218 protein-coding genes, 3 pseudogenes and 1 riboswitch (2 of these 222 cut by a window edge) are annotated in these 225,995 nt (G+C 72.0%); of the genes and pseudogenes, 110 read left to right on the top strand and 111 right to left on the bottom strand.

Annotation, left to right across the window (positions count from 1 at the left end):
- Together P696_RS0120930 and P696_RS0120935 are read right to left on the bottom strand one after the other, a co-directional pair.
- Positions 1-3,058, bottom strand: partial view of an ATP-dependent helicase gene (locus P696_RS0120930; RefSeq protein WP_026413861.1) — the 5' portion only. Its footprint begins 317 nt before the window's first position; the window shows 3,058 of its 3,375 coding nt (coding positions 1-3,058); its start codon is at positions 3,056-3,058; its stop codon lies beyond the left edge, outside the window.
- Positions 3,055-6,336 (bottom strand): ATP-dependent helicase, encoded by a 3,282-nt coding sequence (locus P696_RS0120935; protein ID WP_026413862.1) that lies wholly within the window; start codon positions 6,334-6,336, stop codon positions 3,055-3,057. The genes P696_RS0120930 and P696_RS0120935 overlap by 4 nt, the downstream gene beginning before the upstream one ends.
- Positions 6,337-6,674: 338 nt before the next feature.
- Here P696_RS0120935 and P696_RS54630 point away from each other — a divergent pair, with 338 nt between their 5' ends.
- Positions 6,675-7,577: a polysaccharide deacetylase family protein gene (locus P696_RS54630; RefSeq protein ID WP_245627752.1), complete on the top strand. Its 903-nt coding sequence runs from the start codon at positions 6,675-6,677 to the stop codon at positions 7,575-7,577.
- 80 nt (positions 7,578-7,657) lie between these two features.
- Here the strand turns inward: P696_RS54630 and P696_RS0120945 are convergent, their stop codons facing one another.
- The 5 genes from P696_RS0120945 to P696_RS0120965 form a co-directional block, all read right to left on the bottom strand.
- Positions 7,658-7,978 (bottom strand): MGMT family protein, encoded by a 321-nt coding sequence (locus P696_RS0120945; RefSeq protein WP_026413863.1) that lies wholly within the window; start codon positions 7,976-7,978, stop codon positions 7,658-7,660.
- A 449-nt stretch (positions 7,979-8,427) separates the two neighbouring features.
- Entirely contained in the window at positions 8,428-9,624 is a 1,197-nt protein-coding gene (locus P696_RS0120950; protein ID WP_026413864.1) for a S8 family serine peptidase, read from the bottom strand.
- Positions 9,618-10,349, bottom strand: a complete 732-nt coding sequence (locus P696_RS0120955) for a hypothetical protein (protein ID WP_026413865.1) — start codon at positions 10,347-10,349, stop codon at positions 9,618-9,620. Before P696_RS0120955 ends, P696_RS0120950 begins: the two co-directional genes overlap by 7 nt.
- 48 nt (positions 10,350-10,397) lie before the next feature.
- On the bottom strand, positions 10,398-12,098 hold the full coding sequence (locus P696_RS47015; protein ID WP_245627753.1) for a S8 family serine peptidase: 1,701 nt from the start codon (positions 12,096-12,098) through the stop codon (positions 10,398-10,400).
- A gap of 2 nt (positions 12,099-12,100) precedes the next feature.
- The gene (locus P696_RS0120965) at positions 12,101-12,913 is read right to left on the bottom strand and encodes a hypothetical protein (RefSeq protein ID WP_051467943.1); all 813 of its coding nucleotides are present in this window, start codon (positions 12,911-12,913) and stop codon (positions 12,101-12,103) included.
- A 208-nt stretch (positions 12,914-13,121) separates the two neighbouring features.
- Between P696_RS0120965 and moeZ the strand changes: the two genes are divergently transcribed.
- The 3 genes from moeZ (at position 13,122) to P696_RS0120980 (ending at position 15,926) form a co-directional block, all read left to right on the top strand.
- Positions 13,122-14,303: an adenylyltransferase/sulfurtransferase MoeZ gene (moeZ, locus tag P696_RS0120970; protein WP_026413867.1), complete on the top strand. Its 1,182-nt coding sequence runs from the start codon at positions 13,122-13,124 to the stop codon at positions 14,301-14,303.
- Positions 14,304-14,754: 451 nt separating this feature from the next.
- A complete protein-coding gene (locus tag P696_RS47020; RefSeq protein WP_157429822.1) occupies positions 14,755-15,057 on the top strand; it encodes a hypothetical protein in 303 nt (100 codons plus the stop codon).
- 98 nt (positions 15,058-15,155) lie between these two features.
- On the top strand, positions 15,156-15,926 hold the full coding sequence (locus tag P696_RS0120980) for an SGNH/GDSL hydrolase family protein (protein WP_026413868.1): 771 nt from the start codon (positions 15,156-15,158) through the stop codon (positions 15,924-15,926).
- Between the two features lie 43 nt (positions 15,927-15,969).
- Here P696_RS0120980 and ku read toward each other — a convergent pair whose 3' ends face one another.
- Positions 15,970-17,049 carry a non-homologous end joining protein Ku gene (ku, locus tag P696_RS0120985; RefSeq protein WP_026413869.1) on the bottom strand — a complete coding sequence of 360 codons (1,080 nt, stop codon included), beginning with the start codon at positions 17,047-17,049 and terminating at the stop codon, positions 15,970-15,972.
- A 199-nt stretch (positions 17,050-17,248) separates the two neighbouring features.
- On the opposite strand from ku, the gene ligD (P696_RS0120990) reads away from it, so the two are divergent.
- The 7 genes from ligD (P696_RS0120990) to P696_RS0121020 all read left to right on the top strand — a co-directional run bounded on the left by ligD (P696_RS0120990) (position 17,249) and on the right by P696_RS0121020 (position 22,858).
- Positions 17,249-18,223, top strand: coding sequence for a non-homologous end-joining DNA ligase (gene ligD, locus P696_RS0120990; protein WP_211245817.1), 975 nt, complete (start codon positions 17,249-17,251; stop codon positions 18,221-18,223).
- Complete coding sequence (gene ligD, locus P696_RS0120995; RefSeq protein ID WP_026413871.1) at positions 18,213-19,133, top strand: non-homologous end-joining DNA ligase; 921 nt, start codon at positions 18,213-18,215, stop codon at positions 19,131-19,133. Before ligD (P696_RS0120990) ends, ligD (P696_RS0120995) begins: the two co-directional genes overlap by 11 nt.
- Positions 19,134-19,284: 151 nt before the next feature.
- Positions 19,285-20,859, top strand: a complete 1,575-nt coding sequence (locus tag P696_RS58250) for a dihydrolipoyl dehydrogenase family protein (RefSeq protein WP_245627754.1) — start codon at positions 19,285-19,287, stop codon at positions 20,857-20,859.
- 82 nt (positions 20,860-20,941) lie between these two features.
- Positions 20,942-21,145 (top strand): hypothetical protein, encoded by a 204-nt coding sequence (locus P696_RS0121005; RefSeq protein WP_026413873.1) that lies wholly within the window; start codon positions 20,942-20,944, stop codon positions 21,143-21,145.
- 185 nt (positions 21,146-21,330) lie between these two features.
- Positions 21,331-21,954 (top strand): TetR/AcrR family transcriptional regulator, encoded by a 624-nt coding sequence (locus P696_RS0121010; RefSeq protein ID WP_026413874.1) that lies wholly within the window; start codon positions 21,331-21,333, stop codon positions 21,952-21,954.
- Positions 21,955-22,067: 113 nt separating this feature from the next.
- Complete coding sequence (locus P696_RS0121015) at positions 22,068-22,301, top strand: DUF3107 domain-containing protein (RefSeq protein ID WP_026413875.1); 234 nt, start codon at positions 22,068-22,070, stop codon at positions 22,299-22,301.
- Between the two features lie 266 nt (positions 22,302-22,567).
- Positions 22,568-22,858: a GlsB/YeaQ/YmgE family stress response membrane protein gene (locus P696_RS0121020; protein ID WP_026413876.1), complete on the top strand. Its 291-nt coding sequence runs from the start codon at positions 22,568-22,570 to the stop codon at positions 22,856-22,858.
- A gap of 145 nt (positions 22,859-23,003) precedes the next feature.
- On the opposite strand, the gene P696_RS57495 is transcribed toward P696_RS0121020, so the two are convergent.
- Positions 23,004-24,815: a serine/threonine-protein kinase gene (locus P696_RS57495; protein WP_051467944.1), complete on the bottom strand. Its 1,812-nt coding sequence runs from the start codon at positions 24,813-24,815 to the stop codon at positions 23,004-23,006.
- A complete protein-coding gene (locus P696_RS0121030; RefSeq protein WP_034486060.1) occupies positions 24,812-25,630 on the bottom strand; it encodes a hypothetical protein in 819 nt (272 codons plus the stop codon). The genes P696_RS57495 and P696_RS0121030 overlap by 4 nt, the downstream gene beginning before the upstream one ends.
- Before the next feature lie 350 nt (positions 25,631-25,980).
- On the opposite strand from P696_RS0121030, the gene P696_RS58255 reads away from it, so the two are divergent.
- Positions 25,981-29,592: a DEAD/DEAH box helicase gene (locus tag P696_RS58255; RefSeq protein ID WP_084337888.1), complete on the top strand. Its 3,612-nt coding sequence runs from the start codon at positions 25,981-25,983 to the stop codon at positions 29,590-29,592.
- A 249-nt stretch (positions 29,593-29,841) separates the two neighbouring features.
- Here P696_RS58255 and P696_RS0121045 read toward each other — a convergent pair whose 3' ends face one another.
- A complete protein-coding gene (locus P696_RS0121045) occupies positions 29,842-30,270 on the bottom strand; it encodes a hypothetical protein (protein WP_026413878.1) in 429 nt (142 codons plus the stop codon).
- 327 nt (positions 30,271-30,597) lie between these two features.
- The gene (locus P696_RS0121050) at positions 30,598-31,284 is read right to left on the bottom strand and encodes a glycerophosphodiester phosphodiesterase (protein ID WP_026413879.1); all 687 of its coding nucleotides are present in this window, start codon (positions 31,282-31,284) and stop codon (positions 30,598-30,600) included.
- 69 nt (positions 31,285-31,353) lie between these two features.
- On the opposite strand from P696_RS0121050, the gene P696_RS0121055 reads away from it, so the two are divergent.
- On the top strand, positions 31,354-32,313 hold the full coding sequence (locus P696_RS0121055; protein WP_026413880.1) for an alpha/beta fold hydrolase: 960 nt from the start codon (positions 31,354-31,356) through the stop codon (positions 32,311-32,313).
- A gap of 209 nt (positions 32,314-32,522) precedes the next feature.
- Positions 32,523-33,428 carry an oxygenase MpaB family protein gene (locus tag P696_RS0121060; protein WP_026413881.1) on the top strand — a complete coding sequence of 302 codons (906 nt, stop codon included), beginning with the start codon at positions 32,523-32,525 and terminating at the stop codon, positions 33,426-33,428.
- 150 nt (positions 33,429-33,578) lie between these two features.
- Here P696_RS0121060 and P696_RS0121065 read toward each other — a convergent pair whose 3' ends face one another.
- From P696_RS0121065 to P696_RS0121080, 4 genes are all read right to left on the bottom strand, one after another.
- A complete protein-coding gene (locus P696_RS0121065) occupies positions 33,579-34,538 on the bottom strand; it encodes a RecB family exonuclease (RefSeq protein WP_026413882.1) in 960 nt (319 codons plus the stop codon).
- A 10-nt stretch (positions 34,539-34,548) separates the two neighbouring features.
- Positions 34,549-35,259: an MBL fold metallo-hydrolase gene (locus P696_RS0121070; protein ID WP_026413883.1), complete on the bottom strand. Its 711-nt coding sequence runs from the start codon at positions 35,257-35,259 to the stop codon at positions 34,549-34,551.
- Positions 35,260-35,269: 10 nt separating this feature from the next.
- A complete protein-coding gene (locus P696_RS0121075) occupies positions 35,270-36,103 on the bottom strand; it encodes a PHP domain-containing protein (protein WP_026413884.1) in 834 nt (277 codons plus the stop codon).
- A 149-nt stretch (positions 36,104-36,252) separates the two neighbouring features.
- Positions 36,253-36,891 (bottom strand): DUF6758 family protein, encoded by a 639-nt coding sequence (locus P696_RS0121080; protein ID WP_026413885.1) that lies wholly within the window; start codon positions 36,889-36,891, stop codon positions 36,253-36,255.
- A gap of 115 nt (positions 36,892-37,006) precedes the next feature.
- Here P696_RS0121080 and P696_RS58260 point away from each other — a divergent pair.
- Positions 37,007-37,249: pseudogene (locus P696_RS58260) on the top strand (NUDIX domain-containing protein); the annotation flags it as partial.
- A 46-nt stretch (positions 37,250-37,295) separates the two neighbouring features.
- Here P696_RS58260 and P696_RS58265 read toward each other — a convergent pair.
- Both P696_RS58265 and P696_RS0121090 read right to left on the bottom strand, forming a co-directional pair.
- Positions 37,296-38,747 (bottom strand): CPBP family intramembrane glutamic endopeptidase, encoded by a 1,452-nt coding sequence (locus tag P696_RS58265; protein ID WP_157429823.1) that lies wholly within the window; start codon positions 38,745-38,747, stop codon positions 37,296-37,298.
- 111 nt (positions 38,748-38,858) lie between these two features.
- Positions 38,859-39,800, bottom strand: a complete 942-nt coding sequence (locus tag P696_RS0121090) for an HpcH/HpaI aldolase/citrate lyase family protein (protein ID WP_026413886.1) — start codon at positions 39,798-39,800, stop codon at positions 38,859-38,861.
- A 43-nt stretch (positions 39,801-39,843) separates the two neighbouring features.
- On the opposite strand from P696_RS0121090, the gene P696_RS0121095 reads away from it, so the two are divergent.
- Positions 39,844-40,359, top strand: coding sequence for a hypothetical protein (locus P696_RS0121095; RefSeq protein WP_026413887.1), 516 nt, complete (start codon positions 39,844-39,846; stop codon positions 40,357-40,359).
- 14 nt (positions 40,360-40,373) lie between these two features.
- On the opposite strand, the gene P696_RS0121100 is transcribed toward P696_RS0121095, so the two are convergent.
- On the bottom strand, positions 40,374-41,372 hold the full coding sequence (locus P696_RS0121100; protein WP_084337892.1) for an RNA polymerase sigma-70 factor: 999 nt from the start codon (positions 41,370-41,372) through the stop codon (positions 40,374-40,376).
- Positions 41,365-41,922: a carboxymuconolactone decarboxylase family protein gene (locus P696_RS0121105; RefSeq protein ID WP_026413889.1), complete on the bottom strand. Its 558-nt coding sequence runs from the start codon at positions 41,920-41,922 to the stop codon at positions 41,365-41,367. The genes P696_RS0121100 and P696_RS0121105 overlap by 8 nt, the downstream gene beginning before the upstream one ends.
- A 129-nt stretch (positions 41,923-42,051) precedes the next feature.
- Between P696_RS0121105 and P696_RS0121110 the strand changes: the two genes are divergently transcribed.
- The 5 genes from P696_RS0121110 to P696_RS0121130 all read left to right on the top strand — a co-directional run bounded on the left by P696_RS0121110 (position 42,052) and on the right by P696_RS0121130 (position 46,308).
- A complete protein-coding gene (locus P696_RS0121110; RefSeq protein WP_026413890.1) occupies positions 42,052-43,359 on the top strand; it encodes a magnesium transporter MgtE N-terminal domain-containing protein in 1,308 nt (435 codons plus the stop codon).
- On the top strand, positions 43,356-43,844 hold the full coding sequence (locus tag P696_RS47040) for a DUF1003 domain-containing protein (RefSeq protein WP_157429824.1): 489 nt from the start codon (positions 43,356-43,358) through the stop codon (positions 43,842-43,844). The genes P696_RS0121110 and P696_RS47040 overlap by 4 nt, the downstream gene beginning before the upstream one ends.
- A 178-nt stretch (positions 43,845-44,022) precedes the next feature.
- A complete protein-coding gene (locus P696_RS52720; protein WP_026413891.1) occupies positions 44,023-44,400 on the top strand; it encodes a hypothetical protein in 378 nt (125 codons plus the stop codon).
- A gap of 189 nt (positions 44,401-44,589) precedes the next feature.
- A complete protein-coding gene (gene bla / locus P696_RS0121125; protein WP_245627755.1) occupies positions 44,590-45,558 on the top strand; it encodes a class A beta-lactamase in 969 nt (322 codons plus the stop codon).
- A gap of 240 nt (positions 45,559-45,798) precedes the next feature.
- Positions 45,799-46,308: a DUF6879 family protein gene (locus P696_RS0121130; RefSeq protein ID WP_026413893.1), complete on the top strand. Its 510-nt coding sequence runs from the start codon at positions 45,799-45,801 to the stop codon at positions 46,306-46,308.
- Between the two features lie 68 nt (positions 46,309-46,376).
- Here the strand turns inward: P696_RS0121130 and P696_RS47050 are convergent, their stop codons facing one another.
- The 5 genes from P696_RS47050 to P696_RS0121155 form a co-directional block, all read right to left on the bottom strand.
- The gene (locus P696_RS47050; RefSeq protein WP_051467946.1) at positions 46,377-47,444 is read right to left on the bottom strand and encodes a methyltransferase domain-containing protein; all 1,068 of its coding nucleotides are present in this window, start codon (positions 47,442-47,444) and stop codon (positions 46,377-46,379) included.
- Entirely contained in the window at positions 47,441-47,575 is a 135-nt protein-coding gene (locus P696_RS58830) for a hypothetical protein (RefSeq protein ID WP_281174972.1), read from the bottom strand. Before P696_RS58830 ends, P696_RS47050 begins: the two co-directional genes overlap by 4 nt.
- A 95-nt stretch (positions 47,576-47,670) precedes the next feature.
- Positions 47,671-48,795 (bottom strand): helix-turn-helix domain-containing protein, encoded by a 1,125-nt coding sequence (locus P696_RS0121145; RefSeq protein ID WP_026413894.1) that lies wholly within the window; start codon positions 48,793-48,795, stop codon positions 47,671-47,673.
- A 167-nt stretch (positions 48,796-48,962) separates the two neighbouring features.
- Positions 48,963-49,157, bottom strand: coding sequence for a DUF397 domain-containing protein (locus P696_RS0121150; protein WP_026413895.1), 195 nt, complete (start codon positions 49,155-49,157; stop codon positions 48,963-48,965).
- The gene (locus P696_RS0121155) at positions 49,154-49,963 is read right to left on the bottom strand and encodes a helix-turn-helix domain-containing protein (RefSeq protein WP_157429825.1); all 810 of its coding nucleotides are present in this window, start codon (positions 49,961-49,963) and stop codon (positions 49,154-49,156) included. Before P696_RS0121155 ends, P696_RS0121150 begins: the two co-directional genes overlap by 4 nt.
- 103 nt (positions 49,964-50,066) lie before the next feature.
- On the opposite strand from P696_RS0121155, the gene P696_RS0121160 reads away from it, so the two are divergent.
- From P696_RS0121160 to P696_RS0121170, 3 genes are read left to right on the top strand one after another with little or no spacing between them, the layout of a single operon-like run.
- On the top strand, positions 50,067-50,402 hold the full coding sequence (locus P696_RS0121160; RefSeq protein ID WP_157429826.1) for a hypothetical protein: 336 nt from the start codon (positions 50,067-50,069) through the stop codon (positions 50,400-50,402).
- A complete protein-coding gene (locus P696_RS0121165; protein ID WP_157429827.1) occupies positions 50,399-50,857 on the top strand; it encodes a hypothetical protein in 459 nt (152 codons plus the stop codon). The genes P696_RS0121160 and P696_RS0121165 overlap by 4 nt, the downstream gene beginning before the upstream one ends.
- The gene (locus tag P696_RS0121170; protein WP_026413899.1) at positions 50,854-51,138 is read left to right on the top strand and encodes a hypothetical protein; all 285 of its coding nucleotides are present in this window, start codon (positions 50,854-50,856) and stop codon (positions 51,136-51,138) included. Before P696_RS0121165 ends, P696_RS0121170 begins: the two co-directional genes overlap by 4 nt.
- 47 nt (positions 51,139-51,185) lie before the next feature.
- Here P696_RS0121170 and P696_RS0121175 read toward each other — a convergent pair whose 3' ends face one another.
- Both P696_RS0121175 and P696_RS0121180 read right to left on the bottom strand, forming a co-directional pair.
- On the bottom strand, positions 51,186-51,512 hold the full coding sequence (locus P696_RS0121175; RefSeq protein WP_157429828.1) for an HAD family hydrolase: 327 nt from the start codon (positions 51,510-51,512) through the stop codon (positions 51,186-51,188).
- 33 nt (positions 51,513-51,545) lie between these two features.
- Positions 51,546-52,373: an AraC family transcriptional regulator gene (locus P696_RS0121180; protein ID WP_034486069.1), complete on the bottom strand. Its 828-nt coding sequence runs from the start codon at positions 52,371-52,373 to the stop codon at positions 51,546-51,548.
- Between the two features lie 66 nt (positions 52,374-52,439).
- Between P696_RS0121180 and P696_RS0121185 the strand changes: the two genes are divergently transcribed.
- Positions 52,440-53,459: an alpha/beta fold hydrolase gene (locus P696_RS0121185; protein WP_084337898.1), complete on the top strand. Its 1,020-nt coding sequence runs from the start codon at positions 52,440-52,442 to the stop codon at positions 53,457-53,459.
- A 145-nt stretch (positions 53,460-53,604) separates the two neighbouring features.
- On the top strand, positions 53,605-53,889 hold the full coding sequence (locus P696_RS0121190; RefSeq protein WP_170026538.1) for a PDZ domain-containing protein: 285 nt from the start codon (positions 53,605-53,607) through the stop codon (positions 53,887-53,889).
- Between the two features lie 189 nt (positions 53,890-54,078).
- Here P696_RS0121190 and P696_RS0121195 read toward each other — a convergent pair whose 3' ends face one another.
- On the bottom strand, positions 54,079-54,741 hold the full coding sequence (locus tag P696_RS0121195) for a hypothetical protein (RefSeq protein ID WP_026413904.1): 663 nt from the start codon (positions 54,739-54,741) through the stop codon (positions 54,079-54,081).
- A gap of 240 nt (positions 54,742-54,981) precedes the next feature.
- Entirely contained in the window at positions 54,982-55,389 is a 408-nt protein-coding gene (locus tag P696_RS0121200) for an iron chaperone (protein WP_051467947.1), read from the bottom strand.
- Between the two features lie 352 nt (positions 55,390-55,741).
- Between P696_RS0121200 and P696_RS0121205 the strand changes: the two genes are divergently transcribed.
- The gene (locus P696_RS0121205) at positions 55,742-56,662 is read left to right on the top strand and encodes an aldo/keto reductase (protein WP_026413906.1); all 921 of its coding nucleotides are present in this window, start codon (positions 55,742-55,744) and stop codon (positions 56,660-56,662) included.
- A gap of 106 nt (positions 56,663-56,768) precedes the next feature.
- Here P696_RS0121205 and P696_RS0121210 read toward each other — a convergent pair whose 3' ends face one another.
- On the bottom strand, positions 56,769-57,290 hold the full coding sequence (locus P696_RS0121210) for a MarR family winged helix-turn-helix transcriptional regulator (RefSeq protein WP_245627762.1): 522 nt from the start codon (positions 57,288-57,290) through the stop codon (positions 56,769-56,771).
- Between the two features lie 129 nt (positions 57,291-57,419).
- Here P696_RS0121210 and P696_RS0121215 point away from each other — a divergent pair, with 129 nt between their 5' ends.
- Positions 57,420-58,559, top strand: coding sequence for an Mrp/NBP35 family ATP-binding protein (locus tag P696_RS0121215; RefSeq protein ID WP_211245818.1), 1,140 nt, complete (start codon positions 57,420-57,422; stop codon positions 58,557-58,559).
- 60 nt (positions 58,560-58,619) lie between these two features.
- Here the strand turns inward: P696_RS0121215 and P696_RS0121220 are convergent, their stop codons facing one another.
- From P696_RS0121220 to sigE, 5 genes are all read right to left on the bottom strand, one after another.
- The gene (locus P696_RS0121220) at positions 58,620-58,973 is read right to left on the bottom strand and encodes a sec-independent translocase (RefSeq protein ID WP_026413909.1); all 354 of its coding nucleotides are present in this window, start codon (positions 58,971-58,973) and stop codon (positions 58,620-58,622) included.
- A 273-nt stretch (positions 58,974-59,246) separates the two neighbouring features.
- Positions 59,247-61,298: a trypsin-like peptidase domain-containing protein gene (locus tag P696_RS52725; RefSeq protein WP_051467948.1), complete on the bottom strand. Its 2,052-nt coding sequence runs from the start codon at positions 61,296-61,298 to the stop codon at positions 59,247-59,249.
- A 338-nt stretch (positions 61,299-61,636) separates the two neighbouring features.
- Positions 61,637-62,734 (bottom strand): hypothetical protein, encoded by a 1,098-nt coding sequence (locus P696_RS47060; RefSeq protein WP_157429829.1) that lies wholly within the window; start codon positions 62,732-62,734, stop codon positions 61,637-61,639.
- Positions 62,731-63,780, bottom strand: coding sequence for a zf-HC2 domain-containing protein (locus P696_RS59375; protein ID WP_026413910.1), 1,050 nt, complete (start codon positions 63,778-63,780; stop codon positions 62,731-62,733). The genes P696_RS47060 and P696_RS59375 overlap by 4 nt, the downstream gene beginning before the upstream one ends.
- 55 nt (positions 63,781-63,835) lie before the next feature.
- Complete coding sequence (gene sigE, locus P696_RS47070) at positions 63,836-64,525, bottom strand: RNA polymerase sigma factor SigE (RefSeq protein WP_051467950.1); 690 nt, start codon at positions 64,523-64,525, stop codon at positions 63,836-63,838.
- 235 nt (positions 64,526-64,760) lie between these two features.
- Here sigE and P696_RS0121245 point away from each other — a divergent pair, with 235 nt between their 5' ends.
- Together P696_RS0121245 and P696_RS0121250 are read left to right on the top strand one after the other, a co-directional pair.
- A complete protein-coding gene (locus tag P696_RS0121245) occupies positions 64,761-65,366 on the top strand; it encodes an O-methyltransferase (RefSeq protein ID WP_051467951.1) in 606 nt (201 codons plus the stop codon).
- A 67-nt stretch (positions 65,367-65,433) separates the two neighbouring features.
- Positions 65,434-66,141, top strand: coding sequence for a hypothetical protein (locus tag P696_RS0121250; protein ID WP_084337900.1), 708 nt, complete (start codon positions 65,434-65,436; stop codon positions 66,139-66,141).
- 46 nt (positions 66,142-66,187) lie between these two features.
- Here the strand turns inward: P696_RS0121250 and P696_RS0121255 are convergent, their stop codons facing one another.
- Both P696_RS0121255 and P696_RS54655 read right to left on the bottom strand, forming a co-directional pair.
- On the bottom strand, positions 66,188-67,648 hold the full coding sequence (locus tag P696_RS0121255; RefSeq protein ID WP_026413913.1) for a leucyl aminopeptidase: 1,461 nt from the start codon (positions 67,646-67,648) through the stop codon (positions 66,188-66,190).
- A 173-nt stretch (positions 67,649-67,821) separates the two neighbouring features.
- Positions 67,822-67,989, bottom strand: coding sequence for a DUF3117 domain-containing protein (locus P696_RS54655; protein WP_083952185.1), 168 nt, complete (start codon positions 67,987-67,989; stop codon positions 67,822-67,824).
- Positions 67,990-68,374: 385 nt separating this feature from the next.
- On the opposite strand from P696_RS54655, the gene P696_RS0121265 reads away from it, so the two are divergent.
- Entirely contained in the window at positions 68,375-69,172 is a 798-nt protein-coding gene (locus P696_RS0121265; RefSeq protein ID WP_026413914.1) for an enoyl-CoA hydratase-related protein, read from the top strand.
- A 73-nt stretch (positions 69,173-69,245) separates the two neighbouring features.
- Here P696_RS0121265 and P696_RS0121270 read toward each other — a convergent pair whose 3' ends face one another.
- The 6 genes from P696_RS0121270 to P696_RS0121295 form a co-directional block, all read right to left on the bottom strand.
- On the bottom strand, positions 69,246-69,821 hold the full coding sequence (locus P696_RS0121270) for a DNA-3-methyladenine glycosylase I (protein WP_026413915.1): 576 nt from the start codon (positions 69,819-69,821) through the stop codon (positions 69,246-69,248).
- Between the two features lie 64 nt (positions 69,822-69,885).
- Entirely contained in the window at positions 69,886-70,449 is a 564-nt protein-coding gene (locus P696_RS52735; RefSeq protein WP_051467952.1) for a hypothetical protein, read from the bottom strand.
- A 133-nt stretch (positions 70,450-70,582) separates the two neighbouring features.
- Positions 70,583-71,173, bottom strand: a complete 591-nt coding sequence (locus P696_RS0121280) for an LOG family protein (RefSeq protein ID WP_034486073.1) — start codon at positions 71,171-71,173, stop codon at positions 70,583-70,585.
- Entirely contained in the window at positions 71,173-71,973 is an 801-nt protein-coding gene (locus tag P696_RS0121285; protein ID WP_026413916.1) for an LOG family protein, read from the bottom strand. Before P696_RS0121285 ends, P696_RS0121280 begins: the two co-directional genes overlap by 1 nt.
- A gap of 4 nt (positions 71,974-71,977) precedes the next feature.
- Positions 71,978-73,036: a succinyl-diaminopimelate desuccinylase gene (dapE, locus tag P696_RS0121290; RefSeq protein ID WP_034486075.1), complete on the bottom strand. Its 1,059-nt coding sequence runs from the start codon at positions 73,034-73,036 to the stop codon at positions 71,978-71,980.
- Between the two features lie 75 nt (positions 73,037-73,111).
- On the bottom strand, positions 73,112-73,948 hold the full coding sequence (locus P696_RS0121295; RefSeq protein ID WP_026413918.1) for a 2,3,4,5-tetrahydropyridine-2,6-dicarboxylate N-succinyltransferase: 837 nt from the start codon (positions 73,946-73,948) through the stop codon (positions 73,112-73,114).
- A gap of 44 nt (positions 73,949-73,992) precedes the next feature.
- Here P696_RS0121295 and P696_RS0121300 point away from each other — a divergent pair, with 44 nt between their 5' ends.
- Positions 73,993-74,883, top strand: coding sequence for a hypothetical protein (locus tag P696_RS0121300; protein ID WP_245627756.1), 891 nt, complete (start codon positions 73,993-73,995; stop codon positions 74,881-74,883).
- A gap of 37 nt (positions 74,884-74,920) precedes the next feature.
- On the opposite strand, the gene P696_RS0121305 is transcribed toward P696_RS0121300, so the two are convergent.
- Together P696_RS0121305 and P696_RS47080 are read right to left on the bottom strand one after the other, a co-directional pair.
- Positions 74,921-75,724 carry a polysaccharide deacetylase family protein gene (locus P696_RS0121305; protein ID WP_034486077.1) on the bottom strand — a complete coding sequence of 268 codons (804 nt, stop codon included), beginning with the start codon at positions 75,722-75,724 and terminating at the stop codon, positions 74,921-74,923.
- 118 nt (positions 75,725-75,842) lie between these two features.
- A complete protein-coding gene (locus tag P696_RS47080) occupies positions 75,843-77,327 on the bottom strand; it encodes an MFS transporter (RefSeq protein ID WP_064744081.1) in 1,485 nt (494 codons plus the stop codon).
- A 156-nt stretch (positions 77,328-77,483) separates the two neighbouring features.
- On the opposite strand from P696_RS47080, the gene sigJ reads away from it, so the two are divergent.
- On the top strand, positions 77,484-78,428 hold the full coding sequence (sigJ, locus tag P696_RS0121315; RefSeq protein WP_026413921.1) for an RNA polymerase sigma factor SigJ: 945 nt from the start codon (positions 77,484-77,486) through the stop codon (positions 78,426-78,428).
- 9 nt (positions 78,429-78,437) lie between these two features.
- Here sigJ and P696_RS0121320 read toward each other — a convergent pair whose 3' ends face one another.
- The gene (locus tag P696_RS0121320; RefSeq protein WP_026413922.1) at positions 78,438-79,052 is read right to left on the bottom strand and encodes a TetR/AcrR family transcriptional regulator; all 615 of its coding nucleotides are present in this window, start codon (positions 79,050-79,052) and stop codon (positions 78,438-78,440) included.
- Positions 79,053-79,129: 77 nt separating this feature from the next.
- Here P696_RS0121320 and P696_RS0121325 point away from each other — a divergent pair, with 77 nt between their 5' ends.
- Both P696_RS0121325 and P696_RS0121330 read left to right on the top strand, forming a co-directional pair.
- Complete coding sequence (locus P696_RS0121325; RefSeq protein WP_026413923.1) at positions 79,130-80,335, top strand: cytochrome P450; 1,206 nt, start codon at positions 79,130-79,132, stop codon at positions 80,333-80,335.
- 118 nt (positions 80,336-80,453) lie between these two features.
- A complete protein-coding gene (locus P696_RS0121330; protein ID WP_026413924.1) occupies positions 80,454-81,161 on the top strand; it encodes a TetR/AcrR family transcriptional regulator in 708 nt (235 codons plus the stop codon).
- A 28-nt stretch (positions 81,162-81,189) separates the two neighbouring features.
- Here P696_RS0121330 and P696_RS0121335 read toward each other — a convergent pair whose 3' ends face one another.
- Entirely contained in the window at positions 81,190-81,858 is a 669-nt protein-coding gene (locus P696_RS0121335; protein WP_026413925.1) for a response regulator transcription factor, read from the bottom strand.
- Positions 81,855-83,039: a sensor histidine kinase gene (locus P696_RS0121340; protein ID WP_026413926.1), complete on the bottom strand. Its 1,185-nt coding sequence runs from the start codon at positions 83,037-83,039 to the stop codon at positions 81,855-81,857. The genes P696_RS0121335 and P696_RS0121340 overlap by 4 nt, the downstream gene beginning before the upstream one ends.
- A 152-nt stretch (positions 83,040-83,191) precedes the next feature.
- On the opposite strand from P696_RS0121340, the gene P696_RS0121345 reads away from it, so the two are divergent.
- The 5 genes from P696_RS0121345 (at position 83,192) to P696_RS0121365 (ending at position 88,344) form a co-directional block, all read left to right on the top strand.
- Complete coding sequence (locus P696_RS0121345; RefSeq protein ID WP_051467953.1) at positions 83,192-84,406, top strand: DUF1214 domain-containing protein; 1,215 nt, start codon at positions 83,192-83,194, stop codon at positions 84,404-84,406.
- Entirely contained in the window at positions 84,406-85,182 is a 777-nt protein-coding gene (locus P696_RS0121350) for an SDR family oxidoreductase (RefSeq protein ID WP_026413928.1), read from the top strand. Before P696_RS0121345 ends, P696_RS0121350 begins: the two co-directional genes overlap by 1 nt.
- Positions 85,183-85,192: 10 nt before the next feature.
- Positions 85,193-86,320 carry a sulfotransferase family protein gene (locus P696_RS0121355; RefSeq protein ID WP_026413929.1) on the top strand — a complete coding sequence of 376 codons (1,128 nt, stop codon included), beginning with the start codon at positions 85,193-85,195 and terminating at the stop codon, positions 86,318-86,320.
- Positions 86,321-86,456: 136 nt separating this feature from the next.
- Entirely contained in the window at positions 86,457-86,888 is a 432-nt protein-coding gene (locus P696_RS47085) for a hypothetical protein (RefSeq protein ID WP_051467954.1), read from the top strand.
- Positions 86,889-87,000: 112 nt separating this feature from the next.
- The gene (locus P696_RS0121365; RefSeq protein WP_026413930.1) at positions 87,001-88,344 is read left to right on the top strand and encodes an FAD-binding oxidoreductase; all 1,344 of its coding nucleotides are present in this window, start codon (positions 87,001-87,003) and stop codon (positions 88,342-88,344) included.
- 20 nt (positions 88,345-88,364) lie between these two features.
- Here the strand turns inward: P696_RS0121365 and P696_RS0121370 are convergent, their stop codons facing one another.
- The 3 genes from P696_RS0121370 to fdxA form a co-directional block, all read right to left on the bottom strand.
- On the bottom strand, positions 88,365-89,507 hold the full coding sequence (locus P696_RS0121370) for an acyl-CoA dehydrogenase family protein (RefSeq protein ID WP_026413931.1): 1,143 nt from the start codon (positions 89,505-89,507) through the stop codon (positions 88,365-88,367).
- A 174-nt stretch (positions 89,508-89,681) separates the two neighbouring features.
- On the bottom strand, positions 89,682-90,767 hold the full coding sequence (gene dapC / locus P696_RS0121375; protein WP_026413932.1) for a succinyldiaminopimelate transaminase: 1,086 nt from the start codon (positions 90,765-90,767) through the stop codon (positions 89,682-89,684).
- 102 nt (positions 90,768-90,869) lie between these two features.
- Positions 90,870-91,196: a ferredoxin gene (fdxA, locus tag P696_RS0121380; RefSeq protein ID WP_026413933.1), complete on the bottom strand. Its 327-nt coding sequence runs from the start codon at positions 91,194-91,196 to the stop codon at positions 90,870-90,872.
- 111 nt (positions 91,197-91,307) lie between these two features.
- Between fdxA and P696_RS0121385 the strand changes: the two genes are divergently transcribed.
- The 3 genes from P696_RS0121385 to P696_RS0121395 all read left to right on the top strand — a co-directional run bounded on the left by P696_RS0121385 (position 91,308) and on the right by P696_RS0121395 (position 94,639).
- The gene (locus P696_RS0121385; protein WP_064744082.1) at positions 91,308-91,562 is read left to right on the top strand and encodes a putative acetyltransferase; all 255 of its coding nucleotides are present in this window, start codon (positions 91,308-91,310) and stop codon (positions 91,560-91,562) included.
- 109 nt (positions 91,563-91,671) lie between these two features.
- On the top strand, positions 91,672-92,295 hold the full coding sequence (locus P696_RS47090) for an ATP-binding cassette domain-containing protein (protein WP_084337902.1): 624 nt from the start codon (positions 91,672-91,674) through the stop codon (positions 92,293-92,295).
- A gap of 31 nt (positions 92,296-92,326) precedes the next feature.
- Positions 92,327-94,639: a YhgE/Pip domain-containing protein gene (locus P696_RS0121395; protein WP_026413935.1), complete on the top strand. Its 2,313-nt coding sequence runs from the start codon at positions 92,327-92,329 to the stop codon at positions 94,637-94,639.
- Positions 94,640-94,663: 24 nt separating this feature from the next.
- On the opposite strand, the gene P696_RS47095 is transcribed toward P696_RS0121395, so the two are convergent.
- The 3 genes from P696_RS47095 to P696_RS0121410 all read right to left on the bottom strand — a co-directional run bounded on the left by P696_RS47095 (position 94,664) and on the right by P696_RS0121410 (position 96,878).
- On the bottom strand, positions 94,664-95,443 hold the full coding sequence (locus P696_RS47095) for a polysaccharide deacetylase family protein (RefSeq protein WP_084337904.1): 780 nt from the start codon (positions 95,441-95,443) through the stop codon (positions 94,664-94,666).
- Positions 95,444-95,570: 127 nt separating this feature from the next.
- Positions 95,571-96,443 carry an enoyl-CoA hydratase-related protein gene (locus tag P696_RS0121405; protein WP_026413936.1) on the bottom strand — a complete coding sequence of 291 codons (873 nt, stop codon included), beginning with the start codon at positions 96,441-96,443 and terminating at the stop codon, positions 95,571-95,573.
- A 63-nt stretch (positions 96,444-96,506) separates the two neighbouring features.
- Positions 96,507-96,878, bottom strand: a complete 372-nt coding sequence (locus P696_RS0121410) for a hypothetical protein (RefSeq protein WP_026413937.1) — start codon at positions 96,876-96,878, stop codon at positions 96,507-96,509.
- A 95-nt stretch (positions 96,879-96,973) separates the two neighbouring features.
- On the opposite strand from P696_RS0121410, the gene P696_RS0121415 reads away from it, so the two are divergent.
- The 4 genes from P696_RS0121415 to P696_RS56120 all read left to right on the top strand — a co-directional run bounded on the left by P696_RS0121415 (position 96,974) and on the right by P696_RS56120 (position 99,796).
- Positions 96,974-97,750, top strand: coding sequence for a class I SAM-dependent methyltransferase (locus P696_RS0121415; protein WP_026413938.1), 777 nt, complete (start codon positions 96,974-96,976; stop codon positions 97,748-97,750).
- 52 nt (positions 97,751-97,802) lie between these two features.
- Positions 97,803-98,450, top strand: a complete 648-nt coding sequence (locus P696_RS52740) for a hypothetical protein (protein WP_051467956.1) — start codon at positions 97,803-97,805, stop codon at positions 98,448-98,450.
- Between the two features lie 99 nt (positions 98,451-98,549).
- Complete coding sequence (locus tag P696_RS0121425) at positions 98,550-99,095, top strand: hypothetical protein (RefSeq protein ID WP_026413939.1); 546 nt, start codon at positions 98,550-98,552, stop codon at positions 99,093-99,095.
- The gene (locus P696_RS56120) at positions 99,089-99,796 is read left to right on the top strand and encodes a hypothetical protein (RefSeq protein ID WP_051467957.1); all 708 of its coding nucleotides are present in this window, start codon (positions 99,089-99,091) and stop codon (positions 99,794-99,796) included. Before P696_RS0121425 ends, P696_RS56120 begins: the two co-directional genes overlap by 7 nt.
- Before the next feature lie 15 nt (positions 99,797-99,811).
- Here P696_RS56120 and P696_RS47110 read toward each other — a convergent pair whose 3' ends face one another.
- Positions 99,812-101,026: an FAD-dependent monooxygenase gene (locus P696_RS47110; RefSeq protein WP_051467990.1), complete on the bottom strand. Its 1,215-nt coding sequence runs from the start codon at positions 101,024-101,026 to the stop codon at positions 99,812-99,814.
- A 130-nt stretch (positions 101,027-101,156) separates the two neighbouring features.
- Here P696_RS47110 and P696_RS47115 point away from each other — a divergent pair, with 130 nt between their 5' ends.
- The 6 genes from P696_RS47115 to P696_RS0121465 all read left to right on the top strand — a co-directional run bounded on the left by P696_RS47115 (position 101,157) and on the right by P696_RS0121465 (position 107,088).
- Positions 101,157-101,870 (top strand): TetR/AcrR family transcriptional regulator, encoded by a 714-nt coding sequence (locus P696_RS47115; protein ID WP_051467958.1) that lies wholly within the window; start codon positions 101,157-101,159, stop codon positions 101,868-101,870.
- A gap of 143 nt (positions 101,871-102,013) precedes the next feature.
- Positions 102,014-103,078, top strand: coding sequence for a trypsin-like serine peptidase (locus P696_RS0121445; protein ID WP_157429830.1), 1,065 nt, complete (start codon positions 102,014-102,016; stop codon positions 103,076-103,078).
- Between the two features lie 186 nt (positions 103,079-103,264).
- Positions 103,265-104,767 carry an alpha/beta hydrolase gene (locus P696_RS47120; protein WP_034486083.1) on the top strand — a complete coding sequence of 501 codons (1,503 nt, stop codon included), beginning with the start codon at positions 103,265-103,267 and terminating at the stop codon, positions 104,765-104,767.
- Positions 104,768-104,920: 153 nt separating this feature from the next.
- Positions 104,921-105,466 (top strand): riboflavin biosynthesis intermediates N-glycosidase, encoded by a 546-nt coding sequence (locus P696_RS0121455; RefSeq protein ID WP_026413941.1) that lies wholly within the window; start codon positions 104,921-104,923, stop codon positions 105,464-105,466.
- A gap of 81 nt (positions 105,467-105,547) precedes the next feature.
- Complete coding sequence (locus P696_RS47125) at positions 105,548-106,759, top strand: alpha/beta hydrolase family protein (RefSeq protein WP_051467960.1); 1,212 nt, start codon at positions 105,548-105,550, stop codon at positions 106,757-106,759.
- Positions 106,756-107,088, top strand: a complete 333-nt coding sequence (locus P696_RS0121465; RefSeq protein ID WP_026413942.1) for a YnfA family protein — start codon at positions 106,756-106,758, stop codon at positions 107,086-107,088. Before P696_RS47125 ends, P696_RS0121465 begins: the two co-directional genes overlap by 4 nt.
- 102 nt (positions 107,089-107,190) lie before the next feature.
- On the opposite strand, the gene P696_RS0121470 is transcribed toward P696_RS0121465, so the two are convergent.
- A complete protein-coding gene (locus P696_RS0121470; protein ID WP_157429831.1) occupies positions 107,191-107,760 on the bottom strand; it encodes a hypothetical protein in 570 nt (189 codons plus the stop codon).
- A gap of 183 nt (positions 107,761-107,943) precedes the next feature.
- Positions 107,944-108,231, bottom strand: coding sequence for an antibiotic biosynthesis monooxygenase family protein (locus tag P696_RS0121475; RefSeq protein ID WP_026413944.1), 288 nt, complete (start codon positions 108,229-108,231; stop codon positions 107,944-107,946).
- A gap of 98 nt (positions 108,232-108,329) precedes the next feature.
- On the opposite strand from P696_RS0121475, the gene P696_RS0121480 reads away from it, so the two are divergent.
- The 8 genes from P696_RS0121480 (at position 108,330) to P696_RS0121520 (ending at position 115,044) form a co-directional block, all read left to right on the top strand.
- Positions 108,330-108,890, top strand: coding sequence for a TetR/AcrR family transcriptional regulator (locus P696_RS0121480; protein ID WP_211245819.1), 561 nt, complete (start codon positions 108,330-108,332; stop codon positions 108,888-108,890).
- Positions 108,891-108,987: 97 nt separating this feature from the next.
- Positions 108,988-109,932, top strand: coding sequence for a prolyl aminopeptidase (gene pip, locus P696_RS0121485; protein WP_026413946.1), 945 nt, complete (start codon positions 108,988-108,990; stop codon positions 109,930-109,932).
- Positions 109,933-110,095: 163 nt separating this feature from the next.
- Positions 110,096-110,722, top strand: coding sequence for a hypothetical protein (locus P696_RS0121490; protein WP_026413947.1), 627 nt, complete (start codon positions 110,096-110,098; stop codon positions 110,720-110,722).
- 403 nt (positions 110,723-111,125) lie between these two features.
- Positions 111,126-111,548 (top strand): hypothetical protein, encoded by a 423-nt coding sequence (locus P696_RS0121495; RefSeq protein ID WP_157429832.1) that lies wholly within the window; start codon positions 111,126-111,128, stop codon positions 111,546-111,548.
- A 59-nt stretch (positions 111,549-111,607) separates the two neighbouring features.
- On the top strand, positions 111,608-112,300 hold the full coding sequence (locus tag P696_RS0121500; protein ID WP_026413949.1) for a hypothetical protein: 693 nt from the start codon (positions 111,608-111,610) through the stop codon (positions 112,298-112,300).
- Positions 112,297-114,078 (top strand): serine/threonine-protein kinase, encoded by a 1,782-nt coding sequence (locus tag P696_RS54665; protein WP_084337910.1) that lies wholly within the window; start codon positions 112,297-112,299, stop codon positions 114,076-114,078. The genes P696_RS0121500 and P696_RS54665 overlap by 4 nt, the downstream gene beginning before the upstream one ends.
- A 51-nt stretch (positions 114,079-114,129) precedes the next feature.
- The gene (locus P696_RS56990) at positions 114,130-114,300 is read left to right on the top strand and encodes a hypothetical protein (protein ID WP_170026540.1); all 171 of its coding nucleotides are present in this window, start codon (positions 114,130-114,132) and stop codon (positions 114,298-114,300) included.
- Between the two features lie 396 nt (positions 114,301-114,696).
- Positions 114,697-115,044, top strand: a complete 348-nt coding sequence (locus P696_RS0121520) for a DoxX family protein (RefSeq protein WP_026413952.1) — start codon at positions 114,697-114,699, stop codon at positions 115,042-115,044.
- Between the two features lie 255 nt (positions 115,045-115,299).
- On the opposite strand, the gene P696_RS56125 is transcribed toward P696_RS0121520, so the two are convergent.
- The 14 genes and pseudogenes from P696_RS56125 to P696_RS0121550 form a co-directional block, all read right to left on the bottom strand.
- Positions 115,300-115,665 (bottom strand): hypothetical protein, encoded by a 366-nt coding sequence (locus P696_RS56125; RefSeq protein ID WP_157429833.1) that lies wholly within the window; start codon positions 115,663-115,665, stop codon positions 115,300-115,302.
- A 5-nt stretch (positions 115,666-115,670) separates the two neighbouring features.
- Positions 115,671-116,918, bottom strand: coding sequence for a WXG100-like domain-containing protein (locus P696_RS56130; protein WP_157429834.1), 1,248 nt, complete (start codon positions 116,916-116,918; stop codon positions 115,671-115,673).
- Positions 116,919-116,944: 26 nt separating this feature from the next.
- Positions 116,945-117,328, bottom strand: coding sequence for a WXG100 family type VII secretion target (locus P696_RS54670; RefSeq protein ID WP_157429835.1), 384 nt, complete (start codon positions 117,326-117,328; stop codon positions 116,945-116,947).
- On the bottom strand, positions 117,329-118,561 hold the full coding sequence (locus tag P696_RS54675; RefSeq protein WP_084337914.1) for a S8 family serine peptidase: 1,233 nt from the start codon (positions 118,559-118,561) through the stop codon (positions 117,329-117,331).
- Between the two features lie 2 nt (positions 118,562-118,563).
- Complete coding sequence (locus tag P696_RS56135; RefSeq protein WP_157429836.1) at positions 118,564-118,779, bottom strand: hypothetical protein; 216 nt, start codon at positions 118,777-118,779, stop codon at positions 118,564-118,566.
- A gap of 777 nt (positions 118,780-119,556) precedes the next feature.
- Positions 119,557-119,880, bottom strand: a pseudogene (locus P696_RS59380) (WXG100 family type VII secretion target); the annotation flags it as partial.
- Positions 119,881-119,895: 15 nt separating this feature from the next.
- Complete coding sequence (locus P696_RS0121525; protein WP_026413953.1) at positions 119,896-120,345, bottom strand: hypothetical protein; 450 nt, start codon at positions 120,343-120,345, stop codon at positions 119,896-119,898.
- 577 nt (positions 120,346-120,922) lie between these two features.
- Positions 120,923-121,351 (bottom strand): DUF6210 family protein, encoded by a 429-nt coding sequence (locus P696_RS0121530; RefSeq protein ID WP_026413954.1) that lies wholly within the window; start codon positions 121,349-121,351, stop codon positions 120,923-120,925.
- Between the two features lie 40 nt (positions 121,352-121,391).
- On the bottom strand, positions 121,392-121,598 hold the full coding sequence (locus P696_RS47135; RefSeq protein WP_034486091.1) for a DUF397 domain-containing protein: 207 nt from the start codon (positions 121,596-121,598) through the stop codon (positions 121,392-121,394).
- Positions 121,599-121,642: 44 nt separating this feature from the next.
- Entirely contained in the window at positions 121,643-121,834 is a 192-nt protein-coding gene (locus P696_RS54680; RefSeq protein ID WP_084337946.1) for a DUF397 domain-containing protein, read from the bottom strand.
- Between the two features lie 12 nt (positions 121,835-121,846).
- Entirely contained in the window at positions 121,847-122,074 is a 228-nt protein-coding gene (locus tag P696_RS54685) for a DUF397 domain-containing protein (protein WP_026413955.1), read from the bottom strand.
- A gap of 63 nt (positions 122,075-122,137) precedes the next feature.
- Positions 122,138-122,428 (bottom strand): DUF397 domain-containing protein, encoded by a 291-nt coding sequence (locus P696_RS0121545; protein WP_342669031.1) that lies wholly within the window; start codon positions 122,426-122,428, stop codon positions 122,138-122,140.
- Positions 122,377-122,580, bottom strand: coding sequence for a DUF397 domain-containing protein (locus P696_RS54690; RefSeq protein WP_084337916.1), 204 nt, complete (start codon positions 122,578-122,580; stop codon positions 122,377-122,379). The genes P696_RS0121545 and P696_RS54690 overlap by 52 nt, the downstream gene beginning before the upstream one ends.
- A gap of 4 nt (positions 122,581-122,584) precedes the next feature.
- On the bottom strand, positions 122,585-123,442 hold the full coding sequence (locus tag P696_RS0121550; RefSeq protein ID WP_026413957.1) for a helix-turn-helix domain-containing protein: 858 nt from the start codon (positions 123,440-123,442) through the stop codon (positions 122,585-122,587).
- A gap of 429 nt (positions 123,443-123,871) precedes the next feature.
- Here P696_RS0121550 and P696_RS0121555 point away from each other — a divergent pair, with 429 nt between their 5' ends.
- Positions 123,872-124,297 carry a hypothetical protein gene (locus P696_RS0121555; protein WP_157429837.1) on the top strand — a complete coding sequence of 142 codons (426 nt, stop codon included), beginning with the start codon at positions 123,872-123,874 and terminating at the stop codon, positions 124,295-124,297.
- Positions 124,291-125,007, top strand: a complete 717-nt coding sequence (locus P696_RS52750) for an ATP-binding protein (protein WP_157429838.1) — start codon at positions 124,291-124,293, stop codon at positions 125,005-125,007. The genes P696_RS0121555 and P696_RS52750 overlap by 7 nt, the downstream gene beginning before the upstream one ends.
- A 110-nt stretch (positions 125,008-125,117) precedes the next feature.
- Here P696_RS52750 and P696_RS47150 read toward each other — a convergent pair whose 3' ends face one another.
- The 5 genes from P696_RS47150 to P696_RS0121585 all read right to left on the bottom strand — a co-directional run bounded on the left by P696_RS47150 (position 125,118) and on the right by P696_RS0121585 (position 129,985).
- Positions 125,118-125,867, bottom strand: a complete 750-nt coding sequence (locus P696_RS47150; protein ID WP_034486098.1) for a hypothetical protein — start codon at positions 125,865-125,867, stop codon at positions 125,118-125,120.
- A 401-nt stretch (positions 125,868-126,268) separates the two neighbouring features.
- Positions 126,269-127,417, bottom strand: coding sequence for a protein kinase domain-containing protein (locus P696_RS52755; RefSeq protein ID WP_051467964.1), 1,149 nt, complete (start codon positions 127,415-127,417; stop codon positions 126,269-126,271).
- A complete protein-coding gene (locus P696_RS47160) occupies positions 127,417-127,917 on the bottom strand; it encodes a DinB family protein (RefSeq protein WP_034486101.1) in 501 nt (166 codons plus the stop codon). Before P696_RS47160 ends, P696_RS52755 begins: the two co-directional genes overlap by 1 nt.
- 29 nt (positions 127,918-127,946) lie before the next feature.
- Positions 127,947-129,257, bottom strand: a complete 1,311-nt coding sequence (locus P696_RS0121580) for a GH1 family beta-glucosidase (protein WP_026413960.1) — start codon at positions 129,255-129,257, stop codon at positions 127,947-127,949.
- Positions 129,258-129,289: 32 nt separating this feature from the next.
- On the bottom strand, positions 129,290-129,985 hold the full coding sequence (locus P696_RS0121585) for a TetR/AcrR family transcriptional regulator C-terminal domain-containing protein (RefSeq protein WP_051467965.1): 696 nt from the start codon (positions 129,983-129,985) through the stop codon (positions 129,290-129,292).
- Between the two features lie 68 nt (positions 129,986-130,053).
- Between P696_RS0121585 and P696_RS0121590 the strand changes: the two genes are divergently transcribed.
- A complete protein-coding gene (locus P696_RS0121590; RefSeq protein WP_026413962.1) occupies positions 130,054-131,550 on the top strand; it encodes an FAD-dependent monooxygenase in 1,497 nt (498 codons plus the stop codon).
- 25 nt (positions 131,551-131,575) lie between these two features.
- On the top strand, positions 131,576-132,535 hold the full coding sequence (locus P696_RS0121595; protein ID WP_026413963.1) for a tetratricopeptide repeat protein: 960 nt from the start codon (positions 131,576-131,578) through the stop codon (positions 132,533-132,535).
- A 10-nt stretch (positions 132,536-132,545) separates the two neighbouring features.
- On the opposite strand, the gene P696_RS0121600 is transcribed toward P696_RS0121595, so the two are convergent.
- Positions 132,546-132,887 carry an MmcQ/YjbR family DNA-binding protein gene (locus tag P696_RS0121600; RefSeq protein ID WP_026413964.1) on the bottom strand — a complete coding sequence of 114 codons (342 nt, stop codon included), beginning with the start codon at positions 132,885-132,887 and terminating at the stop codon, positions 132,546-132,548.
- A gap of 55 nt (positions 132,888-132,942) precedes the next feature.
- Between P696_RS0121600 and P696_RS0121605 the strand changes: the two genes are divergently transcribed.
- Entirely contained in the window at positions 132,943-133,515 is a 573-nt protein-coding gene (locus tag P696_RS0121605; protein ID WP_026413965.1) for a TetR/AcrR family transcriptional regulator, read from the top strand.
- Between the two features lie 76 nt (positions 133,516-133,591).
- Entirely contained in the window at positions 133,592-134,812 is a 1,221-nt protein-coding gene (locus tag P696_RS0121610) for a Cmx/CmrA family chloramphenicol efflux MFS transporter (protein ID WP_026413966.1), read from the top strand.
- On the opposite strand, the gene P696_RS0121615 is transcribed toward P696_RS0121610, so the two are convergent.
- Both P696_RS0121615 and rraA read right to left on the bottom strand, forming a co-directional pair.
- Positions 134,809-136,869 (bottom strand): M6 family metalloprotease domain-containing protein, encoded by a 2,061-nt coding sequence (locus P696_RS0121615; RefSeq protein WP_026413967.1) that lies wholly within the window; start codon positions 136,867-136,869, stop codon positions 134,809-134,811. The two genes, P696_RS0121610 and P696_RS0121615, sit on opposite strands and share 4 nt — an antisense overlap.
- Positions 136,870-137,031: 162 nt before the next feature.
- Positions 137,032-137,514 (bottom strand): ribonuclease E activity regulator RraA, encoded by a 483-nt coding sequence (rraA, locus tag P696_RS0121620; protein ID WP_026413968.1) that lies wholly within the window; start codon positions 137,512-137,514, stop codon positions 137,032-137,034.
- Between the two features lie 86 nt (positions 137,515-137,600).
- Between rraA and P696_RS53680 the strand changes: the two genes are divergently transcribed.
- Positions 137,601-139,418, top strand: coding sequence for a serine/threonine-protein kinase (locus tag P696_RS53680; RefSeq protein ID WP_034486106.1), 1,818 nt, complete (start codon positions 137,601-137,603; stop codon positions 139,416-139,418).
- 3 nt (positions 139,419-139,421) lie between these two features.
- Here the strand turns inward: P696_RS53680 and P696_RS0121630 are convergent, their stop codons facing one another.
- Both P696_RS0121630 and P696_RS0121635 read right to left on the bottom strand, forming a co-directional pair.
- Positions 139,422-140,324 carry a hypothetical protein gene (locus tag P696_RS0121630; protein WP_026413970.1) on the bottom strand — a complete coding sequence of 301 codons (903 nt, stop codon included), beginning with the start codon at positions 140,322-140,324 and terminating at the stop codon, positions 139,422-139,424.
- Between the two features lie 101 nt (positions 140,325-140,425).
- Positions 140,426-140,914: an Lrp/AsnC family transcriptional regulator gene (locus tag P696_RS0121635; protein ID WP_026413971.1), complete on the bottom strand. Its 489-nt coding sequence runs from the start codon at positions 140,912-140,914 to the stop codon at positions 140,426-140,428.
- Between the two features lie 183 nt (positions 140,915-141,097).
- Here P696_RS0121635 and rocD point away from each other — a divergent pair, with 183 nt between their 5' ends.
- Complete coding sequence (rocD, locus tag P696_RS0121640; RefSeq protein WP_026413972.1) at positions 141,098-142,291, top strand: ornithine--oxo-acid transaminase; 1,194 nt, start codon at positions 141,098-141,100, stop codon at positions 142,289-142,291.
- A 75-nt stretch (positions 142,292-142,366) separates the two neighbouring features.
- On the opposite strand, the gene P696_RS47165 is transcribed toward rocD, so the two are convergent.
- Positions 142,367-143,401 carry a glycosyltransferase family 4 protein gene (locus P696_RS47165; protein ID WP_051467966.1) on the bottom strand — a complete coding sequence of 345 codons (1,035 nt, stop codon included), beginning with the start codon at positions 143,399-143,401 and terminating at the stop codon, positions 142,367-142,369.
- Between the two features lie 228 nt (positions 143,402-143,629).
- On the opposite strand from P696_RS47165, the gene P696_RS47170 reads away from it, so the two are divergent.
- Both P696_RS47170 and P696_RS0121655 read left to right on the top strand, forming a co-directional pair.
- Entirely contained in the window at positions 143,630-144,277 is a 648-nt protein-coding gene (locus P696_RS47170) for a PadR family transcriptional regulator (protein WP_051467967.1), read from the top strand.
- The gene (locus P696_RS0121655; protein ID WP_026413973.1) at positions 144,274-145,890 is read left to right on the top strand and encodes a DHA2 family efflux MFS transporter permease subunit; all 1,617 of its coding nucleotides are present in this window, start codon (positions 144,274-144,276) and stop codon (positions 145,888-145,890) included. The genes P696_RS47170 and P696_RS0121655 overlap by 4 nt, the downstream gene beginning before the upstream one ends.
- Before the next feature lie 87 nt (positions 145,891-145,977).
- Here the strand turns inward: P696_RS0121655 and P696_RS0121660 are convergent, their stop codons facing one another.
- The 4 genes from P696_RS0121660 to P696_RS58835 all read right to left on the bottom strand — a co-directional run bounded on the left by P696_RS0121660 (position 145,978) and on the right by P696_RS58835 (position 149,674).
- Entirely contained in the window at positions 145,978-146,511 is a 534-nt protein-coding gene (locus tag P696_RS0121660; RefSeq protein ID WP_281174973.1) for a flavin reductase family protein, read from the bottom strand.
- Positions 146,512-146,523: 12 nt separating this feature from the next.
- Positions 146,524-147,045, bottom strand: a complete 522-nt coding sequence (locus P696_RS52765) for a DUF6113 family protein (protein ID WP_051467968.1) — start codon at positions 147,043-147,045, stop codon at positions 146,524-146,526.
- 25 nt (positions 147,046-147,070) lie between these two features.
- Entirely contained in the window at positions 147,071-147,961 is an 891-nt protein-coding gene (gene mshB / locus P696_RS0121670) for an N-acetyl-1-D-myo-inositol-2-amino-2-deoxy-alpha-D-glucopyranoside deacetylase (protein ID WP_026413975.1), read from the bottom strand.
- A gap of 171 nt (positions 147,962-148,132) precedes the next feature.
- Positions 148,133-149,674 carry a serine/threonine-protein kinase gene (locus P696_RS58835; RefSeq protein WP_026413976.1) on the bottom strand — a complete coding sequence of 514 codons (1,542 nt, stop codon included), beginning with the start codon at positions 149,672-149,674 and terminating at the stop codon, positions 148,133-148,135.
- A gap of 184 nt (positions 149,675-149,858) precedes the next feature.
- Between P696_RS58835 and P696_RS0121680 the strand changes: the two genes are divergently transcribed.
- Positions 149,859-151,985: a S9 family peptidase gene (locus P696_RS0121680; protein ID WP_026413977.1), complete on the top strand. Its 2,127-nt coding sequence runs from the start codon at positions 149,859-149,861 to the stop codon at positions 151,983-151,985.
- A gap of 51 nt (positions 151,986-152,036) precedes the next feature.
- Here P696_RS0121680 and P696_RS0121685 read toward each other — a convergent pair whose 3' ends face one another.
- Together P696_RS0121685 and P696_RS0121690 are read right to left on the bottom strand one after the other, a co-directional pair.
- A complete protein-coding gene (locus P696_RS0121685; RefSeq protein ID WP_026413978.1) occupies positions 152,037-153,791 on the bottom strand; it encodes an ABC transporter ATP-binding protein in 1,755 nt (584 codons plus the stop codon).
- Complete coding sequence (locus P696_RS0121690) at positions 153,788-155,581, bottom strand: ABC transporter transmembrane domain-containing protein (protein WP_026413979.1); 1,794 nt, start codon at positions 155,579-155,581, stop codon at positions 153,788-153,790. Before P696_RS0121690 ends, P696_RS0121685 begins: the two co-directional genes overlap by 4 nt.
- A 189-nt stretch (positions 155,582-155,770) precedes the next feature.
- Here P696_RS0121690 and P696_RS47180 point away from each other — a divergent pair, with 189 nt between their 5' ends.
- The 20 genes from P696_RS47180 (at position 155,771) to P696_RS0121795 (ending at position 181,711) form a co-directional block, all read left to right on the top strand.
- Positions 155,771-156,976 carry a PP2C family protein-serine/threonine phosphatase gene (locus P696_RS47180; protein WP_034486109.1) on the top strand — a complete coding sequence of 402 codons (1,206 nt, stop codon included), beginning with the start codon at positions 155,771-155,773 and terminating at the stop codon, positions 156,974-156,976.
- A gap of 287 nt (positions 156,977-157,263) precedes the next feature.
- Positions 157,264-157,899: a succinate dehydrogenase cytochrome b subunit gene (locus P696_RS0121700; protein ID WP_211245820.1), complete on the top strand. Its 636-nt coding sequence runs from the start codon at positions 157,264-157,266 to the stop codon at positions 157,897-157,899.
- 2 nt (positions 157,900-157,901) lie between these two features.
- Positions 157,902-159,842, top strand: a complete 1,941-nt coding sequence (locus tag P696_RS0121705) for a fumarate reductase/succinate dehydrogenase flavoprotein subunit (protein WP_026413981.1) — start codon at positions 157,902-157,904, stop codon at positions 159,840-159,842.
- Positions 159,842-160,594, top strand: a complete 753-nt coding sequence (locus P696_RS0121710) for a succinate dehydrogenase/fumarate reductase iron-sulfur subunit (RefSeq protein WP_026413982.1) — start codon at positions 159,842-159,844, stop codon at positions 160,592-160,594. The genes P696_RS0121705 and P696_RS0121710 overlap by 1 nt, the downstream gene beginning before the upstream one ends.
- Before the next feature lie 336 nt (positions 160,595-160,930).
- Positions 160,931-161,761, top strand: a complete 831-nt coding sequence (locus tag P696_RS0121715; RefSeq protein ID WP_026413983.1) for a hypothetical protein — start codon at positions 160,931-160,933, stop codon at positions 161,759-161,761.
- Between the two features lie 11 nt (positions 161,762-161,772).
- Positions 161,773-163,764, top strand: a complete 1,992-nt coding sequence (locus P696_RS47185) for a fumarate reductase/succinate dehydrogenase flavoprotein subunit (protein ID WP_051467969.1) — start codon at positions 161,773-161,775, stop codon at positions 163,762-163,764.
- Positions 163,761-164,531, top strand: coding sequence for a succinate dehydrogenase/fumarate reductase iron-sulfur subunit (locus tag P696_RS0121725; protein WP_026413984.1), 771 nt, complete (start codon positions 163,761-163,763; stop codon positions 164,529-164,531). Before P696_RS47185 ends, P696_RS0121725 begins: the two co-directional genes overlap by 4 nt.
- Before the next feature lie 374 nt (positions 164,532-164,905).
- Complete coding sequence (locus P696_RS0121730; RefSeq protein ID WP_026413985.1) at positions 164,906-165,589, top strand: Crp/Fnr family transcriptional regulator; 684 nt, start codon at positions 164,906-164,908, stop codon at positions 165,587-165,589.
- A 158-nt stretch (positions 165,590-165,747) separates the two neighbouring features.
- On the top strand, positions 165,748-166,803 hold the full coding sequence (locus P696_RS0121735) for a LysR family transcriptional regulator (RefSeq protein WP_026413986.1): 1,056 nt from the start codon (positions 165,748-165,750) through the stop codon (positions 166,801-166,803).
- 139 nt (positions 166,804-166,942) lie between these two features.
- Positions 166,943-167,710 carry a hypothetical protein gene (locus tag P696_RS0121740; RefSeq protein ID WP_157429839.1) on the top strand — a complete coding sequence of 256 codons (768 nt, stop codon included), beginning with the start codon at positions 166,943-166,945 and terminating at the stop codon, positions 167,708-167,710.
- 107 nt (positions 167,711-167,817) lie between these two features.
- The gene (locus P696_RS47190) at positions 167,818-169,479 is read left to right on the top strand and encodes an LCP family protein (protein WP_051467970.1); all 1,662 of its coding nucleotides are present in this window, start codon (positions 167,818-167,820) and stop codon (positions 169,477-169,479) included.
- Positions 169,480-169,620: 141 nt separating this feature from the next.
- A complete protein-coding gene (locus P696_RS54695; RefSeq protein WP_026413988.1) occupies positions 169,621-170,109 on the top strand; it encodes a DUF4282 domain-containing protein in 489 nt (162 codons plus the stop codon).
- Between the two features lie 163 nt (positions 170,110-170,272).
- Complete coding sequence (locus P696_RS0121755) at positions 170,273-172,489, top strand: serine/threonine-protein kinase (protein ID WP_245627757.1); 2,217 nt, start codon at positions 170,273-170,275, stop codon at positions 172,487-172,489.
- Complete coding sequence (locus P696_RS0121760) at positions 172,486-173,592, top strand: coiled-coil domain-containing protein (RefSeq protein ID WP_026413990.1); 1,107 nt, start codon at positions 172,486-172,488, stop codon at positions 173,590-173,592. The genes P696_RS0121755 and P696_RS0121760 overlap by 4 nt, the downstream gene beginning before the upstream one ends.
- A 91-nt stretch (positions 173,593-173,683) precedes the next feature.
- Positions 173,684-175,564 carry an AAA family ATPase gene (locus P696_RS0121765; RefSeq protein ID WP_026413991.1) on the top strand — a complete coding sequence of 627 codons (1,881 nt, stop codon included), beginning with the start codon at positions 173,684-173,686 and terminating at the stop codon, positions 175,562-175,564.
- 76 nt (positions 175,565-175,640) lie between these two features.
- On the top strand, positions 175,641-176,351 hold the full coding sequence (locus tag P696_RS0121770) for a 4Fe-4S single cluster domain-containing protein (protein WP_026413992.1): 711 nt from the start codon (positions 175,641-175,643) through the stop codon (positions 176,349-176,351).
- Complete coding sequence (locus P696_RS54700; protein ID WP_084337918.1) at positions 176,339-177,706, top strand: FHA domain-containing protein; 1,368 nt, start codon at positions 176,339-176,341, stop codon at positions 177,704-177,706. Before P696_RS0121770 ends, P696_RS54700 begins: the two co-directional genes overlap by 13 nt.
- A 238-nt stretch (positions 177,707-177,944) precedes the next feature.
- Positions 177,945-178,688 carry a hypothetical protein gene (locus tag P696_RS0121785; RefSeq protein ID WP_026413994.1) on the top strand — a complete coding sequence of 248 codons (744 nt, stop codon included), beginning with the start codon at positions 177,945-177,947 and terminating at the stop codon, positions 178,686-178,688.
- 11 nt (positions 178,689-178,699) lie between these two features.
- Positions 178,700-179,422, top strand: a complete 723-nt coding sequence (locus tag P696_RS0121790) for a hypothetical protein (protein ID WP_026413995.1) — start codon at positions 178,700-178,702, stop codon at positions 179,420-179,422.
- A gap of 216 nt (positions 179,423-179,638) precedes the next feature.
- On the top strand, positions 179,639-181,711 hold the full coding sequence (locus tag P696_RS0121795; RefSeq protein ID WP_026413996.1) for a PLL family lectin: 2,073 nt from the start codon (positions 179,639-179,641) through the stop codon (positions 181,709-181,711).
- A 138-nt stretch (positions 181,712-181,849) separates the two neighbouring features.
- Here the strand turns inward: P696_RS0121795 and typA are convergent, their stop codons facing one another.
- Positions 181,850-183,706 (bottom strand): translational GTPase TypA, encoded by a 1,857-nt coding sequence (typA, locus tag P696_RS0121800; protein ID WP_026413997.1) that lies wholly within the window; start codon positions 183,704-183,706, stop codon positions 181,850-181,852.
- A gap of 305 nt (positions 183,707-184,011) precedes the next feature.
- Positions 184,012-184,182: riboswitch (cyclic di-AMP (ydaO/yuaA leader) on the top strand.
- Between the two features lie 8 nt (positions 184,183-184,190).
- Here typA and P696_RS0121805 point away from each other — a divergent pair.
- A complete protein-coding gene (locus P696_RS0121805; protein WP_026413998.1) occupies positions 184,191-185,204 on the top strand; it encodes a C40 family peptidase in 1,014 nt (337 codons plus the stop codon).
- A 142-nt stretch (positions 185,205-185,346) separates the two neighbouring features.
- Here the strand turns inward: P696_RS0121805 and P696_RS0121810 are convergent, their stop codons facing one another.
- The 3 genes from P696_RS0121810 to P696_RS0121820 form a co-directional block, all read right to left on the bottom strand.
- Positions 185,347-185,739 carry a (deoxy)nucleoside triphosphate pyrophosphohydrolase gene (locus P696_RS0121810; protein WP_026413999.1) on the bottom strand — a complete coding sequence of 131 codons (393 nt, stop codon included), beginning with the start codon at positions 185,737-185,739 and terminating at the stop codon, positions 185,347-185,349.
- A 52-nt stretch (positions 185,740-185,791) separates the two neighbouring features.
- The gene (locus tag P696_RS0121815) at positions 185,792-186,538 is read right to left on the bottom strand and encodes a Mut7-C RNAse domain-containing protein (RefSeq protein ID WP_051467973.1); all 747 of its coding nucleotides are present in this window, start codon (positions 186,536-186,538) and stop codon (positions 185,792-185,794) included.
- Positions 186,539-186,797: 259 nt separating this feature from the next.
- Positions 186,798-188,096: an amidohydrolase family protein gene (locus P696_RS0121820; protein ID WP_026414001.1), complete on the bottom strand. Its 1,299-nt coding sequence runs from the start codon at positions 188,094-188,096 to the stop codon at positions 186,798-186,800.
- 60 nt (positions 188,097-188,156) lie between these two features.
- Between P696_RS0121820 and P696_RS0121825 the strand changes: the two genes are divergently transcribed.
- The gene (locus tag P696_RS0121825; RefSeq protein WP_034486248.1) at positions 188,157-188,681 is read left to right on the top strand and encodes a MarR family winged helix-turn-helix transcriptional regulator; all 525 of its coding nucleotides are present in this window, start codon (positions 188,157-188,159) and stop codon (positions 188,679-188,681) included.
- A gap of 239 nt (positions 188,682-188,920) precedes the next feature.
- Here the strand turns inward: P696_RS0121825 and P696_RS47200 are convergent, their stop codons facing one another.
- The 5 genes from P696_RS47200 to P696_RS58280 are packed head-to-tail and all read right to left on the bottom strand — an operon-like array spanning position 188,921 to position 197,042.
- On the bottom strand, positions 188,921-189,991 hold the full coding sequence (locus P696_RS47200) for a C40 family peptidase (RefSeq protein WP_034486116.1): 1,071 nt from the start codon (positions 189,989-189,991) through the stop codon (positions 188,921-188,923).
- Positions 189,988-190,650 (bottom strand): hypothetical protein, encoded by a 663-nt coding sequence (locus P696_RS0121835; protein WP_026414003.1) that lies wholly within the window; start codon positions 190,648-190,650, stop codon positions 189,988-189,990. The genes P696_RS47200 and P696_RS0121835 overlap by 4 nt, the downstream gene beginning before the upstream one ends.
- Positions 190,650-193,550 carry a type IV secretion system protein gene (locus P696_RS47205; protein WP_034486118.1) on the bottom strand — a complete coding sequence of 967 codons (2,901 nt, stop codon included), beginning with the start codon at positions 193,548-193,550 and terminating at the stop codon, positions 190,650-190,652. Before P696_RS47205 ends, P696_RS0121835 begins: the two co-directional genes overlap by 1 nt.
- Complete coding sequence (locus tag P696_RS0121845) at positions 193,547-196,051, bottom strand: ATP-binding protein (RefSeq protein WP_026414004.1); 2,505 nt, start codon at positions 196,049-196,051, stop codon at positions 193,547-193,549. Before P696_RS0121845 ends, P696_RS47205 begins: the two co-directional genes overlap by 4 nt.
- Positions 196,052-196,103: 52 nt before the next feature.
- Complete coding sequence (locus P696_RS58280; protein WP_026414005.1) at positions 196,104-197,042, bottom strand: MinD/ParA family ATP-binding protein; 939 nt, start codon at positions 197,040-197,042, stop codon at positions 196,104-196,106.
- A gap of 894 nt (positions 197,043-197,936) precedes the next feature.
- Here P696_RS58280 and P696_RS58840 point away from each other — a divergent pair.
- Positions 197,937-198,071: a hypothetical protein gene (locus P696_RS58840; RefSeq protein ID WP_281174975.1), complete on the top strand. Its 135-nt coding sequence runs from the start codon at positions 197,937-197,939 to the stop codon at positions 198,069-198,071.
- Between the two features lie 1,881 nt (positions 198,072-199,952).
- On the opposite strand, the pseudogene P696_RS59385 reads toward P696_RS58840, so the two are convergent.
- The 5 genes and pseudogenes from P696_RS59385 to P696_RS47210 all read right to left on the bottom strand — a co-directional run.
- Positions 199,953-200,246, bottom strand: a pseudogene (locus P696_RS59385) (conjugal transfer protein); the annotation flags it as partial.
- 84 nt (positions 200,247-200,330) lie between these two features.
- The gene (locus P696_RS0121865) at positions 200,331-200,621 is read right to left on the bottom strand and encodes a hypothetical protein (RefSeq protein ID WP_026414008.1); all 291 of its coding nucleotides are present in this window, start codon (positions 200,619-200,621) and stop codon (positions 200,331-200,333) included.
- 63 nt (positions 200,622-200,684) lie between these two features.
- Positions 200,685-201,698 (bottom strand): conjugal transfer protein, encoded by a 1,014-nt coding sequence (locus tag P696_RS0121870; RefSeq protein ID WP_026414009.1) that lies wholly within the window; start codon positions 201,696-201,698, stop codon positions 200,685-200,687.
- Positions 201,699-202,346: 648 nt separating this feature from the next.
- A complete protein-coding gene (gene ychF, locus P696_RS0121875; RefSeq protein ID WP_026414010.1) occupies positions 202,347-203,438 on the bottom strand; it encodes a redox-regulated ATPase YchF in 1,092 nt (363 codons plus the stop codon).
- Positions 203,439-203,472: 34 nt separating this feature from the next.
- On the bottom strand, positions 203,473-204,510 hold the full coding sequence (locus P696_RS47210; RefSeq protein WP_051467976.1) for an alpha/beta hydrolase: 1,038 nt from the start codon (positions 204,508-204,510) through the stop codon (positions 203,473-203,475).
- A 132-nt stretch (positions 204,511-204,642) separates the two neighbouring features.
- Here P696_RS47210 and P696_RS0121885 point away from each other — a divergent pair, with 132 nt between their 5' ends.
- Together P696_RS0121885 and P696_RS47215 are read left to right on the top strand one after the other, a co-directional pair.
- Positions 204,643-206,025 carry a DNA recombination protein RmuC gene (locus P696_RS0121885; protein WP_026414011.1) on the top strand — a complete coding sequence of 461 codons (1,383 nt, stop codon included), beginning with the start codon at positions 204,643-204,645 and terminating at the stop codon, positions 206,023-206,025.
- A gap of 56 nt (positions 206,026-206,081) precedes the next feature.
- The gene (locus P696_RS47215) at positions 206,082-206,618 is read left to right on the top strand and encodes a DUF6542 domain-containing protein (protein ID WP_051467977.1); all 537 of its coding nucleotides are present in this window, start codon (positions 206,082-206,084) and stop codon (positions 206,616-206,618) included.
- A gap of 152 nt (positions 206,619-206,770) precedes the next feature.
- Here the strand turns inward: P696_RS47215 and P696_RS0121895 are convergent, their stop codons facing one another.
- Entirely contained in the window at positions 206,771-207,742 is a 972-nt protein-coding gene (locus P696_RS0121895) for a 4-hydroxy-3-methylbut-2-enyl diphosphate reductase (protein ID WP_026414012.1), read from the bottom strand.
- Positions 207,743-208,069: 327 nt separating this feature from the next.
- On the opposite strand from P696_RS0121895, the gene P696_RS52780 reads away from it, so the two are divergent.
- Together P696_RS52780 and P696_RS0121905 are read left to right on the top strand one after the other, a co-directional pair.
- Entirely contained in the window at positions 208,070-208,870 is an 801-nt protein-coding gene (locus tag P696_RS52780) for a DUF8129 domain-containing protein (RefSeq protein WP_051467978.1), read from the top strand.
- A gap of 158 nt (positions 208,871-209,028) precedes the next feature.
- Positions 209,029-209,565, top strand: a complete 537-nt coding sequence (locus P696_RS0121905; protein ID WP_157429840.1) for a hypothetical protein — start codon at positions 209,029-209,031, stop codon at positions 209,563-209,565.
- On the opposite strand, the gene P696_RS0121910 is transcribed toward P696_RS0121905, so the two are convergent.
- Positions 209,550-210,536: an ArsR/SmtB family transcription factor gene (locus P696_RS0121910; RefSeq protein WP_026414014.1), complete on the bottom strand. Its 987-nt coding sequence runs from the start codon at positions 210,534-210,536 to the stop codon at positions 209,550-209,552. The genes P696_RS0121905 and P696_RS0121910 overlap by 16 nt on opposite strands.
- A gap of 57 nt (positions 210,537-210,593) precedes the next feature.
- On the opposite strand from P696_RS0121910, the gene P696_RS47225 reads away from it, so the two are divergent.
- Positions 210,594-211,859 (top strand): MFS transporter, encoded by a 1,266-nt coding sequence (locus P696_RS47225; RefSeq protein ID WP_051467979.1) that lies wholly within the window; start codon positions 210,594-210,596, stop codon positions 211,857-211,859.
- Between the two features lie 105 nt (positions 211,860-211,964).
- Here P696_RS47225 and P696_RS0121920 read toward each other — a convergent pair whose 3' ends face one another.
- On the bottom strand, positions 211,965-212,927 hold the full coding sequence (locus tag P696_RS0121920) for an ArsR/SmtB family transcription factor (protein WP_026414015.1): 963 nt from the start codon (positions 212,925-212,927) through the stop codon (positions 211,965-211,967).
- Between the two features lie 57 nt (positions 212,928-212,984).
- Here P696_RS0121920 and P696_RS0121925 point away from each other — a divergent pair, with 57 nt between their 5' ends.
- Entirely contained in the window at positions 212,985-214,277 is a 1,293-nt protein-coding gene (locus tag P696_RS0121925; RefSeq protein ID WP_170026544.1) for an MFS transporter, read from the top strand.
- Positions 214,278-214,343: 66 nt separating this feature from the next.
- Here P696_RS0121925 and P696_RS47230 read toward each other — a convergent pair whose 3' ends face one another.
- Positions 214,344-215,585, bottom strand: a complete 1,242-nt coding sequence (locus P696_RS47230; RefSeq protein WP_084337926.1) for an MFS transporter — start codon at positions 215,583-215,585, stop codon at positions 214,344-214,346.
- A 57-nt stretch (positions 215,586-215,642) separates the two neighbouring features.
- Entirely contained in the window at positions 215,643-216,086 is a 444-nt protein-coding gene (locus P696_RS0121935; RefSeq protein WP_026414017.1) for a MarR family winged helix-turn-helix transcriptional regulator, read from the bottom strand.
- 103 nt (positions 216,087-216,189) lie between these two features.
- Here P696_RS0121935 and xseA point away from each other — a divergent pair, with 103 nt between their 5' ends.
- The 3 genes from xseA (at position 216,190) to P696_RS0121950 (ending at position 218,203) form a co-directional block, all read left to right on the top strand.
- On the top strand, positions 216,190-217,404 hold the full coding sequence (gene xseA / locus P696_RS0121940; protein WP_026414018.1) for an exodeoxyribonuclease VII large subunit: 1,215 nt from the start codon (positions 216,190-216,192) through the stop codon (positions 217,402-217,404).
- A gap of 148 nt (positions 217,405-217,552) precedes the next feature.
- The gene (locus P696_RS0121945) at positions 217,553-217,921 is read left to right on the top strand and encodes a hypothetical protein (protein ID WP_026414019.1); all 369 of its coding nucleotides are present in this window, start codon (positions 217,553-217,555) and stop codon (positions 217,919-217,921) included.
- Positions 217,922-217,960: 39 nt separating this feature from the next.
- Positions 217,961-218,203 carry an exodeoxyribonuclease VII small subunit gene (locus P696_RS0121950; RefSeq protein ID WP_026414020.1) on the top strand — a complete coding sequence of 81 codons (243 nt, stop codon included), beginning with the start codon at positions 217,961-217,963 and terminating at the stop codon, positions 218,201-218,203.
- A gap of 55 nt (positions 218,204-218,258) precedes the next feature.
- Here the strand turns inward: P696_RS0121950 and P696_RS0121955 are convergent, their stop codons facing one another.
- Positions 218,259-219,011, bottom strand: coding sequence for a DUF4245 domain-containing protein (locus tag P696_RS0121955; RefSeq protein ID WP_026414021.1), 753 nt, complete (start codon positions 219,009-219,011; stop codon positions 218,259-218,261).
- Between the two features lie 14 nt (positions 219,012-219,025).
- On the bottom strand, positions 219,026-219,652 hold the full coding sequence (locus P696_RS0121960) for a TetR/AcrR family transcriptional regulator (protein WP_026414022.1): 627 nt from the start codon (positions 219,650-219,652) through the stop codon (positions 219,026-219,028).
- Positions 219,653-219,808: 156 nt separating this feature from the next.
- On the opposite strand from P696_RS0121960, the gene glpX reads away from it, so the two are divergent.
- Positions 219,809-220,843, top strand: coding sequence for a class II fructose-bisphosphatase (gene glpX, locus P696_RS0121965; RefSeq protein WP_026414023.1), 1,035 nt, complete (start codon positions 219,809-219,811; stop codon positions 220,841-220,843).
- Positions 220,844-221,255: 412 nt separating this feature from the next.
- On the opposite strand, the gene P696_RS0121970 is transcribed toward glpX, so the two are convergent.
- Complete coding sequence (locus tag P696_RS0121970) at positions 221,256-221,522, bottom strand: hypothetical protein (RefSeq protein WP_026414024.1); 267 nt, start codon at positions 221,520-221,522, stop codon at positions 221,256-221,258.
- A 214-nt stretch (positions 221,523-221,736) separates the two neighbouring features.
- Positions 221,737-222,057, bottom strand: coding sequence for a hypothetical protein (locus P696_RS0121975; protein ID WP_026414025.1), 321 nt, complete (start codon positions 222,055-222,057; stop codon positions 221,737-221,739).
- Positions 222,058-222,238: 181 nt separating this feature from the next.
- Between P696_RS0121975 and P696_RS0121980 the strand changes: the two genes are divergently transcribed.
- From P696_RS0121980 to P696_RS47235, 5 genes are all read left to right on the top strand, one after another.
- The gene (locus P696_RS0121980; RefSeq protein WP_026414026.1) at positions 222,239-223,555 is read left to right on the top strand and encodes a retropepsin-like aspartic protease; all 1,317 of its coding nucleotides are present in this window, start codon (positions 222,239-222,241) and stop codon (positions 223,553-223,555) included.
- A 189-nt stretch (positions 223,556-223,744) separates the two neighbouring features.
- The gene (locus P696_RS0121985; protein WP_026414027.1) at positions 223,745-224,074 is read left to right on the top strand and encodes a hypothetical protein; all 330 of its coding nucleotides are present in this window, start codon (positions 223,745-223,747) and stop codon (positions 224,072-224,074) included.
- Positions 224,075-224,335: 261 nt separating this feature from the next.
- Complete coding sequence (locus tag P696_RS0121990; RefSeq protein WP_026414028.1) at positions 224,336-224,755, top strand: (R)-mandelonitrile lyase; 420 nt, start codon at positions 224,336-224,338, stop codon at positions 224,753-224,755.
- 35 nt (positions 224,756-224,790) lie between these two features.
- A complete protein-coding gene (locus tag P696_RS0121995) occupies positions 224,791-225,816 on the top strand; it encodes a zinc-binding dehydrogenase (RefSeq protein ID WP_026414029.1) in 1,026 nt (341 codons plus the stop codon).
- Between the two features lie 106 nt (positions 225,817-225,922).
- A protein-coding gene (locus P696_RS47235; protein ID WP_051467981.1) for a carboxylesterase/lipase family protein crosses the window boundary here: on the top strand, positions 225,923-225,995 show its 5' portion. Its footprint extends 1,616 nt past the window's final position; only the first 73 of its 1,689 coding nucleotides appear in the window; it begins with the start codon at positions 225,923-225,925; its stop codon lies off the right edge, out of view.

The raw sequence follows: 225,995 nt of genomic DNA on the forward strand, positions 1-225,995 counted from the left end.
CCAGCGGCTCGCGGTTCGCCCACTCGGACCGCTCGAACATCTCCTGGAGCCGGTCGAGCTGGGAGTCGTCGGACGCGTCGTCGTCGGCGGATCCGGGCAGCTCGCCCATGTCCATGAGGCGCTGCTGCCCCCACCGGCTCTCCAGCCACGCGTGGAACGCGGTGCCCCGGCGGGCGTAGGGAGCGGGCTGGCGCGGCATCGGACGGCGGATCTGCCGGGCCAGCGCTCCCGGGTCCCCCGCGAGCGTGACCAGGGACGACACGGTCAGGTTCGCGGGAAGCTCGACCAGCAGGCCGTCGCCGGACCGGCCCCGGTCGCGCTCGGCCAGCAGCAGTTCGACGTCGCGCGCCCACGCGGTCATGCGGCCCCGCTCGTCGTCCGAGAGGCCGTCGGTGCCCGCCCACAGGCCGGTGCTGCCCTGCATCGCGTCCCGGACCATCCCGGCGGCCTCGACGATCGCGTCGTACCGGGCGCGCGCGGACGAGTCGGAGTTGCCGAGGTCGCCGGGCGCGACCGGCCACTCGGCCTCCTGGTCCTCGGTGAGCAGCGGGTTCGTGTCGTCCTCGCCGGGCGGGTCGGTCCAGACGGCGACCGTGCCCGCGCCCGCGACGCACACCTCGCGGACCTCCTCCAGGTACGGGGACGGCCCGACCGGACGGCTCGACCCGCCCCACCAGTAGCCCGTCGCGATGAGCAGCGCGGACGCCCGGGTCAGCGCGACGTAGGCGAGCCGCCGCTCCTCCAGCAGGTCACGCCGGATCGACTGCTCGTCGAAGCGGGCGAGGTCGTCCTTCTCCAGTCCGCCGAGTTTCGGCAGGTCGGCGTAGTCGCCGCGCAGCGGGAACGGCAGGACGCGGGGGTTGGCCGTCCAGCGGGTGGTGTTCTGGGGCGGGGACGGGAAGATCGAGCCCTTCGCCGGGGCGCCGTTCTTCTGCGGCACCGAGGTCAGCCCCGGCACGACGACGACCGGCCACTCCAGCCCCTTGGACGCGTGGACGGTCAGCAGCTTCACGCTGTTGGTCTCGCCGACCCGGCCCGCCTCCAGGCCGAACTCCTCGGACTCGGCGGCGGTCAGGTAGGCGAGGAACGCGCCGAGCGTCGGGTCCTCGGCGTCCCCGGCGAAGTCGGCGGCGGCGCCGACGAAGGCGTCCAGGTCGGCGCGGGCGGTGACCGGGTCGAGTCCGGACCGCGCGGCCACCTCGATGTCGAGGCCGAGCGTCCGCTCGACCTCGGCGACCAGGTCGGGCAGCGGCAGCCCGGCCTGGGACCGCAGGTGGCGCAGCTCGTCGCGCAGGCGCCGGAGCCGTCCGAAGCCCTCCGGCGAGTACGCGGACGGGTCGCCGAGGTCGTCCAGGGCGTCGACCAGGCTGCCGGTCTCCTGGTTCAGCTCGGACACGAGCTGCCGCAGCGGGTCGCTCTCCGCGACCCCGGCCTCGCCCTCGGCCTCGGACGGTTCGGCGGGCGCGTCCTCGGGCGAGGGCTCCGGCGGGGTGACGTCGCGGGCCTGCTCGTTGGCGAGCGCGCGGGCGCGGCGTCCGAGCGCCACCAGGTCGCGCGGGCCGAGCCGCCAGCGCGGGCCGGTGAGCAGCCGCGCGAGCGACGCCCCGGCGGTCGGGTCGTGCATGACGCGGAGCGTCGCGACGACGTCCTGCACCTCCGGGACGGTCAGCAGGCCGCCGAGCCCGACCACCTCGACCGGCACGTCCCGCAGTTCGAGGGCACGCCTGAGCAGCGGGAACTGCGACCGCTTGCGCGCCAGGACGGCGATGTCGGACCACTTCAGCGGCTCGTCCCCGGCCGGGCCGCCGTCCGGGGCGTACTCGGTCGGGCCCATCAGCTGGACGATCCGCTCGGCGATCCGGTCGGCCTCGTCCTCGACCGTGCCGAACAGCGCGCACTCGACCCGGCCGCGCCCGTCGCGCCCGGCGCCGGGGACGAGGACGGGCACGTCGCGGGCGTCCTCGCGCAGCTCGGCCTGGACGCGCGCGGCGGCGTCCAGGATGCGCTCGCCGTTGCGGAAGCTGCGGCTGAGCTTGTTGATCGGCGCGAGCTCGGCCGGGACGGTCCCGACCGCCGGACGGCGCGGGAAGTCGTGCGCGAACCGCAGCAGGTTGCCCGCGCTCGCGCCGCGCCACCCGTAGATCGACTGGCACGGGTCGCCGACCGCCGTCACCGCGTGCCCGCCGCCGAACAGCGAGGTCAGCAGGACGAGCTGGGCCTGGCTGGTGTCCTGGTACTCGTCCAGCAGGACGACCGAGAACCGCGACTTCTCGATCATCCCGACCTCGGGGTGGTTGCGCGCGATCCGCGCGGCGAGGGCCATCTGGTCGCCGTGGTCGATGACCTCGCGTTCGCGCTTGGCCTGCTGGTAGCGCTCGATCAGCGGCATGAGCTGCTCGCGCACCTCGTGCTTGGCGAGGATGTCCTTCTGCGCCTTCAGCGGCTTCTTCAGCGCGGCGAACATCGTGTCGAGGCGCTCGCCGATCCGCCGGATGTCGTCCGGGGTGCGCAGGTGCTCGGAGAGGTCTCCGCCGAGCTCCATGACGGCCTTGGTGACCGTGTCCGGCGACCACTCGATCTTGTCCATCGGACCGGCGTAGGCGTCCACCACGCGCGAGCACAGCTGCCAGGCGACGGCCGGGGAGATCAGCCGCATCGTCGGCTCGAGCGCCTCGCGCAGGGCGTGGTCGCCGAACAGCCGCGCCGCGTACGCGTGGTAGGTCGAGACCATCGGCTCGCCGTCGAAGATCTGCTCGCCGCCGAGCCGCTCCAGCTCGTGCGCGGGAAGCTGCTCGCGCAGCGTGTCGAGCCGTTTCCGGACGCGGACGCCGAGCTCGGCCGCCGCCTTCCGGGTGAAGGTCAGCCCGAGGACGCGCTCAGGCCGGACGAACCCGTTCGCGACCAGCCAGACGACCCGCGCCGCCATCGTCTCGCTCTTGCCGGACCCGGCGCCCGCGATCACCGCCATCGGCGCGAGCGGGGCCTCGATGACCCGCGCCTGCTCCTCGGTCGGCTCCGGCACCCCGAGCAGCCGCGCCAGCTCCGCCGGAGTGATCATGGACCGACCTGTCCCCCCGTCTCGTGCACTGGGCAGCAGGACCGTACCGGGCAGGTCCGACACTTGTCGTTCGCGCGCGCCTGGAAGACCTCGCTGGCCATCCCGGTCGCGACGATCTCGACCAGCTTCTTCGGCCACTCGGGATCAGGGTCGTCGGAGGGCGGCGGCTGCTCCTGCTCGCGGACGCGGTTCGCGAACGCCGCCTTCCCCACCTGGACCAGCTTCGCGCCACCCGGCTCGACCAGCCCGTGCCGCTGGAACGCGCCGAGCATCACCGCGTACTGGTACACGCCGAGCTGCGGATGCCGGGCCAGGTCGTTCTTCCCGACCGCCGTCGTGGACGTCTTGATGTCGATGATCACCGCGCGGCCCTCGGCGTCCCGCTCGGCGCGGTCGATGCGTCCCTTGATGACGACGCGGCCGAGGTCGACCTTGAACGACTCCTCCAGCGCGACGACCTCGTTCGGGTTCTCCCGGTTCCAGGTGAGGAACCTGTCGACCATCGTCGCGGCCTGCTCGCGCTGCTTCTCGGAGTACCACGACGACCGGAAGTCCAGGTCGTTCCAGATGTCGTCCAGGCGGCGCGCGACGTCCACCTCGGTGACGCCCTCGTCCGCGCCCGCCATCTCGGCGACCGCGTGCACGACCTTGCCCATCGTCGAGTACTCGTTCGGCCCGCCCTCCTGCGCGCCGACCGCCGAGGTCAGCAGCCAGCGCAGGCCGCAGGTCGTGAACGTCTCGACCTGGGACGGCGAGATGGTGATCTGCTCGTCCTCGGCGAACGCCGGGCCCGCGTCCGACAGGGCCGTGATCGCGTACCAGTTCTCCGGACGCGCGCCGCGCACCCCCGCGCGCGCGAGCCGCGCCAGGTGCCCGGCCGCCGCCCTCCGCATCGGCGCCGGACGGCTCGGATCGGCGACCGCCGAACGCAGGTCGGCGACCAGCGCGGACAGCGACAGCCAGCGCGTCCGCTCGTCCAGCTGGGACTGCTCGATCGCGCCGGGCAGCAGCTCGTTCAGGAACCGGGACGGCCGCTCCTCGGTGTCGTCCCCGCCGACGGCCGTCACGACGAGCCTCCTGCGCGCGCGTGTGACGGCGACGTAGAACAGGCGGCGCTCCTCGTCCAGCATCTTCGCCGACAGGGACGCCCCGGCCGCCGCGCCCTCGTCCGGCACCTGCGACCCGGCGGCGTGCTCCACGAGCTCCTCGACGCCGAGCAGCGAGCCGCGCAGCCGGACGTCCGGCCAGACGCCCTCCTGGACGCCCGCGACGACCACCACGTCCCACTCCAGGCCCTTCGCGCGGTGCGCGGTCAGGATCCGGACGGCCTCGCCCTCGGGCGCGCTCTCGGCGAGCGTGTCCCCGGCGATCTCCTGCGCGGAGATCGTGTCGACGAACAGCTCGGGGCCCGCCTGCGGCAGCCGGTCGACGAACCGCGCGGCGGCGTCGAACAGCGCGACGACGGCGTCCAGGTCGCGGTCGGCGGACGCGCCGCGCATGCCGCCGCGGACGCTCTGCTCCAGCAGGACGTCCGCCTGCCCGGACTCGTTCCACACCTCCCACAGCACGTCCTCGGCGCTGCCGCCCTCGGCCGCGCGCCGCCGCGCCACCTCGATCAGCCGCGCGATCCGCTCGGCGGGCGCCCGCACCTTCTCGTGGACCAGCACCAGCTCGCGCGGGTCGTCCACGGCCGCGACGAGCAGCTCGGCCAGGTCGCGGCGTCCGCCGGAGATCTCCTCCAGGTCGCGCAGCGCCCGCTTGAGCCGCCGCATCGCGAGGGCGTCGGCGCCGCCGAGCGCGCTGGTCAGCAGGTCCTCGGCGATGACCTCGTCGAGGAAGTCCTTCTTGAGCGCGGCGCGCAGCAGGACCAGGAACGGCCGGACGGCGGGCTCCCCGACCAGCGGAACCTCGTCCCCGGCGACGACGACGGGCACGCCCGCCTGCGACAGGGCGCGGCGCAGCGTCGGCACCTGCCGCACCGCGCTGCGGACGAGCACCGCCATCCGCGACCAGGGCACCCCGTCCAGCAGGTGCGCGCGGCGCAGCTCGTCCGCGACGAGCGCCGCCTCCTGGGACTCCGAGTCGGCGATGACGGCCCGGACCTCTCCCGCGATCCCCTCGTCCGCCTCGCCGCGCACGGCGGACGAACCGGACCCGGCGGGGGCGTCCGGTGTGTGCGGTGCGCCCGGCGTGCGTGAGGTCCCCGCCTCAGCGGGGGCGTCCGCCTCGGCGGGGGCGTCCGGGAGGTCGGAGGGGTGGCGGAGGGCCCGGTGCTCGGCGGCGAGGGCCGTCCCGGCGGGGAGGCGGCGGGCGATGCGGCGGGACGCGACGAGCAGCTCGGGGGCCATGCGGCGGCAGGTGCGCAGCGCGACGACGGGCGCGGGGTCGCCCGTCAGCGTGCGGAAGCGCTGGGGAAACTCCAGGATGCCCCGGACGTCCGCGCCCCGGAAGCCGTAGATCGACTGGTCCGGGTCGCCGACGACGACGAGGTCGCGGCCGTCGCCCGCCAGGTGCCGGAGCAGGTCCTCCTGGGCGGGGTCGGTGTCCTGGTACTCGTCGACGAACACGACGTCGTAGGCGTCCCGCTCGCGGAGCCGGACCTCCTCGTCGGCCAGCGTCCCGGCCGCGATGTGGATCAGCTCGCCGTAGTCGAACGTCGGCGTCGGGTCGAGCGCGAACCGGTCGCCGTACCGGTCGACGAACCCGGCGACGGCGGGCCAGTCGTCGCGTCCGCGCAGCCGCCCGAGGCCCTCCAGGTCCTCGGGGAGGACGCCGCGCTCGCCCGCGCGGAGCATGAAGTCGCGCAGCTCCTCGGCGAACCCGCGGGTCGCGAGGGTCTCGTGGAGCCGCTGGGGCCAGCCGCGCGCGCCGTCCATCAGCTCGCCCTGGAGCAGCCGCCGCACCTCCAGGAGCTGCTCGGGGCCGGTCAGCAGCCGGGGCGCGGGCTCGTCGTTCAGGACGGCGTCGCGGCGCAGCAGCGCGTAGGCGTAGCTGTGGAAGGTGAGCGCGAGGGGCGTGCGGGTGGTGCGGCGCATCCGGCCGGTGATCCGCTCGCGCAGCTCCCCGGCGGCCTTGCGGCTGAACGTCAGGACGAGCACCCGCTCGGGGTCGACGCCCCGGTTCTCGATGCGGTCGACGACCGCCTCGACGATCGTGGTGGTCTTCCCGGTGCCCGGCCCGGCCAGCACCAGCAGCGGCCCTCCGGCATGCTCGACGACCGCGCGCTGCCGCTCGTCCAGAGCGGGCGCGACGGTACGCGCGGGACCCGCGCGACGCACGAGACGATACGAGGCTGCTGACACGACCCTTCATTGCAGCAGATCATCACGACTCCCCCGACCACATCCGCCGCATGTCGCCCATGTCCCGCAGGGTGAACACCCGAACACACGCCTCCCACCTGCGGAGGGACGACGCAGCGTCGCCGGATCGTCACGCGTCCGCGCGCGGGACGGACGGGAGAGTCGATCTTCGGCATGAGTTCAGCTGGCATTCAGCATCTTTTCCGTTGATTCAGGAGTTTCACCGAGGCCACGCGGGCACGTTGGCGGTACGGTGCCCGCACATCGACCGCCCGCAGGCCGACGCCCGCGGGCCGACGACCACGCTCGAAGGGGTGGGAACGACGGACCCGCGCGACCACGGCCAGTCCCCCGATCCGGACGCGACCCGCGGCGACCCGCCCCCCGCCGTCCCCCCGGCCGGGCGGCGCGTCAACCGGCGGGCGGTGGTGTTCGGCGGTCTCGCGGCGGCCGGGCTGACGGCCGCGACCGCGTTCGCCGCCGACGAGTTGCTGACCGGCGGGACCGTCCGGCACGACGCGGGGCACGCCGCCGGGATGGCGGGGCCGCGCCCGAGCGTCCCGCCGCGGCGCACGGCGCCGCCCGCGAGCTGGACGGAGGCGCCGCTGCGGTCCAGTCGGACGCCCCTGTTCGACCTGCGCGAGCTCGCGCCCCCGGCGCCGCCGGCCGCCGTCGCGCTGACCATCGACGACGGCCCGCACCCCGTCTACACGCCGATGATGCTCGACCTGCTCGCCGAGAACGGCGTCAAGGCGACGTTCTCGGTGATCGGCTCGCAGGTGCGGACGTACCCGAAGCTCGTCGCGCGGATCGCGGCGGGCGGGCACCAGATCTCCAACCACTCGCAGACGCATCCGAGCCCGTTCGCGGCGATCGGGCGCGACCGCATCCGCCGCGAGATCATCGAGGCGAAGGAGCGGATCGAGAACGCGGCCGGGTACTCCCCGAGGTTCTTTCGCTCGCCGGGCGGCGACTGGAACCGGTACATCTTCGAGCTGTGCCGGAGCGAGGGCATGATGCCGATCGCGTGGAACATCGACCCGCGCGACTGGTCCCGCCCGGGGACGCCGCACATCCGCCGCGCGATGCTCGCCGCGAAGGCCGGGGACGTCCTGCTCTGCCACGACGGCGGCGGCGACCGGCGCCAGACCATCGAGGCGCTCCGGACCGTCCTGCCCGCCCTGAAGAAGCGCGGCCTGACCTTCGTGGCCCTCTGACCCTCGCGGCCCTCTGACCCGCGCGGCCTTCCCCCCCTCGCGGCCCTCCGGCCTTCGCGGGCCTCTGCCCCTCGCGGGCTTCAGCCCCCGGCGTCGCCCGGGCCGTCCCAGCGGGCGCGGCGCATGTCGACGCGGCGGCCGTCCGGACGGAGCGGGGTGCCCTCGACGCGGTACTCCTCCATCGCGCGCACCTCGTGCCCGGACGCCGGGCTGCCGTCGGCGCGCACCACCCGCCACCACGGGACGCCGCCGCCGAACAGCGACATCACCCGTCCGACCTGGCGCGGCCCGCCCACGCCGAGCAGCTCGGCGATGTCCCCGTAGGCGAGCACCCGGCCGGGCGGGATGCGTTCCACGGTGTCGAGCACGAGCTCGGCGTACTCGTCAGGTTCCGAGATCACCCGGGGATTCTCCCGCGTCCGGACGTCCCGCCGCGACCCGCGACCGCGACCCACGCGACGAGCCTGCACCTGACAGAGGTACCTTCAGCGGCGCTCTGGCTGGTCTCCGCCGCCGGACGGGTCGTCCTGCTTGCTGAAGGACTTCTGCTTGGGGAAGAGGTCGGTGGCGGGGAGGCGTTGCCAGCGGGTGGCGAGCTCCCGGGCCCCGGCCTTGCCGACCTCGGCCGTGGTGGGCTTGCGGACGAGCCGGACGACGATCGCCGTGCCGCCGCCCGCGACGGCCAGCAGGCCAACAGGAGCAGGAGGGCGATGGCCGCGCGGGGACGGCGGCGGGTGGACGGGGGCTGGACGGGCGCGGGAGTGGGTGAGGGCCCGTCCAGGTCGTGGGAGGTCTCGGTGGACTCCTCCGCTGAGGGGATTTCTGACACGAACGGGGATCTAACAGGAAGTCAATCAACAGAGTGATCGAATTCCGGATTGGGACGGCGCCGAAGGGTGATGACGGACAAGATCAACCCGACCAGCGCGAGGAGGCCCGCGACCGCGCCCCCCACCACCAGCGACGTCGGGTGCCGGACGACCCGGACCGGCGGCCGGACGCCGACCGCGCGCGCCGGGTCGACGCCGAGGCCGCTCGTCCGGGCTCCCGCGAGCCTGTCGGACGCGTCGAGCGCGGCGGCGGCGTTGACGCGGCCGAACCCGATGCCCAGGTCATAGCCCCCGGACGGGCGGCTCCGGGCGCTCTCCACCAGCGCCTGCGCGACCAGCGCGGGCGCCATTCCCGGGTGCCGCGACCGGATGAGCGCCGCGATTCCGGACACGAAGGCGGTCGCGGGGCTCGTCCCGTCCCCGACCCAGTACCGGCCGTCCGGCCCCGCGCCGACGATCCGGACGCCGGGCGCGGAGACGACGACGGCCGAGTTGCGGTTGGAGAAACCGGCGTGGCGTCCGTCCGCGTCGACGGCGGCGACCGAGATCACGCCCGGGAAGGACGCGGGATAGGTGTACGGCGGGTGCCCGTCCGTCCTCGCCGGGCGTCCGGCTCCGCCGTTGCCCGCCGCCGCGACCACCACGACGCCCTTGCTGACCGCGTGGGCGACGGCGTCCCGCTCGGCGGGCAGGGGGTACGCGCGGCCGAGGGACAGGTTGATGACGTCCGCGCCATGGTCGGCGGCGTAGCGGATGCCGCGCGCGATCGTCCCCTCGTAGCGCTTGTCCCCGCCGAACGTCTCGTAGCCCGGTTCGTCCCGTTCGAGGATGACCCGCAGCGCCAGGACGCGGGCCTCGGGCGCGACGCCGACCATGCCGTCCGCACCTCCGGGACCGTGGCCGTGACCTGCGATGATGGACGCCATGTTGGTGCCGTGCAGCCGCTTTGGAACGGTCCCATCAGGCGCGGCCCCGGCGGCGTAGTCGGGGCCGGTGACGACGCTCCCGGCGAGGTCGGCCTGAGACGCGTCCACGCCGGAGTCCAGGACCGCGACGGTCACGCCGCGTCCGCGTGAGGCGGCCCAGGCGCGCGGCACGTCCAGCGACGCGAGGACGGGCTCCATCTCGTCCCGAACCTGGTCGGCGTGGGCGCGCCCGGCGGACGGCACGCAGGTCAGCGCCGCCGCGAGCAGGACGGCGGGGAAGGCCCTCAGCACACCCACTCCCGCTCGCCGCAGCGGACGGCGGCGGGCGCGGCGAGGGGCCGCAGCACCCCCTCGACCAGCTGCGGGGCGAGCTCGGCGAGATCGTCCTGCCGCTGCCCGGCGCGCAGGGTCGGGCGTCCGTCGGCGTAACCGACCGTGGCGGCGACCAGGTACGGACCCCGCTGGGCGAGCGCCGCGGACTGCCGGGACGCGTCGCCGAACCGTCCGACGACCGAGCCGGGGAAGCCGAGCGCGCGCAGCCCGGGCGCGACCGCGCCCCGGCGCGGGAACCAGGGGGCGGCGGCGCGCGCGGACGGCTCGTCCGGGAAGGCGACGACGCCGAGCGTGACCGCGATGCCCTGGAGCTGGTCGAGGTAGGTGGCGCGCAGCGCGCCCCGGCAGCCGCGCACGGCCAGGGACGGGCCGAGCGGCGCGTCCACGGCGTCCTGGCAGGTCGTGGACGGGGAGACGCCGACGCGTCGGGCGTACTCGGGGCCGCCCTGGTCGAGGCTGTAGCGGAGCGCGCCGGGGAAGAGCCGTCCGGCGGGCCAGGCGCGCCAGCGTCCGGCGATCTCGACCGCGGACGCGGCGGACCGCTCGGCCGCCGTCGGCCCGCGCAGCAGCTCCCGCGCGAGCCGGGCCCCGGCCGCGACGAGGACGGCCAGGCACACGACGGCCGCCGCCAGCAGCATCCGCCGGGTTCCGTGCCCGGCCGTCGTGATCTCGGCACGGGCCACGAGCCGGAGCGTAGCCGATCGGACGATCTTGAAACGCCCCCGCCCGCCTCACGCCTGAGGCGGCGCCCCCCAGATCGGCGGCGTCCCCTGAGACGGCCTCGCCTCCTGATCCGCATCCCGCGAGGACGCGTCCCCCAACGACCCAAACCCCGAACCCGCATCCTGCGGAGACGTCGCCTGCTGGCGCGCGTCCTGCGGAGACGCGTCCTGTGCAGGCATCGCCTGCTGGCGCCCGTCCTGCGCAGGCGGGGCCTGCGGGGGCGCGAACTGCGGCGGCGTCGCCTGCTGGCGTGCGTCCTCCGCAGGCGCGAACTGCGGAGATCCGAACTGCGGGGGCGCGTCCTGCGGCGGTATGGCTTGCTGGTGCACGTCCTGCGGAGGCGTGCCCTGCGGCGCGAACTGGGGGGCGGCGGGCGGGGGCGGTGCGAAGTGTGAGGGTGGGGGTTGCGGTGTTACGAACTGCGGAGGCATCGCCTGTGGAGGCATCGCCTGCGGGGGCATGCCTTGCGGCGGGGTGTCGGGGTTCGGGTGGCGGCGGGCCAGGGTCACGGCGATCGCGACGGCGGCGACCGCGCCCGCGACGCCGCCCAGGATCACCACCACGACCACGACCTTCGCCCAGGTCGGACGGGCGATCACGGTCACGGGGCCGGGCTCGCCGCCCGCGCCGAACCGGGTGCCGCCGGGCTTGCCCTGGACGCCCTTCGGGATCGTGGCGAGCCGGTCGGCGGCGTTCAGCGCCTTCGCCGCGTTCACCTCGCCGTGCCCCAGGGACGCGTCGTACGAGGCCCCGCCGGACGGCGTGCTCGCGACGAGCGCCTGCGCGACCAGCGCGGGCGCGAGCTTGGGGTGCTTGGACCGGATCAGCGCCGCGATCCCCGAGACCAGCGCGGTCGAGTCGCTGGTGCCGTCGGTGACGTAGTACGCGCCGTGCTCGGGGCCGACGCCGGGCAGGTTCACGCCGGGCGCGGCGACGAGCACCGAGAAGTTCCGGTTCGAGAAGCCCGCGCGGACGTGCTTCCGGTTCGTCGCGGCGACGGCGATCACTCCCGGGTAGGACGCCGGGTAGGAGTAGGGCGCGTAGCCCTTCTCGTCGAAGCCCCGGCGCTTGTCGCCGTCGTTGCCGACGGCCGCGATCACCACGACGCCCTTGGAGACGGCGTAGCCGATCGCGTCGCGCTCGTCCGGCTGCTCGTCGTAGCGTCCGATGGACAGGTTGATCACGTCGGCGCCGTGGTCCACGACGTAGCGGATGCCGCGCGCGGTCGCGCCCTCGGCCTTCTTGGTCGTCTTGTAGGCCCGGAAGGACGGGTCCTCGGGCTCGGCGATGGCCCGCACCGCGAGGATCCGGGACTGCGGCGCGACGCCGATCACGCCGCCCCCGCCACCCGGCCCGCGGCCCTTCCCGGCGATGAGCATCGCCATGCTCGTGCCGTGCAGGCGGGCGGGCCTGGTCCGGCCGTCGATGGCGGCGAGCATGTCCGGCCCGGTCGTGACCTGGCCCGCGAGCTCGGGCTGCCCGGTCTGGACGCCGGAGTCGACGATCCCGACGGTGACCCCCGCCCCGCGCGTGACCTTCCACGCGGACGGCACGTCCATCGCGGTGAACGCGGGCTCCTGCGCATCCCGGACGGGATCGGCCAGCGCGACGTCCGCCCCGGCGCCCGCGAACGCGCCGACCCCGGCGAGCGGCCAGGCCAGCGCGAGCGCCGCCGCGACCGCCCCGGCCCGCCTCACCGAACGAATCAAGATCAGCACTTCCATTCGGGGCGGGAGCAGTCGGGCATGGCCTGGACGCCGAGGGTGCGCGCGATCTGGCGGGCGAGCTGCGGGGCGACCGCGAACGGGAAGTTGGGACGGCGCTCGGCGACGGCCGCGGCGGGCCGTCCGTCGGTCTCGCCGGACGAGGTCAGCACCAGGTAGGGGCCGCCGCGGTCGGCCGTGGAGTCCTGCCGGACGGGGTCGGTGAACCTCGCCGCGGCCGTCCCGGGGAACGCCACGGCCCGGACGCTGTTGCGCACCGGCGTCCCGTCCTGGTCGGTCGGCGTCTGCCGCAGGACGCGGTCGGCGGTCGTGGCGTCCGCGAAGGCCGCGACGCCGACGGTCACCGCGACGCCCTGGATCTGGTCGACGTAGGTCGCGCGGAGCACGGCCCGGCACCCGCCGCGGGTGAGGACGGCCGCGACGGACGGGTCGACGGACGCCGCGCAGTCGCTCTCGGGCGCGATCCCGGCGCGGTTCGCGTACTCGGTCCGGCCGCGCCGCACCTCGTAGGCGATCCGGTCCGGGAAGATCCGCTCGGCGGGCCAGGCCTCCCAGCGGCGGGCGACCTCGGCGCGGGCGGCCGTCTGGAGCTCGGCGTTGGTCGGGTCGCGGGTCAGCGACGTCCACGCCGAGACCAGCGCGGTCCCGCCGACGAGCGCGAAGACGCAGGCGAGGGCGGCGGCGACGAGCATCCACTGCCGCGCGCGCAGCCCGAGGACGGTCGGCCGCGGAGGTCCCGGCGGCTCCGCCGGGAGGCCGTGGAAGGGCGGAGGCTGCTGCATGGGGGGCTGGAACGCCACAACCGGAAAGGCTAACCCGGCAAAGCGCCGATCCGTCCCATCCCGCAGGGAACCCTCAGATGTCCGGGCAACCTCCAGAATGCCGTGTGAGCCGTCCCACCTGGGGACTCGCCGCCGGGAATGCGGTGGGACATGGCAAGGTTGTCCGTGAAAGGACGACGGCGTCCGCCCCCGTTAACCGCACCGCGTCAGCACAGGAGCACCCACCGTGTCGTTGCCACCGCTGGTCGAGCCCGCTCCGGAGCTCACCCGTGACGAGGTCAACCGCTACTCGCGGCACCTGATCATCCCCGACGTCGGGATGGCCGGGCAGAAGCGCCTGAAGAACTCCCGCGTGCTGTGCGTCGGCGCGGGCGGCCTCGGCTCGCCCGCCCTGATGTACCTGGCCGCGGCCGGGGTCGGCACCCTCGGCGTCATCGACTTCGACGTCGTGGACGAGTCGAACCTGCAGCGCCAGGTCATCCACCGGCAGTCCACGCTCGGCCTGCCGAAGGCCGAGTCCGCCGCCGCGACCGTCCGCGAGATCAACCCCCTGATCGACGTGGTGGTGCACAACACCGCGCTCGACCGCGACAACATCCTCGAGATCTTCGGTCAGTACGACCTGATCGTGGACGGCACCGACAACTTCGCCACCCGCTACATGGTGAACGACGCGGCCGTCCTGCTCGGCAAGCCCTACGTCTGGGGCTCGATCTACCGGTTCGACGGCCAGGCGTCGGTGTTCTGGTCCGAGCACGGCCCCTGCTACCGCTGCCTCTACCCCGAGCCCCCGCCGCCCGGCATGGTCCCGTCCTGCGCCGAGGGCGGCGTTCTCGGCGTGCTGTGCGCGTCCATCGGCTCGATCCAGGTGAACGAGGCCATCAAGCTGCTGACCGGCATCGGCGAGCCGCTGGTCGGACGGCTGATGATCTACGACGCCCTGGAGATGAGCTACCGGACGGTCAAGGTCCGCAAGGACCCGGACTGCCCGCTCTGCGGCGAGAACCCCACCATCACCGAGCTGATGGAGGACTACGAGGCGTTCTGCGGCGCGGTCTCCGAGGAGGCCACCCTGGCCGCCAAGGAGTCCACCATCTCCGTCCACGACCTCAAGTCCATGCAGGACCGGGGCGAGGACATCTTCCTCGTGGACGTCCGCGAGCCGAACGAGTACGAGATCGTCTCGATCCCCGGCGCGACGCTGATCCCGAAGGGCGAGTTCCTCAACGGGTCCGCCCTGGAGAAGCTGCCGCAGGACAAGCAGATCGTGCTGCACTGCAAGTCCGGCGTGCGGTCGGCCGAGGCCCTCGCCGTCGTGAAGAACGCGGGCTTCGGCGACGCGGTCCACGTCGGCGGCGGCATCGTGGCGTGGGTCAACCAGATCGACCCGAGCCTGCCGTCCTACTGATCCCGGCACGCTGGCCGGTTCCGGCCACCGAACGACCCCGAAGGCCCCTGGGCGCCCCCAGGGGCCTTCCGCGTTCCCAAGCGCCCGACTTCCGAGGCCCGAGGACCCGCGTTCCCGAGACCCGCGCCCAAGACGACGCCATACCTCATGTGACCTGCGAGGTTTCGGATGATCAACGGGAGGGCAGAGGCGTCCCATCAGGTTTCTGTGACCCGAAACCGCTTGTGATCTGGGTCACCGCTGGTCAGACTGAACGCGTTTCCGGTCCCGCCGCCCGCACGAGCGCGGGCCGCCAACGCCGCGACCCGCCGTGCTGGCCGGGCCGCGCACACCGCGCCGTGACCGGCGACCACATTCCTCAGCGCCCCGCACGCCGGGCTCCTGCTCCCGCAGGAGGCCGGCGTCTCGGCCGTGGCCGCCCGCCGCGTCCCGCACCGCACTTGGAGGAACGATGTCCACTCGGGTGACGACCGACGCCGAACGGGCGCTCGGCCACCTGGAGCACCTCGTCGACCGGCTGCGCTCGCGCGGCTGGCTGGTGGAGGTCGCGGCCCCGGGCGACCGGTGGCCGACGGCCCTGGTGAGCAACGGCGAACTGCCCGGCCTGAACGAGAGCGTGATCGCCGCCCCGGACCACTCCGGCGGCGACTGGTTCTACTACTTCGGCTGGGGGGAGCGCATCTCGCCGTGCGCCGAGCCCGACCGCGCCCTCGCCACGCTGGCCCGCGTCCTCGCCGTCCACACCGATCTCTGACCGGCGGCTCTCCGACCGGCGGCTCTCCGACCGGCGGCGTCCGCGCCACCCGTCCGGCCATGGACGTGGCGCTTGAGCTGGCCAAATACGATGGGGCCATGGCTTGGACGCGTTATGTTGCGATCGGCGACTCCTTCAGCGAGGGCATCGGGGACCCGTACCCGGACGGCCGTCCGCGCGGGTGGGCCGACCGGCTCGCCGAGGCCCTCTCCGAGCGGGAGGACGGCGTCGCCTACGCCAACCTCGCCGTCCGCGGGAAGCTGCTCGGCCAGATCATCGAGACGCAGGTGCCCGCCGCGCTGGAGCTCGGCCCCGACCTGGTGACCGTGTCCGGCGGCGGCAACGACCTGCTCCGTCCCGGGACGGACGTGGCCGACCTCGCCGTCTCCATGGACGCCGCCGTCGCGCGCCTGCGGGCGTCCGGCGCGGACGTCGTCCTGTTCACCGGGGTCGACCCGGCCGACTCGGCCGTGATCCGGCTGACCCGCGACCGGGTCGCCCGCTACAACGACCACCTCCGCGACATCGCCGCCCGGCACGGCGCGTTCGTCGTGGACCAGTGGGCCATGGACATCCTGCGCGACTGGCGCATGTGGGGCATCGACCGCCTGCACATGTCGCCGGAGGGGCACCGCCGCCTCGCGCTGGCCGTCCTGGAGGCCCTGAAGGTCCCGGACGCGGCCGACTGGCGCGAGCCGGAGCTGACCCCGCTGCCCGAGCTCAGCCGGGGCGCGCGGCTCCTCTTCGACGTCCGGTGGGCCCGCGCCCACCTGCTGCCGTGGGTCGGCCGCCGTCTGCGCGGCCACTCGTCCGGCGACACCGTCGAGCCCAAGCGCCCCACCCTGCAGCCGGTCGAACTCCAGCCCTGACCTGCGACGACACTCCCGTCCGCCTGGACGCCGACCCCGGCGGCTAGGCGGACTTGCGGGAGCGCGACCTGGGCGAGGCGCTCTTCTTCGCGCCCTTCGCGGCGCCCTTGGACGCGGCCTTGGCCGCGCCCTTGCGGGTCGTCCCACCACGCGCGGACGTACCGCCCCGTCCTGACGTCCCGCCGCCGGACGATGCGGTCTTCTTCGCCGGAGCGGTCTTCTTCGCCGGAGCGGTCTTCTTCGCCGACGCGGCCTTCTTCGCCGACGCGGCCTTCTTCGAAGAAGCCGACTTCTTGGCGGCGGCCTTCTTCGCCGGGGCGCGCTCCTTCCCGGCGGACCCGGCCGAGCCGCGGTCCTTCTTGGCGGCCTCGACGCTGGCGCGCAGGGCGCTCAGCAGGTCGGCGGCGGGCTCCGCGCTCGGCTCCTCGGCGGGCTGGACGACCTCGCGCCCCTCGACCTTGGCCTCGATGACGGCTTCGAGGGCCTCGCGGTAGGCGTCCTTGTACTCGTCGGGGTCGAAGTCGCCGGTCATGCTGTCGATGAGCGAGGTCGCCATCGACAGCTCCTGGCGGCGGACCTCGACGTCCTCGTCCAGGAAGGGGAAGTCGGGGGCGCGGACCTCGTCCGGCCAGAGCATCGTCTCCAGGACGAACACGCCGTCCCGGACGCGCAGCGTCGCCAGCGACTCGCGCTGCCGCAGCGCGACCTTCACGACCGCGACCCTGCCGGACTCCTCCAGCGCGTCCCGCAGCAGGACGTACGGCTTGACGCCCTGGGAGTCCGGTTCGAGGTAGTAGGTCTTGTTGAAGTAGATCGGGTCCACTTCCCCGGCGTCGACGAACTGCAGGACGTCCACCCGGCGGCTGCTGGTCAGGGGCAGGTCGGAGAAGTCGTCGTCGGTGAGCACGACGATCTCGCCGGACGGCAGCTCGTACCCCTTGGCGATGTCGGAGTACGCGACCTCCTCGCCGTCGACCGTGCAGACCCGCTTGTACCGGATGCGTCCACCGTCCTCGCGGTGGACCTGGTGGAAGGACACGTCCCGCTGCTCGGTCGCCGAGTACAGCTTGATCGGTATCGTGACCAGGCCGAACGAGATCGCGCCCTTCCAGATGCTGCGCATACAACGGTGCTTACCCGCCTGAGCCGTCCACAAGCAGGCGCCCCGCCCCCGGCCGGGCCCACCGGCCTCGCACGGCAATTCCATCCCAAATGGCCATATCTGCGTGCAGATCACATCGGTGTGGCGAACGGGTTCGTTTCGTCCGCAGGTCGGCGGGAGATCCTTTTCCGGGACGCGGGCCGGGGGTAGAAACGGCGTTATGACCATGCCGTGGCCCGTGGAGCCGATGACGGCCGTCACCGGCGAGCTTCCCGACGACACCGCGCGCTGGGGCCTGGAGCTCAAGTGGGACGGCGTGCGCATCCTGACCGGCGTGTCCGCGGACGGCGTGCGGGCGGTGTCCCGGCGCGGCGCGGACGTCCTGTCCCACTACCCCGAGCTGTCCGGGCTGGCCGACCTCCTCCCCCATCACGACGTGGTCCTGGACGGCGAGGTCGTCGCGTTCGAGCAGGGCCGCCCGAGCTTCGGACGGCTGCAGCGGCGGATGCACGTGGCCCGCCCCGGCGCCCGGCTGATCCGCGAAGTGCCCGTCCGGTACGTCGTGTTCGACCTGCTCTTCCTGGACGGCCGGACGCTCTTCGACGTCCCCTACGCCGAGCGGCGCGCGATGCTCGGCGAGCTCGAACTGGCCGCGACCGGCCCGGTCGAGGCCCCGCCCTACCTGGACGGCTCGGACACCGCCCAGGTCACCGAGCTGCTCGCCTTCACCCGCGAGCAGCGCCTCGAGGGCCTGATGGCCAAGCGGCTCGACTCGCCCTACCGGCCCGGCCGCCGGGTCGACTTCTGGCGGAAGATCAAGAACTTCCACACCCAGGAGGTCGTCGTCTGCGGCTGGAAGCCGGGCCGCGGACGGCGCGAGGGCGGCGTCGGCTCGCTGCTGCTCGGCGAGTACGACGCGAAGGGACGCCTCTGCTTCGTCGGGCACGTCGGCACCGGCTTCACCGACCGCATGCTGGACGAGCTGTACGAGCGGCTGTGGCCGCTGCGCCGCCCGTCCAGCCCGTTCGACGACGAGGTGCCGCGCGACGTGGCCCGCGACGTCCAGTGGGTCGAGCCGGAGCTGGTCGGAGAGGTCTCCTACGCCGTCCGGACCCGGGACGACCGGCTGCGGTTCCCGTCCTGGCGCGGGCTGCGCGACGACAAGGACCCGCAGGAGGTGACCCGTGAGCCCTGAGCCGCAGAAGCAGACCGTCCACGTGGACGGGCACGCCCTGTCCCTGTCCAACCTGCGCAAGGAGCTGTACCCGGGGTTCGCCAAGGGCGAGGTGATCGACTACTACGTCCGGATCGCGCCCGCGCTGCTCCCGCATCTGCGGGACCGTCCGGCCACCCGCAAGCGGTTCCCGGACGGCGTCGACGGCGGCTCGTTCTTCGAGAAGAACGCCCCCTCGCACACCCCGGAGTGGGTGCGGCGCGCGACCGTCCCGACGCCGGGCAGCTCGCGCGGGCGCGACAGCCTCGACTTCGTCGTGATCGACGACCTGGCGACGCTGGTCTGGTGCGCGAACCTGGCGGCGCTGGAGCTGCACGTCCCGCAGTGGAAGGTCGGCCCGCGGGGCGCGCTGCACCCGCCCGACCTGATCGTCTTCGACCTGGACCCGGGCCCGCCCGCGACGATCATGGACGCGCGGAAGGTCGCCGTCCTGCTCCGGGACCTCCTCGACGAGGACGGCCTGGCCTGCCACGCCAAGACCAGCGGGAAGAAGGGCCTGCACCTGTACGTCCCGGTCGAGGAGACCGACCGGACGTCGGAGTACGCCAAGCGGGCCGCGCAGCGCCTCGCCGCCGACCATCCGGACCTGGTCGTCGCGAAGATGGGCCGCGACCTGCGCAAGGGCAAGGTCTTCGTGGACTGGAGCCAGAACAGCCCGTCCAAGACGACCGTCGCGCCCTACTCGCTGCGCGCCGCGCCCCGCCCGTCGGTGTCCACCCCCGTCACCTGGGACGAGCTGGAGGCGGCCGGAAGCGCCGAGGACCTGGTGTTCGGCCCCGCCGACGTGCTGGCCCGCGTCGAGCGGGACGGCGATCTCCTCAAGCCCCTCCTCGGCGGCGGACCCGCCGACGAGCACCACCGGCTCCCCTGACCGCCCGGGACGCCTGGGCCGCCCGGGACAGCTGGGACGACCGGGACGAGAATCCGCCGCCGTATGTGTTCGAACCGGCACTCTCCGATGTCGGAGTCCGTCACCATGAGGTACGGGGACCTGACGAGCGGTGCCGGAGGCGGAGTTGTCCATGTCACAGAACCACGTCGAGGCGCGGAACCCTGCCGGGGCGCGGGACCACGTGGAGGGGCGCGACCACTTCGACGTGATCGTGCTGGGCGGCGGGACGGCCGGGGAGCGCGTCGCGGCCGACCTCGCCCAGGCCGGGCGGTTCGTCGCCCTCGTGGAGAACCGCCTGGTCGGCGGCGAGTCGCCGTACTTCGCGTGCGTCCCGTCCAAGTCGCTGCTGCTGTCCGCGCGGCGCGGCGAGACCTGGGAGCTGGCCATCGCGCGCCGCGACGAGGTCACCGGCAACCTCGACGACGACCGCGCCGTCGCCCGGATGGCCGAGGCCGGGGTGACCGTGCTGCGGGGCTGGGGCCGCGTCACCGGCCCCGGCGTCCTCGACGTGGACGGCGCCCGGTTCCGCTTCACCGACCTGGTCGTCAGCACCGGCAGCGAACCGGCCGTCCCGGCCGTCGAGGGCCTCGCGGACGTCCCGGTCTGGACGAGCGACGAGGCGCTGACCGTCCCGGACCTGCCGCGCCGCCTGGTCGTCCTCGGCGGCGGGCCGGTCGGCTGCGAGATGGCCCAGGTGTACGCGGCGTTCGGGTCGGCGGTCACGGTGGTCGAGGCGTCAGGGCGGCTGCTGACGGACGAGGCCCCGTTCGCCGGGGAGATCCTCGCCGACGCGCTCCGCCGCAGGGGCGTCGACCTGCGGCTCGGCGCGGAGCCCGCGCGGGCCGAGCGCGGCCCCGTCGGGCTGCGGCTCTGGCTGTCGGACGGCGGGGTCGTCGAGGCCGACCGGATCCTCGTCGCCGCCGGGCGCCGTCCCCGCGTCGAGGGCCTCGGCCTGGAGACGCTCGGCGTCGCCGTCCAGAGCGGGCGCCCGCTCACGGTGGACGAGACCTGCCGCGTCCGGCTGAACGGCGGTGCCGGGGCCTCGGGGGCCTCCGGCGCCGCCCGAGACGCGACGGCCGGAACCGCAGCGGCCGAAGCCGGAGCCGGAGCCGCCGGGGCCGGGGCGGAGAGCGAGGCGGGGGACGACGGGGCCTGGGCCCAGCAGCAGGCCGCGAACACCGGCCCCCGCGAGGCGACGTGCGGCGAGGCGCTGATGCCGGAACCGGGCGGCGGCGTCTGGGCGGCCGGGGACGTCACCGGCGTCGCCCGCACCACGCACGCGGCCCGCTACCAGGCCCGCGTGGTCGTCTCGAACGTCCTCGGCAAGCGCCGCGAGGCCGACTACCGGGCGATCCCGCGCGTGGTCTACACGGCCCCGACCGTGTACGCGGTGGGGGTCAGCCCCGTCCTCGCCGAGCGGGCCGGGATGCATCTGATCATGGCGGGCGGCGACCTGTCCGCGACGGCCCGCGCGTCCGTGGAGGCCGAGGACCGGGGCCGCGTCGAGCTGTACGCGGACGCCGAACGCGGGCTGCTCGTGGGGGCCGCCGCCGTCGGGGCCTACGCTGAGGAGTGGATGAGTGAGATCGCGCTGGCGATCCGGGCGGAGACGCCGCTGAGCCTGCTCACCGACGTCGTCCACGCCTTCCCCACGTTCGGGGAGGCCGTGGAGGCGCCGCTCCGCGAGCTGGCCGGACGGCTCTGACGCCCGAACCGCCCCGCGCGTCCGGGGACGCTCCGGGGCACCCCGCCCGCACTCCCGCCCGAACGAGGGGGATGAACAAGCGATGAGCGAGACCGAGGACCGGCGGCCCGAGGCCGAGCCGCCCGCCCCGTCCTACGACCGGAACGACGCCGACACCGCCGAGCAGATGGCCGACGTGCGCTCCGACGAGGACGGCCCGCAGGGCCAGCCGCCGATGGACGTGAACGAGGCCGACTTCGTCGAGCAGGGACGCGTCGTCCGAGAGGACGAGGAGGACTACCGCTGACCACCCCGTATCACCCCTGACCTGCCCGGACACGGGTAGGACGGGTGTGACGGACGGGACACGCGCAGCGACCCGAACCCGCCCGTGGGTGACCTTTGAGGTTACCGGCGCGTAGGATGGTGGGATTGATTCGCGCGGCGGACGATCCCCCGGACCGCCGCACCGACCGGTGATCGGAGAGTGTGGTGACCGCGACCCCGGACGCCCGCCCCCGTGGCACGCGCCTGCCGCGTCTGGCGCGGCGCAGGCAGTTGCTCGGCGCTGCGCAGGAGGTGTTCGTCGCCCAGGGCTACCACGCCGCGGCGATGGACGAGATCGCCGAACGGGCGGGCGTCAGCAAGCCCGTGCTCTACCAGCACTTCCCGGGCAAGCTGGAGCTGTACCTGGCGCTGCTCGACGAGCACGCCGAGGCGCTGGTCCGGACCGTCCGCGAGGCGCTGGCGTCCACGAACGACAACAAGCTGCGCGTCCAGGCGGCCATGGCCGCCTTCTACGACTTCGTGGCCGGCGACGGCGAGGCGTACCGGCTGGTCTTCGAGTCCGACCTGCGCAACGTGGCGCCCGTCCGGGCCCGGGTCGAGCGCGCCAACCTGCAGTGCGCCGAGATGGTCGCCCAGGTCATCGCCGAGGACACCGGCGCCGACAGCGACGAGGCGCACCTGCTCGGCATGGGCCTGGTCGGCATGGCCGAGGTGAGCGCCCGCTACTGGCTCGGCCAGCACGGCAAGATCCCCAAGGACACCGCCGAGAAGATGATCGCCCGCCTCGCGTGGCGCGGCATCTCCGGGTTCCCGCGCAGTTCCTCCTGATCGCTCGTTCCGGCGGACGCCCCGACCGGGCACACTCGGACGAGAACGCCTGACGGGCCCCGGACGGCCGGGGTCCCGGACAGGCGGTGGGTTCCGGACAGAAGGAGCGTCGCGTGCAGGTACGCATCGGGGTGCAGTTCGTCCCCAAGGAGCTGGTGGTCGAGACGGGGCTGGCCGCGGACGAGGTCCAGCGCCTCCTCGCCGACGCGCTCGCCGAGAGCGGCGGCGTGTTCGTGCTGGAGGACCGCAAGGGCGGCCGCGTGGTGGTCCCGGCCGCCCACGTCGGCTACCTGGAGATCGGCGAGGACGAGGGCCACTCGGTCGGCTTCGGCGGCACCTACACCTGATCCCGCCCCCGGCCCCGGCCCGGCCCGGGTCACAGCCCGGCTCCGGGCCCCGGCCCGGGTCACAGCCGGGCTCCGGGCCCCGGCCCGGGTCACAGCCGGGCTCCGGGCCCCGGCCCGGGTCACAGCCGGGCTCCGGGCCCCGGCCCGGCTCCCGTCCGCTCCGGCGGGCGGGCATGTTTGAACCCGGGACCGCGGGCATACCGTCCACGGACAGGCCGCCCCCGCACCGGCGGGGCGTCCCAACCACGGAACGGTGATCGAAAGTCATGCTCACGGTCCTCTGGTTCATCATCGTGGGAGCGGTGATCGGCGCGCTGGCGCGCCTGCTGGTCCCCGGCCGCAACCCGATCGGAGTCCTGCTGACCATCGGCGTCGGGATCGTCGGCGCCATCCTCGGCGGGCTGCTCGCCGCCGCGCTCGGCGCCGGATCGGTGATCGCCTTCATCTTCAGCGTGATCATCGCGGCGGTCGGCGTGGTCGCCCTGACCTCGCACGGCACCGGCCGCTGGGGCTCGGGTTCGGGCCGCCTCGGCAGGCGCCGCCGCTCCTACTTCTGACCCCGCCCCCGGCCGGACGACCGCCCCAACGCGGCGTCCGTCCTGAGGCCCGGGACGGCCCGCGCCGCCGCCGGACCGGCGGCCCGGCGCCGTCCGCCCCGCTCGTTCGGAGCCCCCGTGCCCGCACACGGGGGCTCCGGCGCGTTCAGCTCCCGGCCACGGCCTTCAGCACCTCCGGACGCAGCGTGCCGCGCAGTTCCCCGTAGGGGATCCTGGTCGCCGCGTCCTCCCGTCCGCACGCCATGTCGTAGCCGATCTGGGTCACCGGGACGTGGAACTCCACCCCCGTCGGCGTGAGCAGCGCCCGGAGCCCCTCCTTGTCGATGGACTCGGGGGTCAGGTACCGGGTGCCGGTCGGGCGGGTGTCCCGGCCGCAGAAGATGCCGTGGGGCGTGTGCCGTTCGAAGAGGAGGGTCAGGTCGCGTGCTCCCGCCACGGTGTCCACGGCGGGGAGCAGGAGGTCCCGGGTCGCCAGCTTGGTCCCGGTCGTCAGGTCCACCGTCAGCGTCGTCTTGAAGACGGTGTTCCGGTACCCGGACGTCGGGCGGTACCGGACGGACAGGTAGCGCGGCCCCTTCACGCCGACGTCGACCGTGGACGCGGGCTGGAAGGAGTCTCCGGCCGGACGCGTCGGACCGACGAAGGCGGCGAAGTCGGTGTGGGCGTTCTCGGCCCACAGCTCCGCCGGGTCGCGGAGGAGCTTGTTGACGCGGTTCTCGATCGCCGCCGACGCGAGCCCGGTCACGTGCGGGTAGCCGACGGTCGCGGTGGCGTCCGGCCTGGTGAAGGTCTTGGTCTCGCTGAGCAGCGTGACCCGGATCGCCTTCGGGGACGGACTCGCCGCAGGATGCCCACCGTTCTGCGTGGCGACGTAGGTGCCCGCTCCACCTGCGATGACGGTCGTCGCGAGCGCCGCCGCGGCGACCTTCGCCCCGGTGGCGGCCAGCAACCCGCCACCCCCGGCGACACCGGCCGCGCCCGCCGTGCCCGCCGCGCCTGCCGTGCCCGCCGCGCCCGCCGCGGTGGCGGCTCCTCCCGCGCTGAGGGCGGCGAGGGGGAAGGCGGCGGCCAGGGCCATGGCGAGCCCGGCCAGGGCGCGGACGCCCCGGGTCTCCCATTCGGGGCCGTAGGCGGCGGACGCGACGGTCTCCAGCTCGGCGGCGAAGTCGGCGGCGGACGCAGGACGGTCCGCCGCGTCCTTGGCGAGGCCGCGTCCGACGAGGGGACGCAGGGCCTCGGGGAGCCGCTCGAGCGGCGGCGGGGCGGTGAGGTGCAGGTTCGCGAGCGCGGCCCGGCTCTCGGCGGCGAAGGGACGTCCGCCCGTGACGGCCTCCACGAACACGCAGGTCGCGGCGTACACGTCGGTGGCGGGCGAGGCGGGTCCGCCGCGCCACTGCTCGGGGGCCATGTACGCGGGCGTCCCCACCACGGACGCCTCGCCGACCGGGACCGCGATCCCGAAGTCGACCAGCTTGCTCAGCCCGTCCGGCCGGACGACCACGTTGCCCGGCTTGTAGTCGCGGTGGACGATCCCGGCGGCGTGGGCGGCGGCGAGCCCGCGCAGCGAGCCCTTGAGGACGGTCAGCGCCGCCTCTGGCGCGAGCACGCCGTTCTCGGCGAGGACGCGCGCCAGCGGGACGCCGTCGACCGCCTCCATCACCAGCGCCGCACCACCCGCCGACCCCTCCGGCGCGATCACGAACCGGAACAGCCGGACCACGTGCGGGTCGACGACCCGGCCGAGCATGACCGCCTCGTCCCGCAGCCGGGCGAGCCGCCGCGCGCGCTCCTCCGGGTCGTCCGCGGGGAGGTCGAGGTACTTGATCGCGACCGGCGTCCCGGCGTCCTCGTGCCGCGCGAGGACGACCCGTCCCTGCGCCCCCGCCCCGAGTTCGCGCAGCTCCTCGAACCCCGCGACCCGCCACCGCCGTCCGGCGCTCCCGCGGGCCGGGGTCATTTCTTCGAGGCTGCGGCCTGGAGCCGGGACAGGACGTCCGGCTTCACGATGTCCTTGAGCTTGGAGTACGGCGCGCTGAAGGTGAAGCTGGAGCAGTCGGTGCCGATCGTCGACCAGACCAGGTTCATGCCGTTCCGGTCGAAGTACAGCCCGGCGCTCGGCGGCGTCTCGACCGGGCCGTCCTGCTTGCCGGGCAGGAAGTCCTTGCGCTGGATGTCGGACAGGTCACACTGCTTCCAGTCGTCCTTCGGGCCGGACAGCGTGTCCCACAGGTCCTTGGTGTCGTCGAGGGTCTTGCCGGTCAGCACGTCCTCCGGGCCGAGGGCCTTGCCCGCCTTGACGTCCACGGTGACCGGGACGGTCGGCAGCGCCTCCTCGCTCTCGTAGCAGGGGATCATGGTGAACGCGCTGGTCGCGGACACGATGTCCGGGCCGCCGAGGCCGAACCGCACCTTGGTCTGCACGATGCTCGGCTTCCCCTTGCACTGCTTGCGCCGCTCGGCGTCCAGGGTCGCGCCGAACCACTTGACGGCCCAGTCCAGCGGGGCGTGGAACTCCTGCCCGATGCGCTGCTCGACGGCCTTGTCGGCCAGCCCGCCGACCTTGACGTACTCGGCGTCCTTGAACTTGACCAGCTGCTGGGGGTGGTCGCTGTTGTCCTGGAGGACGACCGTCCCCTTCGCCGGGACGTCCGCCGCGGCCGGGCCCCCTCCGCCTCCGTCCCCTCCGGACGAGCACCCGGCCAGCGCCGTCCCGGTCACCGCCACCGCCACCGCCACCGTGACTCTCGCCACATTCCGCACGACCGTCCGCATGCGTTCCGCCTCCCTCGTCCGCGAACCTGGGCGCATCACAGAATGTCAGGATCCCGCCGGAACGGCGGCCAGTCCCGGCCACCCGGAACACGGAAAACCCCGGTCCCGCAGGGCAGGGGGAATACCCCAGATCGGGGAAACGTTGGGACAGGTGATCGGCTATTGGTGTAGGAACACCACCGCCGGTACACTGCGTCGCGGAGTGTGACCGCACGCAGCCACAGTGAGTGACTGCTTTCAACCCCTGACTGCGGTCGCCGTAAGGAATTGATCGACGGCTGGTCCCTCCCGCGCGAGCGCGCGGCCACGGAAAGCGACCGGCGGGCAAGCGGCCTGCCGGGATCGCAGCCGTGCGAGGTCGGCCCGGAGCACCGGCGAACGGGCTCCGGCGGAGCCGACGGCGCTGCGCCGCGAACGGGAGCGAGGACCCCGCATATTGGAGGCTGGAAGCCCTGACTACCTTTGCTGACCTCGGGGTCGTACCCGAGATAGCCGATGCCCTGAAAGCCGAGGGCATCGTCGACGCGTTCCCCATCCAGGAGCTCGCCCTGCCGATCGCGCTGGGCGGCCACGACATCATCGGCCAGGCCCGCACCGGCACCGGCAAGACGCTCGCGTTCGGCATCGCCGCGCTGCAGCGCATCGAGCACGGGCACATCAAGCCGCAGGCCCTGGTCATCGCCCCGACCCGTGAACTGGCCCTCCAGGTCACCGACGACCTGCTGGTCGCGGGCGGCAAGCTCGGCACCCGCGTGCTGTCGGTGTACGGCGGCCGCGCGTACGAGCCCCAGATCGAGGCGCTGCGCACCGGCGTGGACGTCGTCGTCGGCACCCCGGGCCGGCTGCTCGACCTCGCCAAGCAGAAGTACCTCGACCTGTCCGAGGTCAAGGTGCTCGTACTGGACGAGGCCGACCGCATGCTCGACCTCGGGTTCCTGCCCGACATCGAGCGGATCATCAAGCGCGTCCCGGAGAAGCGCCAGACGATGCTGTTCTCGGCGACCATGCCGGGCGAGATCGCCGCGCTGTCCCGCCGCTACCTGACCCGTCCCACCAACGTCCGCGCCGAGGCGCACTCGGAGTCCGAGGCCACGCCGCAGGTCCAGCAGTTCGTGTGGCAGGCCCACCAGATGGACAAGCCCGAGATGGTCGCCCGCCTGCTCCAGGCGGAGGGCCGCGGCCTGACCATGGTGTTCTGCCAGACCAAGCGGGCCTGCGACCGTGTCGCCGCCGACCTGGTCCAGCGCGGCTTCGACGCCGCCGCCGTCCACGGCGACCTCGGCCAGTCGCAGCGCGAGCGCGCGCTCCGCGCGTTCCGCAGCGGCAAGATCGAGGTGCTGGTCGCCACCGACGTCGCCGCGCGCGGCCTCGACGTGGACGACGTCACGCACGTGGTCAACTTCGAGTGCCCCGACAGCGCGGAGACCTACGTCCACCGCATCGGCCGCACCGGCCGCGCGGGGCGCGAGGGCACCGCCGTCACCCTGGTCGACTGGTCGGACATCCCACGCTGGAAGCTGATCAACACCACCCTCGACCTGGACTTCGCCCAGCCCGAGGAGACCTACTCCAGCAGCCCCCACTTCTTCGAGGCCCTCGGCATCCCCAAGGGCACCCGGGGCACCCTCCCGAAGGACCGCCGCCACGGCCGCGCCGGTCTGGAGGCCGAGGAGCTGGAGGACATCGGCGAGACCGGCAAGACCCGCTCCCGCGACCGCGACCGCGACCGGGATCGGGATCGTGACCGGGATCGCGACCGTGGCCAGGACCGGGACCGTGGCCAGGACCGCGAGCGGGACGAGGACCGTCCGCGCCGCAACCGCCGCTCCCGTTCCCGCACGCGCACCCGCAGCGGCCGTCCGCTCTCCGAGCGGCCCGACGTGCTGCCCCCGTCGCAGCCCGTCGAGGAGTTCACGGCGCAGCCGGTCGCGGAGCCCGCTCCGCAGCCCGTCGTGGAGCCCGCGGCGCGTCCCGCAGCGCAGGACGAGCCCGCCGAGACCCCGCGTCGCCGCAAGCGCAGCCGCGGCCGCAAGGACCGGCAGCCCGCCGCGTCCGCCCCGGCCGTCGTCTCCACCCCGGAGACCGCGCCCCCGGCGGAGGCCCTCGTCGAGGACGCCCCGAGGCGTCCCCGCCGTCGCGTCACGACGTCCCAGGACGAAGCCCTGGCCGCCGAGCGCGAGGCCATCCGCAGGGCCAAGCAGGCCGCGGACGCCGAGCCGAAGCGCAAGCGCACCCGCAGGGCCCCCGGCTCCGAGACCCCGGCCCGCCAGGCCGAGGTGAACGGCACCGAGCGCACCCTTCCGGGACGGGCCACCGCAGGTGACCCCACGACCGAGGCGTCCGCCGAGGTCAAGCCCGCGAACACGCCGAACGCCGCCGCCACGGCCGAAGCCGCACCGAAGCGCACCCGCGCCCGCAGGTCGGCCGAGGCCACGACCGCCGCGGACGCGACCGCCGAGGCCACGCCGCGACGGACACGGACGCGCAAGCCCGCAGGGGTGGACGCCGCCGCGACCGCGGAGGCCGCACCGAAGCGCACGCGCAAGAGCGTCGCGACCGAGGCTCCCGCCGAGGTCACGGCCGCCCCTGAGGCGGACACCGCCGCTACGGCCGAAGCCGCGCCCAAGCGCACCCGCACCCGCAAGTCGGCCGAGGCTCCGACCACGACGGAGGCGCCCATCGACGCCCCCGCCACGGCCGAGGCCACGACCGCCACGGACGCGACCGCCGAGGCCGCACCGAAGCGCACGCGGACGCGCAAGACCACGGCGAGTGCCGCCGAAGCCACGGCCGCGCCTGAGGCGGACACCGCGCCGAAGCGCACCCGCGCCCGCAAGACCGTCGTGACCGAGGCTCCCGCCGAGGCCACGACCCCTGCGGACGCGACCGCCGAGGCCGCACCGAAGCGCACGCGCACCCGCAAGTCCGCCGAGGCTCCGACCACGACGGAGGCGCCCATCGACGCCCCCGCCACGGCCGAGGCCACGACCGCCACGGACGCGACCGCCGAGGCCGCACCGAAGCGCACGCGGACGCGCAAGACCACGGCGAGTGCCGCCGAAGCCACGGCCGCGCCTGAGACGGACGCCGCCGCTACGGCCGAAGCCGCGCCCAGGCGCACGCGCACCCGCAAGGCCAGCGCCCCCGAGGTCACGGCCACCGCGGACGCGACCGCCGAGGCCGCGCCGAAGCGGACGCGGGCTCGCAAGGTGACCGCAGGTGAGGTCGCGACCGAGGCGTCTGCCGAGGTCACGGCCGCGCAGGCGGGTGCCGGCGCCGCCGCGACCGCTGAGGCCGCGCCCAAGCGGACGCGGGCCCGGAAGGCCACGGCCACCGCTGCGGCGGACGTGTCCGTCGACGTGAGCGCGACGGCCGAGGCCACGCCGAAGCGGACGCGGACGCGCAAGGCCGCGGTGAGTGCCGCCGAGACCACGGCCGCTCCGGCCGGGGCCGCCGGCGACGCGGTCACCGCTGAGGTGGACGCCGCGCCCAAGCGCACGCGGGCTCGGAAGACCGTCGCGGCCGACGAGGTCGTGGCCGAGGCTCCGGCCGAGGTCAAGACCACGCGGACGCGCAAGGCCGCTGCGGACGCGTCGGACGACGCCGCCGCGACGGCTGAGGTCGCGCCCAAGCGCACGCGGGCTCGGAAGGGCACCGCAGGTGAGGCCACGGCATCCGCCGAGGCCACGGGCGCGCAGGCCACCGCCGAGGCGGCGCCGAAGCGCACGCGGACCCGCAAGGCCGCCGAGGCCGACGGTGCCGAGGTCAAGCCGAAGCGCACTCGGAAGGCGGCCGCTCCGGCGGCCGGGACCGAGGCCTCGGCCGAGGCGGACGCCGCGGCCGAGGCGCCCAAGCGGACGCGGGCCCGGAAGGCGACCGCGGACGCGGCGGAGGCCGAGGCCAAGCCGCGCCGGGCACGCCGTCCGGCGGGTGCTCCGGTCGAGGAGCCGCAGGGCGTCTGACCCACGGAGTGAGAACACAGAAACGCCGGTCCCGGGACATTCGGGACCGGCGTTTTCGTTTCCGCGTAACTGAAGAAATTTCACGTCCGCTGCCGGGGTGATACAGGCCCGCCGTTCTCACGTCACCGGACGAGATCAGCGTTCTCGGCATGAACCCCGGTCCCTCTCACCGCCGGTTCCTCGCATCCGGCGCCGGGGCGCGACGGTCGCGTCCCTGCTCCCGCCGTCCGTGTGCGTGGCGGCGGAGGGTCAGCCGCAGTGGACCCGCTGCAGGACGCGCTCCACGTAGCCGTTGGGGCCGGTGATGCCACCCCTGACGTTGATGCAGTCGACGGGGGCGTAGACGTAGACCGGGCCCGCGTAGTAGCCGAAGGGGCCGTGTTCGTCGTCGGCGTAGGCGCCCGGGTAACGGCCGATGCTGACCTGCGTGTAGGTGAAGGTGCCCGGACTGAAGGCGTTGTACATGAGGGCGCAGTTCTTCTTCGCGGTGGCGTTCCAGTAGACCTCCAGGGTCCCGACCCGGGTCCCTGAGGCGGGGACGGCGTAGACGCCCACCCGGCTGTAACCGGCCCCACAGGGCCCGTCGGCGTGCGCCGGGGCGGCCGTGAGGGCGGGGCTGGCGACCAGGACGGTGGAGAAGGCCACGGCGGCGGCCGTGGACCTGCTGCGCAGGCGCATGCTGCACTCGCTTTCGTCTGTGGGGTGAGGGGATCGCCGCCGTGGCCGGTGGGCCCTCGGCGCGCGGTGCGGCTCATCCAAACACAAACGATCTTGGGCGGCAACGCGCCCGCCCTGGTCACACCGGTGGCGCGTCAGATGAGGACGTCGAGGACGTGCGGGGAACCCGCCGCAGATGTCGTCCATCGTGGCGTCCGCGGCCGAGTCCGGGCACCTGGGCTCGGGCAGCCCGATCCAGGGCGCGGGGATCACCTACGAGGTCCCGGACGCGCTGGCCTCGCATCCGGACGTCCGGCCCCTCGCCGTCCGACCCGCTCGGGGGACGGGTCAGGCGGTGCCGTCGCGGAGGTCGAGGGCCTGGCGGGGGTGGTCGGTGATGAGGACCTCGACGCGTGGGTCGGTGAGGAAGCGGCGCATCTGGGGCTCGGCGTTGACCGTCCAGATCATCGCCGGGAATCCGGCCCGCGCGATCTGGGCGAGGACGCCGACGCGCGCCAGACGGTGGTTCAGCGCGACCAGGTCGGCGCCGGACTCACGGATCGCGCGCACGGGGAGGAAATCCCGGTGCGCGCCGCGTTCCCAGAGGCTGCGTCCCACCGACATCGCGACCCGGACGTGCGGGAAGTCGCGCTTGATCTGCCGGATGCTGGCGACGTCACGGGTGGTGACGACGAAGCCGTCCGGGCCGAGCGCCGCCTCCGCCAGCTCGACCAGTTCGGTCTCGCAGCCGCGCTCCTTGAGGTCCAGGTGGCCGAGGGCGCTTCCGGCGATGATCTCCATCGCCTCGCTGACCAGCGGGATCGGATGGTCGGACAGCTCGGCGGCGCGGTCGCGGGCGAGCCGCGCGAGCGGCAGTCCGCCGACCGTGGGATCGTGGTGGACGACCAGCGCGCCGTCGCCGGTGCGGCGGACGTCGATCTCGACGTAGTCGGCGCCCGAGCGGGCGGCGTCGTGGAGTCCGGTCAGGCCCGCCGCGTCACGGCGGTGGGCGGAGACCGCCGGGTGCGGGGCCACGGCCCGAACGCTACCACCGAAGCGTCTTCGGAGGTGTTCTGACCGGCGCGTTCAGTATGCTGACGGCCCGTGAGTACGCCCCGGTTCCTGACCCTGCCCTCCGGAGTGCGCCGGACGTTCGTCGAGACCTCCCGAGGGAGGTTCGCGGCCCTGGAGGCGCTTCCCGGCTCGGGTGTTCCCGAACGCTGGCCCGCGCTCCTGGTGCCGGGCTTCACCGGGAGCAAGGAGGACTTCCTGTCCGTCCTGCAGACGCTCGCCGCGTCCGGACGGCGCGTCGTCGCGATCGACCTGCGCGGCCAGTACGAGACCCCCGCCGGGACGGGCCCCGAGGCCTACACGCGCGCCGCGCTCGGCGAGGACGTGGCGGCCGTCGCCGCCTCTCTCGGCGCGGAGGGCGCGGCGTCCCTCGGCGTGGAGGGCGCCGCCTCCCTCGGCGCGGACGGCGCGGCGGCCCTCGGCGCGGGCGCGGGTGTGCCCGTCCACCTGGTCGGGCACTCCTTCGGCGGCCTGGTGACGCGGGAGACCGTCCTCGCCCGGGCGACGCGGGTGGCGTCGTTCACCTTGATGAGCTCGGGTCCGGGCGCGCTGACCGGGCCGTCCGCCGACAAGGCCCTGCTGCTGCGCGACTCGATCCCGCAGCTCGGCATGGAGCAGATCTGGTCGCTCGCGCTGGAGCCGGACGCGGTCGGACGCGGCGTCCCGCCGGAGATCGTCGCGTTCCTGCGGGCGCGGACGCTCGGCAACTGCGAGACCGGCCTGATGATCATGGCGACCGAGCTCACCTCCTGCCCCGACCGGGTGGACGAGCTGGCGAAGTTCATGGCCGACGAGGGCCTGCGCACGCTCGTCCTCTACGGCGAGGACGACGACGTCTGGGACCCGCGCGTCCAGGCGGCCATGGCCGAGTCCCTCGGCGCGGAGAAGGTCGTCATCCCGAGCGCCGCGCACTCCCCCTCCGTGGACGCCCCGGAGACCACCGCCGCCGCCCTCACCGACTTCTGGGCCGCCGCCGAACGCGCCCTCCGCTGACCGCCCGCCACCCCGGGACGCCGCCGCCCGACCGCTGACCGATCGTCGCTCCGGGCCGCCGCCCGACCGCTGACCGACCGTCGGCCCGGGACGCCGCCGACCGCTGACCGGCCGTTTCGCCGGGCGCGGGCCGTTTCGCTCACCCCCGCTGGCCGAACTCGATTCGGTAATGACACACTTACCTGAGTTTGTCTCACCGGAGGTGCGTGATGGCGGCAACGGTCGTTCCCCCCGAAAGCGTCACCTGGCGCGTGCACATCGACCGGTCCATGTGGGTCGGAGGCGTCCGCGGGCTCATGCTCCAGGCCCTGCACCCCGTCGCCATGTGGGGCGTCTGGCAGAACTCCACCTTCCAGGAGGACCCGTTCGGGCGGCTCCAGCGCACCGCCGACTTCGTCGGCATGGCGACGTTCGGCAGCCCGGCCGAGATCGAGGAGCTGGCGGCGCGCGTCCGGGGCATCCACCGCAGCCTGCGCATCCTCAACCACGACACCGGCCGGAAGGAGCGCCTCGACCAGCCCGAGCTGCTGCGCTGGGTGCACTGCGCCGAGGTCTCCTCCTACCTGGACGTCGCGCGCCGCTCCGGCCTGCCCCTCACGGGCGCCATGGCCGACCGCTATCTGGACGAGCAGCGCCACACGGCCACGTTCGTCGGCCTGCACGCCGAGGACGTCCCCGGGACCGTCCGGGAGCTGGACGAGTACCTCAACGACATGCGCGGGCAGCTTCGGGTGACGGAGGAGGCCGCCGCGACCGTCCGGTTCCTGCTGTGGCCGCCCCTGCCGGAGAACCTGCGGTTCCTGTCACCGGGCAAGCCGGGCTACTTCCCGTTCGGCGCGCTCTGCTACTACTCGCTGCCCGCCTGGGCCCGCCAGATGTACGGTGTCCTGCCCGATGTGCCGCAACCCGCCGTGACGGCCGCCCTGCGTTCCTTCCGGACGGCCCTGAGCACCGTTCCTGAGCGCCTGCACGACTTCGCCTTCGCCAAGCCCACCCGCGACATGCTGGAGCGCGCCCGGCGGCGTCTGGCGGCCGAGGGCTACGACACGCGCCACGGCCTCTACGGCCTCCGCGACCCCCGCCGCTGGCCCACCCGCACCCCGGCGAACGCCTGACGCCCCCTCGGGAACGGTGGGGCTCAGGCGCACACGCCGTTCCCAGGGGCACTTTGCGCGGCTCAGAGACGTCCCCCTGCGGGCATCCTGACGCTGGACGGAGCCGGGCCCTGACGAGCGCCCACGCCAGGACTCGACCGCCGACGGGCCTTAGGACTCGGCGTCCGTCGCGGCTTGCGACGCGGACTCGCCCTCGGACGCGGCCTGCGACGCGGCCTCGGCGGCGTCGAGGGAGGCCCAGGGGTCCTTGCGCGGCGCGGCGCGCAGGCCCTCGGGGCAGTGGCGCGCGAAGTCGCACCACGAGCACAGGTTGCTCGGACGCGGCGGGAACAGCTCGTCCCACCGGTCGTGCGCGACGGGCGGCGGGGCCTCGCCGGTGCGCGGACGCGGCACCCGGGCCGCCTTGTAGGCCTCATCGGCGGCGGACGCCTCGTCCGCGATCTGCTCGGCGCGGGTGATGTGGCGGCCGAGGGACTCCTCGGTGTGCTCCCAGGCCGCGACGCCGCCGGACGGCATGTGGTGCAGCTCGACCCGGGTGCACGGCTTGTGCAGGACGCGGGACGCGGCGACCGCGTAGATGGCCAGGGCCAGCGAGCCGCGCGCGTCGTCCGGGGTCAGGACGTGACGCCCGGTCTTGTAGTCGACGACGACCAGTTCGCCGTCGCGCTCGTCGAGGCGGTCGATGCGTCCGGACACCGCGATCCGGGACGTGCGGGTCGCGACCGTCCGCTCGACGCCGACCGGCTCGTCCGCCGGGTCGATCCTCGCGACGTACCGCTCGACCATCTCGCGCGCCCGGACGCGCCAGCGCGCGGACTGCTCGCCGTCGCGGAACCCGTCGGTGAGCCAGCCGCGCAGCAGCAGCGTGCCCGCGGCCTCGGGCGTGCGCTCCTCCAGGGGGAGCTTCCACCAGTTCGCCAGGGCGTTGTGGACGCTCGCGCCCACGCTGTTGTGCGCCCACGGCGGGCCCTTCGGCGGGGCCGGACGGTCCAGGTAGGTCATCCGGTACCGGCGGGGGCAGTCCAGCCAGGCGTTCAGCCGCGACGGCGTACAGGTGTACAGCCGTCGCGGCATGCCCTCGAAGCCGAGTTGCTCCTGCTCCTGTGCCAAGGCCGGACGACTACTCGTCGTCGCCCTCGTTGGCGAGCGCGCCCCAGCTCTCCCAGCGGGCGTCCTCGTCGCCGACGGTGGTCTCCTCGCCCTGGCCCGGCAGGACCCGCAGGTCCTTGGGCAGCGGGGTGAGCAGGGCGCCGATCGAGTTCAGCTGCTTGCGCAGGTCGTCGTAGACGCCGCCGATCGAGCCCGGCCGCCCGCGGTGCAGGGTGTCGCCGGAGAAGAGCACGCCGAGCTGCTCGCTGATCACGCTCACGCTGCCCGGGGTGTGCCCGGGGGTGTGCATGATCTCCAGCTGGGCCTCGGCGATCTCGAAGATCCCGCCGTCCTCCAGCCAGATGTCAGGCTCCAGCGCGCGCAGCGCCTTGGCGTCGTCCTCGTCGTCCTCCTCGCGGGCGAGGCGGCCGAAGAAGTCGCGCCAGAGCAGCCGGTCGGCGCGGTGCAGGGCGATCGGGGCCCAGTTCTCCTCGTCCTCCTCGCCGGCCGCGGCGACCTCGAGCACCACGCTGAGGCGGTGCTCGTTGCCGTCGGTCAGCAGGACGGCCATGACCTCGCGGTCGCCGACCTCCTTGAGGATGGCCTCGGCGTCGTTCGCCGGGTCGATCACGATGACCTCGTCGTCGTCGCCGACGATGTAGGTGTTGGTCTCGACCTCGTACTCGGTGTCGTCCAGGGTCACCTGACCCGACGTCACCACCTGTTCGATGCGCGCGTCCACGCCCCGCACCCTACCGCGCCCCGCCCGCGCGGGCGACGAGCCGTTCGAACGCCTCCGGATCGGTCGTCTCGCAGCCGATCCGGTCGCCGCTGGCCTCGCCGTGATCGTCGCTGGCGCCCGTCCCGACCAGGCCGAGTTCCGCGGCGAGGAAGCGCAGGGCCTCCCGGTCGTCCGGCTCCTGGTCGGGATGGTCGATCTCCACACCGTCCAGGCCCGCCTCGGCCAGCCTCCGGATCACCGCGTCGTCGAAGATCTCGTCGCCGCGCCGGACGCGCGGGTGCGCGAGGACCGACACACCGCCCGCGTCCCGCACCAGCCGGACGGCCCGCACCGGGTCGAGCGCGTAGCGGATGACGTGGGCGCGGCCTTCCGCGCCGATCCAGTCCTTGGTGAAGGCGTCCTCGGGGGCTTCCACCGTGCCCGCCTCGACCATCGCGCGCGCGATATGGGGCCGGCCGATCCGCGCGCCGCCCGCGATCCGCTCGACCTGCTCCATGGTCACGGACGAGCCGAGTTCGCGCAGCCGCTCCACCATCGCGCGCCCGCGCGTATCGCGGGCCTCCTGGATGCGCACGAGCTCGGCCTTCAGTTCCGGGTCGTCCGGGTCGAAGAGGTAGGCGAGCATGTGCAGGCTTCGCCCGTCGAGCGCGCACGAGAGTTCCATGCCGGGGACGAACGTCAGGCCGTCCGGGAGCGCGGCGCGCGCCTCGTCCCAGCCGCGCGTGGTGTCGTGGTCGGTCAGCGCCACCACGTCCAGCCCGGCCGCCGCGGCCCGGCGCATCACCTCGGCGGGGGGACGCGTCCCATCGGACACGCTGCTGTGGGTGTGCAGGTCGATCCGCATCCCCCGAGGCTATTGGCTGCCGCGCTCGGAAGGCCCCCCCGTCAGCCGTCCAGGAGCGGACGCCTGCGCGACGCCTGGCCGATTCGCGGCCTGGCCGGTTCGCGGCCGGGAGAGAGTGTTGGTCGACCGGAGTGGGCGGCTTTGGGCGGTCAGGTGTCCAGGAGGGGTGAGGGGGCGCCGAAGGGGACGCTGATCTCCATGCCGGGCTCGCGCAGGTCCAGCAGCGGCGGACGCTCCAGCATCAGCGCCCCGGCCTCGGCGGGCCACAGGACCGTCCACAGCCACAGGCCCTTCGCCTCGCCTACGTAGGCGGCCCGGTCCGCCCCGGACGGCACCGCCCACATCGACACGCCATGCCCGGACGCTCCGCCCGCCTCGAGCTTCACATGCGGCGGATCGGTGTCGAAGCCGAGGCCCGGATCCGGCCCCGGCAGGCCCGCGAAGTGCGCCCCGAGCCCCACGCCCGGCTCCTCGGCGACCAGAAGCAGGTCCGCGGGCCCGTGCAGCAGCCCCGGCCCGGCCAGCGCCACCGCGACGGCACGCGCTCCGGTCCGATCGTCCCCGACGGTGGTGAACCCGGTGACCAGCCAGCCTTTCGGCAGCGGCCACGGCAGCCACACCGGCACCCGCGCGTCCCGCACGACCGCGCACATGCCGTCCCGGTTCGGCCGTTTCGCGGGCTGACGGGGCAGGACGGCACCGTGCGTCTGACACCACCAGTCGCTCGACCAGGCGTTAGGCGCACGAAGACGTCCGGCGCAGCGCGGGCACGCTGTATCGGCCCTCATAAGTACCCACGGTGGTTCGTGCCCCTCGCGATCGTCAAGGTGGTGCTGGTCAAATGTGTCTATGCGTGTTCTTTGCGTGGGCGGAATCGTGTGGGACGACCAGGGCAGACTGCTGATGGTGCGGCGCGGGCGCCCGCCGGGCGAGGGATTGTGGTCCGTCCCGGGCGGACGCGTCGAACCCGGCGAGTCCGACGCCGAGGCCGTGGCCCGCGAGCTGCTCGAGGAGACGGGCCTGATCGTTTCCGTCGGCGACCTCGCGGGCGTCGTGGAGCGTCCCGGGCCGGACGGCGTCACCTTCGTGATCCACGACTACGCCGCCACGGCCGTCGGGGGCGTCCTGCGTGCGGGCGACGACGCCGCCGACGCCCGCTGGGTGGCCGTCCCGGACCTGGACGACCTGCCCCTCACGCCGGGGTTGCTGGAGGCTCTGCGGGAGTGGGGAACGCTACCCCCGGCCCCTGCGGGAGGTTCTGCGGCTCCGGATCGTCGTCCTGGGACACCAGGGACGCCTGGGTCTCCTGAGACGCCTGGGGACGGTCGTGCTCCGGGGACGGGGTCCGGTTCGTGATGCCCATGCGGCGGGCCAGCCAGGTGACGGCCAGGGCGTAGAGCGCGAGGGCCGTCACGTCCGCGAGGACGGGCAGGAAGCCCACGCTGCCCTGGTCGAGGTCGAGCGTCCCGAGCGCGGCCGGGAAGAGGAACGACATCACGTTGTTGAAGATGTGCACGGCCATGCCGGACTCCAGGCCGCCCGTCCGGACGGCCAGCCAGCCGAGGATCGCGCCGAACATGAAGATGTCGACCGGGCCCCAGCCGGTGTAGTCGTGCCCGAAGGCGAACGCCACGCCCGCGACGACGATGCCCGGCCACGGGGTCCGCAGGACGCGGCTCAGGGCGCGCGCGACCGGCGCGGCGCGTCCCTCCAGCGTGTACGCGCCGACCGCCTGGACCAGCCAGCCGCGGAACACGATCTCCTCGGCGGACGCCTGGAACGGCACCAGGAGCAGCACGGCCACGGCCGGGACCAGGAACTTCCCCCAGCCGACCCAGTGGCCGCCGTCCCCGCCGTCATCGCCGCCGCCGAGCGCCCCGGCGGCGACCGACAGGCCGAACGACACGACCAGGAACGCCAGCGACAGCCCGCAGCAGGCCAGCAGCCAGCGCCACCGGATCCGGCCCGTGACCGACAGCAGCGTCCCGGGGCGGCGGCGCTGGATCCACCACGCCCCGAAGGCCGCGACCGGGATCAGCAGCGCCAGCCCGAGCAGGTTGAACACCAGGTCGGCGTTGGTGTTCCCGAAGATCGAGCCGTCCTTGCCCGTCTCGTCCAGGCTGTGCCCGGACGCGCGCCAGACGATCATCATCGGGACCAGCAGGACGAACATCGCAACGAACGCCCCGGCCAGCACGAACAGCGACCCGACCAGCGGACGCCACCACCGGTTCCGCTCCGTCCGGGCGAGCTGGTGGAACGACCGTCCGGGCGGCGGATCGTCCGCCCAGGGCTGTTTGACCTGCTGGTACCCGTATCCGTACGGGTACGGGCTCTGCGCGCCGTATCCGTACCCGTGGGGGTACGGCCCAGGCGCGTACGGTCCGGGCCCGGGAGGGTACTGGCCTTGCGGCTGCGGCTGCGGCTGCGGCGTCGGCGTGTGGCCCTGCGGCCATCCGGGCTGTGGCCCCTGTGGCCCATCGGCCTGTGGCCACTGCCATTGCGGCTGAGGCTCTTGGGGCTGATGCGACTGCGGGGGCGGGGCGTCGTGCGATGGCGGCGAAGCGTCCGGCCGGGCCCAGCCGTCAGGGTCCGGAGGCTGCGGCGAGTCGGACGGATCCGGCGGCCCTGGATGCTGCGACACCTGCGTCTCCCCTGGTCAGCGGCAAGAAAAGGTCCCCGGACGATAGTACGTTCGCGGCGCGGCGGACGCCCCGGACGAGCACCGACCTTTCAGGAGGTTCGCAGCTACGGCTCAGCTCTCGGGAGGCTCGAAGGACCTCGTCCGGGGGAGCCCGGCGGCGCGTCCCTTGGCGGCGATCACGAGCGCCATCTTCCGGGACGCCTCGTCGATCATCTCGTCGCCGAGCATGGCCGCGCCGCGTCCCTCCACGGACGTCGCGTGTTCGTAGGCGTCCAGGATGAGCTCGGCGTGGTCGTAGTCGTCCTGGGACGGGGAGAACACCTCGTTCCCCGCGTCCACCTGGGACGGGTGCAGCACCCACTTGCCGTCGAAGCCGAGCGCCGCCGAACGCTGCGCCACGCGGCGGAAGGCGTCCACGTCCCGGACGTTGAAGTACGGCCCGTCGACGGCCTGCAGATCGTGCGCGCGCGCGGCGAGCAGGATGCGCATGAGGATGTAGTGGTAGGCGTCGCCCTCGGTGTATCCGGGCGGCTGCTCCCCCACGACCAGCGTCTTCATGTTGATCGACGCCATGAAGTCGCCCGGCCCGAACACCAGCGTCTCCAGGCGGGGCGAGGACGCGGCGATCGCGTCGATGTTCGTCATCCCGCGCGCGTCCTCGATCTGGGCCTCGACGCCGATCCGCCCGGCGGGCAGGCCCACGGCGCGCTCGATCTGGGTGAGCAGCCGGTCGAGCCACTGGACGTGCGACGCGTCCTGGACCTTCGGCAGCATCAGGCAGTCGAGGTTCGCGCCCGCGCCCTCGACGACCTCGATCACGTCCCGGTAGGCGAACGGGGTGTCGAGGTCGTTGATCCGGACGACCCGGACCTTGCCCGTCCAGTCGCCCTCGTTCAGCGCCGCGACGACGTTCCTGCGCGCGTCGGCCTTGGCCGAGGGCGCGACGGCGTCCTCGAGGTCGAGGAAGATCTCGTCCGCCGGGAGCCCCTGGGCCTTCTCGATGAACCGGGGATTGCTGCCGGGAACGGCCAGCGTGGTACGTCGCGATCGCATGGCGCGGATGCTACCCACGCGCGGCGTGTGAGACGCTGGCGGCATGGGTGACACGCGTTCGGCCCTGATCGAGGAGGCCCTCAAGAAGTCCGGCATGTTGTGGCTGGTCCTCTCGGGGCTCCCCCAACCGCGCGCGGCCTGGCACATCTGGCATGACGGGTCCGCGTACGTGCTCACGGGCGGCGAGGGCGAGCAGCCCCTGCCCGGCCTGCCGGACGCGACCCGCGCCACGGTGATGGTCCGCAGCAAGGACAAGGGCGGACGCCTGATCACGTTCACCGCCGCCGTCGAGATCGTCGAACCGGGCACCGAGCTCTGGGACGAGATCACCCCGGTCATGGCGAAGGAACGGCTCAACGCGCGCACGCACGAGGGCCAGGCCGAGACCTGGGCCACCGAGTCCTGGATCGTCCGGCTCACCCCGACCGAGGAGGTCGAGGAGGAACCAGGCGATTACGACGATTCCTACTCCGTCGTCCGCCCGGTGCCGACCCCGGCGACGACGGCGGGCGCCCCGCCTCGCATGTTCGGCGCGCGCCGCCGCCAAGCCGACCGCTGACCGCCTCCCGGGGGCTATCCGCCGAAGGTGCGGCCCTCGCGGACGGCGTGGAGCTTGTCCGGGTTGCCGACCATGTGGACGGTCGTGATCAGGCCGTCCTCGTTCGTCGTGACGCCGATCGTGCCGAGCAGCCGGCCGCCGCCCTCGAGGATCAGGCCGGGCGCGCCGTTGATCTCGGCCCAGCTCAACCGCCACTCCTCCACCGGGACGCCCTGCCAGGGCCGGCTGGTGACGCCGATGAAGAACCGGACGATCTTCTCCGGGCCGTGGATGACGCGCAGCGCGGCGCGGACCCTGCCGCCGCCGTCCGTCCAGAGCGCGACGTCCGGGGCGAGGACGGCCATCAGCTCGTTGATGTCGCCGCCGACCGCCGCCGCCAGGAACCGTTCGACCGCGGCGCGCTGCTCGTCCGCGCGCGCGTCGAAGCGGGGCCGCCGCGCGTCCACGTGCTTGCGGGCGCGCGTCCCGACCTGCCGCACGGACGCCTCGGACCGGCCGAGCGCCGTCGCGATCTCGGTGTAGGGGAACCCGAACGCCTCGCGCAGCACGAAAACGGCCCGTTCCAGCGGCGTCAGCGTCTCCAGCACCACCAGCAGGGCCGTGGACACCGACTCGGCCACCTCGGCGTGCTCCGCCACGTCCGGCGCGGTGATCACCGGTTCCGGCAGCCACGGCCCGATGTACTGCTCGCGCTTCACCCGGACGGACCGGAGGCGGTCCAGCGCGAGGTTCGTCGCGACGCGCACGAGGAACGCCTCGTCGTCGGCGACCGCGTCCCGGTCGTCCGCCGACCAGCGCAGCCACGCGTCCTGGACGACGTCCTCGGCGTCGGTGACCGTCCCGAGCATCCGGTAGGCGACCCCGAACAGCCGGTCCCGATGCGCCTCGAACCGCCCCGCGATCCCTTCCTGCGCCCCGAGCCGGGCCCCTTCCGCCTCGGGCGCCCCGGACCGCTCCGAGAGCGTGAACGACCTCGAAGTCGCAGCGGAGGGCGGGCGGACGCGGTCAGCCACGGTCTGCCGGGACGTCGCAGCGGTCCTTGAAGCCCTGGCCGGTGAGTCCGGCGGCGGCGTTGAAGCGCGAGCGCAGGTTCTCCACGGCCACCATCATGGTCAGTTCGACGATCTGCTTCTCACTCAGGAACGTCCGGAGCCGCGCGGTCATCTCGTCCGTGACCTCGGGCGGGTCGGCGCACATGGCCTCGGCGTACTCCATGACCAGGCGTTCCTCGCGGCTGAACAGGTCGGACTCGCGCCAGTTCGGGACGGCCTCCAGCTTCTCCAGCGGGATCCCGTGCGTCGTCGCCGCCCAGGTGCCGAAGTCGACGCACCAGGAGCAGCCGATCCGCACCGAGGCCGCCATCTCGGCGAGGTCCTTGTACCTGTACGGCAGCGCCTTCCACCGCCCGGCCTGGGTCTCGAACAGCGAGTACGCGGTCGAGACGCCCATGTGGTGTCCCATCGCGCGCACGGGGTCGAGCTCCTTGCCGTACATCCGGCGGACGATCCACGTGGCCGCGCGGTAGCGGAGCGTCCGCGGCGGGTTGAGCGAGATGCGTGCCATGTCGGTCCTCCTTACCCTTCACCTGGTGGACGACCGGACGTCTCCAAGTGTGACATCTGACGGAAAACGCGTGGTTAACGTTGGTTAGGGCGGCCGGATGACCCCGAAGATCATGGGTAGGCTCCGGGCATGAGCGGAGCTCCCAGCAGGGTCTTCATCGCGCGGCTGGCCGGTATCGCGGTGTTCGACCCGGCCGGTGACCAGATCGGCCGGGCGCGGGACGTGGTCGTCGCGCTGCGCCCGGACGAACGCGCTCCCCGCGTGCTCGGCCTGACCGTCGACGTCGCGCCCCGCCGCACCGTGTTCCTGCCGATCACCCGGGTCACCACGATCGAGGCGGACGCGATCATCTTCGACGGGCGGCTGAACGTCCGCCGGTTCCAGCAGCGCGCGTCCGAGACCCTCGTCCTCGCCGAGATGCTCGACCGGACCGTCCGGCTGCGCGAGTCCGGCGACCCCGTCTCGGTGGTGGACGTCGCGATGGAGCCGACCCGCACCCGGGACTGGCTGGTCGGCAAGGTCGCGGTGCGCCGCGCGACCAGCCGCGGCCGGACGTCCCGCCGCGGTGGGACGTCGGTGGTCGACTGGGGGGCCGTGGAGGGCTTCGCGACGATCGAGCACGGGCAGGGCGCGGCCGGGCTGATCGCGGCGTTCGAGAACATGAAGCCCGCCGACCTCGCCAACTTCGTCCACGACCTGCCGGAGAAGCGCCGCACCGAGGTCGCCGTCGCGCTCGACGACGAGCGGCTGGCGGACGTCCTGGAGGAGCTGCCCGAGGACGACCAGGTCGAGATCCTCGGCAAGCTGGAGGTGGAGCGCGCCGCCGACGTCCTGGAGTCGATGGACCCCGACGACGCCGCCGACCTGCTCGGCGAACTCCCCACCGACCAGCGCGAGCGCCTGCTGACCCGGATGGAGCCGCACGAGGCCGCGCCCGTCCGCCGCCTGCTGACCTACGCCGACGACTCGGCCGGCGGCCTGATGACCACCGACCCCGTCGTCGTCCCGCCGGACGCGACCGTCGCCGAGGCCCTCGCCAAGATCCGCAACCCCGACCTGAACCCGGCCCTCGCCGCCCAGGTGTACGTGTGCCGTCCGCCGACGGCGACCCCGACGGGCCGCTACCTGGGCACCGTCCACTTCCAGCGGCTGCTGCGCGAACCGCCCCCGACCCTGGTCAGCGGCATCGTGGACACCGAGCTGGACCCGCTGCGCCCGACCATGTCGCTGGAGGCCGTGGCGACCTTCCTGGCCACCTACAACCTGGTCGCGGGCGCCGTGGTGGACGAGACGGGCCATCTGCTCGGCGCGGTCACCATCGACGACGTCCTCGACCACCTGCTGCCCGAGGACTGGCGCGAGACCGTCATGGACGCCGCCGCCGAGCAGGCCGCCGACCCCGAAGAGGAAGCCCTGCGCGCGGGAGGCACCGCATGACCCCACGGCTCGACCAGCCCCGCGAGCTCCGCCGCACCGTCATCCCCCAGGTCCACTACGACCCCGAGTCGTTCGGACGGCTCTCCGAGCGCATCGCCCGATTCATGGGGACGGCCCGCTTCCTCGTCTACATGACGGCCGTGATCATCACGTGGATCGCGTGGAACGCCCTGGCCCCGGTGTCCTGGCGCTTCGACCCGTACCCGTTCATCTTCCTGACCCTCGTCCTGTCCCTCCAGGCGTCCTACGCGGCCCCCCTGATCCTGCTCGCCCAGAACCGCCAGGACGACCGCGACCGCGTCCAGTACGAGCAGGACCGCTCCCGCAACGAGCGCAACATCGCCGACACCGAGTACCTGACCCGCGAGATCGCCGGGCTCCGCATGGCCATCTCCGAGGTCGCCACCCGCGACTTCCTCCGCTCCGAACTGGAGCACATGCTGCGGGAACTCGAAACCAAGAACGGCCACCGCGACACCGCCTGACCCCCGCCCCCAAGGCCCTCGCACCGCGAGAGCGTCCTCATCGCGGCTTCCACCCCAGAAACCCCGACAACAAGGGGGGCACCAGGAGTTATCCACAACCAGCGCATCGCCTTGTGATCAATCCCCACGGTCCCAGATGATCGTCACATCAACACACAGTGACGAAGGGACCACAGAGATGCTGCTCGCCCAGGTCGCGACCCTCATCGCGATCGCCCTCCCCTTCATGGGCTTCATCTTCCGCCACATGAACATGGTCCGTGCCGAGCTCAACGCGAAGATCGAGAGCGTGGGCAAGGAGATCAACGGAACCCGCACGGAACTCGACGCCAAGATCGAGGGCGTCTCGAAGGAGGTCAACGCCAAGATCGAGCGCACCACCACCCACATTGACGGCCTGCGCGCCGAGATGAGCGCCAGGTTCAGCGGCATGGACTCCAGGTTCGACGGCCTTCGCAACGAACTCCTGGCGACGATGCAGCCCATGGCCCGCCTCCTCGAACGTCTCGACCAGGACTCCCGCGACCACCTCAAGACCCACCACTCCCCCGGCTAGTCCGTCGCACAGGACGCCCTTCAGCCCCGAATGCCCCTCTCGGGATCACGTCAACAGCGACCGCTGCCACCTGCGCTGATATGGAAATCCATATCAATCGGCAACCCATACCAATATTGGACACGATGCGAAGGCGTCTGGTGTGCTCATGCCTTGTTCAAGATCGACAACGAGAGCAGGGGGCCGAGAATGCGACGTGTCCAGTCGAAGGGCCGGATGAAGGTCGGAATCTCCGTACTGGCGATCTCCACGGTGTTCGCGGGGACGGCCTGCGGCGCGGGGCAGACGGCGACCGGCGAGCGCGTGGCGCACACCGGCACCGCGGCGAAGGCGATCGCGCCCGGCGACGTCCAGCAGCAGCTGCGCAAGCTGGAGACGTCCTATGACGGACGGATCGGCGCGTACGCGATCGACACCGGGACCGGCAAGACGGTCGGCTACCGCACGCACGAGCGCATGCCCAGCAACTCCACGTTCAAGGCGATCCTGTGCGGCGCGGTCCTCAACAAGGCCCGCACCACGGACCCGGGCCTGATGAACCGCACGTTCCACTGGACCAAGGCGGACGTCGTCGAGGCGTCCCCGGTCACCGAGAAGGAGGAGAACATCAAGAACGGCCTCACCGCGGCGCAGCTGTGCGAGGCGACCATCACCACCAGCGACAACACGGCGGCGAACGTGCTGCTCAAGCAGGTCCTCGGCGGACCCGCCGCCATGACGCGCTACTACCGGTCCCTGGGCGACCCGACCGGACGGCTGGACCGGTACGAGACCGAGCTCAACATCTGGAGCCCCGGCGAGAAGCGCGACACCATCATGCCCGCGTTCATGGCCCGCGACCTGCAGAGGCTCACGGTCGGCAACTCCCTGGCCCCCGAGGACAGGCAGCAGCTGATCACCTGGATGAAGGCCACCGTCACCGGTGACGCGCGCATCCGCGCGGGCGTCCCCAAGGGCTGGACCGTCGGCGACAAGACCGGCACCTCGAACGACTGGTACGCCGCCGCCGACGACATCGCGATCGCCTACCCCCCGTCCGGCGCCCCGGTGATCATCGCCGTCTACACCCACCGCAACGTCAAGGGCACCCCGATCGACAACCGCATCCTCGCCCAGACCACCACCATCCTCCTCCGCGGCCTCGGCAAGACGTCCTAACGGCCGTCCCCGGCCCTCCCGCCCCGGCATAGTCAAGGTCCAAGCTCCGCGCGGACACCCCCAAAGGTCCTCGCTCCGCGCGGACACGGCTAAAGGTCCTCGCTCCGCTCGGGCAGCCTCATTGGGGCTCCCGCCCCAAACCCCAAGCTGGGGGCTCCGCCCCCAGACCCCCGAGAACCGAGTGGACGAGGACCGACCGGCCGATCACGAAGAGTCGTCCGCAAGTACGTCAGGAGAGCTATGGAATTGATCTCGGCGGAACAGCGGGCGGCACTGATCTGGGCCGGTCGCCCCTTCCTGAAGCTTGAGCTCCGCGACAGCTACGCCTTCGACGCCGACCTGTTCGAGGCGTGGAGGCGCGGAGACCAAGAGGTCATCGCCCGTGTGGTCGACGGGTGGCGTGACAAGGTCGCTTCCGAAGTCGCCGCAGGCAGGCGACTTCGAAGGGTTCGCGTGGTCTCCGAACCACTCTCGGAGTACCAGCGCATGGCCGTGGACATCAGCGGGTCTGCGGTCGAAGCGGGGGAAGAGTTGCGCTGGCTTCCCCGTCGGCTCGTCTCCGCGCTCCCACTCCCGGGCAACGACTGCTTCGTCCTCGAAGACCTGGTCATCTTCAACGTCCTCGGAGGTTCGGACGAGCGCGTCGAGATCCAGCTCCACCGAGACCCGAACGTGGTCCAGTTCTGCCGAGACTCCTTCGAAGCGGCTTGGAATATAGCCACCCCGCACCAGGAATACGAACCGGCCTGAGTGCCGGTGCGTGGGGGTGTGATGTACAGAGCCCCCGCCGCGCGAAGCGACGGGGGCTGAGGTCTTTCTCAGGGGGTTATCGGGTTGGCTGGGGAGTCGAGCCAGATCGTTTGGCCTTCGGGGGCCACGGTCATGCCGAAACGGTGCTGGGAGGGGCTGCCCCGGCCGACCCATCGCAGGTAGGCCGCCGCCGCCTCATCCCACAGGCGGCGGTCTCCCCACTGCTCCACGGTGAACTCGGCGCGGCCTGGTTCGTAGTCCACGGACGCCCAGGCACCGTCCTCGGGTTCCAGGAGCCACAACGTCCACTCTCCGGAGCCGTCGTCCGCAGCGCACATCCGCTTCTCCACACCGGGGACCAGAGCCCCGACGGTGATGTCCGCACCGTAGGAGTCCCAGGCGACGGTACGAGGATCGAGCCTGGTCAGGGAGCGGGTCGGCTCGGCATCCGCCGTGTAGGAAGAGATGGATCGTCCGGCGATCCTCTGCCCCCTGGCCATCATGTAGTTGGCGAACTCGGGGAACCGGCCCAGGGCCGTGCCGTTTCCCGCCACGGTCAGGCGTGCCAGGTGACCGTTGCCGTACAGAGGGTTCCAGGGGAGCACGATCACCCCGCCCGGCCGTGTCTGCTCCACCCATGCATAGGGGACTTCGGAGACTCCGCAGGCGGCATGAACACGGTCGTATGGAGCGCCGTCAGGTTGGCCGACCGTCCCGTCCCCTTGGACCAGACGGGGAGAGTATCCGGCCCGTGTCAGGTTCTTTTCCGCCTGAGCCAGTACCTCCGAGTCGATCTCGACGCTGGTCACGTTCTCTGGGCCGACCCGATGCGAGAGCAGCGCGGCCGTCCATCCCGTTCCGGTCCCGATCTCCAGCACCCGGTCGCGGTCTCGAAGGTCCAGCGCGGACAGGAAGTCCCGCACGGTGGCCGGAGCCGAGCAGGACGAGGTGAACAGGCCGACGCCGCCCTCAGCCCCGTCATCGAGCTGAGTGATGATCGCGGTGTTGGAGTCCACCGCGGCCCGCCATTCCTCCGGCCGCGCCTCCCGATCGATCGGGTAGTTCGGCTCGTCGCTGTCCGGCATCGCCAATGCGCGATCGGGGACGAACAGGTGCCGAGGAACAGCTTCGATCACTTCGGATCTTTCCCGTCTCCCTTGTTGCCCCCGCCGTCGCCACCGCTGCCACGCCTGCCGCCCTGGGGACTGCTCCCGTCGCCGCCCTTGGGGTCGTCCTTGGGATTGTCCTTGTCGCCGTGCTTGCCCATTGCCGTCCTCCTCCGCTGTGCCCGCTTCGCGTCGTGGCCCGACGAAGCTCATATGAGCAGGCTAGGACCGCCAATTGAAGAAGGAAGTAGCCGGACTAGTGGCCATTACTTCCCTTGATCTCCTGCAACAAGAGGCGAAGCGTCAGAGAATGCTTTTCGGGGGGCAATTCCCCCAAAGCCGACTCGGCGTAGGCCACACCGCCCGTCTGATCCCCGGCTCTGGCCAGCATCAGACCACGGTGCATCTCAAGATGCGTGGCGAACCTGGGCAAGCTGGACGGAAGTTCGGACGTCGCCTGTTCCTGTGCGTGGACTGCCCGATCCTCGTCCCCGAGTCTCGCGGCCAGGAGGGAGAGAAAGACGTTCATCCGCCACCACGGAACCGCGTAGTCCGATGTCTGCTCCTCGGACCCGGAGCGGTCGAAGACACGCCTGCCGCTCTCCACCAGCTCACGCGCCGAACGATCGTCGCCCCGGAGCGCGGCGACGTGCGCCTTCCCCATGATGGCGTTGAGGCGGCCGAGGCTCGGCTTGTCGCTGATCTGCATGGCCTGGTCTGCGAACATGTCCGCCAGTCCGAGTGACGCCCCCTCGTAGCCGAGCGCGATGGCAGCGCGACCGCGAACCCAGACGCGGGCGTCCGCGTCCCCGGACCTGTCGGCGGCCTGTGCGGCGATCCGGTACCAGTTCGCAGCCTTGGCCCCGTCCGAGCCCGGAAACGTCTTGCCGTACAAGGTCATCAGCTTTGACGCGATGCCCCACAGGGAAGGCTCCTCCAACTGTTGCTGAAGGACGAGCAAGTCCAGAGAAAGACGCCGCTGAATCTCCGCTGCCCCGAGCGACATGTAGTCACGCCCGTAGGTGATCAACTTGTCCTGCCAGTAGTCCGCTGACGGATGATCCGCAGCAAGGGCGCCGATGAATCCCGAACGAATCAGGTCAGAGGCGACCACTGGAGCGATGGCGGTGGCCGCCGCGTTGGTCAGGAACCGACGTCTCTGCATCTTGGCGTCCTCGAGCACTTCCAGGGCGACGTCCAACACTGTCGCGAGGTGGCGCAGCCAGAAGGGACCGGGTGTGCGCTTGCCGTTCTCCCACCGCGACACGTCCTCGCGGGAGACGGTGGCCCGGCCCGCCGACTCACACAGCAGGTCGGCGAGACGGCCCTGCGAGTACCCGAGGGACTCACGAAGATCGCGGACGAGCGGTCCAAGCGTCATACCGCAATCCTGCCTCTTGCCCAGTGGCCAAGGGGGTGGCCAGACCAGTGGCCACCCACCGCCGTCCTCCGACTGCATGACACGCCCCGGTACGCACGCCCCATGGACGCCGAACACAAGTGAGCCCCGACCATGGGCCGGGGCTCACTTGACGAGTTGGCGGAAGCTCAGCCCGTCACGTCTTCCCGCTTCAGGCACGACAGGAGCACGGCGAAGCTCGCGGTCTCGAGCGAAAGGTGGCCGGTCGTTGGGGACTTGGAGTCCCGCATCCCGACCGTCCGAGAAATCCGCGCGACCTCCACGCATTCCTGGCCACCCGAGCCGCCACCGCCGCTGTAGCTGGACTTACGCCAGTTGATCATGAGAACCGCTCCATCGCCTGCGCCAAGAGGGCGAGCGTGACGTCCCAAGGAAGGGCGCACGCTCCGATCAGATCCCAACGTACTCCGAAGTCACGAACCTCCGCACTGTCCTGAATCAACCTCCCTCCCCCGGGCGCTTCCACGAACACCAGCTCCCCCTTTGGCATGGCCAGGGTGTTGAAGGAGCCATCCAGCCCGAGGTAGAAACCAGCGCTCTTCGGCACAATGCGAATGGTCACGTTCGGCAGCGTGGCCACCTCATGAAGCTTGGCCAACTGTGCCCGGAAGACCTCCCGATCGCCGACCTGACGGTGAAGCACGTCCTCGTCCATGACGACCCACACGTACGGCGGATTCTCGCGAGTCAGGACCTCCTGCCGCTTCAGGCGACTCTCGACCGCGGCCTCAACATCCTTCTCCAGCCCCGCCTCACGCAGGAGCGCGCGCGCATACTCGGGCGTCTGGAAGATCCCAGGGCAGTAAGACAACCGGAAGGAGCGGATGACGAGCGCCTTGGCCTCGTGCATGGCGTACTCCGCGAACCAGTCCGGATCATGGGCAGTGCGGGCATACCGGACCAGGCGCCGGAAATGATGGTTGAGTCCCAGAAAGGCATCAAGCTTTTCCGCCTGATCCTCATTCAGGTTCCATCCATCGCGGGCATGTTCCAGGTTCGATACGGTCGCCTTCGCGGCTCCCATGACCTCGCCCAGTTGAGGCAGGGACAACCCCTCGCGCTCACGATAGAAGCGCAGGTCAGAGGCGATCCAGTCCTTGAAAGACGTGTCCGGGTTCAGCGAGTCCACCGGGGCCATGCACCACACTCCGGGTATCGAGGGTTTCACTGATACGCGACAAGCTAACCCGGTGAGCGCATTCTTGTCTCAGGAACGAGAGAAAGGAGTGCGCATGGGAATCGAGCATGGGCGGCACGCGGAGGTCGCCATTGATCATCCGTTGCCGTCGAATCAGCGGCGGGCCTTTTTGGAGGTGTTGCATCAGGTGATCAAGGAGACGCGGCCCGGGGTGAAATCCACGTTGGTTTTGCGGGCGGGATGTCAGGTTTTGTTTGTGTTCGACGCCGCCGAACCCGTGCGGAACGGGGAGGTCGGGTGTGACTTCGACCGGGCTTCCGGCTGGACCTTCACGTGGGTTGCGGACGGGAGCGTGCTCGGCCGCGTCCAGGACGTCCACGCCGTCGCCGCCGAGGTGTCCGCCCGGACGTCGGGGTGGGGGCGGCGATGACGGGCGCACGAGTTGAGCGGGTGGCGCTGCGGCTCGCCGTCGAGGTCGTCCAGGTCGCTTACGAGGAGGCCATGCGGCAGCACGGGGTGTTGGGCAGCACCGTCGCGCTTGTTTCGTCCTCTGCGCATAAGAACCTCGGCGCACTGGACGACGCGCCTGGGCATGAGGCTGACCTTCGTGACCTGGAAGGGCTGCGCGAGGCGATCGCGAGTGTAGCGCCGCGCGTCAAGAGCAGCGTTCGCACCGGGCCGGACGGACGGCTTCTCCTGCACGTCAACAATCCCGACGTCGGCGGACGGTTCTGCGAGGACGTCAGCGTGCGGGACGTGCGGCACTACCTCTGGTCCTGGGGTGACGTGATCGCGCCTGCCATCTCGCCGTCCATCGCCGCTGGACGGATCGTCCACGTCCTCGCCACGACCACACCTGACCGGGCCCACGAAAGGACCGCATGAACCTCGCACTCTTCTGGACGCTGGCCTTCGCCGCGCTGGTCGGCATGGCCGTCCTCGGCGACGTCGTCGGGCGGAAGCGCGTCCCCCAGGACGACGTCAGGGTCCGGTGCGTCGAGATCCAGCTCGATGTCCTCCGCTCCGAGACGCGGGCCGGGTTCGCGACGCTCGACGCGGCGCTCAGTGCCAAGGCCGAGATGCGGCACGCGGAGATCCTGGCGGCGCTCGCGTCGTCGCCCGGACGTCCCGACACGCTGCTCGACGCGCCCGTCACCGGAGCGTAGGAGCCGCCGCGCTGGTGGACGTCGTTCCACGAGCGAGTGCTCGGGCCTTACTCGCGCGCGGTCTCGTGGCCACGGTCGTGGACGACGGGGAACTCCGGCTCGACGACGTCCGCCCATGCGTCGATGCGCTCGGGGGACGTCCTGATCGCCGCGATCAGCGCCTCGACCGCTGCCAGCTTCCGCTCGCCGAGATGCGCGCGGAGCTCCTCCAGCGAAACCTCGCGATACGGCATCGACAACTGCCACCAGAAACGCATGAGGTAGCGACACTCCTGTTGCCGCCGGTCGTCGGCGAGACGCCATTCAATGACCGCTCTCACACGGGTGAGTTGCTCCTCGTCCCGGAAACCGGAGGCGAGGTCCGTCAGGGACATGTCGGCCATGGTGATCCTCTTCCGATCTGGACTTCACGAACAGGGCCTTTGGGTCGGCCATGCGAGGTCGTCGACCGTGAGGAAGGGTTCGGCTGCCACGGTCGCGGGGGTGAGGCCGGTGAACGCCATGACGTCCCGGTGCAGGTGGGACTGGTCGGCGTAGCCGCCTTCCGCCGCGACCCGCGCTGGGCTCGTGCCCGCGACCAGGCGGTGGACGGCCTGGTCGAAGCGGACGAGCTTCGCGGCACGTTTGGGCGGCAGCCCGACCTGGCGGACGAAACGGGCCCACAGGCGTTTGCGGCTCCAGCCGACCTCGTCCGCCAAGCTCTCGACCCGCACCCGGCCCCTTCCCCGGACGATCCGGTTCCACGCCCACGCGACCTCGGCGTCCACCGGACGGCTCGCCTCGATCCGGCGGGCGAGCAACGCGTCCATCAGTGTGAAGCGGTCGTCCCACGACGTCGCGTCGGCCAGGCGTTCGCGGATCCGGGACACCTCCCCGACGCCCCACACGTCCTCAAGGGGCACCACCTCGCCGCCACTGCCCAGAACAGCGTGCGCGACCAGCGGGGACAGGCGCACCTGGACGACCTCGAAGTGTTCGCCCCGCACGCTGAAACGGCTCGATCCGAGGCCGAGCCCGGCGACGAGGCTTCCGCGTTGGAGTCCGGCCGCGTTCTCCACGACGAGCGGTCCGGCGCCGAACTCCACGACCAGCGTCACGGCCGGATGCGGGATCGCACGCTGACCGGACGTCCCCAGGCCACGGTCGCGGAACCCGGCCATGGCGACACCGGCCGTCCGGGAGGGACGCGCCGGACGCGCGACATCCCACAAACCGTCATGAACAGGGCCCCGCACACCCCCATGCTAGGCGGGGAACATTCGTCCAATACCCGCCGGACCAGGGCGAACGACAGTGGTCGTATGACCGTTTCACCGGAGTCGGACAGCGTCCGCCAGAACGACGACACGAAGGACGCGAGCCACACAGGGCACCGCAGGGAGCGCAGGCCCAAGCGGAAGCGCCTCCTCATCGCCTCGACCTCCCTGCTCGTGGTGGTCGGGCTGCTGCTGGGGAACGCGGCCGTGGTGTCACGGCAGAGCGCCGACGCCGAGGGCGACCGGCTTCTGACTCTCGACGGCAAGCGAATCCATGTCGTCCAGGACGGCCCGGCCGACGCCCCCGCCGTCGTCCTCATCCATGGCCTCGCCGGGTCGGCCCGCTGGTGGGACCCGCTGGTCCCCTCACTCGCGCAGGCCCATCGCGTCATCCGGATCGACCTGCTCGGACACGGCCTGTCGGCCAAGCCGTCCGGCGGCGGCTATTCGATTCCGGAGCAGGGACGGCGCGTCGCCCAGGCCCTGGACCGGCTCGGCGTGAAGCGCGCCGTCATCGTCGGCCACTCCACCGGGGGCTCGGTCGCCACCGCGCTCACCGAACAGCGCCCGGACCTGGTCACCGGGCTCGCGCTCGTCGACACCGGCCCCCGCATGGACGCCTTCATCTCGGACGGCTTCGTCGGAAAGCTCCTGTTCGTCCCGGTCGTCGGACAGCTGCTCTGGCGGCTGCGGACCGACCGGCTCGTCCGCAAGAGCCTGGGCACCGCGTTCAGCCGCCCCGGTTTCACGATCCCGGAACCGCTCGTGGACGACGTGCGCAGGACGACCTACCACTCGCTCACGACGACGTCCCGGGCCAGCGACGACTACATGAACCGGCGTCCGCTCCCCGACCGGCTGAAGCCCCTGGGCAAGCCGCTCCTGGTGATCTTCGGGGCGGAGGACCGCCGCTGGCGCGCGACGGAGTCCACCGCCGCCTACCGCGCCGTCCCGGGCGTCCGGATCGACGTGATCCCCGGCGTCGGCCACTCCCCGATGCTCGAGGATCCGTCGCGGACGGCCACCGCCCTCCAGTCCTTCGTGACGGCGGCCCGCCCTCGGTAATCCGCTCCTCGATCTCCGGCATGGGAGCGGTACGGATGCGACGCGTCCGGCGTGACGCCCCAGAGGCCGGGTAGGACGGACATCGCCACAACCGTTACACAAAGTAGCAATAGACTACCTTCTGCGACATGAAGGGATGTTCGCCATGCCCACCATGAAGGCGCCCGCCACCCACGGACGGATCGCGGCCAAGTACCACAATGACTGGGGCAAGGGGCCCCGCGTGATGTCGGTCGAGAAGGGCAGCAAGACCGCCAGGTCCGGCCTGAGGGTCAACGACATCATCATGAAGATCGACGGCCGGCCGTGTAAGACCAAGGCCGAGATGGACGCCGCGCTGTCGGACAAGCGGGCCGGGAACCCGGTCTCCGTCGTCGTCAACCGGGACGGCCACAACACCGCCTTCAACGTCACGCTCGACCCGGCCTGACCCGCCACGTCCCGAAAGAACGGCCACCGCCGCCAGCGTCCGTCCGTCCGGCGGCGGTGGCCGAGCCGCGCTCTCACGTCGCGTCATCGCACATAAACGAGTGTTCCCGTTGCTGCGCGATACCTCCGGCCCGGACCGGCTCCCGGACGCGTGGCGCTGGAGTGCGGCGACGCGTCCGGGAGCCGTCGGTCAGTGGAAGTACACGCAGCCCGTGCCGTTGACCGTGCCGGGCAGGTCCACTTTGCCGTCGTTGCACTCCAGGTCATTGTTCGGATCGTGGGAACGATCGCGAGAGACGACGATGAAGCGCCCGGTCCCCCCGTCGGTGGGCGCACCGTTGAGGCTGCGGCAGTTACCGGCCCCGACGACCTTCAGCGGCGAACCTGATTCGCCGGCGGTCGCGGTATCGCACTCGTAGGCGGGCCGCTTCTCCCATGGCCTGGTCACGTCGGACATGTCGCACGCGGTGGCGGTGACGCCCTTGGGCACGTGAGCGGTACCCGAGTGCTCGCCGCGCTTTCCGGGCACGCAGCGCACGTCGTAGATGTTGTCGTTGTTGTCGGGTTGCACTTCGTCCGGCCGCCAGTGGATGAAGAAGGCGCCATTGATGGGGCCCTTCTCCGGAGCGCCGTTGAAGGCCTTGCAGTTCCTCAGGCCCTTGGCGGGAATGGTGGTGAGGATGTCACCCTTCTGATAAATCCTGTCGCACTCGTAGGTCGGAGCACCGCTCCAGGGCCCCTCGATGACGGTCGGCGGCGATATCTCCGCGAACGCCGGACGGGCGCCGACCAGAGCCGCGGCGGCCCCGAGGGCCGTCCAGGCGACGGCGGCGCGACAACGCGTTCTCGGCATGAGGATTCTCCGTTCTTGGCGCATGCAGTGGCGGTTTCGCGGCGCGCCGCGGTTCACCTACAGGCATTCTTCGTCACACTCAGTGACTATCTGGACGATGGCGTACTTCCCGACCCTTGATCAGGCAAAACCCCAAGGTGGGGCAAACCACGCCCGCCCCGTCCACCGCGCGCACGGGCGAATCCACGAAGGCGCACCTCGCGGGCCCGGGGGAGGGCCTGCGACTCGTCCGAGCCGGGGTCAGCCCGCGGCTCGTGTGACGAGCTCGACGATCCGCGCCTCGGTCTCGGGCGTCAGACCGGTCAGCGCGAAGGCGGTCGGCCACATCTCACCGTCGTCCAGGGACGCCACGTCGCTGAACCCCAACGTCGCGTACCGCGCCTTGAACTTGTCGGCGCTCTGGAAGAAGCACAGCACCTTGCCGTCCTTGGCGTACGCGGGCATCCCGTACCAGGTCCGCGGCGCGAGCGACGGCGCGACGTCCTTGATGATCTGATGCAGCCGCTCGGCGACGACCCGGTCCTCGTCCGGCATCTCGGCGATCTTCTCGAGGACGTCCCGCTCCGCCTCGGCCGCCTTCTCCTCCTCCTTCAACCGCCGCGCGCTCCGCCGCGCCTCCTTCCTCAACTCGGCGGCGTGCTCCTTCATCGCAGCCCGCTCCTCAGCCGAGAACCCCTCCCGCGCCCCGCCCACACCAATCCCCCCTCAACCCACCAGCCCCGAGCCTCACCTCGGCCCCTCCCTCCTGGTCTGCCACACATCCGGCGGAGAGAATCCCCACGCGCACTACGACGACCTCACCGACTACGCCTACGACGCCCGCCCTACGGCATTGCGCTGGGGGGACGCGGCGATCGCCTTTCCGTGCGTCGCCGAGGGCGCGATCCTGCCCGACATCGATGATCCCGACACGTGGCCGCCGAGCTGGCCTTGAGGGGCGTGGTTTCGCGTGGGGGCGAAGGGTTGGTGGAGTGGCGGGGTGGGGCGGGAGGGTTCCGGCATGACTGAAGACGTGATCAGTGCGACGGGTGCCGGGGTCTGGACGCTGGGGGACGTGGAGGTTCGGCGGGTCGGGTTCGGGGCCATGCGGCTGCCGCAGACAGGGCGGGCGCTGGTGGCGGACGCGATGCCACGGGATCGGGGACAGGCCGTCGCGGTGTTGCGGCGGGCCATGGAGCTGGGGGTGAATCACATCGACACGGCGGCGTTCTACTTCTCGCCGCTGCTGTCGGCGAACGAGCTGATCAACTCTGCGCTGTCGCCCTACCGGGACGAACTGGTCATCGCGACCAAGGTCGGACCCACGCGCGACGCGTCCGGGGAGTGGGGGACGCATGCCATGACGCCCGGGACGCTGCGCGGCCAGGTGGAGGAGAACCTGCGGCAGCTGGGGACCGACCACCTTGATGTTGTAAACCTCCGCATTGTCCGGGATGACCAGTTCGCCGAGCGGTTCGGGGCGCTGGCGGAGATGCGGGACGCCGGGCTCATCCGGCATCTGGGGCTCTCCAACGTGCGGCCTGAGCACCTGGAGACGGCGCGGGCGATCGCGCCGGTCGTCTGCGTCCAGAACCCGTTCGGGTTCGGCGCGTTCGCCGAGCAGCGGGAGATGCTGCGGCTGTGCGGTGAGCTGGGGATCGCGTTCGTGCCGTTCTACTCACTCGCCGGGACGCGGCGGGAGGCCGGAGCGTCCGGGAGCGAGGACGGTCCGGAGGTGCTGGCGGTCGCGCGCGCCCACGAGGTGACCCCCGCGCAGGTCCGGCTCGCCTGGACGCTCCACCAGGGTGCTCACGTCCTCACGATTCCGGGCACCGGCGACCTCCGGCACCTGGAGGAGAACATCGCGGCCGGAGACATCCGGCTCACCGAGGACGACCTCCAGCTACTCAACGCCGCCGACAAGGCGGCGCAACCCCAGTAGCGCCCGACGCCGTCCGCGGACGCTGCCGTCGCCTCACCCCGGCAGCGTCCGTACGGCACCGCCCTCGCAAGCTGGTCGGACGGGCTTCGGGGCGGGGCGGCAGTGGTCAGTCGGCGGTGAGGCGGTTGAGGATGGCGCCGAAGACGCGCAGGTCGTGCTCGTCCAGGCGGCTCAGCACGTACTCGCGGACGCCGCGCTGGTAGGTCGGGGTGGCCTCGGAGAGGCGGGCCCGGCCGGACGGGGTGAGGACGGCGAAGAGGCCGCGGGCGTCGCTGCTGCACGACTCGCGGCAGACCAGGCCCTCCCGCTGGAGCCGGTCGACCAGGCGGGTCAGGCCGCTGCGGGACAGCAGGACGCGGTCGGCGAGGTCGTTCATGCGGAGGCGTCCGTCCTCGGCCTCGCCGAGGTGCAGGAGCACGTCGTACGAGCCGAGCGCGAGATCGTGGTCGGCGAGCAGGTCCGCCTGCAGCCGCCGGGAGATCTTCGCCTGCGCGCGCAGCATCGTCCGCCACACGGTCAGCTCGGCGGGGCTCATCGGCCCGCCCGACGGCCCCTCGAAGGGCCCGTCCGGAGGGCCGGCGGACGGCGGGACGGGCTGCTGCGGGGCCGCAGGAGCGGCGGACGGCATTGTCACGCACCCCAGCGTACGCCCGGCACCCCCTGTGACCTAGCCAACTTTCACGGCCTTGACCTGCGGCGACACGAGTCACACCCCGGGATTCGCGAGGGGTGGTGGGGACTTCGTAGCATGGTGGGTATGGCCTCCCCATTGACGACCGAGCAGGTGACCGCGGCTCTCGCCACGGTGAACGACCCTGAGATCCGCAAACCCATCACCGAGCTCGACATGGTCAAGAGCGTCGACATCGCCGCGGACGGCTCCGTGCGCGTCGGCATCTTCCTGACCGTTGCCGGCTGTCCCATGAAGGACACCCTCACCAAGGGCGTCACCGAGGCCGTCTCGAAACTCGACGGGGTCACGTCCGTCCAGGTCGAGCTGGACGTCATGAGCGACGAGCAGCGCAAGGCCCTGCGCAGCAAGCTCCGCCCGGACGAGCAGGCGAAGGAGATCCCCTTCGCCAAGCCGAACTCGCTGACCAAGGTGTACGCGGTCGCGTCCGGCAAGGGCGGCGTCGGCAAGTCCTCGGTCACGGTGAACCTGGCGGCGGCGCTCGCCGCCCAGGGCCGCAAGGTCGGCGTCGTCGACGCCGACATCTACGGCCACTCGGTGCCGCGCATGCTCGGCGTCGAGCACTCGCCCACCAAGGTCGAGGACATGATCATGCCCCCGACCGCGCACGACGTGAAGGTCATCTCGGTCGGCATGTTCACCGCCGGGAACCAGCCGGTCGTGTGGCGCGGGCCGATGCTGCACCGGGCCCTCCAGCAGTTCCTCGCGGACGTGTACTGGGGCGACCTGGACGTCCTGCTGATGGACCTGCCGCCCGGCACCGGCGACATCGCGATCTCGGTCGCGCAGCTGCTGCCGTCCGCGGAGATCCTGGTCGTGACCACGCCGCAGCAGGCCGCCGCCGAGGTCGCCGAGCGCGCCGGCGCGATCGCCGCGCAGACCCACCAGCAGGTCGCCGGCGTGATCGAGAACATGTCCTACCTGACCTGCGCGCACTGCGGCGAGCGCCAGGAGATCTTCGGCTCCGGCGGCGGCGCGGCCGTCGCGGACGCCCTGACCCGCACCCTCGGCACCCAGGTGCCGGTGCTCGGCCAGGTCCCGATCGACGTCCGGCTGCGCGAGGGCGGCGACGAGGGCAGGCCGCTCGTCCTGTCCGACCCGGACGCCGAGGCCGCCAAGGAGCTGCGGTCCATCGCCGACAAACTCGGCTCCCGCTCCCGCGGCCTGGCCGGGATGTCCCTGGGCATCTCCCCCAAGGGCCGCTGACGCTCCACGAGGAAAGGCCCGGCCGTTTCGGCCGGGCCTTTCCTCGTTGTCAAGGGAGGCTCAGGTGGCCTCGGTGTCGAACGGCGGGCGCTCGCCGTACTCGAGCTGGCCCGCGGTGGACGCGGCGTACGAGGTGTCGCGGGCGACGGAGCCGTTGCGGTACTCCGGCTCGGAGTCGAGGTCGTCGAGCAGGTGCTTGCGGACGAACGTCTTCGGGTGCAGGTCTGCGATGTCGAAGTCCTTGAACTCCGGCCCGAGCCCGTCCTGGAGGTCGGCCTTGGCGCTGTCGGCCATCTGGCGGAGCTGGCGGAGCGCGCGGCCCGCCTGGCCCGCGACGGTCGGCAGCTTGTCCCCGAAGATCAGCAGGGCGAGTACGACGAGCACGACCATCTCGCCGAGTCCTACGTCGAACAACCCGTCCTCCACACGTGCCAAGGGGACCGGACGCCTTTGCCGCGCCCGATGCCCCAGCGTATCCGCACTCGGCCGAGCACGGCCCCCGCGGTCCCGTCCACAGGGCCGCCGCCACCGGCGTTCCCCGCCCCGGCGACCGCCCTTCCCCACCCCGACGCCCGGACTTCACCTCACGGGCACCTCGGCCTCCCGACGCCCTGGGCCTCGGGGTGGAACGGCCGCGGCCGGCGTCCCCTGGGCGGGGACGCCGGCCGACGGTCGTCGCGGTGGGTGTCAGCCCGCGGCGAGGGTGACGTCCACGGTCTTCTCCTGCCCCTTGCCGCCGGGCAGGTAGGTCACCTTGATCACGTTGCCCGGGGCCTTGCTCCGGATGGTCGCGATCAGGTCGGACGCGTTCTCGATCGGACGGCCGTCGACCTTGGTGATCACGTCGCCGGCCTTGATCCCGGCGCGGTCGGCCGGGCCGCCCTTGGTGATCGGGGCGGTGCCCTGGACGGGCTGGGCCATGATCTTGGCGCCGCCGCCCTGCCACTGCGGGTCGGGCAGCACGCCGAGCTTGGCCTGCTTGACCGTCCCGGTGTTGATGATGTCCTCGGCGACCCGCTTGGCCTGGTTGACCGGGATGGCGAAGCCGAGCCCGATCGAACCCTGCTGGTCGGCGCCGCCGGTGAGGATCGCGGTGTTCATCCCGATCACGCGGCCCTTGGCGTCCACCAGCGGGCCGCCCGAGTTGCCGGGGTTGATCGCCGCGTCCGTCTGGATCGCGTTCATCACCGTGGAGTCGCCGCCGCCCTCGCCCCGGGTCGGGACGGCGCGGTTCAGCGAGGACACGATGCCGGTCGTCACCGAGCCCTGCAGGCCGAGCGGCGAGCCGATCGCGATCACCGGGTCGCCGACGGCGAGCTTGTCGGAGTCGCCGAGCGCCAGCGGCGGCAGCGCGTGGCTGCCGGACGGCTTGATCACGGCCACGTCCGAGGACGGGTCGGTGCCCTTGACCGTGGCGGGCAGCGACGACTTGTCGTTGAACACCACCCGGATGGACGCGCCCGCGCCCAGCCCGGACACCACGTGGTTGTTGGTGATGATGTAGCCGTCGTTGACGATGAACCCGGTGCCCGCGGCGTCCTCGCCGTTCGGGCCGGACACGCGGATCATGACGACGCTCGGCAGGACGCGCTGCGCGACGCCCGCGACCGAGTCCGGCGGACGGTTCTGGACGGGCGCGTTGTCGTTGCCGCTGCCGAGGTTCACCGAGCTGCCGCCACCGTTGTCGTCGCTCGTGCCGAGCGCCACGATGCCCGCGCCGAAACCGCCCGCGACCAGCGCGATCAGCAGCCCGATGAGCGCCAGGACACCGAGCCCGGGGCCGCCGCGTCCCGCCGACGGCGGGGCTGGCACCGGCGCCCAGTTCGGACCGCCCGGGGGCTGACCGAACGCGCCGGGGCCACCCGGCGCGCCCGGAACCGTGCCACCGGGGCCGCCCGCGGCCGGAGCCGGGCCGCCCGGGGCACCCGGGGCGTGCGGCAGCGGCCGGGGCGCTCCCGGAGCCGGCGGCGGGCCGCCCATCGGCGGACGCGCCCCCGGCGGAGGCGGCTGGGGCGACGCCTGCCCGCCCCAGCCGTACTGACCCGCCACTCCGGCGGAACGCGGGTCCTGGTCGTGCGGTGCGAACGCCGGACGGGCCCGGCCGTCCTCCAGCGACGCGTCGTGCGCCGCGGCGTACGGGTCCTGGCCGCCCGCACCGGGCGTCCTGTAAGGCTCCTGGCCACCCATACCGGGCGTTCCGTAGGGCTCCTGGCCTCCCGCGGCGGGCGGGCCGTAGGGCTCCTGGTTCGAGGCCGCGTAGGCGTCCTGCTGGACGCCGCCGGGGGCGGGCTGCGCCGGACCGCCGTAGGACGGCTCGTCAGACGCGCCGCCGACGGAGTCCGGTGCGGCGAACCCGGCGGCCTGGTCACTGTCGGTCATCGTCGGAAGCGGACCGGCCGGGGCGTCGGCGCGTCCCGTCTCGGATCCGGCAGCGAACGGCTCGGATCCGGCGTCCCCGCTCGGCGGGGTGTCGGTCTCGGCGTCCGCCGGGCGCTCCGGGTCGTGGTCGGTCAGGGTCTCCGGCGGCGCGCTCGCGGACCGCGCGGCCCGCCCGGCCACCGGACGGTCGCCGGGCGACGGGGAGTCGTCCACCCCGACGGCCCCGCGGCCGTTCACCCGCTCGGCCGCGGCACCCGCGGCGCTCCCGGATCCGGAGGCGTCCGGCCGCCCGTCGCCCTGGCCGGGGGCGAGCTCGTCCCGCTCCGTCCCCTCGACCGGTCCGCGGCTGTCTTCGGTCATCCCCACTCTCCTACCGGGCATGAATCTCACTGATCCGGGCTCATCGTCGCCGACTCGGCATGTGATGAGCGTAAAACTCTGGGCAACGGCCCCCGGGCCCCCGCCCGCCGCACCGCCCCATTGTCCTGGATCAGCGAACCCCCACGCACAGCGCACCTCACCTCACCCACCGCCACGCCACCCGGCACGGCCCCAGCCGTGCCCGACCGGCACAGCCAATGGCGCGAGCACGCTGACCGGCACGGCCTCAGGCCCGCCGACCGCACGGGCTCCGCCGTGCCCAGCGGGCACGGCCAATGGCGCGCGGCGAGCGTGTCGCCCGGCACGCCCCCCGGGGGTCAGTTGAAGGGGTTGGCCCAGGAGGTCAGGCGGCCGAGGCCGCGGCGTATGCGGGTCCAGGCGGAGGCCTGGACCACCGGGAAGGCCTCGGCGACGGCCGCCGCCGTGCTCTCCGGCGCGTCCGTGAGGACCGTGTAGACGTAGTCGCCGCGCTGCTCGACCACCCAGTTGCGGACGGTGTCGCGGCGGTAGGCGGGACGACCGTCCAGTTCGTCCCGGGTCCAGCCGGTCATCCCGCGCTTGTCCAGCCCGCCGTGCTGGACGAACACCGACACGACGGCCAGGCCGTCGGAGTAGCTGAGGTGCAGCGCCTCCCCGCCGGACGGGACGGTCGAGCGGCGCACGTCGTACAGCGCGAGCCGGCCGGGCAGGTTGCGCGGCACGGGCCAGCCGTCCTGCCGCAGCTCTTTGACCTGCGCGGACGTGAGCTGAACCTCGGTCGGGACGGGCGTCACCCGGCCGGACGTGGTCTGGTACGGCTCCGGGGCCGCGTCGCCCGGCTCGTCCGCGCGAGCGGACGCCCCGCGGATCGGCGCGCGCCGCAGCGCCGCGGACTTGATCACCTGGAACCGGTTGAAACCGCCCACGACGACCGCGCGGCCCGCCGCGTCGAGCAGCTCGCGGTGGAGCATGAGGCCGGTCTCGGCGTCGAGCCAGAAGCGTCCGGCGGTCGAGCCGTCGGCGCGGCGGGCCTCGACGACGGCGGCGCGGCGGCCGCACATCGTGCCGTCCGCGCGGCGCACCAGCGAGTAGTTGCGGACGAGCAGCGCGAGCGTGGCCTGCGACACGCCGACCGGGACGACGCCGTCCGCCGTGTGCCGGACCGGCGCGGTCGAGGTGTGCGTGCCGTGCCGTCCCCAGGTGGTGAGCACCCGCTCGCCCTCGTAGGACACGGTGCCCGCGGCGTCGGCGGCGGCGCGCAGCAGGCGCAGCGCGTCGGGGTCGCTCGGCGCGGGACGGCTCGCGTGCGCGTCGCCGGTCAGCACCGCCCCGGCGCACACCGCGCCGGCGAGACCCAGCGCCGCGAGCACACGACGCCCCCGCCTCCCGCCGCCCTGGTGCGGGCGGCGCGGACGCGGGCGGACGATCCCGATCACGGCTCCGGGGCGGAGGGGACGGCGGTCCGGAGCGTGCCCGGATCGGTCAGCGGGTCGGTGATGGGCGTGTCGCCCGAGGTCAGCGCGTGCTGGACGGCGAACCGGTCGAACGCGGGCGTGACGGTGGGCGCGTCCTGGTTGCCGCCGGCCGCGTAGGACGCGACGCCGAGCCCGAGGAACAGCGACGCCGCGCCGACGGCCAGATAGCGCTTGCGATGCGTGCGCCCGGCCCGCACGGCCCCAGGGCCCACGGACCCGCCCGGCATCGGCCCGAACGCCGCGGCGCCGGCCATCGCCCCGGAGGCCACGGGCGCGTGGCGGGCCCGGGACCGTCCGGCGGAGACCGGCGGACGGTTGTCACGCGGCCTGCCCGGCCGGGTCGTGCCCCCGGACGGCGAGGCCCACGGCTGGCGGCTCCGCGCGGGCGGAACGACCCACGACCCGCCGAGGTCGGGCAGCTCGTCCGGACGGGTCACATCGGCGGGACGGACGGCGTCCTCCCGCGCCCCGCTCCCGCTCCCCTCTCCCGCCCCTTCGTGATCAGAACGTTCACCACGGCGGGCGGGGTCGGCGGCGGACGGGCCGTCGGCGGCGGCGAGGGACTCGCCCAGGCCTCGCAGGCGGGCGAGGAAGTCGGGGGTCGGCATGTCGTCCGGCACCTCGGCGGACGAGGCGGCGGCACGGCCCGCGCCCGCGTCACGCGAGCCGTCCCCGAGGCCGGGCACACCGGACGCGCCACGGCCACCCGGCAGGCCGGGCCCGGAGAGGTCGGACAGGCCGGATGCGGACAGATCAGCCAGACCCGGAGCGGACAGGCCGGGAAGGTCGGGCGCGGAGAGGTCGGGCAGGCCGGGTAGTCCGCGGTCGGGGGCGGACGTGTCGGGCGGTGTGGCCAGGCCGCGGAGCCGGGCCTTCAGGCGTCGCAGCGCGTCGGCCTCGGCGCGGCACGACGCGCAGCCCGCGAGATGGCGCAGGGCGCGTTCGCGCTCCTCATGCCCCAGCTCGCCGTCGACCAGAGCGGTCAGACGCTCCCCCAGACAACTCACGCGGCTCCCTCGTCGATCAGTTCAGGTGTGGCGCCCCGGCGCGCCGGAACACCCGTCAGCGGCCCTCCGCGACCGCCGCCACCGCCGTGTTCGCGGCGGCGGGCCCGGCCGCGGTGGACCCGGCGTCCCCGCGACGGGGCGCCCGGTGTTCCAACGCGGCGCGCAGCTGCGCCCTTCCCCGGTGGATGCGGCTGCGCACGGTTCCCAGTTTGACATCCAGGGTCGCGGAGATCTCCTCGTAGGAGAGCCCCTCGATGTCGCACAGCACCACGGCCGCCCGGTACTCGGGGGCCAGGGCGTCGAGCGCGGCCTGGACGTCGGAGTCGAAGTTGCGGTCGTCGTACGCCTGCGCCGGGGTGGGCTCGCGGCCCTGGAGGCGCTCGGCGGCGTCGTCCGCCAGCCCCTCGAACCGGATGCGCTGCTTGCGCCGCGCCTGGTCGAGGAACAGGTTCGTGGTGATGCGGTGCAGCCAGCCCTCGAACGTGCCGGGCGTGTAGTTCGACAAGGAACGGAACACCCGGACGAAGACCTCCTGGGTGAGGTCTTCCGCGTCGTGCTGGTTGCCGGTCAGGCGGTAGGCGAGCCGGTAGACCCGGCCCGAGTGCTCCCGGACGACGTCCTCCCAGGACGGCGGCGCCCACTCGGCCTCGGGTGCGTTGTCGCGCGTACGCGCCGCCGCGTCGGCCCGGCTTCTCCCGGAGCCGACCCCGACGGCGCCCTTGAACGTCAGTGCTGCCACTCCCATGGTGCCGGGCTGTTCCTCTCTGGAAAAGGTGGAACGACACGGTCGCGCCTGGGCTGGGGCGGTTGCCGTACGTGCGATCCACACCCGCCCCCGGCTGGGGCGGGCGCCATCGTGAGTTAGAACGTGCTGAAACGCCAGTTGGTTCCCCGTCAGCGATATTGTCTTTCCAGCATGAGCCAGGCGGGGGTCCCGCGAGGAGGCAGCCATCGACGCCATTGAGGCCACCCTGACCTACGTGGAGGAATTCCTTCCCGAGGACGAGGCGACCGCCGACGCCCGCCGGCGGGGGCACGAGGTCGGCGCCGTGCCGATCGGCGCCGCCGGCGGCGCCGCGCTGCGCTTCCTCGCCACGCTGATCGGCGCGCGCAACGTCGTCGAGATCGGCACCGGCTGCGGCGTGTCCGGTATCTCCCTGATGCGCGGGATGCCGAAGGACGGCGTCCTCACCAGTGTCGACGTCGACCACGAGAACCAGCGGCTGGCCAAGCTCGCCTACCGCGAGGCGGGCCTCGGCTCGTTCCGCACCCGCATGATCGTCGGGCGCGCGCTCGAGGTGCTCCCCCGCCTCACCGACGGCGGCTACGACATGGTCTTCTGCGACGCGGTCAAGACCGAGTACCCCGAGTACTTCAGCGCCGCCCTGCGGCTGCTCCGGCCGGGCGGCGTCGTGGCGTTCGACAACGCCCTCTGGCACCAGCGCGTCGCCGACCCCGCCTACCGCGGCGACGCGGCCACCGAGGCGATCCGCGAGGTGCACCACATGATCCGCGAGGACGAGCGCCTCGTCCCGCTCCTGATCCCGGTCGGCGACGGCCTGCTCTGCGCCGTCAAGCGCGACTGACCCCGTGCGCGCCCCCCGGGACACGCCGACGAGCGGGGACGGTCCGGCCCGTCCCCGGACCAGGTGGGTGGACACCGCCCACGACGTCGAACCACCGCCGCCCGAGCCTGCGCCCGCGCCCGAACCCCTCGTCCCGGACGAGGACGCCCCGGACGCCGCCTCGGCCACCTCCCCGGAGCCGTTCGCGGTCCGGATGGGCATGACGTGGCGGACGGTCTGGCGCGGCGTGGCGTTCGGGATCCTGATGCTGGCGTCGGCCGGGTTCGTGGCCGGTGGCCTGATGCGCGGCGGGTTCGGCGTGGGGAGCTTCGCTTTCATCGTGCTCGGCGCGGTCGGGCTCGTGGCGTTCGGCGGCGGCTTCCTGGCCGCGGTCGGGGGGCCGCTGGCGCGGCGTCCCGTCCTGGAGCTGTCGCCTGAGGGCGTGCGCCGTCCGGCGAGCTGGCCGCTGCCCCGCTCGCGCGACCGCGTCCTGCCCTGGACGGACGTGACGGCCCTCGCCGCGCTGCGCCGCGGCGTGTCGGGCACCAAGCGCGGCGAGCAGGACTACCTGGTCTTCCTCGGCACCGACGCGCTGGTCGAGCTGGCCCGCACCGCCGAGCGTCCCGCGCTGATCGCCTTCACCCTCGCGGACGTCCCCGCGACGACGCCCGGCATGCCCGAGGCCACCCGCTGGTGCTTCGGCGTCGAGCCCGGCTGGGACACCACCCTGCCCGTCCTGGTCAGGGAGATCCGCCGGCGCCACAAGGTCCCCGTGGTGGACCGCCGCACCCGCTGACCGCCGCACCCGCTGACGGACGCGGGGGCGGCGGCACCGCGTCAGGTCAGGCGGACAGCCACTCCAGGAGCAGGCGGGCGGAGAAGCCCGTGGCGCCCTTGGTGATCTCGAAGTCGTCGCCGGTGGCGCGGGCGGGACCGGCGATGTCGAGGTGGGCCCAGGCGCGGTCGCCGACGAACTCGCGGAGGAACAGGGCGGCCATGATGGAGCCGCCGCCGAAGCCGCCGCGCTCGATGTTGGCGACGTCGGCGACGTCGGACTCGATGCCCTTGCGGTAGTCCTCGATGAGCGGGAGGCGCCAGAGCGGCTCCCCGGCCGTCTGACCCGCCTCGGTGAGGGCCTCGGCGAGGGCGTCGTCGCCGGAGAACAGGGCGCCGTGGCGGAGGCCGAGGGCGACCTTGGCCGCGCCGGTGAGGGTCGCCACGTCCACGACCAGGTCGGGGTCCAGCTCGGCGTCGGCGTAGGCGAGCGCGTCGGCGAGGACGAGCCGCCCCTCGGCGTCGGTGTTCAGCACCTCCGACGTCCGGCCGCCGAAGTGGGTGATCACGTCGCCCGGCCGCATGGACGACCCGGACGGCATGTTCTCGGCCGCCGCGACCAGCCCGGTGACCTTGGCGCGGACGCCGAGGCCGCGCAGGGCCGCCATGACGGCCATGACGATGCCGCCGCCCTGCATGTCGGTCTTCATGAGCTTCATGTTGTCGTTCGGCTTCAGCGACAGGCCGCCGGAGTCGAACGTGATGCCCTTGCCGACCAGGACGATGTGCCGGTCGGCGCCGTCCGGCTCGTAGGTGAGCTCGATCAGCCGCGGCGGGTGCAGCGGCGAGCCCGCGCCGACCGCGAGGAGGCCGCCGAAGCCGCCCTCGGCGAGGTCGCCCTCGTCCCGGACGCGGACGGTCAGGCCGTTGTCGGCGGCGAGCCCGCGGGCCCGGTCGGCCAGCCACGCCGGGGTCTTCTCCGAGGACGGCGTGTTGGCGAGGTCGCGGGCGAGCCCGGTGGCCTGGGCGAGCGCGACGCCCCGCTCGATCCGCGGCGCGGCGGCCTCGGGGCCGGACTCGGTGAGGATGGTCAGGGCGCCCAGCGGGCCCTTCTTCGGAGCCTCCCCGACGCGGAAGTCGTAGGACGCCAGCAGCGCGCCGACCACGAACGCGGACAGGTCGCCCTCGGGGACGCCGACGACGAGGTTCGCCCGCCCGCGGGCGCGGCGGGCGAGGGCCGCGCCGGCCCTGCGCAGGTCGGCGGGGGTCGCCTCGCCGACGCCGTAGAGCAGCAGCTCGCGGATCTTGTCGCCGACGCGGATGGGCGTCGCGACGATCTCACCGGGCTCGCCCTTGGCGCCGTGCAGGGAGAGCACCTCGTCCAGCGAGAACGGGAGCGCGGCGGCGATCTCGGCCGCGGGCGCGACCGGGCCCTGCCGGACGGGGATCGCGGCCAGTTCGGCGTCGAGTTCGGTCACGGCCTGCGTGACGGTCCCGCCGGCGGGCGCGACGCGGGTCTGGATGGGCATGCTGAACGCTTCCCCCTGTGCTGGAGTCCGCGGGGCCGGAGCCCGCGGTGCTGAGCTGTGTGCTGCTGTTCTGCTGTTCTGCTGTCCCGCTGGTCGAGCTGTGCGGGCCCGGGGACGGCGAAGGCCCCGGCGTCACCACCGGGGCCCGCCGTCAACGCCGAGCGAGCAGGAGGTCAGCCCACGACCTGCTTCAGGGCTTCGCCGAGTTCCTTCGCCTCGTCGGCGGAGAGCTCGACCACGAGGCGGCCGCCGCCTTCGAGCGGGACCCGCATGACGATGCCGCGTCCCTCCTTGGTCACTTCGAGCGGACCGTCTCCCGTCCGCGGCTTCATCGCCGCCATGCGTGCATCCCCTTCCTGCCCAGGACCGCGTGGGGCCTCTCGGGCACCGTTGGCCGCCTGGCCGCCTGTGCATCCGCGTCATCAGTGGTAGTGGTCCATTATCTCGCCTTCCGAGCGCGAAGTGGTAACGATCAGCCTCCAGATCGCGGGACTCGCCCCAAAAAATCCCCTTTTGGGGCGCTACCTACCAACCCATTCGTCCGGGATTCGGGGCCTCGTCCGGAGGGTCCCCGAAGGGCGTCCGGAGGGGGCCGGAACGACCCCCGAACGGCCCCCCGCCACGGGGGACGCCGACCTCGCCGGAACCGGTTGGGGGCTTGCCCTCCGGGGCAGTGGTCGTCAAGGGTGGCGGGAGCGAGACCGTGAGCAGATTGTGAGGACGAGGATGTCCGACGCGACGACGGAACCGGTGCGGTACGAGACGGACGGCGGTGTGGCGACGATCACACTCGACCGACCCGAGGGGATGAACGCGCTGACGGAGGCGACCAAGGAGGCGCTGCGGGCGGCCGTCGAGCGCGCCGCCGACGACGCCGCGGTGCGCGCCGTCGTGCTCACCGGCTCCGGACGGGCCTTCAGCGCCGGGCAGGACCTGCGCGAACACGCCGACAACCTCGCCGCCGGGCGCGGCCTCGACAACACCCTGCGGCGGCACTACAACCCCATCGTCGAGGCGATCACCGGCATGCCCAAGCCGGTCGTCGCGGCCGTGAACGGCATGGCGGTCGGGGCCGGGATGTCCCTCGTCCTGGCCTGCGACCTGGTGGTGGCCTCGGAGAGGGCGTCCTTCGCCACCGCGTTCAGCAAGATCGGCCTCGGCCCGGACAGCGGGCTGTCCTGGACCCTGCAGCGCCTGGTGGGCCGCGCGAGGGCCACCGAGCTGATCATGCTCGCCGAGCCCCTGCGCGCGTCGGACGCGCTCACCCTCGGCCTGGTGAACCGGGTCGTCCCGTCGGAGGAGGTCCTCCCGGCGGCGGCCGAGCTGGCCCGGACCCTCGCGTCCGGCCCGACGGTCGCGTTCGCCGCGATCAAGACCGCGCTCGTCCACGCGGCCTCGCACGACCTGCCGTCCGCCCTCGAACGCGAGGCCGAGCTCCAGGACGCCCTCGCCGAGACCGCCGACCACAGGAACGCCACCGAGGCGTTCCTCAAGAAGGAGCAGCCGACCTTCGAGGGCCGCTGACCCCGCACGAAGCGACGGAGGCCGCGCCCGGGGTTCCGGGCGCGGCCTCCAAGGGGTCTGCGGGGCGCTGGGATCAGCTGTAGGCGCCTCGGCGGTGGCAGGCGGCCAGATGGTCGTCGACCAGGCCGCAGGCCTGCATGAGGGCGTAGGCCGTGGTGGGGCCCACGAAGCGGAAACCGTGCCGCTTCAGCTCCTTCGACAGGGCCTTGGAACCGGGGGTGGTCGCCGGGACGTCGTCCGTCGACTCCGGGACGGGCGCGCCGGGGTCGGCGTATCGCCAGATGAGCTGGGCCAGGCCGCCCGGGAGGTCGAGCGCGGCCCGGGCGTTGCCGACCGCGGCGTCGATCTTCATGCGGTTGCGGACGATCGCGGCGTCCGCCAGCAGCCGCTCGACGTCGTGCTCGTCGAACGCGGCGACCTTCTCCATGTCGAAGCCCGCGAACGCGGCCCGGAACCCCTCGCGCTTGCGCAGGATGGTCAGCCAGCTCAGCCCCGACTGGAACGCCTCCAGGCAGAGCCGCTCGTAGAGGCCCTGGTCGTCCCGGACGGGACGCCCCCACTCCTCGTCGTGGTAGGCGACGTACTCGGGCGCCGACAGGCCCCAGGGGCAGCGAGCCAGACCGTCCTCGCCGATGACCGCGGTATTCACCCGCCCGTTCTACCTCATGCCACCGACAGAACCGATTCCGGAGCTCCGCGACGGACGGGAGCCGTCAGTACTGGTGCGGTTTCTCGTTCTCCAGGAGCTCGCGGCGGCCTTCGAACAGGCCGCCGCCGAACGCCTCCGGTCCCTCGTCGCCGTCGAAGCGGTCGCCGCCGTTCCGATACCGGTCGGACCCGCCCTCGGGACGGTCGGGACCGTCCTCGTAGGGCTCGGCGGCCGTCGGGATGTCGGTGGCCGTCGCGGGGGGCTCGCCCGGCGTCGCCCAGCCTCCGGACGCCTCGGACGGCCCGGACCCGGGACCCTCCGCGTCCGTGAGGCGGCGGCGCAGGTCGGCGATCTGCTGCTCCATCGCCGCCACGCGCGTGTCGCGCTCGGTCAGGGCGTAGGCGAGCCGGTGCAGCGCCTCGTCGGTGACGTTCATCTGGTAGCCCCACAGCGCGCGCGGGAGCCGCAGCATCGCGACCTCGGGGCCGGTCACGCGGGCCCCGTCCAGCAGCGGCATGGGCGGGACGTCGGGATGCGTGCGGCCCAGCTCGCCGCCGTGCCCCATCGCGAGCACGACGACGGCGGCCAGCACGGCGACGCCAGCCAGCACGAGGACCACCATCACCACGGTCTTGCTCCCGTCTGTCTCCTTGTCCCGCAGGACGATCGTGCCATGCCGGACGCCCCCGTGAGGGCCGCCCGGCGGTCCCGGCCCGTCCCGCGCCCCCGCGAGCCCCTTCCGGCAGGGTGGCTCCCGAGCCCTACGGCTGCGCCTCGGTGAAGTCCTCCGGGGTGGCCTCGATCCGGGGGCGGGAACGTTCGAGCAGGTCGAGGGCCTCGTCGAGATCGGCCGTCCAGCCGATCGCGTCGAAGATCTTCGGCCGGGCGAAGCCCAGCTCGGTCAGGTTGTCGGCCAGCTCGCGCAGCGGGGCGTAGACGCCGAGCGGGTCGAGGACGACCAGGGGCTTGTCGTGCATGCCGAGCGTCCGGGACGTCCAGATCTCGAACAGCTCCTCCAGCGTGCCGATGCCACCTGGCAGCACCAGGAAGGCGTCGCTGCGCCGGTCCATCTCGCCCTTGCGGGAGCGCATGTCGGGGGTGATGATCAGCTCGTCGCTGTCCTCGTCGGAGACCTCGACGTGGCGCAGCGCCTCGGGGACGACGCCGATCGTGCGGGCTCCCCCGGCGCGGGCCCCGCGCGCGACGGCGCCCATCGAGGAGATCCGGCCGCCGCCGCTGACCAGGGTGTGGCCCCGGCGGGCCAGCTCCAGCCCGACCCGCTCGGCGAACTCGACGTGCACCGGGTCGATGCGGGTGGACGAGGCGCAGAACACGCAGACCGCGATGCCCATCAGGACGGGTCCCCGGCGCGGCGCGCGACCTCGGCCACGGCCTCGATCTCCTCGCGCTTGCGCTGCTCCGCGTCGTGCGCCTCCACGATCACCCGGACGGCCTCGTCCGGGTCGTCGGTGAGGTGGATGAGGTCGAGGTCGTCGGCGGAGATGTTGCCCGCGGGGAGCACCGACTTCCTGATCCAGTCGAGCAGCCCGCCCCAGTAGTCCGTGCCGACCAGCACGATCGGGAACCGGGTGATCTTGCCCGTCTGGACGAGGGTGATCGCCTCGAACAGCTCGTCCAGGGTGCCGTAGCCGCCGGGCAGCACGACGAACGCCTGGGAGTACTTCACGAAGACCGTCTTGCGGACGAAGAAGTACCGGAACTGGACGCCGATGTCGATGTGGTCGTTCAGCGACTGCTCGAACGGCAGCTCGATGCCGAGCCCGACCGACAGGCCGCCCGCCTCGTGGCAGCCCTTGTTCGCGGCCTCCATGATGCCGGGGCCGCCGCCGGTGATCACCGCGTAGCCGGCCTCGTTCAGCTTCGCGCCGATCTCGGTGCCGAGCTTGTACTCGGCGGTGTCCGGCCTGGTCCGCGCGCTGCCGAACACCGACACGGCCTTGGGCAGCTCGGCGAGCAGCCCGAACCCCTCCACGAACTCGGCCTGGATGCGCAGCACCCGCCACGGGTCGGCGTGCACCCAGTCGGTGGGGCCCCGCCGGTCCAGCAGCCGCTGGTCGGTGGTCGTCGGGGGGATGGCCTTGCCTCGCAGGGTCGCCGGGCCCTGCCGCCTGGTGCGGATCTCGCGCTTCATGAACTCACCTTAGCCAGGCCAGCAGGCGGTTCTCGGCGTCGGTGATCAAGGGGAGCTCGACGTACTCGTCCCTGGTGTGGGCGAGGGTCGGATGCCCCGGGCCGTAGTTGACGGCCGGGACGCCCAGGGAGTCGAACCGCGCGACGTCGGTCCAGCCGAGCTTGGCGCGCACGTCCGCGCCGGTCTCGGCCACGAACGCGCGCGCGGCCGGACGGTCCAGACCCGGCCGGGCGCCGGGGGCCGCGTCCACGAGCTTCACCTCGAAGCCATCGAAAAATGTCCGGACGTACTCTTCCGCTTCGGCGACGGACTTGTCTGGCGCGAAGCGGTGGTTCACGGTGACGACGCACTCGTCCGGGATGACGTTGCCCGCGACGCCGCCGCTGATGAAGACCGCGTTCAGGCCCTCGTGGTACTCCAGGCCGTCCACGACCGGCTTGGCGGGCTCGTACGCGCGCAGGCGGTCAAGGATCGCACCGGCGGCGTGGATGGCGTTGGAGCCCATCCAGGCGCGCGCGCTGTGCGCCCGTTCCCCGCGCGCGCGGACCTCGACGCGCAGCGTGCCCTGGCAGCCGCCCTCGATGAGCCCTCCGGTGGGCTCCATCAGGACGGCGAAGTCGGCGGTGAGGAGCTCGGGACGGGTCTCGGCGATCCGCTTCAGTCCGTTGCGGGCGGCCTCGACCTCCTCGCACTCGTAGAAGACGTACGTCACGTCCCGGGAGGGCTCGGTCAGCGCGGCGGCCAGCTTGAGCTGGACGGCGACCCCGGCCTTCATGTCGGTCGTGCCGCAGCCGTAGAGGCGGTCGCCGTCGCGGCGGGACGGCAGGTTCCCGTTCAGGGGGACGGTGTCCAGGTGCCCGGCGAGCAGGACGCGCTCGGCCCGGCCCAGATCCGTCCGCGCGATGACCGAGTCGCCGTCCCGGACGACCTCCAGGTGCGGGAGGGCCCGCAGCGCGGCCTCGACGGCGTCGGCGAGGGCCTTCTCGTTCCCGCTCACCGACTCGACATCGACGATCGCCGCCGTCAGGTCCGTCACGTCCATCTGGAGATCGAGAGTGGTCATGCCGAAACCCTATGCAAAGGGGACGGCCGTGTGGACCGTCCCCCCGTGCGCGCGCCCTCCGTCGGGCGCTTGCCGTCAGGTGTTGATGCCGTGGTCGCGCAGGATGTCGTTCAGCTCGGCCTTGTTGTGCCGCTGGCCGGGCTCGAGCCGCTTGAGCACCAGGACGGCGGGCAGGCCGAAGCTGCCGCCCTTGAACTCCTTGGTGCGGGTGCCGCCGACGGCGACGCACCAGTCGGGGATGCGGCCCCGGCTGATCTCCTCGCCGGTCTCGACGTCGATCACCGGCATGGACGCCGACAGGTTCGTCCCGGAGCCGACGACCGCGCCCTTCCCGACCCGCGCGCCCTCGACGATCATCGAGCGGGAGCCGATCATGGCCTCGTCCTCGATGATCACCGGCTTGGCGTTCGGCGGCTCGAGGACGCCGCCGATGCCGACGCCGCCGGACAGGTGCACGTTCTTGCCGACCTGGGCGCAGGAGCCCACGGTCGCCCACGTGTCGACCATCGTCCCGGAGTCGACGTAGGCGCCGATGTTGGTGAACGACGGCATCAGGACGACGCCGGGGGCCAGGTAGGAGCCCCAGCGGGCGATCGCGCCCGGCACCACGCGGACGCCGTCCAGGCGGCTCTTCAGCGGGATGCGGTCGTGGTACTGGAAGTCGCCCACCTGGGACCGCACCATGCCGAGCACCTTGAAGCTCAGCAGGATCGCGCGCTTGGCGCGCTCGTCCACGACGACCTCGTCGGTCGCCGGGTCGACGAAGGCGACCCGGGCCTCGCCGGCGTCGATCTGGTCCACGGCGGCGACGATCGCCGCGCGGGCCTCGGTGTCGTCCGGCCCGAGGTCGGCGCGGCGCTCCCAGAGCTCGTCGACGGCGGTGGAGATCGGGCTGGTGAACGTCTCGGTCATGGACATTGAGCTTACCGACGGCCGGAGCCCGGTACGGTCAGGGCGTGGCAGTGTGGGCGAAGCTGGGATCCGGTCCCCGGGAGGAATCGGACGGCGGACGGGGCGGACGGCGGCGGCGCTGGTGGATCGTGGCGCTCGTCGCGGTCGTCGCGCTGTCCGCGGGCGGCTGGGTGCTGTACACGCGCGCCCGGCCCTACCTCCACGGATCCGGCTGCGAGGTGCGGACGTCCCTGGGCAAGATGCCGCTCGACCTGGACCAGGCCGCGAACGGCTCGACCATCGCCGCCGTGGCCGCCCGCAAGGGGCTGCCCGAGCGGGCCTCGGTGATCGCCTACGCGACCGCGATCCAGGAGTCGCACATGCGGAACCTGGCGGGCGGCGACCGCGACTCGGTCGGCATGTTCCAGCAGCGGCCCTCGCAGGGCTGGGGCTCGCCGGACAAGCTGCGCGACCCCGTCCAGTCCACCAGCAAGTTCCTCGACGCCCTGGTCAAGGTCAAGGACTACCTGGACCTCGACCTCCACGACGCCGCGCAGCGCGTCCAGCGCAGCGCCGACGGCAACGCCTACGCGCAGCACGAGGGCGACGCGAAGGTGCTGGCGCAGGCGTTCGGCGGACGGTCCGCCTCGGCCGTCCGCTGCTGGTACCCGCCGAACAAGCGCACCGACGCGCGCCGCGCCGACGCCGTCCGGGAGATGCGCCGCGCCTTCGGCAGCCGCCTCCAGGTCGTCGCGCCCGCCGCGCCCGACTACGACGCGGTGCGCGCGCCCAACGAGCGGACGGGCTGGGCCGTGGCGTCCTGGGCCGTCACCCACGCCCAGACCTACGGCCTGAGCGAGGTCCGCTTCGCCGGACGCCACTGGCGCGCGACGGACGGCCACGACGGCTGGACGCACGACGCCAAGGCCCCCACCACGACCGTCATCATCCGCTAAGCCCGGCGGAGGTCAGAGCGCGACGAGCGGCCGGGGGTCAGAGGGCGACGAACTGGAGGCCGCGCTGCTTGAGCTTCGGGATGACGGTCTTGAGGGCGTCGATCGTCTGGACGCGGTCGCCGCCGCCGTCGTGGCAGAGCAGGATGTCGCCGGGCTGGGCGCGCAGCATCGCGCTGGTGATCTTGGCGATGCCGGGGCGGGCCCAGTCGCGCGGGTCGATCTTCCAGTCCACGCAGATGAGCTTGTGCTGGTCGGCGACGTCGAACACCGCCTGCGACCAGTTGCCGCCGGGCGACCGGAAGAACCGCGGCGCGACGCCGCCGGTCTGCGCGATCTGGTCGTGCGCCTCGCCGATCTCCTTGGAGATCTTCGCGGTCGACAGGGCGGGCAGGTTGAGCGGGTGGGTGACGGTGTGGTCGGCGATCTGGTGGCCGTCGTTGACGATCCGCTGGACGATCTTCGGCTGCTCCACCACCTGCTCGCCGATCATGTTGAAGGTGGCCTTCACGCCGTGCGCGGCGAGCAGGTCGAGCATCATCGGGGTGTAGGTCGGATGCGGGCCGTCGTCGATCGTCAGGGCGATCGCGTTCTGCGGCGCGGCCGGGGCCAGGTCGTACAGGCTGCGGACGGGCTTGTGGAGGGCCTGCATCGGCTGGCCGTGGGCGTAGCCCGGGTCCGGCGGCTGGACGGGCCCCTTCCCGTGCGTCCCGCCGTGCCTGCCGTCCGCGCGGGCCGAGCGCGACGGGCCTGCGTGCCACAGCTCCGGGGCCGCCGCGGCGGCGATGCCCGCCGCCCCGGCGGCCAGCAGCCCGAGGGCACGGCGGCGGTCCACGTTCGGCATGAGTACTCCGATGTCTGTCGGGTCGTCGGGTGATCACAACGTTGGACGCCGCCCGCGGCGCATGTGTTCGATCGTCCGGCATGCTGACAGACTTCGCATGGGCCCGCCATGCCCGGGTTCAGCGCGCGTCCACCACCGCGTCGGGTGTTGTGGCCGGTTCCGTGTCCGTCGCGGCAGGCGTGGGGGTGGGCTCCTCGCCGCGCGTGTTGCGGACGCCGAGGCCGACGATCGCCGCCGCGAGGGTGAACATGGAGCCCGCGAACAGGGCGTCCTGGAAGCCGGACGTGCTGGCCTGCCGCGGGTCCGTGCCGAGGCGGAGGAGGTCGCCGGTGCGGTCGGCGGCGATGACGGCCATGATGGCGAGGCCGAGCGCGGTGCCGAGCTGCTGGGACGACTGGAGCAACGCCGCCGCCATGCCCGCACGGTCCGCCGGGACGCCCGCGTTCGCGGCGGCGGTGACGGACACGAACGCGACGCCGAGGCCGAGCGCGAACACGATCAGGCCGGGCAGCAGGTCGCGCGCGTACGAGCCGTCGACCGGGACGCGGGAGAGCATGTACAGGCCGCCCGTGCCGATCAGGCCGCCGACCACGATGAGCGGACGCGTCCCGAACCGGGGCAGCAGTTTGGACGTGATGCCCGCCGCCACGCCGACCGCCGCGCACAGCGGCAGGTAGGCCGAGCCGGTCTGCAACGGCGAGTACCCGAGGACGCTCTCCATGTAGAGGCTGAGGAAGAAGAACATCGCCGCTCCGCCCGCGAGGATCAGCAGCTGGGTGACGTTGGCCGCCGCGAGACCGCGGATGCGGAAGGTGTCGAGCGGCAGCAGGGGATGCGCCGACCGCGTCTCGTTGAGGACGAACAGCGCCAGCAGGACGGCCGAACCGGCGAGGCCGCCGGCCGTCCGGGTGGTTCCCCAGCCGACGTCCGGCGCCTTGACCAGCGTGAACACCAGCAGCAGCATCGCGCCGGTGACCAGGAGCGCGCCGGGGAGGTCGAACTCGCGGATCCGCGCCGTCCGGCGGTCGTCGGGAAGCAGCATCGGGACGACGATCAGGATGGTGACGACGACCGGCACGTTCACCAGCATCACCCAGCGCCAGCCGAGGCCCTCGGTGAGGACGCCGCCGAGCAGCACGCCCGCGCCGGACGCCGCGCCCGCCATGCCGCCCCAGAGGGCGAGGGCGCGGTTGCGCTCCGGCCCCTCCCGGAAGGACGTGGTGAGCAGCGACAGCGCGGCGGGGAGCATCGTGGCCGCGCCGAGGCCCTGGACCATGCGCGCGGCGACCATGACGGACGCGTCCTGCGCGAACCCGCCCGCCGCGGACGCCGCGCCGAACAGGACCGTCCCGCCGACGAGGACGCGGCGGCGGCCGAGCAGGTCGGCGACGCGTCCGCCGAGCAGCATGAAGCCGCCGTAGGTGAGCAGGTAGCCGCTCGGCACCCACTGCAGGCCCGCGACCGAGAAGCCGAGGGCGCGCTGCATCGCGGGCAACGCGATGTTGACGATGGACGCGTCGATGAAGTCGAGGAAGGCGACGCCGCACAGCAGCGCGAGCGTGAGCTTTCCCCGGCGCGTCGCCAGGAACGAACTGTCGGACATCTGGGAGTTCGCCTCCGCGTTCGGATGGGTTTCGCCTCCTGAGAGGCGGCCGGACGCGGCGAACGTGACGGCGGTGAGAGACGAATCTCAATTTCGCCCTGGATGTCACACTTCGGGGGTCGTCGCACCTCAGGGTGTCGGCGAACAGGAGGACCCATGCCCCACCACCTACCGACGGCGGTCACCCCGGACGAGGCCACGGAGGTCTACGCCGAGCACCGCGAGCTGCTGTTCTCGATCGTCTACAACCTGCTCGGAAGCGTCTCCGACACCGAGGACGTCCTCCAGGACACCTGGCTGGCGTGGGCCGCGCGCGGCATGGACGACGTGGAGAAGCCGCGCGCGTACCTGGTGCGGATCGCGGTCAACACCGCGCTCGCCCGGCAGGCGGCGGTCGCGCGGCGGCGCGAGTCGTATCCCGGGCCGTGGTTGCCGGAGCCGCTGGTCGGAGCGGCCGGAACCGGGACCGGGCCCGGGGACGACGCGGCCGACGACGTGGCGCGCGGCGAGGCCGTGTCGCTGGCGATGCTGGTCGTGCTGGAGACGCTGACGCCGCTGAGCCGGGCGGTGTTCATCCTGCACGAGGTGTTCGGCTATCCGCACACCGAGATCGCCGAGATCCTGGGCCGCTCCCCCGCGTCCGTCCGGCAGGTGGCGCACCGCGCGAAGCTGCACGTCCGGGCACGCCGGAGGCGGCGCAGCATCGACCGCCGCACGCAGCGCGCGGCGACCGAGCGGTTCCTCGCCGCCGCGCTCGGCGGGGACCTGGCCGAGCTGATGAAGATCCTCGCGCCGGACGTGACCATGTGGACCGACGGCGGCGGCGTCCGACGGGCGGCGCTGCGTCCGATCGAGGGCCGCGACAAGGTCGCCCGGCTCATCACGAGCGGCGTCTACCAGCGTCCGGACGAGCTGGACATCCGCTACCGGACCGTCAACGGCGACCCGTCCGCGGTGCTCTTCGACGGCGACGCGCCGTTCGCCGTCATGGTGCTCGACATGGCCGCCGACGGCGAGCGCGTCGAGGGCATCTACGCCGTCAGCAACCCCGACAAACTCGGGCACCTCGTCGACGCGTCGGAGGACGAAGAGGAGGGCTGAGCCGGGCGGTCAGGCGGGCGGGTCGGTGCGGATGCCGCCCAGCAGGCTCGTCAGGACGGTGGCGTACTCGGAGCGGAGGCGCTGCTTGTCCTGCTCGGGGGCCTCGGCGATGGCGGTGCCCGCCGCGCCGAGGACGTGGAAGGCGACGCGCGCGAGCGGCTGCCGGGGCAGCGGCGGCAGCAGCCCGGCCTCCTGGAGGGACTCGACGAGCCGCTCGACCAGGCCGTAGCCGTACTTCTCCTCGCACTCGCGCCACCGCTGCCAGCCGAGCGCGAGCGGGCCCTCCTGCCAGATGATGCGGCCGTGGACGGGGTCGCAGCAGTGGTCGAGGAAGGTGTTCTGCGCGACGACGGCCGCCGACCAGGCGTCCGGCGCGTCCGCGGCGGCGCGCAGGATGCCCTCGGTCGAGATCTCCTCCAGGCGTTCGAACACGGCCTGGAACAGCGCGGACTTGCTGGCGAAGTGGTGGTAGACCGCGCCGCGGGTGGCCTGGATGTCGGCGGCGACGTCCTCCAGGGACGTGCCCGCGAACCCGTGCTCGGCGAACCGGCGGGTCGCCGCTTCCAGCAGGGCCGCGCGGGTCTCCTCCGAGTACTTCGCCCGGCGGCTCTTGACGTCCGACATGCACGGAGCATACTACATACACAGCGTATGTGACCGACGCGGCGTAGGTCCGCGAGTCCGCGACCGGGAGGCCCCCGATGTCCGAACCGGAACTGCTGTTCAACCCCTTCGAGCCCGGCTTCACCGACGACCCGTTCCCCGCCTACCGGCGGCTGCGCGAGGCCGACCCCGTCCACGCGAGCCCGATCGGCATCTGGATCCTGACCACCCACAAGGACGTCGGCGACCTGCTGCGGTCCGACCAGTCGGTGGACGAGCGGCGGGTCTCCGAGGGCCTGTTCGTCGAGCAGATGCGCGCGTTCGAGGACGCCATGGACGGCCGCGGCCGTTCGATGCTCGACCGCGACCCGCCCGACCACACGCGGCTGCGGAGCCTGGTCTCCAGGGTGTTCACGCCACGCCGCGTCGCCGCGCTCGAACCCGAGATCACCGCCCTGGTGGACGAGGCGCTCGACCGGATCGAGGACGCCGGGACCGCCGACCTGGTCGAGACGCTCGCGTTCCCCCTGCCGTTCGCGGTGATCTCCTCGATGCTCGGCATGCCGCCGACCGACCACGCGCGCGTCCGGGAGCTGAGCGGCTGGGTCGTCCGGTCCCTGGAGCCGCTGCCGGACGAGGCGACCGTCAAGCGTGTCGGCGAGGCGGGCGTCGAGCTGTTCGACCTGGTCAAGGACCTGATCGCGGACAAGCGCGCGCACCCCGGCGAGGACCTGCTGAGCGCGCTCATCGCCGCCGAGGCGGAGGGCGACCGGCTCACCGACGACGAGCTGGTCGACCAGGTCGTCCTGCTGTACGTGGCGGGACACGAGACGACCGTGAGCCTGATCGGCGGCGGGACGGTCGCGCTCCTGGAGAACCCGGGCGAGCTCGCGCGGCTGCGCGCGGAGCCGGGGCTCGCCGGGAACGCGGTCGAGGAACTGCTGCGGTTCGTCAGCCCCGTCCAGCAGAGCCGCCGCGTGACCGTCGCCCCGTACAAGGTGCGCGACAAGGAGATCCCGCCGAACACGTTCGTCGTGGCGGGGCTCGCCGCCGCCAACCGCGACCCGGAGTTCTGGGGCCCGGACGCCGAGGAGCTCCGCCTGGACCGTCCGAACGCCCGCCAGCACGTCGGGTTCGGCGGCGGCCCGCACCACTGCCTGGGCGCGGCGCTGGCCCGCCTGGAGGCGCGCGTCGCGTTCGAGCGCCTCACCGGCCGCTTCGGCGACCTGGCCCTGGACGGCGAGGTGACCTGGAACGGACGCATCAACCTCCGGGGTCCCGCGAGCGTCCCGATCACTGTTTGACACCGCCGACCCACCGTCCGGCGCCCCCTGCCCCGGTGGCCCGGCCCGGCGCGGCCGTCCGGGCCGGGCCGGGCCGGGGGTGCTCGGACCTGGGTCAGTGGTGCCTTATCGTGAACAGATGTCCCAGTCAGCGGAGGATCGGACGGCTCGCTCGACGCCGCGTCGGCTGCCCCGGGGACGCCACGCGCTCGCGCCGGAGGAGGTCGAGCGCATCCACCGCGACCGGCTGTACGCGGCGATGGCCGAGGCGATGGCCGAGCGCGGCTACGTCCGGACGTCCGTGGAGGACGTTCTCAAGCGGGCCGTCGTGTCCCGGCAGAGCTTCTACCGGCTGTTCGACTCCAAGCTCGACTGCTTCATGGGGGCGTTCGGGCGCGCGGGCGAGATCCTTGTGGCGCACGTCCTGCAGGCCCTCGAGCGCTATCAGGTCGCGCCTGCCGGAGACGGAACCCCGAACGGGGGCGGCGGTCCGGCGGATCCGCTGTCGGCGGTCGAGCACGCCCTCACCGCGTACCTGGACGTCCTCGCCCGGGAGCTGCCGTACGCGCGGCTGTTCCTGGTCGAGGTGTTCGCCGCGGGGCCCGAGGCCGTCCGGCAGCGGACGGCGATGCAGGCCAGCCTCGCCGGGGTGTTCGCCGACCTGATCGGGGCGAGGGACGACGCGGGCCGCTACACCTGCCAGATGATCGTCGCCGCGACGAGCGCGATGGTCACGCCCGCCGTCGCCGAGGGCGACCCGGACGCGCTGCGCGCACTCGGCGCGCCGCTCATGGCGCACATCGGCCGGCTCTGGGACAAGGGCATGTTCGACGCCGAGCCCGCCTAGGTTCACGAGCCCGCGTGGTTCCCCAGGGTCAGTCGGTAAGCCAGCCCGGGCTGACCAGGCCGGACTCGTAGGCGAGGACGACGAGCTGCGCGCGGTCGCGGGCGGCGAGCTTGGTCATGATGCGGCTGATGTGCGTCTTGGCGGTGGCCGGGCTCAGGACGAGGTGGGCGGCGATCTCGTCGTTGCTCAGCCCGGCGGCGGCCAGCCGCAGCACCTCGCGTTCGCGGTCGGTGAGCGCGGCCAGCCGCGGCCCTGGATCGGGCGCGCGGACGCGTCCGGCGAACTCGCCGATCAGGCGGCGCGTGATGCGCGGGGCGATGAGCGCGTCGCCGCGGTGCACGACCCGGACGGCCTGGATCAGCTCCTCTGGCTCGGTGTCCTTCAGCAGGAACCCGCTCGCCCCGGCGCGCAGCGCGCCGTAGACGTACTCGTCCAGGTCGAAGGTGGTCAGGATGACCACGCGGACGCCGGACATGCGCGCGTCGGCGGTGATCGTCCGGGCCGCCTCCAGGCCGTCGGTGCCGGGCATGCGGATGTCCATCAGCACGACGTCGGGACGCAGCTCGCGGACCCGCTCGACCGCCTGCGCGCCGTCCCCCGCCTCGCCGACGACCTCGATGTCGTCCTCGTCGGCGAGGATCGAGCGGAAGCCCGCGCGCACCAGCCGCTGGTCGTCGGCCAGCAGAACCTTGATCATGCCGTCCTCTTCTCGTGGGGCAGGCGGGCGCGGACGCGGAAACCGCCGTCCGGGCCGGGGCCCGCCTCCAGCTCGCCGCCGAGCGCGCGGGCACGCTCACGCATCCCGCCGATCCCACTCCCCGACATCCCACCCGCGCCCCGGCCAGGCGCACCGCTCACGCCCTGTCCGGACGCGCCGCCCGCGCCCTGTCCGGGCGGCGTGCTGCGGCCGTCGTCGGTCACCTCGATGGTGACCGCGTCGGGGGCGCGGTCGACGCGGACGGCGACGCGGTTCGCGCGGGCGTGCTTGACCACGTTGGTCAGCGCCTCCTGGACGATCCGGAACGCGGCGAGTTCGACCTCGGTGGGCGGACGTCCCGGGCCCGACACGTCCGCGCGCACCTCCAGCCCGGCGGAGCGGGCGCGGTCGACGAGTTCGCCGACGCGGTCGAGCCCGCGCGCGGGCGCGGTCGGGGCGTCCTCTCCGTCCTGGCGGAGGATGCCGAGCATCGTGCGCAGCTCGCGCAGGGCCTCGGTGCTGGTCTCGCGGATGGCGGTCAGCGACTCCTCAGCCAGTTCCCCGCCGCGCCGCCGGTTTTTGCCGTAACGGCGCAACGCCGCCGCCGACTGGACGCTGATAAGCGAAAGGTGGTGGCCGACGACGTCGTGCAGTTCGCGCGCGATGCGCAGCCGCTCCTCGGTCGCGGCGCGTTGCTCGACCTCGCGCGCGTGCGCGGCGTTGGTGTTCCGCAGCCACCCGACCAGGACGACCGCAGTCAGCCAGCCCGCGAGCATGAACAGCGCGATGCCGTTGATCGAGCCGTTGCCCGCCATGGTCCCCGCGCCGACGAGGCAGATGGCGAGGACGGCGAGCCCGGCTGCCACGCGCGGGCGGCCAGCCTCCGCGACCGTGTACAGCGCGAGGATGAACGCGATCAGCAGGGGCCCGTCGTAGGCGCTCATCACGTAGTAGACGATCGTGACGGCCAGCGAGAACGCGGCGACGGCCACGGGGTGGACGCGGCGGGCCACGAGCGCGCCGCAGACGGCGAGGATGAACACCCAGCCCACGGCCGTGACCGACCAGGGCTCCTCGCGCGGCGCGTACAGCGACTGCGCGCTTCCGGCCGAGACGACCGCCAGGACGCCGCCGGCGATCACGACGTCCGCCGTCCGCCCGCGAGGCCACCCGACCACCATGGCCCCACCCTAGAGTCGTCCCCAGGCCGGGCGGAAACCGGCGATCCCGCTGGCAAGGGACGAATCGTCCGGACGTTGACCCGGCGGTTGAACCGGTTCTACTCTCGGCGCGGAACCAAGCTAACGCTTGACCGATGCATGCGGGAGGTCCGATGGCCGCAGAACCCGAAGGGTCCGAGGGCCTGGACGCGCCCGCGTCCGGGGGGTTCGCGCGGGCGGTGGCCGAGGCGGAGCGGATCGTGCGGTCCGCGCCGCACGTCCGGTCGGAGCTCGACCTGGCCGAGGGGCTGGAGTACCTGGCGGGGAGCGTCAAGGCGTCGCTGCACATGGCGTGGGCGTACGAGCGCGACTTCCCGTTCTTCGCGCGTTCGACCGGGCCGCACTCCAAGCTCGGCCTCGACAACCCCGACACCCTGTACTTCAACGCCTACCTGCGCGACGACGCCGAGTACGTGGTCACCGGACGCCGGGGCACCACGGCCGACCTGAGCTTCCAGGTGCTGAACGGCGACTACACCCCGTCCTCGTCCCCGCACAGTCTCAACGCGTTCGACGACCGCGCGTTCGACATCGCCCCGGACGGCTCGTACGAGCTGCGTTTCGGCCCGGAGGATCCGCAGCGCAAGGACGACCCGAACTACGTCACGCTCGGCACGGGCGCGGCCATGCTGCTCGTCCGCGAGGTGTTCAGCGACTGGGCGGACGAGCGTCCCGGCGAGATCCGGATCCACCGCGCCGACCGTCTCGGATCGGCTCCGGACGCGCCGACCGCGCGTCGCGAGGCGAAGCGGTTCGACGTCGCCGGGAAGATGCTGGTCTCGCGGCTGCGGACGTTCCTCGCCTTCCCCGAGTGGCACTACCTGAAGCTGCCGGTGAACACGATGACCGAGCCGCGTCCCACGCCCGGCGGCCTCGCCACGCAGTACTCGTCCGCCGGGCACTTCGACCTCGGCCCGGGCGAGGCGCTGGTCGTGACCGTCCCGCGCTCGGACGCGCCCTACCAGGGCTTCCAGCTCGGCAGCCGCTGGTACGTCTCGCTCGACTACGTCAACCACCAGACGAGCCTCACCGCCGACCAGGCCGTCCCCGACCCGGACGGCATGATCCGCATGGTCGTCGCCGAGCGCGATCCGGGCCTCGCGAACTGGATCGAGCTCACCGGGCACGACCGCGGCTTCCTCCAGATCCGCTGGCAGCGGCTCTCGCGCGCGCTCACCCCGGAGGACGGGCCGCGCGTCGAGGTCGTCCCGTTCGCGGACCTTCCGGCGCGCCTGCCGTTCCACGACCGGCAGCGCGTCACCCGTTCCCGGTGGGCCGAGCGCATCGCCGCCCGCCAGGTCTCGACCGCGCGAAGGATGCTGGGCTGATGATGCTGGACGGCCGTGTGATCGTCATCTCCGGGGTCGGCCCCGGCCTCGGGCGCGGGCTGGCGCTCCAGTGCGCGAAGGCGGGCGCGGACGTCGTCCTCGCCGCCCGGACCGAGGAGCGGCTGACGGAGGTGGCCAAGGACGTGCGGGCGCTGGGCAGGCGCGCGACCGTCGTCCGCACCGACATCCGCGACCAGGCGTCCTGCGAGCGGCTCGTCCGGGAGACGCTGGACGCGCACGGGCACGTCGACGGCCTGGTCAACAACGCGTTCGCGATCCCGCCGCTGCAGGACCTGCTGGACGTCGACATCGCCGCCGTCCGGCGCGGGTTCGAGACCAACGTGCTCGCCGCACTGTCGCTGACCAGGCTGTTCGTCCCGTCGCTCGTCGCGTCCAAGGGCTCGGTCGTGATGGTGAACTCGGCCGTCCTGCGGCACTCGAAGGCGACGTTCGGCGCGTACAAGATGGCGAAGTCGGCGCTGCTCGCGCTCGCGCAGGGCCTGTCCACCGAGCTCGGGCCGCGCGGCGTCCGGGTGAACACGATCGCGCCCGGCTGGATCTGGGCGGACAACCTGAAGTGGTACTTCGACCTGCTCGCGACCGAGCGCGGCACGACGTCCCGGCAGGTCTACGACGAGACCGCCGCGGACATCGACCTGCGGAAGCTCCCGGAACCGGACGAGATCGCCGACGCGGCCGTCTTCCTGCTGTCCTCGTACGCGCGCGCGATCACCGGGCAGTGCCTGGACGTCAACGGCGGCGAGTTCCACCACTGAGGAGATCGCGATGCGGACGACCATCGGCACGGTCGAGGACCTGCAAGCCTCGGCCACCCGCGCGACCGGCCTGACCGATTTCGGCGAGGACGACTTCACCGACGGCCTCGGAGCGCTCCTCGCGTCCTTCCAGGGGGACGAACGGCTGACACCGCTCGGCAGCAAGAGGCAGCGCGTGTTCCTGCGCGGCGCGCTCACCGCCCGCCTGTTCGCCGAGGCCGCGTGGAAACGGCACCCCGGGTACGCGGGCGTCCCGGTCGAGCGCCCGATCTTCGTCACCGGGCTCCCCCGCACCGGGACGACCGCGCTGCACCGGCTGCTCACCGCCGATCCCGCCCACCAGGGCCTCGAACTGTGGCTGACCGAGGTCCCGCAGCCGCGCCCGCCGCGCGACACGTGGGCGGACGACCCGGTCTTCCAGGCCGTCCAGGCGGCGTACGAGCGGCACCACGTCGAACATCCGGAGTTCATGGGCGTCCACTACATGTCGGCGGACATGGTCGAGGAGTGCTGGCAGCTGCTGCGCCAGTCGATGCGGTCGATCTCGTTCGAGTGCCTCGCGCACCTGCCGTCCTACTCGGCGTGGCTCGCGGGCCAGGACTGGACGCCCGCGTACCGCCGCCACCGCCGCATGCTCCAGCTGATCGGCCTGAACGACCCCGGACGGCGCTGGGTGCTGAAGAACCCGAGCCACCTGTTCGCGCTGGACGCCCTGTTCGCCGTCTACCCGGACGCGCTGGTCGTCCAGACGCACCGCGACCCGCGCACGGCGGTGGCGTCGATGTGCAGCCTCGCCGCGCAGGCGACCGACGGCTGGTCCGAGCTGTTCCGCGGCGAGGTCATCGGCCGTGACCAGCTCGACCTGTGGGGCCGCGGCCTGGAGGCGTTCCAGGCCGAGCGCCTGCGGCACGCCCCGTCCCGCTTCTTCGACGTCCGGTACGAGGACTTCGTCCGCGACCCGCTCGGGACGGTCGAGTCGATCTACGCGCACTTCGCCCTGCCCCTGACGGACGACGCGCGCGACGCGATGAAACGCCTGCACACGGCGTCCGGCGAGGGCCGTGGCCGCCCGTCCCACCGCTACACCCTCGCCGACTTCGGCCTGACCCCGGCCCAGGTCGACGCCCGCTTCACCTGAGTCCGACTGACTTCGGCTGACTTCGGCTGACTTCGGCTGAATCATCCGTGAGGAGGATCCGCGGTCGTACGAATGGCCGCGCGAACGGCCCGTCCGTGGGAGGCGCCCCCTCCCCGCGCGCACGAGGCTGAGCACCATGACGACGACCAACATCCCGCGGCCACGCGGCCGGTGGGCTCGTGGCCCCCATCGGTCGCCCGACCGGATCCTCTCCGCGGTGCTCGCGGTGGGCGCCGCCGTCCTGCTGGTGTGGACGGTCGGCATGGCCTTCTCGATCCCGCCCGCCGAACCCCGGACCGTGAACTGGGCGCTGCTGTGGTGCGGCTTCGACGCGATCGAGATCGCGGTGATGGCGTCCGCCGCGTGGCTCGTCCGCCGCCGCGACGCCCTCGCCCCGATGGCGCTGTCCGCCCTGGCCACGCTCATGGTCGCGGACGCCTGGTTCGACGTCATGACGGCCCGCTCGGGCTACCTCCCGGCGGCGGTCTCGATGGCCGCGTTCCTGGAACTGCCCCTGGCCGTCGTCCTGGTCACCGCCGCCGTCCGCCTCACCCGCCGCCGCGGCTGAACCAAAAGCGGCACTTACCGGCCATTCCTGGCCAAAATGCCGCAGCCTAGAATTCGTCCTGTGACACTCACCCCGCGGCTTCCGGCACCTGCCGAAGGGAGAACCACGGGCCATGTCATCCTCGAACCCGTCCATCGACACCTTCGCCGACCTGCTGCGTGAACGCCTTCCGGACGACGCCGTGATCACCGAGCCTTCGGCGATCAGCAAGGCGGTCCGGCTCTGGAACGCGCAGGTGACCGCACGTCCCGCGGTGGTGGCCCGGTGCCGCACGGCGGACGACGTCCAGGCCGTGGTGCGCGCCGCCCGCTCGGCCGGTGTGCCGCTGTCGGTGCGGGGCGGCGGCCACGACTGGGCCGGGAGCGCCATCTCCGACGGCGGCCTGCTGGTGGACCTGAGCGGCATGCGTCAGGTCGCCATCGAGGGCGACGAGGCCCGGGTCGCGGGCGGCGCGACCGTCAGCGACGTCCTGGACGCCGCCCGGCCGCACGGCCTCGCGGCGGCGGTCGGCACCGTCGGATCGGTCGGCTTCGCCGGGCTCACGCTGGGCGGCGGCTACGGAACCCTGATCGGCGTGGTCGGGCTCGGCGTCGACAACATGCTGTCGGCCGAGGTGGTCCTGGCCGACGGCCGGATCGTGACGGCCGACCCGCGCCACGAGGCCGACCTGTTCTGGGCCCTGCGGGGCGGCGGCGGCAACTTCGGGATCGTGACCGAGCTGCGCACCCGCCTGCACCCGTTCGCCGAGGTCACCACGGGCATGCTCGCGTTCCCCTGGGACCAGGCCCGTCCGGTGCTGCGCGCCTGGCGGACGCTGATGGCGACGGCCGACGACGCGCTCGACGTGATGTTCGGCGCGATGTCCACCCCGGACGGCAGGATCATCTTCACCCTCCCGACCTGGGCCGGGGACCCCGGCCAGGCCGCCGGGCAGATCGACCGGGTCCGGGCGTTCGGCGACCCGGTGCTCGACGACGTGGACCGGCGGGCGCTGGCCGACGCCGTGCACGGCCTGGACGAGGCGTTCCCGCACGGCGGCGACTACCACCTCGGCGCGCGGATGATGCCGGGCCTGACCGACGACGCCATCGAGGCCTTCGTCCAGGCGGGCGAGGCGATGCCCGGCACCTGCGCGTTGAACGTCCACCACGCGCACGGCGCGGCGACCCGCGTGAAGGCCGCCGACACCGCCTACCCGCACCGCGACGAGCACCTCGTCGTGGAGATCATCGCGTCCTGGGCGGGCGGTGACGGCGCCGCCGAGTCGGCCTGGGTCCACGACACCGAGAACCGGCTCGAGCCGCACGCCCTGCCCGGCGGCTGGGCCAACCTCATGGCCCGCGACGACCCGCACGCCCCGGACGCCTACGCCGCCAACACCGGCCGCCTACTGGAGATCAAGGCGCACTACGACCCCGACGGAGTCTTCACCGCGACGCCGCTGCCCAAGCGCTGAGCGGACGCGCGGAGGGCCGCTCAGATGCCGAGGCCGCGGCCGATGATCTCCTTCATGATCTCGGTGGTGCCGCCGAAGATGGTCTGGATGCGGACGTCCTGGTAGGCCTTGGCGATGGGGTACTCGCTCATGTAGCCGTAGCCGCCGTGGAGCTGGAGGCAGCGGTCGACGACGGTCTTGAGCATCTCGGTCGTCCAGTACTTGGCCATGGACGCCTCCTCGGCGTCCAGCTCGCCGCGGACCTCCTTGGTGATGCACTGGTCGAGGAAGGCGCGGCTGACGGTGATCTCGGTCTTCATCTCGGCGAGCGTGAAGCGGTTGTGCTGGAACCTGCCGATCGGACGGCCGAACGCCTCGCGGTTCTTGCAGTACTCCAGGGTCATGTCGAAGGCGGCCTGGGCCCCCGCGACGGCGGAGACGGCGATGCAGAGGCGCTCGCGGGCCAGGTTCTGCATGAGGTAGACGAAGCCCATGCCCTCCTCGCCGAGGAGGTTCGCCTTCGGCACGCGGACGTCCTCGAAGAACAGCTCGGCGGTGTCCTGGGCGTGCATGCCGATCTTGTCGAGGTTGCGTCCGCGTCCGAAGCCGTCCATGCCGCGCTCGACCATCAGCAGGGAAACGCCGTGCGCCCCGGCGGACGGGTCGGTCTTCGCCGCGACGATCACCAGGTCGGACAGGATGCCGTTGGTGATGAAGGTCTTCTGCCCGTTCAGGACGTAGTCGTCACCGTCCCGGACGGCGGTGGTCCTCATGCCCTGGAGGTCGGATCCGGCGGCGGGCTCGGTCATCGCGATGGCCGTGATCAGCTCGCCGGAGCAGTAGCCGGGCAGCCAGCGCGCCTTCTGCTCGTCGTTCAGCAGCTGCACCAGGTAGCCGCCGACGACGTCGTTGTGCACCGCGAAGCCCGGCCCGGACGCGCCCGCGCGCGCCAGCTCCTCGTTGAGGACGGCGTAGTAGCGGTAGTCGGACTCGCCCCCGCCGCCGTACTCCTCGGGCATCTCGATGCCGAGCAGGCCCTGCCGTCCGGCGGCGCGCCACACGTCCCGGGAGACGATCTCGTCCTTCTCCCACTGGGCGTGGTGCGGCTCGATCTCCTTCGCGATGAAGGACCGCACCATGTCCCGGAAGGACTCGTGCTCCTCGGTGAAGACGTCGCGTGCCATGCGCCGGGGCTCCTCGCGTGTGAGTGCGTTGCCGTGTCAGTGCGTCGCCGTGTAAGTGCGTACTGACCTCGCCCTCAATGTAGCGCAGCGCCCGCTCGTCCTCCCAGGCAGTGCGCCTGTGACGTACGCCAAAGGCCCGCCCCCCGGTTCCGGGGTGACGGGCCTTGGGGACGTTCAGAGGCGGGCGGCGGCGGCCTCGACGCGCTCGTCGGTGGCGGTGAAGGCGATCCGGACGTGGTTCGCGCCCGCCCGGCCGTAGAAGTCGCCGGGACCGACCAGGACGCCGAGGTCGGCGAGATGGGCGACGGTGTCCCAGCACGACTCGTCCCGGGTCGCCCACAGGTACAGGGACGCCTCGGAGTGGTCGATGCGGAAGCCGTGCCGCTCGAACGCCGCGCGCAGGGCCGTCCGGCGGCGGGCGTAGCGGGCGTGCTGCTCGCGGGCGTGCTCGTCGTCGTCGAACGCGGCGCGCATCGCGGCCTGGACGGGCGCCGGGACGATCATCCCCGCGTGCTTGCGGACCTCCAGCAGCCGCCGGACCAGGTCGAGGTCGCCGCTGACGAACCCGGCGCGGTACCCGGCCATGTTGGACCGCTTGGACAGCGAGTTCACCACGAGCAGGCCCTTGTGGGAGCCCTCGCAGACGTCCGGGTGGAGGATCGAGACGGGCGGCCTCTCCTCGTCCCAGCCGAACTCGACGTAGCACTCGTCGCTCGCCACGACCGCGCCGCGCTCGCGCGCCCACGCGACGACCTTGCGCAGGTGGTCGACGGGCAGCACCTTGCCGGTCGGGTTGGACGGCGAGTTCACCCAGACCAGTTTGGGCGTCTCCGGGCCGAGCGCCAGCAGCGAGTCGGAGGCGACGGACTCCGCGCCCGCCAGGCGCGCGCCGACGTCGTAGGTCGGGTACGCGAGCGCCGGGAAGGCGACCTTGTCGCCGGGGCCGAGGCCGAGCAGCGTCGGCAGCCAGGCGACGAGCTCCTTGGTGCCGACGACCGGCAGGACGGCGTCGGGGTTGGCGTCCAGGACGCCGAGGCGGCGGCGCATCCAGCGCGCGACGGACTCGCGCAGCACCGGCGTCCCGTACGTCTGCGGGTAGCCGGGCGCGTCGGCCGCGGCGCGCAGCGCCTCACGGACCGGTTCGGGGGTGGGGTCGACCGGCGTGCCGACCGAGAGGTCCACGATCCCGTCCGGGTGCGCGGCGGCGCGCTCCTTGAACGGCGTCAGCCGATCCCACGGGAACTCCGGCAGCGGGAGCAAAACCCACCCCTCCTGTCACACGAGTAAGTGAAAAGGGCCGCGACCTCGTGCGAGGCCACGGCCCGACGGCTCAAATCCGACCGGGGGGCATCCCGGCCGCCGTCACTCCTCCGTCGACTGCGGAGGAAGCGCGGCGACGATCGGGTGGTCCTTGGTGATCTTGCCGACCTTCGAGGCGCCGCCAGGCGAGCCGAGGTCGTCGAAGAACTCCACGTTCACCTTGTAGAAGTCCTTCCACTGCTCAGGGGTGTCATCCTCGTAGTAGATGGCCTCCACCGGGCAGACCGGCTCGCAGGCGCCGCAGTCAACGCACTCGTCGGGGTGGATGTAGAGCATCCGCTGGCCCTCGTAGATGCAGTCGACCGGGCACTCCTCGATGCATGCCTTGTCGAGCAGGTCCACGCAGGGCTGCGCAATGACGTAGGTCACGTGAGTGACTCCTCTCGGGTTACCGGCCCCGCCGCACGTCACGGCTCACCGCAAGCTCGCTGTGAATAGTATGGCCATCACCGCACGGTCGATTCGACATGGGGGTCGCACATGCCAGGGCGTATCGGCGCGCGTCTGGTGGTCTCGGTCACACAGGCCGACGTCGGCCAGCGGGTGTCGCTGCGCCGCCGTCTGCCAACGGGAGAGTACAGCGACGTGGTCGGGGTGCTCGAATCCTGGTCCGGCGGTGTGCTGAAGGTGCGCCGCCGGGGCGGCGAGCTGGTGGACGTCCCCGAGGGGATCGTCGTCGCGGGCAAGGTCGTCCCGCCCACCCCGCCGCCCAAGCGCCGTCCCCGCGCCGAGTAGCCCACCCAAGCCCCTGACCTGGGCAAAGGTTCGGTGAAGATCGCGGCCGTCCCACCGGTTCGGTGATCGGGGCGGGCACGCCTCCGGAGGGTGTCTCCGGGGGGACCATATGGAAGCTGTGCTCGCGGCCGAGGGGCTCGGCGCGCGGACGCGCCGGGGCCCGGTCTTCTCCGGGGTGACGGTCAGGGCCGGGCCGGGCGAGGTGGTCGCGGTCTGCGGCCCCGGCGGCAGCGGACGGACGTCCCTGCTGCTCACGCTGGCCGGACGCATGCGTCCGGCGGAGGGCGCGCTGGTGGTCGCGGGCACCTCGGACGCCGCCCGGATCCGCGACCGGGTCGTGGTCGCGCGGGCGACCGGGGCGGCCGAGCCGGAGCCCGAGCTGCGCGTCGGCCAGCTCGTCACGGAACGCCTGCTCAGCCTGCGTGCGGACGATCCCGACTTCGACGCGGCCGGTGACCTGGTGGGGCTGCGGGCGGACGACCAGGAGCTCGTCAGGGACCTGCCGGACGCCCAGGTCACACGGCTCGCGCTCGCCCTCGCACTTCTGGAGAAGGCGCCGGTGATCGTCCTGGACGACCTGGACCGGGGCGCGGACACGGCCGGGCAGGTCGCGCTGTGGTCGGCGGCGCGGCGGGCGGCCCGAACCGGGCCCGCGGTCGTCGCGACGGCCGTCGAGCCGTCCCCGGCGCACGGCCTCGCCGACGTGTTCACCCACCTCAGAGGCGGTTCCTGATGCGCGCGGACGACTCTGGGGGTGGTGCGTGATGCGCGCGTTCCGCCTCGCGCCGTTCGAGCTGCTGCGCTTCCGGACGCTGCTGCAGCGGCTCGGCCTGGCGTTCGTGGTGATCGTCCCGACCATCTACGGCGGGATCTACCTGTGGTCCAACTGGAACCCCTACGACCGGCTCGGGCGGGTCCCGGTCGCGGTGGTGAACGAGGACCGGGCCGTCCAGGCGCAGGGGCGGACGATCGACGCGGGCGCCGACTTCGTGTCCGAGCTGCAGAAGGATCGGCTGCTGGGCTGGCACTTCGTGGACGCACGGGACGCCGCGCACGGCCTGGAGCACGGCCGCTACTACGCCGTGATCACCGTCCCGCCGGACTTCAGCTCCCGGCTGACCAGCGGCGCGACCGGCACGCCGGAGAAGGCGGCGATGTCGATCCGGCTGGACGACGCGAACAACTACCTGGTCGGCGTCATGGCCAAGACCGTCCAGTCCGAGCTGGAGCGGAAGATCTCGGCGGCGGCGATCAGCGCGTACTTCGAGGCGGCGTTCGGCAGGCTCGCGCAGCTGCACGGCGGCATCTCGGACGCGGCGAAGGGCGCGTCCGAGCTCGGCTCCGGCCTGGCCACGGCCAAGAACGGATCGGCGCAGCTCGTGAGCGGTCTGGGCGAGGCCAAGGAGGGCAGCGCGCGGCTGGTCTCCGGCCTCGGCGAGGCGAGCACCGGAACGGCACGCCTCGCGGACGGGCTGGCCCAGCTCAAGGCCGGTTCCGCGAGGCTCGCGCCGGGCGCCGAGCGGGTGGCCGCGGGCGTGCACGGCCTGGCGGTGACGGCCGTCCCGCTCGCCGAGTTCGCCGCCGCGGGCCTGCCGCCCCTGGCGGACAGGGCGGCCTCGGTGACCGGAGAGGCCGCCCGGCTCACCTCGACGGCCGCCGTCCTCACCCAGCGGCTCGCGAAGGACGGCAGAGCAATCTCGGAGTGGCTGCGCTCGCGGGCCGCCCAGAATCGCCGGATTGCGAGAAGCCCGCAGTATCGGAGACTCCTCGCCTCGTTCAGGACGGTCGACGGGACGGCCGAGCAACGCCTCCGCCGCCTCGCCGCGCGCTTCCCGGCCGTCTCCCGCTCCCGCGGTTACGGGACGGCCCTCGCGCTCGCCCGCGCTCTCGACGCGACGCTGCCCGGCAGGCTCCACCGACTCGCGGCCCGTTACCGGATCTCCGCGAACGACCCGGTCTTCCGTCCGCTGGCCGAGGAGGCCGACCTGCTCTCCGAGCGGACCGCCGCCCTCGCCAGTTCGACCGCGCGGGTGAACGTCGCCGCGGCGGGCCTGGCCGCCGACGCGCGCACGCTCCAGCGGGTCGCTCCGGCGCTGCGGTCGAGGCTGCTGGAGGGCGCGTCCGGGCTCCGGTCCCTGGACCAGGGCGCGGCGGCCGTCGCGACCGGCGCGCGGCAGCTCGACGACGGCGTGACGCCGCTGCTCGCGGGCGCGCGGCAGCTCCAGTCCGGCTCGGGCGCGCTGCTGGCGGGGGCCCGGCGGCTCGACGACGGCAACGGGCGGCTGCTGGACGGGGCCCGGCGGCTGGACCAGGGGAACGCGCGGCTCAAGGCGGGTGCGGACAAGCTCGCGTCCGGGCTGGCGTCCGCCCGGGACCAGATCCCGCTGATCCAGAACGGCGCCCTGCACAACGCCGCCCAGAATTTCGCGAACCCGGTCAATGTGGGCACGTCCAACGCGCATCCGGCCCGCGTGTACGGGCGCGGGCTCGCGCCGTTCTTCATCGCGATCGGCCTGTGGGTGTTCGGCATCGTCGCGTTCCTGCTGATGCGGCCGGTCTCCGGGCGGCTGCTGGTCTCGCGTCTCGGGGCCGGGACTGTCGCGTTCGCCGCCTTCCTGCCGGTGCTGGCGGTCGGGCTCGTCGCGGCGCTGGTGCTGTTCCTCGTCCTGGACGTCGGGCTCGGCCTCGATCCCGTCTCCACGGCCGGGACGCTCGGCCTGATGGCCCTCGGCGTCGCCGCGTTCACCGCGATCGTGCAGGTCCTGCGGGTCGCGTTCGGCGCGGTCGCCGACGCGGTGGCGCTCGTCCTGCTGATCACGCAGCTGGTGTCGTGCGGCGGCCTGTATCCGGTCGAGACGCTCCCGCAGCCGTTCCGGGCGATCCACGAGATCATCCCGATGACGTACCTGGTCGAGCCGCTGCGGACGACGATCTCCGGCGGCCTGGCGAGCCGCGCGCTGCGCGACGCCGGCGTCCTCGGGATCTACCTGGTCGCCGCGCTCGGCCTCCTCGCCGGGGCGGTCGCGCTGCGCCGCCGCTGGCGGATGTCCCAGCTCAAACCGGATCTGGAGGTCTGAGCCCCAGCCGAGCCCCCGTGGTGGCTAGGACCAGGCGGGGAAGGTGCGGCCCGCGGCGAGCCGCCGTCCCGCGGTCAGCTCGCCGACCGTGACGAAGGTGAACCCGCGCTTCTTCAGCCCGGCGAGGACGCGCGGGATGGCCTGGACGGTCGTCCTGTGGATGTCGTGGAACAGCACGACGCTGCCCTTCCCCGGCTCCCGCGTCCCGACCCGGACGTTCCGGGCGACGTCGTGGTACCGCCAGTCGAGGCTGTCGACGTCCCAGACGATCTCCGGCATGCCGACGGCCCTGCCGACGCGCGCGTTCGTCGCGCCGTAGGGCGGCCGGAACAGCGTCGGCGTCACCCCGCCGGACGCGTCCCGGATCGCCTTCTGCGTCCGCCGCACCTCCGACCGGACGGCCCCGCTCGACAGCTCGGTCAGCACCGGATGCGACCAGGTGTGGTTGCCGAGCTGGTGCCCTTCGAGGACCATCCGCCGCACCTCGGCCCGGTGCGCGCCCACGTTCTCGCCGAGCATGAAGAACGTCGCGCGCGCCCCGGCGCCCCTCAGGACGTCCAGGAGGTGCGCGGTGTACGGGCCGGGGCCGTCGTCGAACGTCAGCGCCACGCACTTCAGGTGCGCGCAGTCGATGGTCCGTGGCGGCGGCGCCGTGGGCTTCGGGCTCGGCGCGGGCGCGTGCCTCCTGACCGCGGCCTGCTGCTTCAGGTCGGCGGACGGGACGGACCCGCAGGCGGTCGCCGCCGTCATGAGCCCGGCCGTGAGCCCGGCCATGGCGACGCCCGCCATCGGTGTGACCCTCATCCTGCGCACCTCCGTCCCTGGGGCCTGCCTTCTCAGGCGTGCCCCGGAACGGCTCACGCGCCGTCGAGGAACCCGTCCAGAATCGGCAAAACCCCCAGATCGCCCAGGCGTCCCGCCGGACGGGCGGTCAGCGGAGCGGCCAGTCGGGGACCTCGGCGGGCAGGTCCTCGGTGACCCGCATCGGGAACTCGGCGGGCCGCTTCTCCAGGAACGACCTGATGCCCTCGGCCGCGTCCGGGGCGGCGCCGAGCGCGGCCATCAGGCGCGAGTCGTTGACGTGCGCGTCCCACGGGGACGGCGCGGACAGCCCCGACCACATCAGCCGCCGGATCGCCGCGACCGACACCGCCGAGGTGTTGTCGGCGATCTCGCGGGCGAGCGCGTACGCGGCGGGCAGCAGCTCGTCCGGCGGGTGGACCCGGGAGACCAGCCCTCCGGCCAGGGCTTCCCGGGCGTCGAACACGCGTCCGGTCGCGGCCCACTCCATGGCCTGCGCGATCCCGACCAGGCGCGGCAGGAACCAGGACGAGGCGGCCTCGGTGACGATCCCGCGCCGCGCGAACACGAACCCGAACTTCGCCTTCTCGCTGGCCAGCCGGACGTCCATCGGCAGCGTCACGGTCACCCCGACGCCCACGGCCGCGCCGTTGAACGCGCCGATCACGGGCTTGAGGCAGCGCGCGATGCGCAGCGCGACCGTGCCGCCGCCGTCGCGGGGTGTGCCGTCCTCGAGGACGTCGTCCTCGCCCGCGAACATGTCCTGGGACTTGTCCTTGTTGAAGGTGTCGCCCCCGCCGCCGAGATCCGCGCCCGCGCAGAACGCCCGGCCCGCGCCGGTCACGACGACCACGCGCACGTCGTCGTCGGCGTCGATCCGGTCGAACGCGTCGAGCATCTCGGCGCGCATCGTGTACGTGTAGGCGTTCATCTTGTGCGGACGGTTCAGGGTGATCGTGGCGATCCCGTCCCGCACCTCGTACTCGATCTCGGTGTACGTCACCCGGCCGTTCCTTCCTCGAAGAAGAAATTCGAAGCCGATTCTAGAACGCGGCTCTGGACGGGGTCAGGACGAGGCCGAGGGGAACAGGCGCTCGACGACGTCCCGCCGCCAGTCGGCCACGCTCAGCGACACGCCCGGCGGCGGGTGCGGGGCGAGGAAGTCGCCGTCCGGCACCAGGTTGATCACCACGCTCCCCTCCCCGCCGTCCTCCGAGCCGAGGTCGAAGGTGGCCGGATGGCCCGGCCCGGCGGCGGCGATCCGCCGCGCCAGCTCCCCCAGCACCTGGGACCAGCCGGACCCGAGGTACCAGGCCAGCCCGGTCACCCGCAGTTCCGTCAGCCCGCGCGCCGCCAGGCCCGCCGTGCGCAGTTCCAGTCCGCCCGGCCGCTCGGCCCCGACGATCCGGACCTCTCCCCGTGTCCGCTGCTGCTCCACCGATCCGTCCCTTCTCGCTCGCTCGACGTCACGATATGGCGGCGCGGGCGGGGTCGTGCGCTCGGGCGGAGTGGCAAGTCCGATAAATTGCGACAGTGAACTGGTCCGTGTCGACGTACGACTCAGCCTTCGGGTACGTCTCCGCGCACGGTGCCCCGCTGGTCGACCTGCTCGACCCGCAACCCGGCGAGAAGATCATCGACCTGGGCTGCGGGACCGGCACGTTCAGCGCGGACATCGCCGAGCGGGGCGCCGAGGTGCTGGGCATCGACGGCGCGCCGGAGATGGTCGCGCGGGCGTCCGCGCTGAACCCGGGCCTGTCGTTCACGATCGGCGACGCGCACGACTTCACCACCAGCGAGCCGTTCGACGCGGTCGCCTCCAACGCCGCCCTGCACTGGATGACCCGCGACCCGGACGCCGTGATCGCCCGCGTGCACGCGGCCCTGCGTCCCGGCGGACGGTTCGTCGGCGAGCTCGGCGGCGCCGGGAACTGCGCCGAGCTGATCGCCGCGATGCAGACCGCGTGGCGCGTGTTCGGCCTCGGCGAGCCCGAACTGCCCTGGTACTTCCCGACGCCCGCCGAGTACGCGGCGCGGCTGGAGGACGGCGGGTTCACGATCCGGCTGCTGGAGCACGCGGACCGTCCGTCCCGGATGACCGAGTGCCCGGACGGCGCGGCCGACTGGATCCGCATCTACGCCCCGAGCGCCCTCCTGGACGTCCCGCCCGAGCTGGTCGAACAGCTGCTGGCGCGCGTGAACGAGCTGGCCGCCCCCGCGCTGCGCCGCGAGTCGGGCTGGGTCGCCGACTACGTCCGGCTGCGGTTCGCGGCGGTCCGGAAGCCCGACGGCTCCACCCCGCTCCCCTAGTCGCGACGGCCGGTCGCTTGGCGTCGGGCCTGGATCGCTTAGGCTCCGAAGCATGCTGCGCCTGCACGACCCTCGCACCGGACGGCTCGAAGGTCTGCCCAGGGCGGAGGTCCTGCGCGTCCATCTCCTGGACGGCACCGACGTCCGGGCCCTCGTCGTCGCCGACCTCCTCCGCCGTGTCGCCGAACGCGGCCGACGAAGCGTCCTGCTATCGGGCGCGCACGAGGACGCCTCGGACTACGGCGTCGCTCCCCTCTACCCGGAAGCCCCGGACAGGGCCGACATCTATGTCTCCCCGCGCGCGCACGAGGCGAACGAGCTGACTCTTGTCGTGCCGCCCGCGTCCGGGGCGTCCGACGTCGATCCGCTGGCTCTGCGGCTGGCGTTCCTGGCGGTGCCCTACCGCGAGCCGCTGGCCCTGGAGACCGAGACCGCCGACGCCGCCGCGTCCCGCCTGCGGGCGTGGCGCGCGGACGTGGCGGGCTGGGCGAGCGCGCCGGGCCGTCCGATGCACCGCCCGTCGGTCACCGAGGCGGAGACGGCCCTCGCGGACGACCTGGACACGCCCGCCGCGCTGGACGTCCTCGACCGGGTCGCGTCGGACGAGTCGATCGCGCCGGGCGCGAAGCTGGAGACCTTCATCCACCTGGACCTCCTGCTCGGCCTCAACGTCGTCGCCGACATCGGCCGAACCGCCTGATCCCACCGCGACAGGGGCCCTTCGGGACGTTCTCCGGAGCTCCGACGCCCCGCCCGATCATGCCGTTAACCTGCGAGCCCGACACCTGAGGAGGGCTCGATGAGGGGGCTGGGCTCGACGAGAGGCGGGGTCACCGGCGCGCTCGCGCTGTGCCTGTGCGCCACCGCCTGCACCGACGCGCCGAGGATCGTGGACGGGACGCTCAACCCGTCCGGCGTGTTCCAGAGCGGGGTCGCCGCCGCCCCGGTCGCGGCGGCCCGGACGGACGTCCTGCTCCGCTACCGCCGCTTCCACCAGGTCGTCGAGCGGGCGCTGGCGACGGGCGACGCGTCCCAGATCCCGGACGTCGCGACCGGCGCGGAGGCCGCCCGCCTCCGGGACGAGATCGCCGCGGACCAGCGCGCCGGGATCGTCCGCCGGGGGCATGCCGTCCCGCATCCACACCTGGCGTCCGTCCGGCCGGACGAGGCGCAGATCGTCGACTGCCTGGTCGCGGCGGGCCCGTTCACGTTCCGCCGCGACACCGGGTCGCGCGTGGGCGGCGAGTCCGCTCCCCGCCGTTCCCTGCTGTACGCCACCCTCAGCCACGCGGGCGGCTCCTGGAAGGTCACGGCCCTCGCGACGCCCAAGGACTCCCGGTGCTGACCGCGTCCCTGCTGACCTGGACGCTGGTGACCGGCGGCTGCGCCCGGTCGGCGGGCTGGGTCTGCACGATCGGCGCGTCCACGGTCGACGGGTCCACGGCCCACGCAGGCTCTCCGGCCCACGCGGGCGGCGGTCCGGGGCACGCTCGCGGTTCGGCCTCTCCGCCGCGGCTTGAGATCACGCCGATGTGCCGGGTGACCGGCGGCGCGGACCACTGCATCACGCTTCCCGACGAACCGGCGAGGACGCCGACCGCGGACGTGGTGGCGATGGCGTGGGCCTCGTTCTCGCTCCCGCGGCCGGTGCCGCACACCAGCCCGTCCGGCCGTTCGTGGGTGTCGCTGCCGACGTACCTGTGGGTCGACGCGTCCGGGTGGAGGCCGCAGAGGGCCCAGGCCACCGTGGACGGCCAGACCGTCACCATGACCGGCGCGCCGCAGCGCGTCGAGTGGTCGCTGGGCGACGCGACGGTCACCTGCGAGGGGCCTGGCACCCCGTACCGCCGGGGCGCTCCGCCGTCCAGCTGCGCCCATGAGTTCCGTCGTTCCGGCTCCCACACGGTGACCGCCACCGCCCTCTACGCGGTGAACTGGACCTGCGCGGGTTCCTGCGACTCCCGGGGCGGTTCCTACGGCACCTTCCCGGCCTCCGGATCGACCCGCCTGACCGTCCGGGAGATCCAGACCCTGACGGGCGACTGACCTCACCCTCCCAGGTCAGGCGGCCTCGGCGACGGGCTTCGGGGACGGCGTGACCTGGTTGCGGAGCCAGGACGCCGCCGCCACGGTCGGCCAGAGGCGGGACGCCAGGTTGCGCGTCGCGACGCCGGTGCGGGTCGCCGGGACCATGAGCGCACTGGCCATCGCGACGTTGTTCTGCCGCGGGTCGACCAGGACGCGGTGCCGGGTCTCGTAGCGCGCGAAGGCCGCGTGCGGGTCGTCCGGGGTGGCGGCGAGTTCCTCGGCGAGGGTGTGGGCGCCCGCCATGGCCAGCGTCGAACCGTCCCCGAAGAGCGAGACGGACGAGGCGGCGTCGCCGAGCAGCGCGACGCGTCCGTTGGCCCAGGAGTCCAGCCGGACCTGGCTGACCGAGTCGAACCACAGGTCGTCGGACGCGCGCGCCTGCTCCAGGAGCTCGGGGACGCGCCATCCGTCCCCGGCGTAGGCGTCGGCCAGGATCCGCTTGTGCTGCGCGAGGTCGCGGTGGTCGAAGCCCTCCACCTCCGCGTGGCGGAAGATGAACGCCGCCAGGCCGCGGCCGTGGACGGGATGGACGGACGCCATCCGGCCCGGCGCGTTGTGGATGACGACGTGGTCGGGGTCGTCGGACGGGCCGTCCAGCTGCATCGTCGCGACGTACAGGCCCATGTGGCGGACGAATTCGGACTCAGGGCCGAAGGCGATCCGGCGGGTCGTCGAGTGCAGGCCGTCCGCGCCGACGACCAGGTCGAAGCGGCGGGGCGCGGCGTGGGCGAACGTGACGTCGACACCGCCCTCGTCCTGGTGGAGCTCGGTGATGGTGTCGCCGAACAGGGTCTCGGCCGCGTCGCGGCTCGCGTCGTGGAGGATCGCCGCGAGGTCGCTGCGGGTCACCTCGACCTCGCGGCTCGCGGACGCCGTCCGCAGCGCCGCCATGTTCACCCGTCCGACCCGGCGTCCGGACCGGTTGACGAAGCTCATCCCGGTCACCTTCGTGGACGCCTCGCGCAGCCGTGGCATCACGCCCATCGCCTCGGCGACCCCGACCGCCGGTCCGCGCACGTCCACCGGGTTCCCGCTGGACCGCGGGCCCGTCGCGCGCTCGACGACGGTCGGCTCGAAACCCCGCCTGGCCAGCCAGTACGCCAGCGTCGTCCCCGCGATCCCGGCCCCGGAGATCAGGACCGTCCTCTTCCCGCCGCCGCCCTTGACGTTGCTGGTGCCGTTGCTCATCGTGCGCTCCCGCCGTCGTCGCCTCATCGCCTTGTGGCCGATGCCACCGACCATATGACTGAATTTGAAAATTCGTCAACAGACAGTCGCGAGTTGACCAGAACCGACATCTGGTCATACGGTGCGGCGCATGAGCGCGAACGGTGAGCGGCTCCGCGACCCGCGGCAGCGGGCGGAACGGGCCACGCGGATCCTCGACGTCGCGGGCGAGCTGCTGCTCCGGCACGGCTACCGGCGGGTGACGATCGACGACGTCGCCGCCGAGGCGGCCATCGGCAAGGGCACCGTCTACCTGCACTGGAAGACCCGCGAGCAGCTGTTCCGCGCGGTCTTCGCCCGCGAGGTCCTGTTCGCGATGGACGAGCTGCGCCAGGCCATCGAGGACGACGCGCGCACCTGCCTCCTGCACCGCTTCGCGTCCACGTACTACCTGGCCATCGCGGGCCGTCCGCTGCTCCGCCGGTTCCTGCTCGGCGACCCGGACCTGCTCGGCAAGCTGACCAGCTCCCCCGACGGCGACCGCGACGCCCGGCACGGCGAGGTCGCGCGGGGCTACTTCGCCCTCCTCACCGAGCACGGCATGCTGCGGGACGACCTGTCCGCCGCCGAGACCGGCCACGCCTACCAGGCGACGTTCGAGGGCTTCCTCCGCGCCGGGTCCACCCCCGCCGCGCCGTCCCCCGAGCAGCAGGCGGACCTTCTCGCCCGGACCGTCCAGCGCGCCTTCGAGAGCGACACCGGCGTCCCCGACGGCACCGCCGAGCAGGTCGCCGCCGCCATGATCGGCCTGCTCAGCGACCTCATCACCGCCGACCGGGACGCCTTCGGGATTCCCCGCCCCTGACCCCGCCGAGAGTCCGAATCACTCCACTTTCGCTGTATTTCATCGCACCTGTAGCGCTTGGCGTAGGTTGACGCACAGGCCCCAAGTCGCTTGTCTTGGGGCTTTCATCACGGCTGTTACCGATTCCCTCGACGGAAGGCCCGTTGGTGCGTCCCTCCCAGATCCGGCTCCTCCTCGCGGGCGGCGCCGCAGGCGTGCTCGCCCTCGGCGGCGGGGTGGCCTACGCCGCCATCGGCTCCTCCACCCACGACGCCGGGAAGGTCGCGGCGCGGACCCCGGCCGGACCGGACATCGTCTCCAAGGACTTCGGCTCCGGCATGTCCGCGCAGGCGTCCTTCGACCCGTCCAAGCTGAAGCTGAGCCCGATGCCCGAGCCCGCCCCGGCCGCTCAGTCCGGCGTCCAGGCGGACGCGGCGGACACGCGGTCGCTCAGCCTCGACGGCGCCCTGCCGGAGAACACGCCCGACGCGTTCAACGCCAAGGGAACGGTCAACGCCGCCAGCTCCAGCGCGAAGATCTGGACGCGGCACGGCAAGGCCCCCGCGCGCACCATCGGACGCCTCGTCGCCACCGACGACCGCGTGACGGGCCACTTCTGCACGGCGACGGTCATCACCTCGCACAACAAGTCCACCCTCTGGACGGCCGGGCACTGCGTCCACAAGGGCAGGGGCGGCACGAACGGCTTCTACCGGTACTACGCGTTCCAGCCCGACCTCAACGGGACCAAGAGCCTCGGCACCTGGTACCTGTCCACCCTCCGGGTCATGTCGCCCTGGGCCAACGGCGGAGACCAGCGGTACGACTTCGCCGCCTTCACCGTCCAGAAGCACGGCCGGACCGCGATCCAGTCGGTGACCGGCGCGCAGGGCGTGAGCTTCGGCTACAAGCACCGCAAGTACCCGTTCCGGACGTTCGGCTACCCGGGCGTCCTCCTGCCGTCCGGCAAGAAGCTGCACAGCCCGCCGAACCGGCTCTACTACTGCTCGGGGACCAGCTTCGCCTCCCGGTACCCGACCGGCGGGCTCGGCATCCTCTGCACCATGGGCAACGGCGCGAGCGGCGGCCCCTGGCTGTACGGGATGAAGAGCAACGGCGTCGGACGCGTCGCGGGCATCAACAGCACGCACATGACCGCGACGCGGCAGATGAACTCGCCGTACCTCGGATCCGCCGCGATCAAGCTCTACAAGGCCACCCAGGGCTGACCGTCCCGGGTGGCCCGGAGCGCCACCCAGGGCTGACGCTCGGGCAAGGAGGCCCTCGCCGTCCGGACGGTCGGCGGGGGCCTCGCGTTCCGGCATTCCGCGTTCGGAAAATGACCCAATCGTGATCTCTCCCGGAGATCATCTCCGTGTCCCCGCAGACCCCCCATCCTCAGGAGTCCCCTCACCGTGACCCGTTTGGGCCGCACGGCGGGATTCGCCGCGGCCGCCGCCCTGGTGGCGGCGGTGCCGCTGGTCTCCACGCCGGCGCAGGCCGCGTCCCCCGCCAAGATCACCTGGAAGCCGTGCGCGGACGACCGCTCCGCGCAGTGCGGCACCCTCTCCGTCCTCATCGACAGGGCCCACCCCAAGCTCGGCAGGATCAAGCTCGCCGTGGCACGGGCGAAGGCCACCGACCCCAGGCACCGGCTCGGAACGATCTTTGTGAACCCGGGCGGGCCGGGCGGGTCGGGCATCGACTTCGTGCTCGACCGCGCCGGGCTGTCCGGCCAGATCCGCAAGCAGTACGACATCGTCGGGTTCGACCCGCGCGGCGTCGGCGGGAGCCATCCCGTCAAGTGCGGGAAGCTCGGCAAGGCCCCCGCGCTGTACCCGAAGAACCAGTCCGAGTTCGGCAAGCTCACGGCCTACCAGCGCGCGCTGTACAAGGCGTGCCGCAAGAACACCGGCCCCATGTACGACCACATGGGCGCCACCGACTTCGCGCGGGACATGGACGCCGTCCGCGCGGCGCTCGGCGAGAAGAAGATCGGTTACTACGGCGTCTCGTACGGCACCTGGCTCGGGCAGCGGTACGCCGAGCTGTTCCCGGGCCGCGTCAGGTCCCTGGTCGTGGACGGCACGATGGACCACACCGTCGCGGGAGCGACGCGGTTCACCATGGACGAGTCCCGCGGCCTCGAAGCGGCCTACGGGCAGTTCGCGCGCTGGTGCCCGACCTCGAAGTACTGCGCCCTCCGCGGCAAGAACCCGTGGAAGGTGCTGGACGGGCTGATGAAGCGGGCCTCGGCGGGCACGCTGCACGACATCGACTCGTCCAGGATCAGGCTCACCCCGGCCGGGATCACGCAGATGGTCCGCCAGACCATGTACGACCCGATCGCGTGGAACGAGCTGAGCGAGGAGTTCGCCTACCTGTCCAAGCAGAAGGTCCGCAAGGTCTCCAGCGCGCGGGCCAAGGCGTCCCCGGACGGCCGGTTCGCCGGGATCATGTGCTCCGACTGGACGTTCCCGGTCCGCGACTTCACAGACCTCTCGGCCCTGTGGAAGGCGAACCGGAAGGCCGCCCCGCACCTCGGGACGAGCCCGCTCGGGTATGAGGCGGTCGTCGCGTGCCTGGGCCGTCCGCGCGGGGCCGACCGGCAGCGTCCGGCCCGGATCGCGCCTTCTGTGCCCGTCATGGTGATCGGTGGCGTCGGTGACCCGGCGACCGTCTATCCCTGGGCGCAGAGCGTGACCCGGCAGGTCCGGACCGCGTCCCTGCTGACCTACCAGGGCACGGGCCACGGCGTGTACGGGCTGAGCAAGTGCGTCCGCACGTCGGTGGACGCGTTCGTGCTGTCCGGGAAGCGTCCGGCCTCCGGTGCGCGCTGCCCGGCCGTCATGCCGGACTACAACGCGCAGAACCAGCGCCGCGTCCCGCGTGACTCGCGGGAGCCGCTGCGCTACTAGCCGCGCCACTTGCGGAAGCCGCCTCCAGGCGGGTCCCGGCGCTCCCTGAGCCCCCGGCCGGATCCTTCGGCCGGGGGCTCTCCTTGTCCATATGCGTCCATTTGCACCTATATCCGATTGCGCCCGTCACGCGGCATCCGCCAGGCTCGTGGGATGACCATGGAAGAGCTTCTCGAACTGGAGCTACGCGGCGAACTCCCGAAATTCGTGCTGTTCTGGGGCGGGACGCAGCCGAAGGGCTGCCTGAGCCAGTGGTACCCGTCGCCGTTCACCGTGGACGGCGTGGAGTACCCGACCGCCGAGCACTTCATGATGTGCGAGAAGGCGCGGCTCTTCGGCGACGAGGCGTCCGTCCGCGAGATCCTCGCGTCCCCGGACCCGGGCCGCGCCAAGGCGTTCGGACGGAAGGTCCGCGGGTTCGACGAGGACGCCTGGCTCGAGAACCGCTACGACATCGTCCGGCGCGGCAGCGTCGCCAAGTTCGCGGCCGACCCGGACCTGCGCGGCTACCTGATGTCCACGGGCGGGAAGGTGCTGGTCGAGGCCAGCCCGCAGGACCGCGTCTGGGGCATCGGCTACGACGAGTTCGCCCCGCAGGCGGTGCGCCCGTCCCAGTGGCGCGGCCTGAACCTGCTGGGCTTCGCCCTCATGGACGCCCGCGACGAACTCCGCCGCACCCAGCTCGACCGCCCCTCCTGATCTCGGGAGCGGAAGGAACGGCCACGGAGGAACGGTCGCGGAGGGACGCAGCATCGGACGGCCTCCGTTACCGTCAGGGGCGTGCCACTCCGAAGCGTCCTGACCGCCGCCAAGCCCGCCAAACCGGCCCGCCCCCGGCTCAGCCCGGGACGGCTCGTGGTGTCGGGGATGGCCGCCGTCCTGCTCCTGACGTTCGCGGCGTCGATCACGGTCGGCTGGTACTTCTCGGGCGTGGCCACCCAGGTCGAGCACGGGCGCGCCCACGACCTGCTGGTCCGTGCCGTCGGTGACGGGACGGTCACCCTCCCCCGGACGGACGAGACCGAACGGCCCGGCGTCTTCGCCCTGGAATGGACGTGGCACGGCACGCCCGGCCGGGCGATCCTCGGCGACGTGATCAAGAACGGCGAGAAGATCGCCGGGGTGGACACCGGGACGGTCGTCCGCAAGGTGGTGTCGGTCCAGTCCGGGAAGCTGGTGCCGAGGGTCGAGGCCGCGATCGACCACTGGGTCTACGCGGGCGACCCGAAGAAGGCGCTCGGCCTGGACTTCCAGGACGTCACCTATCCCTCGCAGCTGGGCGCGATGCCCGCGTGGCTGCTGCCCGGCCGGACGAAGAACTCCACGTGGGTGATCGCCGTCCACGGCCGCAACGCCGACCGCGCCGAGACGTTCCGGGTGATGAGGACCGTCCACGACAGCGGCATGCCGATGCTGTCGATCGCGTACCGGAACGACGAGCACGCCCCGTCCCCGCCGCACGGCCGGAACCTGCTCGGCTCGAAGGAGTGGAACGACGTCGCGTCCGCGATCGCCTACGCCCGCTCGCAGGGCGCGACCGGCGTCGTCCTGTACGGATGGTCGATGGGCGGGTCGATGGTGATGTCCGCGCTGCGGCACGCGCCGGACCCCTCGTTCGTCCACGGCGTCGTCCTGGACTCGCCCGTCCTGGACTGGAAGGCCACGCTCCGCAAGCAGGGCGCGTCGCGCGGCCTCCCGGGCGCCGAGACCGGCGTCGCGATGCGGATGCTGAACTGGCGTTACGACATCGACCTCGGCGCCCTGGACATGCGCCCGTTCGCGTCGAAGCTGAAGGCCCCGGTGCTGCTCTTCACGGCCGGGCAGGACGGCATGGTCGACAACGGCCCGTCCCTGGAGTTCGCGCGGAAGGCCCCCGCCGGGCTGGTCACGCACGTCTCCGAGGCGAACGCCGACCACACCGAGGCGTGGAACGTCGACTCGGCCGCGTACGAGCGCGCCCTGTCGGGCTTCCTCGGGAAGATCGCTTCGTGACCGTCCTGCGCTCCCTGGCGCTGTTCGCGCTGGCCGCGGTCGCCGAGATCGGCGGCGCGTGGCTGGTCTGGCAGGGCGTCCGCGAACACCGCGGCGTCGCCTGGATCGGCGCGGGCGTGATCGCGCTCGGCCTGTACGGCTTCGTCGCCACCCTCCAGCCGGACGCCCACTTCGGCCGCATCCTCGCCGCGTACGGTGGCGTCTTCGTGGCGGGCTCGCTCGCGTGGGGCATGCTCGTGGACGGCTTCCGCCCCGACCGCTACGACGTCCTCGGCGCTCTGGTCTGCCTGGCCGGGGTCGCCGTCATCATGTACGCCCCCCGCTCCTGAGCCTAGGCTCCCGGGCCTGGACGAGCGCGAGCGCCCTGCCCGGGTGCGCGGACAGGACGCTCGCCGGTCGACCTGTTACGGCCGCCTTCGTTCCTGGACGGATCAGCCGCCCACCCAGGTGCGGTAGCTGCCGTTGAAGGCGCCCATGACGTCGGCGTACGGACGGTAGTAGTGCCGGTTGCCCGTGTAGTAGAAGGTGTACTGGCTCTTGGCCAGCACGGACGCCCAGGTGCTGCCGTGCGTCAGCGAGCGCTGCCGCCAGCCCTTCATCCGCCAGGTCCGCTTGTTGTAGGTGTACGCGGAGCGGTTGACCCGCGCCGAGTTGACGTGCAGCCCGTCATAGCACCAGGTCAGGCGGGTCTTCACGTAGATGATCCAGCGTCCGTGCCTGGAGGTCTTGCGGCCCCGCGTCCGCTCGACGTAGCGGCAGGACGTGGCGTGGACCGTCCCGCCCGCCGCGTTGGTCATCTGCGGCAGGACGAGCTGCTGCCCCGAGCCGCGCGCCATCTTCTGCGCGGCGGCCCCGGTCACCGAGCCCCGCTGGACGGTCGTGGCCTCGACGCCGAACCCGTCCGTCCGGGTGGTCGCGCCTGCCGGGAGGGCCGTCCCGGCGACTCCGGCCACGAGGGCCCCGGACGTGATCGCCACTGCGGCGAACCTTCGCATCTGCATCTCTCCTCGCGTGGGGGGATGGGCGAGTCATGCAGACGATAACGTTCTTCTGATCGTCCGCGGCCGTGTCGATCCCCACACGAAGAGCGCCGAACCGGGCGGCCCGCCTCCGCGTCTAACGCCCCGCGCCGGAGATCGCCGTCCGAGCGGACGACCGCCGGACCCCGCCCCCGCCCCCGCCCGTCACCGCGACAGCAGGGTGTGGACCTGACGCGGCCTGACCTCGCGCTCGTCGAAGGCGACGGCCTCTCCCAGCTCCCCGGCCACGGCGGCGAACGCCCCCTGGAACGCCTCCGGGGACTCGAACTCGCCGGTCGTGACGACGGCGTCCCCTTCGGGGGTGACCCACGTCTCGGCGCGGACGAACCCCGGCTGCGACGCCAGCACCCCGCGAACCTGGCGTGTGCGCCCGACGAACTCCTCGACGTACTCGGGTGCGGGGTAGTGGAACGCGACGAAACCCAGCGACATGACGGTCCTCCTCCTGCGTTATACGATCACGTATAAGTGGAGGCTAGACCCGTTATACGGAAGCGTACAACGGGCCGGACGGTGAGGTGGGCCACACCATGGGAACGCTGCGCACACCGCGCGAGAAATGGGTCGAGCAGGGCCTGCGGACGCTGGCCGAGGGAGGTGTGGACGCCGTCCGGGTCGAGGCCCTGGCCAAGTCCCTCGGCGTGACCAAGGGCGGGTTCTACGGCTACTTCGCCGACCGCGACGCGCTGCTGACCGAGATGCTGGACGCCTGGGAGCGCGAGGCCACCGACGACACCCTCGCCCAGAGCGAGCGCGAGGCCAAGGACGTCAAGGACAGGGCCCAGCTCGCCGGAAAGCTCACCTTCTCCGAACGCCTGCGCCCCATCGACCTGGCGATCCGCGACTGGGCCCGCCGCGACCAGGCCGTCGCCGAGCGCCTCCGCCGCGTGGACAACACGCGCATGGACCTGCTGCGCGAAGTGATCGGCACCTTCTGCGTCGACCCCGACGAGATCGAGGCCCGCAGCCTCCTGGCCTTCTGTGTGGCCATCGCCAGCCCCTTCCTCACCGCCGACCACCCCGGCCGAACCCGCGCCGAGGTCCTGGCCCGCGCCGCCGACCTCCTCCTCGACCGTCCCCCCTCGGCGTAGGCCGCGTCGAGCGACCCGTCGAAGATCGGCACTCTGGACGCGTCACCAAGCGTTGTCCCTTCGAACCTCAGGTGGCCCGCAAACGTTAGGACGCGCGATGTATCCCCCCATCGAACCGCACACCCACGGCATGCTGCCGGTCGGCGACGGCCAGGAGCTCTACTGGGAGGAGTGCGGCAATCCGGACGGCAAGCCCGCGCTGTTCGTCCACGGCGGGCCGGGAGGCGGCGTGCTGCCGGGCATGCGCCGCTGGTTCGACCCCGACGCGTACCGGATCATCCTGTTCGACCAGCGCGGATGCGGGAAGAGCCGTCCGCACGCCGGTGACGTCCACGTCGACCTCGCGGCCAACACCACCGAGCACCTGATCGCCGACATGGAGCGGCTCCGCGCGCACCTCGGCGTCGAGCGGTGGCTGCTGTTCGGCGGATCCTGGGGCAGCACCCTCACGCTCGCCTACGCCCAGCGGCACCCGGATTCGGTCAGCGAAATCGTGCTACGCGGGGTGTGGCTGCCCGACCTGGAAGCCGACACCGCCTGGGCGACCGGCCCGCACGGCGCGGCCCGCCTCTTCCCCGAGGACTACGCGCGCCTCCGCGAATTCATCCCGCACGCCGAACGCGACGACCTCACGTCCGCCTACGGACGCCGGTTGAACGACCCCGACCCGTCCGTCCACGTCGCCGCCGCGCGCGCGTGGGGCGCATGGGAGATCGCCGCGAACACCCTCCTGCCCGTCCCGCCGCCTGAGCTGGACGACGCGACGTACATCGCGTTCGGGCGCATCCTGCAGCACTACTTCAGCCGCCAGTGCTTCCTGTCCAGGGACGAGCTTCTCGACGGCGTCGACAAGATCCGCCACATCCCGGCCGTCATCGTGAACGGCCGCTACGACATGAAGACCCCGCCCGACGGCGCGTTCGCCCTCCATCGCGCCTGGCCGGAGGCCGAGTACCACATCGTCGAGGACGCCGGTCACGGCGGATCCGAGCCCGGCACCGCCCAACTGCTCGTCCGCGCTACGGACCGCTTCCGCAAGTGACATATCGGGCGTGCCGTCCGGCCCCGGAACGGCACGCCCGACACGTCCGTCCGACCATCTCGGCGAAACCTTTCGGCAACGGAACTCTTCACTCGCAACATGCACCTCTGTAAGCTTTCGCGCGTACTCCGCCCCGTTGTCAGCAATGCGGCCAGGGATAGCGATGCACAGCCGGTCGGTACCTTCGTCCCCCACGGGGACCGGTCATGCCGTCCGTGAGCGAGCCGGACGGACAGCCCTCGCGGCCCTCCTGACCCTCACGTCCGCAGCCGCGTGCGGCGGATCCCACTCCAAGGGCGGCTTCGACCCGGACGGCAAGTTCGACAACGCGAGCAACGGCTCGCCGGGCCTCCCGCCGTCCCCCACCGGCCCCGGCCTGCCGAGCACCATGACGCCCAAGCAGGTGGACGAGGCCGTCATCCAGGCCTACCGCCGCTTCCAGCAGACCTACCAGCAGGTCTACACGAACAACGACCCGGCTCCCCTGACGCAGGTCGCCGCCGACCCCCTCCTCGCCAAGGTCACCAACGACGTCGAGGCCACGAAGGCCAAGGGCGAGATCTGGCGCTTCGTCAACATCTCCAACCCCCGCGTCTACGCCCGCTCCAAAGACGGCGCGAAGATCTTCGTCATCGACTGCATGCGCACCCTCGCCGGCTACCGCTTCTCCACCAAAACCGGCAAACGCCTGGGCGGACGAACCGGAAGCGCATACGTCTACCGGACGGGCCTCAAGTACGTCGACGGCGCCTGGAAGGTCTACGACAGCGTCCAGGACAAACAATGCTGACGCCGCACCGCGCCGCCCCCGCCGGGCGTTGGGCAGGGAAGGAACCCCCATGCCAGGACCAGCCAGACCGGCCCTCCGCACAGCAGGCTTGTGCGCCGCCGCACTGACAGCCGCCCTCCTTGTGCCCGCCCAGGCACTGGCCGACCCCTGTAACACGGGAAGCGGCGGCGGCTTCGGCTGCAACAACAACTCCCCCGGGGGCGGCGGTGGAGGCGGCGGCGGTGGCGGCACCGGCGGTGGTGGCGGAGGTGGCGGCGCCACAGGTGACATCCCGGTTGCTCCCGGAACCAACGGAAACCTGGGCCCCGGCGCGAACAACGGAGGCGGGGGCGGCGCTCCGCCCCCGGCCCACATCAACACCACGACTCTCGCTCAGCAGGCGGCGGCCGGAGCGCAGCTCCCTGTGCCAGTCGTCCACACAGCACCATCAGGAAAGACCTATGTCGGTGTCAAGACCGCCTTCTGGGTGGACGGGTTCGTCACCGTTCAGACAGCCCCGGTGACGGTTCCAGGGCAGACCGTGCAGGCGACCGCGACTCCGACCCAGGTCACCTGGCAGCTCGGAGATCCCACCACCCCCCAGATGATCTGCAACGACGCGGGCAGTAACAGCGGCACGACCTGCAGCCACACCTATCAGCGCTCCTCCACCGGCAACAGCGGCAGCGGTGCGTACCAAGTCACCGCGACGATCAGCTGGAACATCCACTGGACGTGTGTCGGAGCCGACTGCGACCAGCCCGGAGGGGACCTCCCGGCCATGACCATGACATCCGTACAAAATCCCCTGATCGTGGCCGAAATCCAGACCGGCAATCGCCAATGACTGGAGCGAGGAGCTTCGGGCGCAGTGGCGCAGCGACCGCTGCTTGCCTGACGGTGGCCATGGCGCTCGCGCTGACCGGATGCGGCGGCTCCCACAAGAAGAAGGCGGCTCCAAGTCCGTCCACTCCGACCACGACGCCCTCGAGCCCGCCTCCGACCTATTCCGCAGACCAGGTCAAGGCCGCTCTTCTAGCTCCGGCCGACATCAAGAAGGGCATCCATCAGATCAAGGTGGTTCTGGACCCGCTCAAGTTCGACAAGGTGCCCATCTGCTCTCTGACTGGCTTCAAAATGCCGGGGTCGCCGCAGCTGACGACTCGCCAGTTCGTCAATGACACCCTCGGGGCCGAGCAGTTCCAGTACGCCCAGCTGATCGCACGCTACGACGACACCGCCAGCGCGACCTCGGCATACTCCGCGCTGAACAGCGCTGCCAGCAAGTGCCCGAAGCGCCGTCACATCCCGCCCAAGAAGGTGACCGAGAACTTCACCATCTTCTCCCACAACGACACGTGGAAAGTCGCTGACAGCACCATTCAGTCCTGGACTCACCTGCAGGGAACCGAGCAGCAGGTGTATCCGCCGGATGCCACGAAGTTCAACGTGTACAACGTCTTCTATGACTACGCCTCACGCGGCAATGTCGTCATAGCGACCATGTATGCACAACGTACCGCTCCGAAGGCTTCGGCCGCGCCCATCGCCCAACAAGCCTCCACCGTGATCCAGAAGCAACTCGGCAAGTTCGGATGAGCCGGGGCCCATGGCGGCTTCCTGGTTACACCGAGCTCAAGGAACTGGGTTCGGGGACGCAAGGACGCGTCGTCCTCGCTCGCCCGGACGGTGGCGGTCTGCCCGTGGCGATCAAGTACCTCGCGCCGGATCAGCGAGCCGACCCACGCTTACAGGCGATGTTCCGGCAGGAGGCGGCGCTCCTGCAACGGGTGGTGGACCCGCACGTCGCCAGGCTGCTCGGCTACGTCGAAGGGCCTGACGGGTCTGCGATCCTCATGGAGGCGGTGTCCGGCCGATCGCTGCGCGCGGTACTCGACGGCCACAAGGGTCCGCTCGCCCCAGAAGCCGCACTGCTCACGCTCAAAGGCTCGTTGCTCGGGCTCGCCGCCGCTCACGCGGTGGGTGTCATTCACCGGGACTACAAGCCCGGCAACGTCCTCGTCCAGGACGATGGCAGAAGCAAGCTCATCGATTTCGGAGTGGCCGTCCTAACGGGCCAAGCTGGAATCGCGGGGACACCCGCGTACATGGCCCCCGAACAGTGGAGCGGTCAGCCTGCGTCTCCCGCCACCGATATCTATGCCGCCACATGCGTTTTCGTCGAATGCGCGTCCGGCCGCAAACCCTTCCAGGCTCAGACTCTGGACGACCTGCGAGCGCTTCATCTGCGCCAAGCACCCCGTTTGGACGGGATTCCCGAGCAGCTTCATCCGCTGGTCATGCACGGACTGGCGAAGGGCCCGGCACAACGCTTGTGGGACGCAAACACGTTCGTCGGTGAGCTTGAAGCGCAGGCGGTCAGCTCATACGGCCACGACTGGGAGCGCCGCGGCCTCATCGCCCTCGCCTCAGTCGCCGGGCTCATCACCGCAGCGATCCCCGCCGCGCTCCTGAGCGGAGCGTTCATCGCGTCCGGAGGCGCCTCAGCCGCTACCGCGACCGGCGCACTGTCGACCGGAGTGTCCGGTGCAGGAGTGTCAGCGGCCGGAAGCTCTGCACAAGCAGGTGCCGCTACGCAGGCTGCGGCGCAGCTCGGTGCCACCGGCACGAAGGGTGTGCTGTCGAAGGTCGGCGGCTCCAAGGGAGCGGTTGCGATCTGCGGAGCGGGGGCCGCGGCCACAGCGGCCGCCGTCCTCCTCTGGCCGTCCGGTCCGAAGGTGGGGGGACAGGCGAGCGGCACGTACGTCCTCTCGTTCACCAAGCCCGGCGTCCTGCTCGGCCAACCGAACATGCCCGCTTCCGAGACCCCGTTCATGCGGTTTCAGATCACCGTCAGTCCGGCGCGGGCTCGTCCCGGCACCCAGGTCAGCGTCGTCACCAGATTCAACGCCAGGAGCCCGTTCGGCGTCGCCTATTCAGCCGGCGGGCAGCGGCGATGCTACGGCGAGAAGAACCACCCCGCCGGACTCATCAAGAACTACAACTTCGGGATCGGCCGGGACGACGGGATCAAAGTCGGCAAGAACGAGGGCACCACAGCGCTCTTCCCCATCCCGCCCAACCGGCCAGGGACGATCCCCACGACGATCGGCCAGGTCATCAAGACCGTGCACCAGGTGAGCAACGACCACCAGCCCTATGTTCAGAGCGAGTGCGCCTACCTCAGCACGTTCGTGATGACGGACACCTTCATCCTGCCGTCCTCGAAGACGGTGAAGCCGGGCAGGTACCTGCTGTCCCAGAGCAACAGCCCGCGCATCACCCGGACCTCACGCGACAAGGTGGACATCCCTCCGTCCTCCGCCGGTGCGACGGCGACCGGAACCCTCCCCATCTTCACCGTGCTCCAGGAATGACAAGCCCTCGGATAACATCAGCCGACCCAAAACCAGGACAAAGGGCATGGAATGCACGATTACGTGGTCGGCTGGGGCACGCTGAGCCTGATCAACGCAGGTCTCGCCCAGGCCAAGGGGCGTAGCGGCCTCATCTGGTGGATCCTGTCGTTGTTCCTGGGCCCGGTGGCAACATTTCTGATCGTCATCTTGAACCGCCCGCCAGCGAAAGACCCCCGCTGAGCAACCCGCCAGCCACCAACCAGCGATGTGGCGCCACCGCCTGAGTTGACGTCATCGGAACGGCTACCTGTTCCTCACTCACCAACCCCCACCAGCGTGATCCCACCACCCGCCAGGGGCAACGCCCCCACCGCTCCAGCCGGACGTCCCGCCCGACCACTCCAACATGCGCCCCGCGCCGACGAGCCACGCACCTCGCGAAAGCTCCAGCCAAGCAAGGTCGGTACTAACGAGGCCAGAGGCCAGCAGGTGGACGGCTGACCCTTCGCGCAGCACAGGCATGCCCTCGTGGCCGCGCACAAGCACCTCAAAAATCTCTGTTCGCTCTTCTGTCACACACACGGCGTGAGCTCCGTCAGTGGGACGAAAGCACCGAGCGAACAAGGAGCACACGCCATGTCCACCGCCTACACCGTCGTCACCGTCCTGACCGCCGCCTGGATCGGATTCTCCGCCGTCTCCCTGCTCCGCCGGGCCGACTTCGTCACCCAGCCCCTCATCGAGTACGGCGTCCCCCGCGCCTACTGGACGGCCCTCGGCACCGCCAAGGCACTCGGTTCCCTCGGCCTCCTAGCCGGCCTCGCCGCCCCTGCCATCGGCATCGCCGCCGCCATCGGTCTGGCCCTCTACTTCCTGGGCGCCATCGCCACCGTCCTCCGCGCCCACTCCTACAAGACCCTCCCCTACCCCGTCCTCTACCTAGCCCCCGTAATCGCCACCCTCACCTTCGCCGCCACCGCCTGACCACGCCCTGACTGCCCGCCCAGCGTTGTCGCCCGAACGGCAGCGCGACATCAGCGGCACCACCCAGTTCACCACTTCCGCATCATTGACTCTGCTCGGCTGAACGCAGAAGCGCGCTGCCACACAACACCGATGTAGACCACGGCGACGCACTCAAGACGCTGGTTAACGCGCCATCCGGGCATCATCTCGTGTCAAATGCTGCGAAAATTTCGCGGTTTACAACCTGTCAAAGCATATCGAGAGGGTGCAGATTTATGGAAACGTGAGTGGAGGTTCACCAGGCACCTGAAGTTCCCACGAATCATCCGCCCCAGGCGCAAGGAGGACATGCCATTTATTCGAGAACACCATCCGGTGATCGCCGTCGTCGAAGATCGCCCAGGACAACGGCCTCGCCCCGATCAGCCCTTCCACTTCCCGCTGTGACAGTTCGGCAAAGGACGTCACAGGGGCTCCGTATGCCGGACTAGCTTTTTTCAACGGCAGGGCCGTGGATTCAAATGAGACCCCACCAGTGAGTTTCATCACAAGCTTTGGATGGAGTGCAATGTGAGTCACCTGAAGATCTCTGAACTGCAAGATCTTTCGATCTTCCCATGTTTCATAGAACTCACTCACGGGGCCTAATCTCCACTCTCTTCTGGCGGCTCGGTCACTTCTTGCTTGGGAAGCCTGTCCACGAAGTTCCCGATACTATCTTCCCCCACCCCTCCATCGGGAGTCTCGGGATACACTTCTCCAGTTTCGGGATCTATCCACATATCAGGATTCTTGTTCTTCCCATACCCCCGCCATCCCTTTTTACCTTTAACGGCATGAATAGCGTCTGCAATCTCCTGAGGAGTTCGATTGTACTTCCTTGCCAATTCGTTGATGTCTTGCGTAAGCTCGTCGCGATTTGGCGGATTTGCCGAATGATCCACCCATTCGCGGAGGACGCTGTCGTCCAACTCTGCCTGAAGAATCCTGACACTCGGGGCGTTGGCGGCACCCGTCGAAACTATGGTGATTATCTGGTCCGAGAGCACTCCGGCAGTGATTCCACTGACCGAATTCAATAGTTGACCCGCAACTTTAGCCAACATTGCGCGTACGGCCGCTGCTTCAGCTACCAGAGCGACGGGGTTCGCGGTCGCATCGTTGATCTGCATCTTCGCATCGCGTACGCCAACTGCGTACTGCTGACATGCTTTGGACAAGGCAAGACAGAGTTGCGGAAGTCCTACGAAGATGGTCCCAGAATTACCATCATTGTTTACTTTCTTCCAAAAATAGCCGAAGGCATCGACATCAGGAGCATCGCTGTGATGGACGACCTTCAGAACTGTTACGTGCAGGTCCCCGCGGGTCCGCTGTAGATAATCAGCCGCAGAGTTCCAGTACGATGCCACCCTGAGAAGGGCGACCTCATCAGCCGTAGGCATGTATTGCGCAATGCCGAAGAGGTCCGTCCCAAAAATCGAGTCAATTGGCGACTTCGGCGGGCTCTTGCTCGGGTCTCCAGCAGACGGGGGCGGACCGACGTTCAGAGGCCCAGCGACCTTCGGCCCTGTCAACAGCCCCATCGCCGGACTGGAGGGAACAAGCGAAAAACTATTACCCACCGTGGAGTGGCGATCCGCAGACAGATGGTTATTAGCCGTCTGTGTGAGGCCCTTGGCCATATCGCCGACCGTACGATGAAGTGCGCCAAATCCCTGCCAGGCGGCTTGGACCGCTCGATCATAAACTGGAACGAAGGCTGCCGCAGATCTGTCAGTGTCCGGGTTTCCCCCCATCCCCTTGGAAGTACCCAGACTGGAACCGAGCCTGCCCCAAAGGCTGCCGATTTCGGTCTGCGCCGAACCGGCATCCAGGGCCGAACTCTCCATGAGGGACGTATCAACCCAGACTCTCGTCAAGACATCCACATCCTGATGTTCGTTTCACTGGAGGTTCGGTAGTTTTTGTGGGCACGCAGAATCGAAGCATGAAGCCGGTCCAGCCACGCATGCATGTCCCTGGCTTGTCGATTCCACTCATTGCGCGCTGATACGAACGCTTCTTGCGCATCACCTTCCCAGCAACTGAGCGTCTTCAGGAGATCCTGCTCTAGAGAGTCCAGTTCCTCCTCCAGAGCTTTGAGGACAGCTTTAAAATCCGTCTCCGCATCTGTGAACCTGCTGAATTCTGCGCGGATTTCAGTCATGGATTCCTCGGATACCGGTGCCAAGTTGGCCTGAATTTCTTCACTGAAGCAGTGCACAGGCTTCAGTTCGAAACGCCCCGAACCCGATCGCACTCATGCTCTCCTGCCAGAGCCACGGATTCGCAGGAACCCAAATCCCGCAGTAAGCAAGATGGCCAACACTGCAACCACAGCCACCGTGATCTCCCAGAAGTTCGACGACATCTCTGAGGACGACTTCCGGGGCTGTGATGCGGAGTTCGGCAGAGCCGAAGAAAATGAAGATTTCGGGGAAGACGTCACGGAGGGGGCTTCCCGCTGCCAGCGTCCAAAGGCTTCGTAGAGCGGATTCCGTGCCGTCGCAGGAACCGGATGCTTTACAGGGTCGATGGCAGCGGCGATGTTCAAAAGTCCGAACCCGGTCCGGTCATTCCAGCCGGGAGCACCGATCGGACGTGCTGTGGCGAAAAGACGCTGGACTATAGTTCGCGCAGGCATCCCGGGGTTCTTTGCGCGGATCAGTGCGATGGCCGCCGATGTCAAAGCGGAAGCTGAACTGGTTCCGAATCCACCGTGGAGTCTGCCATGCTTGTCCACCAAGGACATATCCGCGCCGGGAGCGGCGATGGTGACATAGTTCTGCCGTTGAGTGCCCTTCCAGGGGCGCAGCTCCTTGGTGACACCGCCGACGCCGAGAACTCCAGGGCAGGATGCAGGAAGATCCGGCTCGTTTTCGGTATCCCCAGTGTTTCCAGCTGCCGCCACCAGGACCACATCATGCTTGAGCGCGTAGCTGATCGCTGGCGCCAACTGCGGATCGCAGTGCACAGGTGTGAAGGTGGTGGAATCCTGGCCAAAGGACATGTTGACGACTTTGGCCCCCCGATCGACTGCGGTCGTAATCGCATTGGCCAGCACGTCACCGCCCAGCGAGGAGACCGGGATCCTGATAGGCAGCACTTTGGCATCGGGCGCGATGCCCACATAGCCGGTGGTTCCCCCGCCCTGGCCTACCATCTGAACGCTGGTCGCGGTTCCGTGGCCAGGTGAGTCTGTATCCAAGTCGACACGTCCGTCAGTGCTGTGATCGAACAGATCGACACCGGGAACGATCGCACCGGAGAGCTCGGGCAGCTTGGCATTCACACCGTAGTCGAGGACCGCGATCGTGACACCGGCCCCCCGAGTCAACGGCCAAACCTTGTCCTGAATCGACCAGGTCCGAAACCACCACTCATCCGCACGCGGTGACAGACCCTCGGCATCGGCGGGCATCGGCATGTTGAAGACGGCAGCACTGGCGACCACCGCTGCTATCAGTCGGCGTCTGAGACGAACGGCGGCCATGCTCAGCTTCCGAACGGAGGTTCGGACGTGGGACGTTGCTCAGCGTTGCGTGCTTCGAGCTCAATGATGCGTGCCAGGGCTGCCTGCAACAGCGCCATGGTGTCCGGATCCGCCGTTTCCGTATCTTCAGCTGCGTCAGATGCTTGTGGTGCGGGCTCGCCGATAATGCCGGGGACAGACTCCACATCGCCGTCCCATAGGCTTCGCTCCTCGGCCAACCAGGCACCACGGTTGCGCTCGCGCGTTCTGTCCTCCCCTGCTCCTTGGCCGGCAGCCCCTGCAAGACCTGGTGACCCGGAACGCCCCGCAGCCCCTGCTCCAGGGTTTCTGGAGCCGGGCAAACTCCCACCGGACCGTCCTCCGATTCCAGATCCGGTGCCCAGGCCGGGAACCAGTCCGACTCCAGAGGAACCAAGGCCACCACCAGCGCCGGAGCCGCCGCCTCCCCCGAAGGGGAGCGAGCCTGGCGAACCTCCGATGCCCGGCCCGCCCCCCATGCCTGAATTCCCTGGCCCTGAACCTGTCCCTGGGCCGTTCATTCCGTTACTGGAGGGGTTGAAATCGGAGAGTTCGGTTCGATGGCTTCCGTTCTTGCCTTCAGGCCACCACTGTTTCGGCAGGCCGTTGCCGCTTCCATCCCCATGTGATGGGCCGCTACCCGAACCCCTGCCGGACGGATGCCAACTCCCGGTGCCACTGGGGTGATGCGATTGGCCACCGCCTGCCGAAGGGGAGCCAGAATGATGTGCCGAGCCCCCGCCCCCGGACACAGGCCCAGTTCCCCCGCCGGGGGCCGTGCCACCTCCGGATCCACCAAGCGGAGCCCAGCCGCTCTTGTCTCCGGTTGTTGCCCGAGGGAGCTTAGTGGTCAGGTTGTCCGGCATCGCTTGCCAGGTCTGGGTGATTCGGCTGTTGGCGCCTTGCATCCATTGCTGAGCTTCTTGAGTAGTTTTTGGAGTTGGCATGCTGGACTGGTACCAGGCCAAGTAGCTGTCGCCGTGGGCTTGGACAGCCCGGCCGGAGATGTCCGACTGCTGGTAGATCTGCATCGCCGCTTCATGCATGTCCAGCAGCTGCGCTTGAGCCGCGTTAGAAGCCGGCCCCGTCCACGCCTCCGCCAATTCATTGGAAAATGCCTTGAGATTCGCCACCATCTGCTCGTATGCGCCAGCAAAGCTGACATACGACTGCCCGGCGTGGCTGACGGCGGGCGGGTTAGTCCCCTTCAACAGCGCGACGATCTGCTCTTTTGAGGTGTAAGAGCTCGGTGAACCCGCAGGGGCCGAGCCCTTCAGTGGCACGTTATTGACGTTGCTCATCGCGTGGACTCCGTGTTACCAGGACGGGCCGGTGGCCTTGGGCGGCGTGGACAGCGGACTCGGCGCGTGGCTAGGCGGGGGGCTGGCCTTGAGCAGCTGGTCAAGTTTCTGGATCTTGGCGTCGATGACCTCCTCGTGCTCGTCGTAGACCTGCATCGTGGTGTTCAGCTTGTGAACCACGTCCCGCAGCGAATGAACGAAGGCGACGTGCTGAGCGGTGATTCCGCGATGCGCGGTGGCGACAGAGCTCGCGAGGCCGGCGGCTGCGTCCCATTGGCCGTAGGCGGATGCCGGAACCGAGGCGGCGGCGGTCAGGTGCGCGGTCGCCGAATCAATCATGGTCTCCAGGTAGCCCTCGAGCTTCCGGGCGAGTGGTCGCAGGTCGGCATGGACAACATCGGCGCCGCTGCTGGCGAGTCCCTTCCAGTTGTCCTGCGGATTGGTATTGGGGCCATCGTGGGCCATCGACTCCTCCGGGGGAGCAGAACGGACGAGGGGAGCGGGGACTCGACAGATGATCCTGCCCCAACTTCGCAAATCCGGTCAACCCACGTCATGCCACCAGCAAGACTGCTAGTTGCTGCGCTGGTTCTTGGCCGCACGACATCTCCTGACCTGCACATATTGCCAATTTCGGCTCAGAGTCGGCGGGAGGAGCGCCATTCATGTTGATCACGCAGGGTTGCCAGAAGGTTCGAGCAGGACAGCCCGGACATCGTCGGGCTCTGGCACTGTGCAGCGGCAATGCGGTATCTGACACCACAGAGCCGCGTGCGGACGAGGTTGCGCAGAGTGGCCAAAGCCTCGGCCCCATGAAGTTACGGATTGCTCACATCCCGCGGGAAGTCACGCCCGACAGGATCTAGGGCATCAAGGCGCCAGCGCCCTTGCACATCAACGCCAACCACCGCAGACGCCTGGACCGTTTCGTGGGTGCGCCCGCATCAGGCGGCTGCGGCGTCACGAGGCGTCTGGACAACCGAGGACGCACTCAGCAGTGCTCAGAAGCGTTGCTCGAGCGAATCACCCGCGACGGATCGCTTCAGTCGGAGTTGGGCCAGAGGAGTAGGCCGGGGCCGTCTGGGGTGAGGACGGGGATCCAGGCTTCGTCGGCTTCGTGGATTCTGGCGGCGTCCAGTTTCAGGGGGTGCGGTTCGTCGGTCTGGCCGTCGCTGGTCCAGTACCTGATTTGCTCGACGAGGTCGCGTAGTCTCGCGCGCTCCTGCTCGTCGGGCCAGGTGTAGTTCCAGGTGCCCGAGCCGCGGAAGTGTTTCTCAAACAGGTCACGGAGTCCGGCCAGGGCGTCCGAGGCGTGGAGCGGGACCAGGAAGCCTTCGACCTCGCCTTGGCGACAGGCGGTGCCGCCGTACTGCTGCTGGTAGACGACCCCCGTGGGCGCTTCGACCACTGCGAAGACCCAGCTACCGATGGAACCGTCCGGGTCGAGAAACACGTGATGGGGCGGAGGCATGTTGGACAACTTCCTCGTATGTGCCGGGACGGTCCAGGGGTCAGATGATCTTCGTCCGGTGGGTGAGGGCTTGCCAGTCGGCGGGGGTCAGGGAGAGACGGGAGCCTTCAGGGTCCTTGCTGTCGCGGACGCCGACCAGTTGGTGAGACAGGGCCGCGACTTCGACGCAGTCCTCGCCATGAGCGGTGCTCTGAGAGCTCTTCCGCCAGGCGATCGCATCGAGCTGTGTGAAGCGGGCGTCATGCATGCGTAGGCTCCCTTGCCAGAGCCTCGGCAGCGGCTCTGGGCAGATCATGTCGAGCGGACGACTTGAACGAGGACGCGCCACGCCTCGGGGCTGAACGTCAGTGCCAGTCCCCTGCAGTCTTTACTGTCACGGACCTGCGTTCCATTACCGCCCAGACTGGCCACCTCAACGCGGTTTCCACCGTTACCGCTGTAGGAACTCCTTCGCCATCTGGAGCGGCCGTCCGACGTGGGCATCACCAGCTCCTGTCAGTGCTGAGCATTCGCCGTCTCTCCGTACTTGATGCTGCGGACGAGCTGAGACCAGGTTTCAGGACTCACACCGACCACCGGTCCGTTGGGGTCCTTGGAGTCGCGGACGAAACAGATACCACCCAGATCTGTGACCTCGACGCAGTCACCTCCTCCGGGGCCACCGTCGCCGGAGTGGCTGCTCTTCCGCCACCGGGCGTGAGTGAGGGCCTGACGGTCAGCCATTCCGTACCCCGTTCGTCACGCGCGTTCTTGTTTACGAAGCGTCCGAGCCGGACGAGCGTCGCGTCAGATGCACTTCGTCCGGTGGGTGAGGGCTTGCCAGTCGGCGGGGGTCAGGGAGAGACGGGGGCCTTCAGGGTCTTTGCTGTCGCGGAGGCCGGCCTGGTGGTCAGGCAGGGCCGCGACCTCGACGCAGTCCTCGCCTGTCGCGGTGCTGTACGAACTCTTCCGCCAGACAATGGCGGGGAGTCCTCTCAGAGAGTCATCACGCATGCGCTGGCCTTTCCGAAGCTCGGAACGGCTGTTTAGGGGAGATCGCATCGGGCGGTGAGCATCTTGGCGTGGAAGGCGCGCCATGCACCGGAACTGAATGCAAGTTTCGGTCCGTCCGGGTCTTTGCTGTCGCGGACCTGCGTTCCACTGCCGTCAGATCCCCTGACTTCGACGCAGGCTTCCTGGCCCGCACTGCGAGTTGACTTACGCCAAGACCTTGTGGAGCGATCCTTCACGGATCTACCTCATCTCGTTGCGCACGTCTTTGATCAAGGCGCGCGACTCGTCCGGGCCCAGAGCTCTGGCTTTCAACTGGTCCAAGACTCTCGCATAGGTCGACACCTCGTCCACCTGCTCGAGATAGAGGCCACCCGTCTTGTGCTCGATGTAGGCGACGTCCGTGTCGGATGGGTGAGGGAAGCCCAGGATGTAGAAGCCCGTGGACATACTCGGATGAGCGCCTGCGCTGAATGGCAACACCTGAAGGAAGACCTGGCGCCGCGACAACTCATGCAGGTGTTCTAGTTGGGCCCGCATCACCGCTGGTCCGCCGACCTGGAGGCGAAGGGCGGCCTCTTGAACGATCGCCCAGATCTCCAGGTGCCCGTCCTCCGCGAACGCCCGGCGCTGACGCTCGGCACGGACTGCGATCGTGCGCTCGATCTCGTCCTCGTCCTGGACGTCGAGGTCGGCCCTGAGGACGGCGCGGGTGTAGTCCGGTGTCTGCATCAGACCGCCGATGATCTCCTGGTGGTACGACTTGATCGTCGAGGCCTCCTCTTCCAGCCCGACGTAGACGTCGAAGCCGGGCTTCAGCACGTCCCCGTACTTGTGCCACCAACCGCGCTGGCGCCCTTGACGAGCCAGAAGGGCCATGGCGTCGGTCTCGTGCTCACCCAGCCCGTAGAACCTGCACAGCGCGATGATGTCGGCGGGTTTTGGAGCATGGCTGGCGTTCTCGATGCGGTACAGCGTGGCCAGTGCGATCCCCGCATATTGGGCGGCTTCCTTGGGCGCCTTGCCGCTCCGAGAACGGAGCTGTCGCATTTCACGCGCGAGCCTACGACGCCGAACCGTCGGGCTTGTCCGAGATGCCAATTACATCCACCTTCCTGCTGGCTCGACATATCTTGCGAAAACAATCTTTGAGATTTCTCAAAGAAGGGCTTTACAGGCCGACGAGCCTCAATGACACTCAGCGTAGTGATGCCCGACACAGAGTGTGCGCGGGTCTGAGGATTCGCAGACACCTGGTGGCTCGCTCCGGGCGTGTTCTCGCCTGCGAAAACAAGCGGTCCCGGACACGGTGACGCAACCACCGGCCGGGACCTATCGGACAACGGAGGTCCGACTGTGAGACAGCGTCTCACGGGCATGGCCAGCGTCAGGGCGACGTTGGCCATGCCCGGCCATCCCACGAACTCGGCAACGGCACAGGCGCTTGACGTCGCTGCGACTCGGCCGCCGGTTGGCGTGCGGTTTGCGGCGGCGCCGTCCAGGGCTCACGTCCCGTGGAAGGTGCGGGACGTGGATCCGGACGCGGTGCTCACGCTTCTGCGGTGGCGGTATCCGGAAGCGGTCTGCTGGTACGGCGACTTCACCGGTCGCTACTGGTTCCTGTCCCCGTACCGGGTCCTGGTCGGGGCCAGTGACGCGAACGAGCTCGTCCGGCTGTTGGGCGTCTGTTTTCCGCCCAGTGCGCGTCCTCAGCAGAGCGGGGTCGGCGCTCGTCCTCTGCAGCGGCGGGCCGTTCGCGTGCAGCGGGCCAGTCGGCGGGCAGCGGCGGCGGAGGGGGCGGAGATGGCCGTCCGCATGACCTTGCCGGAACCGGCTGGGCGGAGCGGGCTGCTGCGGCGGCTGTTTGGCTGGATGGCCGGGCGGCAGGCCGCGACGCGCCAGGACAGGAGCAACGGCCGTGGGAAGCGGGTGGACCTTTGGGACGCCTCGTGGTGAACGGTGACAGGCCCGTGCTTCAGGCCGGGCAGGCGCAGGTGCTCTTGCTGCCGCCCGATCGGACCTGCGCTTCGATCGCGCGGTCGACTGTGGCGGTTGTGATGGGCGAGCTTGGGCTTCCGGACGAGCTGATCGACGACGCTTCGGTCGCGGTTTCGGAGCTGGCCACGAACGCGCTTCTCTACGGCGACGGCAGTGATGCTGAGCTGTGGATCTGGCTCCGGTCTCGTCCTGCGCCCGCGCTGGTCCTCAGCGTTTTCGACACTGGGCCTGGGCCGCTCCCCCATGCCGTCCACGGTGACCTGCTGGACGTCCATGGGAAGGGGCTGGCCATCGTCGCTGCGCTCGCGGAGACGTGCGGGGCTCGGCTCAGTCGGTCGCGGTTGCGGCTGGTTCCGGTGCGTGGGAAGGCCGTCTGGTGCGCGTTTCCGCTGCCGGAGGGGTTCGCGGTTCCTGTGCCTGTGCTCACCCCGGCGCGGGTTGGGCGTCAGTTGGTGCTTGAGCTGTGCAGGCGGGGGTTGTTCGCCTCGTTCGCTGGGGACATCGGCGGACGGTCCGTCCTGCTTGTGGACGGGTTGCGCGTCGAGATCACGCGTACCGAGGTGAGCTGGCGCAACGTCAACGGAGGTAGGGGCTGCTACCCGCTGGCCGATCTGCAGGATGCGATCGAGGCGATCACCAAGGACCTCAGCGCTCCCGAGCCGCTCTGACGCCTCGACCACTCCGACGAATCGTTCGCAGGTGTGTGACCGACCTGCTCCATCATCGACGCGGCAGGTCGGTCTGCGACTTCAGTGGGAGCGGCGCGAGGCAGGCATCGTCAGACGGTGTCCCCAGGCAGGGGCCACTCCTCAGGGAAGGCCAAGCGCAGACGGTTTTTGATCTCCTCACTTACGGCGGCCTTTCCCCAGCGGACGGCCGGGTTCAGGCAGTACAGGCGAACGGCGCGATGTGCGGATGGGTCCTTGCACATGAACAGTGCCAGGATCCGGACGGGCCAGATCAACTGAAAGATGTCCTTTGGCGCAAGCCCTGTCACCGCTCTCGGCAGCTGGTCCCAGACCAGACCCACCGATGCTTCGATCATGTCCTTGAAGGGCAGGATCAGCGCCCAGTCTGGGAGCGTCTCGCTCGCCGTCGTGAGCGCGGTTGTCACCGCATCCTTCGCCTCCGTGTACCCCTCTTTGAACTCGCAGAGTACGCGAGCCGTCTGTGCGAGCAGCTCACACCAGAAGTGCGTCTCGACCGCGCGGCGTTGGAACTGCTCGAGCCGATCAGGGCCGAACTTCTTCTTGAGAGCAGGCACCACATGCGTCTTGATGAACTCCGGAGTCTCCTGGACTGCTCGCTTTCCACCCTCGTTCCTGTTTCGGCGGAAGGGCTCACCGACCTGTTCCAGCCCCTCGCGGATGTCAGGAGAACGAGACATCCATTCCACGATGGCCGCGCGGGCTCCCTGAACTGCGGCTCGCTGCTCGTCCCTCGTCGAAGGCTTCGCGCGACCGTCACGGTAGGTGCGCTTCTCGAGTGGCCGCAGTGCGTTGATCCACTCCTGCTTGGCTTCGCGCACGTACTTAGCCGACGCCGCCCCGGACGGGTCGGATGCGATCGTGATCGCTCCCTGCCAACCGTGCTCCGTCCCGCCACACCCGCCACACGCACACGCCGGACGCCCTGCGTTCTCACAGTTCGAGTTGTGCCGCGGCCTTCCCGCCATCGCTCCTCCACCCTTAGTCACCTGGAGGACGCGATTTTCAGGCGGATATTTCTTCCTGTAAATGTGGCGTCAGCGAAAAGGGAGGTGCCGCTTCCGCTCTCGCTCTTCAAGAGTCACCGCAGGGGGAGGCGATTCGGGCGCTCACCAAGCAGCCACCTCACCCGTCCGAGAGATGGCGCAACGGCGTCACATGGCCCGATGAGCCACGACGGCGACAGGCCAGTAAACCTTCGAGGCGGGGTGGCCGGGGTCGGTCAGTCGGTTGGCTCGGTGAAGGGGGTTAGGGCCTGGCGGATTTGGGTGGCCAGGGCTGTTGTTTCTTGGTGGTTGGCGCTGGGGGTCTTGTAGAGCTCGTAGCCGCCGTCGAAGTGGCGGATGTTGTTGTCGCGGAACCAGTTGGGTTGGCCTGGGCTTGTGAAGGTGGCGACGACTCGGACGGCGTCGTTCTCGGTGATGACGCGGATGGTCTTCAGGTCGTCCCAGTCGATGTGGAAAGTCGTTGGCCTGCGGCGAGTCCGCGTTCTGCCGCGTTGGCGGACTTGCAGGCCCTCGGGGCCCACCGTGAGGACGTCCCGTTCAGGGGCCAGTTTCCAGCCGACCACGACGCCGAGTGCTGTGTAGAGCAGCTGCTTACCGGTGGTGCTGGTGGTGATCGTCATCGAGTACGGGTGGTTCCGGTGTGGGGACGGGACGCAGCGGTACTCGGCCGGATTCGGCGCTTCGGCAGTGAGACTGAGGGCCTGGGGACGGACGGCGGGCCAGGGCCTCGGTGGGGTGGCTTGGCGGTGGTGGAGGGCGGCGAACATTGCGGCGCTGTTCGTCAGGACGGCTCGCATGGATCCGGCGGCTTGGGACAGGAGAGCGGCGCGGGTCTCCGCTTCGTTCTCGGGCCATGCAGGCTCCGGGAAGGCATCCGAGAGCGGGTCGAGCGCGGAGGTCGGACGGGCCTGGAGGGTGATTTCGGTTGCGGTGGGGCGGGCGGATGGGGACTTGTCCAGGCACGATGCGATGAGTTCGCGCAGGTCGTCCGGGAGGCCGTTCAGGTCGGGGGCGTGGTAGGCGATTCGGTAGGCGAGCAACTCGGGTGGGCCCTCGCCGAAGGGGGCGCGGCCGGTTGCGGCGTAGGCGAGGACAGCGCCCAAGGCGAAGATGTCCGTTGGTGGGATGAGGTCGTGGTCGCGGGTCTGCTCGGGTGGCGTGTAGGCCGGATCTGGCGTAACAGCCGCTGCCAGGCGTGGGCCGTCCCGGGTCAGGAGGATCGTGTCCGGGCTCAGACCGCCGTGTGCAGCGGTGGACGTCGCGAGGAGGCGGGCCAAGTCTGCGGCCAGGGTTCGGACGGTCGCGGACGACAGGGGGCCGTCGTCGCGGATCAGATCGCGTAGGGACGGGGCGGAGGCGTCCATCAGGCGGAGGTGATCTGTTCGCGGAGGATGTCGGCGTGGCCGGCGTGCCTGGCGAGTTCCTCGATCATGTGGACGTAGATCCAGCGGAGGGTGAAGCGGCGGTCCTCGTGGGCGAACTCGTCGTCCAGCGCAAGGCGGGCGGCGATCTCGCGGGACTCGGCGCAGGTCGTCCGGTACAGGGCGAGGACGTCGGCGGCGGAGGTGTCGTCCGGGACGAACCAGCTGGCGTCCTGGCCGGCGCGTGGGCCCGCGAGTTCGGCCTCCGGACGGCCGCCCATGACGAGCTGGAACCAACTGCGCTCGTCGGCCGTGCAGTGGCTGACCAGGCCGATCGGTGTGGTCAGCGATGGGACGAGCCGGGTCCGCGCCTGCCTGTCGTCCAGGCCGTCCAGGCTCGCGGCGATGACGTCCCGGTAGCGGTCCAGGAAGGCTTCGAGGACGTCGCGCTCGGAGTGCGAGGTCGTGGCGGCGGCGACGCGTTCGAGGGATGTGTTCGCCATGGTGGCGACGGTAGCGCGGGACCCGGGCGTCAGGCTCGGGTGGCCCGGATGTGGTCGCGGTACCAGCCGAAGGACGCCTTCGGGGTGCGCTTCAGCGTCTCGTAGTCGACGTGGACGAGCCCGAAGCGCTGCCGGAAGCCCTCGGCCCACTCCCAGTTGTCCAGCAGCGACCAGACGAAGTAGCCGCGGACGTCCACGCCCTCGGACATCGCCGCCTCGACGGCGCGGATGTGGCCGTCCAGGTACTCGATGCGGCGGGTGTCCTCGAAAGGCTCGTCGTAGGAGCAGCCGTTCTCGGTGATGAGGACGGGCGGGAGGCGGTCGCCGTAGCGGTCGCGCAGGGAGACGAGGAGTTCGCGCAGGCCGTCCGGGACGACGGGCCAGTCGAACGCGGTGTGCGGGTAGCCGGGGATGTCGTGCAGCTCGAACGGCAGGTCAGGGGGCAGGTCGATGCCCGCGTAGCTCGACTCGCCCGGTGTCGGGGCTCCGACGAGGGACGGGTTGTAGTAGTTGATCCCGTACCAGTCGATCGGGGACGAGATGACGGCGAGGTCGTCCTCGACCGGGCCGGGCATGGCCTCGGCGAAGGTCTCGGGGTAGCGGCCGGTCAGGACGGGGTCGGCGAAGAGCCGGTTCATGATGCCGTCGTAGAGCTCGGCGGCGAAGCGGTCCTCGTCGCTGTTGCTCGCCGTCCAGACCGGTGTGTGGGACATCGCGACGCCGATCTGCCGCGCGCCCGCCGCGCGCAGGGCCTGCACCGCCCTGCCGTGGCCGAGCAGCAGGTGGTGGGCGACGGGCAGGGCGTCGAAGACGAGCTTGAGGCCGGGCGCGTGCTCGCCGATGGCGTGGCCGAGCAGGGTGACCTCGGCGGGCTCGTTGATCGTGATCCAGCGCGGGACGCGGTCGCCGAGGCGTTCGGCGACGAGGGCGGCGTACTCGGCGAAGCGGTCGGCGGTGTCGCGGTCCTGCCAGGTCAGGGTGCTCGGGGTGTCCCAGTGGAACAGGGTCGGGACGGGGGTGATGCCGCGTCCGACGAGTTCGTCCACGAGGCGGTCGTAGAAGTCGAGGCCGCGCTGGTTGACCTCGCCCGACGCCCCGGACGGCTGGACGCGCGGCCACGCGATCGAGAAGCGGTAGGCGTCCACGCCAAGGTCGGCGAGGAGCGCGACGTCCTCGCGGTAGCGGTCGTGGTGACCGGTCGCGACGCGGGCGTCCGAGCCGTCCTTGGCGGTGTGGGCGTCCCAGACGGACGGCCCGCGTCCGTCGGCGTCGAACGCGCCCTCGATCTGGAGCGCCGAGGTGGACACTCCCCACAGAAAGTCCGGAGAAAAGCCGCTCACGCGCGCACTCTATCCCCGAACGCTAGAAATCTTCATGTTCTGGGGATGCGGGCGGCCAGGCCGTCCAGGACGCAGGCCAGCCCGAGCTCGAAGGAGCGCTCGGCGGGGACGTCGCCCGCCTCGGCGACCCGCCGCGCGAAGTGCGGGTACTCGCCGCCGCCGACCACCTCGCGGATGTACGGGCCGACGCTCGCGCGCCACTCGTCCTCGGTCATGCCCGTGCGCCGGGACGCCTGGAGCTCGGCGATCTCGCCGCCGACCGCGCCGAGGACGTAGGCGGTCACCGTGTCCACGGCCAGCGCGGCGAGCGTGGCGTCGGACGTCAGCGTCCCGGCCACCGCGAGGACGGTGTCGTACCACCGCAGTGAGTTCGGGCCGAGCGCCGGACGCCCGGTCAGCTCCGCGCCGAGCCACGGGTGCCGCAACAGGAGGGTCCGCAGGCGCAGCGCGCATTCGCGCAGGTCGGCACGCCAGTCGCCGGACGGCGCCGGGAGCGCGTCCTCACCCTGGACGGCGTCGATCATGAGGTCGAGCAGCTCGTCCCGGCCCGCGATGTACCGGTACAGCGACGCCGTGCCGGAGCCGAGGTCCTTGGCGACGCGGCGCATCGACACCGCGTCCACGCCCTCGGCGTCCGCGATCGCGACGGCCCGCGTCACGAACCGCTCCACGCTCGGGGCCCGCCGGCGCGGCTCGCGCCGTTCCTTCGTCCACACCAGTCCGTCCATTGCGGACATCGTACCGTTGTGGCTACGGTGTAGCCACAACGGAAACGCCGTATCCACAAGGAGCCGTCATGATCCTCGTCGCCGGAGCCGGAACGGTCGGGCTGTCGACCGCGTTGTTCCTCGCCCACCACGGAGCGGACGTCATGGTCGTCGAACGCCGCGAGGGCCCGGACGTCCACCCGCGCGCCACCGGCGTCGGCCCGCGCACGCTCGAACTCTTCCGCGAGGTCGGCATCGAGGACGCCGTGAACGCCGCCGCCATCCCCATGACCAGCGGACTCGGCAAGATCACCACCACAAACCTCGCCGCCGCCGACATGGACGCCCTCGCCGCCGCGGCCCCGCCTCGTCCCGTCCAGATGACGGAACGGTTCGGGGACTTCTCCCCCGCCGCCCTTCGCGGGACCTGCCCCCAGGACCGCCTTGACCGCGTCCTCCTGGACGCCCTCCGGCAGCGCGGCGTCACCGTCTCCTACTCGACGCCGCTGATCTCCTTCACCCAGGACGCGACGGGCGTGACCGCCGTTCTCCCTGGTCAGACCGTCCGGGCCGACTACCTGGTCGCGGCGGACGGGGCTCGTAGCGGCGTCCGGGACGCGCTCGGGATCGGCGTGTCCGGGCCCGGCGCCCTCGGCGACGCGCTGACGAACATCCTGTTCGAGGCCGATCTGACCCCGTATACGCGTGGCCACTCTTTCGTCACCTGCAACACCGACACCGGGATGCTGGTGACGATCGACGGCACGCGGACGTGGGTCCTGCACGTCCGGCACGAGGACGGCATGACCGAAGCCCGATGCCGTGACCTGGTGCGATCCGCCGTCGGCGACCCCGGCCTCGACGTCACCGTCCGCGGCGCGGCGCGGTGGCGGGTGCGCGGACAGCTCGCGGACCGCTTCCAGGACGGCCGGGTGTTCCTGGTGGGGGACGCGGCCCACACCGTCCCGCCGGTCGGCGCGTTCGGCATGAACACCGGCGTCGCCGACGCGCACAACCTCGCCTGGAAGCTGGCCGCCGTCCTGGACGGCACCGCCGCCCCGGACCTGCTCGACACCTACGAGGCGGAACGCCGTCCCGTCGCCGCGCTCACGCTGGAGCAGGCGCTCCTGCGCCTGGCCGACCCGCGCCTGCACTGGGGCACGGGCCCGGAGGCCGCCGCCGCGCGGGCCGCCGCCGGAGCCGTCCACGCCCCGGTCGTGCACCTGGGGTACCGGTACGACTCGTCCGCGATCATCGACGCGCGGCCGGGCCTGCCGTCCGCCGAGGACCTCGTCCTGGACGGCGCGCCCGGCTCCCGCGTCCCGCACGCGTGGGTCGCGGACGGCGTCTCGACGCTCGACCTCGTCGCGTCCCGCTTCACGGTGTTCACCCGCAGCCCGTCCTGGGTGGCGTCCGCCGAGGCCGCGGGCCTCCCCGCCCACCTCGTCGACGCCGCGCATCTCAACGTCGACTGGATCCCCGAGGACGGCCTCCTCCTCGTCCGCCCGGACGGCTTCGTCGCGCTCCGCACGTCCGACCCGTCCACCGACCTCCGCAAGGCGATGCACCAACTCCTCATGGGGTGAACCGTTCGTCTGCGACCATCCCGAAATGGACGAACTCGAACGCGCGTGCGCCATGCTCCGGTACTGCTGGCGGGCCGTGGTCAACGACGAGCGCGACACCGAGGAGCTCGGCAACGCCTTCACCGAGACCCGCTGGCTGTACGAGGCGGCCCGGCGTCCGGACGACCTCGCGGTCACGACCGGGCTCGCCGCTCTGGCGTTCACCCGGCTCCAGGCCCACACGCAGGGCGAAGTCCTCATGCCCATGGCCTGGGGCGAGTCGTACGACGAGGGCGCGCCGCTGGCCGTCCTGGACGAGGACGACGAGACGGGCCGCCTGCTGGCCAAGGAAGCGATCCAGACGGCCCGGCGCGCGCTCGACGCCGACCCGGACGACAACCTCTCCGCGCTCACGCTCGGCCTCGCCCTGGAAACGCTCGACGAGACCGGCGCGGCGATCGACGCCTACCGCCGCGCGCTCCGGACGGACCCCGGCGACCTCGACGTCGAACTCCGCCTCAGGGCGCTCGGCGTCGAGGCGCCACCCGCACCTGACAAGGTGTGCCGCCACCCTCAGGGCTTCTTCCTCCTGAAGGTGAACGCCCGCGTGTCCAACAGCGACTGGGGCGACTGGGTCTGGCTGTTCGCCGACCACACCCGGATCAGGCCGATGGCCGACGAGATCGTGAGCGACCACCACTGGGAGGGCTCGTTCGAGGACGGCGACGACGACCGGTGGGACCCGGCGTCCGGTGCCTTCGACCCATCACCGGATAACAGCCTCCACCTGATCGTCCACCAGCCTGGAGAGCCCGAGGCGACCATCGACGTGTACCACGCGCTCCGACGAGCACCCAACGGGACGGTCTCTCTCGACTGGTCGGCGCTCCCCCTCCCCGGCCCGCTCGCCCCTCGACTGTCGCCGCACAGGCCGGTGCGCGCCGACTCCATGACCTACTTCCCCGGCGTCAACGGCCCCGAGTGGGAGGACGCCGAGCGCCCCTAGACCAGGGGGCTCAGAGGCCGAGGTAGGCGGCGGCCACGCGTTTCGGGACGACCATGCGCCACGCGTCGACGACGAGTTCGCGCATCTCGGCCTCGTCCAGGGCGGCGGTGTGGGCCTCGACCCAGTTGAAGCGCTGGTCGGACACGCTCGGCATGAGGAACTTGGACGGATCGGACGCGATGAGCCCGTCGCGTTCCTCCTTCGGGAAGGCGAAGCCCATGACGGTCTCGTCCCTGGAGAAGCCCACGTAGACGATCGCGCCCACGCGGAACTTCACGCGGTCCCTGATCAGGTGCTCCGAGGTTCGCGGGAGGGGCAGGGCCACGCGCCGGACGTCGTCAACCGTCACCATCCGCCCATTATGGCGTTATGGAATCTTGGTTCCAAAACGTGTTAACGTCGTCCGCATGGCACGACCGAGGACGTTCGACGAGACCCGCGCGGTCGAGGCGGCGGTGGACGCGTTCCGCCGCAAGGGATACGAGGGCACGTCGACCGACGACCTGTGCGCGGCGACCGGGCTGGGACGCGGCAGCATCTACAACGCGTTCACCAGCAAGCACGACCTGTTCGTCCGGGCCCTGACGCAGTACGTCGAGGCCAGGACGGCCCAGAGCGCCGAGTTGCTGGAGAGCGCGGCGCCGTTCCGGGAGAAGGTCGCGGCCCTGCTCGGCAGCGTCGTCACCGAGGAGTACGAGGACGGGCTCGCCTGCCTGGTGGTGAACACCAGCGTCGAGCTCGCGCCGCGCGACCCGGAGATCGCGCGGCTGCTGGAGCGCGACTACCGGCGGCGTTTCGAGACCGCCAGGGCGGCCTGCGAACGCGCGATCCGGGACGGCGAACTCGCTGCGGACCGCGATCCGGACGCCCTCGCCCACTTCGTCCTCGCCCAGGTCAGCGGGCTGCGCATCGCCGCCCGCTACGGCGCCGGACGCGCCGCGCTGGAAAGCATCGCGGCCACGGCCCTCACCGCTCTCTGATCACCGCACGAGCCCTGAACAGGCTTGCCATGCGTTTATTTTGGAATTCGAAATACAAAATAGGGGTGATGTGACGATGCCGCTGGCCATCTGGGTGCTCGGCTTCGCGATCTTCGCGCAGGGGACGTCGGAGTTCCTGCTCGCCGGGCTGCTGGAGCCGATGGCGCGGGACCTGCACGTCACGGTCCCGACGGCAGGGCTGCTGATCTCGGCGTACGCGGTGGGGATGGTGGTCGGCGCGCCCGTCCTGGCGATGGCGACACTGCGCTGGCCCCGGCGACGGGCCCTGCTGCTGTTCCTGGCCGTGTTCGCGGTGGCGCACGTCGTCGGGGCGCTGACGCCGGGATACGGGGTGCTGTTCGCGTCGCGGCTGGTCGGAGCGGTGGCGTGCGCCGGGTTCTTCGGGGTCGCGGCGGTGACGGCGATGGAACTCGTCCCGGCGGACAAGCGGGCGCGGGCGCTCGCCATCGTTATCGGCGGGATCACGGTCGCGACGGTCTTCGGCGTCCCAGCGGGGACGTTCGTCGGGCAGTACCTCGGGTGGCGGGCGGCCTTCTGGGCGGTCGCGGCCCTGACCGTCCCGGCGTTCGCCGGAGTGGCCCTCACCCTCGACAACGCGCGCGCCGACACGAGGGCCGTGCCGCGGGTGCGGGACGAGCTGCGATCGATGGCCCGCCCCGCGCTGTGGGTCGCGTACGGGACGACGGCCCTGTCGTTCAGCTCGATGATGGCGACGTTCGGGTACCTCGGGCCGCTGCTGACCGGGCCCGGCGGACTCGGCGAACGCTGGGTGCCGATGGTGCTCGCCCTGTTCGGGGTGGGGTCGCTGATCGGCATCACGATCGGCGGGCGCGTCGCCGACGCGCGTCCGTTCGCGACGCTGTACGCGGGGATGGCCGGGGTCGTGCTGACCTCCGCGGGGATCGCGCTGACCGCGTCGCATCCGGTCGTGGTGATCGTCCTGGTGTTCCTGATGGGCGTCGCGGGGATGGCGACGAACCCGGCGGTGAACGTCCGCGTGCAGGCCACGGCCGGAGAGACCCGGACGCTGGCCGGGGCCTCGGTGACCTCGGCGTTCAACGTCGGGAACACCCTCGCGCCCTGGCTCGGCGGGCTGGTCGTCAGCGCCGGGCTCGGGTACGCGTCCGTCCCGTGGGTCGGCGTCGCGATGGCGGTCGGCGCGCTGGGGACGGTCGTGTGGGCGTCCGCCCTCGACCGCCGCCGGAACGCGGCGTCGCCGCCGGTCGCAGGGGCTGCCCTGGAACCGGCGGCGACGACGTCGGCCGCGCTCGACTAGGAGACGTGGCAGGTGGCGGTACCGGCCTTGGACGGGTCGGACTCGGACGCGGCCGAGAACGAGACCTGCGCGTTCTTGTCCGCGCCCGCGCCCGGCTTCGCCCAGACCTCGACCTTCGTCGTCCGGCCGTTGGACGCGGCGGCGATCGAGTTCGGCAGCCAGGTCGTCCAGCCCTTGGCGGACGTCGCGGCCTTCAGCCGGAACACGTCGGACGCGGTGTACCCGGTGCCGCCCGTCCCGGTGTTGCGCAGGACGGCCGTGCACTTCCGCCAGCCGCCTGCCGCCGGGCCCTCGCTGTCGGTGGCGAGCCGGACGCCGCGCGCCTGCGGGCCCGAGCCGTCCAGCGCCCGGACCGCGACCGTGTACGACAGGACGCCCGTCTTGTCGCGCTTGAGGTTCAGCACGTAGAAGTGCAGCTGGTTGGCCTGGTCGACGTACTCGTACTGGCTGCCGGAGTCGTTGCCCGCGTGGAACAGGGCGTCCGACAGCTGCCGGTAGTCACCGATGGTCATCTTCTGCGGCGTGCCGTCCGGCAGGACGAAGTCGGTCTTGTCGATGTCCTCGGGGTGGGCGTCCTTCACCCAGATGAACGGCGCGCTGTCCTTGTCCTTGGTCTTGGCCAGCAGGACGCCGGAGTCCGTGGTGAACGAGTCGAAGCCCATCCGGTCGACGACCTCGACCGTGTAGTTGTCGTAGCCGCCGCCGTCGCACATCGGGTCCGTGGACGTGTCGCATCTGGGGCTCCTGTCCCCGCCCGCGCCCAGCTTGACGTTCACGCCGGTCAGCCCGCCGGACCCCGGCGTCACCTCGCGCGCGGTCACGTTCGCGACGACGAGCCCGCCGGAGGCGAGGGTGTCCCGGTCCACCTGGAGGACGTTCTTCGGGTCCACCATGTTCAGCTTCATCTTGTTGCGGAGCATGTGCTGCGCGCCCATGGACGCGCCCGCCGCCGCCGGGATCAGCCACCGGCTGTGCGGGCCGCCCGGCCCGTTGAAGCTGCCGCGGCTCAGCATCTCCCACGGCCCCGAGTAGTCGCGGCGCGCCGGGATCGAGTAGGGGTTGTTGTAGTTGTCGCCGATCCCGAGGATGTGGCTGAACTCGTGCGCGAACACGGCCATCCCGGAGCTCTCCGCCTGGATGGAGTTGCCCGGGATCGCGTTCGGCCACAGGCTCGCCCCGGCCTTCCAGGACGTCCAGGGCACGTACCGGGTCTTCACCCAGTTCGGCAGGGCCGGGTCGGGCGAACCCCACTCGCGGGGCACGTCCTCCTTGGTCTGGAACTTCATCTGGCCGAACTCCTGCCAGGTGGAGCTCTCGTCCTGCCCGGCGGAGAGGAAGAAGACCATGTCGTACTGCTTGGCCTTCTCCTCGCCGACGTCGGCGACCCACGCGGCGGTCGCGTCCGCCCGCAGGTCGCGCTGGCAGGTGTCGCCCGCCGGGCAGCCGGTGCCGCCCTGCATGCCGTCCACGCCGTACTCGTGGCTCTTGTGCTGGAGCCGGTACGCGCCGAAGCCGGTGAGGTCGACGCCGAACCGTCCGCCGGAGTCCTCCATCCAGTACTCGTGGAGGGTGTGGCCGTGGTTGAGCTCCTGCGGCTTGTTCAGGAAGTCCTGGTAGAACCGCGCCACGTCGGACCTCGGGACGTCGCCGACGGACGTCGGGTTGCCGAAGATCGTGGAATTCTTCGGCTTGGTGATGACGAAGTCCTCGTCCGGGTAGTCGACGAGGACGACCGCGCCCCTGAACGTCTTCACCGACCCCTTGCTGGCCGGGTCGGCCCAGGTCGTGCCCGGGACGGCCTTGTAGTCGTCCCAGGTCATGGTGTCGGGCAGCTCGTAGTTCTGCGGGTCGATCGGCGCTGGCGCGCCGGCCTTCGCCGCGCGGACCTGCTGGCCCTCCTGCCACGGCTGCGTCCGCGGCCACTGCCGCATCTGCCAGGGGTTCGGGGTCGGCTTGGGTACGGACGGCGACGCCTGGGCGGCGGCGGGCACGGTGGTCAGCCCAAGGGCGGCCAACGCGAGCGCCGCGGGCACCAGGAGAATCCTGTGCGCGCGCATGCTTCCTCTTGTCTCCGGGGTCGCCTGCGACGCTAGGAACGAACCCCCACCTGGAGCAATGTCCGCATCGGACGAACCGGACCGCCGTTCCCTGGCAAGCCACGCCCGTTTACCCCGGAGAAGATCGGAAAGAACACGCCGGGCCGCCGCCCCCGGCGCGTCTCAGGCGAGGAGGTCTCGGGTCGCGACGACGATGCCGTCCTCGTCGCTGTAGAGCCAGTCGCCGGGCGCGAAGCGGACGCCGCCGAACTCCACCGGGACGTCCCGCGCGCCGACGCCGTCCTTGGCGGACTTGCGCGGGTTGGAACCGAGCGCCTTGACGCCGAGGTCGAGCCCGCGCAGCGCCACCACGTCCCGGACGGCCCCGTTGATCACGACGCCGGACCAGCCGTTCGCCACCGCGGACGCCGCGATCATGTCGCCCATCAGCGCGGACGCGAGCGAGCCCGCGCCGTCCACGACCAGCACGCGGCCCTCGCCGGGCGTGTTCAGCACCTGCTTGACCAGGCCGTTGTCGCGGTAGCAGCGGACCGTCACGACCGGCCCGGCGAACGCCGAACGCCCGCCGAACGTCCGGAACTGGGTCTCGCAGGAACGCAGCTCGTCCCCGAAGTCGTCGATGAGGTCAGCCGTGGCGAAATCCATGCGCGGCAGCTTACTGAGCGGTATTCGGATGGCCGGATCCGCCCATCCCGGTGACAGCGCGCGACGCCTTGGGCTAGAAACCGATCATGCACCCCCCACAGGTCTTCGAGCCCCTCCAGGCGGGCGACCCGCCGCTCGTCGGCGGCTACCGAGTGCTCGCCCGCCTCGGCGCGGGCGGCATGGGCCGCGTCTTCCTCGCCACCACGCAGAGCGGACGGCGGCTCGCGGTCAAGGTCGTCCGGCCCGAGTTCGCCGACGACCCGGAGTTCCGCCGCCGGTTCCAGCAGGAGATCGCCGCCGCTCAGCGGGTGCAGAGCCTCTACACCGCGCCGGTCATCGACGCGCACCCGGACGGCCCGATGCCGTGGATGGCGACCGCGCACGTCCCCGGGCCGTCGCTCGCGCAGGCCGTCGCCGAGCACGGGCCGATGCCCGGCCCGACGCTGCGGGTGCTGTTCGCCGGGATCGCCGAGGCGCTCGCCGCCGTGCACGCGGCCGGGGTGATCCACCGCGACCTCAAGCCGTCGAACGTGCTGCTCGCGGCGGACGGCCCGCGCGTGATCGACTTCGGCATCTCCCGCGCCACCGACTCCACGCCGCTCACCCGCACCGGCATGCGGATCGGATCGCCGCAGTTCATGGCCCCCGAGCAGGCCCTCGGCCAGGACCCGACGCCCGCGCTGGACGTGTTCGCGCTCGGCTCGGTCATGCACTTCGCCGCGACCGGCCGGACCCCGTTCGGCGAGGGCCCCGACCCCGCCGTCCTGTTCCGCATCGCGCACGAGGAGCCGAACCTCGACGACTGCCCGGACGACCTGCGTCCGCTCGTCGAGCAGTGCCTCGCCAAGGACCCGTCCGACCGTCCGACGCCCCGCCAGGTCCTCACCGCCCTCGAACCGGACGAGGGCGTCCCGGACCCGGACTGGCTCCCGGCGGACGTCACGCGCGTCCTGCCGTCCTACGCCGGGGAACCGCCCCGCCCCGTCCCGCCGGACGGCCAGACCCCGACCACCCCGTACACGAGCTACATGCCCGCAGGCGCCACACCCCCTCCGCCCCGCGCCCAGCCGCCTGACGCCCTGCCGCCCAACGCCCAGGGCACGCCCCCGCCCGGCCTGGGCACGCCCCCGCCGGGCGCGGGCGCGCCCGCGCCGCTGGGCGCGCACGCGCTCGGGACGCGGCCTCCCGGAGGGGATGCGACACAGCCGCGGGGAGCCGTCCCGATGCCGCCGCCCCCGGGCGGGGGAATGCCGCATCCGCCAGGCGTCCCGCCGCGTCCCGTGCCCGGGGCCGGACGCGGCACCACGCCGTTCCTCATCGGCGCGGTCGCCGTCGGCGCGATCCTGGTGCTCGCCCTCGTGCTGGTGGCCGTCGCCTCGTCCTCCGGCGGCAACGGCAAGAAGCTCGACGGCAACACCGGGAGCCCCTCCCCGATCGCACAGGAACCGACGAGCGAGGTTCCGTCCAGCGAGGCGGTCTCCCCGTCGGACGGGGCGTCGTCGGGCCCGGTCGGGACGTCGAAACCGGTCGGCGGGCAGCTCGGCCACTACACCGGCATCAACCTGGCGGCGATGTACAAGCTGAGCCTGACCGACGATCCGAAGCACCCCAAGCGGGACTCCGGCGACTTCACCTTCTGGGACCTCGGCAACGGCATGAACGGGGCCAGGTTCTCCGTCCTCGACCCGGGCCAGGCCGGAACCTACGAGGCGTGCCGGGACAACACCCGGTACACCGGGAACCTCGGCGGCGAGTACATGGTCAAGGGCAAGATGATCTGCGTCTACACCGACAGCGGCTTCGTCGGGCTCGTGCAGATCACCGGGACCGGCGACAAACCGTCCGACTACCTCACGCTCGATCTGACCGTGTGGCAGGGCGTCCCGCCGACCCCGGGCGAATGAGCCTCACACCGCTCCGGAGACCGCCTCGGAGGCGTCCCGGCGTCGTGCCCGCGCGGCTCCGGTGACGCCCCAGGCGGTCAGGCCCGCGAGGAGGACGAGGCCGGTCCCGGCGGTGGACGCCTGCCAGGTCACCGACAGGTCCGCCTTCCTGCCGACGTGGCTCGTCACCGGGCCCGGCGACAGGACGAACGAGACGGGGACACGCTCGCCCCGGCCGGGGACGCCGATCGTGGAGAAGCGGTCCGGGCAGCCGCCGACCCTGACCTCGCGCCGGGTCCCGGCGTCGTCGAAGGCGACCAGGCAGTGCCGCTGCTGGCTCTTCTTGCCCTTGTTGGTCGTCCACGCCCGGACGAGCTCGCCCTGGACGTCCCTCCCCTTCGCCCTGAGGTAGAGCGGCGAGGTGGCGCTCGCGACGCCGACCAGCACCAGGAGGATCGGAAGGATGGCGAGCCACGCCTGGAGGTGGCCGCGGGTGGCGAAGAGCGCGCAGGTGAAGACGGTGAGGGCGAACGTCCCGATCCAGACGAGCACCGTGGCCCACTCCGCCGTGAGAGTCGTCGCGTACATCCCGGCCGGGATGAACACCGCCGCGATGCCCCAGAGCGCCGCCCAGGTCCACAGCACCATGGGCAACCCCGGGTGGGGCCGGTCGACGAGGGACACCTTCCCCTTGGCCAGGTCGTCCCCGAACCTGCGCGCGCGACGTCTGACCTCGGCCGCGTTGGCCTCGTCCTCCGGACGCGGCGGACGGCGGCCCGTCCGCGTGTGCAGCGCGAGGACGCTGTCCACGAGGACCGCGCCGTCCTCCTCGGACGCGATGTGCTGGAGGGCGAGCAGCGGCCCGAACCCGTGCTCGACCAGCCTGGCGCGCTCGCGCCCGTCGAGCGCCTTCAGCCTCCGGCGCACCGAGCGCGGAGTGGGGCGGTGGCGGGGCTGGACATGCGGGCGTCCGTCCTTCGTCCGGAGGGAGGGGCGGGAAGAAACTACGCCCCTCCCGTTTCGGGCCGCTAGGCGCGTCCGATGTCGGCCGTGGTCACCGGGGTGGTGGCCCCGGTGTCGGTGGGACGGCCGATCAGCCGGGACAGGACGATCGCGGTCTTGGTCGCGGTGATGTTGGGCTCGCGGCGCAGCCGTTCGAGGGCCTGCTCGAGGTGCTGGATGTCGCGGGACCGGACGTGCACCAGGGCGCTGGCGTCGCCGCTGACGGTGTAGGCGGCGACGACCTCGGGGTGTTTGTGGACGCTGTCGTAGATCTCCTCCGGGGACGTCGCGCCCGTGCAGAAGACCTCGATGAACGCCTCGGTCGTCCAGCCGAGGGCGGCCGGGTCGACCACGGCGGCGAAGCCCGTGATGACGCGTTCGGCGCGGAGCCGGTCGACGCGGCGCTTCACCGCGGGGGCCGAAAGTCCGATCCGGTCACCGATCTGCGCGTAGGAGGCGCGACCGTTCTCCAGGAGCTGCGCAACGATTCGACGGTCCAAGTCGTCAAGACGCAACAAATATCTCCCCCCGAGACCTCATTCGGCACTGTGTGCAGGTAGATCCCGAACATACGCTGGTCGAAGGGCCCCCGCACAACCCTTCGCGCGAGGTCCCACCCCCCATCCGGCACCGGCCGCCGCCGGTGTGGCCACCGATCCCGGCGACGAGTCCGGGCCGACACGGGTGAAGGAGCGTTCGTGACGCGATCCGAGCAGCTGAGGGCCTTGTCCGAGGAGCACAGCGCGCACAACTACCACCCTCTCCCGATCGTCATCGCCGAGGCCGACGGGGCCTGGGTCACCGATGTCGACGGGAACCGCTACCTCGACATGCTCTCCGCGTACTCCGCGGTCAACTTCGGCCACCGCAACCCCCGCCTGACCTCGGCCGCCAAGCGCCAGCTCGACCGGGTCACCCTGGTCAGCCGGGCGTTCGACCACGACCAGTTCGGGTCGTACGTGAGCGAGCTCGCCGAGCTGTGCGGCAAGGACATGGTCCTGCCCATGAACAGCGGCGCCGAGGCCGTCGAGACCGCGCTGAAAACGGCCCGCAAGTGGGGCTACGAGGTCAAGGGCGTCCCGGCCGGGAAGGCCGAGATCGTCACCTTCGAGGGCAACTTCCACGGCCGGACGACCACGATCGTCAGCTTCTCCACCGACTCGGTCGCGCGGGACTCCTACGGCCCGTACACGCCCGGGTTCAAGGTCGTCCCCTACGGCGACGTGGCCGCGCTGAAGGACGCGATGAACGCCAACACGGTCGGCGTCCTGGTCGAGCCGATCCAGGGCGAGGCCGGCGTGGTCGTCCCGCCGGGGGGCTTCCTGACGGCCGTCCGCGACCTGTGCACCGAGCACAACGCGCTGATGATCGCGGACGAGATCCAGTCGGGCCTCGGCCGCGCGGGCACGACGTTCGCCTGCGAGATCGAGAACGTCGTCCCGGACCTGTACCTCCTCGGCAAGGCCCTCGGCGGCGGCATCATGCCGGTGTCGGCGGTCGTCGCCAACAGCGACGTGCTGGGCGTGTTCAAGCCCGGCCAGCACGGCTCCACCTTCGGCGGCAACCCGATGGCCTGCGCGATCGGCCGGGAGGTGATCGCCATGCTGAAGACCGGGGAGTTCCAGGAGCGCTCGCGCGCACTCGGGGAGCACATGCACGCGCGGCTGCGCAAGCTGCCGTCCGACCGGGTCCGCGAGGTCCGCGGGCGCGGCCTGTGGGCCGGGATCGAGCTGAGCGGCCCGGCCCGTCCGGTGAGCGAGCGGCTGATGGAGCTGGGCGTCCTCGCCAAGGAGACGCACGACACCACGATCCGCCTCGCCCCGCCCCTGATGATCTCCCAGGAGGACCTCGACTGGGCGCTCGACCAGTTCGAGATCGCCCTCAAGGGCTGATCGCACCGAGCCAGGGGCCCCGCCGGACAACGACGTCCGGCGGGGCCCCTTGTTCATCCCCGGGCCTCGCGGAGGTCAGTGCGCCACCTCGTGGAAGACGGCGAGGTGCGCGCGGGCGGCGGCGTCCCAGGTGAGGGACGCGGCGCGGGCGAGGCCGAGCGCGCGCAGCCCGGCGGCGCGGGACGGGTCGTCCAGGACCTCGGCCAGCGCGCAGGCCAGGCCGTCCGCCGACAGCTCCGGCAGCACCCGCGCGGCTCCCCCGGCGACCTCGGGCAGCGCGCCCCGGTCGGAGATCACGACCGGGGTCCCGCAGGCCATCGCCTCCACGACCGGCATGCCGAACCCCTCGTGCTCGGACGGCAGCGCCAGCACGGACGCGGCGCGCAGCAGCGGCGCGACCAGCGCGCCGGGCACCGTTCCCAGGGGACGGACGTGCGAGTACCGCTCGATCTCGCGCAGGACGTGGTGGTCGCCCGCGCGCGGCACGCCCGCGAGCACCAGCGGCACCTGGAGCCGCGCGGTCGCCTCGGCGAGCGTCGGGACGTTCCGGCGCGGCGTGAGCGCCCCCAGGCACAGGACGAACCGCTCCGGCAGCCGGAGCGTGCCCAGCGCCTCGCCGTCGCCTATGGAGCTGGTGTGGAAGCGCCTGTCGTCCACACCGTGGGGAATGACGTGGATCCGCCTTGCCGGGATGTGGAAGCGCTCCAGGATCTCCCGCGCGGAGAACTCCGAGACCGTCACGATCGCGTCGGCGAGCGCCGCCGTGGCGGCCACACGCCGGTCCCAGAGGCGTTCGGACACCGAGTGCCGTGTCCCCGCCGGACGTCGCGGCGGAAGCCCGTGGATCGTCGCCACAACCGGCACTCGCGCGCGCACGAGGGCGCCCGTGTCATCGGGATAGTGCAACAGGTCGAACTTCTTACGCTTCGGCCACACAAGCCCGTCCGCCAAGGCGTACGCGACCGGACGCACCGGACCATGCGCGCCCCTCGGAACCAGCATCCCCGCGTGGACGCCCATGCGCCGGAGCCGTCCGTACAGCGCGCGGGCATAGGTGCTGTTGCCGCCGATGTGGCGCTCCAGCGCCCGTCCCGAAACCCCGACCCGCATAACCCCCGGACGCTATAGACGCGGCCTCGCCGGGGACGGACGGCTCGCGCGCCGTTGGCCTGTCTTGGACCACCGTTGGCGACCGCCTGATGACCGGCTGATGCCCGCCTGCCCAGCCCCCGCCGAGTGAGACGACCATCACGTCCCGGGGACGAGGGAACCGCACTGACAGATCGGTCTCACCGGATTAGTCTAAGTGGACTAATCCATGTCAACCAAAGACAGCTGATGTCCAGAAACCTGACCCCCCTGGCGCTGACCGTGCTCCGCATGCTGTGCGACGGCCCGATGCATCCTTATGAGATGCAGCAGCGCATCCGCTGGCATGCCTACGACCATGCGGTCAAGGTGACGCACGGGTCGCTGTACCACACGGTCGACCGGCTGGCCTCGTCCGGCCTGATCGAGCCCGTGGAGACCAATCGCGAGGGCCGCCGGCCCGAACGCACCGTGTACGCGGTGACGCCCTCCGGCCGGGACGCCGCGTGCGACCGGCTGGCCGAGCTGCTCGCCGCTCCGGGCGAGGAGTTCCCGCTCTTCGGCGCGGCGCTCGCGTTCGTCAACCTGCTGCCCGCGGACGAGGTCGCACGGCACCTGCGCAGCCGCGTGGTGATGCTGGAGGCGCTGACCGCCGGGCATCAGGCGTCCTACGAGTCGCTGCGCAAACGCGGCCTGGCCCGCTACAAGCTGCTGGACCTCGAGCTCAGCATCGCGCGGCAGCGGGCCGAACTCGACTTCGCCCAGTCCCTGGTGGACGACCTCGACGCGGGCCGCCTCACCTTCGAGGACGACGAGGAGTCGAAGTCGGCCTGCCCCCAACGGCCCAACCACGACGACGCGCCCGGCCACAGGGCGCGCGCAGAGGAGAATTCATGAGCAAGTGGCGCGGAAACCCCTGGGCGGTGCTGCTGACGCTCTCCCTCGGGTTCTTCATGACGCTGCTCGACCTCACGATCGTGAACGTCGCGATCCCGAGCATGATCGACAAGCTGCACGCCTCGCTGGACGAGGTGCTGTGGATCACCAACGCCTACATCCTGGTGCTGGCCGTCCTGCTCATCACCGCGGGCCGCCTCGGCGACCTGTGGGGCAAGAAGAACCTGTTCATCGCCGGGGTCGTGCTGTTCACCCTGGCCAGCCTCGCGTGCGGCATCGCGCAGGACCCGACCCAGCTGATCGCGGCCCGCGCGATCCAGGGCCTCGGGGCCGCGCTGCTGATGCCGCAGACCATGTCGATCATCATCGCGACGTTCCCGCCGGAGAAGCGCGGCGCGGCGCTCGGCGTGTGGGGCGCGGTGGCGGGCGTCTCCACGATCGCCGGGCCGACCGTCGGCGGCGTGCTGGTGACCAGCTTCGACTGGCGGTGGATCTTCTTCGTCAACCTGCCGATCGGGATCATCGTGCTGTCCATGGCGGTGCCGATCCTGCCCGGCCACACCCCGGGCGTCCGGCACAAGTTCGACGTGACGGGCGTCGTGCTCGCCACGGTCGCGCTGTTCGCCCTGGTGTTCGCGCTCACCGAGGGCCAGAAGTACGACTGGAACGCCTGGATCTGGGCGCTCATCGGCGGCGCGGCCGTGCTGTTCGTGGTCTTCCTGTTCCAGCAGAAGTCCCGGCAGGACCGCGAGCCGCTGGTGCCGTTCGGGCTGTTCCGCGACCGCAACTTCACGATCCTGGCGTTCGTCGGCGCGGCCGTCTCGGTCGGCATGGTCGGCATGTTCCTGCCGATGAACATCTACCTGCAGTCGGTGCTCGGGTTCAGCGCGCTGAAGGCGGGCCTGGTCATGGCGCCGTCCTCGGTCGTGTCGATGTTCCTCGCGCCGATCGCGGGCAAGCTCACCGACAAGATCGGCGGCCGGTTCATCCTGATGTCCGGCCTGCTGCTGTACAGCGCGGGCATGCTCTGGATGATCCTCGTCGCGGGCACCGCCACCGGCTGGACGGCTTTCCTCGGCCCGCTGATCGTCACCGGGATCGGCGTCGGCGGCGTGTTCGCGCCGATGGCGACCGAGGCCACCCGCAACGTCCCGCCGCGCCTGGCCGGGGCCGCGTCCGGCGTGAGCAACACGATCCGGCAGATCGGCTCGGTCGTCGGCTCGGCGGCGGTCGGCGCGATCCTGCAGAACCAGCTCGCGTCGTCCCTCAGGAGCGAGGCCGTCACGCGGGCGCAGGGCCTGCCGCAGCCGTACCACGACAGGTTCGTCGCGGGCTTCTCGTCGGCGGCGAAGGGCGGCATGGAGGTCGGCGCGTCCCAGCACAGCGGGGCCCAGAAGTTCCCGCCCGGGACGCCGCAGAACGTCGTCCACCAGATCCAGGCCCTCTCGGGCCAGGTGTTCGGCCACGGCTTCGTCCACGCGATGAAGCCCACGATGATCATGCCGGTCGTGGTGGTCATGGTCGGCGCCCTCGCCTGCCTCGGCGTGAAGCGCTACCGTGCGACCGCTCCGTCCGACGCCCCTCAGCCGGAGGCCGCGCCCGCCGCGACCTGATCCGCGCCCGCCGAACGGCGTCCGCTGAACGGTGAAGCCCGGCACGACGACTCGTCGTGCCGGGCTTTCTCGCTTCGCCCCCGCCGTCTACCGGGCGATGCGGCGGTAGCGGCCGTCGTGGAAGATCAGGGGCTCGGCGTCGGGGTCGGGCAGGTCGAGCGACAGGACCTCGCCGACCACGATGCTGTGGTCGCCGCCCTCGTGGACGGCGTGGGTGCGGCACTCGACGGCGGCGAGCGCGTCGGACAGGACCGGCGCGCCGGTCGCGGCGCCGCGGTGGACCCGGTAGCCGTCGAGCTGCCCGGCGATCGGACGGCCGCGGGTGGCCAGGTGCTCCGACGCCGCGCGCAGGCCGTCCGGCAGGACCGAGACCGCCCAGGTCCCGGCGGCGAGGACGGTGTCGTGGAACCGGGCCGTCCGGTCGGCGCAGAACATGACCAGCAGGGGATCGAGGGACACCGAGGTGAAGGCGTTGACCGTCATCGCGTGGTCGACGCCGTCGGCGACGGTGGTCACGACCGCCACGCCGGTGGCGAACCGTCCGACGACCCGGCGGAACAGCCGGGGGTCGGGCGCGGTGCCGAGGGCGTGGGCTTCGGGGCAGGGGGGCTCGATGCTCACAACGCCCCAACACTACCCGCGGGTATCGCCACCGCCTCCGGTGAGCCACTGTCCGGTCAGCCACTGTCCCGGCGCGCCGCGGGACGGGACGAGCACGATCGCGAGCAGCGCGGCGACCATGCCGCCGATGATGTAGACGTAGCCGGGGGTCGTCCCGGGGATCACCAGATCGCCCTCGGACTGCTTGGACGACATGACGAACGTCACGATCATCCACGCCGCCGCCGGGACCACCGCGCCCAGTTTCGTCCCCATGCCGAACCCCGCGCCGAGGACGAGGCCGAACAGCACCACGCACAGGCCGAGCGACGGCAGCGGCCACGAGCCGACCGTCCAGTCCTGGTGGAAGCCGCCGAAGATCCCGTACGCGAACCCGAGCAGGGCCAGCACCACGTAGGCCGCCCCGGACACCAGGGCGGCCAGCCCGGGCGAGACGGGCGCGGGCGCGGTCTCGGCCGTGGGCTCGGCGTCGGAGGCGGGCGCGGGGCTCTCGGGGCCGTCCGTCCGCTGCGGGGTGGCGTGATCCTCGTTCACGGCGACAGCCTAGCCAGGGTGGCGGTCAGGACAGGCCCGCGAACAGGTCGGTCTCGCGTCCGCCCGCCGCGGCCGGGCCCCGCTCGCCGTCCAGCAGGACGAAGTACTCGGTGCCGAACGCCTGCTGGCCGAGGTTGTTCGACAGCGCGAAGAACGGCCCGGTCTCGGCGGGGGCCACGATGATCTGGGTGCGGTGCGCGCGCAGCGCGTCGAGCTTGGACGGCAGGTACGGACGGGCGTCCACGACCGTGGTGATCAGGTCGTCCGGGACGCCGGAGCCCAGCTCGTCCAGGGTGGCGACGCGCGGGAACGGCAGCCGCGCCTCCCGCATCACCGCGATCGCCCGGACGAGCACGGTGCGCGGCGTCGCGTACGCGTACAGCTTCGCGACCCGCCACGGCTCCCGGCCCCCGCCCTCGAAGGACGGGTCGGCGGCCAGCTCGAACGCGCGGCGCGTCACGCGGTGCGCCTGGATGTGGTCGGGATGGCCGTAGTTGCCGCGGTCGTCGTAGCTGACGACCACCTGCGGCCGGACCTCCCGGACGATCTCGGCGAGCGCCCCGGCGGCCTCGTCGAGGTCGGCGCGCCAGAAGCAGCGCGGGTCGTCGTTGGTGGCGGCGCCCATCATGCCGGAGTCGCGCCAGCGGCCCGCTCCGCCGAGGAACCGGTGCTCGGCGACGCCGAGCGCCGCGCAGGCCGCGTCGAGCTCGCCGATCCGGAAGGCGCCGAGCCGGTCGTCCTTGTCGGCGGCCAGGTGGCGCAGGTCGTCCGGGATGACCTCGCCCTCCTCGCCGAGCGTGCAGGTGACGAGCGTGACGTGGGCGCCCTCGGCCGCGTACTTGGCCATGGTCGCGCCGGTCCCGATGGACTCGTCATCGGGATGGGCGTGCACGAACAGGATCCGCGGCTCCTTCATGACCAGTGAGCCTACTAACGCGCGGGACCGCTCTCGGCTGTCACCCTTCCCACCCGGTGCGCGAAACGTCACGTTCCGGACGTGACCGTCGTCACGTCCGGAGCGTGGTCGTTCCGTTCGCCCGAGGCCGCCGGACCGGAGCCGGTCGCCCGGCTCCGGGGCCAGGGGCGGTCAGTCGCCGGTCAGGCCGCCCGCCGCGGCGCCGCCCGTGCCGCCGCCACCGGTTCCGCCACCGGTGCCGCCACCGCCGCCGGTGCCGCCACCGCCGCCGCCCGCGGGCGGCTTGGTGGTCTTGCCGCCGCCGCCCTCGGGGGGCGCCGTGTCGGTCGGCTTCCCGGTCGGCTCGCCGGTCGAGGTGTCCGGCGGAGTGGACGGCTCCGTCGGCTCGGTCGACTCCGTCGGACGCTGCGTCGGACGGTGCTTCCGGGTGTGGGTCGGCTCCGGCTCGCTCGAGTCGGTGTCGGTGGGCGACTCGGAGTCGGTCGGGTTCTCGGACTGCGAGGTCTGCTGGTCGCTGCCCGGCGTGTTGCCCTTGCTCCCGTCGCCACCGCCCATGTTCGCCACCGCGACGCCGACCACGGCCGCCAGGACCAGGATGGCGATGACCGCCGCGATCACCGGCCCCCTGGACTTCTTCTCGGGCTCCCAGTCGCGCCGGGAGGGACGGCCCCCGCCACCCCGGTAGGCCTCCTCGTAACCGGCGACCGGCGGCAGGGTCGCCCCGCCGCCCACGCCCTGCGTGGCGCCACCGTAGCCCTGGTCATAGGCGCCCGCCGGGGCCATGCGGGTCGCGGCGGCGCCGCCTGCGGCAGCCGCGGCTCCCCCGGCCAGCAGCGCGGTCGCCTGCGCCGGGTCGTCCAGCGCGGTCGCGCCCGGGACGCCGCCGCCGCCGGGGATTCCGCCGGTGCCTCCGGGACCGCTGCCGATCAGCGCCATCATCAGCTGCTGCGCGGTCGGCCGCCGGGCCGGGTCCTTGGCCAGGCAGGCGGCGATCAGGTCGTACAGCTCGGGCGGCAGGCCGTCCAGCGAGGGCGGCTCGTTCATCACCCGGTTGATCACCGCGACCACGGTGTCGTCGCCGAACGGCGGACGGCCGGTCGCGGCGAACACCATCGTCGAACCCCAGGCCCAGACGTCCACGGCCTCGGTGAGGCGCTGCCCGGCGACCTGCTCGGGGGCCATGTAGGACGGGGTGCCGATCGCCTTGGTGGCGTTGGTCTGGCCCGCGTCCAGGGCCCGCGCGATGCCGAAGTCGATCACGCGCGGGCCGTCCGGGGCCATGATCACGTTGTGCGGCTTGAAGTCGCGGTGCACGATGCCCGCCTGGTGGATCGCCACCAGGGCGGTCGCGGTGCCGATCGCGAGGCGTTCCAGGGCCGCGCCGGTGATCGGCCCCTGCTCGGTGATCTGCTTGTAGAGCGCCGGGCCGGGGACGTACTCGCTGGCGATCCACGGCTGGTCGCCCGCGACGTCGGCCTCGAGCACCTGGGCGGTGCAGAACCGGGCGACCTGCATGGCCGCCTGCGACTCGCGGACGAAGCGGTGGCGGGCCATGTCGTCGGCGGCGGCGTCGGCGCGCAGGAGCTTGATCGCCGCCTTCGCCCCGGACGGGTCCACGCCCAGGTAGACGACGCCCTGACCGCCCTCTCCAAGACGTTCGGTCAGGTCGTAGGACCCAAGCCGCCGGGGGTCTCCCGGCTGCAAGTCCGACATGGAACAACTCCTTCGGGGGCGGTTCTGACGACGCTGCGGCACTGGGCGGGCTCCGAGCTTACGCGAGCGGGGGCGCGCCCACCGCGCGTTCACCCTGCGGGACCATACCCATTGAATCCCCACAAAGCAGCGTGGTGGCGGGCTGCCGCCCGGATCGGTCGGAGACGGCTGGCAGACTCACATCATGAGCATCAGCTATCCGCGGCAGACGGCCCGCACCCGCCGGTTCACCCTCGGCGTCCCCCGCGCCTTCCAGATCGCGCCCGACGGGTCCCGGGTGGCGTTCCTGCGCACCAAGGCGGGCGACGACCCCGTCACCTGCCTGTGGACGCTGGACCCGGCGTCCGGTGCTGAGACGCTCGTCGCCGACCCGGCCTCGCTCGCCGTCGCGGGTGAGGCGAACCTCCCCGCCGAGGAGCGCGCCCGCCGCGAGCGGGCCCGCGAGGGCGCGGGCGGCATCGTCGGCTTCGCGACCGACTCGGCCGTCCGGCAGGCGGTGTTCAGCCTCGGCGGACAGCTGTTCCTCACCGACCTGGCGTCCGGGGAGACCCGGGAGCTGCCCGCCCAGACCCCGGTGTTCGACCCGCGCCTCGACCCCGCGGGCCGCCGCGTCGCCTACGTCTCGGGCCGCACCGTCCGCGTGATCGGCACGGACGGCTCGGACGACCGCGCCCTGATCACGCCCGAGAGCGACCAGATCTCCTACGGGCTGGCCGAGTTCATCGCCGCCGAGGAGATGAGCCGCATGCGTGGCCACTGGTGGTCGCCGGACGGCTCGACCCTGCTCGCCGCGCGGGTGGACGAGACGCCCGTCCAGCGCTGGACGATCGCCGACCCGGCCAACCCCGAGAGCCCCGCCACCGAGATCGCCTACCCGGCCGCCGGGACGCCCAACGCGATCGTCTCGCTCGTCCTGCTGAAGGTCGACGGCCTCGCCGCCGACGGCGGCCGCGCCTCGGTGTCCTGGGACCGCGGCCAGTACCCCTACCTGACCACCGCGGGCTGGGACGCGCGCGGCCCGCTGATCGTCGTCCAGACCCGCGACCAGCGCGCCCAGCGCGTGCTCACCGTCGACCCGCTGAACGGCGAGACCACCCTGCTGCACACCGGCCACGACCCGGTCTGGACCGAGATCGTCCCCGGCGTCCCGGCGCGCACCGGCACGGGCGACCTGGTCTGGACGGTCGAGGACCACCAGGCCACCGCGCCCGGCGTCGCGTCCCCCGACCTCGTCGGCACCCGCCGCCTGACGATCGGCGGCGAGCCGGTCACGCCGCCCGGCCTCCAGGTCCGCTCGGTCCTCGGCGTCGAGGGCGGGACGGTGCTGTTCACCGCGTCCACCGAGCCGACCGAGGTGCACGTCCACCGGTACGCGGACGGCGAGGTGACCCAGATCACCTCGGGGCAGGGCGTCTACTCCGCGGTCGCGTCCGGCGATCTGACCGTGATCACCGGCTCGCGGCTGGACGTCCTCGGCACCGTCACCGAGCTGCGCGGCCCGCACGGCACGTTCCCGGTCGAGTCCCGCGCCGAGACCCCGGTGATCACGCCGCGGGTCGAGCTGCTGAGCGCCGGGCCCCGGGAGGTCCGCACGGCCGTGCTGCTGCCCACGGGCTGGACGCCCGACCAGGGCCGCCTGCCCGTCCTCATGGACCCCTACGGCGGCCCGCACGCCCAGCGCGTCATGGCCGTCCAGCGCGCCTACTGCGAACCGCAGTGGCTCGCCGACCAGGGCTTCGCCGTCGTCATCGCCGACGGCCGCGGCACCCCCGGCCGCGGGATCGCCTGGGAGCGCGCCGTCCGCGGCGACTTCGTCACCCCCGTCCTGGACGACCAGATCGCCGCCCTGGAGGAGGCCGCCCGCCGCCACCCGGCCGCGCTCGACCTCGACCGGGTCGCCGTCCGCGGCTGGTCCTTCGGCGGCTGGCTCGCCGCCCTCTGCGTCCTGGCCCGCCCGGACGTCTTCCACGCCGCCGTCGCGGGCGCCCCGGTCACCGACTGGACGCTCTACGACACCCACTACACCGAGCGCTACCTCGGCCTTCCCGAGGAGGAGCCGGAGACCTACGCCGCCAACTCCCTCATCGGGCTGGCCGACAAGCTCACCCGCCCGCTCCTGCTCATCCACGGCCTGGCGGACGACAACGTGGTGGCCGCGCACACCCTGCGCCTCTCCTCGGCCCTCCTGGCCGCGGGCCGCCCCCACACCGTCCTCCCCCTGTCGGGCGTCACCCACATGACCCCGCAGGAGGTCGTCGCCGAGAACCTCCTCCACCTCCAGGTCGACTGGCTGAAGAACTCCCTCGCCTGAGACCGGGCGAGACGAGAGGGGGCGTGCGCCGTGCACGCCCCCTCTTCGTTCTCAGGGGTTGCGGTCGGCGGCCGGTTGGCGGTCGCCATGCCAGGACGACCACAGGGCCGCGTAGGAGCCCTTGGCGGCCAGGAGCTCGTCGTGGGTGCCGAGTTCGGCGATGCGCCCGTCCTCGACGACGGCCACGCGGTCGGCGTCGTGGGCGGTGTGGAGACGGTGGGCGATGGCCACGACCGTCCGGCCGGACAGGACGGCGGCGAGCGAGCTTTCCAGGCGGCGGGCGGCCCTCGGGTCGAGGAGGGACGTCGCCTCGTCCAGGACGAGGGTGTGCGGGTCGGCGAGGACGAGGCGGGCCAGCGCCAGTTGCTGCGCCTGGGCCGGGGAGAGGTCCTCGCCCGCGGCTCCCACCTGCGCGGACAGGTCGGGGCCGTCCCAGTCGACGGCCTCGAGCGCGGCGCGGATCTGGTCGTCGGACGCGTCCGGCCTCGCCATCACCAGGTTGTCGCGGAGGCTGCCGCGGAACACGTGGTGCTCCTGGGTGACGAGCGCGACGTGGCCGCGCAGGTCGTCCAGCGGGAGTTCGACGAGCGGGACGGGCGCGGCGTCGCCGACCTCGACCGCGCCGGAGCCGGGGGCGTCGATCCCGGCGACCAGGCGGCCGAGGGTGGACTTGCCCGCGCCGGACGGCCCGACCATCGCCAGGCGTTCGCCCGGACGCAGCGCCAGGTCCACGCCGTGCAGGACGTCGTGGCCGGGCCGGTAGGCGTACCGGACGTCCCGGACGTTGATCCGCTCGCCGTCCGGTCGCGCGGACGTCGGGACGCGGTCGGCCGGGACGTTCCCGACGCCGAGCAGCCGCGCCAGGGACGCGCCGCCGATCTGCACCTCGTCCAGGCGGTAGAGGAGCATGTCGACCGGGCCGACGAGCTGCTGGACGTACAGGGTCGCGGCGGTCACCTGCCCGAGCGACGCGAGCCCGTGCTGGTGCAGCAGGCCGCCGACGACCAGCGTCCCGACGATCGGGAACAGGTAGCCGCTCTCGACCACGGGGAACAGGACCGTCCGCAGGCCGAGCGTGTACCGCTCGCGCGAGTAGGAGCGGGCGATGTCGGCGTCGCCGCGGGCGCGCCGCCGCGCCTCGAGGCCGAACGCCTCGACCGTCCGGGCTCCCTGGACGGTCTCGGCGAGGCCGTCGGTGAGCTCCGCCCAGGCCGCCTCCTCGCGCAGGTAGCCGTCGCGGGCGCGCTTCAGGTACCAGCGCATGCCGAAGAGGATCGACGGCAGGCCGAGCAGGACGGGCAGCGTGACCAGCGGGCCGGTCAGCACGAGCGCGACCAGCGTGAGGACGATCGTGACGCCGCCGATGACCATCTCCGGGACGGCCTCCCGCACCACCCCCGACAGCTCCCCCACGTCCCGCGAGGTGCGGCTGACCAGGTCGCCCGTCCCGGCGCGCTCGACGCGGGACAGCGGCAGGCCGAGGACGCGCCCGACGAACTCCTCGCGCAGCTCGGCCATGACCCGCTCGCCCAGCCGCGCGGACGCGAAGTAGGCGTACCGGGTCAGGACGCCCTGGACGATGACGAATCCGGCGATCGCCGCGCCAACGGTGTCGATGTGCGCCGTCCCGGAGCGGACGCCGTCGACCAGGCCGCCCAGCAGCCGGGGCGTGACCAGCCCGGACACCGCCGCGAGGGCGTGCAGGGCGAGCGCCCCGACCAGGGCGCGCGGATGCCGCCGGACGAGCTCGACGGCGTACGCCCGCACCTGCGCGGGCGTGGCGACGGGCAGGATGGCGGTGCTCATGACGCTCCACGGGTGACGACGGCGGCGTAGCGGGGTTCGGCGTCCAGCAGTTCGCGGTGCGTGCCCTCGGCGACGACCGCGCCGTGCTCGACGAACGCGACGTGGTCGGCGCGGTCGAGGACGAGGGGGCTGGTGGTGGCGATCACGGTCGTCCGCCCGGCCCGGACGCGGCCGAGGCGCTCGGCGATCGCGGCCTCGGTGTGCGCGTCCACGGCGCTGGTCGGCTCGACCAGGACGAGCACCTCGGGGTCGGCGGCGAGCGCCCGGACGAGCCGCAGCCGCTGCCGCTGCCCGCCGGAGAACTCCCGTCCCGCCTCGGCGACATGGCCGTCGAGTCCGGTCGCGTCCACCACGTCCTCCGCCGCGGCGGCCTCGACCGCCGCGGCCAGACCGTCCACCCGGACGTTCCGGTCACCGTCCAGCACGGCATCCCGGTGCCCGTCCAGCGCGGCGTTCCGGTCACCGTCCAGTACGTCGTTCCGGTCACGGACGTCCGGTGGAACGTTGCGGTCGCCGGACGGCGGGGCGAGGGTCTCGTGGAGGGGGCCGGAGAAGAGGCGGTCCTCGTTGACGGCGACCAGGACGCGCGACCGGACGTCCGCGACCTCGGCGAGGGGAACGCCGCCGTAGGTGACATCCCCCTCGGTGTAGCGGCCGAGACGGTCGGCCACGGCGGCGGCGTCGCGCGGGTCGGAGGCGGCGACGGCGGTGACCCGTCCCGGCCGGACGACCAGCCCGGACGCGGCGTCCACCAGCTCGGCCGGGCCGTCCACGCGGCGGGTGCCGGTGTGCGTGATCTCCGGCTCGACGTCGAGCAGGCGGCAGACGCGCCCGGCGGCGACCCGGCCCTTGGTGAACTTCTGGGCCATCTCGCCGAGCGTCCGCAGCGGCTCGACCAGGAAGACCGCGTAGCCGTAGAACGCGACGAGCTGGCCGATCGTGATCCTCCCGTCGGCGGCGAAGCGCGCGCCGAGCCAGGTGACCAGCGCGACGAGCAGGCCGGGCAGGAGCACCTCGGCGCCGCTGATCCGCGACTCGGCCCAGGCGACCCGGACCCCGGCCCGCCGGACGTCCTGGGACCGGCTCCGGTACCGGCCCGCGAACAGCCCCTCGCCGCCGACGCCGCGCAGCACCCGCAGGCCCGCGACCAGGTCCGTCGCCGTCGAGTTCAGCTCGCTGACCAGCTCGCGGTGCGCGTCCTCGCGGCGCTCGTAGGGGCGCAGCAGCGGCGCGGCGAGCGCGAGGATCACCGGGACGCCGATCAGCACGACCAGCCCGAGCGGCCAGGACGTCACCAGCAGCAGCGCCGCGACCACGACGATCGCGACGACCGAGCCGGTCCCGCGGCCGAGGATGTCCAGCACGTCGCCGATCCGCGCACAGTCGGAGATGCCGACGCTGACCACCTCGCCCGCGGTGAGCCGCTTGGGCAGCGTCGCGCCGAGCCGCGTCGTCTGCCGGGTGACCAGCTGGATCGTCCGGTAGCAGGCCGACAGCCAGTTGAACACGGCCATCCGGTGCCGGGTCACGCTCGACGCCATCTGGACGACGCCGAGCGCGAACAGCGCGCCCGCCCAGCCCAGCAGCGCGCCGGTGTCCCCACCGGCCACGCCCGCGTCGATGGCGCGTCCGATCGCGGCGGGCATGAGCGCCTGGGAGAGGAAGAACACCGTCCCCAGCACGGCCACGGCGATCACGCTGCGGCGCTGGACGCGCATCAGCCACAGTAGGTAGCGCGTGGGGGAAGTGTGGTCGGGAATGCCCGGATCGGGTACGGGTAGGTCCTTCACTCTGCGAAGGTATGCGGCGACCCGGCGGCTCCTCGACTCATTTTTTCCGCCACCGGCCGCCCCGCGAGGCGATCCTCCGGCCGTCGGCGCCGGGCCCGGCCCGGAGGGCGACCGGGATGTGTCCGGGGACGGCTCGTGGCGCGTCCGAGGTGCGCCGCACTCCGCCGACCGGCTAGCCTCCGTCGGGTCGTGAGCCATTCCCGCCGTGCCGTCCCGTCCCCGTCCGGCCAGCCCGAGACCGTCGAGCTGCTGGCCGTCCTCGGCGACCCCGCCGACGTGCTGATGGTCGAGAAGATGCTGACCGAGGCCGGGCTGGACGTCGCGATGACCGTCGCCTCCTCGGTGGACGAGGCGCGGCACCGCGTGACCCGCCGCACCCAGTGCATCCTGGTGGACCTGTCCGGCCCCGAGGACGACCGGCTGACCGGCCTGCGCCGGACGCTCGCGATGTCCGGGACGGCCGCGGTGATCGTGCTGACCGGCGTGGACGACGTGACCCTGGGCATCCGCGCGCTCGCCGCCGGAGCCGAGGACTACCTGGTCAAACAGGAGATCGACGGCCCGCTGCTGGCCCGCGCCGTCCGGTACGGGATCGAGCGGCGGCGCGCGGACGAGAGCGAGCGGCGGCTGGTCGAGGCGCGGCTGATGGCCGCCGAGAACGCCCGGCTGGAGCGCGGCCTGCTGCCCGTCCCGCTGATCGACGACCCGTCCCTGACGCACCACACCCGCTACCGGCCCGGACGGTCCCGGGCGCTGCTGGGCGGGGACTTCTACGACACCGTGCAGACCGAGGGCGGCGCCGTCCACCTCATGATCGCGGATGTCTCCGGGCACGGCCCGGACGAGGCCGCGCTCGGCGTCCAGCTGCGGATGGCGTGGCGGACGCTCGTCCTGTCCGGGCACACCGGCGAGCAGCTGCTCGGCACGCTCGACACCGTCCTCGGGCACGAGCGGCGCAGCGACGAGACGTTCACGACCCTGTGCATGGTCACGGTCGCCCCGTCCCGCCGGACGGCCCGCATGTACCTGGCCGGGCACCCCGCGCCGCTGCTGTTCACCGGCACCGGCCCGTCCACCCGGGTCGCCGCGCTGCCCGACTACGCGCACGGCCCGGCGCTCGGCCTCGTCCCGGACGCGGACTGGCCGATGACCGAGGTCGAGCTCGGCGACGCGTGGAGCCTGATGCTCTACACCGACGGCCTGATCGAGGGCCACACCGGGGACGGCTCGTCCGACCGCCTCGGCACCGACGGCCTGGTGGGGCTGGCGGGCGAGGCGTCCGGCCGCGGCCTGGTCGGCCGCGCCCTGCTGGACGACCTGGTCGCGGGCGTCGAGCGCCTCAACGGTGACACCCTCACCGACGACCTCGCCGTCCTCCTCCTCTCCCACCGCTGACACCGATGCCGGGGCGTGTGACCCACGTCACCAGCGGTTTTATCTACTACAGCGCGTAGAGCATGATGTACTACGACCCGTAGTTCCCTTTTGTGGTGTGAAGTCCGACACTCCGCGTTGTCACCGAACGGTCACGAACCCCAGGTCGGACACGCCCCATAGCCAGCGGCTATCGAAACGAGTGCCACCATGACTTGGCCCTCTTTCCCCAGGCAGCCGTACGGTTCGGAGCTGTGGCTATAGCGAGTACTGCGATCTACAGATCGACCGTCGGCAAAAAGGCGGTCATGGCGGTGACAGGGGCGATCCTCGTCGGCTTCCTGATCGCGCACATGATCGGGAACCTCAAGATCTTCCTCGGCGCGAGCGACTTCGACCACTACGCGGAGTGGCTGCGCACGATGGGCGAGCCCGCCGTCCCCCGGCGCACCGTGCTGACGATCCTGGAGATCGTGCTCGGCGTGTCCGTGCTCCTGCACATGTGGTCGGCGATCTCCCTGGCACGGCGCGCCCGCGCGGCCCGCCCCGTGAAGTACCAGGGCAAGAAGAAGTCGAACGCGCAGGGCTACGCCACGCACACCATGCGGTACGGCGGCGTCGTCATCCTGCTGTTCGTCATCTGGCACCTGCTGGACCTGACCTTCTACGCCGTCAACCCCAAGGGCTCGGACGCCACGCCGTACGACCGGGTCGTCGCCGACTTCGACGCGTCCCGCTGGTACATCACCGTCTGGTACGTGCTCGCCGTGCTGCTCGTCGGCCTGCACCTGCGCCACGGCATCTGGAGCGCCTTCCAGACCCTCGGCCTGCGCTCGCCGCGCAACAACAACGCCCTGCGCGGCCTCGCCGGCGGCCTCGCCGCCGTCGTCACGATCGGCTTCATCGCCGTGCCGATCTCCGTCACCTTCGGATGGGTGAGCTGACCATGACCGACACCTTCTACGAGGCCGGCGACCCGGTCGTCGACACCCAGGCCCCCGCGGGCCCGGTCGAGAACCGCTGGACCACCCGCAAGTTCGAGGCCAAGCTGGTCAACCCGGCCAACAAGCGCAAGAAGAAGATCATCGTCATCGGGACGGGCCTGGCGGGCGGCTCCGCCGGCGCGACCCTCGGCGAGGCCGGCTACCACGTCATCCAGTTCTGCTTCCAGGACTCGCCCCGCCGCGCCCACTCCATCGCCGCGCAGGGCGGCATCAACGCCGCCAAGAACTACCGCAACGACGGCGACTCGGTGCACCGCCTCTTCTACGACACCGTGAAGGGCGGCGACTTCCGCTCCCGCGAGTCGAACGTCCACCGCCTCGCCGAGATCTCCACCCAGATCATCGACCAGTGCGTCGCGCAGGGCGTCCCGTTCGCCCGCGAGTACGGCGGCCTGCTCGACAACCGCTCCTTCGGCGGCACCCAGGTCTCCCGCACCTTCTACGCCCGCGGCCAGACGGGCCAGCAGCTGCTGCTCGGCGCCTACCAGGCGCTCATGCGGCAGGTCGACGCCGGCAACGTCGAACTGCACGCGCGGCACGAGATGCTCGACCTGATCATGCAGGACGGACGCGCCCGCGGCGTCGTCGTCCGCGACCTGATCACCGGCGAGATCAAGAACTACACGGCCGACGCGGTCGTCCTGGCCTCCGGCGGCTACGGGAACGTCTTCTTCCTGTCCACCAACGCCATGGGCTCCAACGTCACCGCGTCCTGGCGCGCGCACAAGCACGGGGCCTACTTCGCCAACCCCTGCTACACGCAGATCCACCCGACCTGCATCCCCTACTCCGGCGAGCACCAGTCCAAGCTGACGCTCATGTCGGAGTCGCTGCGCAACGACGGCCGCGTCTGGGTGCCGAAGAAGGGCGGCGACGACCGCGCCCCCGGCGCCATCCCCGAGGACGAGCGCGACTACTACCTCGAGCGCATCTACCCGTCCTTCGGCAACCTGGTGCCGCGTGACATCGCCTCCCGCGCCGCCAAGAACGTCTGCGACGAGGGACGCGGCGTCGGCCCCGGCGGCCAGGGCGTCTACCTGGACTTCGCCGACGCGATCGCGCGGCTCGGCCGCAAGACCGTCGAGGCCAAGTACGGCAACCTCTTCGAGATGTACGAGCGGATCACGGGCGAGAACCCGTACGAGGTGCCGATGCGCATCTACCCCGCCGTGCACTACACGATGGGCGGCCTCTGGGTCGACTACGACCTGCAGTCCAACATCCCCGGCCTGTTCGTCGTCGGCGAGGCCAACTTCTCCGACCACGGCGCCAACCGCCTCGGCGCGTCCGCCCTCATGCAGGGCCTCGCCGACGGCTACTTCGTCCTCCCGACCGGCCTCGGCGACTACCTCGCCCGCACCACCGGCCTGGACGAGGTCTCCGAGGCTTCCGTCTCCGACGCCGAGGAGCGGGTCCGCTCCCAGGTCGACAAGCTGCTCTCGATCAACGGCACCCGCACCGTCGACTCCTTCCACCGCGAGCTCGGCCACATCATGTGGGAGTACTGCGGCATGGAGCGCTCCGACGAGGGCCTGCGCAAGGCCCTGGAGCTGATCCCGGCGCTGCGCAAGGAGTTCTGGGAGAACGTCAAGGTCACCGGCAAGGGCGAGGAGCTCAACAAGGAGCTGGAGAAGGCCGGCCGGGTGGCCGACTTCCTCGAGCTCGGCGAGCTCATGGTGATCGACGCGCTGCACCGCACCGAGTCCTGCGGCGGCCACTTCCGCGCCGAGTCCCAGGACGAGGACGGCGAGGCCAAGCGCGACGACGAGCACTTCTCCTACGTGGCGGCCTGGGAGTGGGGCGGCGGCGAGACCAAGCCCGTCCTGCACAAGGAAGCCCTCGAGTTCGAATACGTTCACCCGACGCAGAGGTCGTACAAGTAATGAAGCTCACGCTGCGCATCTGGCGCCAGAAGGGCCCCCAGGACGAGGGCCGGATGGTCGAGTACGAGCTCGACGACATCTCCCCGGACGCCTCGTTCCTGGAGATGCTCGACGTCCTCAACGAGCGGCTGATCACCGAGGGCGAGGAGCCCGTCGCGTTCGACCACGACTGCCGCGAGGGCATCTGCGGCATGTGCTCGCTGGTGATCAACGGCACCCCGCACGGTCCCGAGCGGATGACCACCACCTGCCAGCTCCACATGCGCAAGTTCAAGGACGGCGAGGTCATCGACGTCGAGCCGTGGCGGGCCCGCGCCTTCCCGGTCGTCAAGGACCTGGTGGTGGACCGGTCGTCGTTCGACCGCATGATCCAGTCCGGCGGCTACATCACCGCCCCGACCGGCACCGCGCCCGAGGCCCACTCCGTCCCGGTGCCCAAGGCGGACGCGGACCACGCCTTCGAGGCCGCCGAGTGCATCGGCTGCGGCGCCTGCGTCGCGGCCTGCCCGAACGGCTCGGCCGCGCTGTTCCTCGGCGCGAAGGTCACGCACCTGGGCCTGATGCCCCAGGGCCAGCCCGAGCGCTGGGACCGCGTGGTCTCCATGCTCGAGACCCACGACGAGGCGGGCTTCGGCGGCTGCACCAACACCGGTGAGTGCACCGTCGCCTGCCCCAAGGGCATCCCCCTCGACGTGATCTCGAACCTCAACCGCGACTTCCTCAAGGCCACCGTCGGCGGCAAGAAGAAGTAACCGCGCGAGCACCACGAGACCCCGCGACCGTTTCGGTCGCGGGGTCTCGTTGTTTTTCGGAGCTCTATAGCGCAGCGTCCCCGGTGAGATGATCATGCCTCTCGGCACTCGTCTCGATTCTCTTTGGCCATAAATGCTGGTTATGGGTCGGGGGCGGGGTGATCTTGGATGTGGCGTCGGCGCGCATGTGTGCAGGGTCACACGCTGCGGTGATTGTTATGTGTGTCACAGTCGCGCGACCGTGGCGTAGGGTCACATCCCCCGAAGGCGCGAGATCGGGGAACCCACCCAGCGGGGGGCGACCAGACCCCCGACCCGAGCTCAGGAGAGCGATCGATGAGCACAGTGGAGGCGCCGGGCAAGACGCGCGCCCAGATCAGGGAGCGCACGCTCAGGCGGGACGACTGGCGCGTCTATCCGATCACCACGCTGGTGATCTTCACGGCCTGGGTGGTGTACGCGACCATCCGCGCGTTCTGGGGGGCCGCGTTCTACGTCCCCCAGTACCACTACCTGACGCCGTTCTACTCGCCCTGCCTCAACGAGATCTGCAGCAACGTCAGCGCGAACGGGCACACCGGGGACGCCGCGGAGTTCGGCACGTTCCTGCCGGCCTCGACGCGCGGCTGGATCCCGTTCGCCGCGATCTCGCTGCCGTTCCTGCTGCTGTTCCGGCTGACCTGCTACTACTACCGCAAGGCGTACTACCGGTCGTTCTGGGCGTCCCCGCCCGCGTGCGGCGTCAGCGAGCCGCACGGCAAGTACACCGGTGAGCGGCGGTTCCCGCTGGTCGGCCAGAACCTGCACCGCTACTTCTGGATGGCCGCGTTCCTGATCTCCCTGGTCAACACCTGGGACGCGGTCCGCGCCTTCCACGGCAAGGACGGCGGGTTCGGCATCGGGCTCGGCACCCTGGTCCTGCTCGCCAACGTCGTCCTGCTGTGGATGTACACCCTGTCGTGCCACTCCTGCCGACACATCGTCGGCGGACGGTTGAAGAACTTCTCCAAGCACCCCGTCCGGTACTGGATGTGGGGGCAGGTCTCGAAGATCAACCAGAACCACGGCAGGTACGCGCTGATCACGCTCGGATCGCTGGTCGCGGCGGATCTCTACGTGGCGCTGGTCTCCAGCGGAACCATCTCCGACCTGCGATTCTTCAACTGAGGTAACCCCTGATGACCGAAATCGAGAGGCACGCCTGCGACGTCGTCGTGATCGGCGCGGGCGGTGCGGGACTGCGCGCGGCGATCGAGGCGCGGCTCCAGGGCAAGAAGGTCGCCGTCATCTCCAAGTCGCTGTTCGGCAAGGCGCACACGGTGATGGCCGAGGGCGGCGCGGCGGCCGCCATGGGCAACGTGAACCCGAACGACAACTGGCAGGTGCACTTCCGCGACACCATGCGCGGCGGGAAGTTCCTGAACAACTGGCGGATGGCCGAGCTGCACGCCAAGGAGGCCCCGGACCGGGTCTGGGAGCTCGAGGCGTGGGGCGCGCTGTTCGACCGCACCAAGGACGGCAGGATCTCGCAGCGCAACTTCGGCGGGCACGAGTACCCCCGGCTCGCGCACGTCGGCGACCGCACCGGCCTGGAGATGATCCGGACGCTGCAGCAGAAGGTCGTCGCGATGCAGCAGGACGACCACCGCGAGCACGGCGACTACGAGGCGCGGATCAAGGTCTGGGCCGAGACCACCGTGACCCGCCTGCTGAAGGACGGCGACGGGCGGATCTGCGGCGTGTTCGCCTACGTCCGCGAGACCGGGACGTTCGTGGTGTTCGAGGCCCCGGCCGTCGTGCTGGCCACCGGCGGCATCGGCAAGGCGTTCAAGGTGACGTCCAACTCGTGGGAGTACACCGGCGACGGGCACGCGCTGGCGCTGCTCGCCGGGGCGTCGCTGCTGAACATGGAGTTCGTCCAGTTCCACCCGACCGGGATGGTCTGGCCGCCGTCGGTGAAGGGCCTGCTGGTCACCGAGTCGGTGCGCGGCGACCGGGGCGTGCTGCGCAACTCCGACGGCAAGCGGTTCATGTTCGACTACATCCCCGAGGTCTTCCGCGACAAGTACGCGACGACCGAGGAGGAGGGCGACCGCTGGTACGACGACCCGGACAACAACCGCCGTCCGCCGGAGCTGCTGCCGCGTGACGAGGTCGCGCGGGCGATCAACTCCGAGGTGAAGGCGGGGCGCGGGTCGCCGCACGGCGGCGTGTTCCTCACGGTCGTCGACCGGATGCCCGGCGGCGCGGAGGAGATCCGGCGGCGGCTGCCGTCGATGTACCACCAGTTCAAGGAGCTGGCGGACGTCGATATCACGGCCGAGCCGATGGAGGTCGGGCCGACCTGCCACTACGTCATGGGCGGCATCGAGGTCGACCCGGACACGGGCGCGGCGCTCGTGCCGGGCCTGTTCGCGGCGGGCGAGTGCTCGGGCGGCATGCACGGCTCGAACCGGCTCGGCGGCAACTCGCTGTCGGACCTGCTGGTCTTCGGACGGCGGGCCGGGCTCGGGGCCGTCGAGTACATCGACGGGCTGGCGGCGCGTCCCGCCGTCCCGGACGCGGAGGTCGCGGCGGCGTCGGCGGAGGCGCTCGCCCCGTTCGGCCGTCCGGACGGCGAGAACCCGTACGCGGTCCACTCCGAGTTGCAGATGACGATGAACGACCTGGTCGGCATCATCCGCACCGAGTCGGAGCTGGCGGAGGCGCTGGAGAGGCTCGACGCGCTGCGCCCGCGGGTCGCGAAGGTCGGCGTCACGCCGGTCGGGGTCGGCGCGGGCGACGGCCGCGGCTACCACCCGGGCTGGCACCTGTCCCTCGACCTGCGGAACATGCTGCTGGTCTCGGAGGCGGTCGCGCGGGCGGCGCTCGAACGGCAGGAGAGCCGAGGCGGGCACACCCGGGACGACTACCCGGTCATGTCGGCCGACTGGCGCAAGGTGAACCTGGTGTGCCGGTTGTCCGGCGACGCGTCCGACCCGGTGACGGGGGCGCGCGTGGACCTGCGCCGCCAGCCGATGGATCCGATGCGGACCGATCTGATCGGCCTGTTCGAGACCGACGAGCTGAAGAAGTACCTCACCGCGGCCGAGCTGCCCGGCGGCGACCCGGAGGCGGCCGCGTCGGACCCGGCGGCGGGCGAGGCGGCAGGCGAGGAGGGCGAGCAGTGAGCTACCAGGCCAAGTTCCGGGTGTGGCGCGGCGACGAGGGCCGCGGCGAGCTGACCGACTACACGGTCGAGGTGAACGAGGGCGAGGTCGTCCTCGACATCATCCACCGGCTGCAGGCGACGCAGGCCCCCGACCTCGCCGTCCGGTGGAACTGCAAGGCGGGCAAGTGCGGCTCGTGCTCGGCGGAGGTCAACGGCATGCCGCGGCTGCTGTGCATGACCCGGATGTCCACCTTCGAGCCGGACGAGGTCGTCACGGTCACGCCCGTCCGCACCTTCCCGGTCATCCGGGACCTGGTGACGGACGTGTCGTTCAACTACGAGAAGGCGCGGCAGATCCCGGCGTTCGACCCGGGCGAGACCAAGCCGGGCGAGTTCCGGATGCAGCAGATGGACGTGGAGCGCTCGCAGGAGTTCCGCAAGTGCATCGAGTGCTTCCTGTGCAACAACGTCTGCCACGTGATCCGCGACCACGAGGAGAACAAGCCGGAGTTCGCCGGGCCGCGGTTCCTGATGCGGATCGCCGAGCTGGAGATGCACCCGGCGGACGAGGCGGACCGCCGGAACATCGCCCAGGACGACCACGGCCTCGGTTTCTGCAACATCACCAAGTGCTGCACCGAGGTCTGTCCCGAGCACATCAAGATCACTGACAACGCGCTGATCCCGATGAAGGAGCGCGTCGTCGGCCGCCGCTACGACCCGGTCGTCTGGCTCGGCTCGAAGCTCGGCATCGTGAAGAAGGGCCAGGACACGCCGTCCGCGTGACCTCGTCGTGGGAACGGCCGCCGGTGCACTCACCGGCGGCCGTTTCTTGTTGGACCAGGCCGCAGGAGGGGCGTTCGAGGGGGCGCGGGGCGGGGTGGCGTCACGCGAATGTCACCGTCCGGTGAGCTGCGTGGCGGGGGGTCCGGCGGACGGGGGCGGCGATGACGGCGGGCGGCGTGCCCCCGTCACCGCCGCCCGTCGCCACCGCCGTTCCCCGCGAACGCCGTCGGCCACCGTGACAACTGGGCCACCGTGCCGCGCTCCACCCTCGCTCGAACAAAGCGCGGTGAATAGGTAGAAGTACACAGAACGGGCACTTGATTTGTTCTACCGTCGTGGGTCCCCCGAGGGCGTCCGCGACTTAGCGTGGAGGCATGACCGCCTTGGAGCCGGGCTCCTTCCTCGCCGAACTCACCCCCGCCGAGCGGACCGACCTCGAGTCCCGCGGGGGCGTGCGGACCTTCGACCGTGGAGAGATGCTGTTCCACGAGGGTGAGGACGGCGTGTGGGTGGCGGTGCTGCTGGCCGGACGCGTCAAGGCGTACTCCACGCGTGAGCAGGGCGGCGAGGCGGTCCTCGGCGTCCGGGGGCCGGGTTCGCTGCTCGGCGAGGTCGCGGCGATCGACGAGCTGCCGCGGTCGGCGTCGGTGAAGACGCTGGAGCCCGCGCGGGCGCTGGCGGTCACCACCGCGGACTTCCGCGCCTACCTGGCCTCGAACCCGCGCGTCTCGTTCATCATCATGAAGATGCTGTGCCAGCGATGGCGCGAGGCGGACCGCGGCCGGGTCGAGTTCGGCATGTTCGACGCGACCGGACGCGTCGCGCAGCGGCTGGTCGAGCTGGCCGAACGGTTCGGCGTCCCGTACACGGGCGTGAACGGCGCGAGCGTCCAGATCACGTTGAGCCTGACGCAGGAGGAGCTGGCCGGATGGGTCGGCGCGTCCCGCGAGGCGGTCAGCAAGGCGCTGCGCACCCTGCGCCGCCACGGATGGATCGAGACGGGACGGCGCAGCGTCATCGTCCACGACATCCAGGCCCTCCGCCGCCACGCCCGCTGACACGAACCGCCGTCCGGGCGGGAATGCAGGACGCCGCGTCCGGGGGACCCGCTTTCCCGAAGTGATCATCCCCCTCGGGGAGGCCGGGCCGGGGGGGTGGGGCGTGTCGGGTCGGGTCGGGCGGCGGGTCGTGGACGGGCTGCCCCTACCCTGTGAGCGTGCAGTTGCAGCAGCTCGCCTACTTCGTCGCGGTCGCGGAGGTCAGGCACTTCACGCAGGCGGCCGAGCTGCTGCGCGTCGCCCAGCCGTCGCTGTCCAAGCAGATCCGCGCCCTGGAGACCGAGCTCGGCGCGTCGCTGTTCAGCCGGGCGCGCGGCAACATCACCCTGACACCGGCGGGCGAGGCGCTGCTGCCGCTGGCCAAGCGGATCCTCGCCGACGTCGACACCGCCCGGCTCGAGGTGCAGGAGCTCGCCGGGCTGCGCCGCGGGCGGGTCCGGCTCGGCGCGACGCCGTCGCTGTGCGCGGGCCTGCTCGGGGACGTGCTGCGCCGCTTCCACGACGCCTATCCCGGCATCGAGCTGCTGGTCGAGGAGGGCGGCTCGCGCGACCTGGTGCGGGACCTGACCCGCGGCTCGCTCGACCTCGCGCTGGTCATCCTGCCGCTGCACGGCGACCCGCCGCTGTCCACGACGCCGATCCTGCGCGAGGACCTGGTGGCCGCCTCCCCCGCCCTTCCGGCCTCCCCCGCCGCCGAGGCCGCGGGCCGTCCCGCCGAGGCGGGCGTGGGCGGACGGCTCGCCGGTCGCGGCTGCCAGCTGCCGCGCCGTCCCTACCTGCACATCTCCGACCTCCGGGACCGTCCGCTGGTGATGTTCCGCCCGGGCTACGACCTGCGGGAGGCCACGATCGGCGCGTGCCGCGCGGCGGGTTTCGAGCCGCGCTTCGCCGTCGAGGGCGGCGAGATGGACGCGGTGCTCCGGTTCGTCGAGGCCGGGCTGGGCATCGCGGTCGTGCCGAGCATGGTCCTCGCCGGACGGCCCGGGCTGCACGGCACCCCGCTGGTCATCACCGACGAGGACGACCCGTCCCGCGGCGGACGGCGGAACCAGCCCGGCCACGGCCTGCGCCGCACCATCGCGCTGGCGCACCGCAAGGACGTCGACCTCACCCACGCCGCCCGCGCCTTCCAGGAGACCCTGGAGAACTTCCTGGTCGAGGCGGGGCTCGCGGGCAGCCTGCCGTCCGGCGTCGAGACGCTGCTCACCCCCTGAGCGACGCCCGCCCGCCGGGCTCGGGTCGCCGGTCGGGGCTTGTTCTGGGGGACGGCGTGAACCGGGGCGGGGAGCTGGAAGTCAGTAAGAGGTAGGCAGGCGGACGTCTGGTGGCGTCCTTCGTGGCGAGGAGCGAGCGATGTCCTTTGGCCCTCCCCCTTATCCGGGGCCCCGGTATGCCGAGGCCCCGGTTCGTCCGCCGCGTCCGCAGACGGTGCAGATCGCGTTCTACCTGATGCTGGTCGGGGCGGCGATGCAGGTGCTGGGCCTCATCATCACGGTGGTGCGCATCAGTGCGCTGCGCGACGAGTTCCGGACGCAGCTCGCGGAGAGCGGGTCGACTCCGACCGAATCGTCGCTGGACGCGATGGTCGCGATAGTCATCGTGTTCGCGAGCGTGTTCGCGCTGCTCGGGGTCGCGTTGTGGGTCTGGATGGCGTTCATGAACCGGGCGGGCCGTCCCTGGGCGCGCATCACCGGGACGGTGTTCTTCGGCCTGTACACGCTGAGCACCGGGTCCGGCACGATCGTGCTCACGTCCGGGAGGACCAGCGAGTACAACCTCGGGGGCAACACCCCGGCGACCTTCGCCGTCAGCGCGGTGACCTGGCTGATCGGGCTGGCCATCATCCTGCTGTTGTGGAACAGGGCTTCCGGTCCGTTTTTCCGGCCGGTCTACGGGCCGCCGCCGGTTCCCTACGGGCAGGCTCCGGTCGGGTACCACCCGTATGCCGAGCAGCCGGGTCCGGTCGTCCAGGGGCAGGCCATGTATCCGCAGGGCGGTCAGGCTCCGCCGTTCGAGGGGCAGCCGCCGTATCCCGGACAGCCGCCGTATCCCGGGCAGGTGCCGCCTGGAGCGGGTGAGGCGCCGCCGTCCACGCCGCCCAACTGGCAGAGTCCCGGCTGATCCCTCCCTGACGGCATGGGCCCGACTGGCGAGCTTTGCCGCTTTTAGCACCATAATTTGGCGGGGCGACCCCGCGCCTCACCAGTGCTGACCTGAGATGGAACCGAATGAGCGACAGAGACCCTGAACGCGAGCATCCCCGCGAGGGCCTCCCGAAGGACACCGAGTCGTCCGCCCCCGAGGCCGGGGTGGAGGCGGACCGGAACGCCGAGGCGGGACGTCTCTGCGAGAACGGCGGATCGGCGGCTTCGGACACGGACGCGTCCGGCGATGCTTCGGACGCGGACGGGTCGGCGGCTGCTGCTGCTGAGATTCCGGGGTTGGATTCGGCGGAGAACCGGGGCGGGCGGCCGGCGAGGAAGAGGGCCCGGCGGCGGGCGCTGCGCTGGGTCGCCGGCGGGATGGCCGGGGTCGTGCTGGTCGCCGGGGGCGTGGCCGCGTGGCTCTACCAGGATCTGCGGGGGAACATCCGGCAGGAGCACGTCAAGGGACGGCTCGGGGAGAACCGTCCGGCGAAGCTCAACAAGTCGCTGAACATCCTGCTGGTCGGGTCGGACACGCGCGAGGGCGAGAACGGGAAGTACGGCTCGGCGGCGGAGATCTCCGGCGCGCGGTCCGACACGACGATCCTGCTGCACCTGTCGCCGAACCGCGACCAGGCCGTGGGGATCAGCTTCCCGCGCGACTCGATGGTGAAGATGCCCACGTGCAAGCGGGACGAGGGCGCGGACGTCCCGGCGCACTTCGGGATGATCAACGAGGCGTTCGCGTACGCGGGGCCGACCTGCACGTGGAAGACGCTCGAGTCGCTGACCGGGATCCATATCGACCACTTCGTCCAGGTGGACTTCGTCGGGTTCAAGCGGATGGTGGACGCGCTCGGCGGCGTGGAGATCTGCCTCGACAAGCCGGTGGACGACCCGCGCGCCGAGCTGCACCTGAAGGCGGGACGGCAGGTCGTGAAGGGCGACGACGCGCTCGGCTACGTCCGCGCCCGCTACTCGCTCGGGGACGGCTCCGACCTCGAGCGGATCCAGCGGCAGCAGAAGTTCATGGCGTCGGTGGTGAGCAAGGCGACCGGCTCGTCCATGCTGACCGATCCGGCCAAGACCTACCGGTTCCTCAAGGCGGCGACGAAGTCGGTCACGACCGACGACGAGCTCGACCTCGGCGGGATGAAGAAGATCGCGGACGGCCTGAAGGACATGAGCGCCGGACAGGTCCGGTTCGTCACGGTTCCCGTGGAGCCGTACGCGCCCGACCCCAACCGCGTCCAGTGGGACCAGACACAGGCCAAGGCGTTGTTCCAGGCGATCCAGCACGACAACGACCTGCCCGCGGCGGCGCCGTCGGCCGAGACGTCCGGGCGTCCGGCGAAGGTGGACACCGCCAAGCCGGCGGGGCCGACCGCGCAGCCCAGGCCGTCCGCGAAGGTGCGGGTCACGGTCGTGAGCGCCGGGGCCAGGCCGCAGAACGTCACGCGCGTCGTCGAGCAGTTGAACCGGCGTGGATTCGACGTCGAGAAGAAGGTCGAGAAGGCCACGACGACGAAGCAGACCAGCCTGTCCTTCTCCCCGGGCGCGGACGGTCAGGCCACGCGCCTGGCCCGCATCGCCCCGACGGCCGTCCTCACCCCGGATCCGAACACCCCGAACGGGACGATCCGCCTCGTCCTCGGGACGGACGGACTCCAGCTCCTCCCGCCGAAGGCCCTCGACTCCATCACCGGCGGTGTGCAGCCCGACCAGAACATCTGCGCGCGGAACTAGGCCGTTCTCCCCGGCCCCAGGAAGAACGGGCCTGCGGTTTCCCTTGCCCCGCCGACAGACCCGGCGCACTGTCGGCGGGCCGTCCGCGCCCGCGCGCTCTAGAGTCGTTCCAACGGTCAGGAACACCTCCAGGAGACGGCGATGACGCACCCATCCGACCCCGGTCAGTCCCAGCCGCCGGGCCATCCCTACGGCCCTCCGCCGCCACCCCCGTCCGGCACACAGCAGCCCCCGCCGTCCTACCACCAGCCTGGCCCGCTCCCCGGCCCCCGCGCCTCCACCCCCGGCCACGCCACCGGCCCGCAGCAGGCATGGGTGCCGATTCCGCGCGAGAAGGGCCTGCTCGGCGGGCTGCTCGACGCGAACTTCGACACGCTGGTCACGCCGAAGCTGATCAAGTTCTGGTACGTCCTGGCGATCCTGCTGATCAGCGTGCAGTGCCTGGCGTTCCTGCTGCTGGGGTTGAAGATCGCGACGTGGGACGACTTCTGGGCGTGGGGCGTCATCATGGCCGTCTCGTCGCCGTTCGTGTGGCTCTTCGAGCTGCTGATGGTGCGGATCCTGATGGAGGCCGTGATGGTGCGGTTCAAGGGCGTGGAGTACCTGCACGTCATCAAGGACAAGATCTGACGGTCCCGGCGGACGCCGAGGACCGCAGGCACTGAGGGCGAGGGACGGACGTCAGGTGGCCGAGTTCGGGGAGACGCGACGCGACCCGGGATTGACCCGGCGGGACGTGCCGGAGGCACGCGGCGGCGAGGGGCCGGATACGCGCGGCGGTGGGGTGCCGTTGGTGCGGTTGCCGGAGGAGTTGGCGGGGCGGTTCGCGGTGGTCGCGGAGTTGCCGGTGCAGGGGGCGGAGTCGGATCTGCTGCTGGTGCGGGACGGCGGCGGGCGCGAGCTGGTGATGAAGGTGTTCCGGCGCGGGTTCCACGCGGACCGGGACGTGTGGGCGAAGCTGCCCGCGCTGGGGTCGCCGCATGTGGTGCGGATCCTGGAGACGGGGAACGCGGGCGGGCGCGACTACGAGGTCGCCGAGTACGCCGAGCACGGGAACCTGCGGACGGTCATGGACCGGGGCCCGCTGGACACCCCGGACATCGCCCGGATCGTGGAGCAGCTCGCGGAAGGGATCCGGGCGCTGCACGACGCGGGGATCGTGCACCGAGACCTGAAGCCCGAGAACGTCCTGGTCACGGCGCTGGACCCGGTGCGGACGGCGATCACCGACTTCGGCTTGAGCCGGGTGCTGGAGCAGAGCGTGGTGTTCGCGTCGTCGTCGCGGACGCTCGCGTACGCGGCGCCGGAGTCGCTGTCGGGGCAGGTGTCGCCGGCGCGGGACTGGTGGTCGCTGGGGATGGTCGTCCGGGAGATGGCGACCGGGCGTCCGCCGTTCGGCGGGCTGAGCGAGACGGTGGTCGTCGACCATCTGGCGACGCGTCCGATGCCGGTGGAGGACGTCGAGGATCCTCGGGTGCGGCTCCTGGTGCGGGGGCTGCTGACGCGTGATCCGCGACGCCGGTGGTCGTCCGCGCAGGTCAGCGCGTGGCTGGCGGGTGAGTCGCCGGACGTGGCGGACGAGCGGGAGCGCTCGGCGCCCGTCCATGGGCCGCCGTCCGGGCCGGGGCTGCCGTTCGACGGGCGGCGGTTCACCGACCGGCGCGAGCTGGCGCGGGCGCTGGTGGAGCGCTGGGACCACGCGGCCGTGTACCTGTTCGGACGCGGCGAGGCCGGGGAGGCGTGGCGGACGCTGCGCGACTGGCTCGCGGAGGTCCCCGACGACAGCCGGATCGAGCTGGTCGACCGCCACCTGACCTCGGACACCCTGAGCGCGGACGGCAAGCTGCTGCACCTCGTCCGCTGGCTCGATCCGCAGCTCCCGCCGCACTACCTGGGCCGCCGCGTCACCCCGGACGACCTGCCCGGCCTGGCCGCCCTCGCGAGCGAGCCGGGGCATCCGGACCACCGGACGGCGTGCCTGCTCGGCAAGGGCCTGTGGGACGGGCGGCTCCTGGACGTCCTGGCCGGTTTCGAGGGGGCGCACGAGCTGGCGCGCGTCGACGTCCAGTGGCGGGCGCACGTCGCGGCGTGGAACGACCTGGCGCGCTGGCTGCGCTCACAGGACGCGCTGCCGCTCGCGGCGAAGGCGCGGCTCCCCGGGACCGGGGCGGCGGACGCGCCGGTCGCGGGCGAGGTCCCGCCGGACGAGCCGCCCGTCGTCCTGCTGACGCTGCTCGCGCTGGCGGCGCGTCCGGCGGAGACGGCGAACGCGCTGAGGCAGGCCGTCGCGAAGCGGCACGGCGAGGACGTGCCGTGGTTCGCGTGGCTGGTGGACGGCGCGGCGGACGACGATCCGCTGCGCCTGCTCGCGGTCGCCCGGACGCAGCCGGAGGCCGCCGCCGAGGCCGCGGCGCGGCAGCGGGACCGGCGGGCCGAGGAGATCAAGGCGGAGGAGCTTCGCCGCCACCGGGATGAGCAAGAGCAGCGGCGCTTGGAGAAGAAGAACGCGGCCGTCACGCGCGCGATCGGCTGGTCGCTGCCGATCCTGCTGTTCTGGCTGGCCGGAAGCGGGCTCATCGCCCAGCTGGCGGGGGGCGGCACCAAGACCGGCCCGGCCGGTTGGTTCGTGATGCTCGGCTTCGTGGCCGTCCTCGCATGGGCCGTGCAGTGCGTGGCCGAGGTGTTCGTCGCGCGCGCGCAGGGAGGCGAGTACTTGCCGCACGGTCCGTGGGCGTTGGCGTCGAGCGCGCTGTCGGCGAGCGGACGCGGCATGAACAAGGTCGGTCAGGCCATGCGCGGGACGCCGGGCAAGCGCGGTCTCGTGCCGTTCGCGCTCGTGTTCGGGATCATGTTCGCCCTGCTGCTGATCGCGCTGGCCGCCGTGACCCCGGCGGGCGGCCTGCTGTGGATGCTGGCGATGCCGTCCGCGGCCGTCGCGCACGCGGTCGCCGCGGGCGTCCGGCTGCACCGCTGGCGCACCACCCGGAATTCCGAGAGAGGGACATCATGAGCAGCGGCGTCGAGGCCGACATCGTCCTGGACGCGGCGGTCGTCCTCACCCTGGGGATGAACCGCGCGCTGGGCCGCGCGACGGGGCTGGCGGGACGCGGCGCGCAGGCGCTCGCGGACCGCGCCGCGGGCCGTGCCGAGGCGCGCGGACGCCGCCTCGCCGAGGTGCGGGACCTGGAGCGCGCGCTCCGCGAGGTCGTCGAGCGCAACGCGCGCATCCAGGCGCTCCGTGAGCTGGGCGCGGAGGACCTCCCGGCGCCGCTCGCGCCGGGCGAGGACGACGCGTCCGACGACCTGACCGCGTGGTGCGCGCGCGCCGACGCCCTGCTGGACGAGGCGGAGACCGCCCTGTCCAGGAGGATCGCCGCCGACCTCGGCACACAGATCTTCGCCACGGAATCCCTCACCACCGACACCTCGAAGCCCCCGGCACCGACGCCCGCGCGCGTGGACGAGGCGCTCGAACGCGTCCTGTCGCGGCTGCTGCCGGACGCCACGGACGAGGACCGCCGGAACGTCATCGACGCGGCGAAACTGCTGTCCGAGACCGGTTCCGCGCAGGACGCCGAGACCGTCCTGTCCGAGGTCAGGCTGCGCGTCCAGGGCGCGAACAACAACGCCCGGACGCGTCGCGAGCAGGTGAGACGCGCGCGCGCGGAGCAGGACGCACGTGAGCAGGCCGAGGCCGAGCGGCAGTACGTCCTGACCGAGGTCACCAAGGCGTTCGAGGACCTGGGCTACGAGGTCCAGCAGAGCTTCGAGACGCTCACCGCCGACAGCGGCTCGCTCGTGCTGTCCAAGGGCGACTGGACGGACCACAGCGTCCGCATGCGGCTGGACGGCGACGCGAAGCTGCGCGCGAAGATGATGCGCGCCACGCCCGTCCTGAGCGAGAACGACCGGCGCGTGGACGTCGAGCGCGAGCAGGAGTGGTGCGACGCGTTCGAGGCGGCGCGCGAGCGGCTCCAGGACGCCGGGATCGGCTCGGACGTGACCTGGCGGCTCGCCCCGGGCGTGGAGCGGCTCCCCGTCCGGTCCGAGGCGCGGCAGACTGGGACGCGGGCCGCCCGGGCCAGGGCGCGGGAGCGAAGCCCTGGAGAATGACCCGGACCCGGAGAGCGACCCGGGGCCTGCGAGGGCCCCGGCGAGCGAGCCGGAACCACAGCCCCGACGACGTCTACCGGAAGAAGTACGCGTGAGTATCGAGTCCCCCACCCTCGGCGGTCGGCTGCCCGGATGGCCGCCGTTCATCCGCGAGCTGGACGCGACGCTGGCGGTCCACTCCCAGTACGTGCTGTCGGGGAACCTGTACGACAGCTTCCTCGCCCCGGGGGACGGCACCGCCCCGGCGCGTCTCCTGCCGCTGCGCGACCTGCTGTGGGAGTCGATGCGGTCGAGCGGCTACTCGTTCATGGTCGTCTACGACGCCGTGGACGGCATCCAGATCCATCCGCCGACGGCGGCGGACGAGGCGCAGCGGCTGCTCGGCAAGGTCAAGCAGGACGACAAGCCGTCCCTGGAGGCGCTGACCCGGCACCTGGCCGCGGTCGCGCGTCCGGCCGAGGACGTCCGGGCCGCGTTCGTGATCGACTCGGCGTCCCGGATCGCGCGGACGCCGACCGACCTGGAGCCCGCCGAGCGCGACTTCTTCCGGTTCTGCGCCAAGCTGTCCCGGACGGCTCGTCCGGTGCGGGTCGCGGGCGGCCAGCGGCCGAAGCCGCTGTACAACCCGGTGCTGTGGCTGGTGGACCGGCCCGGCGACCTTCCCCCGTGGCTGACCGCCGAGAACGAGAACGTGCGCGAGATCACCATCCCGCGCCCGCACCTCGGCGACCGGCAGGAGACCGCGCGGCTGCTGGCCCGCGCGTTCGGTGTGACTGACGTCGGCGCGGACGAGGCGGCGGCGCAGGCGTGCGACGCGTTCGCCGAGCAGGCGGACGGGCTGACCCTGCAGTCGATGATCGAGGTGACCCGGCTGGCCAAGGAGCGCAACGTCTCGCTCACCGACCTGCCGGACGCCGTCCGCACCTACAAGCTCGGCGTGCTCGACAACCCGTGGAGCCGCGGGCACCTGCGCCGCCGCGTCCTGGAGGGCGAGAAGCGCGTCCCGGAGCGGGTGATCGGGCAGCCGCAGGCGGTCACCAAGACCCTGGACATCCTGAAGCGGGCCGTGCTCGGGCTGTCCGGCGCGCAGGCGACCCGGTCCGGGTCGCGCCCGCGCGGCGTGCTGTTCTTCGCCGGGCCGACCGGCGTCGGGAAGACCGAGCTGGCCAAGTCGATCACCGAGCTGGTGTTCGGGGACGAGTCGGCCTACCTGCGGTTCGACATGAGCGAGTTCTCCGGCGAGGGCTCCGGGGACCGCCTGATCGGCGCGCCGCCCGGCTACGTCGGGCACGAGGCGGGCGGCGAGCTGACCAACGCCGTCCGGGAGGACCCGTTCCGGGTGATCCTCTTCGACGAGATCGAGAAGGCGCACCCCCGGATCCTGGACAAGTTCCTCCAGATCCTCGAGGACGGCCGGCTCACCGACGGGCGCGGCAACACCGTCCACTTCTCCGAGGCGATCCTGATCTTCACCTCGAACCTCGGGATGTTCGTCCCGGCGCACGACCCCACGGGGAGCGGCTCGTCCGCGCGGGTCCGCAACGTGATCCCCGGCATGCCGTACGAGGACGTCGAGCAGCGCATCAAGGGCGCCGTCGCCGACCACTTCACCGAGGTGCTGAACCGGCCGGAGCTGCTCAACCGGTTCGGCGACAACATCGTGGTGTTCGACTTCATCGGCGCGGAGGCCGCGGACCGGATCTTCGACCTGCAGTTCGCCAACATCTGCCGCCGGGTGACCGACGAGCACCGGCTCGTCCTGTCGGTGAAGGGCGAGCCGCTCGGCACGCTGCGGGAATGGTGCACCGCCGAGCTGGACAAGGGCGGCCGCGGCATCGGCATGGCGCTGGAGTCCCACTTCGTGAACCCGCTGGCCCGCGCGCTGTTCGACCGCGACCTCGTCCCGGACGACAAGATCACGGTGACCGCCGTCCGGCGCGAGGGCAGCATCGTCCACGTGGACATCGCGTGACCCGCCGTGCGCTCGTGACTCCTTGGGCGTGGGCGAGTGGGGATCGTCGCGTGACGTGCCGGGAGCGGGGGCGGGTGTGAGCGATCTCCTGCTGGCCAAGGCGCACTATCCGGTGACGACGCTCGGTCCGGGGACCCGGGCGGGCGTCTGGACGCAGGGCTGCACGCTGCACTGCAACGGCTGCCTGTCCCGCGACACCTGGGAGGCCGACCCGGCGAAGGCCGTCCCGGTGGAGGCGCTGCTCGGGTGGCTGCGGTCGCTGCCCGCGCCGCTGGACGGGATCACGATCTCCGGCGGTGAACCGTTCCAACAGCCGGAGGCCGTGCTGGAGTTGGTCTCCGGGGTCCGTGCCTGGCAGGCCGAGCTCGGCCATGAGAGCATTCCGTTGGACATTCTCATCTACAGCGGATATGTCTACACACGGCTCTCGCGCTCCCCCGCGGCCCGCGAGATCCTGAACAGGTGCGACGCCGTCATCACGGGGCCGTACGTCGACCGGCTCAATCCGGAGGGGCGACACTCCTCGGGAGGGTCCCTACTCTGGAGGGGGTCGGCCAACCAACGTGTCGTGCCGCTGTCCGATCTCGGACGGCAGCGCTACGCCGAGGCGGCCGGGAAGGTAACGAACCGGGACGACACGCCCCGCATGCAGGTGTCCGTGGACGAGGGGCCGGAGGGAAGGCGGGTGTACTACATCGGGATCCCGCGACGAGGTGACCTCGATCACCTCACATCGACGCTGGAACAGGCCGGAGTGCGCGCGGGGGATGTGTCATGGAGACCATGAACTGCCCATACTGCAATGAATCCGTTCAGCCTGGCGATCTGCTCTGCCTGAGCTGCGGTGCGAACCTGGCCCGTCCGGGCGCCCAGCAGCCGCACCAGCACCAGCCCGCCGGCGCCCCCGGCTACGGCGACCAGGCCCCGCCCCGATCGTCCCCGCCGCCCGGCCAGCACGGCCAGCACGGCGGCGGCCAGCACGGCGGTCCTCCGCCGTACGGCCAGCAGGGCGGCTTCGGCCAGCCCCCGCAGCAGGGCGGGCAACCCCCGTACCAGCAGCAGGGCGGCCAGCCGGACTACGGGCAGCAGCAGCCCGACTACGGCCAGCCTCCGCAGCAGCAACAGCAGTCGGACCCGTGGGGCCCGCCCCAGCAGGGGGCCGACCCGTGGGGTCCCCCGCAGCAGCCGCAGGGCGGTTTCGGCCAGCCCCCGCAGCAGCACGGCGGCGGGCAGTCCGACTACGGGCAACCTCCCCAGCAGGGAGGCCAGCCCGACTACGGCCGCGGTGGACAGCCTGACTACGGCCAGCCGCCCCAGCACGGCGGACAGCCCGACTACGGCCAGCCCGCGCAGAACGGTGGTCAGCCGGATTACGGCCAGCCTCCGCAGCACGGCGGCCAGGCGGATTACGGCCAGCCTCCACAGCACGGCGGCCAGGCGGACTTCGGTCAGCCGCCCCAGCACGGCGGCCAGCCCGGTTTCGGGCAGCCCCCGCAGCATGGTGGTCAGCCCGACTACGGCCAGCCTCAGTACGGCGGGCAGCCCGACTACGGGCAGCCTCCGGCGCCGCAGCAGGATCCGTGGGGCGCTCCCCCGCCGCCTGCTCCGCAGGACCCGTGGGGCGCGCCGCAGCCCGGCTACGGCCAGCCGAACGGCCCCGGCGGCCAGCCGATGCATCCGCACGGCCGCGAGCAGACGCTCCTGCCGCCGGAGAACCAGGGCGGACGCCGCTCCGACGCCACGGGCATGATGTGCCCGTACTGCGAGGCGGTGCTGACCAACCCGTCCGCCGTGCAGTGCGACTCGTGCCTGCGTCCGCTGCCCGGCCAGGGCGCGCCGACGCTGCGGGTGCAGTTCCCGACCGGCGAGCTGAAGCTCGCGGCCGGGCAGAGCCTGGTGCTCGGCCGGGACGCGGGCCAGTCCCCCGTCGCGGCGACGTTCACGCCCTACGACAACGTCTCGCGACGGCACTCGACGGTCTGGCTCGACCAGCAGGGCACCGCGTGGGTCCGCGACGAGGGCTCCACGAACGGCACGTTCGTCAACGGCGAGCGCCTCCCTCCGCGGGTGGACGCTCCGCTCCGCGACGGCGACCAGCTCCGCCTCGCCGCCGACGTGGCGGGCACCGTCACCCTCGGCTGAGCATGGCGGGCACCGTCATCCCCGGCTGAGCCCACCCGCCCGAGCCAGGGGGACACAGCCCACGGCACACCCGGCCCAGCCGGGACGTGGGTGTCGCGAAGGACCGCCGACGGCGGCCCCGATTCGTCCGGGCCGCCGTTGCCGTTTCGTGATCGTTTTCGGGCCAACCCCGTCCTGAGCGGGGACGTCCTGTGAATGCGCGCCACGCACCGCGCGCGTGTTCACGGAAAAGAGGCCCATGCGCACCACCCCCCTCGCGCTGGGCGCGGCCACGGTCACGGCCCTCACCCTGACCGTCCCCGCCGCCGCCCACGCAGCCCCGGCTCCGGCCGCCACGAAGATCACCGGCCTGCGGGTCGGCACCGACGTCACCCACCACCTCACCCTCTCCGGACGCCTGACCACGAAGGCCGGGACGACGGTGGGCGCGGGTCGCAGGGTGATCGTCGAGACCGCCGACGACGCCCACAGGCGCTGGTTCGCCTACGCGAAGCCGCTGGTCACCCGGGCTGACGGAACGTTCCAGACCGACGCGCGGCACACGAGCGTCCACTACACGCACGGCTATTACCGCGTCCGTTTCGCGGGCGCGCCGGGATTCGCGGCGACGCTCTCCGGGGACGTCCGCGACCGCCGTGTCGCCACCCGCGTGACCGGCTGGAAGGTCTCCACGACCCGTCCGCGCCGCGGCTCGACGTTCACCGTGCGCGGCTATCTCCAGGAGAAGCCCGGCACCGCGTGGAAGGGCCTGAAGGGCCGCCGCGTCTCCGTCGAATATTGCGTCAAGGGCGGCGACTGCCTGAACAATCTGTCGCTCTGGCATCAGATCTCGAACTATAAATCGGGCACGAAGGGCTACTTCACGACCCGAATCCACGTCGGCGCGAAGGCCAGGCCGATCTATGTCGTCTACACGTTCTACGGCGACTCGACCCACTACGTGACCTGGCTCGTCAAGCCGACCCTCATTTCCCCTCGATGAAAGTGACGTCCATGCGCAAGTCCCTGCTCGTCGCGAGCACGGCCGCCGTGGCGGCCACCCTGGCGGCCGCCCCCGCGACCGCGAACGCCGCCGCCGCCAAGACCCCGACCAAGGTCACCTTCGGCATGTCCACCACGTGGGACGCCAAGCTGAGCATCTGGGGCAAGGTCACGGCGACGAACGGCGCGACCTTCCCGGCCGGGAAGTGGCTGGTCGCCGAGTGCTACTCCTACCAGCACCACAAGTGGCAGACGGTCAAGCCCGGCGCGGGCCAGAAGCCTCTGATCACCCAGGCCGGCGGGGCGTTCTCCGGCAAGCTGACCGTCTACTGCTCGCACGGCAACTACCGCGTCCGCTTCCCCGGGGACCCGACGTTCGCGCCGTCCACCAGCCCGAACGTCCTCGACAAGCGCGTCAACGCGCTGACCTACGGCTGGAAGGTCACGCCGCGCACGATCCGCAAGAACGGCTACGTGTACCTCAGCGGAACCCTCAAGCACGACCCGAAGCCGGGCCACTACGTGCCGTTCAAGGGCCAGCGCGTCTACCTGTACGTGAAGCTCAAGGGCGAGAAGAAGTGGTCGTGGTTCGCGCGTCCCAAGACCGATTCGAAGGGACACTTCAGCGGTCGCTTCCGCATTCCGAAGGACGCCTCCTTCAGCTACGAGTACTTCGGTGACAAGACCCACTACTACGACGCGCCGGTGAAGGCGACGTTCGTGAACGTCCGATAGGGCGAGCGATAGAGGCGAGTCAGGGCGCGTTCCGTAGCGGAACGGCGGCGGTCCGGAGTTTCCGGGCCGCCGTTGTCTTTTCGTGACCTGAGAAGCGCAACCTGACGGAGAACCCGTGCATCATCTCTTGTGCGCGTTTGCCGCAAATTTCATAACTCGGCGTTCCACGATCGGCACGGTCCGTTCCGGTGCGCCGCAGGACGGCCGGGAGGTCGCTTGAAGCGGGGGATCCGTGCGGCCGAGGCGATTCTCGCCTTGGGCGCGGTCGGCGCGATGTCGTCGCTGGTGGTGACGTTCCCTGAGGGCCGCAGCACGCACACCGGCGCGCGCGGGAAGGTCGCGGACAGGGCCGGACGGGCGTTCGTCGACGGCGTCCGCCCGCCGGGTGGCAAGGAGACGTCCGCGCCCACTCCCACGGGCACGGCGACCGGGCACTGGCCCGGGCCCGGCGGACGGTTCATGCAGTTCGTCGCGCACCAGGACGACGACTCGCTGTTCTACTACCCGGACATGATCCGGTCCCGGGCGGCGGACTCGACCACCGTCTACCTGACCAGCGGCGAGGCCACCGGACGCCAGTTCAAGAACCGCTGCCTCTACGGGCAGCACCGGGAGGACGGCGCGCGGGCGGCGTGGGCGCGCAACGCCGGGCTGCCGGACCGCTGGACGCGGACGCCGCTGCGCCTGCCGGGCGGCCAGACGGTCGAGCTGGACACGCTGAACGGCGCGTCCAACATCCGGCTCGTCTTCTTCAAGCTGCACGAGGCCGGGGACAGGCCGGCGATGAAGCACACCTCGTCGCTGGAGAAGCTGTCCCACGGGGTCGGCGCGGCGACGACGCTGGGCTCCGAGCCCTCCGACGGGCCGAACTGCGACCCCCAGTACGTCCACCAGCGGTACACCAGGCAGCAGTTCGAGGCCGGGCTGACCTGGCTGATGCAGCGCTTCGGCCCGACCGTCGTGCTGGCGCAGGACCCGAAGTCGCCGCCGGTCCAGAACCGGTTCACGCACGTCGTGACGACGATGGGCGACCACACCGACCACCGGGGCGCCGGACGCCTGGTCTCCGACGCCGCCGCGCGGTACGCCGGGCCGGGAGGCGACGGGAGCGTCCTCGTCCGCTACTACCGCGACTACAACATCCGGAGCTCGCCGCCGAACCTGGGGACGATCGCCCCGGGCAAGAAGCAGCTGTTCCTCACCTACCTCGGCGCGCACGGCGCCAACGACCCCGGGCCGAACCCGAACAACCCGACCTTCTACACCCTGTTCTACGCGCGCCAGTACACCCGCTGGACGAACGGGACGAACTGGGCCGTCCTGGACGGCGCGAAGCGGCTGAACGCGTTCGCCGTCCTGAACGGCAGGATCGCGCAGTGGCAGCAGGCCCGGCCCGGCGGCCCCTGGACCGGTCCGAAGTACGGCCCCGGCGGCGGCCTCGCGCCCAACGTGACGGCCGTCCGGGACCAGCGCGGCATGCTGCACCTGTTCGCCCTGCGGATGTCCGACGACGCGATCGTGACGGCGTCGCAGAAGCCGTCCGGCGACTGGACGGCCTGGTGGTCGCTCGGCAACCCCGACCCGGGCGCGGGGCTGACCGTCGGGGCTCCCGCCGTCGCGGTCACGCCGGGCGGCGACATGACCGTCGCGGTGCGGAACCTGGCAGGCGGCGTGAGCGTGAAGACGCGGCGCGGCGGCGTCTGGGCGGACGACTGGACCGGCCTGTCCGCCAAGGGCGTGCGGGACGGCGTCGCCGCCGTCGCCGACGCGTCCGGCCGGGTGGAGGTCTTCGCGCCGACCGACACGGGCGTGGCGCGGTGGCGGCAGCAGCAGCCGGGCGAGCCGTTCGTCCCGGTGCTCGGCGGCTCCGGCGGCCCGCCCGCCGGTCCGGTGACCGCGGTCGTGGACGCGACCGGCGCGCCCCGGATCTACTACCCCGCGTCCGGGGCGGCGTCGACGGTGACGCAGTCCGACAACGGGATGCGCCCGGACCCGCTGGGCGGGCCGATGACCTTCGAGGGCACGGCCGCGGCGCCCCGCGGGCAGCGGACCGTCCTCGCGGCCCGGACGAACGACGGCGCGCTCGCCCTGGGCGTCCAGAACGCCCCGTACGGCCCGTACGCGTGGTCCACGCGCAAGGCGGACGTCATGGGGTCCCCCGCCCTCGCCTACGACGCGGAGGGCCACCTGGTCGTCCTGGCGTTCGGCGGCGACGCGCACCTGTACACGATGCGTTCGACGGCCCCGGACACCGCGACGTCCTTCACCGACTGGACCCGCACCGGCTGACCCCAGCCGCACACCGGTCAGGCTCTGGACGCACCGGCTGAGAACGTGTCGCGCGCCGCCCGCGCCAACGAGAACGGCCCCCGCCTCGTGGCGGGGGCCGTTCTCGTCAGGACTCGGTCAGGCGGTTCGCGGGACCGGTCAGCCGGAGTTGCGCTTGGCGCGGGCGCGGGTCCGCTCGCGCTCCTTGGCGTCCAGGACGATCTTGCGGATCCGGACGAAGGCGGGCGTGACCTCGACGCACTCGTCGTCCCGGATGAACTCCAGGCTCTCCTCGAGGGTGAGGATCTTCGGCGGGGTCAGCGTCTCGGTCGTCTCGGCCGTGGAGGAGCGGACGTTGGTCTTCTGCTTCTCCTTGGTGATGTTGACGTCCATGTCGTCGGCGCGCGAGTTCTCGCCGACGATCATGCCCTCGTACACCTCGGTGGTCGGGCCGACGAAGAAGGTGCCGCGCTCCTGCAGGTTCAGGATGGCGTAGCCCGTCGCGGCGCCCGTGCGGTCGGAGACCAGGGAGCCGCTCGGGCGGGTGCGCAGCTCGCCGAACCAGGGCTCGTAGCTCTCGAACACGTGGTGCGCCATGCCGGTTCCGCGGGTCTCGGTCATGAACTCGGTGCGGAACCCGATCAGGCCGCGCGCCGGGACCAGGAACTCCATCCGGATCCAGCCGGTGCCGTGGTTGGTCATGTGCTCCATGCGGCCCTTGCGGACGGCCATGAGCTGGGTGACGGCGCCGAGGTGCTCCTCGGGGATGTCGACGGTGAGCCGCTCGACCGGCTCGTGCTTCTTGCCGTCGATCTCGCGGGCGACCACCTGCGGCTTGCCGACGGTCAGCTCGTAGCCCTCGCGGCGCATGTTCTCGACCAGGATGGCGAGGGCCAGCTCACCACGGCCCTGCACCTCCCAGGCGTCCGGGCGCTCGGTCGGCAGGATCTTCAGCGACACGTTGCCGACCAGCTCGCGGTCGAGGCGGTCCTTGACCAGGCGGGCGGTGACCTTGGTGCCCTTCTCCCGGCCGGCCAGCGGCGAGGTGTTGGTGCCGAGGGTCATGGAGATCGCGGGCTCGTCCACCGTGATCAGCGGCAGCGGGCGCGGGTCGTCGGGGTCGGCGATGGTGTCGCCGATCATGATCTCCGGGATGCCGGCGATCGCGATGATGTCGCCCGGCCCGGCCTCGTCGGCGGGCTTGCGGGTGAGCGCCTCGGTCATCAGCAGCTCGGTGATCTTGACGCGCTCGACGCTGCCGTCGTGCCGGCACCACGCGACCTGCTGGCCCTTCTTGATCACGCCGTTGTGCACGCGGCACAGCGCGATCCGGCCGAGGTAGCTGGAGGCGTCCAGGTTGGTGACGTGCGCCTGGAGCGGGGCGTCCGGGTCGTAGGACGGCGCCGGGATGGTCTCCTTGATCACCGTGAACAGGGGCTCGAGGTCCTCGCTGTCGGGCAGCTCGCCGTCGCCCGGCTTGTTCAGCGAGGCGCGGCCCGCGCGGCCCGACGCGTAGACGATCGGGAAGTCGATCTGGCCCTCTTCGGCGTCGAGGTCCATGAACAGCTCGTAGGTCTCGTCGACGACCTCGTCGATGCGGGCGTCCGGCCGGTCGGTCTTGTTCACGACCAGGATGACCGGGAGCCGCGCCTCGAGGGCCTTGCGCAGGACGAACCGGGTCTGCGGGAGCGGGCCCTCGCTGGCGTCCACCAGCAGGACGACGCCGTCGACCATGGACAGGCCGCGCTCGACCTCGCCGCCGAAGTCGGCGTGGCCGGGGGTGTCGATGATGTTGATCGTCATCCCGGCGTGCCGGACGGCGGTGTTCTTCGCCAGGATCGTGATGCCCTTCTCACGCTCCAGGTCGTTGGAGTCCATGACGCGGTCGTTCACGTCCTGGTTCTCACGGAAGGCGCCGGACTGCCAGAGCATGGCGTCGACCAGCGTGGTCTTGCCGTGGTCGACATGGGCGACGATGGCGACGTTACGGAGGTCATCGCGCGTGGAGAAGGGCATGCGGTTTCGCCTTGGGTGAGAGTTCGGAGGATCGGCCGCAGACGTGCGACCCTGACAGTTTACTCGGCCGTCCCGGGAGCCCGACCGTCCGCGAGGCGTCCGGCAGGTGAAGAAGGCCCTTCGCCCACGGCCTCCGGGCGCCTGACCAGCGCCTCCTCCGTCACACGGGCCCCGCGCATCTCGTCCGCCACACCGGCACCACTTGCACACAGATGCACACTTTGTGTGACTGTTTGGCCATTTTTGAACTTCCTTTGTAGTCTGCCCCGCAGATCCGGCCGTACCGAAGCCCCGTCCGTGGGGCAGCGACCGGACCGCCGAATCCCGCGAGGGAACCGGGGACCCACACTCCCGGGGTGAATCGGCGCACGTCACGGGGCGTCCTCTGACCGGGACGGCGTCGTGCCGTGCGGCGTAGGGCGACTCCTGGCCCGAACCCGTCAGCTAACCCGGTAGGCGGCACACGAAGAGGAGAACACCGGCCTTGGCCAAGGACCCCCAGCGCCGCCGCGTGACACTCGCGGCCGCCACCGTCCTCGCGCTCGGACTCGGGATGGCCGCACCCGGCCTCGCCCACGCCGCGCCGACGGCCCCCCAGGCACCCCAGACTCCCCCCTCCCCGTCCGGGAAGCCCAACGAAGCCGACCTGAAGAAGCAGCTCAAGCAGCTTCAGGACGAGGCGGAGAAGCTCACCGAGCAGTACAACAAGTCCCGCGTGGACCTCGGCAAGGCGCAGAAGGCCGAGCGGGACGCCACCCGCCGGGCCGACGCCCTCGAGGCGCAGGCCGCGCCCGCCCGGGCCGCGCTCGGCCAGGTCGCCGCGAACCAGTACATGAGCGGCGGCGGCCCCGACATGATCTTCGCGGGCGGCGGCACCGACGGCGGCGGCCTGTCCGACACCGCCTACCTCGCGCAGAACCGCGCGGGCGCGGTCCAGCGCCTCCAGACGCTGATCGACCAGGCCAACAAGGCCAAGTCGGACGCGCAGGCGCAGACCGCGAAGGTGAAGCAGGCGGCCGACCAGGCCGACGCTGCCCGCAAGACCACCAAGGGCAAGATCGACCAGGTCCAGAAGCTCCTGGACAAGCTCGGCATCACCCGGACCAAGGACCCGACGTCCGGGTACACGGTGACCGTCCGGGGCAGCGGCCTGCCGCAGAAGATGCTGCGCAAGGCCCTGGGCAAGCTGGGCTCGCCGTATGTGTGGGCGGCCGCCGGGCCGACCACCTTCGACTGCTCCGGCCTGGTCATCTGGGCGTACGCGCAGGTCGGCAAGCCGGGCCTGCCGCACTACACCGGCGACCTGTTCCAGCTGGGCACCAAGATCGACCGTGGCTCGCTGCGCCAGGGCGACCTGGTCTACTTCGGCGGCAACCTGCACCACATGGGCATCTACGCCGGCGACGGCATGTACCTCCACGCCCCGCAGACCGGCGATGTGGTGAAGATCTCCAAAATGGACCGCCCGGACTACGCAGGCGCGAACCGCATCGAGTAGCCCTCCCCGCACCCCACCGCGACCGGCGCCCGCACCCCACGGACGCCGGTCGCGGCATTTCCAGACCCGTCCACCCCCGCCAACCGGGAACTCGCCTCCAGGGGCCCGCGGGAGCGGGACGGTGCCCGGGCGGGCGGGGCGGTCAGGGGGCGAGGTAGGGGGTGATCGCCTCGACGACCGGGAGGTCGCCGGGGAGCCACTCGACCTCGTAGAGCTCGTCCGCCGCGAGCCAGCGCAGCGCGAGGTGTTCCAGGGCCTCCGGCTCGCCCGCCACGACGGTCGCCGTCCACACCCGCAGGACGGACCCGCCGAGCACCAGCGGCCAGTCGCCGCCGACCCGCTCGCCCAGGACGACCCCGACGCCGAGCTCCTCCTCGCACTCGCGGACGAGCGCCTGCTCGTCGCTCTCCCCCGGGTCCACCTTGCCGCCCGGGAACTCCCAGCCGCCCGCGAGTTCCGCCGGCTCGGCCCGCTGCGCGGCCAGCAGCCGCCCGCCGGAGATGATCGCCGCTCCCACCACCACGCTCACGCTCATGGACCGTCATCATGCCGTCTCCATGACCGTCCCGTGGGCCGGGGGCGACCCCTCAGCGGGAGGGGGCTGCGTCGGCGCGCGCCTGGGCGACGGTTCGGCGGGCGGTCTCCACGATCTCCTGGAGGTGGTCGCCGTGCGCTCCGCGCCAGTAGACGCGTCCGCAGTCGGCGCAGCGGCCGTAGGCGTCGTAGCTGCGGCGCGTCCCCTCCGCGAGCTCCCGTTCGATCTCCGCCTTGTCCACCGGGACGAGCGTGCCGTTGCAGGCCGTGCAGCGCGTCCAGGGGGCCAGCTCCGGCGCGAACCGCTCGAGCAGGTCGTGGAGCTGGTCGTCCGGGCGGGGGCTCCGGACGTACGCGCCGAACCACAGCGCGCGCCGCATCAGCAGTCCCCGGTCCTGGGTGAGCAGGACGCGCCGCTCCTCGTTCGCCTGGACGACCAGCTCCGGGTCGTCCATGTCGTTGTGGTAGGCGGTGTCGAGGCCGATCAGCCGCATCCGGCGGGCGAGGGTGCCGAGGTGCACGTCCAGCAGGAAGCGCGGCGCGGCCTGCCCGGCGTCCAGGGGGACCTCCTGCGGGCGCGCGACCGGCCCGACCCGCACGACCGCGCCGGAGGCCGGGCGGTGCGCCGGCTCGACGGGCGCGCCGTCCGCGGTCAGGGTCCCGACCTCGGGCAGCGGGACGCCGAGGGACTCGATGACGTGTCCCAGGCTCGACGTCCCGTCCCACGCGACCCGCTGGCGCTCACGACGGCGCGCGGCGGGCAGGAAGAAGAGGAGTTCGGGCGCGATTTCCAGTGTCATGTCCGGCTCGTCCACGCGGCCAGCATGCCACGCCACCCCCACCCGCCACCCCCCTATTTCCGCGCGCCGGACATCGCGTCGCCTCACACCGCGCCGCCTCCACCCGCGCCGTCTCGGCCCCTGCCGTCTCGGCCCCTGCCGTCTTGGCCCGCGTCGCCTCACCCGCGCCGCCTCGGCCCGCGTCACCTCACCCGTGCCGTCTCGGCCCGCACCGCCTCACCCGTGCCGTCTCGGCCCGCGTCGCCTCACCCGCGCCGCCTCATGCCGCGGCTTCGGGCTCCGCGTCGCGGGACACCGCCTCGGCCAGGTGGGCGGCGGACGCGGCGAGGCGGTCCAGCGCTCCGGCGACGTTCGCGACCAGGCGTCCGTCACGCTTGACGATACGTCCGGCGACCAGGACGGTGTCCACCGCGCGCGTGTCCGCGTACAGGACGACGGCCGCGACCGGGTCGTGGACGGGCGCGGGCGCGATCCCCGGCAGGTCGGTGCGCAGCAGGACGAGGTCCGCCTGCCGTCCGGGCGCGATCTCCCCAGTGATGTCGCCTAGGCCGGCGGCCTGTGCGCCTTCGGTCGTCGCCATGCGCAAGGCGTCCGCTGCTGTGAAGCCGAGGCCCACACCGTCCGGACGGCCGCGCTCAGTGAAGTAGGCGGCGCGCATAAGGCTGAACATGTCGCCCCCGGCGCTCGTCACCGCATCGGCGCTGAGACCGGTCGGGATGCCTGCGGCTCGTGCGCGCCCGGTTGCGGGCAGGCTGAACCCCATCGCCGTCTCGATCGCGGGTGAGACCGCGACCGTCCCGCCGTGGTCGGCGATCCGCTTGAACTGCTCGTCGGTGTAGTCGTTGGCGTGGACGTACATCGTGCCGGGCGTCCACAGGTCCTGGTCGTCGAGGAACGCGAGCCCGGCGGTCGCGTTCTCCCGCCCGTGGCCGCCCATGTGCGTGGTGATCATGACGTCCAGCTCGCGGGCCGACAGCCACTCCTCGCGCGCGAGGTCCAGGTCGCCGAAGTCCGGGCCGAGCGCGGCCACGGCCATGCTGACCAGGCCGTCCCCGCACGCCTCCCGGACGCGTCCGGCCTCGGTCGCCCGCGTCGCCTCGCCCGCCGCGTGCCGGTACCCGTAGACCGCGCGGATCCCGGCGTCCTTGAGCGCCTGGACGTTCGCGTCGGCGTGCTCGGGGGTGTCCGGGCCGTGCGCCCAGTCCACGACGGTCGTGACGCCCGAGTCGAGCGCCTCCAGCGCCGAGCCGAGCGCACCGGCGTAGAGGTCCTCGGGCCGGAACGCGGGCGCGTACCCGCCGAGCACGCGGCCGAGGTAGGCGGGCAGCGTCGTGTCCGGCAGGACGCCGCGGATCGCGCCCTGCCACATGTGCCGGTGGGTGTCCACGAAGCCCGGCAGGACGATCCGTCCGGACGCGTCGACCACCTCCGCGTCGTCCGGCACGGGCAGGCCGGGACCGACGGCGGCGATGACCCCGTCCCGGACGAGGACGTCGGCGACACCGAGGACGCGCGGGCTCAGCACGAGCCCGCCCCGGATCAGAAGGGGGGATGTCATGCGCGAAAGCTTAGAGAGAAGCTTTTCTAAAAGCAACATGGGATGGGTACCCTCGGCTGCGTGCAGCACGACCGGGACCGCGACCGCCGCCGCGACGAGATCGACCCCCTGGTGGACGCCTGGCGCGCCGACGGGCTCGACGACGCGCTCATCGCCATGCTCGAGCTGGGCAAGCGCGCCGGACGCCTCCACAACCTCGTCCAGCAGGCCGTCCGCGCCGAGCTCGCCGACCACGGCCTCACCTACGCCGAGTTCGAGGTCCTCACCGTCCTGCGGCGCGCGGGCAGCCCCTACCGGCTGCGCCCGACCGACCTCACCCGCTCCGCGCTCCTCACGTCCGGCGGCACGAGCAACGTCCTGCAGCGCCTGGAGAAGGCCGGATACGTCGAACGCGGCAGCGACGAGGGCGACGGCCGGGGCCGCTGGGTCCGGCTCACCGGCGAGGGCCTGCGCGTCACCGAGGACGCCCTGGTCGCCAGCGGCACGGCGCACGACGACGTCCTCGGGTCCGTCCCGCCCGAGAAGCTGCGCGCGGCGGCCGACGCCCTCCGCGACGTCCTCGCCCCCATCACCCCACGCCGCTGACCCCCACCGTCACGACACCCCCGGCACCCGCCCCAGGCCACACGACTCACCGGCACGAGTCCTCAGCTCCCGGCCCCGGACCGCACGACCTCGCTGGCCCGGCCCTCGCCCATCCACCCCGGCCGTCGAGCCCGTCCGCCCTGGCAGCCGAGCCCCGCCCGTCCACTCCTGGCCGCCGAGCTCTCGGCCGGGCTGCCCCCGCGCGCGCCTGACGGCACCCGCCCGCGCCCGCCGGGGACTCAGCCGCCGGGCTGGCCGGCGGCCGTCAGGTGCGCGAGCTGCGACTTCAGCTGCTTGGTCGCGAGCGGACGCGTGACCCCGATCCAGTCCGGACGGTTGTACGGGGTGACGCCGATGTTCGGGACGCAGGCGGAGCAGCGCGCGACGATCATCCGGTTCTTCCCGATGACCATGCCGACGTGCCCGGGGCTGTCCGACGAGGTTCCCGGCCCGGAGTTGAAGAAGACGAAGTCGCCCGGCTGCTCCTGCCCCTTGGCGATCTTCTGGCCGAACGGCCACTGCTCGAACGTCGTGCGCGGGATGCTCAGGCCCACCGACTTGTAGGCCGCCTGGAGCAGGCTGGAGCAGTCCCAGGCGTCCGGCCCGGCCGCGCCGAAGATGTACCGCTTGCCGCGCTGCGCCAGCGCGAACGAGATGATCTGCTGGATCATCCCGGACGCTCCCGCGGGCAGCTCGTCGTCCTTGCAGTCCACGCCGTTCGACTGGACGACCTTGAAGTCGCCGTTCGCGTACCTGCCCGCCCAGTCGAGGACGAGGTTCACGTAGTCCCAGGAGTGGTTGTACATGAAGATGGCGGTCTTCATCCGGTCCGGGGCGCCGTTGTGCTTGAGGTACGCGGCGGCGGTGTAGATCGCGTCCGCGGGGTCGTACAGGTTCTTCTTGCCGTCGTGGTCGCCGTCCACGGCGAACGAGTCGAACGTGGGCTTCAGGAACTGCATCGGACCGCCCGCGCCCGCGTAGTTCGTCCCGCTCGACACGCCCTGTTCCCCGGACGTCCCGTGCACGGTCTCGACCCGTCCGACCCCGGCGAGGACGTTCCACGGGATGCCGTACTGCTTGCCGGCCGCCTGGTACAGCGACAGGTAGTTCGCCGGGATCCCGCGGGCGTCGTCGGACGTGCCCGGCTGCGAGGACGCGCCGGCGGTGTCGACGCAGCCCGCGCTGCCCGCGCCGCCCCCGCCGAACATGAACTGGCTCGCCCCGAACAGCACGGGGATCACCATCAGCGAGGCGAACAGCGCCGCCACGGCGGCCAGGGCCGTGACGGCCAGCACCCGAGCGCGGGTCATCCGCGTCCGCCCCCTCCGGTGTCGCCGGCCTGCCCGACGTCGGCGGGTTCGAACGCGGCGACCTTCAGCGCGTTGCCGTCACGCGCGACCGTCACCGCCCACTGCTTGCTGTCGTCGCTCCCGCCCCCCGCCTTGTCGATCCGCTGCTTCCCGGTGACCAGGAAGATGATCGAGTTGTTGCCGATGTCGCGCACCTGGTCGAGCGAGGCCGTGCAGGTCGCGACGGTCTTGTCCTGCTGCCGCTGCTGCCGGATGCCGGGGGCCGCGAACCCCTGCGCGATCTGCTGCGCGACCTGGTCGTTCACCAGCGGCTGCAGCCGCGCCGCGTACGCCTGCGGCTGTTCGTCGAACCGGTACGTCCCGTACTGGGCGACGAACTTCTGCGCGGTGTCGGCCGCGGTCGCGAACTCCTGCCGGCCGAACGGCAGCAGCCGGTAGATGTCGAAGTTCCCGGCGTTGACCTCGGAGGTGATGCCGGGGGGCGGCGACGCCGGAGCGGCCGGTCCGCCCCCGCCCCCGGTCACGGGCGCCGGACGCGTCGTGCGGTGGGAGGGCTTGTGCTGGTCCGGCGTGGCCGCCGTCAGGTACACCCCGACGGCGGCGAGCGCCACCACCAGCACACCGAAGAGGATCTTCCGTTGCCGGTCAGACAGGTTCATCACTCGTCCCGATCGACCGGACGCAGCCAGAACGGGATCGGCGGCTCGCCGCCGTCACCGGACCGCCGTCCGCCCCACAGCGGAGGCGCCTGCTGGGCCGAACCTCCACCGTCGCCGTCACCACCGCCCGAACCACCGCGCTGCTGCGGCACGCCGGAATCCCCGGACCCACCAGACGACGAGCCGCCACCGGACCCACCGGACGTCCCGGATCCGCGCCGTCCGCCGCCGCCACCGCCGTTTCCGCTCCCGCTTCCGTTCCCGTTTCCGTCGGAGTTGCGGCGTCCGCCACCGAACCAACCACGTCCGCCACCGGACGACGAGCCGCCACCCGACGCCCCACCACCAGAGGCACCGCCGCCGGACGCGCCACCACCGGCCGCACCGCCGCCGCCAGCAGCCGCACCGCCGCCGGAGGCACCGCCTCCGCCGCCGCTGGAGTCTCCGCCGCCGAACCAGCCGCGTCCACCGGAACCGCCGTCGCCTCCGGACGACCCGCCGGAGCCGCCTGCTGCCCCCGCGCCGCCACCGTTTCCAGCGGCCCGACGCGAGCCGCCACCGGCCGTCCCAGCACCGCGAGCCCGGCCCGCTCCGGCTCCGGCCCCGGCTCCGCCGCCGGACCCACCAGAACCACCCGAGTCACCGGCTCCAGAACCGCGAACACCGCCGAACGAGCCGTTACCGCCACCCGCCGAAGCACCCGCACCGGACCCTGGACGAGCCGTCCACGACGCAGGCCCGGACCCGCCACCGCGCGCCCGCGAACCGGCCCCGGCTCCGGCGCCACTCCCGGCACCGGCACCCGAACCGGCCCCGCCGCCGCGCCCGGCGCCATTACCGCCGCCGGAACCAGACGAACGTCCACCCACAACAGCACCAGCAGCAGCAGCGCCACCGCCACCGCCACCGCCACCGGCGGACGGACGTGCCGACCAGGCCGTCGGACGCGGCGAACCGGTCCCCGTCCCGGACGCCGCACCCGAAACAGCATCGGACGCGCCGCCGCCGTCACCGTCCGGCCGCCCGACCCCGCTCAGCGAACCGGCGCGCGTCGGGAGGTTGAGCGGCGGAGCGTCGCGCCGCGACCGTCCGGCGCCCGCGGCCCCCGCGGAGGTCGTGCCGCCGCGTGGCTTGGCCGCCAGGACAGGGGCCGAGTCCGGCGAGGGGGCGTCCGCGACACCGACGGCACCGGCGCGCCGATCGGCGGCTGTGACACCCGCCGCGGCACCGCCCTCGGCGGCGGCGTCGGCCGCCGCGTCCCGCTTGGTCCACCGGCCGAGCCGGTACCCGGCCGCGCCGGGCACCACGGCGCCCGCGACGCCCACGGTGTTCTTGCGCGCCTCGGCGATCGACTTGTCCAGATGCGCCTGGCTCTTCTCCCGCGACCCGACCGCCGAATACCCGACCGCCGAGAACAGGTGCTGGAACGGCTTGCGGTACACGAACGCCGCGCACGTCACCAACGCGATCAGCAGGATCTGCAGACCCCACGGAAGCGTCTCGCCGAGGATCAGCCCGTACGCCCACAGCAGCAGCGAGAGGACGCCGATCAGCGCCGCCTGTTTCAGCAGCATCGACAACAACAGCTCAAGCCACCGGATCGCGATCACACGTCCGATCCCCGGATGGATGCCGATCCCCAGGAAGATGGGCCCCGCCACGAGCAGGAGCAGGAACGCGATCTTCACGACGATCAACGCGATCGCGATCACCAGGATGAGCAGTCCCGCGACCAGCGCCGCGAACAGGCCGCCGAACGCCACCGCCAGGCGACTCGTCCAGTTCTTCCCCTGGAACAAGGCGTAGGTGCCGGAGTAGTTCTCCTTGACGTTCTTCGAGACTTCCTTGTAGGCGTCGGCCTTCTTCGCCAGGTCGACCTTCTGCTGCCCGTACGTCTCGGGCAGGTCGACCGCCTGCGCGTACAGCAGCTTGTCCGCGTTGTCCTTGACGATCTTGGCGTTGGGGTCGGTCGTCCCGAACTCGCCCATCAGCCACGGCTTGCACACGAGCGCGACCCACAGCCCGTTCGCGTTCCGGGTCGTCGCGTCCGGCTGCGCCGGGGCCGGTTGCGCGGGCTGACCCGCCGGTGGCGCGGGCGCCGGGACACACGTCGACCCCTTGGTGTCGCTCTGTGGCAACGCCGCGTTGAACGCCGCGCTCGTCGCCTCCGAAACCTTCGTCCCGAGGGTCGTGAAGTCCGCGGGCCGCGCGATCAGCCAGATCAGCGCCACCATCGCCGCGACCATCCAGATCACGCCCTCGGTGACCTTGCTGGCCCGCTTGCGCACCAGCCCCCACCAGGCCAGCGTGATCGCCCCGAGGATGACCACCCAGGACCAGTACCGGGCGTTGAACGTCTTGCCCATCTGGCTGATCACACCGTCCACGGTGCCCTTCAGCCAGCCGAGCAGCGACTCGCTCGCCGCCGCCTGGTAGACGCTGATCGTCGTCCGGTCGATCGCCCGCACCAGCGTGAACGTCGTGTTCGCGAGGGCGTTCCCCATCATCGCCATCGCGTCCGAACAGCCCATGTCGACCGCGTACCAGGACTGCCCCGCCGTCCCGTACCGGTCGTAGTACGTCAGCTGCGCCGGCGGCGTCGTCCTCAGCTTGGCGCTCGGGTAGTCGGGAGGCTTGATCATCCCGTCCGCCCCGGCCCCGTACTGCTCCGGCGCCGGACTGTCCGCCGGACGACAGGGGTCCCCGCCGAACGGACCCGCGCTCGCGATCGGCGTCAGGCCGAACATGAACAGGGCCAGGATGAGGGTCAGCAGGGCCGAGCGGCGGGGACCCCGCCTGCGCCTGCCGTCTTTCCGGGTCAGGTCGAGCCCTTCACCCGGACGCCGCTGGATGCGGGGGGCGCGGCGGCCCGGATATGCGGGGGGTCGGCGGGCTTTCATGGGGCGGCCTCCTCGGTGTGGGCCCCCGCGGCGGACAGGTCGGACGTACCGGGGTGTTGCCGGGTCGGGTTCGTGTCGAGCCAGGCGCGCAGCTCGGGGGAGACCAGGTCGACGCCGATGCGGCCCGCCCGGCCGTCGAGGTCGCGGAAGACGCACTCACCGTTGCCGAGGTTGCGAAGGACGGCCTTGTGCTCGTCGGACGCCTCCACGCCGAGCAGCGCCATCACGTTCTCGACCTCGACCCGCTCGGTCGAGCGGAACGAGAACACCGAGGACAGGCAGTTGGTCACCTGCTCATTCAAGAGGTCCCCGGCGTTCTGTGAGACCAGGATCAACGCAGTGTTGCGAGAACGGCCCATGCGCGACACTTCCGGCACCAGCTTGGCGCCCTCGGGTGTCGATGTGATGGCCCACGCCTCGTCCAGGAAGATGGCCTTCGGGAGGCGGCGGTCGAGGCCGTGCATGAGGCGCCGCGCGAACTGCGACACCAGGTACATCAGCGCCACCGAGAGGCGCTGTTCGTACGAGTAGTCCTCGCGGCTGATCGACACGTCCGGGAGGGTGAGGCCGCCGAGGGTGAACACGGTCGTCCAGCCCTCGGTGTCGATCCGGTCGCCGCCGGACGGGTCGAAGCACAGCCGCGCGAGCCGCATCTCCGACATCGACCGGAGCACGGCGCCGAGGTTCTTGGACGCGGGGTCGGGCGCGGACTCCAGGTGGTCCACGACCTTCCCGAGGGACGGACGGTCCGCGTTCGCGACCGCGCCGACCGCCTGGATCATGGCGGACTCGCGCTCCTCCGACATGCGCGGCAGCAGCAGCCGGAGCGTCTCGGTCGCCATCGTCTTCTTCGCGGCCAGGTCGTCCCCGAACGAGAACGGGTCGAGCAGGCCGGGCGCGGCGGACCCGAGCGGCAGGGTGCGGGCCTTGCGGCCGCGCGCCTTGAGCAGCTCGACGAGCGACTCGGCGTCGCCCTTCGGGTCGATCGCGGCGACCGTCACCCCGCGCAGCGCCATCTGGTAGATCAGCAGCAGCGCGAGGGTGGTCTTGCCGCCGCCGGGCTCGCCGGTGATCGCGACCGCCGTCGGACGGTTCCGGGCCGCCGCGACCAGCGGGTCGAAGTGCACGATCGAGCGGGCGCGGCCGAGCGTCTCGCCGACGTACGGGCCGATCCAGCCCTCGTTCGCGTCGTCCGGACGGTCGCCGAGGTCGACCGTCGCGGTCGGCATGCCGCCCGCGATCGTGCGGAGCGGCTGCCGCTGCGCGTACGCGTTCAGCCGGATGCGGTCGCCGGGCAGCGACTCGCTGAACAGGCTGAACTGGTCGCCGGTCGAGTTCACCACGTCGATGCCGATGTCGCGGTAGTGCTCGACGACGGTGTCCACGCGCTGCGCCAGGAGCTCGGCGCTGGGCGCGGACACGATGAGCCGGTGCCAGCCGTACACGAACGGCAGGCGCTCCTTGGTGATGCCGTGCTCCAGCATCCGCGCCGCGTCGATCTGCTCGGCGAGCGCGATCGGCGCCTCGGCCCCGGCCTCGCGGATGTGCTGGTCCATATCGCGCGCGTGCGCGAGCTTCCGCGAGACGTCCTTGGACGCCTTGGCCGGCGGGATCAGCTTCATGCGCGCGCTGATCTCGACCGGGAACGACAGCGCGTCCGCGTAGTGGAACCACGGCTCGCCGTCCGGGAACGGCATCAGGTCGGGGAACCGCGCGAACGACAGGTACGCCACGAACGACTCGGCCGTCGCTCCGACGCCCGCGCCGTTGAAGTTCGGCTGCTCCATCCGCAGGAACGAGCGGCCGTTGTGGATCGCGCCCTCGACCAGCGCCTCGACCTCGCCGCGCCCCCACGTCCGGCGCGGGACGGCGGACGGCGGCGGATCGGTCAGCGACCCGGTCACCGCGTGCTGGAACAGCCACGCGACCTCGGTCGAGGTGGCGTGCCGCGCGAACAGCGCGGAACCGCCGAGCGCGCGCCCGATCCGCTCGGCCTGCTCGGTCCAGCGCGCGATCTCCTTGCCGTCGATCGCGTCGTCCTCGATGCCGAGCACCGACTCGCTGCGCTTGTAGAAGTTCAGCAGTTGCGCGATCGCGCCGCCGGACAGTTGCGCGCCCATGCCGCGCGGACCGAGCCGCACGCCGAGGTAGATCTCCTTGGTCCAGAAGACCTTCGCCCAGACGTGCCGGTAGGTCTCCTCCAGGTAGTCCGCCCAGCCGGGGCCGCCGTCGGACGTCCGGTCCAGCGCGCGCGCCCACTCCGCCGCCGGATAGGTGCGGTGCGCGATCCGCAGGTGGATCTCCGCGTCCTGCATGCGGATGCCCGCGAGCGCGATGGTGATGTTCGTGGCGAGCGCCTCGCGCTCCTCACCGGTGGTGAACTCGTACGACACCGTCGGCAGCCGGAAGTAGGCCCACGCGGCGGTGTCGGTCAGCAACACCCGGTCGTCGAAGTAGCGGACGGGCAGCCGGCTCGACCGCGCCTTCGTCATCCGGCTCATCGCTCCTGCCTCCGGTCCGGTCGCGGTCGTCCGGCCGAACCTGGCTCGGGGCTCATCGGGCGGCCTCCTGCTGCTGCTCGGTGTATCGCTCGGGCACGTCGGCGAACCCGCCGGCGACCACACCGGCGAGGGCGAGATAGGCACGCCGCGTCGGCGCGCGCAGCGCCTTCAGCTCGTTGCGCGGCGCACGGTCCATGCTGAGGTGATCGTCCCACGGGATGCGGACCAGCGCTCGGCACCGGCCCCGCGCCACCGCCTCGGCTTGTTCAACATCGTCCATGCTGCGGCGGCTCACCCCGTTGATCACCGTGACGGCCCGGTGCCGCAGGTCGGCGTACCCGTGGCCGTCCAGCCACTCGTAGGTCATCGCGACCGCGCGCGGGGCGTCCGCGCTGGCCGGCGCCACGAGGACGACCTGGTCGGCGTACGGCAGCACGCGCGCGACGACGGCGGCGGCGGCGTCCAGCAGGGTCACCGAGTAGAACTTGTCGATCGTCCGGATCGCGAGGGCGTAGTCGCGGTCGTCCAGCGCCTGGAGCGGGTTCTTCCCGGCCGCGATGACGTCCAGCCCGGATTTGGCCTGCGAGGTGTACCGGCGCATCGCGGTCAGGCTGCCGATCTGGTCGGCGCGCGTGATGAGCCCGGTCAGCGTCTCGTTGGTCTCGCTGCGCGTCCGCCGCGCGAGCGCGCCCGGCCCGGGGTTCACGTCCACGGCCACGATCGGCTCGCCGTTGTGCTGCGCGAACGTGTGCCCGAGCATGAGCGCGGTCACCGTCTGCCCGGCCCCACCCGTGCACCCGAGGACGACGATGTGCCGCGACCCCTGGAACGGCTGCTGGAGCCGCTGCTCGTACTCGGCGTCCGCGTCACCGTGCCCGCCGCCGACCGCGTGGAACAACCGGCGCAGCCCGCCGCTGGTGACCTCGTGCTCCGGATCCGGCGGCGTGATCGCGGGCTCCGGAGCGCGCGGCGCCTCGGGCGGCGGCGGCAACGGCCGGGGCCGCACCGGCGACGTCGGCCCCGACCGCACAGGCCGAGGCGGCGGCGCATCCCGCACCACCTGCGCCTCCGCCCCCGCAGGCGGAACGTCCAGCCCAGACGGACCGCCCTGCCCAGACGGACCAGCCTGCGCGGACGGACCAGCCTGCGCGGACGGAACGGGTTGTGCGGACGCTGCGTGCTGCGCAGGCCCTGCCGGTTGTGCAGGCCCTGCCGGTTGTGCAGGCCCTGCCGGTTGTGCAGGCCCTGCCGGTTGCGCGGTCGCTGCCGGTTGTGCGCTCGGCGGCGGCGCGGGCGGCGGCACGTCCTGCCGCTGCACGGGCGGCCACGGCGCGGGCCGCGACAACTCCTCCGACCAGGGCCGGGGCTCCCGCCCCCGAACCGGCCGCCACTCCCCCACACCAGCAGGCCGCTCGCCCGTCCGCGCCGGACGTTCATCCGCGCCATCGGCTGCCGGACGCTCCGCTTCGCCAGAGCTCACCTGCCCGAACGCGCCGGGCACGACAGGCTCCGTCCGCCGGACGACGTTCCCGCGAGCGACGAGCTTGTCCCCTTCCTCGGGGACCGCGCGCGGCTTCGAGGCCTCATCGTCCGCCGCAGGCTGCAGCGAAATATCGGGCCGGGTGGGCGCCGGCTGCCGAGGAACATCCGGGCGGGTGCCAGACACCTGCTCCGAACGCTCCCCCTCACGCCCTCGCACCGAAGACGCCTCCGCCCCGTCCCGCAGGGCCTCCGCCCAAGCGGCCTCACCAGCGTCCGTGTCCTCAGGACGCGCGAACGACGCAGGCACTCCCAAACGCCGCTCAGGCGCACCCATGTCCCGCGCTGCGGACGAGTCCGACGAGCCATCCCCCTGAGCCACGCGCTCGGGCCCCGACTCACCACCGTGCCGCGCCGATTCGGCGGGCCCACGTCCCGCCGCCGCAACATCCCGCCGCACCACCGGCCGCGCAGGCACCGCAACCTCACCCGCAGCCTGCCCAACCCGAGGCCCACGCGGAGCGTCCTCAACGCCCTGTGACGGGAACGCCTCCGCCGACCGTTCGGCCTCCACCTCCTGCCCCGCGTCAGCCTCCGCACTCCCGCGCGAGCCCCGCCCCAGGCCATCACCCGCCGATCGCCCAGTGCCCGCAGGAACCTGTGAACCCGCCGGACGCTCGTCCTCGCGCGCTCCCTGCGGTGCCAGCGCATCCGGCACGCGTTCTGCCTCGCGTGGTTCCTGTGCCGTGTTTGCTTCCGCAGTCACGCGTGAGCCCGGCTCCAGGCCACCAGCCTCCGGTTGCCTGGTGCCAGAGCCCGCAGGCACGTCTGCACCCGCCAGGCGGCCGGACTCTTGGGGCTCCTCGTGCGCGGACGCGCCTTCCGGCGCGCTCGCACCAGACTCGCGGTCCAGGTCGGCCGCCGCTGGCGGAGCAACCGCATCGGCGCTGGCGGAGAGCTCATGCTTGGGCGCGCCCTGAGTAGCGGACGTGTCCGCTTCCGCGTTCGCGCGCTCCTCGGTGCCACTCGCCCCGACTTGCGCGGTACGTGAACCGGAAGGCAGGTCCGAACCCGCCGATCGGTCGTGCCCGCGCGGACTCTGCGGCAAGGACGTGTCGGCTTCGTGAGTCGTGTGCGGGTCTTGTTCGGGGCCACGGGCTCCCGGTTGCGCGGTGCGAGGGCCTGGAGAAGGCACGTCCGCGCCAGCCCGACGCTGGGATTCGTGCGAAGGCTCCGGAGCGGTTGCAGCTTCGGGCGCGTTCGTGGAGGAGGTGGGGGCCTCGGCAGCCTGCGGGGGCACTGGCGGTGCGAGTTCGTTGGTTGCTGGTGTGTGCTCCGGCTCGCGTGTCCCCCGGCGCGCGGACGTGTCCGTTCCCGTGTTGGGGCCGGGGGCGCTGGGCTGGGTTTGCGCAGCGGGGGGAGGGACGGGCAACGCCGGGGTTTCCGTGCTCGCCTCGCGCTGGGGACCGGGCGTGTTCGGACGGGGGGCGCGTTGGAGGGCGCCTGGGCCTGGTTGCGTTGTGCGCGGGCGCGCGGGCGGCGTCGGCGCTTGAGCGTGCTCGCGCTGCGGGGCGCTTGCGTTCTCCGTCGCGTCGGTTGCAGGCGCACGCGTGGGCTCGGGCGCTCCCTGAGCGGACGTGTCCGCCGGAGTGTTCGTGCGAGGTGCGTGTGTGAGTCCACCCGGTGCCGCAGCTTGCGGACGTGCGGGTGCCGTGGTCTCGGGTGCTTCCGCTGGGGTGTTCGGGCGGGGGCCGCGCTCGAGGCCGCGTGCTGGTGCGTTCGGGCTGGGGGTGCCCGGGACGTCGGGACGGGTCGGGGTGGCGCGGCGGCGGGCCTGGCCGAACATGGACGGAGGGCCGTCGGCGACCTGGGGCGGGATGCCCGGAGCCTGGTCAGGCCCGGACGCGTCGACCTCGGCGGTCGGCTCGGACGGGTGTTGCGGGAGGTTCTGGGTGACGGTGTCCCAGAAGTCGGCGGGGGCGCCTGGGCGGCGGATGCCGGAGGCCAGGGCGCGCTTGCCGGAGTTCTGGGCAGTTGGTGATTCCAGCCGGGGGGTTGCGGGCGGGTGGTCGAAGTGCGGCGCGACGCCTGCGACACGGACATCGGCGTCCGCGGACGAGCGCGGACTCGCCTCGGCCACGGGCACGGACGAGGTCTGGGGGAAGGCGGGTTCGGCGAACGCGGGTTCCCTTGGCGCCTCGTTGAGGGACGGGGCGTGGGACGGAAGGCGTCGGGTCAGGCCGGCGGGGACGCTGACCGGCGGCGCCGCGGGCGCGGCCTCTTCGACCTGGGGACGGGACTTGCGCGACCGGCGGGCGGCCTTGATGGCGGCGCGTTCGGCGGCGTGGTCGGCGCGGCGCCAGACGCGTCCGACGACGACGACCTCGCGGGGCTCGCGGATCGGGGTCAGGCGGCACCAGGTGCGGGGCTCGGAGAGGTAGCGCGAGTGCGAGAGCAGCAGCTCGGTGAGCCGCTTGCCCTCGATGACCGGACGCGTCGCGAGCCAGGTCAGCAGCCCCGGGGGGACGATGTAGAGGACGTGCCAGGGGGTCTTGAACGGGATGCCGACCAGCCGCAGCATCAGGATCCACGGGATGAACACCCCGGCGAACACACCGATCTGGACCAGCGGCAGCGGCATGGGCAGCCGCAGGTCGTACAGCTTGTACAGCCGCTTCTCGATGCGCCAGATGTTCGTGTACGTGGGTAGATCCACGCCCCTACTCCCCTTTGACTGCGCTGGGCACGGTGTCGCCTCCCGGGCCCCGGACCGCGCGGGCCCGGGACCGTCCTGGCGGGACTAGGTCAGGTTCACCCCCAGCGCCTTGGCGATCGCCTTCGCGGTGGTCTCGATGATGTTCGGGACGTAGAAGACGACGCCGATCGCGACGGCCAGCACGATGAACTGGACGAAGCGGGTGATCTCCCGGGTGAACAGAAAGAAGATGGCGACAATGGAGACGATCACCAGGAAGAGCGGCCCGAAGATCTGGCGCAGCCAGTCCGCGAGCTGGTCCGTCCGGAGTTGGTCGTTGTTCGCGGGCGCCGCCAGAATCTGGTCGGGAATCGACGCCATGAGGTGGTGCAGCATCGACTGCTTACCTTCCTGGTTCGGCTGAGGTCGGTTCTTTTACGAGGGTCACGTCGGGGACTTTCATGATGCGTTCGGTTGGGCCGTGCCACGAATGTCGTGCACGTACCAGGTGCCGTTCTTCTTCACCATGGACAGGTCGTAGGTCTGGTCGAGCTCGCCGCCGACGGCGCCGCCCGCGGCGGGCATCTGCCAGCCGACGGTGACGGTGACGGTGCGGGCGTCGACCGCGCCCTGGGGTGCGATGATCTCCCTGACCTGCACGAAGGTGACCGAATCGGCGAGCCCTCGGATCGGGGGGCCGTCCGAGAAGCGCTGCAGCGCCGTCTGGTCGCTGCGCGCGTATGCGGAGAAGAACGCGGCCATGACCGAGGTGAGCTCGGATTCGAGGGCGCCGTCGCGGTCGCGGACGCCGGCGGCGGGGAGGCCGGCCTTCGCGGGCGGGGGAAGCAGCGCCGGCCGCGCGGAGACGACCATCGCACCGTTCTTGGAGTAGACCGGGACGGCGAGCCGGAACCACTTGCCCTGCGTGCCGGCGACAACGGTGACGATGGCATTGTCGGCGTCGCGGACGTCCACTCCCGCGACCTGGGCGGAGGTGAGCTGCAACTGGCCGACATTGTTCCAGCCGAATTGCGCGGACGCGCCCTCCGGAACGAACGCCTTCAATTGCTGGGCGCGCGCCTCGGCGGTGCGCGGATCGTAGTTCAGGTACACGTGCGCGAACTGGAGCGCGAACGCCCCGGCCGCGGTCGTGGGGAAGCCGTGGGCGGACGAGCCGGACCCGCCAGCGGACGGGGTGCCCTTCGCGGTGAACCGCTCGAACGGCGCGCGCACGCCGTTCACCAGGATCACGATGATCAGGGCCCAGAGCACGGCGCGGCCGAGCCACACCCACCAGCGGCCCCCGGAACCGCCCCAGCGGCCGCCGCGCGCGGAGCCGCCGCCGCGCCGGGACCGGCGGCCGGACGCCGCCTCCCAGGGGTCGTCGGCCGGCCCGAGGGCGTGCTCGGACGGTCCGGCGCCGTCGACGCCGGCGGGCTGGTGGCCGTCTGCCACGGCCGACCTGCGAGCCATCCTGCCTCCGCTCGCGCCGTCCGTCGGTCGGCGCGCTCTGTGTGTGCCTGATCCCTGCCGATGTGGGCCATTCCGAACCCACCTCGGGCCCAGCGTAACCACGAGCGTCAATTGTTCCAGCGCATCGCGGGGAAGCACAGTCCCGGCGCGCGGTTGTGGATAATGCAATCCACCTCAGCAGGAACGGGGAAGATTGCCAAACGGTGACGATCCCGTATCGCCGACTCCGAACGGCGCGCGACACCCCGTTTCGGACAAGCACCCCGGTACGGGAGGTGCTTGGTGACGTCTGAAGATCGACTACCGAAATCTCCTGACGGGAAACCCGTCATCGTGTCCGGTTCACGACAGAGCGCATCACCTGGGCGTTCTACGGGATACCCCGTGCACGCAGGAGGGACGACCCGAACACGAACGGGAGTGGACGGAACCACCCGAAGGGGTCCGTCCACTCCCGTGCGCCACCGTCCGCCGCCGGGACCGATCCCGATGACGGACTTCCGTTTTTGTACCAATATGTCCGAGATGGCCATCCCGCCACACCACGGGAACCCGGACGCCCCGGCAAGGTCAATCCACCCCTGAGGCCACCCCCAAGGCAGCCCCACCGCGTGCCCACGACGCGCCCACGGCGCGCCCAGGGGACGGTCAGACGTTGAAGCGGAACTCCACGACGTCGCCGTCCTGCATGACGTACTCCTTGCCCTCCATGCGCACCTTGCCCTGGGTGCGGGCCGTCGCCATGGTTCCGGCGGCGGCGAGGTCGTCGAAGGAGACGATCTCGGCCTTGATGAAGCCGCGCTGGAAGTCGGTGTGGATGACGCCGGCGGCCTCCGGAGCGGTCGCGCCCTTGGGGATCGTCCAGGCGCGGGTCTCCTTGGGACCGGCGGTCAGGTAGGTCTGCAGGCCGAGGGTGTCGAAGCCGATCCGGACCAGCTGCGACAGGCCGGACTCCTCCTGGCCCATGCCCTGCAGCAGCTCCAGCGCCTCGTCGTCGGGCAGCTCGATCAGCTCGGCCTCGATCTTGGCGTCCAGGAAGATCGCCTCGGCGGGCGCGACCAGCTCGCGCAGCCGGGTCCGCAGGGCCTCGTCGGCGAGCTCCTCCTCGTCCAGGTTGAAGACGTAGAGGAACGGCTTGGCGGTGAGCAGGTGCAGCTCGCGCAGCAGGCCCAGCTCGATGCCCGCCTTGTCCGCGCCGGCGAACAGGGTGACGCCCTCGTTCAGGATCTTCTGCGCGTTCTGGACGGCGTCCACGACGGCGAGCTGGTCCTTGTCCTTCTTGGTGCGCGCCTCCTTCTCCAGGCGCGGCAGGGCCTTCTCGATCGTCTGGAGGTCGGCGAGGATCAGCTCGGTGTTGATCGTCTCGATGTCCCGGGAGGGGGCGACGTCGCCGTCGACGTGCGTGACGTCCGGGTCCTCGAAGGCGCGGATGACCTGGCAGATCGCGCTCGTCTCGCGGATGTTGGCGAGGAACTTGTTGCCCAGGCCCTGGCCCTCGGACGCGCCCTTGACGATGCCCGCGATGTCCACGAACTCCATCGTGGCCGGGAGGATCTTGGCGGACCCGTAGATCTCCGCCAGCCTCTCCAGCCGGGGGTCCGGCACCCCGACCACGCCGACGTTGGGCTCGATGGTCGCGAAGGGGTAGTTCGCGGCCAGCGCGTCGTTCTTGGTCAGCGCGTTGAACAGGGTGGACTTGCCGACGTTGGGCAGTCCCACGATTCCGATGGAGAGGCTCACGGCCGCAAGTTTATGGGCCCGCGCGGACGCTCGGTCACGCGCCCGCGTTGGCGAGGAACTCGGCGATGTGGCGGAAGGCGGCCCTGCCCTCGGGGACGTACTCGGAGAACACCGGGAAGACGTGCGCGAGGCCGTCCCATTCCTGGTAGACGCTTTTCACACCGGCGGCGAGGGCTCGCTCATGCGCGTCGCGTGTGTCGTCCCGGAGGATCTCTGTGCTGGACGCCACGAACAGCATGGGCGGCAGGCCCGTCAGGTCCGCGCGCGCAGGAGCGTGGAGCGGGTCGTCGTCCAGTTTGCCGTCGCAGTAGGCGCGTCCGAGCCAGGCGAGGTGCTTGGCCGGGATGAGGCAGTCGGTGCGTTCGTTCGTCCGGTGCGATTCGGCACCGCACAGGAGGTCGACCCATGGGGACAGGCACACCGCGGCCTCGGGGAGCGGCAGTTCCCGCTGCTTCAGCGCGAGCAGCAGGGCCATGGCGAGGTGGCCACCGGCCGAATCGCCCCCGACCGCGATGTTCTCGGGTCTGTAACCGCGCGCCAGCAGGAACTCGTAGGCCGTGACCGCGTCCTCCAGGGCGTCCGCAGGGGTGTGCTGAGGGACGAGCCGATAGTCCAGGGTCAGGGCGACCCGTCCGGTGGCGGCCGACAGGCGCCAGCTGAACGGCCTGTACAGGCGCGGCCCACCGAAGAAGTAGCCGCCGCCGTGCAGGTAGAGGAAGACCTTGTCCTCGTCGGGGGCTCCCGCGCGCGTCCACTCGGCCGTGCACGTCCCCAGGTCCTGCGGTACGAACGAGACGGCTCGCGGGTTGCTCTGGGCGTAGGCCAGCAGGGCGGTGGCCCGCTGCACCCGCAGCAGACCGGCGTCGGTCTGCGGGCTGCCCTCCCAGAACGACCGGAGGACCATGCGGATGACCTTGTTCGCCACGCGCGCCTGGAGGCTCGGCGGCCCGCCGGGCTCCAGCGAGAGGGAGCGGGCGACGCTCCGCTGGGCCCTGGTGGACGCGACGGGCCGGACGGTCCGCCGGGCCGAGGAAGGGGAGGGGGCCGGGGCGGAGTCGGGGGCGGGCGGCATGGCCACTCCTCGCGGGGACGTCACAGACCTAAGTACACAATGAGTCTAATAGTCCGGACATCCCGGACCCCGCTCGCCCGCGGCCCGGCGCGTCGCGCTCGCGCGTCCCGGCTCCGCTGTCACGATTGACGGATGGATCTCGCCCTGCTCACCGGTCTGCTCCTCGGGGCCGTCCTCGGCGTGGTGGTCGGATACGCCCTCGCCACCGGCCGGCAGGGGGCCCTGATCGCACGCGCGAAGGCGGCCGAGGAGAAGCTCGCCTACGCCGAGGAGCGCATGGCCGAGCACTTCGAGAACCTCTCCGCCAAGGCCCTGGACGCGTCCAACCAGCGGTTCCTGGAGCTGGCGGACGCCCGGCTCAAGGTCGCCGGGGCCGAGGCCGCGGGCGAGCTGGACCGCCGCAAGCAGGCCGTCGAGCACCTGGTCGCGCCGCTGCGCGAGACCCTCGCCAAGGTCGAGGAGCAGCTCCGCGAGGTCGAGACCGGACGCCGCGAGTCGCACGCGATGCTCGCCAAGCAGGTCGAGTTCGTCCGGCAGAGCGGCGACCAGCTGCGCACCGAGACGCGCGCCCTCGTGCGCGCGCTCCAGCGGCCCGAGGCGCGCGGACGCTGGGGCGAGCTGCAGCTCCGCCGCGTGGTCGAGCTGGCCGGGATGACCCACCACTGCGACTTCGACGAGCAGGCGTCCGCGACCACCGAGGACGGCACCGTGCGGCCGGATCTGGTCGTCCGGCTGGCGGGCGGCAAGAACATCATCGTGGACAGCAAGGTCTCCCTCGCCGCCTACCTGGAGGCCGCCTCGACCGGCGACGCGTCCGACGAGCGCGACCGGCTCGACGCGCACGCGCGGCACATCCGCGACCACGTGGACCGGCTCGCCGCGAAGACCTACTGGCAGGCGTTCAGCCCGGCGCCCGAGTTCGTCGTGCTGTTCGTCCCCGGCGAGGCGTTCCTCGCGCCCGCGCTCGACCGCGATCCCGCGCTGCTGGAGTACGCGATGCGGCGGCGCGTCCACATCGCCACGCCGACCACGCTCATCACCATGCTGCGCACGGCGTCGTACGCGTGGCAGCAGGAGGCCCTCTCGCGCAACGCGCGCGCGGTGTTCGACCTCGGCAAGGAGCTGTACGAACGGCTCGGCACCATGGGCCGCCACGTGGACGAGCTGGGCCGGTCCCTCACCGGGGCCGTCCGCGCCTACAACCGGACGGTCGGCTCGCTGGAGACCCGCGTCCTGGTGTCCGCGCGGCGGCTGAACGAGCTGGGCGTCGTGGAGGACCGCCTGGAGGCCCCGGCGCCCGTCGAGGACGCTCCGCGCCCCCTGTCCGCCGCCGAGTTCACCGAACCCGCGAACGGCCCTGGACAGGGCCCTCGGAACGGTCCCGAAAACGGCGACGGGGCCGGTTCCGGCGAGGGCGCCGAAGTGCGCGCGCACCCCGCCCCGGCCGCGGAAGCGGTAGGTTTCGGCGGACGGGCCATCCCTGATCAACACGATCGGCGAGAGAGGTGGCAATGAGTACTTCGACGGTTCGTGAGGCGCCGGACGGCGTCTCACCGGGGCCTGGGGGTCCAGTGCGGCAGAACGCCTCCTCGCGCCGGTCGTCCCGGTCGTCCCGGTCCGCCGGGCCCTCCGGCCCAGTCACCCTCACCGGACGCGGCGGCGTGGCGCTCATCCTCGCCGCCGCCCTGCTCGGGGCGCTGCTGGCGCGCTGGGTCGACGTCTCGCTGCTGGCCGGGGGCCTGTTCGTCGCGGGCTGCGTGCTCGCCGCGCTGCTGACCCGCGCGGCCGATCTGCCGACGCTGGTGGTGAGCCCGCCGCTGGCGTGCTTCGCCGCGACCGTGGTCGCCGAGCTGGCCGCCGACAGCGGTCCGCTCAGCCGGACGATGTCCCTGGGCATGCTGAGCGCGCTGGCCGGGATCGCGCCGTGGCTGTTCCTCGGCACCCTGCTGGCGCTCGGCATCGCGATCCCGCGCGGCCTGCCCGGGGCCCTGCGCGACATGCGCGTTCGCCTGGCCCGGGGACGCACCCTCGCCGAGGACGACGACGTCGACCCCGTCCGCTGGGAGGAACCGGCGAACCGTCCCCTCCCCCACGGCGACGTCGACTAGCTAGGCCACTTCAGCCAAACCGTCCCCGCCAGGCCGGTTCGACCGGCCCGTTCCCGCTTGGCCAGTTCGACCAGGCCGGTTCCGGAGGGGCGGGCGGGTGCTTCCCGGCCGAGCGCCCGTTCGCGGGGCGAGAGGGCGCTCTCGCGGGTCGGTCAGATCGCTTCCACGGGGAGGCGGAGGTCCTTGCGGAGCTCGTGCGGGAGGGCGAAGCGCATGCTCTCCGGGACGGACTCGATCTCCTCGACCTCGCCGTAGCCGCGCTCGGCCAGCCAGGCGAGGACGCCCTGCACCAGCTCGTCGGGCACCGACGCGCCGGAGGTGACGCCGACCGTGTCGACGCCCTCCAGCCAGGACTCGTCGATCTGCTCGGGGTAGTCGACCAGGTGGGCGTCGTCGGCGCCGTGCTCCTTGGCGACCTCGACCAGCCGCACCGAGTTGGACGAGTTGGTCGAGCCGACGACGATCACCAGCTGGGACCGCGCGGCCATCTGCTTCACCGCGACCTGGCGGTTCTGGGTGGCGTAGCAGATGTCGTCGGACGGCGGGTCCATCAGCTTGGGGAAGCGCTCGCGCAGCTTGTCGACCGTCGCGATCGTCTCGTCCACCGACAGGGTGGTCTGGGACAGCCAGGCGACCTTCTCCGGGTCGCGGACGGTCACGTTGGCGACGTCGTCCGGGCCGTCCACGAGGTGGATGTGGTCGGGGGCCTCGCCGGTGGTGCCGATGACCTCCTCGTGGCCCTCGTGGCCGATCAGGAGGATGTCGTAGTCGTCCTTGGCGAACCGGACGGCCTCCTTGTGGACCTTGGTCACCAGCGGGCACGTCGCGTCGATGGTGCGCAGGTTCCGGCCGGCCGCCTCGTCGTGCACCACGGGGGCGACGCCGTGCGCGGAGAACACCACGATCGCGCCCTCGGGGACCTCCTCGGTCTCGTCCACGAAGATCGCGCCGCGCTCCTCGAGCGTCCGGACGACGTGCACGTTGTGGACGATCTGCTTGCGCACGTAGACCGGCGCCCCGTACTTCTCCAGGGCGATCTCGACCGCCTGGACGGCCCGGTCGACGCCGGCGCAGTAGCCGCGCGGCTTGGCGAGCAGGACACGGCGCTGACTGGTGGAGGTCATGCCCCTATCGTACGAGCCGTCCCACGCGCCCCGGACCGGCTCCACGGGACCCGCACGGCCCCGGCACCGAACCCTCACCGCGGGACCGGGCCGACCTGCCCCGCCCGGCGGACCCGGTGCGGGAGAGGCCCCGGTGAAGCCCGCACTGTGACCCACCCCACGGGCTTTCTTGGACGGAATTCCAGTAGCCGGGTGACCGTTATCGCGGTAATGGGGCAGAGTTGGGATGGACAGACGGCGTGCCCCAGCCGACGCCCCGCACGTGCGCGCCCGACCGGCCACCGGCCCCCGGCCTGGCCGGCGGGGGCGGCAGGAGGAGTGACAACGATGACGAGATCACCGCGCCGCCTCAGGGAGCAGGTCCGGGAGACCGTCGGCGAGCAGGTCCGCGACCTTCCGCTGCACGCCGTCCGGCTGGCCATGTTCGGCGTCGGCCGGGCCCTGCTGCTGAGCGACCGGGTGACCCGGGACTACAAGGAGATCACCGAGGGCGCCGGGGTGAAGCCGGTGCTCGGACGGCTCCGCCACGACGTCCAGCACACGGCGGTGTCCGTGGTCGGCACAGTGGTCGAGCGGGTCCGCGGAGCGGACGAGGAGCCCGAGCCCGCCCCACGCACGGCCCGCACCCGCACGACGCCCCGTCCGGCAGCGCGTCCGGCGGCGCGGACCGCCGAGCGCCCGGCCGAGCGTCCGGCGCCGCGTGACAAGGAGATCTCGGTGGGCAAGCCCGCCGCCGCTCCCCGTCCCGCGCCGGAGCCCGCCGACGCCAAGCCCGCCACTCCGGCCGCCGACCGCACCGAGGCGACGCCGAAGCCGGAGCCCAAGGCCGCCGCACCGAAGCCGAAGGCCGAGGCGACGCCGGAGCCCAAGGCGGAGACGAAGCCCGCGCCCAAGGCTGAGGCGAAGCCTGCGGCCAAGCCCGCTGCTGAGGCCGAGGGGGCGAAGGCCGAGGAGTTGCCGGTGCCGGACTACGACTCGGCGACGCTTCCGCAGCTCCGCGCCCGCCTGCGCGGCCTGACGGCCGACCAGGTCAGGCTGCTGCGCGAGTACGAGCGCGCGCACAAGGCGCGTCCGGAGATCGTCCGCATGTACGAGAACCGGATCTCCAAGCTCAACGGCTCGCACTGACCGAAACGCTCTCGAGGCCCGTCCGAACCTGGATTCGGACGGGCCTCGACGCGTGTTCGGGCCCCCGACGTGGGTCTCCGCGGGTTCCCTCCCACGGGGGATGATGATCACCCGCCGGGGGGAGGCGGACGGCCCGGGCCGCTGTGATCGTGGGCGGCATGAGGGTCTTTCGCGCCGCGCCGTCCGGCGGTCCCGCCGCCGTCCGGGTCAACCGCGTGACGGGGTACACGGCGTTCGGGTGGGTGCTGGTCTTCCTGGCCTGGCATGTGGTCTGGGCCGTCACGGGGCTCAACTCGCCCGATCCGTCCGACCATCACGGGGCCGCGCGGGTGGTGGCGACGGCGTTCGAGGTGATCGTGTTCGTCATGGTCGCGGTCGGGGTCGTCCTGCCGCTGGCGCTCGTCCAGTCGTGGGGACGCAAGGTGCCCTGGTGGATGCTGGCGACGGGCGCGTGGATCGGGTGCGTGCTGCTCAGCGCGCGCGGGATCAGCGGGGTCGCCGACACGGTCGTCCGCGCGGTGGGCGTCCTGCCTGACGGGCTGACCGGGCTGACGACGGAAGAGGTCTACGGGAGCCCGCATCCGACGGCCTGGGCGCGGTTCGCCGCCTCGGCCACGGACGTGATGTTCGCCGTCGGGGGTGTGGTGTTCGGGGTCGCGGCGGTGGCGTTCCGGCGCGTTCAGCGGACGAGTTGATCGCCCACCGGGCTGCGCATGTAGAGGACGGACCGTCCGGCGCGGGTGCGGTTCAGCAGGCCGCAGGCGTGCAGGGCCGTGAGGTGGCGGCTGATCCCGCCCGGCGTGACGCCGAGCCGCCGCGCGAGCTCCGTGGTGGACGCCGGGGACGCCAGCATGATCAGGAGACGCGTGCGGGGCGCGCCGAGCAGTTCGGTGAGCGCGGCGGCGCCTTCGGGGACCGCCTGGTCCCAGACGGCGCCGCGTCCGCGCGCGGGATAGGAGATCAGCGGCGGGAGGTCCTCGTCGATCATGGTGATCGCGCCGCGCAGGAACAGGCCCGGGACGAGGACGAGCCCGCGCCCGGCGACGTCCACGACGACTTTGCGCGCGGTGTCGCCTGGGATCACCACCCGGACGCGGCCGGGCGTCCAGGTGACCCGGTCGTCCAACTCGGCGAACAGGGCCGCCGCGCCGCCGAGCGTGAGGCGGCGGGCACGGTGGGCAAGGTCGGCCTCCAGGACGGCGCGCATACGCGGCCAGTAGGGCTCGATGCAGGCGTCCCAGTACGCCTCGAGCGCGGCGCAGATCCGTTCGAGGACGGCCGAGGGGTCGCCGGTCAGGGCGGGCGGGATGGGGACTCCCCGGTACGCGGCGTCCACGTCGTGCCGGTACGCGGCGGCGATGTCCCGCCGGACGACGTCCGGGGGCGTCGTCCGCAGGAGGGCGAGGTCGGACGCGAGATCGGTGACGATGCCGTCCGGGCGCGGGCCGAGGAAGTCCGGGTTCCAGCCGTGCGGGGCGAACAGCGCGTTCAGCACCTCGGTGTCGAGGGCGGAGTAGGCGGCGGCGGTCTCCCGGACCCATGGCAGGTGCTCGGGGTGCCGCGCGGGAAAAATCCGGGGCCGCAGGCTGAACACCAGCTCGAGCAGCGGCGACATCCCGAAGGACGTCTCGGCGAGGTCCTGGACGCCCAACCTGAACTCGTACATTGCCCCCCAGGGTAAATCCTTTCACCCGGGGCACTCCGCGGAGCTGGGATGGGCCGCATGACGATCACCCTCCCTCGCAGCCTGGCGGACGCCGCCGGGCATCCCGTGATCCGCGCGCTCTCGGCCGTGACGCTGGTCAACACGCTCGGCAACGGCCTGCTCATGACGACCGGCGCGCTGCTGTTCACCCGGGTCGTCGGCATGACGGCGTCCCAGGTCGGCCTCGCGCTCGCGCTGGGCGGCGTGTGCGGCATCCTGGCGGGCATCCCGCTGGGCCGGGTCGCCGACCGATTCGGGGCGCGTCCGACCGTGGTGGCGCTCCTGGCCGTCGAGGCGGTGCTCGTCCTCGGCTACACCCAGGTCCACTCGTTCTGGACGGCCCTTCCGCTGATCTGCGCCGTCATGTTCGTGGACCGGGGCGAGAGCGCGGTGCGCGGCGCGCTGATCGCCAAGGCCCTGCCGCCGGACCAGCGGGTGAAGGGACGGGCGTTCCTGCGGTCGGTGACCAACGTCGGCATCTCGCTGGGCGCCGTCCTCGCCTCCCTCGCGCTCGTCGCCGACACGCCCGCCGCGTACCGGACGGTCGTGGTGGCGGACGCCGTGACCTTCGTGATCGCGGCGCTCCTGCTGCTCAGGGTGCCCGCGCTGGAGCCCGCGCCGGGCGGCGAGCGGGCCGACGGCCGGGGCTTCGGCGCGCTCACCGACGTCCCCTACGTGGTGATCACCGCGCTGGCGGGCGCGCTGGTCATGCTGCAGGGCGTCCTGGAGATCGGCCTCCCGCTGTGGGTGACGCACCAGACGCACGCGCCCCGGGCGCTGATCTCGGCCGCCATGCTGCTGAACACGGTCATGGTCGTCCTGTTGCAGGTCAGGCTGAGCAAGGGATCCGACGATCCGGGTAGGGCGGCCCGCATGGCGCTGCGCGCCGGGACGCTGATCGCGGTCGGCTGCGTCCTGCTGGGCCTGTCCAAGGGCCTTCCCGCGTGGACCGCGACGCTGCTCGTGCTGGCCGCGGTCGCGGTCATGACGGTCGGCGAGATGCTGGGGGCGGCCGGTAGCTGGGCGCTCGGTTTCGACCTGGCGGACGAGCGGGCGCAGGGCGTCTACCAGGGCGTTTTCAACACCGGCTTCGCCGCCGGGCTGGTGCTGGGCCCGCTCGCCGTGACCCAGACGGGCCTGCGGTTCGGCCTGACCGGGTGGCTGGTCCTCGGCGGGATCTTCCTGGCGACGGCCGTCGCGTTCGTCCCGGCGACCCGCTGGGCCGTCGCGACGCGCCCGTCCGTCATGGGCCGCCCGTCCACGGCGACCGGCCCGGCCGCCTGACGGGTTCATTGACCGCTGGGCGTGGGCATTGACCGCCTGACGGATTCGTCGGCCGCGAGCGCGTTCATTGGCCGCCGGGGCGGGCTCGCTGGCCGCCGGGCGGGGTCAGCGGACGAGTTGGTCGCCGAGGGGGCTGCGCATGTAGAGGACGGACCGTCCCTCGCGGGTGCGGTTCAGGAGGCCGCTCGCGCGCAGGGCGGTCAGGTGGTGGCTGACCGCGCCCGGCGTGACGCCGAGCCGCCGGGCCAGGTCGGTCGTGGACGCCGGGGAGGCCAGCATGACCAGCAGTTTCGCGCGGCGCGCGCCGACGAGCCCGACGAGCGCGGCCGGGCCCGCGGGGACGGTGTCGTCCCAGACGGCGCCGCGTCCGCGCGCGGGGTAGGAGATCAGCGGCGGGAGGTCCTCGTCGATCATGGTGAGCGCGCCGCGCAGGAACAGGCAGGGCACGAGGACGAGCCCGCGTCCGGCGACGTCCACGACGCGTTCGGGCGCGAGCCCGGCCCGGATGACGAGCCGGACGAGGCCCGGCTCCCAGCTGACCCGGTCGTCCAGCTCGGCGAACAGGGCGGCGGCGCCGCCGAAGGCCAGGCGTCGCGCGCGGTGCACGAGATCGGCCTCCAGGACGGCCCGCATCCGCGCCCAGTAGGGCTCGACGCAGGCCTCCCAGTACGCCTCGTACGCCCTGCAGATCCGGTCGAGGACGGCGGCCGGGTCGCCGCCCAGCACCGGCGGGACCGGGACGTGCCGGTACGCCACGACGATGTCGCGCCGGACGACGTCCGGCGGCGTCCTCCGCAGCACGGCGAGGTCGTCGGCGATCTCGGTGACGATGCCGGTCGGGCGCGGGGTGAGGAAGTCGGGGATCCAGCCGTGCGGCGCGTTCAGGACGTCCAGCAGCTCGGTGTCGAGACGGGCGTAGGCGGCGGCCGTCTCCCGCACCCACGACAGGTGCTCGGGATGCCACGAGGGGAACGTGCGCGGACGGAGGCTGAAGGTCAGCTCGTACAACGGCGACATCGCGAAGGACGTCTCGGCGAGGTCCTGGACGCCGAGCCTGAACTCATACATTGAGGAAAAGCCTAAATCCATTCCGCGTCGCCGGGCCGCACGGCTGGGATGGGACGCATGACGACGCCCTCCCCCGGGTCCCCTGGCCCGCCGTCCCCGGCCCCTCCGTCCGCCGGTCCCCCGTCCACGAGCATGGCGAGCCTGGCGCGCAACCCGGTCCTCCGGGTGCTGTTCGCGGCGATGCTGGTCAACACGCTCGGCAACGGCCTGTTCATGACCATCAGCGCCCTGCTTTTCACCCGCGTGGTCGGGATGTCGCCGTCCCAGGTCGGCTTCGCGCTGGCGTTGGGCGGGGTGTTCGGCATCGCGTCCGGGGTGCCGATGGGACGCGTCGCCGACCGGCTCGGGGCGCGTCCGACGGTGGTGGCGCTCCTGGGCGCGGAGGGGGTGCTGGTCCTCGGGTACACGCAGGTCCATTCGTTCTGGGCCGCGGTGCCGCTGATCTGCGGCGTCACCTTCCTGGACCGGGGCGCGACGGCCGTGCGGAACGCGCTGGTCGGGCAGGCGCTGCCCGCCGAGCTGCGGATGCCCGGCCGGGCGTTCCTGCGGATGGCGACCAACGGCGGCGTCGGCATCGGGGCGGCGCTGGCGTCCGTCGCGCTGGTCGTGGACACCCCGGCCGCCTACCGGACGATCGTGGTGCTCAACGCGGTGACGTTCCTCGGGGCGGCGCTGCTGCTGACGCGGGTCCCGGCGGAGCGTCCGGCGCGGGACGCGACGTCCGGCGGGGGCGGCTTCCGCGCGCTGACCGACGTCCCGTACCTGGTCATCACGGTCCTGAGCGGGGTGCTGGTGCTGCAGCAGGGCATCCTCGAGGTCGGCGTCCCGCTGTGGGTGACGCGCGAGACGCACGCGCCGCGCCTGCTCGTCTCGGCCTGCCTGGTGCTGAACACGGCCCTGGTCATCGCGTTGCAGGTGCGGATGAGCCGTGGCGCCGAGGACCCGCGCGTCGCGGCCCGCGCGTGCCTGCGCGCCGGGACGCTCATGGCGGTCGGCTGCCTGCTGTTCGGCCTGTCCAAAGGCCCGGACCCGTGGACGGCGTCGCTCCTGATCCTGGGCGCGCTCGCCCTCCAGACGGTCGGCGAGGTGCTCTACGCGGCGGGGAGCTGGGCGCTCAGCTACGAACTGGCGGACGAGCACGCGCACGGCGTCTACCAGGGCGTCTTCAACAGCGGCTTCGCGGCCGGGGCGCTGCTCGGGCCGCTGGTCGTCACGCAGACCGCGCTGCGCCACGGCATGGACGGCTGGCTCGTCTTCGGCGGGATCTTCCTGGTGACGGCCGTCGCGTTCGTCCCCGCGACCCGCTGGGCCGCGGCGAACCGTCCAGCCTGGCGCGAGGCCCCGGCCTGACGGAGGACGGCCCCGGAGGTTCCGGGGCCGTCCTTCCATATGCGAGGGCCGGAGGGGGGCCGGTCCTCACGCCTCGGCGGGGAGGGGCTCGTCCTGGAAGGCGTGGTCGATGTCGACGCGCTCCAGCGACGCCAGGTGCCGCCTCCGGACGACCAGGATCCCGATCGCGACCGCGCAGCACAGCGCGCCCACGTAGTACGGGGTCGAGGCGCTGAACCGCTCGGCGAGCCTGCTGCCGAAGTAGGGCGCGAGCGCGCCGCCGAGCCACCGGACGAAGTTGTACCCCGCGGACGCGACCGGACGGGGACTGTCGGAGACCTCCATCGCCGCCTCGGTGAAGGCGGTGTTGTTCAGCCCGATCGGGATGCCGGACAGGATCGTGCTGACGATGATCCCGTTGTGCCCGAGGGTGGCCAGGCCGAGCTGGAACACGATGAGCAGGGCCAGTGCCAGGTGCATGACCCGGACGGTCCCGATCCGGCGCTGCAGGGCGGGTGCGGCGAACACCGACGACAGCGCGACCATCACGCCCCAGCCGAAGAACACCAGGCCGATGCCGTGCGCGTCCATGTGCAGGACGAACGGCGTCCAGGCCAGGACGGTGAAGAACGCGTAGTTGTAGAACAGCGCGGTGAACGCCGTGGTCGACAGGCCGCCGTGGCCGAGCGCGCGGATCGGCGCGGACAGCGGGGTCGGGACGGCGGGCTTCGGCGTCGGCTTCAGCAGGGTCGTGATCAGCAGGAACCCGACGGCCATCAGCAGGGCCGTCCCGAAGAACGGGAAGCGCCAGTTCATGTCGCCGAGCAGCGCGCCGAGGAGCGGGCCGAGCGAGATGCCGATGCCGAGCGCGGCCTCGTAGAGGATGATCGCCGACTCGGCCCCGCCGGACGCGGCGCCGACGATCACGGCGAGGGCGGTCGCGACGAACAGCGCGTTGCCGAGCCCCCAGCCCGCGCGGAACCCGACGAGCTGACCGACGGTGTCGGACGTCCCGGCGAGCGCGGCGAACACCACGACCAGGACGAGCCCGATCATCAGCGTCCGCTTCCCGCCGATCCGGCTGGACACCCAGCCGGTGACGAGCATCGCGACGGCGGTGATCAGGAAGTAGCTGGTGAACAGCAGCGACACCTGGCTGGGCGTCGCGCGCAGGTTCTCGGCGATGGCGGGGAGGATCGGGTCGACCAGGCCGATGCCCATGAAGGCGACCACGGCGGCGAAGGCCGTGGCCCAGACCGACATCGGCTGCCGGAGGAGACCGGCCCGTTCGGGGCGCCGGTGCGCGGTCTCCGCTGGCTCTGCGTTCATGGAACCTACCTTTCGGGGGACGGCCCCTCCCCGCCTCGCGCGCCGGACGCGCCGGGCTCAGGCGGCGGGCGCCGGACGGTCGGGATCGGCGAACAGCCGTCCGAGCAGGGGAAGGGCGGCGGTCAGGGTCCGCCGCTCCTGCTCGGACAGTTCAGCGAACCGCTGGACGAGGATCCCGATGCGGCGCTCCCGGACGCGGTGGAGCTGGACGCACCCCTCCGGGGTGATCCCGGCGGTGACGACGCGCGCGTCGGAGGCGTCCCGGCCGCGGACGACCAGGCCGTCCCGCTCCAGCCGGTTGACCAGCGCGGTCATGGTCGGCAGTTTCACGCCGTGCTCGGCGGCCAGCTCGGTCATCCGGCGAGGCCCGCCCTCCAGCGAGCCGAGCACCGACGCCTGCTGGCTGGTGACGGCCTGGTCGGCGTTGACGCGGCGCATCATCAGCACCATCTCGCGGAGCCGGGTGTTCAGCTCCTCGGCGAGCTCGCGGTCGGACTGCATCGGTCTCTCCTCTATTACTTAGCCATACTAAGTTAGTATGGCTAACTTTTCAACCCGGTGGTGACCTGCATCGTGCCGCCTCGGAACCGCCTAGGCTGCCGACATGGCGATGGAGACCTCGGCGGAGTCCCCCGTACCGGTCCGGACGGTGCTTTCAGCGGTCGGCGGCTGGATCGGACGGCTCGGAAGGATCTGGGTCGAGGGGCAGATCACCGAACTCAACGCGCGAGGCGGCACGGTTTACGTCACGCTTCGCGATCCGGTGGCGAACATGTCGGTCCCGGTCGTCGGCCGCCGCGAGACCTTCGCCGCCGCCGGGCCCGCCGTCACCGACGGAGCCCGCGTGGTGATCCACTGCAAACCGGACTTCTGGGTCAACCGCGGACGCTTCTCGCTGAGCGCGATCGAGGTCCGGCCCGTCGGCGTCGGCGAGCTGCTAGCCCGGCTGGAGCGGCTCAAGCAGCTGCTGGCGTCCGAGGGCCTGTTCCGGCCCGAGCGCAAGCGCCCGTTGCCCTTCCTGCCCGGACGCGTCGGACTGATCTGCGGACGCGACTCCGACGCCGAGCACGACGTCCTCCAGAACGCCCGGCGGCGCTGGCCCGCCGTCGAGTTCACCGTCCGGAACACCGCCGTGCAGGGGAGCAACGCCGTCCCGCAGGTCATGGACGCGCTGCGCGAGCTCGACGCCGACCCGCACGTCGACGTGATCGTCATCACGCGCGGCGGCGGCTCCATGGAGGACCTCCTCCCCTTCTCGGACGAGGCGCTGATCCGGGCCGTCGCCGCAGCCCGCACCCCGGTCGTCAGCGCGATCGGCCACGAGCAGGACAGCCCGCTCCTCGACCTGGTCGCCGATCTGCGCGCCTCCACCCCGACCGACGCCGCCAAGCGGGTCGTCCCGGACGTCCGCGAGCAGCTCCAGCTCGTCCGCCAGCTGCGGGACCGGGGGCGGCGCGTCCTGGTCGGCGGGGTCGAACGCGAGCTGCACTGGCTGTCGGCGATGCGCTCCCGTCCGGCGCTGGCCGACCCGGTCCGCGAGATCGAGCGGCAGGCCGAGCGCGTCGAGGCGCTGCGCGACCGCACCCGCCGGTGCCTCGCGTCCGCGCTGGACCGCTCGTCCGACCAGCTCTCCCACACGCGCGCGCGGTTGCTGGCCCTGTCCCCCGCCGCGACCCTGGCGCGCGGCTACGCGATCGTCCAGCGCGAGGACGACGGGGTCGTCCGGGACGCCAAGTCCGTCGAGGACGGCGAGGCCCTCGTCGTCCGGCTGGCCGAGGGACGCCTGGGCGTGACCGTCACCGAACGCGACCTGTCCTGAGTCCGAAACCCCGGCGGGCACGGGCACCACTGGCCGCCTCCGGCCTGGCCGTAGCCACTTCCGGCCTTCTCGAGATCTTGGAACGTTTGCGCAAGTAGGCGAATGTGGTCACGGACCACAGATCACCTTCTGCTCCGAGGAGGACGGAATGTCCGTACTGCGCTGGACTCGCCGGACGGCCCTGGCGGCCGGAACCTGCGCCGTGGCGTCCCTGGCCCTGGTCGCGCCCGCCCACGCGAGCGTCTCCCCCACGACCGTGGGGCCGACCGGGCGCTGCGCCGCGGTGGAGTTCACCGAGCTGCACGGCGGCCACGACTACATGCGCGCCAACCCCATCGTCGACTGGAACGGGGTGTGCCAGTTCGGGATCCACGACTTCTCGAACGGGGCGGACTACCCCACGAACGGCCCCGCGGAGACCCCCGCGCCCGGCATCTACGACGGCCCCGGCCACAGCGAGGCCGTCTACGTCCACGACCTGCTCTCCGACACCTGGGGCTGGGGACCCCGCAACTGAATCCGCCGAGCCGTCCCCGGCTGCCCCTAGGCTGGACGCGTGGCGGAAGCGAAGACGGAACAGAGCTATGAGCAGGCCCGGGACGAGCTGACCGAGGTCGTCCGGAAGCTGGAGGCCGGCGGCCTCACCCTGGAGGAGTCGCTGAACCTCTGGGAACGCGGCGAGAAACTGGCCGCCGTCTGCGAGGAGTGGCTGGAGGGCGCGCGCGCCCGCCTGACCGCCGCCATGAACGCCGAGGCCGCCGACACCGGCGACGCGTCCGACGCGGCGGCCCCGTTCTGACGCTCGCTCAGGAGCCCGTCCCGGCGGTCGCTCAGGAGCCGGTTCCGGCGACCGCTCAGGAGCGTTGCGTGGGGGCGGGCGTCACGACGCTGGTGCCGTTCTTGTCCAGCGGCTTCAGGGCGGCGGCCAGGACGGCCAGCTCGTCGTAGCTCGCGGTGCCGACGACCACGATGCTCACGCCGTCCGGCAGGGTGCGGGCGAGCGAGTTGGCCTTCTTGTCGCGGCGGAAGTAGGTGTCCCAGGTGATCCCGGACACGGCCCTGGTGCCGGTCGCGGCCTTGCTGTTGGTCATCCGGGGGACGTAGTCCTTGGCCTTCTCGTTGCTCTCCTCGAGCGCCGCGTACTGCCCGGACGGCGTGAGGAAGCCGAGGTGCCACTGGACGGGCTGGCCCTTCTCGCCGAGCCCGGTCAGCCGCGCGCTGGTGGCCCGCCAGCCCGCGGGGAGCCCCTGCGGGCCCCACGCCTGGTAGGGGCCGTTGTGCGCGAGCGCCCACGCCTGGGAGCCGTAGTCGACCGTCGGGAGCAGCTCCTTGTTCGACCGCGGCGTGATCAGGTAGATCACCCCGACCAGCAGCAGGCACGCCACGATCGCCGAGGCGAACCCGGCGAGCCCGGTGGTCAGCCGCTTGTACAGGCCGGGCGAGACCTGCACCGACGCGGGCTGCCCGGCGCCCTGAGCGCCCGCCGCGGCGGCGTCCGGACCGGTTCCCTCCGGGCGCGCGGACACGGCCGCGTCGCCTTCGGGGTGGGCCCCGGACGGGCGCGGCTGCTCGGACGTCGTCGTCGGGGCGGGGCTCTCGTCGCTCACCCCACCAGGATCCCCTACGGCCGGCGCTGCTCGGTACGGGGGTTCCTGATAGTGCCCACGATCGCCATGATGTCGTCGGCGAGCCGCCGCGATCCCTCGGCGTCGTCGCTCAGCGAGACCTCCGACACCGCGCCCGCCATGGCCCCGGTCAGGACGACGACCAGCGCCTCGTCCACGCCTCCGCCCTCGGTGTGGAACAGCGCGGCGTTGCGGCGGGCCCACTTGTTGAGCCGCTGCCGCATCACCCGGTCGAACCCGGGCGGGCCGTCGCCGGAGATGAACAGCCGGGAGACGTCCCGCTCCTCGATGCAGCCGTCCAGGTAGGCGCCCGCGCCCGCGATGAACTGCCGCATCGGGTCGGCCTCGCCCGCCTCCCGCACGGCGTTGATCGCCTTGCGGGTGCGCTCCTGCTGCCGGGCCTGGAACTCCTCGAACAGCGTGAGGTACAGGTCGGCCTTGCCGTTGAAGTGGTGGTAGAGGCTGCCGACGCTGGCCCCCGCCTTGGCGACGATGTCGGTGACCGCGGCCTGGGCGAAGCCCGCCTCACAGAACACGTCCCGCGCCGCCGCCAGCAGGGCTCCGCGCGTCGCCGCGCCCCGGTCCGAGGTGCGCGGCGGGGTCGTGTCGATGTCGCTGCTCATGTGCATAGAGATTACGCCGGACGATCGCGGGAGACGATCCCAACCAGGGGCCTTCCCGACCAAGGGCGTCCCGCGCTCTGGTCTGGTCCAATTTGGCCGCCGGTGCGGTAGCCACGGAGAATCCGGGTGAGCCATCGACCGAAAGGGCGTCTCGCCATGTCCGACGACACCATCGTCTCCTCTCCCCTCGTCACCGAGCCCGCCGCTCCGGACCGGAACCTGGCGCTGGAGTTGGCGCGGGTGACCGAGGCGGCGGCGATGGCCGCCGCGCGCTGGGTCGGCCGAGGGGACAAGAACGGCGCCGACGGCGCGGCCGTGAACGCCATGCGCCAGCTGATCAACACCGTGTCCATGAGCGGCGTCGTCGTGATCGGCGAGGGCGAGAAGGACAACGCCCCGATGCTCTACAACGGCGAGGCGGTCGGGGACGGCTCGGGCGCCGAGTGCGACGTCGCCGTCGACCCGGTGGACGGCACCCGCCTGACCGCGCTCGGCATGAACAACGCCATCGCCGTCCTCGCCGTCGCGCCGCGCGGCTCGATGTACGACCCGTCCGCGGTGTTCTACATGGAGAAGCTGGTCACCGGCCCCGAGGCGGCGGACGCGGTGGACATCGAGCGCCCGATCGCCGACAACATCCGCGCCGTGGCCCGCGCCAAGGGCTCCGCCGTGGACGACGTGACGGTCTGCATCCTGGACCGTCCGCGGCACGAGGGCATCGTCAAGGAGATCCGGGAGACCGGCGCGCGGATCAAGTTCATCCTGGACGGCGACGTCGCCGGCGCGATCATGGCCGCCCGCGACGGCACCGGCGTGGACCTGCTGCTCGGCATCGGCGGCACGCCCGAGGGCATCATCGCCGCCTGCGCGATCAAGGCCCTCGGCGGCGTGATCCAGGGCCGGTTGTGGCCGAAGGACGAGGCCGAGCGGCAGAAGGCCCTCGAGGCCGGGCACGACCTCACCCGCGTCCTGACGACCGACGACCTGGTCTCGTCCGACGACGTCTTCTTCGCCGCGACCGGCATCACCGACGGCGAGCTCGTCGACGGCGTCCGGTTCGGCAAGGGCCGCGCCCGCACGAGCTCGCTCGTGATGCGCTCCCGCAGCGGCACGATCCGGACGATCCACAGCGAGCACCAGCTGAGCAAGCTGCGCGCCTACAGCGCGATCAACTTCGACTCGGCGGTCTGACCCGGAGACCGCCGAGGGGCCCGGCGCATCACGCCGGGCCCCTCCTTTTCCGCAGGTCGGCACCACCCGCCAGGCGACTGTTCCTGCCATCGGCCATGCCTGGAGGCAGGTCAGGCTTGGCGGAAGCGGAAGCGGAAGCGGAAGCGGAGGCGGAGGCGGGGGTCGCGGTCGCCCAGGACGACCTCAGCGGCTCGCCCTCACCAGCGCGAGGAACTCCAGGTCGGGCAGGCGCTCCCCGGACGGGTCGGCGCCGCCCCTGCGAGGTCGCATCCAAGACATGCGGCGGATCTTAACGGCGAGATTCGGGACATATCGACGAATTATGCGCCGGTGGGGCGTGGCGTGCGCGGCGCACGCCACACCCGGAACGCGCAAGGCCCTCCGCGCCCCCAGGCGGCGAGGCGATGACGCGCTAGTGGCACGCTTCCTGGATCTTGTCCCGGTAGTAGAGCGGGAGCTCCTTGATCTGCTGGTTCTTGAGGATCGAATAGATCACGTCGTTGCGGGTCTGATCCCGCAGGCTGGGCGGCATCATCTCCGTGACCTGCTCGACGGTCTTGTCCTTGATGCTGTTGAAGTCGCACGACGCTGCGGGGGCGGTCTCCGCCTGAGCGGGCGTCGCGGCGGCGCCCAGCGCGAGCGCGCAGGCCGTCGCGAAGACCGCGGCACGGACGTTCATCTCCGTACTCCTCGACTCGGAAGACAGACAACGTCCCACAACTACCCACAGAAACAGATCAACTACCTGGAGTCGCGGTCGAGCGCGACGCCCCACCCCTCACTGTCACCTCACGGCCAGTCCGGGTGAGGAGCGACCGGCGCCCCGAACACACGGAGGGCGGACGCCGTCGGCGCCCGCCCTCCGCACAGCGCCCCTCATCGGGGCGGCGAACTCACTTCTTCTTCTTGCACGCGGTCTCGAAATCCTTCCGGACGCCCGCCGGAAGGCTGCTCAGCTTCTTGTGCTTGAAGGAGTTGAAGAGCGGGTGGGTCTTGAACCTCTGCTGGACGTCCCGGCTGAGCTTCGCGACCGCCTGCTCGATGGTGAGGCCACGCTGACCGAAGTCGCACGACGGGGCGGCGTGGGCGGACACCGCGTGGGTGGACGCGGCGCGGGCGGGCACGGCATGGGCGGACACCGCGTGGGCGGGGACCGTCGCGGTGCCCAGCGCCAGCGCGCAGGCCGTCACGGTGACCACGGCACGGACGTTCATCTACGAACTCCTTCACTCGGGAGACTCGGCAACGCCCTACAACTACCCAGGGTTCTCGCCCGGACACCGTGAGCGACCGACAAGGATCGGGTCGCGGATTTGTTGGTTATGCCGAGGTAACGGCCTCCCCGATTGCATGGCGTCGCACCACCCAGAACACGACGCCTCCGAGGAGCCCCGGATGTCCCTTTCGGCCGACCACTCACGCCGCCGGTTCCTGCACCGCGCGGGCCTGGCCGCGACCGCCGCGGCGGCCCTTCCCCTGACCGGCTGCGGGACGGACCGTGCCGCCACGGGCTCGGCGCGCAACGTCGCCGCCACGTCCGACGACGGCCCTGACCGGCTCTTCCGGGACGGCCGGTTCGCCGAAGCCGAGCGCGGATACCGGCGGTCGCTGCAGGTCGACCCGAAGGACGCGCACGCCGCCGCACAACTCGGCTACATCGCCCTGCTCTCGAACCGGTTCGGGGCGGCCGAGCGGCACCTGTCCGACGCCGTCGGGTTGAACCCGGGCGACAACGAATCCAGGCGGCGGCTCGCCGAGTGCTTCGTCCGGCAGGATCGGCACGCCCGCGCGATCCCGATCCTCAACGAGGTCGGGACGCCGCTCGCCAAGGGGTCCGCCACGCAGTACGGCCACCTGGACGGGACGCCGTACCGGATCTCGGGACCGTCCGGGACGCGCGTGCCGTTCACGTTCATCGACCCGCTGCCGGTGGTGGAGGCGTCGGTGAACGGCTCGGCGCCGAAGCGGTTCCTGGTGGACACCTACGCGACGTTCGACCTGTCCCCGGAGGCCGCGAAGGAGCTGGGGCTGACCGCGGTCGCGACCGTGACGGGCGTGGCGAGCAACACGCCGGTCACCATCTACCTCGGGGTGTTGAACTCACTCCGGATCGGCGGCATCGAGATCCGGAACCTGCCCGTCCAGTGGTCGGACGGAGCGCCCCGGCCGACGCTCCCGGACGGCACGAGGCCCGCGGGCGCGTTCGGAACGACGATCATGTACCACTTCCTGACCACGATGGACTACGCGCGGCGGGCCCTGGTCCTGCGGCGGCGCGGGCACGCGAACCGGTCGGACGGGCTGCCGCTGTGGCTGGCCGGGGACCACTACCCGTGCTCGGTGGGCAGCCTGCGCGACTACGGCCCCCGGATGGTCACGCTCGACACCGGCGGGATCGGCCACGGCCTGGACACCACGGTGGAGATCGCCGAGCGCGCGGGCATCGCCGTCGACCGCGACCACCCGATCCCGTCCCCCAACGGGGCCAAGGTGTACCCGTGCCGTCCGGACCGGATGAGCCTCGGCCGCGCGGTCGGACGGAACGTCCTCGGGTACGCCGTCGAGAAGGTCTTCCCGGGCCTGCCCGGCCCCGGACTGTCGTCCATGGTCGGCTTCGACCTGATGGCCAACTTCTCGCACGAGTTCTTCAAGCCGTACGCGGTGACGTTCGACTACGCGTCCATGCGGCTGCGCCTCGCCCGCGGACGCTGACCGGGCCACTGCCGAGCCGCTGCCGGGCCGCTGCCGGGCCGCTGCCGGGCCGCTGCCGGGCCGCTCCGAGCGCGGATGATCTCGTTAGGCGGGTGGGAGTTTTCCCTGGTCAGAGAGCGGGAAATCCCCATTTCAGCTACAGAGAGTAGCGATCGTGTGCCCAACGTGGGCACCATGGGAGGAGTTCCATTGAAGCTGACCTACCTCGCCCTCGCGGCGGGCATCGCCGCGGCCCCGCTCTTCACGGCCCCCGCCCAGGCGTCCACGTCCGGGTGGGAGCACCAGGAGCACCGCGCGATCTATGACTGCCAGTCCGTCTACACCACGCGCAACTACCCGCCGAACGCCATCGGCGAGCGCTGCGTCGCCTCGGCCGGGTCTCCCACGACGGGCATCATCGACCACGGGGTGACCCTGAAGTCGGTCAACGGCGAGAGGCTGCACTGCCGCTACATCGACCTTGAGAACCTCCCGGACCGGGTCTTCGCCAGCCGCTGCTACCACGAGCCCTGGTGGTGACACGCGCCCGCCTGCGATGCGTGCCCGCCTCGGAAGCGCGACCGACGCTGAGGCGGGACCGACGCTGAGGCGGGACCGACGCGGGGCAGCCCCCGGTGACGGCCGGGGGCTGTCCGCGCTTCTGGTCCCGGCGCTCGCCCGGGCCTGGGCTCCCGGGGCATTTACCTGGAACAAGATCCCCCGACGCACCCCCGTGACCTGCGCTTTTCTCGCCGCGGGCAGACCGGTACCTGAGCGGATGACGTGAGAGAAGGGGCATCCATGGAGGTCTACAAGCGGACGCCGACCGACAAGGCGCCGTCCGACCGGTTCACCGGGGACGCCTGGTGGGACGTGATCTACGCCGGGAGCGAGCCGTCCCAGGCCAGGCTGAACCGGGTGCGGTTCGCGCCGTCCGCGCGCAGCGACTGGCACACCCACACCCTCGGGCAGACCCTGCACATCGTGTCGGGGGTCGCGCTGATCCAGTCGCGGGGCGGCGAGATCGTCGAGGCGCATCCGGGGGACACCATCCACACGCCCCCCGGCGAGGAGCACTGGCACGGCGCCGCGCCCGACACGTTCATGGAGCACCTGGCGCTGTGGGAGGGCACCGGCGACCCGCGCGTCCCCGAGACGGACTGGGGCGCCAAGGTCACCGACGAGGAGTACGGCGGGCCGCGTCGCAGCACCCGCGCCTGACCACACGACGCCGACGGAGAGGGGGGCGAGGCATCATGCGTGGAGCCCTGCTGTACGCGCCCGGGGATGTGCGCGTCGAGGCGCGCCCCGATCCGCGGATCGTCGAGCCGACGGACGCGGTCGTCCGCGTGACGGCGACCTGCGTGTGCGGGTCGGACCTGTGGCCGTACCGGGGCGTCGCGGACTTCGACGCCCCGAGGCCGATGGGACACGAGTACGTCGGGATCGTCGAGGAGGTCGGCGACGACGTCTGGACGGTCAGGCCGGGCGAGTTCGTGGTCGGGTCGTTCGTGGCGTCCGACGACACGTGCGAGCTGTGCGAGGCGGGATACCAGAGCTTCTGCGTGCGCCGGGTGGCCATGGGCTCGATCGGGACGCAGGCCGAGTACGCGCGCGTCCCGCTGGCGGACGGCACGCTGGTCGCGGTCTCGGGCGGCCCGCCGGACGCGGACCTGGTGCCCGGCCTGCTGGCCGCGTCGGACGTCCTCGGGACGGGGTGGTTCGCGGCGGTCGCGGCGCAGGCCGGACCGGGCACGACGGTCGTGGTCGTCGGGGACGGCGCGGTCGGGCTGCTCGGCGTCCTGGCGGCCCGGCGGCTGGGGGCCGAGCGGATCATCGCCATGAGCAGGCACGTCTCCCGGCGGCGGCTGGCCATCGAGTTCGGCGCGACCGACGTCATCGCCGAGCGCGGGGACGAGGGCGTGGCGCGGGTCAGGGAGCTCACCGGCGGCCTGGGCGCGCACAGCGTCATCGAGGCGGTCGGGACGCAGGAGGCGATGACGCAGGCGATCCGTTCGACGCGTCCCGGCGGGCATGTCGGGTTCGTCGGGGTCTCGCACGGCGTCCGGCTTCCGGGGGACGAGCTGTTCGCCTCCGGCGTCCACCTGCACGGAGGGCCCGCGCCGGTGCGCAGGTTCCTGCCCGAGCTGGTCCGGCTGATCGTCGACCGCGAGATCGACCCCGGCAGGGTCTTCGACCTCGAACTGCCGCTGGAGCGGGCCGCCGAGGCATACCAGGCGATGGACGCGCGCACCGCCGTCAAGGCCCTGCTGCGTCCGTAGGGCTCTGGCCTGCGGAAACGTGGCGGTCAGCGGACGGTGCGCAGGCGGTGCGCCGAGGCCGCGAGTCTTCCTTCATCGAACGACGGACGAAGATTCGGAGCCCCCGATGAAGAAGCGCCTGAAGGTCACGCTCGCCCCCGCCGTCCTCGGCCTGGTCCTGGCGACCGCCTGCGGAACCG

It is taken from the genome of Actinomadura oligospora ATCC 43269 (assembly GCF_000518265.1).
Taxonomy (GTDB): Bacteria; Actinomycetota; Actinomycetes; order Streptosporangiales; family Streptosporangiaceae; genus Spirillospora; species Spirillospora oligospora.

Excerpts from the sequence above, each read along its gene's own strand:
- bla (WP_245627755.1), top strand. The coding sequence starts at position 44,590 with ATGCGACGTGTCCAGTCGAAGGGCCGGATGAAGGTCGGAATCTCCGTA.
- P696_RS52780 (WP_051467978.1), top strand. The coding sequence starts at position 208,070 with ATGACGAGATCACCGCGCCGCCTCAGGGAGCAGGTCCGGGAGACCGTC.
- P696_RS0121595 (WP_026413963.1), top strand. The coding sequence starts at position 131,576 with ATGGACGAACTCGAACGCGCGTGCGCCATGCTCCGGTACTGCTGGCGG.
- P696_RS0121700 (WP_211245820.1), top strand. The coding sequence starts at position 157,264 with ATGGCGGTGACAGGGGCGATCCTCGTCGGCTTCCTGATCGCGCACATG.
- P696_RS0121295 (WP_026413918.1), bottom strand. The coding sequence starts at position 73,948 with ATGACCGAGACGTTCACCAGCCCGATCTCCACCGCCGTCGACGAGCTC.
- P696_RS47225 (WP_051467979.1), top strand. The coding sequence starts at position 210,594 with ATGACGATCACCCTCCCTCGCAGCCTGGCGGACGCCGCCGGGCATCCC.
- P696_RS54665 (WP_084337910.1), top strand. The coding sequence starts at position 112,297 with ATGAGCCGGGGCCCATGGCGGCTTCCTGGTTACACCGAGCTCAAGGAA.
- P696_RS0121480 (WP_211245819.1), top strand. The coding sequence starts at position 108,330 with ATGGGAACGCTGCGCACACCGCGCGAGAAATGGGTCGAGCAGGGCCTG.
- P696_RS0121090 (WP_026413886.1), bottom strand. The coding sequence starts at position 39,800 with ATGCGATCGCGACGTACCACGCTGGCCGTTCCCGGCAGCAATCCCCGG.
- P696_RS0121170 (WP_026413899.1), top strand. The coding sequence starts at position 50,854 with ATGAACCTCGCACTCTTCTGGACGCTGGCCTTCGCCGCGCTGGTCGGC.
- P696_RS0121610 (WP_026413966.1), top strand. The coding sequence starts at position 133,592 with ATGCCGCTGGCCATCTGGGTGCTCGGCTTCGCGATCTTCGCGCAGGGG.
- P696_RS54685 (WP_026413955.1), bottom strand. The coding sequence starts at position 122,074 with ATGGCTGACCGTCAGGCCCTCACTCACGCCCGGTGGCGGAAGAGCAGC.
- P696_RS0121970 (WP_026414024.1), bottom strand. The coding sequence starts at position 221,522 with ATGAACGTCCGTGCCGCGGTCTTCGCGACGGCCTGCGCGCTCGCGCTG.
- P696_RS54695 (WP_026413988.1), top strand. The coding sequence starts at position 169,621 with ATGACGCACCCATCCGACCCCGGTCAGTCCCAGCCGCCGGGCCATCCC.
- P696_RS0121060 (WP_026413881.1), top strand. The coding sequence starts at position 32,523 with ATGGCGGCAACGGTCGTTCCCCCCGAAAGCGTCACCTGGCGCGTGCAC.
- P696_RS0121370 (WP_026413931.1), bottom strand. The coding sequence starts at position 89,507 with ATGGCACGCGACGTCTTCACCGAGGAGCACGAGTCCTTCCGGGACATG.
- P696_RS0121190 (WP_170026538.1), top strand. The coding sequence starts at position 53,605 with ATGCCCACCATGAAGGCGCCCGCCACCCACGGACGGATCGCGGCCAAG.
- P696_RS47230 (WP_084337926.1), bottom strand. The coding sequence starts at position 215,585 with ATGAACGCAGAGCCAGCGGAGACCGCGCACCGGCGCCCCGAACGGGCC.
- typA (WP_026413997.1), bottom strand. The coding sequence starts at position 183,706 with ATGCCCTTCTCCACGCGCGATGACCTCCGTAACGTCGCCATCGTCGCC.
- P696_RS0121075 (WP_026413884.1), bottom strand. The coding sequence starts at position 36,103 with ATGCGGATCGACCTGCACACCCACAGCAGCGTGTCCGATGGGACGCGT.
- P696_RS47090 (WP_084337902.1), top strand. The coding sequence starts at position 91,672 with ATGGAAGCTGTGCTCGCGGCCGAGGGGCTCGGCGCGCGGACGCGCCGG.
- P696_RS0121005 (WP_026413873.1), top strand. The coding sequence starts at position 20,942 with ATGAGCGAGACCGAGGACCGGCGGCCCGAGGCCGAGCCGCCCGCCCCG.
- mshB (WP_026413975.1), bottom strand. The coding sequence starts at position 147,961 with ATGAAGGAGCCGCGGATCCTGTTCGTGCACGCCCATCCCGATGACGAG.
- P696_RS54700 (WP_084337918.1), top strand. The coding sequence starts at position 176,339 with ATGGAGACCATGAACTGCCCATACTGCAATGAATCCGTTCAGCCTGGC.
- P696_RS47160 (WP_034486101.1), bottom strand. The coding sequence starts at position 127,917 with ATGGCGAACACATCCCTCGAACGCGTCGCCGCCGCCACGACCTCGCAC.
- P696_RS0121655 (WP_026413973.1), top strand. The coding sequence starts at position 144,274 with ATGAGCAAGTGGCGCGGAAACCCCTGGGCGGTGCTGCTGACGCTCTCC.
- P696_RS0121145 (WP_026413894.1), bottom strand. The coding sequence starts at position 48,795 with ATGACGCTTGGACCGCTCGTCCGCGATCTTCGTGAGTCCCTCGGGTAC.
- P696_RS47115 (WP_051467958.1), top strand. The coding sequence starts at position 101,157 with ATGAGCGCGAACGGTGAGCGGCTCCGCGACCCGCGGCAGCGGGCGGAA.
- P696_RS0121320 (WP_026413922.1), bottom strand. The coding sequence starts at position 79,052 with ATGTCGGACGTCAAGAGCCGCCGGGCGAAGTACTCGGAGGAGACCCGC.
- P696_RS0121815 (WP_051467973.1), bottom strand. The coding sequence starts at position 186,538 with ATGACACTGGAAATCGCGCCCGAACTCCTCTTCTTCCTGCCCGCCGCG.
- P696_RS0121730 (WP_026413985.1), top strand. The coding sequence starts at position 164,906 with ATGACCGCCTTGGAGCCGGGCTCCTTCCTCGCCGAACTCACCCCCGCC.
- P696_RS0121265 (WP_026413914.1), top strand. The coding sequence starts at position 68,375 with ATGTCCGACGCGACGACGGAACCGGTGCGGTACGAGACGGACGGCGGT.
- P696_RS0121045 (WP_026413878.1), bottom strand. The coding sequence starts at position 30,270 with ATGCGCCTGCGCAGCAGGTCCACGGCCGCCGCCGTGGCCTTCTCCACC.
- P696_RS0121365 (WP_026413930.1), top strand. The coding sequence starts at position 87,001 with ATGTCATCCTCGAACCCGTCCATCGACACCTTCGCCGACCTGCTGCGT.
- P696_RS0121680 (WP_026413977.1), top strand. The coding sequence starts at position 149,859 with ATGAGCATCAGCTATCCGCGGCAGACGGCCCGCACCCGCCGGTTCACC.
- P696_RS0121165 (WP_157429827.1), top strand. The coding sequence starts at position 50,399 with ATGACGGGCGCACGAGTTGAGCGGGTGGCGCTGCGGCTCGCCGTCGAG.
- P696_RS47190 (WP_051467970.1), top strand. The coding sequence starts at position 167,818 with ATGAGCGACAGAGACCCTGAACGCGAGCATCCCCGCGAGGGCCTCCCG.
- P696_RS0121285 (WP_026413916.1), bottom strand. The coding sequence starts at position 71,973 with ATGAAGCGCGAGATCCGCACCAGGCGGCAGGGCCCGGCGACCCTGCGA.
- ligD (WP_211245817.1), top strand. The coding sequence starts at position 17,249 with ATGACCATGCCGTGGCCCGTGGAGCCGATGACGGCCGTCACCGGCGAG.
- P696_RS56990 (WP_170026540.1), top strand. The coding sequence starts at position 114,130 with ATGCACGATTACGTGGTCGGCTGGGGCACGCTGAGCCTGATCAACGCA.
- P696_RS0121345 (WP_051467953.1), top strand. The coding sequence starts at position 83,192 with ATGGCCGCAGAACCCGAAGGGTCCGAGGGCCTGGACGCGCCCGCGTCC.
- P696_RS0121980 (WP_026414026.1), top strand. The coding sequence starts at position 222,239 with ATGTCCCTTTCGGCCGACCACTCACGCCGCCGGTTCCTGCACCGCGCG.
- P696_RS52720 (WP_026413891.1), top strand. The coding sequence starts at position 44,023 with ATGCTGCTCGCCCAGGTCGCGACCCTCATCGCGATCGCCCTCCCCTTC.
- P696_RS0121960 (WP_026414022.1), bottom strand. The coding sequence starts at position 219,652 with ATGAGCAGCGACATCGACACGACCCCGCCGCGCACCTCGGACCGGGGC.
- P696_RS52725 (WP_051467948.1), bottom strand. The coding sequence starts at position 61,298 with ATGACCGAAGACAGCCGCGGACCGGTCGAGGGGACGGAGCGGGACGAG.
- P696_RS0121335 (WP_026413925.1), bottom strand. The coding sequence starts at position 81,858 with ATGATCAAGGTTCTGCTGGCCGACGACCAGCGGCTGGTGCGCGCGGGC.
- P696_RS0121500 (WP_026413949.1), top strand. The coding sequence starts at position 111,608 with ATGGCGCTCGCGCTGACCGGATGCGGCGGCTCCCACAAGAAGAAGGCG.
- P696_RS0121885 (WP_026414011.1), top strand. The coding sequence starts at position 204,643 with ATGGATCTCGCCCTGCTCACCGGTCTGCTCCTCGGGGCCGTCCTCGGC.
- P696_RS0121395 (WP_026413935.1), top strand. The coding sequence starts at position 92,327 with ATGCGCGCGTTCCGCCTCGCGCCGTTCGAGCTGCTGCGCTTCCGGACG.
- P696_RS0121525 (WP_026413953.1), bottom strand. The coding sequence starts at position 120,345 with ATGGCCCACGATGGCCCCAATACCAATCCGCAGGACAACTGGAAGGGA.
- P696_RS0121475 (WP_026413944.1), bottom strand. The coding sequence starts at position 108,231 with ATGTCGCTGGGTTTCGTCGCGTTCCACTACCCCGCACCCGAGTACGTC.
- P696_RS0121615 (WP_026413967.1), bottom strand. The coding sequence starts at position 136,869 with ATGCGCGCGCACAGGATTCTCCTGGTGCCCGCGGCGCTCGCGTTGGCC.
- P696_RS0121175 (WP_157429828.1), bottom strand. The coding sequence starts at position 51,512 with ATGTCCCTGACGGACCTCGCCTCCGGTTTCCGGGACGAGGAGCAACTC.
- P696_RS0121600 (WP_026413964.1), bottom strand. The coding sequence starts at position 132,887 with ATGGTGACGGTTGACGACGTCCGGCGCGTGGCCCTGCCCCTCCCGCGA.
- P696_RS0121130 (WP_026413893.1), top strand. The coding sequence starts at position 45,799 with ATGGAATTGATCTCGGCGGAACAGCGGGCGGCACTGATCTGGGCCGGT.
- P696_RS0121095 (WP_026413887.1), top strand. The coding sequence starts at position 39,844 with ATGGGTGACACGCGTTCGGCCCTGATCGAGGAGGCCCTCAAGAAGTCC.
- P696_RS57495 (WP_051467944.1), bottom strand. The coding sequence starts at position 24,815 with ATGACCCCGGCCCGCGGGAGCGCCGGACGGCGGTGGCGGGTCGCGGGG.
- P696_RS0121350 (WP_026413928.1), top strand. The coding sequence starts at position 84,406 with ATGATGCTGGACGGCCGTGTGATCGTCATCTCCGGGGTCGGCCCCGGC.
- P696_RS54680 (WP_084337946.1), bottom strand. The coding sequence starts at position 121,834 with ATGCCCACGTCGGACGGCCGCTCCAGATGGCGAAGGAGTTCCTACAGC.
- P696_RS0121340 (WP_026413926.1), bottom strand. The coding sequence starts at position 83,039 with ATGGTGGTCGGGTGGCCTCGCGGGCGGACGGCGGACGTCGTGATCGCC.
- P696_RS47040 (WP_157429824.1), top strand. The coding sequence starts at position 43,356 with ATGACCCCACGGCTCGACCAGCCCCGCGAGCTCCGCCGCACCGTCATC.
- P696_RS58835 (WP_026413976.1), bottom strand. The coding sequence starts at position 149,674 with ATGTCGGACTTGCAGCCGGGAGACCCCCGGCGGCTTGGGTCCTACGAC.
- P696_RS0121905 (WP_157429840.1), top strand. The coding sequence starts at position 209,029 with ATGAGGGTCTTTCGCGCCGCGCCGTCCGGCGGTCCCGCCGCCGTCCGG.
- P696_RS0121030 (WP_034486060.1), bottom strand. The coding sequence starts at position 25,630 with ATGCGGACGGTCGTGCGGAATGTGGCGAGAGTCACGGTGGCGGTGGCG.
- P696_RS52755 (WP_051467964.1), bottom strand. The coding sequence starts at position 127,417 with ATGGACGCCTCCGCCCCGTCCCTACGCGATCTGATCCGCGACGACGGC.
- P696_RS0121935 (WP_026414017.1), bottom strand. The coding sequence starts at position 216,086 with ATGCAGTCCGACCGCGAGCTCGCCGAGGAGCTGAACACCCGGCTCCGC.
- P696_RS52740 (WP_051467956.1), top strand. The coding sequence starts at position 97,803 with ATGCTGCGCCTGCACGACCCTCGCACCGGACGGCTCGAAGGTCTGCCC.
- P696_RS0121810 (WP_026413999.1), bottom strand. The coding sequence starts at position 185,739 with ATGAGCGTGAGCGTGGTGGTGGGAGCGGCGATCATCTCCGGCGGGCGG.
- P696_RS47085 (WP_051467954.1), top strand. The coding sequence starts at position 86,457 with ATGACGACGACCAACATCCCGCGGCCACGCGGCCGGTGGGCTCGTGGC.
- dapE (WP_034486075.1), bottom strand. The coding sequence starts at position 73,036 with ATGACCACTCTCGATCTCCAGATGGACGTGACGGACCTGACGGCGGCG.
- P696_RS0121080 (WP_026413885.1), bottom strand. The coding sequence starts at position 36,891 with ATGAGGGCCGATACAGCGTGCCCGCGCTGCGCCGGACGTCTTCGTGCG.
- P696_RS0121325 (WP_026413923.1), top strand. The coding sequence starts at position 79,130 with ATGTCCGAACCGGAACTGCTGTTCAACCCCTTCGAGCCCGGCTTCACC.
- P696_RS0121530 (WP_026413954.1), bottom strand. The coding sequence starts at position 121,351 with ATGCCTCCGCCCCATCACGTGTTTCTCGACCCGGACGGTTCCATCGGT.
- P696_RS0121845 (WP_026414004.1), bottom strand. The coding sequence starts at position 196,051 with ATGAGCCGGATGACGAAGGCGCGGTCGAGCCGGCTGCCCGTCCGCTAC.
- P696_RS0121520 (WP_026413952.1), top strand. The coding sequence starts at position 114,697 with ATGTCCACCGCCTACACCGTCGTCACCGTCCTGACCGCCGCCTGGATC.
- P696_RS0121925 (WP_170026544.1), top strand. The coding sequence starts at position 212,985 with ATGACGACGCCCTCCCCCGGGTCCCCTGGCCCGCCGTCCCCGGCCCCT.
- P696_RS0121385 (WP_064744082.1), top strand. The coding sequence starts at position 91,308 with ATGCCAGGGCGTATCGGCGCGCGTCTGGTGGTCTCGGTCACACAGGCC.
- P696_RS0121215 (WP_211245818.1), top strand. The coding sequence starts at position 57,420 with ATGGCCTCCCCATTGACGACCGAGCAGGTGACCGCGGCTCTCGCCACG.
- P696_RS0121910 (WP_026414014.1), bottom strand. The coding sequence starts at position 210,536 with ATGTACGAGTTCAGGTTGGGCGTCCAGGACCTCGCCGAGACGTCCTTC.
- P696_RS0121585 (WP_051467965.1), bottom strand. The coding sequence starts at position 129,985 with ATGGACGGACTGGTGTGGACGAAGGAACGGCGCGAGCCGCGCCGGCGG.
- P696_RS47170 (WP_051467967.1), top strand. The coding sequence starts at position 143,630 with ATGTCCAGAAACCTGACCCCCCTGGCGCTGACCGTGCTCCGCATGCTG.
- P696_RS47205 (WP_034486118.1), bottom strand. The coding sequence starts at position 193,550 with ATGAAAGCCCGCCGACCCCCCGCATATCCGGGCCGCCGCGCCCCCCGC.
- P696_RS0121975 (WP_026414025.1), bottom strand. The coding sequence starts at position 222,057 with ATGAACGTCCGTGCCGTGGTCACCGTGACGGCCTGCGCGCTGGCGCTG.
- P696_RS0121990 (WP_026414028.1), top strand. The coding sequence starts at position 224,336 with ATGGAGGTCTACAAGCGGACGCCGACCGACAAGGCGCCGTCCGACCGG.
- P696_RS0121835 (WP_026414003.1), bottom strand. The coding sequence starts at position 190,650 with ATGAACCTGTCTGACCGGCAACGGAAGATCCTCTTCGGTGTGCTGGTG.
- P696_RS0121355 (WP_026413929.1), top strand. The coding sequence starts at position 85,193 with ATGCGGACGACCATCGGCACGGTCGAGGACCTGCAAGCCTCGGCCACC.
- rraA (WP_026413968.1), bottom strand. The coding sequence starts at position 137,514 with ATGGATTTCGCCACGGCTGACCTCATCGACGACTTCGGGGACGAGCTG.
- pip (WP_026413946.1), top strand. The coding sequence starts at position 108,988 with ATGTATCCCCCCATCGAACCGCACACCCACGGCATGCTGCCGGTCGGC.
- P696_RS0121455 (WP_026413941.1), top strand. The coding sequence starts at position 104,921 with ATGACCATGGAAGAGCTTCTCGAACTGGAGCTACGCGGCGAACTCCCG.
- P696_RS0121715 (WP_026413983.1), top strand. The coding sequence starts at position 160,931 with ATGAGCACAGTGGAGGCGCCGGGCAAGACGCGCGCCCAGATCAGGGAG.
- sigJ (WP_026413921.1), top strand. The coding sequence starts at position 77,484 with ATGCCCCACCACCTACCGACGGCGGTCACCCCGGACGAGGCCACGGAG.
- P696_RS47165 (WP_051467966.1), bottom strand. The coding sequence starts at position 143,401 with ATGCGGGTCGGGGTTTCGGGACGGGCGCTGGAGCGCCACATCGGCGGC.
- P696_RS0121790 (WP_026413995.1), top strand. The coding sequence starts at position 178,700 with ATGCGCAAGTCCCTGCTCGTCGCGAGCACGGCCGCCGTGGCGGCCACC.
- glpX (WP_026414023.1), top strand. The coding sequence starts at position 219,809 with ATGTCCGACGACACCATCGTCTCCTCTCCCCTCGTCACCGAGCCCGCC.
- P696_RS0121785 (WP_026413994.1), top strand. The coding sequence starts at position 177,945 with ATGCGCACCACCCCCCTCGCGCTGGGCGCGGCCACGGTCACGGCCCTC.
- P696_RS0121710 (WP_026413982.1), top strand. The coding sequence starts at position 159,842 with ATGAAGCTCACGCTGCGCATCTGGCGCCAGAAGGGCCCCCAGGACGAG.
- P696_RS0121185 (WP_084337898.1), top strand. The coding sequence starts at position 52,440 with ATGACCGTTTCACCGGAGTCGGACAGCGTCCGCCAGAACGACGACACG.
- sigE (WP_051467950.1), bottom strand. The coding sequence starts at position 64,525 with ATGGGAGTGGCAGCACTGACGTTCAAGGGCGCCGTCGGGGTCGGCTCC.
- P696_RS58830 (WP_281174972.1), bottom strand. The coding sequence starts at position 47,575 with ATGGGCAAGCACGGCGACAAGGACAATCCCAAGGACGACCCCAAGGGC.
- xseA (WP_026414018.1), top strand. The coding sequence starts at position 216,190 with ATGGCGATGGAGACCTCGGCGGAGTCCCCCGTACCGGTCCGGACGGTG.
- P696_RS0121760 (WP_026413990.1), top strand. The coding sequence starts at position 172,486 with ATGAGCAGCGGCGTCGAGGCCGACATCGTCCTGGACGCGGCGGTCGTC.
- P696_RS0121945 (WP_026414019.1), top strand. The coding sequence starts at position 217,553 with ATGTCCGTACTGCGCTGGACTCGCCGGACGGCCCTGGCGGCCGGAACC.
- P696_RS0121920 (WP_026414015.1), bottom strand. The coding sequence starts at position 212,927 with ATGTATGAGTTCAGGCTCGGCGTCCAGGACCTCGCCGAGACGTCCTTC.
- P696_RS0121470 (WP_157429831.1), bottom strand. The coding sequence starts at position 107,760 with ATGCAGATGCGAAGGTTCGCCGCAGTGGCGATCACGTCCGGGGCCCTC.
- P696_RS47185 (WP_051467969.1), top strand. The coding sequence starts at position 161,773 with ATGACCGAAATCGAGAGGCACGCCTGCGACGTCGTCGTGATCGGCGCG.
- P696_RS0121150 (WP_026413895.1), bottom strand. The coding sequence starts at position 49,157 with ATGATCAACTGGCGTAAGTCCAGCTACAGCGGCGGTGGCGGCTCGGGT.
- P696_RS0121425 (WP_026413939.1), top strand. The coding sequence starts at position 98,550 with ATGAGGGGGCTGGGCTCGACGAGAGGCGGGGTCACCGGCGCGCTCGCG.
- P696_RS47135 (WP_034486091.1), bottom strand. The coding sequence starts at position 121,598 with ATGCATGACGCCCGCTTCACACAGCTCGATGCGATCGCCTGGCGGAAG.
- P696_RS0121205 (WP_026413906.1), top strand. The coding sequence starts at position 55,742 with ATGACTGAAGACGTGATCAGTGCGACGGGTGCCGGGGTCTGGACGCTG.
- P696_RS0121705 (WP_026413981.1), top strand. The coding sequence starts at position 157,902 with ATGACCGACACCTTCTACGAGGCCGGCGACCCGGTCGTCGACACCCAG.
- P696_RS0121105 (WP_026413889.1), bottom strand. The coding sequence starts at position 41,922 with ATGGCACGCATCTCGCTCAACCCGCCGCGGACGCTCCGCTACCGCGCG.
- P696_RS0121740 (WP_157429839.1), top strand. The coding sequence starts at position 166,943 with ATGTCCTTTGGCCCTCCCCCTTATCCGGGGCCCCGGTATGCCGAGGCC.
- P696_RS0121605 (WP_026413965.1), top strand. The coding sequence starts at position 132,943 with ATGGCACGACCGAGGACGTTCGACGAGACCCGCGCGGTCGAGGCGGCG.
- P696_RS47200 (WP_034486116.1), bottom strand. The coding sequence starts at position 189,991 with ATGACCCGCGCTCGGGTGCTGGCCGTCACGGCCCTGGCCGCCGTGGCG.
- P696_RS54675 (WP_084337914.1), bottom strand. The coding sequence starts at position 118,561 with ATGGCCGCCGTTCGTCTCAGACGCCGACTGATAGCAGCGGTGGTCGCC.
- P696_RS0121820 (WP_026414001.1), bottom strand. The coding sequence starts at position 188,096 with ATGACATCCCCCCTTCTGATCCGGGGCGGGCTCGTGCTGAGCCCGCGC.
- P696_RS0121255 (WP_026413913.1), bottom strand. The coding sequence starts at position 67,648 with ATGCCCATCCAGACCCGCGTCGCGCCCGCCGGCGGGACCGTCACGCAG.
- P696_RS54655 (WP_083952185.1), bottom strand. The coding sequence starts at position 67,989 with ATGGCGGCGATGAAGCCGCGGACGGGAGACGGTCCGCTCGAAGTGACC.
- P696_RS47080 (WP_064744081.1), bottom strand. The coding sequence starts at position 77,327 with ATGTCCGACAGTTCGTTCCTGGCGACGCGCCGGGGAAAGCTCACGCTC.
- P696_RS0121110 (WP_026413890.1), top strand. The coding sequence starts at position 42,052 with ATGAGCGGAGCTCCCAGCAGGGTCTTCATCGCGCGGCTGGCCGGTATC.
- P696_RS47110 (WP_051467990.1), bottom strand. The coding sequence starts at position 101,026 with ATGAGCAACGGCACCAGCAACGTCAAGGGCGGCGGCGGGAAGAGGACG.
- P696_RS53680 (WP_034486106.1), top strand. The coding sequence starts at position 137,601 with ATGCACCCCCCACAGGTCTTCGAGCCCCTCCAGGCGGGCGACCCGCCG.
- P696_RS0121590 (WP_026413962.1), top strand. The coding sequence starts at position 130,054 with ATGATCCTCGTCGCCGGAGCCGGAACGGTCGGGCTGTCGACCGCGTTG.
- P696_RS0121995 (WP_026414029.1), top strand. The coding sequence starts at position 224,791 with ATGCGTGGAGCCCTGCTGTACGCGCCCGGGGATGTGCGCGTCGAGGCG.
- P696_RS47020 (WP_157429822.1), top strand. The coding sequence starts at position 14,755 with ATGTCCACTCGGGTGACGACCGACGCCGAACGGGCGCTCGGCCACCTG.
- P696_RS0121895 (WP_026414012.1), bottom strand. The coding sequence starts at position 207,742 with ATGACCTCCACCAGTCAGCGCCGTGTCCTGCTCGCCAAGCCGCGCGGC.
- P696_RS0121865 (WP_026414008.1), bottom strand. The coding sequence starts at position 200,621 with ATGCTGCACCACCTCATGGCGTCGATTCCCGACCAGATTCTGGCGGCG.
- P696_RS0121545 (WP_342669031.1), bottom strand. The coding sequence starts at position 122,428 with ATGGCGCGCCTTCCACGCCAAGATGCTCACCGCCCGATGCGATCTCCC.
- P696_RS0121210 (WP_245627762.1), bottom strand. The coding sequence starts at position 57,290 with ATGCCGTCCGCCGCTCCTGCGGCCCCGCAGCAGCCCGTCCCGCCGTCC.
- ku (WP_026413869.1), bottom strand. The coding sequence starts at position 17,049 with ATGCGCAGCATCTGGAAGGGCGCGATCTCGTTCGGCCTGGTCACGATA.
- P696_RS56130 (WP_157429834.1), bottom strand. The coding sequence starts at position 116,918 with ATGGAGAGTTCGGCCCTGGATGCCGGTTCGGCGCAGACCGAAATCGGC.
- P696_RS0121305 (WP_034486077.1), bottom strand. The coding sequence starts at position 75,724 with ATGCCGAACGTGGACCGCCGCCGTGCCCTCGGGCTGCTGGCCGCCGGG.
- P696_RS0121195 (WP_026413904.1), bottom strand. The coding sequence starts at position 54,741 with ATGCCGAGAACGCGTTGTCGCGCCGCCGTCGCCTGGACGGCCCTCGGG.
- P696_RS0121020 (WP_026413876.1), top strand. The coding sequence starts at position 22,568 with ATGCTCACGGTCCTCTGGTTCATCATCGTGGGAGCGGTGATCGGCGCG.
- P696_RS0121490 (WP_026413947.1), top strand. The coding sequence starts at position 110,096 with ATGCACAGCCGGTCGGTACCTTCGTCCCCCACGGGGACCGGTCATGCC.
- P696_RS58250 (WP_245627754.1), top strand. The coding sequence starts at position 19,285 with ATGTCACAGAACCACGTCGAGGCGCGGAACCCTGCCGGGGCGCGGGAC.
- P696_RS47095 (WP_084337904.1), bottom strand. The coding sequence starts at position 95,443 with ATGAGGGTCACACCGATGGCGGGCGTCGCCATGGCCGGGCTCACGGCC.
- P696_RS47210 (WP_051467976.1), bottom strand. The coding sequence starts at position 204,510 with ATGCCGCCCGCCCCCGACTCCGCCCCGGCCCCCTCCCCTTCCTCGGCC.
- P696_RS0121685 (WP_026413978.1), bottom strand. The coding sequence starts at position 153,791 with ATGAGCACCGCCATCCTGCCCGTCGCCACGCCCGCGCAGGTGCGGGCG.
- P696_RS0121330 (WP_026413924.1), top strand. The coding sequence starts at position 80,454 with ATGTCCCAGTCAGCGGAGGATCGGACGGCTCGCTCGACGCCGCGTCGG.
- P696_RS0120980 (WP_026413868.1), top strand. The coding sequence starts at position 15,156 with ATGGCTTGGACGCGTTATGTTGCGATCGGCGACTCCTTCAGCGAGGGC.
- P696_RS0121870 (WP_026414009.1), bottom strand. The coding sequence starts at position 201,698 with ATGGCTCGCAGGTCGGCCGTGGCAGACGGCCACCAGCCCGCCGGCGTC.
- P696_RS0121160 (WP_157429826.1), top strand. The coding sequence starts at position 50,067 with ATGGGAATCGAGCATGGGCGGCACGCGGAGGTCGCCATTGATCATCCG.
- P696_RS0121200 (WP_051467947.1), bottom strand. The coding sequence starts at position 55,389 with ATGAAGGAGCACGCCGCCGAGTTGAGGAAGGAGGCGCGGCGGAGCGCG.
- P696_RS0121280 (WP_034486073.1), bottom strand. The coding sequence starts at position 71,173 with ATGGGCATCGCGGTCTGCGTGTTCTGCGCCTCGTCCACCCGCATCGAC.